Annotated in this window: 212 protein-coding genes, 1 tRNA gene and 1 pseudogene (2 of these 214 running past the window's edge); 95 read left to right on the top strand and 119 right to left on the bottom strand. The window is 60.9% G+C overall.

The window, feature by feature from the left end; translation table 11 throughout:
* Both B9Z47_RS09450 and B9Z47_RS09445 read right to left on the bottom strand, forming a co-directional pair.
* On the bottom strand, positions 1-86 hold the 5' portion of the coding sequence (locus B9Z47_RS09450) for a hypothetical protein (RefSeq protein ID WP_108330989.1). 283 nt of this gene lie to the left of the window's left edge; 86 of the gene's 369 nt are visible here — the first part of the coding sequence; it begins with the start codon at positions 84-86; its stop codon lies beyond the left edge, outside the window.
* 80 nt (positions 87-166) lie between these two features.
* The gene (locus B9Z47_RS09445; RefSeq protein ID WP_108330988.1) at positions 167-1,171 is read right to left on the bottom strand and encodes a tripartite tricarboxylate transporter substrate binding protein; all 1,005 of its coding nucleotides are present in this window, start codon (positions 1,169-1,171) and stop codon (positions 167-169) included.
* Between the two features lie 143 nt (positions 1,172-1,314).
* Here B9Z47_RS09445 and B9Z47_RS09440 point away from each other — a divergent pair, with 143 nt between their 5' ends.
* Positions 1,315-2,280, top strand: coding sequence for a Gfo/Idh/MocA family protein (locus tag B9Z47_RS09440; protein ID WP_108330987.1), 966 nt, complete (start codon positions 1,315-1,317; stop codon positions 2,278-2,280).
* Between the two features lie 56 nt (positions 2,281-2,336).
* On the opposite strand, the gene B9Z47_RS09435 is transcribed toward B9Z47_RS09440, so the two are convergent.
* From B9Z47_RS09435 to ureA, 23 genes are all read right to left on the bottom strand, one after another.
* A tRNA-Ser gene (locus B9Z47_RS09435) sits at positions 2,337-2,424 on the bottom strand.
* Positions 2,425-2,487: 63 nt separating this feature from the next.
* The gene (locus B9Z47_RS09430; RefSeq protein ID WP_108330986.1) at positions 2,488-3,660 is read right to left on the bottom strand and encodes an ABC transporter substrate-binding protein; all 1,173 of its coding nucleotides are present in this window, start codon (positions 3,658-3,660) and stop codon (positions 2,488-2,490) included.
* Positions 3,661-3,733: 73 nt separating this feature from the next.
* Positions 3,734-5,563, bottom strand: coding sequence for a long-chain fatty acid--CoA ligase (locus B9Z47_RS09425; protein ID WP_158271658.1), 1,830 nt, complete (start codon positions 5,561-5,563; stop codon positions 3,734-3,736).
* A 20-nt stretch (positions 5,564-5,583) separates the two neighbouring features.
* Positions 5,584-6,360 carry an ABC transporter ATP-binding protein gene (locus B9Z47_RS09420; protein ID WP_108330984.1) on the bottom strand — a complete coding sequence of 259 codons (777 nt, stop codon included), beginning with the start codon at positions 6,358-6,360 and terminating at the stop codon, positions 5,584-5,586.
* A gap of 2 nt (positions 6,361-6,362) precedes the next feature.
* Complete coding sequence (locus tag B9Z47_RS09415) at positions 6,363-7,124, bottom strand: ABC transporter ATP-binding protein (protein WP_108330983.1); 762 nt, start codon at positions 7,122-7,124, stop codon at positions 6,363-6,365.
* Between the two features lie 14 nt (positions 7,125-7,138).
* Positions 7,139-8,215, bottom strand: coding sequence for a branched-chain amino acid ABC transporter permease (locus tag B9Z47_RS09410; RefSeq protein ID WP_108330982.1), 1,077 nt, complete (start codon positions 8,213-8,215; stop codon positions 7,139-7,141).
* Between the two features lie 20 nt (positions 8,216-8,235).
* Entirely contained in the window at positions 8,236-9,120 is an 885-nt protein-coding gene (locus tag B9Z47_RS09405; RefSeq protein WP_108330981.1) for a branched-chain amino acid ABC transporter permease, read from the bottom strand.
* Positions 9,117-10,058: a helix-turn-helix domain-containing protein gene (locus B9Z47_RS09400; RefSeq protein WP_108330980.1), complete on the bottom strand. Its 942-nt coding sequence runs from the start codon at positions 10,056-10,058 to the stop codon at positions 9,117-9,119. Before B9Z47_RS09400 ends, B9Z47_RS09405 begins: the two co-directional genes overlap by 4 nt.
* Positions 10,059-10,090: 32 nt before the next feature.
* Positions 10,091-11,290 carry an acetyl-CoA C-acyltransferase gene (locus B9Z47_RS09395; protein WP_108330979.1) on the bottom strand — a complete coding sequence of 400 codons (1,200 nt, stop codon included), beginning with the start codon at positions 11,288-11,290 and terminating at the stop codon, positions 10,091-10,093.
* Positions 11,287-12,261, bottom strand: a complete 975-nt coding sequence (locus B9Z47_RS09390) for a DUF1295 domain-containing protein (protein ID WP_108330978.1) — start codon at positions 12,259-12,261, stop codon at positions 11,287-11,289. The genes B9Z47_RS09395 and B9Z47_RS09390 overlap by 4 nt, the downstream gene beginning before the upstream one ends.
* A complete protein-coding gene (locus B9Z47_RS09385) occupies positions 12,258-13,496 on the bottom strand; it encodes an acetyl-CoA acetyltransferase (RefSeq protein WP_108330977.1) in 1,239 nt (412 codons plus the stop codon). Before B9Z47_RS09385 ends, B9Z47_RS09390 begins: the two co-directional genes overlap by 4 nt.
* The gene (locus tag B9Z47_RS09380; RefSeq protein WP_108330976.1) at positions 13,496-14,467 is read right to left on the bottom strand and encodes a nitronate monooxygenase family protein; all 972 of its coding nucleotides are present in this window, start codon (positions 14,465-14,467) and stop codon (positions 13,496-13,498) included. The genes B9Z47_RS09385 and B9Z47_RS09380 overlap by 1 nt, the downstream gene beginning before the upstream one ends.
* Positions 14,464-16,164: an aldehyde dehydrogenase family protein gene (locus tag B9Z47_RS09375; RefSeq protein WP_233253740.1), complete on the bottom strand. Its 1,701-nt coding sequence runs from the start codon at positions 16,162-16,164 to the stop codon at positions 14,464-14,466. Before B9Z47_RS09375 ends, B9Z47_RS09380 begins: the two co-directional genes overlap by 4 nt.
* Positions 16,164-16,628: a lipocalin-like domain-containing protein gene (locus B9Z47_RS09370; RefSeq protein WP_158271657.1), complete on the bottom strand. Its 465-nt coding sequence runs from the start codon at positions 16,626-16,628 to the stop codon at positions 16,164-16,166. Before B9Z47_RS09370 ends, B9Z47_RS09375 begins: the two co-directional genes overlap by 1 nt.
* 16 nt (positions 16,629-16,644) lie before the next feature.
* Positions 16,645-18,120, bottom strand: a complete 1,476-nt coding sequence (locus B9Z47_RS09365; RefSeq protein WP_108330974.1) for a carotenoid oxygenase family protein — start codon at positions 18,118-18,120, stop codon at positions 16,645-16,647.
* Positions 18,121-18,158: 38 nt separating this feature from the next.
* Positions 18,159-19,649 (bottom strand): carotenoid oxygenase family protein, encoded by a 1,491-nt coding sequence (locus tag B9Z47_RS09360; protein ID WP_108330973.1) that lies wholly within the window; start codon positions 19,647-19,649, stop codon positions 18,159-18,161.
* Between the two features lie 614 nt (positions 19,650-20,263).
* On the bottom strand, positions 20,264-20,929 hold the full coding sequence (ureG, locus tag B9Z47_RS09355; protein WP_108330972.1) for an urease accessory protein UreG: 666 nt from the start codon (positions 20,927-20,929) through the stop codon (positions 20,264-20,266).
* Positions 20,926-21,615: an urease accessory protein UreF gene (locus B9Z47_RS09350; RefSeq protein WP_108330971.1), complete on the bottom strand. Its 690-nt coding sequence runs from the start codon at positions 21,613-21,615 to the stop codon at positions 20,926-20,928. Before B9Z47_RS09350 ends, ureG begins: the two co-directional genes overlap by 4 nt.
* The gene (gene ureE, locus B9Z47_RS09345) at positions 21,605-22,279 is read right to left on the bottom strand and encodes an urease accessory protein UreE (RefSeq protein WP_108330970.1); all 675 of its coding nucleotides are present in this window, start codon (positions 22,277-22,279) and stop codon (positions 21,605-21,607) included. Before ureE ends, B9Z47_RS09350 begins: the two co-directional genes overlap by 11 nt.
* Complete coding sequence (gene ureC, locus B9Z47_RS09340) at positions 22,279-24,021, bottom strand: urease subunit alpha (protein ID WP_108330969.1); 1,743 nt, start codon at positions 24,019-24,021, stop codon at positions 22,279-22,281. The genes ureE and ureC overlap by 1 nt, the downstream gene beginning before the upstream one ends.
* A gap of 1 nt (position 24,022) precedes the next feature.
* Positions 24,023-24,364: an urease subunit beta gene (locus B9Z47_RS09335; RefSeq protein WP_108330968.1), complete on the bottom strand. Its 342-nt coding sequence runs from the start codon at positions 24,362-24,364 to the stop codon at positions 24,023-24,025.
* Between the two features lie 7 nt (positions 24,365-24,371).
* Positions 24,372-24,542, bottom strand: a complete 171-nt coding sequence (locus B9Z47_RS18560) for a hypothetical protein (protein WP_158271656.1) — start codon at positions 24,540-24,542, stop codon at positions 24,372-24,374.
* 20 nt (positions 24,543-24,562) lie between these two features.
* Positions 24,563-24,865 carry an urease subunit gamma gene (ureA, locus tag B9Z47_RS09330; RefSeq protein ID WP_090138429.1) on the bottom strand — a complete coding sequence of 101 codons (303 nt, stop codon included), beginning with the start codon at positions 24,863-24,865 and terminating at the stop codon, positions 24,563-24,565.
* A gap of 225 nt (positions 24,866-25,090) precedes the next feature.
* Between ureA and urtA the strand changes: the two genes are divergently transcribed.
* From urtA to urtE, 5 genes are all read left to right on the top strand, one after another.
* Entirely contained in the window at positions 25,091-26,368 is a 1,278-nt protein-coding gene (gene urtA, locus B9Z47_RS09325) for an urea ABC transporter substrate-binding protein (protein WP_108331195.1), read from the top strand.
* Between the two features lie 162 nt (positions 26,369-26,530).
* Positions 26,531-28,114 carry an urea ABC transporter permease subunit UrtB gene (gene urtB / locus B9Z47_RS09320; protein ID WP_108331194.1) on the top strand — a complete coding sequence of 528 codons (1,584 nt, stop codon included), beginning with the start codon at positions 26,531-26,533 and terminating at the stop codon, positions 28,112-28,114.
* An 8-nt stretch (positions 28,115-28,122) separates the two neighbouring features.
* Positions 28,123-29,235 carry an urea ABC transporter permease subunit UrtC gene (gene urtC, locus B9Z47_RS09315; RefSeq protein WP_108331193.1) on the top strand — a complete coding sequence of 371 codons (1,113 nt, stop codon included), beginning with the start codon at positions 28,123-28,125 and terminating at the stop codon, positions 29,233-29,235.
* A complete protein-coding gene (gene urtD / locus B9Z47_RS09310) occupies positions 29,232-30,107 on the top strand; it encodes an urea ABC transporter ATP-binding protein UrtD (protein ID WP_108330967.1) in 876 nt (291 codons plus the stop codon). Before urtC ends, urtD begins: the two co-directional genes overlap by 4 nt.
* Positions 30,108-30,225: 118 nt before the next feature.
* Entirely contained in the window at positions 30,226-30,930 is a 705-nt protein-coding gene (urtE, locus tag B9Z47_RS09305) for an urea ABC transporter ATP-binding subunit UrtE (RefSeq protein ID WP_108330966.1), read from the top strand.
* A gap of 14 nt (positions 30,931-30,944) precedes the next feature.
* Here the strand turns inward: urtE and B9Z47_RS09300 are convergent, their stop codons facing one another.
* The 9 genes and pseudogenes from B9Z47_RS09300 to B9Z47_RS09260 all read right to left on the bottom strand — a co-directional run bounded on the left by B9Z47_RS09300 (position 30,945) and on the right by B9Z47_RS09260 (position 41,978).
* Positions 30,945-32,315: a Fic family protein gene (locus B9Z47_RS09300; protein ID WP_108330965.1), complete on the bottom strand. Its 1,371-nt coding sequence runs from the start codon at positions 32,313-32,315 to the stop codon at positions 30,945-30,947.
* A 709-nt stretch (positions 32,316-33,024) separates the two neighbouring features.
* A pseudogene (gene rhuM / locus B9Z47_RS19110) lies at positions 33,025-33,492 on the bottom strand (RhuM family protein).
* Positions 33,425-34,027, bottom strand: a complete 603-nt coding sequence (locus B9Z47_RS19105) for a virulence RhuM family protein (RefSeq protein ID WP_255418449.1) — start codon at positions 34,025-34,027, stop codon at positions 33,425-33,427. The pseudogene rhuM and the gene B9Z47_RS19105 overlap by 68 nt, the downstream one beginning before the upstream one ends.
* A gap of 52 nt (positions 34,028-34,079) precedes the next feature.
* Positions 34,080-34,910 carry an urease accessory protein UreD gene (locus B9Z47_RS09285; RefSeq protein ID WP_108330964.1) on the bottom strand — a complete coding sequence of 277 codons (831 nt, stop codon included), beginning with the start codon at positions 34,908-34,910 and terminating at the stop codon, positions 34,080-34,082.
* Positions 34,911-34,964: 54 nt separating this feature from the next.
* Entirely contained in the window at positions 34,965-35,732 is a 768-nt protein-coding gene (locus B9Z47_RS09280; RefSeq protein WP_108330963.1) for an ABC transporter permease, read from the bottom strand.
* A gap of 15 nt (positions 35,733-35,747) precedes the next feature.
* Positions 35,748-36,566: an ABC transporter ATP-binding protein gene (locus B9Z47_RS09275; protein WP_108330962.1), complete on the bottom strand. Its 819-nt coding sequence runs from the start codon at positions 36,564-36,566 to the stop codon at positions 35,748-35,750.
* Positions 36,567-36,722: 156 nt separating this feature from the next.
* Positions 36,723-37,757: an ABC transporter substrate-binding protein gene (locus B9Z47_RS09270; RefSeq protein WP_108330961.1), complete on the bottom strand. Its 1,035-nt coding sequence runs from the start codon at positions 37,755-37,757 to the stop codon at positions 36,723-36,725.
* Between the two features lie 249 nt (positions 37,758-38,006).
* Entirely contained in the window at positions 38,007-40,307 is a 2,301-nt protein-coding gene (locus B9Z47_RS09265; RefSeq protein WP_108330960.1) for an NADP-dependent malic enzyme, read from the bottom strand.
* Positions 40,308-40,490: 183 nt separating this feature from the next.
* Complete coding sequence (locus B9Z47_RS09260; RefSeq protein WP_108330959.1) at positions 40,491-41,978, bottom strand: nucleobase:cation symporter-2 family protein; 1,488 nt, start codon at positions 41,976-41,978, stop codon at positions 40,491-40,493.
* Positions 41,979-42,276: 298 nt separating this feature from the next.
* Between B9Z47_RS09260 and B9Z47_RS09255 the strand changes: the two genes are divergently transcribed.
* Positions 42,277-43,611, top strand: coding sequence for an FAD/NAD(P)-binding oxidoreductase (locus B9Z47_RS09255; RefSeq protein ID WP_108330958.1), 1,335 nt, complete (start codon positions 42,277-42,279; stop codon positions 43,609-43,611).
* A gap of 79 nt (positions 43,612-43,690) precedes the next feature.
* On the opposite strand, the gene B9Z47_RS09250 is transcribed toward B9Z47_RS09255, so the two are convergent.
* Both B9Z47_RS09250 and B9Z47_RS09245 read right to left on the bottom strand, forming a co-directional pair.
* On the bottom strand, positions 43,691-44,533 hold the full coding sequence (locus B9Z47_RS09250) for a phytanoyl-CoA dioxygenase family protein (protein WP_108330957.1): 843 nt from the start codon (positions 44,531-44,533) through the stop codon (positions 43,691-43,693).
* A 13-nt stretch (positions 44,534-44,546) separates the two neighbouring features.
* A complete protein-coding gene (locus tag B9Z47_RS09245; protein ID WP_108330956.1) occupies positions 44,547-44,792 on the bottom strand; it encodes a hypothetical protein in 246 nt (81 codons plus the stop codon).
* Positions 44,793-44,922: 130 nt separating this feature from the next.
* Between B9Z47_RS09245 and B9Z47_RS09240 the strand changes: the two genes are divergently transcribed.
* The 3 genes from B9Z47_RS09240 (at position 44,923) to B9Z47_RS09225 (ending at position 47,631) form a co-directional block, all read left to right on the top strand.
* The gene (locus tag B9Z47_RS09240; protein ID WP_108330955.1) at positions 44,923-46,080 is read left to right on the top strand and encodes a type I restriction-modification system subunit M N-terminal domain-containing protein; all 1,158 of its coding nucleotides are present in this window, start codon (positions 44,923-44,925) and stop codon (positions 46,078-46,080) included.
* On the top strand, positions 46,077-47,063 hold the full coding sequence (locus B9Z47_RS09235; protein WP_108330954.1) for a PDDEXK nuclease domain-containing protein: 987 nt from the start codon (positions 46,077-46,079) through the stop codon (positions 47,061-47,063). The genes B9Z47_RS09240 and B9Z47_RS09235 overlap by 4 nt, the downstream gene beginning before the upstream one ends.
* 229 nt (positions 47,064-47,292) lie before the next feature.
* Positions 47,293-47,631 carry an Arm DNA-binding domain-containing protein gene (locus B9Z47_RS09225; protein ID WP_233253739.1) on the top strand — a complete coding sequence of 113 codons (339 nt, stop codon included), beginning with the start codon at positions 47,293-47,295 and terminating at the stop codon, positions 47,629-47,631.
* 286 nt (positions 47,632-47,917) lie between these two features.
* Here the strand turns inward: B9Z47_RS09225 and B9Z47_RS09220 are convergent, their stop codons facing one another.
* The 3 genes from B9Z47_RS09220 to B9Z47_RS09210 form a co-directional block, all read right to left on the bottom strand.
* A complete protein-coding gene (locus tag B9Z47_RS09220; RefSeq protein ID WP_108330953.1) occupies positions 47,918-48,691 on the bottom strand; it encodes an SDR family NAD(P)-dependent oxidoreductase in 774 nt (257 codons plus the stop codon).
* Between the two features lie 91 nt (positions 48,692-48,782).
* Entirely contained in the window at positions 48,783-49,580 is a 798-nt protein-coding gene (locus B9Z47_RS09215) for a flavin reductase family protein (protein ID WP_108330952.1), read from the bottom strand.
* A gap of 19 nt (positions 49,581-49,599) precedes the next feature.
* Positions 49,600-50,667: an LLM class flavin-dependent oxidoreductase gene (locus B9Z47_RS09210; protein WP_108330951.1), complete on the bottom strand. Its 1,068-nt coding sequence runs from the start codon at positions 50,665-50,667 to the stop codon at positions 49,600-49,602.
* Here B9Z47_RS09210 and B9Z47_RS09205 point away from each other — a divergent pair.
* The 21 genes from B9Z47_RS09205 (at position 50,623) to B9Z47_RS09105 (ending at position 72,732) form a co-directional block, all read left to right on the top strand.
* Positions 50,623-51,747: a LysR family transcriptional regulator gene (locus tag B9Z47_RS09205; protein WP_233253738.1), complete on the top strand. Its 1,125-nt coding sequence runs from the start codon at positions 50,623-50,625 to the stop codon at positions 51,745-51,747. The genes B9Z47_RS09210 and B9Z47_RS09205 overlap by 45 nt on opposite strands.
* Before the next feature lie 335 nt (positions 51,748-52,082).
* On the top strand, positions 52,083-52,853 hold the full coding sequence (locus tag B9Z47_RS09200) for an enoyl-CoA hydratase/isomerase family protein (protein WP_108330950.1): 771 nt from the start codon (positions 52,083-52,085) through the stop codon (positions 52,851-52,853).
* 192 nt (positions 52,854-53,045) lie between these two features.
* A complete protein-coding gene (locus B9Z47_RS09195; protein WP_108330949.1) occupies positions 53,046-54,251 on the top strand; it encodes an acyl-CoA dehydrogenase family protein in 1,206 nt (401 codons plus the stop codon).
* Positions 54,248-55,207: an acyl-CoA dehydrogenase family protein gene (locus tag B9Z47_RS09190; RefSeq protein ID WP_108330948.1), complete on the top strand. Its 960-nt coding sequence runs from the start codon at positions 54,248-54,250 to the stop codon at positions 55,205-55,207. Before B9Z47_RS09195 ends, B9Z47_RS09190 begins: the two co-directional genes overlap by 4 nt.
* A gap of 2 nt (positions 55,208-55,209) precedes the next feature.
* Positions 55,210-55,977 carry an SDR family NAD(P)-dependent oxidoreductase gene (locus B9Z47_RS09185; protein ID WP_108331191.1) on the top strand — a complete coding sequence of 256 codons (768 nt, stop codon included), beginning with the start codon at positions 55,210-55,212 and terminating at the stop codon, positions 55,975-55,977.
* 16 nt (positions 55,978-55,993) lie between these two features.
* Positions 55,994-57,232, top strand: a complete 1,239-nt coding sequence (locus B9Z47_RS09180; protein WP_233253737.1) for an SDR family NAD(P)-dependent oxidoreductase — start codon at positions 55,994-55,996, stop codon at positions 57,230-57,232.
* 209 nt (positions 57,233-57,441) lie between these two features.
* Positions 57,442-58,248: an ABC transporter ATP-binding protein gene (locus B9Z47_RS09175; protein ID WP_108330947.1), complete on the top strand. Its 807-nt coding sequence runs from the start codon at positions 57,442-57,444 to the stop codon at positions 58,246-58,248.
* Between the two features lie 46 nt (positions 58,249-58,294).
* On the top strand, positions 58,295-59,305 hold the full coding sequence (locus tag B9Z47_RS09170; RefSeq protein ID WP_233253736.1) for an ABC transporter substrate-binding protein: 1,011 nt from the start codon (positions 58,295-58,297) through the stop codon (positions 59,303-59,305).
* Between the two features lie 48 nt (positions 59,306-59,353).
* The gene (locus tag B9Z47_RS09165; RefSeq protein ID WP_108330946.1) at positions 59,354-60,133 is read left to right on the top strand and encodes an ABC transporter permease; all 780 of its coding nucleotides are present in this window, start codon (positions 59,354-59,356) and stop codon (positions 60,131-60,133) included.
* Between the two features lie 14 nt (positions 60,134-60,147).
* A complete protein-coding gene (locus B9Z47_RS09160; RefSeq protein WP_108330945.1) occupies positions 60,148-60,897 on the top strand; it encodes an SDR family oxidoreductase in 750 nt (249 codons plus the stop codon).
* A 123-nt stretch (positions 60,898-61,020) separates the two neighbouring features.
* Positions 61,021-61,518: a cupin domain-containing protein gene (locus B9Z47_RS09155; RefSeq protein ID WP_108331188.1), complete on the top strand. Its 498-nt coding sequence runs from the start codon at positions 61,021-61,023 to the stop codon at positions 61,516-61,518.
* A 1-nt stretch (position 61,519) separates the two neighbouring features.
* Positions 61,520-62,359, top strand: a complete 840-nt coding sequence (locus tag B9Z47_RS09150) for an alpha/beta fold hydrolase (protein WP_108330944.1) — start codon at positions 61,520-61,522, stop codon at positions 62,357-62,359.
* An 11-nt stretch (positions 62,360-62,370) separates the two neighbouring features.
* Positions 62,371-63,201, top strand: coding sequence for an IclR family transcriptional regulator (locus B9Z47_RS09145; RefSeq protein WP_233253735.1), 831 nt, complete (start codon positions 62,371-62,373; stop codon positions 63,199-63,201).
* Complete coding sequence (locus B9Z47_RS09140) at positions 63,198-64,862, top strand: thiamine pyrophosphate-binding protein (protein WP_108330943.1); 1,665 nt, start codon at positions 63,198-63,200, stop codon at positions 64,860-64,862. The genes B9Z47_RS09145 and B9Z47_RS09140 overlap by 4 nt, the downstream gene beginning before the upstream one ends.
* Positions 64,863-64,865: 3 nt before the next feature.
* Positions 64,866-65,660: an aspartate dehydrogenase gene (locus B9Z47_RS09135; RefSeq protein WP_108330942.1), complete on the top strand. Its 795-nt coding sequence runs from the start codon at positions 64,866-64,868 to the stop codon at positions 65,658-65,660.
* Positions 65,661-65,675: 15 nt separating this feature from the next.
* Positions 65,676-67,148 carry an aldehyde dehydrogenase gene (locus B9Z47_RS09130; protein WP_108330941.1) on the top strand — a complete coding sequence of 491 codons (1,473 nt, stop codon included), beginning with the start codon at positions 65,676-65,678 and terminating at the stop codon, positions 67,146-67,148.
* Between the two features lie 47 nt (positions 67,149-67,195).
* Positions 67,196-68,101 (top strand): tripartite tricarboxylate transporter substrate binding protein, encoded by a 906-nt coding sequence (locus B9Z47_RS09125; RefSeq protein ID WP_233253756.1) that lies wholly within the window; start codon positions 67,196-67,198, stop codon positions 68,099-68,101.
* An 11-nt stretch (positions 68,102-68,112) separates the two neighbouring features.
* Positions 68,113-68,892: an SDR family oxidoreductase gene (locus B9Z47_RS09120; RefSeq protein WP_108330939.1), complete on the top strand. Its 780-nt coding sequence runs from the start codon at positions 68,113-68,115 to the stop codon at positions 68,890-68,892.
* Between the two features lie 44 nt (positions 68,893-68,936).
* On the top strand, positions 68,937-70,088 hold the full coding sequence (locus tag B9Z47_RS09115; protein WP_108330938.1) for an FAD-dependent monooxygenase: 1,152 nt from the start codon (positions 68,937-68,939) through the stop codon (positions 70,086-70,088).
* A gap of 47 nt (positions 70,089-70,135) precedes the next feature.
* The gene (locus B9Z47_RS09110) at positions 70,136-71,122 is read left to right on the top strand and encodes a tripartite tricarboxylate transporter substrate binding protein (RefSeq protein WP_158271655.1); all 987 of its coding nucleotides are present in this window, start codon (positions 70,136-70,138) and stop codon (positions 71,120-71,122) included.
* Positions 71,122-72,732, top strand: coding sequence for a sulfatase (locus tag B9Z47_RS09105; RefSeq protein ID WP_108330936.1), 1,611 nt, complete (start codon positions 71,122-71,124; stop codon positions 72,730-72,732). Before B9Z47_RS09110 ends, B9Z47_RS09105 begins: the two co-directional genes overlap by 1 nt.
* Before the next feature lie 7 nt (positions 72,733-72,739).
* Here B9Z47_RS09105 and B9Z47_RS09100 read toward each other — a convergent pair whose 3' ends face one another.
* The 4 genes from B9Z47_RS09100 to B9Z47_RS09085 are packed head-to-tail and all read right to left on the bottom strand — an operon-like array spanning position 72,740 to position 76,000.
* The gene (locus tag B9Z47_RS09100) at positions 72,740-73,708 is read right to left on the bottom strand and encodes a PDR/VanB family oxidoreductase (protein WP_108330935.1); all 969 of its coding nucleotides are present in this window, start codon (positions 73,706-73,708) and stop codon (positions 72,740-72,742) included.
* Position 73,709: 1 nt separating this feature from the next.
* On the bottom strand, positions 73,710-74,741 hold the full coding sequence (locus B9Z47_RS09095; RefSeq protein WP_108330934.1) for an aromatic ring-hydroxylating dioxygenase subunit alpha: 1,032 nt from the start codon (positions 74,739-74,741) through the stop codon (positions 73,710-73,712).
* A gap of 20 nt (positions 74,742-74,761) precedes the next feature.
* On the bottom strand, positions 74,762-74,995 hold the full coding sequence (locus B9Z47_RS09090) for a recombinase-like helix-turn-helix domain-containing protein (RefSeq protein ID WP_108330933.1): 234 nt from the start codon (positions 74,993-74,995) through the stop codon (positions 74,762-74,764).
* A 39-nt stretch (positions 74,996-75,034) separates the two neighbouring features.
* Positions 75,035-76,000 (bottom strand): VOC family protein, encoded by a 966-nt coding sequence (locus B9Z47_RS09085; protein WP_108330932.1) that lies wholly within the window; start codon positions 75,998-76,000, stop codon positions 75,035-75,037.
* Positions 76,001-76,186: 186 nt separating this feature from the next.
* Between B9Z47_RS09085 and B9Z47_RS09080 the strand changes: the two genes are divergently transcribed.
* Both B9Z47_RS09080 and cysE read left to right on the top strand, forming a co-directional pair.
* Positions 76,187-76,918, top strand: a complete 732-nt coding sequence (locus B9Z47_RS09080; RefSeq protein WP_108331186.1) for an RNA methyltransferase — start codon at positions 76,187-76,189, stop codon at positions 76,916-76,918.
* 11 nt (positions 76,919-76,929) lie between these two features.
* Positions 76,930-77,697 carry a serine O-acetyltransferase gene (cysE, locus tag B9Z47_RS09075; protein ID WP_108330931.1) on the top strand — a complete coding sequence of 256 codons (768 nt, stop codon included), beginning with the start codon at positions 76,930-76,932 and terminating at the stop codon, positions 77,695-77,697.
* Positions 77,698-77,744: 47 nt separating this feature from the next.
* Here cysE and dnaG read toward each other — a convergent pair whose 3' ends face one another.
* Positions 77,745-79,871: a DNA primase gene (gene dnaG, locus B9Z47_RS09070; RefSeq protein WP_108330930.1), complete on the bottom strand. Its 2,127-nt coding sequence runs from the start codon at positions 79,869-79,871 to the stop codon at positions 77,745-77,747.
* A gap of 139 nt (positions 79,872-80,010) precedes the next feature.
* On the opposite strand from dnaG, the gene B9Z47_RS09065 reads away from it, so the two are divergent.
* Positions 80,011-81,669 carry an acyl-CoA synthetase gene (locus tag B9Z47_RS09065; RefSeq protein WP_108330929.1) on the top strand — a complete coding sequence of 553 codons (1,659 nt, stop codon included), beginning with the start codon at positions 80,011-80,013 and terminating at the stop codon, positions 81,667-81,669.
* 133 nt (positions 81,670-81,802) lie between these two features.
* Here B9Z47_RS09065 and B9Z47_RS09060 read toward each other — a convergent pair whose 3' ends face one another.
* The 6 genes from B9Z47_RS09060 to B9Z47_RS09035 form a co-directional block, all read right to left on the bottom strand.
* Positions 81,803-82,042, bottom strand: a complete 240-nt coding sequence (locus B9Z47_RS09060; RefSeq protein WP_108330928.1) for a hypothetical protein — start codon at positions 82,040-82,042, stop codon at positions 81,803-81,805.
* Positions 82,043-82,127: 85 nt separating this feature from the next.
* Positions 82,128-82,676 carry an NUDIX hydrolase gene (locus B9Z47_RS09055; protein ID WP_108330927.1) on the bottom strand — a complete coding sequence of 183 codons (549 nt, stop codon included), beginning with the start codon at positions 82,674-82,676 and terminating at the stop codon, positions 82,128-82,130.
* 2 nt (positions 82,677-82,678) lie between these two features.
* Complete coding sequence (locus B9Z47_RS09050) at positions 82,679-84,001, bottom strand: TRAP transporter large permease (protein WP_108330926.1); 1,323 nt, start codon at positions 83,999-84,001, stop codon at positions 82,679-82,681.
* Entirely contained in the window at positions 83,998-84,519 is a 522-nt protein-coding gene (locus B9Z47_RS09045) for a TRAP transporter small permease (RefSeq protein ID WP_108330925.1), read from the bottom strand. The genes B9Z47_RS09050 and B9Z47_RS09045 overlap by 4 nt, the downstream gene beginning before the upstream one ends.
* A gap of 89 nt (positions 84,520-84,608) precedes the next feature.
* Complete coding sequence (locus tag B9Z47_RS09040) at positions 84,609-85,640, bottom strand: TRAP transporter substrate-binding protein (RefSeq protein ID WP_108330924.1); 1,032 nt, start codon at positions 85,638-85,640, stop codon at positions 84,609-84,611.
* A gap of 252 nt (positions 85,641-85,892) precedes the next feature.
* A complete protein-coding gene (locus B9Z47_RS09035) occupies positions 85,893-86,588 on the bottom strand; it encodes a fumarylacetoacetate hydrolase family protein (RefSeq protein ID WP_108330923.1) in 696 nt (231 codons plus the stop codon).
* Positions 86,589-86,711: 123 nt separating this feature from the next.
* Here B9Z47_RS09035 and B9Z47_RS09030 point away from each other — a divergent pair, with 123 nt between their 5' ends.
* Positions 86,712-87,149 (top strand): MarR family winged helix-turn-helix transcriptional regulator, encoded by a 438-nt coding sequence (locus B9Z47_RS09030; protein ID WP_108331185.1) that lies wholly within the window; start codon positions 86,712-86,714, stop codon positions 87,147-87,149.
* Positions 87,150-87,189: 40 nt separating this feature from the next.
* Here the strand turns inward: B9Z47_RS09030 and B9Z47_RS09025 are convergent, their stop codons facing one another.
* The 8 genes from B9Z47_RS09025 to phnC all read right to left on the bottom strand — a co-directional run bounded on the left by B9Z47_RS09025 (position 87,190) and on the right by phnC (position 94,079).
* Complete coding sequence (locus B9Z47_RS09025) at positions 87,190-87,492, bottom strand: antibiotic biosynthesis monooxygenase (protein ID WP_108330922.1); 303 nt, start codon at positions 87,490-87,492, stop codon at positions 87,190-87,192.
* A gap of 45 nt (positions 87,493-87,537) precedes the next feature.
* Positions 87,538-88,422: an NUDIX domain-containing protein gene (locus B9Z47_RS09020; RefSeq protein WP_108330921.1), complete on the bottom strand. Its 885-nt coding sequence runs from the start codon at positions 88,420-88,422 to the stop codon at positions 87,538-87,540.
* Between the two features lie 6 nt (positions 88,423-88,428).
* Positions 88,429-89,235, bottom strand: coding sequence for a phosphonoacetaldehyde hydrolase (gene phnX / locus B9Z47_RS09015; protein ID WP_108330920.1), 807 nt, complete (start codon positions 89,233-89,235; stop codon positions 88,429-88,431).
* Positions 89,232-90,347 (bottom strand): TIGR03364 family FAD-dependent oxidoreductase, encoded by a 1,116-nt coding sequence (locus B9Z47_RS09010; protein WP_369911972.1) that lies wholly within the window; start codon positions 90,345-90,347, stop codon positions 89,232-89,234. The genes phnX and B9Z47_RS09010 overlap by 4 nt, the downstream gene beginning before the upstream one ends.
* Entirely contained in the window at positions 90,344-91,396 is a 1,053-nt protein-coding gene (locus tag B9Z47_RS09005; protein WP_158271654.1) for an iron-containing alcohol dehydrogenase, read from the bottom strand. The genes B9Z47_RS09010 and B9Z47_RS09005 overlap by 4 nt, the downstream gene beginning before the upstream one ends.
* Positions 91,397-91,410: 14 nt before the next feature.
* Positions 91,411-92,151, bottom strand: coding sequence for a phosphonate ABC transporter, permease protein PhnE (gene phnE / locus B9Z47_RS09000; RefSeq protein WP_108331184.1), 741 nt, complete (start codon positions 92,149-92,151; stop codon positions 91,411-91,413).
* 82 nt (positions 92,152-92,233) lie between these two features.
* Positions 92,234-93,184: a phosphonate ABC transporter substrate-binding protein gene (gene phnD / locus B9Z47_RS08995; RefSeq protein ID WP_108330917.1), complete on the bottom strand. Its 951-nt coding sequence runs from the start codon at positions 93,182-93,184 to the stop codon at positions 92,234-92,236.
* 25 nt (positions 93,185-93,209) lie between these two features.
* Complete coding sequence (gene phnC, locus B9Z47_RS08990) at positions 93,210-94,079, bottom strand: phosphonate ABC transporter ATP-binding protein (RefSeq protein ID WP_233253734.1); 870 nt, start codon at positions 94,077-94,079, stop codon at positions 93,210-93,212.
* A 94-nt stretch (positions 94,080-94,173) separates the two neighbouring features.
* Here phnC and B9Z47_RS08985 point away from each other — a divergent pair, with 94 nt between their 5' ends.
* From B9Z47_RS08985 to B9Z47_RS08960, 6 genes are all read left to right on the top strand, one after another.
* Positions 94,174-94,740: an HD domain-containing protein gene (locus B9Z47_RS08985; protein ID WP_146185775.1), complete on the top strand. Its 567-nt coding sequence runs from the start codon at positions 94,174-94,176 to the stop codon at positions 94,738-94,740.
* Between the two features lie 68 nt (positions 94,741-94,808).
* Positions 94,809-95,657 carry a GNAT family N-acetyltransferase gene (locus B9Z47_RS08980; protein ID WP_108330915.1) on the top strand — a complete coding sequence of 283 codons (849 nt, stop codon included), beginning with the start codon at positions 94,809-94,811 and terminating at the stop codon, positions 95,655-95,657.
* A complete protein-coding gene (locus tag B9Z47_RS08975; RefSeq protein ID WP_233253733.1) occupies positions 95,654-96,574 on the top strand; it encodes a UDP-2,3-diacylglucosamine diphosphatase in 921 nt (306 codons plus the stop codon). The genes B9Z47_RS08980 and B9Z47_RS08975 overlap by 4 nt, the downstream gene beginning before the upstream one ends.
* Positions 96,571-97,608 carry a glycosyltransferase family 1 protein gene (locus tag B9Z47_RS08970; protein ID WP_108330914.1) on the top strand — a complete coding sequence of 346 codons (1,038 nt, stop codon included), beginning with the start codon at positions 96,571-96,573 and terminating at the stop codon, positions 97,606-97,608. The genes B9Z47_RS08975 and B9Z47_RS08970 overlap by 4 nt, the downstream gene beginning before the upstream one ends.
* A 90-nt stretch (positions 97,609-97,698) precedes the next feature.
* The gene (ppk1, locus tag B9Z47_RS08965) at positions 97,699-99,783 is read left to right on the top strand and encodes a polyphosphate kinase 1 (protein ID WP_108330913.1); all 2,085 of its coding nucleotides are present in this window, start codon (positions 97,699-97,701) and stop codon (positions 99,781-99,783) included.
* A 5-nt stretch (positions 99,784-99,788) separates the two neighbouring features.
* Complete coding sequence (locus B9Z47_RS08960; RefSeq protein ID WP_108330912.1) at positions 99,789-100,250, top strand: histidine phosphatase family protein; 462 nt, start codon at positions 99,789-99,791, stop codon at positions 100,248-100,250.
* 2 nt (positions 100,251-100,252) lie between these two features.
* Here the strand turns inward: B9Z47_RS08960 and B9Z47_RS18920 are convergent, their stop codons facing one another.
* On the bottom strand, positions 100,253-100,564 hold the full coding sequence (locus B9Z47_RS18920; RefSeq protein WP_233253732.1) for a hypothetical protein: 312 nt from the start codon (positions 100,562-100,564) through the stop codon (positions 100,253-100,255).
* A gap of 28 nt (positions 100,565-100,592) precedes the next feature.
* Here B9Z47_RS18920 and B9Z47_RS18915 point away from each other — a divergent pair, with 28 nt between their 5' ends.
* The gene (locus tag B9Z47_RS18915; protein ID WP_233253731.1) at positions 100,593-100,835 is read left to right on the top strand and encodes a hypothetical protein; all 243 of its coding nucleotides are present in this window, start codon (positions 100,593-100,595) and stop codon (positions 100,833-100,835) included.
* 155 nt (positions 100,836-100,990) lie between these two features.
* Here B9Z47_RS18915 and ppx read toward each other — a convergent pair whose 3' ends face one another.
* The 6 genes from ppx to B9Z47_RS08920 all read right to left on the bottom strand — a co-directional run bounded on the left by ppx (position 100,991) and on the right by B9Z47_RS08920 (position 106,926).
* Entirely contained in the window at positions 100,991-102,484 is a 1,494-nt protein-coding gene (gene ppx / locus B9Z47_RS08945) for an exopolyphosphatase (protein WP_108330911.1), read from the bottom strand.
* A 131-nt stretch (positions 102,485-102,615) separates the two neighbouring features.
* Positions 102,616-103,644, bottom strand: coding sequence for an ACR3 family arsenite efflux transporter (gene arsB, locus B9Z47_RS08940; protein WP_108330910.1), 1,029 nt, complete (start codon positions 103,642-103,644; stop codon positions 102,616-102,618).
* A gap of 59 nt (positions 103,645-103,703) precedes the next feature.
* A complete protein-coding gene (locus B9Z47_RS08935; RefSeq protein ID WP_199226338.1) occupies positions 103,704-104,195 on the bottom strand; it encodes an arsenate reductase ArsC in 492 nt (163 codons plus the stop codon).
* A gap of 43 nt (positions 104,196-104,238) precedes the next feature.
* Entirely contained in the window at positions 104,239-104,571 is a 333-nt protein-coding gene (locus B9Z47_RS08930; protein WP_108331181.1) for a helix-turn-helix transcriptional regulator, read from the bottom strand.
* Positions 104,572-104,594: 23 nt separating this feature from the next.
* A complete protein-coding gene (gene arsJ, locus B9Z47_RS08925; RefSeq protein ID WP_108330908.1) occupies positions 104,595-105,881 on the bottom strand; it encodes an organoarsenical effux MFS transporter ArsJ in 1,287 nt (428 codons plus the stop codon).
* Between the two features lies 1 nt (position 105,882).
* Complete coding sequence (locus B9Z47_RS08920) at positions 105,883-106,926, bottom strand: ArsJ-associated glyceraldehyde-3-phosphate dehydrogenase (RefSeq protein ID WP_108330907.1); 1,044 nt, start codon at positions 106,924-106,926, stop codon at positions 105,883-105,885.
* A gap of 179 nt (positions 106,927-107,105) precedes the next feature.
* Here B9Z47_RS08920 and B9Z47_RS08915 point away from each other — a divergent pair, with 179 nt between their 5' ends.
* Positions 107,106-109,331, top strand: coding sequence for a PhoX family phosphatase (locus tag B9Z47_RS08915; protein ID WP_108330906.1), 2,226 nt, complete (start codon positions 107,106-107,108; stop codon positions 109,329-109,331).
* Between the two features lie 117 nt (positions 109,332-109,448).
* Positions 109,449-110,624 (top strand): glycosyltransferase, encoded by a 1,176-nt coding sequence (locus tag B9Z47_RS08910; RefSeq protein WP_108330905.1) that lies wholly within the window; start codon positions 109,449-109,451, stop codon positions 110,622-110,624.
* An 87-nt stretch (positions 110,625-110,711) separates the two neighbouring features.
* On the opposite strand, the gene B9Z47_RS08905 is transcribed toward B9Z47_RS08910, so the two are convergent.
* Positions 110,712-112,418, bottom strand: coding sequence for an alkaline phosphatase (locus B9Z47_RS08905; protein WP_108330904.1), 1,707 nt, complete (start codon positions 112,416-112,418; stop codon positions 110,712-110,714).
* A 216-nt stretch (positions 112,419-112,634) separates the two neighbouring features.
* On the opposite strand from B9Z47_RS08905, the gene B9Z47_RS08900 reads away from it, so the two are divergent.
* A complete protein-coding gene (locus B9Z47_RS08900; protein ID WP_146185774.1) occupies positions 112,635-113,231 on the top strand; it encodes a hypothetical protein in 597 nt (198 codons plus the stop codon).
* A complete protein-coding gene (locus B9Z47_RS08895) occupies positions 113,228-114,655 on the top strand; it encodes a bifunctional UDP-sugar hydrolase/5'-nucleotidase (RefSeq protein WP_108330902.1) in 1,428 nt (475 codons plus the stop codon). The genes B9Z47_RS08900 and B9Z47_RS08895 overlap by 4 nt, the downstream gene beginning before the upstream one ends.
* A gap of 34 nt (positions 114,656-114,689) precedes the next feature.
* Here B9Z47_RS08895 and B9Z47_RS08890 read toward each other — a convergent pair whose 3' ends face one another.
* Complete coding sequence (locus B9Z47_RS08890) at positions 114,690-115,958, bottom strand: DUF4010 domain-containing protein (RefSeq protein ID WP_108330901.1); 1,269 nt, start codon at positions 115,956-115,958, stop codon at positions 114,690-114,692.
* A gap of 223 nt (positions 115,959-116,181) precedes the next feature.
* Between B9Z47_RS08890 and pstS the strand changes: the two genes are divergently transcribed.
* The 9 genes from pstS (at position 116,182) to lplT (ending at position 125,494) form a co-directional block, all read left to right on the top strand.
* Complete coding sequence (gene pstS / locus B9Z47_RS08885; protein WP_108330900.1) at positions 116,182-117,201, top strand: phosphate ABC transporter substrate-binding protein PstS; 1,020 nt, start codon at positions 116,182-116,184, stop codon at positions 117,199-117,201.
* 123 nt (positions 117,202-117,324) lie between these two features.
* On the top strand, positions 117,325-118,302 hold the full coding sequence (gene pstC, locus B9Z47_RS08880; RefSeq protein ID WP_369912081.1) for a phosphate ABC transporter permease subunit PstC: 978 nt from the start codon (positions 117,325-117,327) through the stop codon (positions 118,300-118,302).
* A gap of 13 nt (positions 118,303-118,315) precedes the next feature.
* Entirely contained in the window at positions 118,316-119,164 is an 849-nt protein-coding gene (gene pstA, locus B9Z47_RS08875; RefSeq protein ID WP_108330899.1) for a phosphate ABC transporter permease PstA, read from the top strand.
* 20 nt (positions 119,165-119,184) lie between these two features.
* Positions 119,185-119,964, top strand: a complete 780-nt coding sequence (pstB, locus tag B9Z47_RS08870; protein ID WP_108330898.1) for a phosphate ABC transporter ATP-binding protein PstB — start codon at positions 119,185-119,187, stop codon at positions 119,962-119,964.
* 13 nt (positions 119,965-119,977) lie between these two features.
* Positions 119,978-120,676: a phosphate signaling complex protein PhoU gene (gene phoU, locus B9Z47_RS08865; RefSeq protein WP_108330897.1), complete on the top strand. Its 699-nt coding sequence runs from the start codon at positions 119,978-119,980 to the stop codon at positions 120,674-120,676.
* On the top strand, positions 120,673-121,368 hold the full coding sequence (phoB, locus tag B9Z47_RS08860) for a phosphate regulon transcriptional regulator PhoB (protein ID WP_108330896.1): 696 nt from the start codon (positions 120,673-120,675) through the stop codon (positions 121,366-121,368). The genes phoU and phoB overlap by 4 nt, the downstream gene beginning before the upstream one ends.
* Positions 121,369-121,371: 3 nt before the next feature.
* Positions 121,372-122,706 (top strand): phosphate regulon sensor histidine kinase PhoR, encoded by a 1,335-nt coding sequence (phoR, locus tag B9Z47_RS08855; RefSeq protein WP_108330895.1) that lies wholly within the window; start codon positions 121,372-121,374, stop codon positions 122,704-122,706.
* A gap of 96 nt (positions 122,707-122,802) precedes the next feature.
* A complete protein-coding gene (locus tag B9Z47_RS08850) occupies positions 122,803-124,260 on the top strand; it encodes a UDP-glucose/GDP-mannose dehydrogenase family protein (protein ID WP_108330894.1) in 1,458 nt (485 codons plus the stop codon).
* Positions 124,253-125,494, top strand: a complete 1,242-nt coding sequence (gene lplT / locus B9Z47_RS08845; RefSeq protein ID WP_108330893.1) for a lysophospholipid transporter LplT — start codon at positions 124,253-124,255, stop codon at positions 125,492-125,494. The genes B9Z47_RS08850 and lplT overlap by 8 nt, the downstream gene beginning before the upstream one ends.
* On the opposite strand, the gene B9Z47_RS08840 is transcribed toward lplT, so the two are convergent.
* Positions 125,483-126,685 carry a glycosyltransferase family 1 protein gene (locus B9Z47_RS08840; protein ID WP_108330892.1) on the bottom strand — a complete coding sequence of 401 codons (1,203 nt, stop codon included), beginning with the start codon at positions 126,683-126,685 and terminating at the stop codon, positions 125,483-125,485. The two genes, lplT and B9Z47_RS08840, sit on opposite strands and share 12 nt — an antisense overlap.
* 145 nt (positions 126,686-126,830) lie before the next feature.
* On the opposite strand from B9Z47_RS08840, the gene B9Z47_RS08835 reads away from it, so the two are divergent.
* On the top strand, positions 126,831-127,439 hold the full coding sequence (locus B9Z47_RS08835; protein WP_108330891.1) for a hypothetical protein: 609 nt from the start codon (positions 126,831-126,833) through the stop codon (positions 127,437-127,439).
* Between the two features lie 55 nt (positions 127,440-127,494).
* Here the strand turns inward: B9Z47_RS08835 and B9Z47_RS08830 are convergent, their stop codons facing one another.
* Positions 127,495-129,126: an aminotransferase class III-fold pyridoxal phosphate-dependent enzyme gene (locus B9Z47_RS08830; RefSeq protein WP_233253729.1), complete on the bottom strand. Its 1,632-nt coding sequence runs from the start codon at positions 129,124-129,126 to the stop codon at positions 127,495-127,497.
* 58 nt (positions 129,127-129,184) lie between these two features.
* On the opposite strand from B9Z47_RS08830, the gene asd reads away from it, so the two are divergent.
* Both asd and B9Z47_RS08820 read left to right on the top strand, forming a co-directional pair.
* Entirely contained in the window at positions 129,185-130,063 is an 879-nt protein-coding gene (gene asd, locus B9Z47_RS08825) for an archaetidylserine decarboxylase (protein WP_199226336.1), read from the top strand.
* A 74-nt stretch (positions 130,064-130,137) separates the two neighbouring features.
* The gene (locus B9Z47_RS08820) at positions 130,138-130,776 is read left to right on the top strand and encodes a ParA family protein (protein WP_158271653.1); all 639 of its coding nucleotides are present in this window, start codon (positions 130,138-130,140) and stop codon (positions 130,774-130,776) included.
* A gap of 87 nt (positions 130,777-130,863) precedes the next feature.
* On the opposite strand, the gene B9Z47_RS08815 is transcribed toward B9Z47_RS08820, so the two are convergent.
* The 6 genes from B9Z47_RS08815 to B9Z47_RS08790 are packed head-to-tail and all read right to left on the bottom strand — an operon-like array spanning position 130,864 to position 137,451.
* Entirely contained in the window at positions 130,864-131,577 is a 714-nt protein-coding gene (locus tag B9Z47_RS08815) for a phosphatase PAP2 family protein (protein WP_108330888.1), read from the bottom strand.
* On the bottom strand, positions 131,574-133,154 hold the full coding sequence (locus B9Z47_RS08810) for a glycosyltransferase family 39 protein (RefSeq protein ID WP_108330887.1): 1,581 nt from the start codon (positions 133,152-133,154) through the stop codon (positions 131,574-131,576). Before B9Z47_RS08810 ends, B9Z47_RS08815 begins: the two co-directional genes overlap by 4 nt.
* Positions 133,151-134,737 (bottom strand): glycosyltransferase family 39 protein, encoded by a 1,587-nt coding sequence (locus tag B9Z47_RS08805; RefSeq protein WP_158271652.1) that lies wholly within the window; start codon positions 134,735-134,737, stop codon positions 133,151-133,153. Before B9Z47_RS08805 ends, B9Z47_RS08810 begins: the two co-directional genes overlap by 4 nt.
* On the bottom strand, positions 134,724-135,734 hold the full coding sequence (locus B9Z47_RS08800) for a glycosyltransferase family 2 protein (RefSeq protein ID WP_108330885.1): 1,011 nt from the start codon (positions 135,732-135,734) through the stop codon (positions 134,724-134,726). Before B9Z47_RS08800 ends, B9Z47_RS08805 begins: the two co-directional genes overlap by 14 nt.
* Complete coding sequence (locus B9Z47_RS08795; protein ID WP_146185773.1) at positions 135,731-136,789, bottom strand: lysylphosphatidylglycerol synthase domain-containing protein; 1,059 nt, start codon at positions 136,787-136,789, stop codon at positions 135,731-135,733. The genes B9Z47_RS08800 and B9Z47_RS08795 overlap by 4 nt, the downstream gene beginning before the upstream one ends.
* Positions 136,684-137,451, bottom strand: a complete 768-nt coding sequence (locus B9Z47_RS08790) for a phosphatase PAP2 family protein (RefSeq protein ID WP_158271651.1) — start codon at positions 137,449-137,451, stop codon at positions 136,684-136,686. The genes B9Z47_RS08795 and B9Z47_RS08790 overlap by 106 nt, the downstream gene beginning before the upstream one ends.
* 80 nt (positions 137,452-137,531) lie before the next feature.
* Here B9Z47_RS08790 and B9Z47_RS08785 point away from each other — a divergent pair, with 80 nt between their 5' ends.
* Positions 137,532-138,545, top strand: a complete 1,014-nt coding sequence (locus tag B9Z47_RS08785; protein WP_108330882.1) for an NAD-dependent epimerase/dehydratase family protein — start codon at positions 137,532-137,534, stop codon at positions 138,543-138,545.
* 130 nt (positions 138,546-138,675) lie between these two features.
* Positions 138,676-138,897, top strand: coding sequence for a hypothetical protein (locus B9Z47_RS08780; RefSeq protein ID WP_108330881.1), 222 nt, complete (start codon positions 138,676-138,678; stop codon positions 138,895-138,897).
* Positions 138,898-138,955: 58 nt separating this feature from the next.
* Here B9Z47_RS08780 and ppk2 read toward each other — a convergent pair whose 3' ends face one another.
* Positions 138,956-139,864, bottom strand: a complete 909-nt coding sequence (gene ppk2 / locus B9Z47_RS08775) for a polyphosphate kinase 2 (RefSeq protein ID WP_108330880.1) — start codon at positions 139,862-139,864, stop codon at positions 138,956-138,958.
* Between the two features lie 139 nt (positions 139,865-140,003).
* On the opposite strand from ppk2, the gene B9Z47_RS08770 reads away from it, so the two are divergent.
* A complete protein-coding gene (locus B9Z47_RS08770; protein WP_108330879.1) occupies positions 140,004-141,098 on the top strand; it encodes a magnesium transporter CorA family protein in 1,095 nt (364 codons plus the stop codon).
* On the opposite strand, the gene B9Z47_RS08765 is transcribed toward B9Z47_RS08770, so the two are convergent.
* From B9Z47_RS08765 to trxA, 5 genes are all read right to left on the bottom strand, one after another.
* A complete protein-coding gene (locus B9Z47_RS08765; protein ID WP_108330878.1) occupies positions 141,086-142,444 on the bottom strand; it encodes an MATE family efflux transporter in 1,359 nt (452 codons plus the stop codon). The two genes, B9Z47_RS08770 and B9Z47_RS08765, sit on opposite strands and share 13 nt — an antisense overlap.
* A 3-nt stretch (positions 142,445-142,447) precedes the next feature.
* On the bottom strand, positions 142,448-144,193 hold the full coding sequence (locus tag B9Z47_RS08760; protein WP_108330877.1) for a hypothetical protein: 1,746 nt from the start codon (positions 144,191-144,193) through the stop codon (positions 142,448-142,450).
* Between the two features lie 165 nt (positions 144,194-144,358).
* Positions 144,359-144,622 carry a type B 50S ribosomal protein L31 gene (locus tag B9Z47_RS08755; RefSeq protein WP_019425345.1) on the bottom strand — a complete coding sequence of 88 codons (264 nt, stop codon included), beginning with the start codon at positions 144,620-144,622 and terminating at the stop codon, positions 144,359-144,361.
* Between the two features lie 85 nt (positions 144,623-144,707).
* Positions 144,708-145,970, bottom strand: a complete 1,263-nt coding sequence (gene rho / locus B9Z47_RS08750; protein WP_062405887.1) for a transcription termination factor Rho — start codon at positions 145,968-145,970, stop codon at positions 144,708-144,710.
* A 243-nt stretch (positions 145,971-146,213) separates the two neighbouring features.
* Positions 146,214-146,546, bottom strand: coding sequence for a thioredoxin TrxA (gene trxA / locus B9Z47_RS08745; RefSeq protein ID WP_108330876.1), 333 nt, complete (start codon positions 146,544-146,546; stop codon positions 146,214-146,216).
* A gap of 104 nt (positions 146,547-146,650) precedes the next feature.
* Here trxA and B9Z47_RS08740 point away from each other — a divergent pair, with 104 nt between their 5' ends.
* Together B9Z47_RS08740 and B9Z47_RS08735 are read left to right on the top strand one after the other, a co-directional pair.
* A complete protein-coding gene (locus tag B9Z47_RS08740) occupies positions 146,651-147,967 on the top strand; it encodes a TIGR03862 family flavoprotein (protein WP_108330875.1) in 1,317 nt (438 codons plus the stop codon).
* Positions 147,968-148,029: 62 nt separating this feature from the next.
* Positions 148,030-148,338: a hypothetical protein gene (locus B9Z47_RS08735; RefSeq protein ID WP_233253727.1), complete on the top strand. Its 309-nt coding sequence runs from the start codon at positions 148,030-148,032 to the stop codon at positions 148,336-148,338.
* 92 nt (positions 148,339-148,430) lie between these two features.
* Here the strand turns inward: B9Z47_RS08735 and B9Z47_RS08730 are convergent, their stop codons facing one another.
* Genes B9Z47_RS08730 through B9Z47_RS08720 form a run of 3 tightly spaced genes read right to left on the bottom strand, consistent with a single transcriptional unit; the run spans position 148,431 to position 152,780 of the window.
* On the bottom strand, positions 148,431-149,669 hold the full coding sequence (locus B9Z47_RS08730; protein ID WP_108330874.1) for an efflux RND transporter periplasmic adaptor subunit: 1,239 nt from the start codon (positions 149,667-149,669) through the stop codon (positions 148,431-148,433).
* On the bottom strand, positions 149,666-152,035 hold the full coding sequence (locus tag B9Z47_RS08725) for an ABC transporter permease (RefSeq protein ID WP_108330873.1): 2,370 nt from the start codon (positions 152,033-152,035) through the stop codon (positions 149,666-149,668). The genes B9Z47_RS08730 and B9Z47_RS08725 overlap by 4 nt, the downstream gene beginning before the upstream one ends.
* Before the next feature lie 7 nt (positions 152,036-152,042).
* Positions 152,043-152,780 (bottom strand): ABC transporter ATP-binding protein, encoded by a 738-nt coding sequence (locus B9Z47_RS08720; RefSeq protein WP_108330872.1) that lies wholly within the window; start codon positions 152,778-152,780, stop codon positions 152,043-152,045.
* 235 nt (positions 152,781-153,015) lie between these two features.
* Here B9Z47_RS08720 and B9Z47_RS08715 point away from each other — a divergent pair, with 235 nt between their 5' ends.
* Positions 153,016-153,450, top strand: a complete 435-nt coding sequence (locus tag B9Z47_RS08715; protein WP_108330871.1) for a host attachment protein — start codon at positions 153,016-153,018, stop codon at positions 153,448-153,450.
* A 55-nt stretch (positions 153,451-153,505) separates the two neighbouring features.
* Here the strand turns inward: B9Z47_RS08715 and B9Z47_RS08710 are convergent, their stop codons facing one another.
* Together B9Z47_RS08710 and metK are read right to left on the bottom strand one after the other, a co-directional pair.
* A complete protein-coding gene (locus B9Z47_RS08710) occupies positions 153,506-154,159 on the bottom strand; it encodes a phosphoribosyltransferase (protein ID WP_108330870.1) in 654 nt (217 codons plus the stop codon).
* A gap of 217 nt (positions 154,160-154,376) precedes the next feature.
* Positions 154,377-155,558: a methionine adenosyltransferase gene (gene metK, locus B9Z47_RS08705; RefSeq protein WP_108330869.1), complete on the bottom strand. Its 1,182-nt coding sequence runs from the start codon at positions 155,556-155,558 to the stop codon at positions 154,377-154,379.
* 177 nt (positions 155,559-155,735) lie between these two features.
* On the opposite strand from metK, the gene B9Z47_RS08700 reads away from it, so the two are divergent.
* The gene (locus B9Z47_RS08700) at positions 155,736-155,957 is read left to right on the top strand and encodes a SlyX family protein (RefSeq protein ID WP_108330868.1); all 222 of its coding nucleotides are present in this window, start codon (positions 155,736-155,738) and stop codon (positions 155,955-155,957) included.
* Positions 155,958-155,962: 5 nt separating this feature from the next.
* The gene (locus B9Z47_RS08695) at positions 155,963-157,027 is read left to right on the top strand and encodes an RNA methyltransferase (protein WP_199226334.1); all 1,065 of its coding nucleotides are present in this window, start codon (positions 155,963-155,965) and stop codon (positions 157,025-157,027) included.
* A gap of 31 nt (positions 157,028-157,058) precedes the next feature.
* Here the strand turns inward: B9Z47_RS08695 and B9Z47_RS08690 are convergent, their stop codons facing one another.
* From B9Z47_RS08690 to B9Z47_RS08680, 3 genes are read right to left on the bottom strand one after another with little or no spacing between them, the layout of a single operon-like run.
* Positions 157,059-157,955, bottom strand: a complete 897-nt coding sequence (locus B9Z47_RS08690; protein ID WP_108330867.1) for a DMT family transporter — start codon at positions 157,953-157,955, stop codon at positions 157,059-157,061.
* Between the two features lie 8 nt (positions 157,956-157,963).
* Entirely contained in the window at positions 157,964-158,473 is a 510-nt protein-coding gene (locus B9Z47_RS08685) for a methylated-DNA--[protein]-cysteine S-methyltransferase (protein WP_108330866.1), read from the bottom strand.
* Positions 158,460-160,025 carry an Ada metal-binding domain-containing protein gene (locus B9Z47_RS08680; protein ID WP_108330865.1) on the bottom strand — a complete coding sequence of 522 codons (1,566 nt, stop codon included), beginning with the start codon at positions 160,023-160,025 and terminating at the stop codon, positions 158,460-158,462. Before B9Z47_RS08680 ends, B9Z47_RS08685 begins: the two co-directional genes overlap by 14 nt.
* A gap of 153 nt (positions 160,026-160,178) precedes the next feature.
* Here B9Z47_RS08680 and B9Z47_RS08675 point away from each other — a divergent pair, with 153 nt between their 5' ends.
* The 4 genes from B9Z47_RS08675 (at position 160,179) to B9Z47_RS08660 (ending at position 164,780) form a co-directional block, all read left to right on the top strand.
* On the top strand, positions 160,179-161,582 hold the full coding sequence (locus B9Z47_RS08675) for a phosphomannomutase/phosphoglucomutase (protein ID WP_108330864.1): 1,404 nt from the start codon (positions 160,179-160,181) through the stop codon (positions 161,580-161,582).
* 2 nt (positions 161,583-161,584) lie between these two features.
* Positions 161,585-162,454 carry a glycosyltransferase gene (locus tag B9Z47_RS08670; RefSeq protein ID WP_108330863.1) on the top strand — a complete coding sequence of 290 codons (870 nt, stop codon included), beginning with the start codon at positions 161,585-161,587 and terminating at the stop codon, positions 162,452-162,454.
* Positions 162,455-162,464: 10 nt separating this feature from the next.
* Positions 162,465-163,709, top strand: a complete 1,245-nt coding sequence (locus B9Z47_RS08665; protein WP_158271650.1) for an O-antigen ligase — start codon at positions 162,465-162,467, stop codon at positions 163,707-163,709.
* A 156-nt stretch (positions 163,710-163,865) separates the two neighbouring features.
* Positions 163,866-164,780: a glycosyltransferase family A protein gene (locus tag B9Z47_RS08660; protein WP_108330861.1), complete on the top strand. Its 915-nt coding sequence runs from the start codon at positions 163,866-163,868 to the stop codon at positions 164,778-164,780.
* Here B9Z47_RS08660 and B9Z47_RS08655 read toward each other — a convergent pair.
* On the bottom strand, positions 164,777-165,586 hold the full coding sequence (locus tag B9Z47_RS08655) for a glycosyltransferase family 25 protein (protein WP_108330860.1): 810 nt from the start codon (positions 165,584-165,586) through the stop codon (positions 164,777-164,779). The two genes, B9Z47_RS08660 and B9Z47_RS08655, sit on opposite strands and share 4 nt — an antisense overlap.
* A gap of 83 nt (positions 165,587-165,669) precedes the next feature.
* Between B9Z47_RS08655 and B9Z47_RS08650 the strand changes: the two genes are divergently transcribed.
* On the top strand, positions 165,670-166,734 hold the full coding sequence (locus tag B9Z47_RS08650; protein WP_108330859.1) for a glycosyltransferase family 4 protein: 1,065 nt from the start codon (positions 165,670-165,672) through the stop codon (positions 166,732-166,734).
* Complete coding sequence (locus B9Z47_RS08645; RefSeq protein ID WP_233253726.1) at positions 166,734-168,077, top strand: 3-deoxy-D-manno-octulosonic acid transferase; 1,344 nt, start codon at positions 166,734-166,736, stop codon at positions 168,075-168,077. The genes B9Z47_RS08650 and B9Z47_RS08645 overlap by 1 nt, the downstream gene beginning before the upstream one ends.
* 217 nt (positions 168,078-168,294) lie before the next feature.
* On the opposite strand, the gene B9Z47_RS08640 is transcribed toward B9Z47_RS08645, so the two are convergent.
* The 7 genes from B9Z47_RS08640 to B9Z47_RS08610 all read right to left on the bottom strand — a co-directional run bounded on the left by B9Z47_RS08640 (position 168,295) and on the right by B9Z47_RS08610 (position 177,037).
* Entirely contained in the window at positions 168,295-169,608 is a 1,314-nt protein-coding gene (locus tag B9Z47_RS08640) for a TolC family outer membrane protein (RefSeq protein WP_108330858.1), read from the bottom strand.
* A gap of 48 nt (positions 169,609-169,656) precedes the next feature.
* Positions 169,657-169,986, bottom strand: coding sequence for a rhodanese-like domain-containing protein (locus B9Z47_RS08635; protein ID WP_108330857.1), 330 nt, complete (start codon positions 169,984-169,986; stop codon positions 169,657-169,659).
* 9 nt (positions 169,987-169,995) lie between these two features.
* Positions 169,996-170,655, bottom strand: coding sequence for a protein-L-isoaspartate O-methyltransferase (locus B9Z47_RS08630; RefSeq protein ID WP_108330856.1), 660 nt, complete (start codon positions 170,653-170,655; stop codon positions 169,996-169,998).
* A gap of 39 nt (positions 170,656-170,694) precedes the next feature.
* Positions 170,695-173,880: an efflux RND transporter permease subunit gene (locus tag B9Z47_RS08625; RefSeq protein WP_108330855.1), complete on the bottom strand. Its 3,186-nt coding sequence runs from the start codon at positions 173,878-173,880 to the stop codon at positions 170,695-170,697.
* A 12-nt stretch (positions 173,881-173,892) separates the two neighbouring features.
* Positions 173,893-175,017, bottom strand: a complete 1,125-nt coding sequence (locus tag B9Z47_RS08620) for an efflux RND transporter periplasmic adaptor subunit (protein ID WP_108330854.1) — start codon at positions 175,015-175,017, stop codon at positions 173,893-173,895.
* A complete protein-coding gene (locus tag B9Z47_RS08615) occupies positions 175,014-175,673 on the bottom strand; it encodes a TetR/AcrR family transcriptional regulator (protein WP_108330853.1) in 660 nt (219 codons plus the stop codon). Before B9Z47_RS08615 ends, B9Z47_RS08620 begins: the two co-directional genes overlap by 4 nt.
* Before the next feature lie 176 nt (positions 175,674-175,849).
* Positions 175,850-177,037 carry an acyl-CoA dehydrogenase gene (locus tag B9Z47_RS08610; RefSeq protein ID WP_108330852.1) on the bottom strand — a complete coding sequence of 396 codons (1,188 nt, stop codon included), beginning with the start codon at positions 177,035-177,037 and terminating at the stop codon, positions 175,850-175,852.
* 101 nt (positions 177,038-177,138) lie between these two features.
* Here B9Z47_RS08610 and B9Z47_RS08605 point away from each other — a divergent pair, with 101 nt between their 5' ends.
* From B9Z47_RS08605 to B9Z47_RS08580, 6 genes are all read left to right on the top strand, one after another.
* Positions 177,139-178,026 carry a LysR family transcriptional regulator gene (locus B9Z47_RS08605; RefSeq protein WP_108330851.1) on the top strand — a complete coding sequence of 296 codons (888 nt, stop codon included), beginning with the start codon at positions 177,139-177,141 and terminating at the stop codon, positions 178,024-178,026.
* 91 nt (positions 178,027-178,117) lie between these two features.
* Positions 178,118-178,651, top strand: coding sequence for a peptide-methionine (S)-S-oxide reductase MsrA (gene msrA, locus B9Z47_RS08600; protein WP_108330850.1), 534 nt, complete (start codon positions 178,118-178,120; stop codon positions 178,649-178,651).
* An 84-nt stretch (positions 178,652-178,735) separates the two neighbouring features.
* Positions 178,736-178,975 (top strand): hypothetical protein, encoded by a 240-nt coding sequence (locus tag B9Z47_RS08595; protein ID WP_108330849.1) that lies wholly within the window; start codon positions 178,736-178,738, stop codon positions 178,973-178,975.
* Positions 178,976-179,000: 25 nt separating this feature from the next.
* Positions 179,001-179,372 carry a DUF2946 family protein gene (locus tag B9Z47_RS08590; RefSeq protein WP_108330848.1) on the top strand — a complete coding sequence of 124 codons (372 nt, stop codon included), beginning with the start codon at positions 179,001-179,003 and terminating at the stop codon, positions 179,370-179,372.
* Between the two features lie 78 nt (positions 179,373-179,450).
* Positions 179,451-181,511 carry a TonB-dependent receptor gene (locus tag B9Z47_RS08585; RefSeq protein ID WP_108330847.1) on the top strand — a complete coding sequence of 687 codons (2,061 nt, stop codon included), beginning with the start codon at positions 179,451-179,453 and terminating at the stop codon, positions 181,509-181,511.
* An 82-nt stretch (positions 181,512-181,593) separates the two neighbouring features.
* Positions 181,594-182,550 carry an AEC family transporter gene (locus B9Z47_RS08580; RefSeq protein WP_108330846.1) on the top strand — a complete coding sequence of 319 codons (957 nt, stop codon included), beginning with the start codon at positions 181,594-181,596 and terminating at the stop codon, positions 182,548-182,550.
* A 37-nt stretch (positions 182,551-182,587) separates the two neighbouring features.
* Here the strand turns inward: B9Z47_RS08580 and pdxH are convergent, their stop codons facing one another.
* The gene (pdxH, locus tag B9Z47_RS08575) at positions 182,588-183,220 is read right to left on the bottom strand and encodes a pyridoxamine 5'-phosphate oxidase (protein WP_108330845.1); all 633 of its coding nucleotides are present in this window, start codon (positions 183,218-183,220) and stop codon (positions 182,588-182,590) included.
* A 21-nt stretch (positions 183,221-183,241) separates the two neighbouring features.
* Positions 183,242-183,856 (bottom strand): gamma-glutamylcyclotransferase, encoded by a 615-nt coding sequence (locus B9Z47_RS08570; RefSeq protein WP_369911943.1) that lies wholly within the window; start codon positions 183,854-183,856, stop codon positions 183,242-183,244.
* A 51-nt stretch (positions 183,857-183,907) separates the two neighbouring features.
* Here B9Z47_RS08570 and B9Z47_RS08565 point away from each other — a divergent pair, with 51 nt between their 5' ends.
* From B9Z47_RS08565 to eda, 3 genes are all read left to right on the top strand, one after another.
* Positions 183,908-184,147 carry a hypothetical protein gene (locus B9Z47_RS08565; protein WP_108330844.1) on the top strand — a complete coding sequence of 80 codons (240 nt, stop codon included), beginning with the start codon at positions 183,908-183,910 and terminating at the stop codon, positions 184,145-184,147.
* Between the two features lie 168 nt (positions 184,148-184,315).
* Positions 184,316-186,157 (top strand): phosphogluconate dehydratase, encoded by a 1,842-nt coding sequence (gene edd, locus B9Z47_RS08560; RefSeq protein WP_108330843.1) that lies wholly within the window; start codon positions 184,316-184,318, stop codon positions 186,155-186,157.
* Positions 186,148-186,795 (top strand): bifunctional 4-hydroxy-2-oxoglutarate aldolase/2-dehydro-3-deoxy-phosphogluconate aldolase, encoded by a 648-nt coding sequence (eda, locus tag B9Z47_RS08555; RefSeq protein ID WP_108330842.1) that lies wholly within the window; start codon positions 186,148-186,150, stop codon positions 186,793-186,795. Before edd ends, eda begins: the two co-directional genes overlap by 10 nt.
* Before the next feature lie 117 nt (positions 186,796-186,912).
* Here eda and gloA read toward each other — a convergent pair whose 3' ends face one another.
* The 3 genes from gloA to B9Z47_RS08540 are packed head-to-tail and all read right to left on the bottom strand — an operon-like array spanning position 186,913 to position 188,704.
* On the bottom strand, positions 186,913-187,323 hold the full coding sequence (gloA, locus tag B9Z47_RS08550; protein WP_108330841.1) for a lactoylglutathione lyase: 411 nt from the start codon (positions 187,321-187,323) through the stop codon (positions 186,913-186,915).
* Positions 187,320-187,895 carry a PaaI family thioesterase gene (locus tag B9Z47_RS08545; protein ID WP_108330840.1) on the bottom strand — a complete coding sequence of 192 codons (576 nt, stop codon included), beginning with the start codon at positions 187,893-187,895 and terminating at the stop codon, positions 187,320-187,322. Before B9Z47_RS08545 ends, gloA begins: the two co-directional genes overlap by 4 nt.
* 14 nt (positions 187,896-187,909) lie before the next feature.
* Positions 187,910-188,704 (bottom strand): SDR family NAD(P)-dependent oxidoreductase, encoded by a 795-nt coding sequence (locus B9Z47_RS08540; RefSeq protein WP_108330839.1) that lies wholly within the window; start codon positions 188,702-188,704, stop codon positions 187,910-187,912.
* 203 nt (positions 188,705-188,907) lie between these two features.
* Here B9Z47_RS08540 and B9Z47_RS08535 point away from each other — a divergent pair, with 203 nt between their 5' ends.
* From B9Z47_RS08535 to B9Z47_RS08520, 4 genes are read left to right on the top strand one after another with little or no spacing between them, the layout of a single operon-like run.
* Entirely contained in the window at positions 188,908-189,285 is a 378-nt protein-coding gene (locus B9Z47_RS08535; protein WP_108330838.1) for a VOC family protein, read from the top strand.
* A complete protein-coding gene (locus B9Z47_RS08530) occupies positions 189,282-190,160 on the top strand; it encodes a PA4780 family RIO1-like protein kinase (RefSeq protein ID WP_108330837.1) in 879 nt (292 codons plus the stop codon). The genes B9Z47_RS08535 and B9Z47_RS08530 overlap by 4 nt, the downstream gene beginning before the upstream one ends.
* Positions 190,161-190,175: 15 nt before the next feature.
* Complete coding sequence (locus B9Z47_RS08525) at positions 190,176-190,943, top strand: tRNA-uridine aminocarboxypropyltransferase (RefSeq protein WP_108330836.1); 768 nt, start codon at positions 190,176-190,178, stop codon at positions 190,941-190,943.
* A 17-nt stretch (positions 190,944-190,960) separates the two neighbouring features.
* Positions 190,961-191,839, top strand: a complete 879-nt coding sequence (locus B9Z47_RS08520; protein WP_108331175.1) for a pirin family protein — start codon at positions 190,961-190,963, stop codon at positions 191,837-191,839.
* Between the two features lie 24 nt (positions 191,840-191,863).
* On the opposite strand, the gene B9Z47_RS08515 is transcribed toward B9Z47_RS08520, so the two are convergent.
* The 3 genes from B9Z47_RS08515 to B9Z47_RS08505 all read right to left on the bottom strand — a co-directional run bounded on the left by B9Z47_RS08515 (position 191,864) and on the right by B9Z47_RS08505 (position 194,450).
* The gene (locus B9Z47_RS08515) at positions 191,864-192,502 is read right to left on the bottom strand and encodes a 2-dehydro-3-deoxy-6-phosphogalactonate aldolase (protein ID WP_108331174.1); all 639 of its coding nucleotides are present in this window, start codon (positions 192,500-192,502) and stop codon (positions 191,864-191,866) included.
* An 80-nt stretch (positions 192,503-192,582) separates the two neighbouring features.
* On the bottom strand, positions 192,583-193,482 hold the full coding sequence (locus B9Z47_RS08510) for a 2-dehydro-3-deoxygalactonokinase (RefSeq protein WP_108330835.1): 900 nt from the start codon (positions 193,480-193,482) through the stop codon (positions 192,583-192,585).
* On the bottom strand, positions 193,479-194,450 hold the full coding sequence (locus tag B9Z47_RS08505; RefSeq protein WP_108330834.1) for a sugar kinase: 972 nt from the start codon (positions 194,448-194,450) through the stop codon (positions 193,479-193,481). Before B9Z47_RS08505 ends, B9Z47_RS08510 begins: the two co-directional genes overlap by 4 nt.
* 89 nt (positions 194,451-194,539) lie before the next feature.
* Here B9Z47_RS08505 and B9Z47_RS08500 point away from each other — a divergent pair, with 89 nt between their 5' ends.
* Positions 194,540-195,835, top strand: coding sequence for an alanine racemase (locus B9Z47_RS08500; RefSeq protein WP_108330833.1), 1,296 nt, complete (start codon positions 194,540-194,542; stop codon positions 195,833-195,835).
* A gap of 46 nt (positions 195,836-195,881) precedes the next feature.
* Here B9Z47_RS08500 and denD read toward each other — a convergent pair whose 3' ends face one another.
* Both denD and B9Z47_RS08490 read right to left on the bottom strand, forming a co-directional pair.
* Entirely contained in the window at positions 195,882-196,886 is a 1,005-nt protein-coding gene (denD, locus tag B9Z47_RS08495) for a D-erythronate dehydrogenase (protein ID WP_108330832.1), read from the bottom strand.
* A gap of 15 nt (positions 196,887-196,901) precedes the next feature.
* Entirely contained in the window at positions 196,902-198,650 is a 1,749-nt protein-coding gene (locus tag B9Z47_RS08490) for an IlvD/Edd family dehydratase (RefSeq protein ID WP_108330831.1), read from the bottom strand.
* 195 nt (positions 198,651-198,845) lie between these two features.
* On the opposite strand from B9Z47_RS08490, the gene B9Z47_RS08485 reads away from it, so the two are divergent.
* The 7 genes from B9Z47_RS08485 (at position 198,846) to B9Z47_RS08455 (ending at position 205,896) form a co-directional block, all read left to right on the top strand.
* Positions 198,846-199,655, top strand: a complete 810-nt coding sequence (locus B9Z47_RS08485) for a FadR/GntR family transcriptional regulator (RefSeq protein ID WP_108330830.1) — start codon at positions 198,846-198,848, stop codon at positions 199,653-199,655.
* Entirely contained in the window at positions 199,639-200,190 is a 552-nt protein-coding gene (locus tag B9Z47_RS08480) for a TRAP transporter small permease (RefSeq protein WP_199226332.1), read from the top strand. Before B9Z47_RS08485 ends, B9Z47_RS08480 begins: the two co-directional genes overlap by 17 nt.
* Positions 200,187-201,485, top strand: coding sequence for a TRAP transporter large permease subunit (locus B9Z47_RS08475; RefSeq protein ID WP_108330829.1), 1,299 nt, complete (start codon positions 200,187-200,189; stop codon positions 201,483-201,485). Before B9Z47_RS08480 ends, B9Z47_RS08475 begins: the two co-directional genes overlap by 4 nt.
* Positions 201,486-201,522: 37 nt before the next feature.
* Entirely contained in the window at positions 201,523-202,530 is a 1,008-nt protein-coding gene (locus B9Z47_RS08470; protein ID WP_108330828.1) for a TRAP transporter substrate-binding protein, read from the top strand.
* A 66-nt stretch (positions 202,531-202,596) separates the two neighbouring features.
* The gene (locus B9Z47_RS08465; RefSeq protein ID WP_108330827.1) at positions 202,597-203,790 is read left to right on the top strand and encodes a mandelate racemase/muconate lactonizing enzyme family protein; all 1,194 of its coding nucleotides are present in this window, start codon (positions 202,597-202,599) and stop codon (positions 203,788-203,790) included.
* A 42-nt stretch (positions 203,791-203,832) separates the two neighbouring features.
* Positions 203,833-204,615 carry an SDR family oxidoreductase gene (locus tag B9Z47_RS08460; RefSeq protein ID WP_108330826.1) on the top strand — a complete coding sequence of 261 codons (783 nt, stop codon included), beginning with the start codon at positions 203,833-203,835 and terminating at the stop codon, positions 204,613-204,615.
* A 33-nt stretch (positions 204,616-204,648) separates the two neighbouring features.
* A complete protein-coding gene (locus tag B9Z47_RS08455; protein ID WP_108330825.1) occupies positions 204,649-205,896 on the top strand; it encodes an enolase C-terminal domain-like protein in 1,248 nt (415 codons plus the stop codon).
* Between the two features lie 71 nt (positions 205,897-205,967).
* On the opposite strand, the gene B9Z47_RS08450 is transcribed toward B9Z47_RS08455, so the two are convergent.
* From B9Z47_RS08450 to B9Z47_RS08410, 9 genes are read right to left on the bottom strand one after another with little or no spacing between them, the layout of a single operon-like run.
* Entirely contained in the window at positions 205,968-206,717 is a 750-nt protein-coding gene (locus B9Z47_RS08450) for an SDR family oxidoreductase (protein WP_108330824.1), read from the bottom strand.
* A gap of 39 nt (positions 206,718-206,756) precedes the next feature.
* Positions 206,757-207,797: an L-idonate 5-dehydrogenase gene (locus B9Z47_RS08445; protein ID WP_108330823.1), complete on the bottom strand. Its 1,041-nt coding sequence runs from the start codon at positions 207,795-207,797 to the stop codon at positions 206,757-206,759.
* A 31-nt stretch (positions 207,798-207,828) separates the two neighbouring features.
* Positions 207,829-208,596, bottom strand: coding sequence for an SDR family oxidoreductase (locus B9Z47_RS08440; protein ID WP_233253725.1), 768 nt, complete (start codon positions 208,594-208,596; stop codon positions 207,829-207,831).
* Positions 208,593-209,876: a TRAP transporter large permease subunit gene (locus B9Z47_RS08435; RefSeq protein WP_108330821.1), complete on the bottom strand. Its 1,284-nt coding sequence runs from the start codon at positions 209,874-209,876 to the stop codon at positions 208,593-208,595. The genes B9Z47_RS08440 and B9Z47_RS08435 overlap by 4 nt, the downstream gene beginning before the upstream one ends.
* On the bottom strand, positions 209,873-210,412 hold the full coding sequence (locus tag B9Z47_RS08430; protein ID WP_108330820.1) for a TRAP transporter small permease: 540 nt from the start codon (positions 210,410-210,412) through the stop codon (positions 209,873-209,875). Before B9Z47_RS08430 ends, B9Z47_RS08435 begins: the two co-directional genes overlap by 4 nt.
* Before the next feature lie 53 nt (positions 210,413-210,465).
* A complete protein-coding gene (locus B9Z47_RS08425) occupies positions 210,466-211,440 on the bottom strand; it encodes a TRAP transporter substrate-binding protein (RefSeq protein WP_108330819.1) in 975 nt (324 codons plus the stop codon).
* Positions 211,441-211,480: 40 nt separating this feature from the next.
* The gene (locus B9Z47_RS08420) at positions 211,481-211,819 is read right to left on the bottom strand and encodes a hypothetical protein (protein WP_108330818.1); all 339 of its coding nucleotides are present in this window, start codon (positions 211,817-211,819) and stop codon (positions 211,481-211,483) included.
* 19 nt (positions 211,820-211,838) lie between these two features.
* On the bottom strand, positions 211,839-212,363 hold the full coding sequence (locus tag B9Z47_RS08415) for a gluconokinase (RefSeq protein WP_108330817.1): 525 nt from the start codon (positions 212,361-212,363) through the stop codon (positions 211,839-211,841).
* Between the two features lie 26 nt (positions 212,364-212,389).
* Complete coding sequence (locus tag B9Z47_RS08410; protein ID WP_199226329.1) at positions 212,390-213,349, bottom strand: 2-hydroxyacid dehydrogenase; 960 nt, start codon at positions 213,347-213,349, stop codon at positions 212,390-212,392.
* A gap of 191 nt (positions 213,350-213,540) precedes the next feature.
* Here B9Z47_RS08410 and B9Z47_RS08405 point away from each other — a divergent pair, with 191 nt between their 5' ends.
* Positions 213,541-214,596, top strand: coding sequence for a LacI family DNA-binding transcriptional regulator (locus B9Z47_RS08405; RefSeq protein WP_304598454.1), 1,056 nt, complete (start codon positions 213,541-213,543; stop codon positions 214,594-214,596).
* Positions 214,597-214,670: 74 nt separating this feature from the next.
* Here the strand turns inward: B9Z47_RS08405 and B9Z47_RS08400 are convergent, their stop codons facing one another.
* Complete coding sequence (locus B9Z47_RS08400; protein WP_108330815.1) at positions 214,671-215,663, bottom strand: 2-hydroxyacid dehydrogenase; 993 nt, start codon at positions 215,661-215,663, stop codon at positions 214,671-214,673.
* A gap of 137 nt (positions 215,664-215,800) precedes the next feature.
* Between B9Z47_RS08400 and B9Z47_RS08395 the strand changes: the two genes are divergently transcribed.
* A complete protein-coding gene (locus B9Z47_RS08395) occupies positions 215,801-216,184 on the top strand; it encodes a hypothetical protein (protein WP_108331171.1) in 384 nt (127 codons plus the stop codon).
* 110 nt (positions 216,185-216,294) lie between these two features.
* On the opposite strand, the gene B9Z47_RS08390 is transcribed toward B9Z47_RS08395, so the two are convergent.
* Together B9Z47_RS08390 and B9Z47_RS18910 are read right to left on the bottom strand one after the other, a co-directional pair.
* Entirely contained in the window at positions 216,295-223,446 is a 7,152-nt protein-coding gene (locus B9Z47_RS08390; protein WP_108330814.1) for an S-layer family protein, read from the bottom strand.
* Positions 223,447-223,799: 353 nt separating this feature from the next.
* Positions 223,800-224,373, bottom strand: the 3' end of a protein-coding gene (locus tag B9Z47_RS18910) for a tandem-95 repeat protein (RefSeq protein WP_255418456.1). The gene runs 13,853 nt beyond the window's last position; 574 of the gene's 14,427 nt are visible here — the last part of the coding sequence; the start codon falls outside the window, past its right edge — the gene reads right to left on this strand; its stop codon occupies positions 223,800-223,802.

Below are 224,373 nucleotides of genomic sequence, written 5' to 3'. Positions count from 1 at the left end.
TGTCCATCGGGTAAAGCCTGAACCACCTTGGCCAGCTGAAGGAAGCGCAAATATGCAGAGGCAAAAGGACTTTGTGGTTTTTCCATAGGTTTCAATTTTATCGAATTAATTGGCAAAACTAAATGGACGGCCCGGCCTGTAGATGTAACGGTTGATGACTCATGGCTCACTGTGCGGAGATTTTCCTTTCACGGATGATGCGTCCCCAGGTCGCGGTCTCCTTGGCCATGTACCGCGCCAAATCGTCGCGCGAACCGGGCATGGGGGTCAGGCCATGCTTGTTCAATTGTTCCACCACATCGGGGGCCGACAAAACCTTGACCAACTCTGCGTTCCAACGGTCCAGCAGGAGAGCTGGCACCTTGGACGAGGCCACGAAAGCGTACCAGTTGGTGGCGCTGAAACCTGGATAGCCCGATTCGGCGATGGTCGGGATGTTGGGCAAGCTGTTCAGGCGTTGCGTGCCGGTGCTGGCCAGCGGCACCACTTTGCCGGCCTCGATATGGGGTGCAGCCGTGGCGTAAGTGGCGTACCAGGCAGCTACGCGCCCACCCAACAGGTCTTGCAATGCAGCGGCACCACCTTTGTAAGGGACATGCAATGTGTCGATCTTGGCCATGTCGTTCAAAAGTTCTCCTGCCAGATGCGATGCGGAGCCGGGGCCTGTGGAGGCAAAGTCCAGTTTGCCGGGATCTTTTTTGGCGTGGGCAATGAACTCGCTGAAACTTTTGATGCCGGTGCCTGGATGCACCACCAGCACGTTGGGGAAGTTCACCGCCATGGTCAACGGTGCCAGATCCTTGACCGGGTCGTAGGGCAGTTTCATCATGCTGGGCGCAATGGTCAGTGGACCGACTGAGCCCAACAACAGCACACTGCCGTCGGCCGGGCCGGTGGCGGTGTATTGGTGGGCAATGTTGCCGCCTGCACCGGCCTTGTTCTCCACAGTGACCGAGATGCCCAGGTTTTCGCCGAGCTTTTTGGCAATGATGCGTGCGCCCATGTCAGCAGCCCCGCCAGCGACAAATCCGACCACCAGGCTGACGTTTTTCTTGGGTGGAAACTCCTGCGCCCAAGTCTGACTGGTTGACAAAAGCGAAGTCGATGCGAAGAAAAGTCCCCACAGAAATGGGCGTCGATGGGCAAAGTGCGATGCATAAGGGGTTTGCATGTTTTTGTCTCTGTGAAATGAAAAACAAAGCCTAGCATGAGCGCCGCAGACTGAGCGTCACTTGAGGGCAAGGACTGGGTGGCCCAAGCTTTGATGTGGTGAATCTGAAATGGTTAAGCTGCCATCACTTTCGGAGACAAACCATGAAACATTCCATCGCCATCATCGGTCTCGGCATCATGGGCCGACGCATGCTTGAGAACACGTTGCTTCACCCGGCTTTTGAGGTCTGCGGGGTGTGGGACCCGTCGCCCGTCTCGGTGGCTAAAACCCTTGAGGCCATGCCTGACGTGCCCGTTGCCCAGAGTGCGCAGGCCGCCATGGCCGGGGCCGAGGTGGTCTATCTGGCTTGCCCACCAGGACCTCGCAAAACCTACGCCCTTCAGGCGGCGGCAGCCGGACAAGGCGTGTTCATGGAAAAACCTTTGGGCACCGACAATGCGCAAAGTCGCGATTTGGTCGCTGAGTTGCGCCAGGCCCGTCTGCCGGGCGTGGTCAACTTCACGCAGGCGGCATCTCGGGGCTTTGAGGCCTTGCAACAGGCCATCGACACAGGTCGAACCGGTGAGCTGTTGGGCATCGACATCGTGGTCAATTACCCCGCTTGGCCGCGCTCCTGGCAAAAAGACGCCGATTGGTTGCGCCTGCGCCATGAGGGGGGCTACACCCGCGAAGTGATTTCGCATTTCCTGTTTCTGGCTGGGCGTTTTCTGGGGCCGTTGACTTTGCAGCATGCCTCGCCGCGCTACCCGCTAGACCCGGCTTTGTGCGAACTCGACATGTTGGCCCGTTTGACCACCGCAGATGGCAAACCCGTCACGGTCATGGCCACCACGGGAGGCCAGCAGCCAGACCGGCAGGAGGTCACCGTGCGCGGCAGCCGCATGAACCACCAGTTCAGGGAGTTCTATCAACTGTGGCAATCAGATGGCGGGCCATGGCAAGAGACGCTGGACTGGACCACCGAAGACCCGCGCACCAGTGCGCTGCAGCGTCAATTGAGTGAAGTGGACTTGTGGTTGCGAGGTCAGCCGCACAAACTGGCCACGGCAGAGGAAGCCTTGGCGGTTCAGGAACTGGTGGAGGCAATGTTGCTGGGCAAGGCCTGATTTTTCTTTGCCCCATGCAAAACGCCCCTTGAGAGGGGCGTTTTGCATGGTGTGTCTGGCGGAAGCGGTGAGATTCGAACTCACGGACCCTTTCGAGTCGCCGGTTTTCAAGACCGGTGCAATCGACCACTCTGCCACGCTTCCTTGGGGGGAGATTGTAGCCTGATCGGCCCGGGTTGGCCGCAGCCGCGCCCCGGGCCGTGGGCATTATTTGCTGCCCGGTGCGGCCACCTGAACCCACTTGCCACCCTTGATTTGGTCAATGGAGACCAATTCAGGACCGACATGGTTGTTGACGAAAGACTGCCGGTTGAATGTGGTGAAGTCTTGGTGTGACACACCTGCAATGCTTTTGGCCATGGCGGCCGATGTCAGGTTGCGCCCAGCAGCTTGCAGGCCTGCGATGAACCAGGAGGTGTAAGAGTATGCGTTGGCTGCGTTCTCGTCTGCGTCCAAGTTGAATTTGGCTTTGAAATCGGTCATGAATTTCTTGGCCACGGGGTCGGTGCTGTCAGCGTCGTGGAGTTTCCAGCCACCGATGCCATAAAGGCCTTCCACAGTGTCCTTGCCCAATCGGGCGACGATGCTGGAGCGGCCTGGAATGGTGGTCAAGACCTTGACCTGAGACCAATTGAGTTTCTTCACCTCGCTCATGACCCCCAAGGTCTCGCGCACCACGGTGCCCGCCACGATCAGGTCGACGTTGGCGGCCTTCATCTTGGCCACTTGCGATGAAAAGTCGATGTCGCCTACCTTGTAAGCCGCTTCGGCCGCCACGGTGAAGCCGCCACCCTTGAGGGCTTGGGTGATGCCACCTCGAACCAGGTCACCAAAGGGGCCCTCTTGGTAGATGACGCCAACTTTTTGGGTCTTCCAGTTGTTCACGGCCCAGGTCAACGCAGAGGCGGTGGTGGTGTCGTAGTTCATGACGGTGGTGAACAGCAAAGGGCTGTTGCCACTGACTTTCTGGATGATGCCCGAAGCACCCCATGGGGCAAATACCATCACGCCCGCTTCGTTGGCTAATTTGACCGTGGCTGCATTGGGGCCGGAGCCAAAAGGGTTGACGATGGCAAAAACACCATCGCTCTTGATGAGCTTTTGCACGGCCCGCACGGCCATTTGGGGCTGGCTGCCGTTGTCTTCCACGATCAGCCGGATTTTGCGCCCGTGCACGCCGCCTGCGGCATTGAGCTCGTCGATGCGCAGTTGCATGCCGTGACGCAGCATGGGCATGCCGGGGGCGGCCGGGCCCGACAGGTCAATGTGGGTGCCGATCACGATGTCGTTGTCGCTCACCCCTTGGGTGGTTTGCGCTTGAACGGCCCCTGCGAGGGCACCCGTGGTGGCGAGGATGAGAAGTCTTCTGCTGAGGTTCATGGTTGTCTCCTTGTGGTTGAAAGATAGTCATCTGGCCTGGATCATGCATGCGTGCTTACCCTGAGCGGCCGCCTCAGTTCGGGTACATGCTCTCGATCAGCGCCGCATACTTGCTGGCGATGACCTTGCGTTTGAGTTTCATGGTGGGGGTGAGTTCCTCGTCTTCTGCGGTGAGCAGCTCGGCAATGATCCTGAAGGCCTTGATTTGTTCGACCCGCGCCAGCTCGGGGTTGATGCGCTCGATCTCGCTGTGGATCAAGGCCACGACTTCGGGGGCCCGCGTGAGGCTGCCAAAGTCGGTGTAAGGCACTTGGTGCTCTTGGGCAAAACGGGCCACATGTTCCTGGTCGATCATCACCAGACAAGTCAGGTATTTGCGGCCATCGCCAATGACCACCGCATCGGTGATGTAAGGGCTGAATTTGAGCAGGCTCTCGATGTGGCTTGGGGTCACGTTTTTGCCGCCCGAGGTGATAAGGATGTCCTTGATACGGTCGCGGATGGCCAGGTAACCTTCCGCATTGATTTCGCCGCAGTCACCGGTGTGCAGCCAGCCTTCATCGTCCAGACTTTCGCGGGTTTTTTCGGGCATGTTCCAGTAACCCAAGAACACGTTGGGGCCGCGAACCAGAACCTCGTTGTTCTCACCAATGCGGATTTCGGTGCCCGGGGCTTTGAGGCCTGCCCATCCCAGGCGCAAACCGCCTTGGGGCGTGGCGGTGCAAAAGCCGGTGGTCTCTGTCATGCCGAAGGCTTCGCGCAGTTCGATGCCGCAACCCAGATACCAGCGGATCAAATCCGGCGGCACGGGTGCAGCGCCTGTGAGTGCGCTTTTGATATTTTGCAAGCCCAAAAAGACCCGCACATTGCGCAAGGCCAGCCATTGCATGGCGTTTTGCAGCAGGCCAGGCGCATGGCTGGCTTGCCCTTGCAGTTGGGCTTCAACCCGCGCAGCGCCCATGGTGCGGGCTGTTTGATAAGCCCAGCGGGCCGGTGCGATGGCATCGCGCATGAACAGGTCGATCTGGGAGTACATCTTCTCCCAGAACCGGGGTGGGGCAAACACCAGGTGAGGAGCGACTTCACGCAAGTCGTTGAACACCGTGCCCGAGTTTTCCGGAAAGTGAACAATCAGACCCAGGGCCAGCGGGTTGTAGACCGAGGACATGCGTTCGGCAATGTGGCACAGCGGCAGGAAGGACACGGATTTGTCCCCCGGCTGGATGTCCAGGTATTCGGTGGCCAGGCGCAGTTGGAAAACCAGGTTGCGGTTCAGGATCATGGCCCCCTTGGGCGCACCCGTGGTGCCCGAGGTGTAGACCAGGAAGGCCAGGTCTTCAGCCTGGGTGCGGTCAATCGATGCCTCAAAAACCGATGCCTGGGTGGCGGCCAGCGTGTGGCCACGCACCAAAAAATCGTCAAAAAATTCCACGTCGGGGTCACTGAAGCCGCGCAGGCCTTCGCGGTCCATGACGACGATGCGCTGCAATTGCGGGCATTGCGCGCGCACTTCCAGGGCCTTGTCGAGTTGCTCTTGGTTTTCCACAAACAGCAGGCGGGCGTTCGAGTCCACCAGGATGTGTTGCAACTGACCTGCCGACGAGGTGGGGTAAACCCCGTTGCCGGTCAATCCCATGCATTGGGCCGCCATGTCCACATACAGCCACTGCGGCCTGTTTTCGGCCAGCACGCACACCACTTGTCCACGCTCAAGCCCCATGTTCTGCATGGCCAGGCCCATGGCGCGGGCGTGGCCATAGTATTCGGCCCAGCTGGTGCTTTGCCAGAGGCCACGTTGTTTGTAGCGCAAAGCCGGCCGATCTGCCCAGGTGCGGCAGCGCTGGCGAAAAATCTTGGCAGGCGTGTCTTCGCCCAGGAAAGTGATGGAGGCAGGTGCGGTCATGGTGTTCGTGGTGTGGGAGGTCATCGCCATGTTTTGCGCCGTTTCCAGCGTTGTGTGGTGCCGCTGACGCCTTGCGCGCCGTGTCCGCCCAGATAGGCTTCGCGCACATCGGCCTTTTGGCTCAGAACGGCGCAGCTGTCAGCGGCCACGATACGGCCCAGCTCCATGATGTAGCCGTAGTCGGCATGCGCCAGGGCAATGGCTGCGTTTTGCTCGACCACCAGCACCGAAGTCCCGGTTTCATCCCGGATGCGGCTGATGATGTTGAAGATATCCTTGGTCAACAAGGGGGACAGGCCCAGCGACGGCTCGTCGAGCATGAGCAGTTGCGGTTGGGCCATGTAGGCGCGACCGATGGCCAGCATCTGCTGCTCACCGCCAGACAGCAGACCGGCGTGTTGCTGGGCCCGCTCCAGCAGCCTGGGGAACCACTGAAAAACCCGCTCCAGGTCTTGTTGAACGCCATCGGCATCGCGTCGCGTGTAGGCACCCATGTTCAGGTTTTCCCGAACACTCAGGAAGGGATAGATTTGTCGCCCCTCGGGCACCAACACCAGACCGCGTCGGCACACCTCATCGGCGTCCAGCCCTTGGATGGCTTGCGCGTTGAGCAGGACTTGCCCTTTGAAGGGATCGATGACCCCGGCCAGGGTGTTGAGCAAGGTGGTCTTGCCCGCACCATTGGCGCCCAGGACCGCGACCATTTGGCCTTTTTCAACCTGCAGGTTCACCCCCTGCATGGCCGCAATGGGGCCGTACCAGGTTTCCAGGTTGCGCACTTCCAGCAAGGCACTCATGCTCAGGCTCCCAAATAAGCGGCGACAACTGCCGGATGACTTTGAACATCGGCGGGGCTGCCTTGGGCCAGCACCCGGCCTTGCGCCATGCAAATGACCCGGTCGGCCACGGCGCTGACCAGAGACATGTCGTGCTCCACCATGACCACGGTGATGCCCAGCTCACTGCGGATGTCGTCGATCCAGAACGCCAACTCGCGGGTTTCTTCCGGGTTCAGACCCGAGGCCGGTTCATCGAGGAAAAGCAGCTCCGGCTGCGCGCACAGGGCGCGGCCCAGCTCCACGACTTTGCGTACGCCGTAGGGCAGTCCCGCAATCGGGGCATGTCGCCAGGGCGTGAGGTCCAGAAAGTCAATCACTTTTTCCACCTCGGCCAGCGCAGCTTCTTCCAGCCGCGTCAAGGCCGGTGTGCGCAAAACCTGTTGCCACCAGTGGCCCTGGAAAAACCGGTGGCGGCCCAGCAGCAGGTTGTCCAGCACGGTGGCCGCTTCAAACAGTTCGATGTTTTGAAAGGTGCGCGCAATGCCCAGGTTGGCGATTTGGTGGCGTTGCAGGGCCGTCAGGTCCTGGCCTTTGAAACGGATTTGCCCGCCGCTGGGATCAAACACGCGGGTCACGGCATTGAGCAGCGAGGTCTTGCCGGCACCGTTGGGGCCGATCACGGCCAGCACCTCGCCGGGGCGCACCTCCAGGCTCAGATCCGCAATGGCTTGTACGCCGCCAAAAGTGAGCGACAGTTTTTCAACCGTCAGCAGGGGGGACATGGCGATGGGGGTGTTCAACGGTAACGCTCCGATTTCATGTAGCGCTTGTTGCGCTTGAAGGTGTCTTTGCGGTAGATGGGGAAAGACTCCAGAAGGCTGCGGATCTTGAGCCAGCGGCCGTTCAGGCCCATGGGCTCGTACAGCACAAAAAAGGCCAGCACAAAGCCGAAGATGAAGGTCTCCAGGCCGAACTGCTTGGCCACGCTATCGGGCAAAAAGGGTTTGATGCGCGAGATGGCGGTGGGCAGCAAGCTGATGAGCACGGCCCCCAGCACCGCGCCGCGCAGACTGCCCAGGCCACCGATCACGACCATGAGGACCAGTTCGAGCGACAGCAGCAGCGTGAAGCCGTCCGGCGTGAGGTACTTCAGGTGGTGCGCCAGCATGCTGCCCGCCAGCCCGGTGATGCCCGCCGACAGCGCAAAGGCACCGGCCTTCATGCGCTCAACCGGGATGCCCAAAGCGTAGGAGGCGGCCTCGGATTCGCGCACACCGATCAGGGCGCGCCCCATGCCCGAGCGCAAGATGTTGAGCAAGGCCAGCAACACCAGCACCAAAACGGCCAGGCACAGGTAATAAAAAGCTTTGGAGCCACCGAGCGACAGGCCCAGAAAAACGGGCTCGTTCACCGCCAAGCCGGTGAAGCCACCGGTCACGGAACTCCAGTGGCCGATGATTTGCTCGACGATGATGGCAAAGGCCAGGGTCACCATGGCCAGGTACAGACCCGAGACCCGAATGGCCGGTATGCCCACCAGCAAACCGGCGCTGGCGCTGAGCAAGGCGGCCAGCACCATCGACACCGGCAATGGCACGCCTTTGGACAGGAACCAGGCATGGCCATAGGCCCCGATGGCGATGAAGGCGGCATGGCCCAGCGAGACCTGCCCGGTCAGACCGGTCAAGGTCATCAGGCCCAGACTGGCCACGCACAAAATGAACACATAGGCCAACTCGCCCAGCATGAAGGGTGTGATGACCCAGGGCAGTGCGCACAAGCCCAGCAGCAGCAAGGCGTAGAGGTTGCGGTCAAAAGGACTGCGCCAAAGTGCAAAGCCTTCGCGGTATTGGGTGTGGTAATCGAAACGCATGGGGCGAGTTCTTTCCTTTTTCAGACCCGACGGCCATGGGCTTCGCCCAGCAAGCCATGGGGCCGGACAATGAGCACAGCGATCAGCACCAGATAGGCCACGATGTCCTTGGTGCCGTCGGGCATGTAGACCCCGGCGTATTGCTCAATCAGGCCAATCAGCAAACCGCCCACAATGGCCCCGGGAATGCTGCCAAACCCGCCCAGCACCAGCGCAGACAGCGCCTTGAGCGTGACAAACCACAGGCTGATGTCGACCAAGGTGATGGGGGCCAGCAGCACGCCCGCAAATGCGGCCGTTACGCCGCCCAGGGCCCAGACCATGGAGTTCACGCGCTTGACGCGCACCCCGTTCAAATAAGCGGCCAACTGGTTTTGTGACGCTGCCTGCATGGCCACGCCCAGCCGGGTGTAGCGGAAGAAGAAAAACAGCACCAGGGTCACCATCATGGACACACCCAAAATCACCAGTTGCAGGTTGGCGATCGAGATGCCGCCCACCTGGGTGCTTTGCTGGCTCCAGGGGGTGGGGTAGTTGCGCGACTCTGGCCCAAACAGCATGCTCACCGCGCCCCGGATCATGAAGGCCAACGCAATGGTCAGCATCACCCCGGAAAACTGGGGTTGTCCGGCGATGCGGCGGATGACCACCGCGTCGAGCACATAGGCAAAAACAGCCACCCCCAACACCGTGATCAGCAAGGCCAGCCAAAACGGCAAGGCCCACACCGTGATCAAGCCCCAGGCGCTGAAGGCCGAGACCACCAGCAAATCGCCATGGGCAAAATTGAGCACCTCGGTGGCTTTGTAGATGAGCACGATGCCCAGCGCCACCAGCGCATAGATGGCCCCGACGGCAATGCCGTTGACGGTCAGTTGGGCAAAGGTTTGCCAAAAATCATTCATGCACTTTTTCCATGGGTGGAGGGGAAGGAGACTTCCCAGGGGTTCAGGCTTTGGTGGCAGTGGTCACACGCCACCATGGGAGAAAAGCTGTGCTGACAAGCCCGGTGGCGTGGCCGGATCGAACTGGTTTCGTGCAGATGTGACTCACCGGCCCAGGTGGACAGGCAAACGATGTAGCCGAACAGGTCGCGGCTGCTGGGGGTCAGGCGGTACAGACGCCTGCGGGCATCGTGGGCATCGGTTTCGCATTGCAGCAAACGGGCCTCGACCATGTCCGAGAGTCTGCGCGACAGCACCTTGGGGCCAATGGCCAGCGCTTGGGTGATCTGGTCAAAATAGTGACAACCCAAAACCACGGCGGTGAGAATCAGCAGACTCCAGCGGTCCACGCGCAGACCCAGGCGCATCTCGGTCGCTTCGCGCCCAGACATGCGGGGCGCGCGCAAACCCTCCATGGGCTGGTGGTGCAAGCGGGCATTGGGCACGAGGCGGTAGTCCAGGTCTTTCATGCTGACTTTTTCGCCGCAGGCTTTACAACACAACTCCGGGCTGAAGCTGTGTTGGCAGGTCTGGTGAAAGAGGGTTTTGGGCAGGTCCTGAGCGCGCTGCCCCCATTTTTTTTCCCAGGCCCAGATCATCAACGTGGCGTCGTAAAGACCCAGTCCTTTGCGGGTCAGGTGGTATTCGTGGCGTGGTGGTTTTTCCTGGTACAGGCGCGGCTTGAGCACGCCGATTTGAACCAGTGAGCGCAGCCGGTCGGACAAGGTTGGGCGAGGAATGTTCGAGTAACTTTGCAACTCGTCAAACCGGCGGATACCCAAAAAAGCCGACAGCATGACCTGCACCGTCCAGCGGTCCCCAAAAACCTTGAGGCCATGGCTCAGCGTGCTGGAGGCCAGCGCAGCGTGCGTCAGTTCCAGGTCGGGGTTGCTGATCATGTGTTCATTCGTTCGCGGGCGGGTCGCGGCACTCAGACCCGTTCAATCACCATGGCCACGGCCAGGCCGGCAGCGCCACACAGGCTGATCACGGCGCGGCGCGCTTGTCTTGCCTCCAGTTCGTCCAGCGCCATGCCCACGAGGGCACTGCCTGTCGAGCCCATGGCGTGCCCCAATGCAATGGCCCCGCCGTTCACATTGAGCTTCTCATGGGGCACATTCAGGTGCTTCATGTAATGCAGCATGAGCGAAGCAAAAGATTCATTGACTTCAAACAGGTCGATGTCGGGCACCGTCAGGCCCGCCTGTGCCAGGGCTTGCTCAGTGGCCTGCACCGCACCGGTGAGCGCCAGGGTTCGGTCCACACTCACCGTGGCGGTGGCCAAAATTCGGGCTCTGGCCTTCAGGCCCAGGCGCTGGGCCGCTGCTGGGCTGGCGAGCAAAACAGCCGACGCGCCATCGGCCATGGCCGGTGAATTGCCAGCATGTTGCACATGGTCGACGTGGCTCAGGCCATAGCGTTGGCACATGAGCTTGTTGATGCCGTATTTCTCTGCCATGGCCGCGAATGCGGGCGGCAATTGGCCCAGACTGTCGAGTGTGGTCTGCGCCCTGGGTGTTTCATCTTGTGCCAGCAGCACAGCGCCATCGGCATCGCGTACAGGTGTGACCGAACGGTAGCGGCCTGATTGCATAGCAGCCACGGCACGTTGTTGGGAAGCCAGGGCATAGGCGTCACATTGGGCGCGGTCAAAGCCTTCCAGCGTGGCAATCGTGTCGGCCGAAATGCCGATGGGCACCAGCATGGTTTGCTGCTGAAATTCGACGTCGTGCGTCAAGGGGCCTTGGTCAGAAGCCATGGGTACGCGCGACATCATCTCCACGCCGCCGCCCACAGCCAGACCGTCGCTGGCCATGGCTTGCTGAGCGGCCATGTGCACGGCGCTCAGGCCGGAGGCGCAATAGCGGTTGATGCTCAGACCGGGAACCTGGTCGCTCCAGCCGGCCCGCACCAGCGCGAGTTTGGCGATGTTGGCACCTTGATCGGCGGTTTGCGTCACGCAGCCGATGATGGCGTCGCTCACCTGGGCGGTGTCGATGCCGGTTTGCTCGGCCAGGGCCTGCAACTGCTTGGCCAGCAAATCCACAGGCTTGAGGCTGCGCAGCGCGCCTTTGTCGTTGCCTCGCCCACGGGGTGTACGCAGGGCTTCAATGATGAGGGCTTGGCTCATGCGTTGTCCTTGGCTTTAGAGGTTTTGACTGGCAGGCGGGGGAAAAATGCCGGCACCTTGGCGCAATAGTCGGCGTAGCCGGGTTTGCTTTTGGCCATGTGGCGTTCCATGAGCGATGTGGCCGAACCTTTGTTCATGAACCAGGTGACATAGGCCAGAGGAAAAATGGACAGCCAGCCCCAAGGGTGAGACAGGGCGAACACACCATAGCCCCACCACATGCAGGTCTGGCCAAAATAGTTGGGGTGGCGTGTCAAAGCCCACAAGCCCGTGTTCAGCAGTTGCGAACGGTCTGTGCGAAGACGCTTGAATCGGGTCAGTTGCCAATCTGCTCCCGCCTCGAAGACAAAACCGACCAGCCAGACCAAAGCACCTGCTGCATGCCAGAACCCGATGGGGCCTGAAGCGCTCATGCCCAACATCAGTGGAATAGCCCAAACCCAGATCACCACGCCTTGCAGCAAAAAGACCTGGAAATAGCTCCACCACCAAAAGCGTGCGCCTGAGCGCTGACGCCAGCGGGCGTAGCGGGGGTCTTCGCCGTGCGGCAGGTTGCGCCAGAGAATGTAGAGCGAATAACGGCCAAAGCCCACGGTGGTCATGGCCAGCAAGAGCAGATGCGAAGCCTGCCCGTCAGCCCCCCCATGCTGGTAAAGCCACCAGGGTGCGGCCAACAGCAGCAAGCCGTAGGCGATGTCCATGATGCTGGTGTCGCGTTTGACCAGGCTGATGACCCACACCACGGTCAACCACAGCCACAGCCACAGTCCGAACTGCAAAAAATCAGCCAAAAAGCCCGGTGCCAGCTGGCCGCTGGCGGCCACTGCGGCCACCGCCAAAGGCAGCACAGGGTAGGCGCGATCGAGCCAGCGGATGTTGTCGCGGGGCATGGCCCACAGCCACACGGCGGCGAGCAAGGTCCAGGCCAGCAGCAAAACCTGCCCCTGTTGTTGCCACAAAGTCTCGATCATGCTTGTCCTGCCTCTACCACAAAACTGACCACGGTGCCGCAAGAGCCGCCAATGTTGAGGGTCTGAATCCGCTGTGCGCCTTCAATCTGGCAAGCCTCGGCTTGGCCGGTCACCTGGCGTGCTGCATCCCACAGCATGCGTGTGCCGGTGGCGCCCACCGGATGGCCACAACCGATCAGACCGCCGCTCATGTTCACCGGGCAGCGACCACCGGGGGCGATCGTGCCGTCCTCTACAGCCTGCCAGCTTTGGCCCGGCGCGGTCAGGCCCAGGTGGTCGATGGCCATGTATTCGGTGGTGGTGAAGCAATCATGGGTCTCGATGCCGCTCATGGCCTCGATGCCCGGCACACCGGCTCGCCGCCAGGCATCTTCGATGGTGTCGCGCACATGCGGAAACACATAAGCCTGACCCTGGCTGCGTTCGATCTTGTCGCGCAAGCGCAGACCTGCATTTCGGTGGCCCCAGCCGGCAATCCGCGCCATGCGGTGGAGCGATTGGCCCTGTTGTTGTGCCCAGGTTTGGGCAAACCGGGCGGACGCCAGCACCACCGAGCACGCACCATCGGTGATCTGGCCGCAATCCTGTCGGCGTGTGCCGGGTTCAATGATCGGGTTGGCTTCATCGTCATCGGTGAAGCTCAAGGCATCGAATTGCCATTGGCGCGTTTGCGCCAGCGGGTTGTTTTTGGCGTTGCCGTAATTGATTTCGGCAATGCGGTTCAGGTACTTGCGGTCAAGCCCGTAGCGGCGCTCGTATTCTTGTGCGAGCAGGCCAAAGGTCGCCGGCCACATGTAGGTGCAGGCAATATCTTCATGGCCTTGCCAGGCGGCGGCGTTTTGGTTGACGGAGGCGACGTTGCCAGAGGTGTTCTTGAATTCTTCGACACCCATCACCAGGACGCAGTCGTAGCGACCGGCTTCGATCTCTGCCATGGCTGCAAGCACGCCGAGGGACGAAGACGCGCAAGCGCCCTCGTGGCGCATGGCGGGCACGCCCCAGAGTTCGGGGGTCATCTGCGCCACCATCGAGCCCAGGTGTGCTTGCTGGCGCTGCATCTCGCCAAAGGCATTGCCCACGTGGATGCTGCCGATGGCCGCAGGATTCAAACCGGTCTGTTCAAGAACGCCTTGCGTGGCTTCGCGCACCATGTCAGAGATGTCTTGACCATTGCGCGCCCAGGCCTTGGCAAAGTCGGTCTGGTAGCCGCCCAGGATGTAAACGGGTTCGCTCATCAAAAGCTCCTTTGGGGATAGGGCAGGCCTTGCAGGCGCTGCATTGCACGGGTGTATTCATTGGCCAGTCGATCCACGATGTCGGCCATCGGCTCGGTTTGGTGGATGGTGCCCAGGCCCTGTCCGGCGGCCCAGACGTCCAGCCATTTCTTGCCTGCAAACGATGCACTGCTGTCGTATTGCCTGCCGGGGGCATCGGGCATGTTGTCCGGGTCCAGGCCGTTCAGGCGCAAAGAGGGCTTGAGCCAGCTGGCGGGCGTACCGGTCACACCGGCGCTCACGACCAGATCGTCGACCGTGCTGTCCACGACCATTTGCTTGTAGGCATCAGGGGCCATGCTTTCGGCAGCCGGTATGAAGCGGGTGCCCATGTACACGTAATCGGCACCGGCAGCGATGGCCCCGGCCATGCCCCAGCCATCGCTGATGCCGCCGCCCAGTACGATTTCGCCGTCAAAAAATTCACGGATGGCGCTGACAAACGCAAAGGGCGACAAAAACCCGGTGTGCCCGCCTGCACCAGCAGACACGCAGGCCAGGCCATCGGCCCCGGCCTTGACGGCTTTCTGGGCCAACGACAGGTTGATGACGTCGGCGAATACCCGACCGCCATAGGCTTGCACCACCTCAATGGCCGGTTTGGGGCTGCCCAAAGCGGTCACCACCACCGGTGGCTTGTAGCGGGCAATCAGCTCCAGGTCTTGCGCCAGACGGGTGTTGGACGAGTGCGTGACCAGATTTGCGCACCAGGGGCCCACGGTGTTGGCACCTTGTTCATCACGTGCGGCGGCCAGGCCCTCGGTGATCGTTTTCATCCACTGGTCCAGCTGCTCGATGGGGCGCGCATTGGGCGTGGGAAAAGCCCCCACAATCCCGGCCTTGCAGGCGGCCAGCACCATCTCCGGGCCCGAGATGAGGAACATCGGTGCTGCAAACACCGGCAGCCTCAGAGGCAGTCGCGTGGCTTTCATGGGGTCTTCTCTGGTGCAGGTGTCACCGGGCGGCGTGACTGGACAATGCCAAAACGCCCAGCCACAAACGCCAGGTTGGTGAGGGTGGCGTTGCCCGCCGGGTTCAGGCCTGTGACGTGGTAATCGCTGTAGGCCGCCGCAAAGTTCAGCGGCATGGCCCCGACCAGGTTGATGGTCAGCTGAGCGCCTGCGCGGGCATAGGCGGCTTCGGCCCGGGCGATGAAGTCTTCGCGGTTGCTGTACAAAAATGCCGTCAGGCCGCCCTGCGTGCGTGCGTCCTGTGTCGCTTGTTGCAAGGCATCATCGGCGTCCTTGCAGGCGATCACGAAACTGATGGGGCCAAAGCGCTCCTCGGCATACAGGTCGCGCTCTTGTGTGGTGACTTGCAGCATGAGCGGCGTGCTGGTGCGGGCCTGTGGGAACTCGGGGTGGGGGTAGGCTTTGGGGGCCAACAGCACTTGGCCGCGTTGCGCACCTGTGTCTTGCATCTCTTGCAGCAAGGCCAGGGTTTGCGGGGACTGGATGGTGGCCAAAATCATGGCTGCTTTTTTGGGCTCAGAAGTCAAGGCCTGCACGGCCGCGGCCAGACGTGTCGCCACGTCCTTGAAAGGCACAACGCCCTGCGGCGTCTTGACACCGCTTTGGGGCACATAGATGTTCTGGGGGCTGGTGCACATTTGCGCACTGAACAGGCACATGGTGGTGGCCAGGCTGCGCAATGCAGCGTCCAGGTCGTCGGCCGATTCCAGCACCACGGTGTTGCAGCCCGCTGTTTCGGTGAAGGCCAATGCGGGGTGGGCGTTTTTCTCGACCCACTGGCCAAAGCGCACGCTGCCGGTGAAGTCCACGATGGCCGTTTGGGGGTGCTGGATCAGTTGCTTGCCGATGGGCTCGCTGGCGGTGTCAATGGCCAGGGTGACCAGGTTGGGGTCAAACCCGGCAGCTTGCAAAACCTGGCGAAAGGCTTTCACGGTGATGGCCATGGGCAACACGGTGGCCGGGTGGGGTTTGACGATCACTGGATTGCCGGTGGCCAGGCTGGCCATCATGGAGGGCCAGGCGTTCCAGGTGGGAAAGCTGGCACACGAGAAACACACGGCCGTGCCGCGGGGCACCAAGCGGTAGGTTTTTTGTAGCCGGATGTCCGAGCTGCCAAAGCGGCGTTGCCACAAGGCCGATGGGGCCACCGAGCGCATGGCTTGCTCGGCATAAACCAGGGCTTCGATGCTGCGGTCCAGGCCGTTCACGCCGGAGCCGGCATAGGCCATGTTGTAGCTCTGCCCGGCCGTGTGCATCACGGCATGCAGCACCTCAAACAGGTGGTCGCGGTAGATGACATCAATCACCTCCATCAGCACGCCGATGCGCTCGGTGATGGACGCTTGCGCCCAGCTGTCCATGGCTTGGGCTGCGGCACCAAACAGGCTGTCGATGTCCGATTGCGGGTACAGCACGCCCAAAGCGGCCTGGTTGTAAGGCGAGACTTCTTCGCCGACCCAGTGCTGCACACCGGGCTGGTCGAGGACAAAACGTCCGTTCTTCAGGTGCTGCTCAAAAGCCCCAAGCCCCGCCGCTTTGGCTTGCGCCGCATCCGGGTACTTGTCAGGCATGTCGGGGTAAGGGCTCCAGCAGTGGCGAGTGGCACAGGCTTGTTGGGCCCGCTCGAAGACGGCTTGGTGTTTTTCATACAAAGTCATCAGCGTCTCCAGATCAGGCGGTGGTGTCGCAAAGTCTGGCTGCCTGGCACTTGATCGGAGGCCGACAAAGTCAGTCCGCCATCGGCTGCGAAATCCATGTTGCGCACCTGATCGCTGCCCACAAAGTTGGGGTTCAGTGCGTGGCTGACGTGGTGTACCACCTGGGCGCGTCCCTGGTGCTCACGCACTTCGTAGAGGCCCGCGTATTGGAAAAAACTCTCGAAAGCGGCCAGGCGTTCGGCCTCGGGGGCGCTGCGCACACTGTCGCTCGACAAACGGGGGCGGTTGGCGCGTGCGATGCAGGCGGCCATGCCGCCATCGTGCGTGTACTGGATCAGCCCGGTGGCATCGGGACCGAATGGGTAGGTGGTCGCCCGACCATCGTCGTAAGTGATTTCCCAGCGCACCAGGTGCCAGACACCCAGCAGGTCCTGGGCTGATCGGGTTGTTGCGGAAGTGCTCATGGTGTGTGACCTTGGTTCAAGCGTGTGGCAGCAGGGCTTCACGCACCCAGGTGCTGTGAAAACCATGGGGAACGCGCTGCGGCAGGATGACCCGCGCCACCGGTCCCATGGCGATCTTTTGTGCATCGATGATCCACACCTCGGAGCGTTCCTTGAGCCCGTTCCAGACAAAGCCGACCAGGTAGCCGTCGTCTTCTGCCTGCGGGTTGTCGCGTGGTGCAAAGGGGGCCTCGCTGAACCAGTAGCCTTCGCCCGGGTGGTAAGTCACCGCGCTGCCGGTGTCCAGGTCGTACTTGGCCAGGCCCGCAAAGTGGGGTTGTTCAACGGTGCGCGCCCGCCCCATCAGCACATGGTAGGTGTAGCGGTTTTTGTAGCCTTGGTACCAGCCATTGATCATCGGGAACTCGGTGTTCAGGATGTCGTCGACCACACTTTCCCGGGTTTGGCCCGTGGCCAGGTTGAAGCGCCATTGGTAGAACTCGTATTCGGTGCCCTGGGTGCCGATGGTGAACAGCAGGCGTTTGACGTCCAGCGAGCCATCGAACTGCTTGGGCATGGCGTAGGGCGTGCCCAACATGACGATTTCGGTTTCGCCCTTGTCGTTGACTTCCTCCCAGGCGTTGGCCACATGCAGCATGTAGCGCGGGTCGGCTTCAAACCAGCGGATCTGGTCCACGCTGCCATGGCGGGGAATGACCGCAAAGCGAGATTTCCACTCGGGGTGAAACTCCAGGCTGTAGCGTCCGGCTTGCAGGGCTTCGGGATTGTTGATGAGCGGGAAGTCGTGCAGGATGCTGTAGTTGGTCGTGATCGCCATGTCGTGCGGCAAACGGGGGCCCGGCAGTTCCACCGGGATCAGGGTTTGCAATTGACCGCTGGCATTGAGCACGCCGTAGTGCATGTAGGGGTGTGTGTTGCCATAGGCAAAAAACATGTATTCGCCGGTGCGCTCGTCCACCCTTGAGTGGGCGGAGATTTGCAGGCCTTTCAGGCGAGGGTCTGATTCCAGCTGGCCCAAGGTCTCCAGGCTCAAGGGGTCCACCTGATAGACCGCGCCACCCCGGTACCACATGGACAGCAGTTTGCCGTTGTGGAATTTCACATCGGTGTTGGAGGTGTTTTTCAGGGCATCGTCAGGCAGTACGCCATCGGGCATTTTTTGTTTCAGGCCGGGCGAAAGGCTGACGCCCGCAGCACGGTCGGCTTGCAAACCCTCGGTGTTGACCCAGCGGTTGCGGTAGGTCATTCGGCCCTGCTGAAAATGCACCGCGTGCAGCATGCCGTCGCCGTCGTACCAGTGGTATTTGCCTTGGGGGGTGTGCTGAGGCACAGGTCCGTTGCGGACATAAAGCCCGCTGAAGTCGGTCGGGATGTCGCCAATCACCTCGAACTCCTGCGTCACCAACTCTTGGTCAATGGGGGCGAAGCCGCCTTGCAAATTGGGGTTGTCGACGAGATAGGGCGGCATTTCAACCAAAGTTTCAAGTCCCATGGCGGTCTCCTGATGAAGGGTGAGGAAGCGGCTTGATGTCAGCCGGGTTGCCCTGACAGCAAGCCACCGGTTTGCATGTCGGCACCGCTGGCCCAACAGGCGTGCGTGCCGCTGCACAGTTTGTGGGGCAGCTCAATGCGACACACCGGGCCGGCTTCAAACTTTTTCGAATCGATCAGGATGATTTCCGAGCGTTGGGTGTTCTCGTTGGTGATGAAGCTGACCAGATAGCCATCGTCCTCATCCTGCGCATTCGTGCGGGGGGCAAAGGGCGCTTCGCTGGCGTACTGACCATCGGGCAATTGGATGGACCATGATTGGCCGGTTTGCAGGTCATGTTTGACATAGCCATTGAAGAGGAACCAGCCGGGCACCTGGACTGCGCTGTAGGCGTAGCGGTAGGGTCGGGTGGCATAGCGCTGGTTGAACATGCCAAATTCCAGGATGCGATCGTCCAGGCGCTTTTCGCTGGTCTGGCCTGTCTTGAGGTTGAAGCGCCAGCGGTGCAGGCGGCAGCCCATTTTTTTCTGGTCCAGGTAAGACATCATGCGCTCGTAACCGGCCGGGGCCCCTTCGTAATTGCGCGGCATGGGCTCGTCCTGAAAGTAGCCGTCCAGCACGATTTCGTCGCCTTCTTCGTAGGCGTTGAGCCAGTGCAGCACAAAGGTGGGGGCCGATTCGAACCACATGATGTCTTTGGTTTGTCCCCGGCGCGGGATGATGGCAAAGCGGGAAGGGGTGTCTTTGTAAAAGCGCACCACATGCTTGCCTTGGGCCAGCAGTTCCGGGTCCCAGTAAAGCGGAAAGTCGTTCAGGATGGCGTAGTTTTCGGTGAAGGCCATGTCGTGCGGCAAGCGCGGACCGGGCAGAGGGATGGGCACGTAATGCACCAGTTTGTCGTGTTTGTCGACCACGCCGTAATGCATGTAAGGCGCGTGTTTGGAGTAGTTGAAAAACAGCAATTCGCCGTTGTGCTCATCCACCTTGCAGTGGGCCGAGATGCCGTCCAGTGGCGACCAGGGCGGGATGCCCTCGTGCGCCAGGCTCAGTGGGTCCAGCCGGTAGCCTTCTCCACATTGGTAGAAGGTGGTCAGGGCACGTCCGGCGTGCACGACCACATCGGTGCTCGAAGAATCCTTGAGGCTGCCATGCGCACCCCAGCCGGCCCGCTCGGACAGGGCGGGGTCTTCCATCAGGCCCGCCCACAAGGCGCGACCAGCCTCCAGCTCGGCTTGCAGGCCCTTGGTCTGTATGAAGCGGTTGCGGTAGCTGACTTGGCCGTTTTTGAAGGCGGCCATGTGCAGCATGCCGTCGCCGTCAAAAGGGTGGTATTTGCCCTTGGACTGAAACACCGGGTTTTCGGTGTTGCGCAGGTAAACGCCGTCCAGGTCCAGCGGGATGTGGCCTTCCAGAACCTTGAGGTCGGTGGCATCGACTTCTTCGTGCAAGGGTGTCCATGCACCTTGCAAATAAGGATGGTCGCCGGGCACCAGGTTGCTGGTGAGGGTGTTCACAATTTCGGTGGTCATCGCGTCCCCAAGTTGATTACTGTCTCTGATGAACTCAGATTAGGTCGGTTAAACAGGGAAAGCAATAGGGTTTGAAGGGATGCGCTGTAACTTGTGCGACTGAGAGTCCCTGCGCCCCGGCTCTCCAATGTATTCAGGGCCTGAAGCTGATTTGTGCACGCCAAAAAGGTTTTTCGGGCCCCTTTCTCTGGAGATGCCCAGACCAGAGCGGCCCGCGTGGTGGCCGACATTCAGGCCCAGGGCGGACAGGCCGAGGCGAACCATGACGATGCGACAGACCCCGAAGCAGGCCCACGGATGGTGGCGCGGGCGATGGGCGGGTGCTGCTCAGTTCATCGAGTGCGGGGCGCTTTGGCAACCATGGGCTACTGCCTGTGCCGCATCCAAGGGGGCCATCGAATCCCTGGTGCGCTCGCTGGCTTTGGAAGGTGTGCGCCATGGGCCGGTGGCGGTCGTTGTGCGCGGTCCTGGCCGGTGGAGACGCCATCGGTGGCGGGTGATGACATGCCCCATGTCTGGGCTGAACTGCAGACTTTGCCCGGTCAAACGCATGTCGATTCGGTCAGCGCTTTTCAATCCTTCATGGCCGATGGCGGCGATTGAGGATCAGTGCGTCACACCAACATGCCCCGTTTTTCGATAAAAGCCACGACCTGAGCCAGGCCATCCAGCGTTTTCAGGTTGGTCATCACCCATGGGCGGGTCTCTGGGTTGGGGCGCATGCGGTCGGTGTCGGCCCGCATCACCTGCAGATCGGCACCCACATGCGGGGCCAGATCGGTTTTGTTGATGACGAACAAATCGCTCTTGGTGATGCCGGGGCCGCCCTTGCGGGGGATTTTTTCGCCAGCAGCCACGTCGATCACATAGATCGTGAGGTCGGAGAGTTCGGGGCTGAAGGTGGCGGCCAGGTTGTCGCCGCCGCTCTCGATGAAGACCACATCGGCATTCGGAAATTTTTCCAGCATGCGGTCAATCGCTTCAAGGTTGATGGACGCGTCTTCGCGGATGGCGGTGTGTGGGCAGCCGCCCGTTTCCACGCCCATGATGCGCTCGGCAGGCAGTGCGCCGCTCACGGTGAGCAAGCGCTGGTCTTCCTTGGTGTAGATGTCGTTGGTGATGGCGATCAGGTCCCAGCGCTCGCGCATGTTTTTGCAGAGCATTTCAAGCAGCGTGGTTTTGCCGGAGCCAACCGGCCCGCCAATGCCCACGCGCAGGGGCGGGAGCTTTTTGGTGCGGTGGGGGATGTGGTGCAGTGCAGAAGAGGATGTGCGGTTCATGATCGGAAGATGCGTGAATATTGGGTTTCGTGGCGGGCTGACAGGATGGCCAGCATGGGGTTGAAGGCTTGCCGGTCTTCGTCCTTGGTTTGCATGGCCGTTTGCACGGCCAGAGGTATCTCGCGGGCCAGCCGCGCCAGCATGCGCTGACCGGCGCTTTGACCCAAAGGCACGGCCTTGAGGGCGGCCTGGGTCATGTTCTCGGCCCAGCCAAAGGCACAGGCTTGCAAGGCCTGGTCAAGCGGGGTCTGGGCCAGTGACAAAGCCAGCGCCATGGCCAGGGGATAAGTGGGGGGCAATTGGGCGCAGCAGCTGAGTTGCGCGTCGCTCGCTTGCTGCAAGTTGCGCAGCCAGTCGAGCAAGGAGCGGCCCATCTGTTCGGCTTGCAGGCGCATTTCTGCGGTTTCGCGGGTGGCCATCACCCAGTCGTTCAGGGCTTGAAGTCGGCTTGTATCCATGCGTTGCCAAGCAGGAATGGCCTGGGCCATGGCGGCCATGTCACCGCGTGACTGCGTCAGGTGCAGCTGGTCCACCACCCAGTCGGTGGCGCTTTGCTCGTGATGCACCAGGCCTTGTTCGATGGCGGCTTCGAGACCTTCGGAGTACGAGAAGCCACCAATCGGCAGCGCAGGCGATGCCAGCCAGATCAGTTGCAGCAAACCCGAAGGCGCGGTGTCAGTGCTCATGTTGGCAGCCGGGGCCGTGCAAGTGGGGTGCCGCAGGGGCTGAACGGATCGGGATGGCAATGCGCTTGGCCGCTACGGGTGCGTGATCGTGTTGGCAATCGGGGCCATGCACATGCGGCTCGGCGGGTGCGGCTTTCTCATCGTGGGAATGGGCATGCGCGTGGTCGTGGTCGTGGCTGTGACCATGACTACCGTGTGAGTGGCCACCGTGGTCGCCATACGCACCGCTTTCGGGTTCGAAGGGCTCAGATACCTCCACCACCGTCATGTGCATGGCCCGCAGCATGTCGGCCAGCACATGGTCGGGCTCGATCTTGATGTGGTCAGGTTGCAGCTCGATCGGCACATGGCGGTTGCCCAGGTGGTAGGCGGCGCGGGTCAGGTCGAATGGCGAGCCATGCTCGGTGCAGGCGGTGATGCGCAGCACATCTTGCGGTGCGGCTTGGACGCTGACCAGCGAGCCGTCTTCGGCCACCAGCACATCGCCACCGCGCACCACGGTGCCACGTGGCAGGAAAACCCCGAGTCGCCGTCCGCTGCTGTCTGTGGCGTCAAAGCGGCTTTTTTGGCGGGTGTCCCAGTCCAGCGTGATGGTGCTGGCGCGTTGCACCAGCACGCGGGCCAGGCCACGGCCTTGGGGCATGAGTTTGGAACAAGTGATCATCAGAACAAAAAGTAGCGTTGCGTCATGGGCAGGCTGGTGGCGGGTTCGCACACCAGCAGCTGGCCGTCGGCGCGCACCGCGTAAGTCTGCGCATCGACTTCCATGCGGGGCGCGTAGTCATTGTGGACCATGTCTTTTTTGCCCACTTGGCGGATGTTCTTCACGGCCGACAAGGTTTTTTGCAGGCCATACCGCGCCCCAATGCCCGCTTGCAAACCCGCTTGCGAGACAAAGGTCAACGAGTTGCGCGTGAGCGCACCGCCAAAGCTGCCAAACATCGGGCGGTAGTGCACAGGCTGCGGTGTGGGAATGGACGCGTTCGGGTCGCCCATGGCGGCCAGCGCGATGAAGCCACCTTTCATGATGAGCGCTGGTTTCACGCCAAAGAACGCGGGCTTCCAGATCACCAAGTCGGCCCACTTGCCCACTTCGATGCTGCCCACTTCGTGGCTCATGCCGTGCGCAATCGCGGGGTTGATCGTGTACTTGGCGATGTAGCGCTTGACGCGGGCGTTGTCGTGGCGGTCGGTGTCGCCGGGCAGGCTGCCGCGTTGCTGTTTCATCTTGTGCGCGGTTTGCCAGGTGCGGATGATGACTTCGCCCACACGGCCCATGGCTTGGCTGTCGCTGCTCATCATGCTGATGGCACCCAGGTCGTGCAGGATGTCTTCGGCCGCAATGGTTTCCTTGCGGATGCGGCTCTCGGCAAAGGCCAGGTCTTCGGCAATCGCCGGGTCCAGGTGGTGGCAGACCATCAGCATGTCCACATGCTCGTCGAGCGTGTTGATGGTGTAGGGGCGCGTGGGGTTGGTGGACGATGGCAGCACATTGGCTTCGCCCACGACTTTCAAAATGTCCGGCGCATGCCCGCCGCCCGCGCCTTCGGTGTGGAAGGTGTGAATGGTGCGGCCCTTGAAGGCCGCCACAGTGTCTTCCACAAAGCCCGATTCGTTGAGCGTGTCGGTGTGGATGGCCACCTGCGTGTCGGTGGCTTCGGCCACGTTCAAGCAGTTGTCGATGGCTGCAGGCGTGGTGCCCCAGTCTTCGTGCAGTTTCAGGCCAATGGCGCCCGCGCTGATTTGCTCGTGCAGCGCAGCAGGCAAGCTGGCGTTGCCTTTGCCCAAAAAGCCCAGGTTCATCGGGAAGGCATCGGCGGCCTGCATCATGCGTTCGATGTTGAAAGGGCCGGGCGTGCAAGTGGTGGCAAAGGTGCCGGTGGCCGGGCCCGTGCCGCCGCCCAGCATGGTGGTCACGCCGCTGGCCAGGGCTTCGTCGATCTGCTGGGGTGCGATGAAATGGATGTGTGAGTCGATGCCGCCTGCGGTGACGATCAGCCCTTCGCAGCTGATGATCTCGGTGCCGGGGCCAATGATGATGTCCACGCCAGGCTGCGTGTCGGGGTTGCCCGCTTTGCCAATGGCGGCAATGCGGTTGCCGCGCAAGCCAATGTCGGCTTTGACAATGCCCCAATGGTCGATGATGAGGGCGTTGGTCAGCACGCAGTCCATCGCACCAGGTGCTTCAGGGCCCGTTCCGTAGGCGGCGTTGGTGCGCTGAGATTGCGACATGCCATCGCGGATAGTCTTGCCGCCGCCGAACTTGACCTCTTCACCATAGCCACCAGCTTGCAGCGTGAAGTCTTTCTCGACCTCGATGACCAAGGCTGTGTCCGCCAAGCGAACGCGGTCACCCACGGTGGGGCCGAACATTTCGGCATATGCGCGTTTGTCGATGTGGGCCATGTCAGTCTGCTTTCTGTGTGTTGTCGGCCTGCGGGCCATCGAGTGCGCCTTGGGTCAGGCCCCGAAAGCCATACACCACGCGGTCACCCGCGTAGTCGACCAGCTCCACGGTGCGTTGCTGGCCGGGCTCAAAGCGAACGGCCGTGCCCGAGGCGATGTTCAGCCGCATGCCTTGCGCGGCGGCACGGTCAAAGCGCAAGCCCGCATTGGTCTCGGCAAAGTGGTAGTGCGACCCCACCTGAATGGGGCGGTCACTGGCGTTTTGCACCACCAGCGTGCAGGTGCGGCGGCCCACGTTCAGCGCATGCTGTCCGGGGTCAATCAAAAGTTCTCCGGGGGTCATGCGGGACTCACTTTTTGCCGAAGTAAACCGCCAGGGCCACCAAGGCGGTTGCGACCACAAAGCCCAGCACATCGGTGCTGTGCCAGTGCGAACCACCCAGGCCATGCCCGTCGTGTGCCCAAGCGGCCGTGCCCAGATTCAAAAGGGCGAAAGAAAGTGTCCGAGTCAGATTTTTCATGGGGTGTTCCTTTGCAATGTTCAAACGATGGGTTGGTGCACGGTCACCAATTTGGTGCCGTCCGGAAAAGTGGCTTCCACCTGGATGTCGGGGATCATTTCGGCAATGCCATCCATCACGTCGGCACGCGTCAAAACGGTGCGGCCTTCGCTCATGAGTTGGGCCACGGTCTTGCCATCCCGTGCGCCTTCCATGACGGCGGCGCTGATCAGCGCGATGGCTTCGGGGTAGTTCAGCTTGAGGCCGCGTGCCTTGCGGCGCTCGGCCAAAAGGCCGGCTGTGAAGATCAGCAGCTTGTCTTTTTCACGAGGGGTGAGTTCCATATTGGTGCGTCCTGAATGAATTGGTGCATGGGTTGCAGTGGGGCAAGCAAAGAGCGTGCCCTTTATAGAGGGGGCCGAGGACGCCATGGAAAACCGGTGCCAAAACTTGGTGCATCGGGTTTGTGGTCTGGGCTGGCACGGTCATTGCAAGAAGCGTTGCAGCGTTGCAAGCGCTCTCAGCCCTTTTTGTTAAACAACCTGATTCCTGATTGGAGTGATCTCATGATGAACCGCCGTGGCAACCTCAAAGCCCTCGCGACCGCAGCCGCCATCGCCGCTGGCAGTCTGACTTTTGCAATTCAGGCCCACGCGCAAGCGGGCAACACCATCAAGGTCGGCATCCTGCACAGCTTGTCGGGCACCATGGCGATTTCTGAAACGGTGCTCAAAGACACTGTGCTCATGGCCATCGACGAGATCAACGCCAAGGGCGGCGTGCTGGGCAAAAAGCTCGAACCCGTGATCGTGGACCCGGCCTCTAACTGGCCTTTGTTTGCTGAAAAAACCAAGCAGTTGCTCGGCCAAGACAAGGTCTCGGTCATCTTCGGTTGCTGGACTTCGGTGTCGCGCAAATCGGTGTTGCCGGTGGTCGAAGAGATGAACGGCCTGCTGTTCTACCCCGTGCAATACGAAGGTGAAGAACTGTCCAAAAACGTGTTCTATACCGGTGCTGCGCCCAACCAGCAAGCGATTCCTGCGGTGGACTACCTGATGAGTAAAGACGGTGGCTCGGCCAAGCGCTGGGTCTTGCTGGGCACCGATTACGTGTACCCCCGTACCACCAACAAAATCTTGCGTGCCTACCTGAAAAGCAAAGGCGTGGCCGACAAAGACATCGACGAAAAATACACGCCCTTTGGTCACAGCGATTACCAAACCATCGTGGCCGACGTGAAGAAATTCTCTGCAGGCGGCAAGACTGCAGTGGTGTCCACCATCAACGGTGACTCCAACGTGCCTTTCTACAAAGAACTCGGCAACGCGGGCCTGAAAGCCAAAGACGTGCCCGTGGTCGCCTTCTCGGTGGGTGAAGAAGAACTGCGCGGTGTGGACACCAAGCCATTGGTTGGTCACTTGGCGGCATGGAACTACTTCATGAGCATCAAGAACCCCGCCAACGACGAGTTCACCAAAAAGTGGGCCGCCTATGCCAAGGCCAAGAACATCGCCGGTCACAAAGACAAGCCTCTCACCAACGATCCGATGGAAGCGACTTACATCGGCATCAACATGTGGAAGCAAGCGGTTGAAAAAGCCAAGACCACTGACACCGACAAAGTGATCGCGGCCATGGCCGGTCAGACCTTCAAAGCCCCGAGCGGCATCACCAGCAAGATGGATGAGAAGAACCACCACTTGCACAAGTCGGTGTTCATCGGCGAGATCAAGGCCGACGGCCAGTTCAACGTGGTGTGGAAAACACCCGGCCCCGTCAAGGCCAAGCCATGGAGCCCCTTCATCGAAGGCAACGACAAGAAGCCTGACGAGCCAGCCAAGAAGTGATCGTTTGAACGTGTTCTGAAAAAGGGGAGGGCACAGTCCCTCCCTTTTCCCGGATGGCAACAGCGTTTTGTAGGTCGGTGGCTTCAGCCCCGACATCGGTGCTTGTCGGAGCTGAAGCTCCGACCTACGGCCAAAGTCATATGAGGCCAAGAGATGATCAAAATGAAAAGATGGATGGTGAAAGGCGCGTTGATTGCCAGTGCGGTGTGGGGCCTGACGGCCGCGCAAGCCCTGACGATGGACGAAGCCAAAGGGATCGCAGTCGGCGAAAGCGATGCACGCGTTGAGGCACTCGCCAAAGCCGTGACCCAGGGAGATGACAAAACCGCCGCCTATTTGCAGGCGCTGGCCGACGATGTGGTGAAAATTTCCAACGGCCAGGTGTTGGTGGTGCGTGGTGGCCAAGGCCTGGACCCTGTGACTGGACAAGCGGTTTCAGTACCGCAAGACGCCGAAGACGTGATGCTGAACAACCGGCTGCGTGGCGAGATTGACACGGCTCTGGCGGCCTTGAAGTTGTTCAGCCCGGATGTGAAGGTGCGCAGGCAAGCTGCCCTGTCGTTGCTCAAAGAACCCGATGCCAGCCGCAGGCCCTTGCTCGACAGAGCCCTGGCTGCTGAACAAGACGCCACGGTGCAAAGCCTGGTGCGTCAGGCCCGCGCCGCTGCCATGCTGGGCAGTGAGGTGCCCAATGACCGTTTGCTCGCTGCACGTGAACTGGCCGACAGTCAGCAGCCTGAAACATTGCTTTTGTTGAACCAGCAACTGGCCAACGAGCAGGAGCCGACTGTTAAAAAACAGATTCAGACTTCGCTGGCCAAGGTGCAAGACGGCCTGCGCTGGGGCGAGCGGCTGGGCACCTTGTTCACCGGGGCCAGTTTGGGCTCCATCTTGCTGCTGGTGGCGCTGGGCCTGGCCATCACTTACGGCCTGATGGGCGTGATCAACATGGCGCACGGCGAGTTGATGATGATCGGGGCCTATGCCACCTATCTGGTGCAAGCTCTCTTTCGTGACCACTTGCCCGGTGTGTTCGACGCCTATTTGTTGGTGGCGATTCCGGTGGCATTCATCACCTCGGCACTGGTCGGTGCGGTGATGGAGCGCACCGTGCTGAAACATTTGTACGGTCGGCCACTGGAGACCCTGCTGGCCACCTGGGGCATCAGTCTGGTGCTGATGCAAGGCGTGCGCAGTTTGTTTGGCGCGCAAAACGTCGGCGTGGAAAACCCCTCGTGGATGAGCGGTTCGCTGCAGTTGTTGCCCAATTTGCAACTGCCCTGGAACCGGGTGCTGATCATCGTGTTTGCTGCGGCGGTGCTGATTGGCATGGCGCTGCTGATTGGCAAGACGCGTCTGGGCTTGTTTGTGCGCGGCGTGACGCAAAACCGCCCCATGGCCTCGTGCATGGGTGTTAATACCGCCCGCATCGACACCTATGCGTTTGCGTTGGGTTCGGGCATTGCCGGTTTGGCCGGATGCGCCTTGAGTCAGGTGGGCAACGTCGGTCCTGATTTGGGACAGAGCTACATCGTGGACTCGTTCATGGTGGTGGTGCTGGGCGGCGTGGGCCAACTGGCGGGCACCGTGTACGCCGCATTGGGCCTGGGTCTGGCCAACAAGTTGTTGGAGGGCTGGACCGGTGCGGTGCTGGCCAAGATCGCCGTGTTGGTGTTCATCATCGTCTTCATCCAGAAGCGGCCGCAAGGCATCTTCGCGATGAAGGGTCGCAGCGCAGAGGCTTGAACATGAACATGCAAAAATTTCAATTACCGGCTCACGCGCCTTTGCTCGGACGCAAAGCCTGGACCACCTTCTTGCTGGTGCTGATTGCCGTGGGCTTTCTGGCCCCGGTGCTCAACCTGTGGGTGCCTGCGGGCAATCCTTTGCACCTGAGCGACTTTGCCGTGTCCCTGATTGGCAAGATCATGTGCTACGCCATTTGCGCCTTGGCCATGGACCTGATCTGGGGCTACACCGGCATTTTGTCGCTGGGCCATGGCCTGTTCTTCGCTTTAGGCGGCTACGTGATGGGCATGTACCTCATGCGCCAGATCGGCCAGGACGGCAACTACAAAAGCAACTTGCCCGACTTCATGGTCTTCTTGGACTGGAAAGAGTTGCCCTGGCACTGGACGCTGTCGGACAGCTTCATCGCCACCGTGCTGTTGGTGGTGCTGGTGCCCGGTTTCATCGCCTTTGTGTTCGGCTACTTCGCGTTCCGTTCGCGCATCAAAGGGGTGTACTTTTCCATCATCACCCAGGCTTTGACCTACGCGGCCATGCTGCTGTTCTTCCGCAACGAAACCGGCTTTGGCGGCAACAACGGCTTCACCGATTTCAAACGCATCCTGGACCTGCCCATTGCCACCCCCGGCATGCGCATGGTGTTGTTTGTGCTGACCGGTTTGACGCTATTGGGCTTCTTCCTGTTCTCGCGTTGGTTGGTGGGCAGCAAATATGGTCGGGTGTTGATGGCGATCCGCGATGCCGAAACGCGGGTCATGTTTTCGGGCTATTCGCCGTTGCCTTACAAGCTGAGCATTTGGGTCATCTCTGCGGTGATGTGTGGTGTTGCCGGGGCTTTGTATGTGCCGCAAGTGGGCATCATCAACCCGGGCGAGATGAGCGCGGCCAACTCGATCGAGATCGCGGTGTGGGCCGCTGTGGGTGGCCGTGGCACCTTGATCGGCCCCATCGTGGGCGCATTTTTGGTCAACGGGGCCAAGAGCTGGCTCACGGTGACCGCGCCCGAATTCTGGCTATATTTTTTGGGTGCGCTGTTCATTGCGGTCACCTTGTATTTGCCGCAAGGTGTGGTGGGTCTGGTGAGCAAACTCAAGAACAAGAAAGGCGGTGCAGCATGACGCCCGAACTTTTGAAGCAAGGTGCACAACGCGTGGTTGAGCACGCCAAACTGGTGGCCGAATTGACCGAGTCCGGAGGCCGCAGCGCAGGCTATGGCCGTGTGGTGCAAGACGCCAAAGAGGTCGATGTGACCCATGGTCGCATCTTGTACCTGGAAGACGTGAGCGTGAGCTTTGACGGCTTCAAGGCCATCAACAAGCTGTCGCTCGACATCGCGCCCGGTGAGCTGCGCTGCATCATTGGCCCCAACGGCGCGGGCAAGACCACGATGATGGACATCATCACCGGCAAGACCCGCCCTGACGAAGGCAGCGTGTTCTTTGGCAGCACCATCGATTTGCTGCGCCACAACGAACCCGAGATCGCGCAGCTGGGCATTGGTCGCAAGTTCCAGAAGCCCACGGTGTTTGAACACCTCACGGTGTTTGAAAACCTGGAGCTGGCTTTGAAGACCCACAAGGGTGTGAAAGCCTCGATGTTCTTCAGACTCGACTCAGCGCAGTCAGACCGCCTGGCCGAAGTGCTGCACACGATCCATCTGGCGGATAGCGTCAGCAAACAGGCGGGCTTGCTCAGCCACGGCCAAAAGCAGTGGCTGGAGATCGGCATGCTGCTGATGCAAGACCCCAAACTGCTGCTGCTGGACGAACCCGTGGCCGGTATGACCGACTTTGAAACCGAACGCACCGCTGAGTTGTTTTTGACGCTCAAGGGCAAGCACTCGCTGATGGTGGTGGAGCACGACATGAGCTTCATCCGCACCATCTCGGACATCGTCACCGTGCTGTGTGACGGCTCGGTGCTGGCCCAGGGCACGCTCGATCAGGTGCAGGCCGACGAGCGGGTGATCGAGGTTTATTTGGGGCGCTGATGGGATGTGGTGCTCTACGACAGGCGCGGGTTCTTGTAGGTCGGAGCTTCAGCTCCGACATGTGCCGCGATAAACCTTGTGTCGGACCTGAAGGTCCGACCTACTTGAAGAATGAAACATGCTTGAAGTTAAGAATATTCATCAGTACTACGGCGGCTCTCACATCCTGCGTGACGTGAGCCTGAACGCCGCGCAAGGCCAAGTCACCGTGCTGTTGGGCCGCAACGGCGTAGGCAAGACCACGCTGCTCAAGTCGCTCATGGGCTTGGTGCCGATCAAAAGTGGCAACGTGCTGCTGGACGGCAAAGAGCTGAGCAACGCCAAGCCTTACGAACGCGCCGCCGCAGGCATAGGCTATGTGCCCCAAGGCCGAGAAATATTTGCGCGCCTCACGGTCGAAGACAACTTGCTGATGGGCCTGGCCACACAGCCTGGCGGCACGCCGATTCCGCCCGAATTGTTTCAACTGTTCCCGGTACTCAAGCAAATGCTGCACCGCCGTGGTGGCGATTTGTCAGGAGGCCAGCAACAACAACTCGCCATCGCGCGCGCCTTGGCCGCCAAGCCGCGCTTGCTGATCCTGGACGAACCCACCGAAGGCATCCAACCCAGCATCATCAAGGACATCGGCCGCGTGATCCGTCAGCTGGCCGATGTCGGCCTGCAAGGCCAGCGCATGGCGGTGCTGCTGTGTGAGCAGTACTACGACTTTGCCGAAGAGCTTGCAGACCAGTATTTGGTGATGGAACGTGGCGAGGTGATTGCGCGTGGTCCGGGCAGTGAGATGAAAGAAAAGAACATTCAGCAGCTGGTGGCGATTTGAGGGTGTCAGCCCGTTTACCTGGGCCTTCCAGCGGATATCCATGTTTGTGTCACACCCCGCGCCAGGTTGTAGCGAGCGCAGTTGTAGACCTCTAAGTGGTTCAACTCGGTGTTAACGATTTCGTTTAAACCCGACAGATCGTTGGGATCGACCTGAACAGCTGCTAACGCTGTTTGCTGCGGTTGCCTGTGCATGACCACCCACTGCATGATCTCGTTCAGGGTCTGTCTGTATCGAGATCGAAGGGGGTCGGGTGCGGCCATGGATGCTCGCAGTACGCTGTACTTTTGAATCGACCGCCGGTAGATGAATTCAAACAGTTCCACCGCCGCATCGACTTGGCGTTGCTCGTACACACCCAAAAGTGCGGTCGTATAGTCGGAACGCTCCACATCCAAAAATGACAGGGGTGCGCAGTTGTACAGCATCAAGGGCATGTTGGCGCACAAACGGCTGGTGCGCTTGTTGCCATCGGCAAATGGCTGAAGGTAAGCCAGGTTGACCCAAAGAAAGAAAGCGGCCTCAACGGGGTTGCGAATCTGCCGACTTTTGTCCACCACCGAGGCCAGTTTTTCTTCCAGCAACATGGGGATGTTGCTGGGCACGTAGACGGAGCCATCGATGTTCACCACACGCCGACGGATGCTGCCAATGTCGCGCGAGTCCTTCAGCAAGTCTTTCATCAGCTTGGCTTGCAGGTCGACGATCACGGGCACGATGATGCCTTCGCTGGGCACGGCGTTGACCATGAACTCGATCGCGTCTTTGTGGTTGAGCAGCATCACGGTGTCGTTGTCCAAAGGCCCTGCTTGCTCACCCAACTCGAAAAGGATTCGGGTGTCGAGCAAGCTTTTGTTGTTGCCTTCCAGGTGAGATGAGGACCAAGACAGGTCGATGAGCAGTTGCTCCAAAACTTCGCGGGCATAAGTGCCAGCCGGTTGTTGGTCCGGGCTGCGTCCGGCATGAAACAAATCGGCGGCCAATGCCGGTGGCAACAGGCTTGACTGATTGGGAACGTAGTCGTCCACAAAAAGGTTGTCGTAGCCCACCGGAATGCGGGTGCCCAAAGGTGCTTGCAGCGATTGGACCAAAGGCAATGCAGCCGCCGACCACTGAAGATGGCCCGTTCTTGCCGAAGGGGATGGGGCTGAAAGCGGGTCACCCAATGCTGCTTGGGCTGCATCGGTGGCGCTATAGCGTGTCGCACGGCCATCCCCGCTTTTTTCCAGAAATCCTGCACTCAGCAGTTCTCTCAAATCACGGTTGAGGGTGGGGCGTGATATCTGCAACGCTGACTCGAGCTCCCCAGGCGGTACTGCTTGGTCTGCGGTGACGAGCCAGCGCAACAAGGCCGTGTGACGGGGTGACAGCAGAGTCGGGTTCATGGCGCAGGCAATCTTTGGAATGGTTCATGTGTGCGGATGTGAACGGGTTTCTTATCTCCATGATAAGAAAAGAAATAATCCTATCATTTCCATCGGGTTTTGATGAGATTTTGGGCTTGATGATAAGAAATCTCAAGTGAAGCAGACGCTTTTCCCGGATTACACAAGTGGGGCGATGTCCCACTCAACGCCTAAAGCTCATGCCGCCATGCCGCCCACACTTGCCTCGCAGGCTTGGTTACGGGGGACAGCACCCGCAGCACGATGATTTGCTTGTGAGGCAATGTGGCCCCGGCCGTGAGGTGCAGTTCAGAGGCTTCGAGCAGGTCTCGTGAACTATCCAAGGCGCGTTCCGTGCGTTATTGATCCGGCCCTGTGAATGAATAAATGGGCAAAAGTCTTGTCGGTCGATAGTTTTAGAAGCTACTTTGATGGTTGTGGCGTGGGCACTTGTCGGAGCTGAAGCTGCCGATGCGGTGACAGTGCAAAAAATTCAAACTTCAGCGTGCCGGATCAATAAGTCGCGATGGCACTGCCTGCCGCAAGCACCAGCGTGACTATGCAACGCTGACCGGACAAGCCCAGCGCCGTGATGTCCCAAGTCATCATTACAGAACCGGGGGCAGGTCAAAGATGGCGCGGGTGAGGCCATCACAATGGCTTCCAAGGGAGCCATTCAAGCCGTGCACCAGATTGCACGCTTGGTATTTCACGCGCCTTTATCCTTGCTTCTTTTGGCCACATTCTCCAGCACCTTCAAATCTTCCGCATCGGCAGCCAGTGCTTCGGCCTGGCGACGCTGGACGTCGAAGCTGTCATAGCGATCATGGGCGATCTGTTTGGCTCGTTCATTGCTCAGTTTGCCGCTGCCTTGCAAGATGGGTTTGTCGTTGAAGGCCAACAGCCGGTCCACGTTCTGACGCCAGTATTCCAGCGTGAGAGGCTGGCGGTCTTTGGTGCGCAGCTCGGCCTATTCCAGAAAGATGATGACCAGTCGGTTGAGCGTGTCCACCTCGTCGGCGTTCAGATAGTTCTTGGCCACGATCACATCGGCCTTGCGCACTCGGCTGCCTTCCCATGCGGTCAGGCCCATGTTGGGTGCGTTGGCGTCAGCCCGGTCTCGGATGATTTCGGCTGCGGTGTATTGCGTGACGGCGTAGAGCAATTTGTTTTGCACTTCGGCAGAGAAGAGTTGGCGGTATGTTCGTTGGCTCGGTAGTCGCTGCTCGGGCAAAGAGGTCACGCACCTTTTGGTAAAAGCGTTTTTCGGAGGCGCGTATCTCGCGGATGCGCGCCAGCAGTTCATCAAAATAGTCCCAGCCGCCGGGGTTTTTCAGGCATTGGTCGTCTATGACGAAGCCTTTTGCCAGGTATTCGGTCAGGTGGGCGGTGGCCCACTGTCGGAACTGGGTGCCGCGCACTGAACGCACGCGGTAGCCCACGGCAAGAATCAGAGGGAGACTGTACAAAAAGACTTGGCGTTGGACCTTTCGCCGACCTTCGGTTTGAACTGTCAAGGATTCCTTGACAGTTGCCTCTGCCCCTAACTCACCCTCGGCCAAAATGTTTTTGATGTGCAGGCTGGCGTTTTGTTTGGTGGTTGCGAAAAGCTCGGCAATTTCTTGCTGGTTGAGCCATACATTGCCGTTGACTGCGCGAAATTGCACCCGTGCCTTGCCATCGTCGCTTTGATAGATGATCAGCTCACTCATACCGTCCCCCGTTTTCTTTCACTCTGACTTGGGCAAAACGGTATTGTGCGGCCTAAAGATTCCACAACCGAGGCACAGCCCCCGGCAAGCCCCACATCTCATGCCGCCACGCCGCCCACACCTGTCTGAGCAATTGCATCGCAGGTTCGGTCACAGGTGACAGCACCCGCAGCACAATGACCTGTTGGTGCGGTGAGGTGGCCCCTGCCATCAGGCGCAGTTCTGAAGCTGCGAGCAGCTCGCGGGCGCAGGCCAGTGCCCGTTCAATACGCTCGTCGGACATGGCGCTGCCCGCAGCAAACACCAGCGTCGCCATGCAGCGCTGCCCAGCCAAGCCCAGGGGGCTGTCCATCAGGCGGGTGTCGGCGGCGCTGATCGTGCCGCGCTCCAGCCACACGCCGGGAATTTCTAAGTGCTGGCGAAATGTGCCCTGCGCAAATGGCAAGTCGGCGGCGGGCAGGCCCAGGGCGGTGATGTCCCAAGTCATCATCTCGGCCCCGGGTGCCAGATCAAACACAGCGCGGTTGAGGCCGTCGCAGCCGTTATAGGCAATCGCCTCCAAAGGCAGCCATTCCAGACGTGCACCCGATTCAAGCCGCGCATGCACCTGCTGGGTGGCCAGGCCCGCGTCAGACCGGTAAAAGCGTGTGGCCCCCGGTGTGGTGACCAAGCCGTGAGCGCCTGCACCCACAGAAACGTGCATGTCCAGCGTGTCGCCCCCCACCAGACCGCTGGGCGGGTGCACCAGCACGTTGTGGCAGATGGCATCGCCTTCGGGGTAGAGGCTTTGCAATATGCGCAGCGGCCCCTGGTGCAGGTAGCGGGCCACACTGCGTTCGGCTTCGAGCGTGTAGTCCAAATCCAGTCGGGCCAGCCAAGTCATTGCATCAACGTTCTTGGATCGGCCGACTTCATCACACGCAAGACAGCATGCGCTTCATTCACCTTGCGAGCTGCGGTGTGCCCAGCCGGTGGTGTGCTTTTCGATGGCGCTGAACAGTTCGTACATGATCATCGCCATCGCGCCCACCACCACCAGACCTGAAAACGCCAGACCCATTTGCATGGCCGAGCCGGCCGAGATCAGCAGGTAGCCAATGCCTTCGTTCGATGCGGTCATCTCGGACACGGTGGTACCCACAAAGGCCAGCGTGATGGCGACTTTGAGCGAGCCGTAAAAGTAAGGCATGGAGCGCGGCAGGCCGACTTTGATCAGCACATCCCAACGCTTGGCGCCCAGCACGCGCAACACGTCTTCGAGTTCAGGCTCCAGCGTGGCCAGACCCGTGGCGATGTTCACCATGATCGGGAAGAAGCTGATGAGAAACGCCGTGAGGATGGCCGGGCCGATGCCGATGCCAAACCACACCACCAAGATGGGCACAAAGGCCGCTTTGGGCAGGGCATTGAAGGCGGTCATGAGCGGGTACACGGCGGCATAAGCCAGTCGCGAGCTGCCGATGATGAAGCCCAGCAGCACGCCCACCACGATGGCGATGCCAAAGCCCACCATGGTCACCCAGAAGGTGCGCCAGGCGTGGCCCGCAATCACATCGCGGTATTCAACCGTTTGTTCGGCAATGCGCCAAGGGCTGGGGAAGACGAATTCCGACACATTGAAGGCGCGGCACAGCCCCTCCCAGATCAGCAGACTCAGCACCAGCAGGATCCATGGTGACCAGGTTTCCAGTGTTTTTTGTTTCATGTGCGTGGCTCCCGCTTATTGGTTGATCGCTGCACCGGTCTTGCGTATGGCGCCGATGTGGCCGCGCAGCTCGTGCACGATGTTGGTGAATTCGGGGGTGTAGGTGATCTCCAGATCACGCGGGCGCGGCAGGTCGATCTCGCGCTTGACCACAAAGCGGCCAGGGCTCTTGCTCATCACGTACACCGTGTCGGCCAGAAACACCGATTCGCGCAGGTCGTGCGTGACCAGAATGACGTTGAACTTTTGCTCGGTCCACAGGTCGCGCAAGATGCACCAGAGCTCTTCACGCGTGAAGGCATCGAGCGCACCAAAGGGCTCGTCCAGCAGCAGCATTTTGGGTTCATGGATCAGGGCGCGGCAGATGCTGGCGCGTTGCTGCATGCCGCCCGACAGTTGCCAAGGGAATTTGTCTTCGTAGCCGCCCAAACCCACGGTGTTCAGCAGTTTGCGTGCGCGCTCTGCGTACTCTTCTTTCTTTTGCTTGAAGTTGGAGCGGTAGGGCTCCACGATTTCAAGGGGCAACAACACGTTGTCGAGCGTGGTGCGCCATGGCAGCAACGACGAGGCTTGAAACGCCATGCCGCTGATCTTGAGTGGCCCAGTCACAGGCTGCCCATCGACCAAAATGCGGCCACGGCTTGGCATCTTCAGGCCGGTGGTCAGCTTCATGAAGGTGGACTTGCCGCAGCCCGAGGGCCCGACGATGGCGATGAATTCGCCTTGTTTGACTTGCAGGTTGATGTCTTCGACAGCAAAGTGGTTTTGCGCCAGCAACTCGTCGTTGTAGGCCAGCCAGACATTCTGAAAATCGACGAATGCGTCTTGGGACATGGTGTGACTTTGAAATGGTGTTCGAGCGTGTATACACGTGCGGCTTGGCAAAAGCCCACTGACGCGTTGCACACCCCAGTGGGCTCACAGCGCCGAGTGGGAACCGCTCAGCGCCGAAAGCTTGCGGCCGCACAGGGCTGGCCGCAAGCCGTGGCCTTACTTCTTGGGCTTGGGCAGAATGTCCAGCTCTTTGGCCGAGGGCAGGAACGAGCCGTTCCAGATGTCTTCAGACTTCACGCGGGTCTTGGTGTTGAAGGCGTCCGACACTTGCGACGCCATCAGCGTCATGCGAGGACCATTGACTTGACCAAAGCCTTCGGCGCGGGCCGAGGGGCTGTTGATCACGGTGTCGATCGCCAACTGCAAGCGGCGTGTTTCCAGCGCCACGTTGATGATGCCGTCGCGTGCCTTGACCGATTCAATGGCTTTGGTCGGGTCGGCCATCACGTCTTTGGCACCCTTGGTGAAGGCAGACAGGAAGGCTTTCACAGCAGCAGGGTTTTCTTTCAGGATTTTGGGTGAGGCGATGATGGCGTTGCCGTACAGCTTGACGCCAAAGTCGGGGTACTGCATCACGACCACGTCTTCGGCCTTCACGCCACGTGCCTCGATGTTGAGCAGCGATGTGAAGGTGAAGCCGGTGATGGCGTCCACGTCACCGCGCACCAGCATGGTTTCACGCAAAGGCGGGTCCATCGCGGTCCAGGCCACGTTGCCAATGCCGTTGGCTTTCTGGAAGATGGGGAATGCACGGCGACCGGCGTCAAACACGGGTGCGCCCAGCTTTTTGCCGGCCAAGTCGGCGGGGGTCTTGATGCCGGACTTCTTCAAAGCCATGACCGATGCGGGCGTGTTGTTGTAGACCATCATGATGGCCACAGGCTTGTTCGGTGCGTCGGGGTTGTTGGCGTGGAACTCCATCAGGGCGGCCAGATCGGCAAAGCCCAGGTCGTAGGTGCCCGAAGCCACGCGGGTGACTGCGCCACCCGAGCCGTTGCCCGAGTCCACGGTCACGTCCAGTTTGGCGTCCTTGAAATAGCCCTTGGCCGCAGGCAGCAAGAAGAAAGCCGATGGACCCTCAAAGCGCCAATCGAGCTGGAACTTGATGGCGGTGCTTTGTGCTTGTGCCAAGCCAAAAGAGGCGACGGCGGCCAGTGCAGCTGTGGCCTTGAGTAAGAAACGCTTGTTCATGAGGGGCTCCAGGGTCAATAAACGGTGAATCTTGTCTAGCAAAATCGGTGCCATTATCGACCAAGGTGCTGACGGGCCGTGTCAGGTCCATCCCCTAGAAATCCCCGCTTTTGGTGCCACCCAGACCGGTTGATTGCACCAAAATGAGGCTTTTTGTTCAGGTTGATGCCATTTACACGCTGGGCCACCCCAGCGGGGTGGGGCGGCGCTGCGGCAATGTGTGATTTAAAAAGGCTTGAACAGGGTGCCTCAATGGTGCGCTTGCGCCACCGCCAAGGCGGTCATGTTCAGCACCCGGCGCACGGTGGCCGCAGGCGTCAGGATGTGCGCCGTGGCGGCCGTGCCCATCAGGATCGGGCCGACCGTGACGCCGCCGCTGGTGGTGGTCTTCATCACGTTGTACAAAATGTTGGCCGCGTCCAGGTTGGGGCAGACCAACAGGTTGGCCGAGCCGGTGAGGCTGCTGTCTTCGAGGTAGGCGCTGCGGATTTCGGGCTGCAGGGCCGCGTCGCCGTGCAGCTCGCCATCGCACTCGATGTCGGGGTGCTGCGCCACGAACAGGTCACGCGCCAGGCGCATCTTGCGGGCGGACGCCCGCTTGGACGAGCCGTAGCTTGAATGCGACAGGAACGCCACCTTGGGCACGATGCCAAAGCGCTGCACCTCTTGGGCGGCCATCCAGGCGATCTCGGCCAGTTGTTCGGCGCTGGGGTCTTCATTGACATAGGTGTCGGTGACGAACAGCGGACCCTGGTTGGTCATGAGGGCGTTCACGGCGGCGTAGTTGCCCACGTCCGCCCGCTTGCCCAGGATGCTGTCAATCCGCTCCAGATGCGTCATGTAAGTGCCGGCCAGGCCGCAGATCATGGCGTCGGCGTCGCCCAGCGAGACCATCAGCGAGCCGATGATGGTGTTGGAGCGGCGCACCGCCGCCTTGGCCACGGCGGGTGTGGCGCCGTTGCGCTTCATCAGCTGGTGGTAGTGCTCCCAGTATTGGCGGAAACGTGGATCGTCTTCGGGGTTCACGTTGTCCACGTCCACGCCCAGGCGCATGCGCAGACCGGCTTTTTCGATGCGGGCGGCGATGACCGAGGGGCGGCCAATCAGGATCGGGTGGGCCAGTTTGTCGTCAATGGCCATCTGGGCCGCACGCAGAGCGCGTTCGTCTTCACCGTCGGCATAGGCCACGCGCTTAGCGTCTTGTGGCACTGCCTTGGCGGCGTTGAAGATGGGACGCATCAGGATGCCGGTTTGCGTCACAAAGCTTTGCAGCTGCTGTCGGTAGGCGTCCATGTCGGTGATGGGGCGCGTGGCCACGCCAGAGTCGGCTGCGGCTTGGGCCACGGCGGGGGCGATGCGCAGGATCAGGCGCGAGTCAAACGGCGTGGGGATCAGGTAGTCGCGGCCAAAAGACAGCTCTTTGCCTGCGTATGCGCTGGCCACTTCTTCGCTGATGTCGGCCTTGGCCAGGTCGGCAATCTGGCGCACGCAGGCGAGCTTCATGGCCTCGGTGATTTTGGTCGCGCCGCAGTCCAGGGCCCCCCGGAAGATGTAGGGGAAGCACAGCACGTTGTTGACCTGGTTCGGGTAGTCCGAGCGGCCGGTGGCGATGATGCAGTCCGGGCGGGCGGCCTTGGCCAGCTCGGGGCGGATTTCGGGCTCGGGGTTGGCCAGGGCCAGGATCACCGGGTCACGGGCCATGGTCTTGATCATGGCCACCGTCATCACGCCGGGGGCCGAGCAGCCCAGGAACACGTCGGCCCCGTTGACCGCATCGGCCAGGCTACGGGCCTCGGTCTTTTGCGCGTAGCGGGCTTTGGACTCGTCGTAACCGCCGGGGCGGCCTTCGTAGATCACGCCTTTGGAGTCGCAGACAAAAATGTTTTCGACCTTCACGCCCAGGCCCACCATCACGTCCAGGCACGCGATGGCGGCTGCGCCCGCGCCCGAGACGGCCAGCTTGATGCTGCCAATGTCCTTGCCCACCAGCTCCAAGCCGTTGAGCATGGCGGCCGAGGCGATGATGGCCGTGCCGTGCTGGTCGTCGTGGAAGACCGGGATGTTCATGCGCTCGCGCAGCTTCTTCTCGATGTAGAAGCACTCGGGCGCCTTGATGTCTTCGAGGTTGATGCCGCCCAAGGTGGGCTCCATGGCGGCGATGATGTCCACCAGTTTGTCCGGGTCGCGCTCGGCCAGTTCGATGTCGAACACGTCAATGCCCGCGAATTTCTTGAACAGGCAGCCCTTGCCCTCCATCACGGGCTTGGCCGCCAGCGGGCCGATGTCGCCCAGGCCCAGCACAGCCGTGCCGTTGGTGATCACCGCCACCAGATTGCCGCGTGAGGTGAACTCGGCCGCTTTGGACGGGTCGGCTTCGATGTCCAGGCATGGATAAGCCACGCCGGGTGAATAGGCCAGCGACAGGTCGCGCTGGTTGGACAGGGGCTTGGTCGGGTTGACCGAGACCTTGCCGCGGGTGGGAAAGCGGTGGTAATCGCGGGCCGCATCGCGCAGGGCTTCTTCGGCGGGGGAGAGTTGTTTTTGGCTCATTGTTCTTGTCTCGGTAGATCAAATAAAAAGAGGTCCGTGAAAGCGTAACCTATTTGAGCGCCGTTTCAGGCTGTGGATTACCTGCATAAAAAGCAAAAAGCCAAGCACGTGGCTTGGCTTTTGGTTGATGAAAGCATGTCATACCCGGCTTGACTGGGTAGCCATGACTTCAGTTGCCTGAATTCAATGCGCCTCGGCTTGCTTGGCCGCTTCAATCGCGTCGCGGTTGTCCCCGCTGGCACCGTTGAAGAACAGGTTCAGAGCCACAGCGCTGATGGAGGCCAGCAAAATGCCCGACTCGATCAGCGGATGCAGACCGTGCGGCATCCACTGTTTGAAGTTGGGCGCGATCAGCGGGATCATGCCGATGCCGATCGAGATGGCCACGATCATGGCGTTGAAGCGGTTGTTCTTGAAGTCCACCCCGCCCAAGATGCGGATGCCGGTGGCCGCCACCATGCCGAACATGACCAGACCCGCGCCGCCCAACACCACCGTGGGCAAGGATTCGATCAAGGCCGCCATCTTGGGCAAGAGGCCCAAGGCGACCAAAATCAAACCACCGGCCACACACACAAAGCGGCTCTTGACACCGGTCACGGCGACCAAGCCCACGTTTTGCGAGAAGCTGGTGTAGGGGAATGTGTTGAAAATGCCGCCAATCAAGGTGCCCAGACCGTCGGTGCGCAAGCCGCGTGTGAGGGCTGCCTGATCGACTTTTTTATCGGTCATCTCGCCCAGCGCCAGGAACATGCCGGTCGATTCGATCATCACCACGATCATCACCAAGGTCATGGTCAAAATCAGCACGGGCTCAAACACGGGCATGCCAAAGTGGAAGGGCAGCACCACATCAAACCAGGCGGCTTTTCCGACCTTGTCGAAGTTCATCAGGCCCATGGCTGTGGCCACCACGCCACCGATCACGATGCCCAGCAGCACCGAGATGTTGGCCAAAAAGCCTTTGGCGTAGCGGGCGATCAACATGATGGAGACCAACACCAATGCGGCAATGCCCACGCCGGTCAGGTCGGCGTATTTGGGGTTGGGCATCTTGGGCAAGAGTGCCAGATCCTTGGGAACGGCGGGCAACACGGAGCCCGGTGCGCTGGCGGCAGCCGCTGCGGCGTCCAGCCACTGCTTGTGCTCGGGCGTCACGATGCTGGGCGCGGTGGGGCCAAACGGGTTGCCAAAAATCCAGTTGATGCCGATGCGCATCAGGCTGATGCCGATCACAGCAATGATGGTGCCAGTGACCACGGGCGGGAAAAAGCGCAACAAGCGGCTGACCAGCGGCGCGATCAGGATCGAGATGATGCCCGCCCCAATGATGGAGCCAAAGATCAGCTGCGCCCCCAGCTCGCCCGGGTTGGCGTTGGCCATGGCCACCATGGGGGCCACGGATGCGAACGTCACGCCCATCATCACGGGCAGGCGAATGCCGAACCACTGCGTGGCCCCCAGCGACTGGATCAGGGTGACCAGACCGCAGCAAAACAGGTCGGCCGAAATCAGGTAAGCCACGTCTTGCGGGCTGAGCTTGAGGGCGCGGCCCACGATCAGGGGCACGGCCACAGCACCGGCATACATCACCAGCACATGTTGCAGGCCCAATGCGGCGAGCTTGCCGTTGGGCAATTTCTCGTCCACGGGGTGGATGGTTGAACTCATGGAGGGGACTCCTGAAAAGTAAACAGAGGGTAAAAACCGCAAAGAAACTAGATGGGCGCTTCTTTGTGTTCCAAACTGTATACAAAAATAAATGCGATGTAGATGCGTGAAAACCCTGCTCAGGACAGGCTTTTGGCAGCAGCCATGAGGCTTCCCAAGGGCAAGCGCCATGACATGGGCCATGGCGTAATATCAGGCACCCACGCCCGCCGCGTGGGTGACCTGCCTTCGGGGCATTGGAGTTACTTCTCCTCGCATGCGCCGACAGGTTTTTCCTTCACATTCACGGAAGTCCTTTATGACCACCGCACGTCGCACCCTCCTTCAAGGCGCGGCAGCATGGGGCGCACTGTCGGTTGCGTCCTCTGCTGTCATCGCTCAGCCTTTTTTGTTCACGCCCACCACCGAGTTGATGCCCAAGGGCAAAAAACGCCGTGTGGTCATTTTGGGTGGTGGTTGGGGGGGCTTGGCCGCTGCCCGCCATTTGCGCGAAGACGCACCCGACCTGGAGGTCGTGCTGCTTGAAAAAAATCCCATCTTCTGGTCTTGCCCTTTGAGCAACAAGTGGTTGGTCGATGTGGTGGACACCTCCTTCCTGCTGCACTCGTACAGCGCAGCGGCCGAGCGCATGGGCTACACCTTTGTGCAAACCGAAATCACCGACATTGACCGCGACAAAAAGCGGGTGCACACCGCACAAGGCTTTGTGGATTACGACTGGCTGGTCGTGTCCGCCGGTATCCGCGTGACCTATGAACCCTGGTTTGGCAATGACCGCGCCGCCATGGCGTACACGCACAAGCATTTCTCCAGCGCCTATGTGCCCAGCGCTGAACATTTGGCGCTCAAACAAAAAATCAAAGGTTTCAAGGGGGGGACGTTTGTCATGACGCTGCCACCGCCGCCGCACCGCTGCCCGCCGTCCCCGTATGAGCGAGCGTGTTTGATGGCCGATTACTTTCAGAGAAACAAGATCCCCGCGAAGATTGTGATCCTCGACCCCAAGCCCCGCATCGCGCCCATTGGCGGCGGCTACCGCATGGCGTTTGACGAGCTGTACCACGACACGATCACCTACGTGCCCAACGCGGGCGTGAAAGAACTGGACCCCTACAACAAGGTGGTCAAGACCATGGCGGGCGACTTCAAGTTTGATGACGCCATCTTCATGGGCCACCATCAGGCGGCTGATCTGGTCTGGAAAATGGGTGCCGTGGGCAAGACGCCAGACGGCAAGCCCACCACCTGGGCCGAAGTGCACCCCGAGTTTTACAACATGAAGGACGATCCCAACGTGTTCGTGATTGGCGACAGCGTGGGCGCGGTGTCCCCCCAGTTTGGCCACTACCCCAAGAGCGGCCACATCGCCAACCGCATGGGGCGCAGCGTGTCCACCTACATCGCACAGCAATCCAAAGGCCAACCGATGAAACCCGTGATCATCGACAACCTGTGCTTCATGCTGGTCAACACCGAACCTTTGGAAGCCATCAATGTGAAATTCGAATACAAGATGGGTGAAGCAGGGCACTTGCTGCAAACCGTCACCGACGACAACTTCCGCCGTCAGGAACTGTGGCAAGCCGATTTGCAGTGGTATGGCAACATGGTGAAGGACTTCACGGGAGGGTGATTGTTGGTGGCTCCGTGACGTTGAGGTGCGAAACATGGGGCCATGACCCCCGTTGATCGATCGGCAGCCCGACCTTGGATCAAGTTTGCATCAACGGAAACAGCGCATGGTCCATCGGCACCCCGGCCGGCAGTTCCTGGTCTAGCTCGGGGAAGGGCGGCGAGGTCACCCAAGGCCGTGGTGCGTGGGTCATGTCGTCGCCCAAAAAACGCACCGAGTACACGCGCCTGCGCTGCGTGCCGTCTACCCCGGCCGAGGCGTGCAGGCTGAGCATGTGAAAACACACCAGATCGCCCGGCTGCAAGTCCCAGCCCAAGATGGGGAAGTCTTGGCGGTGGTTGTCGATGTCGGGCAACTCGGCCAGAGAGCCTTCGGGGAACCATTTGGCCTGGTTCGTCATGAAGGTGCGCGGCATGAGCCAGGGGCCTCGGTGCGAACCCGCGATGAACTCCAACGTGGATGGGCGGGACACCGGGTCCACCGGAATCCAGAAGCTGATGTTTTGCAGGCCGTCCACGTTGTAATAAGGCTGGTCCTGGTGCCAAGGCGTGCGCTGGCGCGTGCCGGGCTCCTTGACCAGCAGGTGGTCGTGGTACAGGCGCACCGTGGTGCTTTGCATCAGGCGCTGGGCCAGAGCGGCCAAGGGCGTTTCAAAGATGAAACGCTTGTACTGCGGGATGTCCTGCCAGTTGCAAAAGTCCTCAAAAAAGCGCCCTGGGTCGTCGGGCCGACTGGCCACCATCCCACGCGGGCTGGGGTGGGCCAAGTTGGATTCAATGCCGTCACGCAGCAAGGCCACTTCTTCGGGCGTGAACAAGTTGCGGATGCACACCGCGCCGTCGCGCTGGTAATCGGCCACGTCCTGGTCGGCGGTGCGGGCCTGCACGCGCTGGCGCAGGGTGGCGAGGTCAGGTGAGGTCATATCGTTCAAGGCTTCAATGAGTTACAGGCTTCTGTTGGGGGCTTGCCAAAAAGATCACCGCCGCGTTGGGGTCAGCCAAACTGGCCAGGCTGATGTTGAACGCCCGAGCCAAATACATCTGGGCTTGCTGCAAGCCAGACGGAATCAAGGCAATCTCATCGTCCCACCAGCTGGGCAGAGATTTGCGGGCAACAGGCGTGGAAATCCCCGCCTCGTTAAGCCGTGCAAACAAGTTTTGTATGGGGTTGACGGTAGCCACGATGTGCTCCTTGGGATCGAAAATGACTGCTTGCTACAGAGAGCAACAGCCCTCGATTCTAAGGAATTCCTCATTACACTCAGATACTAAATCAGTCAATCTGTTGGCCTTCCACACCCTCTAATCACGTATGCCCAGTACCCTGCCTCAGCTGGAACGCCACCTCTTCAAAGCCGCCGACATCCTGCGCGGCAAGATGGATGCCTCGGAGTTCAAGGAATACATCTTTGGCATGCTGTTCCTCAAGCGCTGCTCTGACGTGTTCGAGCAGCGCCGCGCTGAAGTGATCCAACTCGAAATCGACGCAGGCAAGACGCCCGTCGAAGCGGAGGCCTCGGCCGAGAACAAGCGTTGGTACAAAAAAGACGGTTACTTCTGGGTGCCTAAAGAGTCGCGCTACAGCTACCTCGTCGACAACTCCCGACAGGCCAACGTCGGCAATCTGCTGAGCAAGGCCCTGGCCGGCATTGAAGGTGACCAGGCAAGGATCGCCCAAGTCATCGACACCCTCGACACCGCCCTCCACGAAACCGAGGCGATCATCGCCAAGCTCAAGGCCGTCAAGCAGGGCCTGCTGCACGACCTGCTGACACGCGGCATCGACGCCAACGGCGAACTGCGCCCGCCGCAGTCTGAGGCACCACACCTCTATAAACAGTCACCGCTGGGGTGGATCCCGAAGGAGTGGGCGCTCTCTTCAATCGGGGACCAGTTCGAGATTCAGCTTGGCAAGATGTTGGATGGACAAAAGAACTCTGGCGTCTTGAAACCTTATCTTGGAAACAAGGCTGTGCAATGGGATCGGATTGACCTTGGTGAAATCCAGCAAGTGCGGCTGTCCAAATCTGATCTGAATCGCTTCAGATTGCAAAAAGGAGATCTTCTTGTTTGCGAAGGTGGCGAAGTAGGTCGGGCAGCAATTTGGGAGGATGAGATTGATGAGTGCTATTACCAGAAAGCGCTGCACAGGCTGAGACCACGTCACGGTTTTCAACCTCGACTGTTATTGGAGGTGTTGCGTTACCTGATGAGCGGAGATGCACTTTCAGAATACGTATCGCGGACAAGTATTGCGCACCTTACCCAGGAGAAGTTGGCGACCGTGCCTCTCCCCACCCCCAAGGTTGATGAGCAAGAACGCATGGTCATAGAAATATTGGCTGCAAAGCAGCGCCAAGAAACTGAAGAGCATGACTTGCAAAAGTTTAAATTGCTGAAATCTGGCCTCATGGACGACCTCCTCACTGGCCGCGTCCGCGTCACGCCCTTGCTGGAGGCCGCCACATGACCGACCGTCCTACCTTGCTCATGCCCGCGCCCGAGGGCTACACCGACTGGCTCGCTGAGCTGAAAACCCGTATCCACAGCGCCCAGCAGCGCGCCGCGCTGGCCGTCAACCGGGAACTGGTGCTGCTGTACTGGCACATCGGGCGCGATATTCTTGACCGGCAAAGCCGCGAGGGTTGGGGAGCGAAAGTGGTTGACCGGCTCTCCCGTGATCTGCGCGAAGCTTTTCCGCAGATGAAGGGGTTTTCATCGCGCAACCTGAAGTACATGCGCTTCTTTGCCGAGCACTGCCCGTCCCAGCAATTTGGGCAGCAGCCTGCTGCCCAATTGCCTTGGTTCCACATCGTGACCTTGCTGACCCAGTTGCAAACCCCAGAAGAGCGCGAGTGGTATGCCGCACAAGCCCTACAGCGGGGGTGGTCGCGAACGACGCTGGAAGTGCAGATCAAGAACCGCTTGTTGGCCCGCCAGGGCCAAGCCGTTACGAATTTTGGCGAACGGCTGCCATCACCGCACTCCGATTTGGCCCAAGACACCTTAAAAGACCCCTACCTGTTCGATTTTTTGGGCTTGGGTGACGAAGCCCATGAGCGCGACATCGAGAGCGGCCTGATCCGGCACATCACGCACTTCTTGCTGGAGTTGGGCACTGGCTTTGCGTTTGGGCGCAGCATGGCGCAAGTGGTGGAAAAGCTGAGGCCCTACCTGCTGGGCTGGAAGGCCTACTTCGGGATGGCGCAAACGCCCAAGGTCTGGCGAGGGCTGGACGAGTGGTTGCGTCATCGGCTGAGAGCGATCCAGCTCAGGCACTGGAAGAGGCCGAAGGCGATCTATAGGGAGTTGAAGGCGCTGGGGGCCTCGGAAGATGTAGCGAACCAAGTGGCGGGTAACTGCCACAGGTGGTGGCGCAACAGTGACGGGGCCATCAAGCGAGTGCTGACCATTGCGTACTTTGATCGGCTGGGGGTGCCAAGGCTGTCCTGACCTCAAGCGCTCGAACCGCCCGGTGCGGACCCGCATGCCGGGTGGTGTGGCAGGGGTGCCTCCCATCAGGGAGGCCCCCTATGCCGATTAAATCAACGGTTTGTAGTCCAAGACGGTTCATTAACGTTCGTTGACAGCCGGGACCAAACCGGGGAACAACCGGGGCAAAATCCAAAAAACCGAGGAACGTTCCCCGGTTTGCCCCTCGGACACCTGAGAGAACGCCCCGATGCTGGCCGATGTTCAATGCAAAAACGCCCTTTGCCCCGCTGACAAAAAACGCCTGCGCCTGACCGATGCGGGCGGGCTTTACCTGGAGGTTTCCTCGGCTGGGTCAAAAGGCTGGTTTTGGAAGACCTACCAAGATGGCAAAGAAGGCCGCATGGCGCTGGGGTCTTACCCGGCTGTCAGTGTTGCAGCGGCCCGCAAAGCCCGTGACGCTGCAAAGGCGTTGAAGGGGGAGGGAGCTGACCCAGTCCAAGCGAGGAAGCTGGAAAAGCTAAAGGCCAGCAACCCGGACGGCGACACCTTCAAGTCTGTTGCCCTAGGATGGTTCGCGGTGCAGTAACCCAACTGGAGCGAAAGCCACGCCACGCGAACCTGTTGCAACCTTGAAAAAGACCTGATCCCCTTCATTGGTGCCAAGCTGATGACCGAGATTCACCCTATGGAACTGATGCGTGACATTCCAGCCCACAAAGGCGTGCGACTGATTGCAAATGCACTGCCCGCCAATTGGTGAGTTTGACACCCACGCTTGGCCTTGTTGAATCACAAATTTGCTGTCCAAAAGCGTTCATTCGCAGACCAAACCCTGTCGCAAATTGTGGCGCTTTGATTCGGGTCTCTCGGAGTCAGTACAGATTGGTCAATGCGGCTTTCAAGAAGCCGCCATCCACCACCATGTCTTGCCCGTTGACGTAGGCCGATGCATCGCTGGCCAGGAAACCGACGGCATCGGCAATGTCTTGCGGTTGTCCGATGCGCCGCACCGGAATGCTGTTGGTGCGATGCAGTTTTTTTTCCGGATCGCGGTAGTGCACTTCCGACAGGGGGGTCAGGATCATGCCGGGGCTGATTGAATTGGCCCTCAGTCCGCGCGGACCCCACTCTACGGCCATTTGGCAGGTCAGGCCCAGCAGGCCCGCTTTGGTGGGGCCGTAGGCGCCGACCTTGGTGGCCACTTGCGCGGCGATGGAGGCCACATTGATGATGCTGCCCGCTTGCCGTTCGAACATCATGGGCACCATGGCCTGAGAGCAAAGCAATGCGCCTCGCAGGTTGATGCTGAACATGCGATCCCACAGTTCGATGGGGAATTCTTCCAGCGCAACTGGGGCTGCGCCGATGGCGGCGTTATTGACCAGAACATCGCATCGCCCGAAACGGCTTCGAACCCATTGACCCAGGTGTTCAATGGACTCGGGGTCAGCAATGTCACATTTCACTTCGAAGCCTGCTGCGGTTTCATGCACCGATTCGGCATAGCCGATGTCGGCCCTGATGACCTGGGCACCCATGCTCTGCAGGCGTTCGCAGATGGACAGTCCCAAGCCGCCTGCGGCACCGGTGACCACGGCCACGCGGTCACGCAGCGCATTGGAATCGAAATTTGTAGAGTCAGTCATGTTGTCAAACAGTGGAGTGCACGGGAAGTGCGGAATGAAAAAAAGTTGCCCGGATGGACTGCCCAGCGTGCAGACTGGTGTGCAGATTTGTTCAGTGTGCCCATTCCGGGGCCAGCTTGTGCGTGCCCGCATTGAAGTGAACGACGGGGTTGGCCGATGAACATGTCGACTTGCGGATTTTTCCCACGATGAGTTGGTGCGTTCCCAACGTCTGGGTACACACAATGTCGCATTCCAAGCTGGCCAGGGCATCTTGGAGGACTGGCGCATTTTTTTCATTGGGGGTCCACTGGCCTGTGTTGAATCGGGCCCTACCTTGTGGTTCGTTCAAGAAGCTGGACATCACACCTCTGTGATCTTCTCCCAGGACGTTCGCCACAAAGTGGCCGCTTTGTATCAGGGCAGGATGGATGGATGAGTTCTGGTGTGCAAAAAAACCAATCATGGGAGGGTCGGCCGATATAGAGGTCAGGCTGGAGACAATCATGCCTGCCACCGCCCCTTCACGGGCTGTCGTGACGGCCGCAATGCCCGCCGGCAGTGCGCGCATGGCGGCCTTGAAGTCGTCCACCGACACGACCCTGTCGTTGTCCGTGAAACTCAGGTGGGCGCGGATTTCGCCCTGCGCATTGACCCAGCCCTTTTGGGTGGCGTAGTCCAGCATGGCAGAAAATCCGGATTCCCACTCGGCCTCTCCTGCGTGACCCGACAGGAAGCGCAGGATGGACGGTGCCAATCGCACGTGGTCTGTGCCTTCACGACGGCCGATGCGCGCAATGGCAAGCTCCAGACGCTCTGGTGATTGTGGATCGACCAGCACGTCCAGCTTGTTGAAAACCGTGGGATGGCACAGGGTGACAGCACCCGCATTGGTGAGGTGAACTTGCATCAGGCGGATCTCTTGAGGGTCACGCCGCAGTGAGATTTTCCTGACCGATTTCCTTGCGGATGGCCGGAATGATTCTTTCGCCCCACAGCTCAATTTGCTTGAGCATCGTCTTTTGGTCGAAATCCCCCAACTGGGTCTGCAAGGCAATGTGCTTGGGCCGCAGGATGCTGATTTCCTCCAGCATTTTGTCGATCACCTGGTTCACCGAACCGACCGGAAGGTTTTTGCGCAGTTGCTCAAAGGTCGGGTCGGTGGCCGAGGGCACTTCCTTGATCATGTACCCGTCATCGGTTTGCGCCCGGCGGTGTTTCAGGCTTTCTGAAATGCGGCGCTGAAAGCGCGCATTTTCAAGATAAGCGTCAATTTCAGCGGCGTTGTCAGAAGCGAATGCGCAGCGCAGGAAACCGAATTTGACATCCTCGTCCAGGTCCTTGCCGTTGTCCTGGGCAACCTTGTCCAAGCGGCCGCGCAGTTCGGTGATGGCCTCGTTGCCGTTGAGCAAGGCGGTGACGAACAGGTTGTGGTTCTCGCGCACACCTCGGGCCAGCGTGACAGGGTTGCCAGACGTGATCCAGATCGGTGGCATGGGATCTTGTACGCAGCGCACGGCAATGGAGCTCGGAGGGACTTTGAGAAACTTGCCATCGTGTTCAAAAATTTTCTGCGTCAAGCCTTTGGGGATGATGTCGAGAAACTCATTGAAAATTTCACCAGAGTCGGCGATCTTGACGCCAAAACGCTCGAACTCGAACTCCTGGTAGCCGGAGCCGACACCCAAATCCAGACGGCCGTTGGACACGGTGTCTACAAAACCGACCTCTGCCAGGAAGCGTGCCGGGTGGTACAAGGGCAAAATGCACACGGCAGTACCCAGGCGAATGCGTTTCGTCTTGGCGGCCATGTGTGCCACCATCATCAACGGGGAGGGCGAGAGCGAATAGTTGTTGAAGTGGTGCTCGGCATACCAGGCGGTGTTGAAGCCCGCCTGCTCGGCGGCGACGGTCTGCTCGATCGAGTTGTGGATCACCTGCTGGGAAGTTTGGTGGTAGCCGCGTTGCTGCGCCAGGATGAACACGCCGAATTCCATGGTTGTCTCCGTTTCTTTGGGATGGTGATTGAACGAGATGTCATTCTGGGGTATCGTTTTCTGAACTGGAATAGCGATAATGCGCGGTTCTGTGCTGCAGAAAATGGAGTAATGATGGACCGTTTACGTGCGATGGAGCTGTTTCTATCGGTGTCTCAAACCAAGAGTTTTTCTGGAACAGCACGTCAGTTCGGGATCTCTGCCACAGCCGTGTCACGCGCGATCACAGAGTTTGAAAACACACTGAACGTCAAGTTGTTGCTGCGTTCCACACGGCAGGTGGTGTTGACCGAATCGGGACAAGAGTACGCCCAGCAACTCGAAGGTTTGCTCTGGAACATCCATGAGGTGCATCGCTCCATCACGGAGATTCGTGCGGCACCCAAGGGCGTGTTGCGGGTGCATTCCCGGATGATGTTTGGCTTGCGGGTGTTGCCGCCACTGATTGCACTTTTTCGAGAGAAGTACCCGGACATTCACATCGAGTTGATTCTTTCAGAGACGCCCGTGGACCTGAGGCGCAACCAGATCGACATTGATTTCCGCATATCGCCACCCGCAGAGGCTGGCATCAAGCGGCGGCGGCTGTTTCGCAGTGAGCGTTACCTGGTGGCATCACCCAAGTACCTGGCGCACCATCCGGCCCCGCAGCAGCCGAGCGACATCCCCGCGCATGAATGTCTGGCTTACATGAAGCCGGGTGAGCAGTACGCGTGGCATTTCTGTCGCACGCTTGGCAAAGACATCGAGACGGTTCATTTTCGGCCGCGCCACATGAGCAACAACGGCATGGCCTTGCTGGAGTTGGCACGTCTGGGTGAAGGCATTGCGCTTTTGGATGACTACACCGTGCATCACGATTTGCTGCAAGGTTCGTTGGTGCGGTTATTACCCGGTATTCATGTCACCAACACCACGTTCGAAGAAGGCGTCTATGCCACGATCCTCGACACACCGATGATGCCCACCAAAATTCGGCTGTTCCTCGATTGCGTGGCTGAACGCGTCTCGGGCGAGTCTTTGCGCTTTTCTGCCGCACAAGCTTGTGCAGGCCTGGTGGGTGCCAAGCAGTCTGCATGAGGCACCAGCGCGTGCGTCGTGCGCCCTGAAAACCCGGGCTCAACGCCCCCAACGGGACATTCACCGCAGGCTTTGATCGGTTGACATGCAGGTTCAAGGCCGCTCTTGATTCTGCTGCTTATTGCAGAACACAACCAACCATTGAGCATGTAATGGCGTGTAACGGCGTTCATAGAATGGGCCATGGGTTAAGAATGACACGGCGTTGTGCTGTGCAGATCCAACAGGAGACAAACCATGATGAAACACTGGAATGACGTGGGATGTGGCGTTCGCCAACAGATGGGCCAAGCCACGGCGGTTGCCCCAATTCAGACCTCCCCACGGGAGGTCGTATGAGCGAGCCATGTCTTCGCATGGAAGTGACCGATGGTGTGGCTTTGGTCACTTTGGATCGTCCTCCCGTCAACGCGCTCAGTCGCGAGATGCGTTACCAAATCGTCGCCACCTTTGATGCGATTTCTGCACGCGATGATGTTCGCTGTGCCGTTTTGACGGGCCAGGGGTCTGTTTTCTGTGCGGGAGCAGATTTGAAAGACCGACCCGACGACGATGTCCCGGGTGATTTCCTTGAGCACAATCGCATCACCCGTGAAACGGGCAACGCCATTCGTGAATGCGCCAAACCCGTGATCGCTGCGATCAATGGGGCGGCACTGGGTGCGGGGCTTGGCCTGGCTGCCGCTTGCGACATTTTGTATGCATCGGACAATGCCACTTTTGGCATGCCCGAAATCAATGTGGGGCTGGCCGGCGGTGCCTCCATGTTGCGCACTTTGTTTGGCCGTTCCACCGCGCGACGCATGTTTTTCTCCGGACAGCGCCTCACGGCCGCAGACCTGTTGCGGCGCAACGTGCTGGAAGAGGTGTTGCCCCCCGACATGCTGCTGCCTGTCACGCTGGAGCTGGCCCGGGATATTGCATCCAAAGCACCCTTGGCACTGATCTATGCCAAACGTGCAACCAACATGGTGGATGTCATGCCGCAACGGGATGCCTACCGCTTTGAGCAGGAATTCACGCTGGCACTTTCCAAGACCGAAGATGCCCGTGAAGCCCGCATGGCGTTTCTGGAAAAGCGCCCACCCGTTTTCAAGGGCCGTTGAGCGATGGGGAACCTGGTGCACACCTTCTCGCCAAGTGCGGGGATGGGTGCATTTTCAAGGCGCGAGCCGTTGCCATGGTAGCGGCGTGACTGTTTTGCAGAACTTGGCACACGGGCTCTTTGGGAGCGCATCGTGTGCGGGTCGCATGGATGATCACCTGCAAGCCGCAGGCACCGTTCACAGAGGAATTTGATGCCCTACGATACGAATGTGGTTCCGCCTGATCCAGCCACTGGTCGGGATGTGTACCGTCAGCATGCGCGCACCTGGTTGCAAGCCAATTTGCCGACCCACATGCGCGCCGATCACCTGGATTACCGCGCCCCGACATTGGCCGAAAGTCGCGAGTGGGAAGCGGCCATGTACAGGGCCGGTTTGGCCGGCATGACTTGGCCCAAGGCGTATGGCGGACATGGTCTCAGTCTGCGTGAGCATTTGGCCGTCAACAAGGAAATCGGTGCGCTGCCCATGCCGGAGAGCAGCAGCTCCATTGGCAAAGAGCTGGCGGGCCCCATCATCATGGCCGTTGGGACCGAGGTGCAAAAGCAGACCTTTTTGCCGCCCATCTTGCGCATGGACAACTATTGGTGTCAGGGTTTTTCTGAGCCTGATGCGGGTTCTGACCTGGCACGTCTGCGCACTCGTGCCGTACAAGATGGCCAGCATTGGCGCATCAATGGCCAGAAAATATGGACCAGTGGGGCCGCCAAGGCACATGATTGTTTGTTGCTCACGCGGACGGGAACCGTCGCCGATGCGCACCGCGGCATGTTGATGTTTGCCGTGCCCATGAACACACCGGGCATCCGTGTGGTGCCGATCCGGTCCATCGACGACAAAGAATCGTTTGCGGAGGTTTTTTTCGACAACGTGATCGTCCCCGATAGCGCGCGACTGGGCGCTCCTGATGAAGGATGGCGCTCCGCCGTGAGCGTGCTTTCCATCGAGCGGGCGACCAACCGCATGTACAGGCCCTGGCGTTTTGAGAGCGAATTGCGCCACCTGATCCGGGCTTGCAAGTCGGACCGTGTTTTGTCTGAGCGCTTGCAGGACGGTTACTACCAGCGCCGCATCGGCGAGGTGGTTTGCGAGATCGATCACCTCAAAGGCCTGGTCGAGCGCACCGTCGAATCCATGATGGCGGGCCATGAAATCGGTGCGCGTGGCTCGCTGACCAAACTGTACTGGTCGGAATGCCATCAAGCCTTTGCTTCGCTGGCCTTGTCATTGATGGCTGACGTGACGCCCGCATCCAGTGCGCAGGCCCAGCGCGCACGAAAAGTGTTCACCGGCGCTTACCTGTTTTCGCGTGCCGAGACGATCTACGCGGGCACCACGGAAGTGCAATTGGATGTGATTGCACAACGCATCTTGAAACTGCCCAAGGATCTGTCATGAGCATGCAAGAAGAAAGCCTGCGTCCCGAAGACTTTGCCGAAGCGGCCGTCGCAGCGATTGAAGATGCGCAAGGCCAAGGCATGCGTGAAGCGGCCCTGGTACTGGCCCAAGCGGGCCTCACGGGCGTGTGTGTGCCTGAAGCGCATGGTGGGCTGGGTTTGGGCATCGCCTTTGCGGTGCCGCTGGCACATGCTGCAGGAAAACTGCGCCTGCAATTTCCTTTGATCGAGCAAGTCCTGCTGGCCAAGGCGCTGGCCGGTACGGCTTATGGGGAGCAACTGGCGAGCGGCAACAAACTCGCCACCATGGCGCTGCAAGGAGAGCTGAGCCATGGCCTGGTGGGTGCCGCACGCCATGCGCAGCATGGCGACTGGGTGCTGGTGTTCGATGGCGACGGTGCCGTTTTGATGGACATGGCCGGGGTGGCCATGGCGCCGGACACATCGCTCGACCCCGATTATCCGCAGCATTGGCTCAGCGTGGCCGATGCGCCTGTGCTGGCCCGTTTGGATGCGGCCACTTGCAAGGTGCTTTGGCACGAAGCCCGAATCCTGCTGTCCGCCATGGTCAACGGCGCGGCCGACGGCGCCCTGGAGGCCACGGTCGGCTACATGTCCACACGGGTGCAGTTTGGCCGCCCGCTGTCGGCCAACCAGGCGGTTCGCCATGCGCTGGCCCGCATGAAACTGCTCCAGGAGGCCTCGGCAGCAGCGATCCAGCGCGTTTTGCTGACCAACGAATACGGTCAAGCGCGCGATGCGCAATCGACCTTGGCCGGTTCCATCGCCCATGCCGTGTGGGTGCTGGAAAAAGCCATCCATTTGCACGGCGGCATGGGTTTCACCTGGGATGTCCCGTTGCATTACGCACTGCGTGAAGTACGCAAGCTCGACGCCGCATTGGGCGCGGGCACCCTGGTCCGAGATTTGGGCCGTGAATGGATAAAGGCGGCATGACCATGGACACAGTGACTCGGGATTTTGAAGGCCAGGTGGCGCTGGTGACGGGGGCTGGCAACGGCATTGGCAAGGAAACGGCGCGTCAGCTGGCGGCGCGCGGTGCCATCGTGGGCGTGAACGACCTCAAAGCAGAGTTGGTGCTGCCGGTGGTCGAGGCCATCCGTGCAGCGGGCGGACAGGCGTTTGCTGTTGTGCAGAACATTGCCAGTCGCGAAGGCATCACCGCCGCCGTGCAGCTGGCGCGCGATCAGCATGGCCGCTTCGACATCCTGGTCAACAATGCCGCCTGGGTGCGTTACCAAGCCTTGCCTGACATCCAGCCCGAGACCATGGACCGCATGCTGGACGTGGGTTTCAAGTCGGTGGTGTGGGGCATGCAGGCCGCAGCCGCGGTCATGGACCCCGAGCGGGGCGGCGCGATCGTCAACGTGGCCTCTACGGCTGCTTTGCGCTCCACGTTGAATGCCGTGGTGTATTCCGGCATCAAGGCCGGCATCTTGGGGGTGACACGCGCCGCTGCAGCCGAGCTGGGGGCCCGCAAGATACGCGTCAACGCGGTTTGCCCATCGGCGGTTCCCACGGAAGGCACACAACGTAACCGAAACGCTGAACGCGATGCACAAAGAGTGGCCCGCACCCCCTTGGGCCGCTTGGGCACCATCGAAGACATCGCCAAGGGCATTTGCTTTCTCGCCAGCGACCAGGCCAGCTTCATGACCGCGCAGGCGCTGGTGGTGGACGGCGGTGTGACGTTCACCAATCTCTGAAGCTCAACGCGCAATCATGGCCTTGTCCACAGTTCTCATCACGGGCGCGGCCTCGGGCATTGGGCGTGCCGCTGCGCAGCATTTCGCCGCAAGTCACTGGCGCTGTGTGCTGGTGGACCGCGATGCGCAAGGCCTGGCCTTGCTGGCCCGGGCGCTGCCCGTCCCCGCCCAAGGGGCACATGAATACAGGGTGGCCGATTTGACCTCGGCCTCCGATGTCCAAGCCTTGGCAGGCCAGGTACCGGCGCTGGACGCCTTGATCAACAACGCCGGCATGTCGGACAGCCGCAACTTGCCGATGGTTGAACAGACAACGGCGGATCTGGATCGTCTGTTGGCCTTGAATTTGAGGGCGCCTGCGGCGCTGATTCAAGCATTGTCTGCTGGCCTCAAACCGGGTGCTCGCATCGTCAATGTGGCTTCTGGCGCAGGTTTAAGAGCCATTCCCTGGCGAGGGGCCTACAGTGCCAGCAAGGCGGGTTTGATAGCGCAGTCGCAGGCGTTGGCACGGGCGCGCCCCGACGTGTGTGTCACGGTGCTGTGTCCGGGATTCGTGCGCACCGAGTTGGTCGATGGCCTGATCGCTGCGGGTCGTTTGCGGCCCGAAGGGGCGGTGGCCAAAATCCCTCTTGGCCGCATGGCCGCCCCTGAAGAAATGGCTGCGGCCTTGGGCTTTTTGGCCAGTCCGGCAGCGGCTCCCCTGACGGGTCAAGTGCTGGCCGTCGATGGCGGCTCTTCTGTGTTCGGTGGCAGCCAGCCCTGTGCCCCCGCCTTGTTGCCTCCGATGCCGTGGGATGCCCCGCTGTCGCTGAGCGTCGAGGGTGGCACCCCCGAGGCCTGGGGGGCCGAGCCATCGTTGCCGACGGCGTTGGCCTACCAGGCTTGCCTGAGTCTGAGCCTGGAGCCGATGGCAGCGGGTGATCGGTGGAACTGGGTGCACCAGGCCGCGACCCGCTTCGCTGCCCGGTATGGCCAGCGGGCCAGTTTGACGCTGCTGCTGCCGGCACCATCGGCTGTGCCATGGCGCGATGCCGGCGAAACCGCGGCCATACGCATGCTGATCGCCACACTGGCATGCGAGTGGGGTGCCAAGGCCTTGCGCATCAATGCCTTGGAGTTGGCACCTGGCATGACGGCGCAACAGGTTGCACCGGTGGTGCATTTTGTGGCGGGCGCAGGGGCTCAGTACCTGACCGGGCAAACTTTGTCACTGGTCTTGTCACTGGCCGAACCCCTGCAAAAGTCCTCTCCATAGTCGGTCCGTCATGCATGGAACACGGCTCCAGCGTGCATTCATCCACGCTGGCCATCGTGCCTTGCGCGTTACAAGTAGCCCCTGGGCACCGGATCAACACGTCATGTCGACTGAATAGTTGATTGTTTTCATCAGGCTTTGCCAAAACCCCATAAAAGGTTAGGATTGATTCCGTAATAAATCAACGTTTCTTTAGTGAAACAATTGACATGGGCATCCCACCTGATTCGGGCACCCCGGCGATTGAATTCATCGGGGTCGAAAAGCGGTTTGCGGCACGGGGCAAGTCTGCCGAAGTGCTGGCTGCGCGTGACATCCATTTCGCCATTGCCAAGGGTGAGGTGGTCTCCATCATCGGGCCGTCGGGCTGCGGCAAGAGCACCTTGCTCAACATGGGGGCCGGTTTGTCCAAGCCTTCGGCGGGCACCGTCAAAGTCAATGGCGAGGTGGTGGCGGGCCCCAACAAGCATGTGGCCTTCATGCTGCAAAAAGACCTGCTCATGCCTTGGCGCACGATTGCCCAGAATGTCGAGTTGGGCCTGGAGTTGCGGGGCGTTGCGCGTGATCAGCGCCGGGTCATTTCTGAGCGCCTGCTGACCCAATGCCACCTGAAAGGCTTTGGCGAGCATTACCCGAACCAGTTGTCCGGCGGCATGCGCCAGCGCGCCGCCATGGCCCGCACGCTGGCGGTCGATCCGCTGGTGCTGCTGATGGACGAGCCGTTTTCGGCGCTCGATGCCCAGACCAAGATGATCTTGCAGCAAGACTTGGCGCAAACCGTTCAGCGCGAAGGCAAGACGGTGGTGTTCATCACCCACGATCTGGCCGAAGCTGTGGCGCTGTCGGACCGGATTTTGGTCATGAGCGAGCGCCCAGGCACCCTGATCGAAGAAATCCGTGTGGACATGCCGGACCGGGCCAATCCGCTGCAACGGCGCAAACACCCGATGCTGGCGGACTACGTGAGCCGTTTGATGGAACTGCTCAAGCTCGACGCCCAGGCCAATGTGCACTGAGCCGTGTTTTCTTTCCCGCTTTAAAAACCCCCAACAGGAGATGACCGTGAAAAAAGCCCCCGCCTTGATGGCCAAACGTCTGACTTGTGTGAGCCTGCTGGCCTCGGCCTTGCTGGCGGTATTGCCCGGTGCGGCCAGCGCGCAGGCCCCGCTGCAGGAAATCACTTACCTGCTGCCCGCGCCCGGCACCTTGCCCGCTTTTGGGCCCTGGATGCTGGCGCAGGCCAAGGGCTATTACAAGGCCGAAGGTCTGGATGTGAAGTTCGTGGCCGCCCGGGGTGGCGTGGACGTGGCCAAGCAGGTCGGCGCAGGCAATGCGGTCATTGGCGGTGCCATTGGGGATACGCCCATCATCGCCCGCGCACAGGGCATTCCGGTCAAGGCCGTGGCCGTTCTGGGCTCGGGTTCGCTGATGCAGCTGGTCAGCCACAAGGACGAGCGCATTGAAAGCCCGCGTGAGCTCAAAGGCAAAACCGTGACCGTCATTTCGTACACCGACACCACGTACTACGCCTTGTTGGGCATGCTCAGCAAAGTTGGATTGACCAAGAACGATGTGAACATCCAGGCCGCAGGCCCGGCCGGTGTGTGGCAGCAATTTGCGGCCAAAAAAGCGGCGGCCATGGCGGCTGTGCCCGACTGGACCGCCACCGCGATGGAAGCGGGCGCGCAAGTCGACATCTTGCCCGCCGATGTGTATTTCAAAAGCATGGCCCAGGCCATCCTGGCGTCTGACGAGACCATCCAGAAGAACCCGCAGCTGATCCAGAAACTGGTGCGTGCCACGCTCAAGGGTATGAAGGACATCATGGCCAACCCCAAGGAAGCTGCCGCGGCCTATGTGCAGCATGTGCCCGCGCACAAGGGCAAGGAAGCCAACATCCAGAGCGTGTTCGAGATGTACAACAAGTACGTGTATGCCAACCAGAAGGTGCTGGGCCAGATGGATGAATCCCGCCTGGCCGAGTTGCAGAAGTTTTATGTGGGCAATGGCGTCGTGCCCAAGGAGGCGCCACCCAAAGACCTCTACACCAACCAGTTTGTCGGCGGCAAATAAGCCTGCCTGCGACCGGACCACGTTTTCACCGCAGACCCCATCACCCCCATGAACCAAGAAAAACTGACGACCTCGGCCTGGAGCCTGGCTGTGCTGGTGGTGTTCCTGCTGCTTTGGGAATACTTGCCCGGCTGGTTGGGCGTGCCCCAGTTCGTGCTGCCCCCCCTCAGTCAGGTGCTGGCCGAGGCCGGCCGCATCTGGGAGGGCGAGCGCCTGCTCTGGCACGCGGGCATCACCGCCGCCGAAGTCGTGATCGGCTTTGCCCTGGGGTCGCTCCTGGGGGCTGTCATTGGTTATGCGCTGGGCATCTCGCCGCGGATCGAGGCGATTTTGTCGCCCTATTTGCTGGCGCTGCAAATCGCCCCCAAGGTGGCTTTTGCGCCCTTGTTCGTGATGTGGCTGGGCTACACCATCTACCCCAAGATTTTGGTGGCGGTGCTGATCGTGTTTTTCCCGGTGCTGATCAATGTGCTGTCGGCGATGCGCGCCATGGACGGTGATCTCATCAACCTGGCGCGCTCGTTTTCAGCCACCCGCTTTCAGGTGTTTCGCATGGTCGAGTTCCCAACCACCTTGCCGCCCTTGTTTTCGGGCCTGCGCATTGCCAGCACGCTGGCGGTGATCGGTGTGGTGGTGGGCGAGCTGGTGGGCGGCAACATGGGGTTGGGCTATCTGCTGGTGTTTTTTGAAGGCCAGGGCAACACCTCGGGCGTGTTTGTCGTGATCGGCGCCCTCACGGTGATCGGCATCCTGGCCTATTACGCGGTGGTTCTGGCCGAAAAGCGCGTGCTGCACTACCTGGTCAACGCACAGCGGCCCGGTGCCTGAACGAAAGCCCGAACATGCAGGAAATCAACCTTCAAGGCAGCAAAGTGCTGGTGACCGGCTCGGCCCGGGGCTTGGGCGAGAGCTTTGCCCGCGCCCTGGTGGCCGCCGGTGCGCAAGTCGCCATCAGCGATGTGCTGCACGAACGCGGTCAGGCGCTGGCGGCCGAGTTGGGCGCACAAGCCACTTATGTGCCGCTCGATCTGCTCGACCCGGCGCACATCCGGGCGGGCGTGGATGCCGCTGCTGCGGCCATGGGCGGGCTGACCGGCCTGATCAACAACGCGGCCATCACCAACTCGGGCGGTCGCACGCTGGACGAGCTGGACATCGACCTTTGGGACCGCGTGATGGACGTGAACGTGCGCGGCACTTGGCTGGTGACCCAGGCCGCCAGGCCTCACCTGGCCGCCAGCGGTCGGGGGCGGGTGGTCAACCTGGCCTCGGACACCGCCTTGTGGGGCGCACCGCGTTTGCTCGCTTATGCGGCCAGCAAAGGTGCGGTCATCGCCATGACCCGTTCGATGGCCCGCGAACTGGGGCCCGATGCCATCACGGTCAATGCCATTGCGCCGGGCTTGACCTTGGTGGAGGCCACCGAATACGTGCCGCAAGCGCGGCACGACCATTACCTGAACGGGCGCGCCATCCAGCGCCCGCAAATCCCCGAAGACGTGAACGCGGCTGCCTTGTTCCTGCTGACGCAGGGCAGCGGGTTCATCACGGGGCAGTTGCTGCCGGTCAACGGCGGCTTTGTCATGCATTGAACGAAGGAGAAACCCATGGACGCACACGCCCGAAAAGTTCTGGAGGCGGCCAACCAGCCGCATTTCAACGAGAACGGTTTGCTCAACCCGCAGATCCCGCCCGAAATCGACATCCAGGCCAGCATGCTGCAAAAGGGCGGACAGTCCTTTGCCGACTGGATGGAAAGCCGCGTGGCCCGCAAATCCACCCGCCGCTACGACTGGGATGCGCTGAAATTCCAGGCCGACTTTGACCCCAAATACCGCCGCGCCCAGATGCGCTATGTGGGCATAGGCGGCACGGGCGTGAACCAGGACGGCAACACCGTGCCGTCGGCCCATTTCACGTTTTCGACCATGGTGATTCCGGCAGGCGGCATTGGCCCGTCGCACATCCATTACGACGTGGAAGAGATTTTCTTTGTGCTGCGCGGTGCCATGAAGGTCGTTTGCGAAAAAGATGGCCAGCGTTGGGAAGCCACGCTGGGCGAACGTGACCTGATTTCGGTGCCACCCGGTGTGTACCGCGAAGAACAGAACATCGGTGACGAAGACGCCCTGATGTGTGTGATGTTGGGTGCGCCCAAACCCATCACGCCGGTGTACCCGCCCGATTCCCCTTTGTCCAAAATCAAGCGCTGACATGTTGCTCTCCCCCCAGGATGCCCTGTCGGGCGTGGTCCGCTCCCTGGTGGACACCGCACACGGCCCGGTCCAGTTCCGCAGCGCGGGCACGGCCGCGCAGGTCACGCATGTGCTGCTGCACGGCATCGGCTCGGCTTCGGCCAGCTGGGCTTATCAGCTGGGGGCGGCTGTGGGGCGGCGCGATCTGCGCGTGCTGGCCTGGGACGCGCCCGGCTACGGCCGCAGCGCGCACCTGGACAAGGCCATCCCCGGCGCGCAAGACTATGCCGAGCGCCTGTGGGACTGGCTCGATGCCTTGTATGTCACGCAGCCGGTGGTGCTGGTGGGCCATTCGCTGGGGGCCTTGATGGCCGCCAGTGCCGCCCGCTTGCGGCCCCGTCAGGTCAGCCGCCTGGTCTTGCTGGCACCTGCCAGAGGCTATGGCGATGCTCCTGCCGCCGAACGCGAGCGCGTGGTGCAGGGCCGTCTGGCCAATTTGCAGCAGCTGGGCCCACAAGGCATGGCGCAGGCACGGGGGGCGGCGATGTTGTCGCCCGGAGCGGCACCGGCTTTGCAAGACGCGGTGCGCGAGACCATGGCCCAGATCGATCCGGCGGGCTACACCCAGGCGGTGCAGATGCTGGGGCAGGGACGGTTGGCGCAGGATGTCAAAGCAGGTTCGACGCCCTTTTTGATCGCCAGTGGTGAAGCGGACACCGTCACCACGCCTGCCGCCTGTGATGCCTTTGCCAACGATGTGGCGCAAGCGCGCATCAGCCTGGGGCCGGTGGGGCATGCTTGCCCGCTGGAAGCCCCTGTAGCTGTGAACCAACTGCTGGGCCTGCCCCTTCTGGCCTGAAACTTCAAGATATGACAGAAAAAATGGCCAACGACGACCGCTACACCGTGCCTGGCCTGGCACGGGGCCTGCAATTGCTGATGCAATTCAACCGCGACGAACGCGAACTCAGCGGTGCCGAACTGTCGCGCCGCATGGGCTTGCCCCGGGCCTCGGTGTTTCGCATGCTGTTCACGCTGGAGCAAAACGGGTTTCTGGAACGCTGCCCCGATGGCGTGAGCTACAAGCTGGGCCTGGCGGTGTTGCGTCTGGGCTTTGAATTGCTCGCCTCGATGGAATTGACCGAAGTGGGGCGTCCGGTGATCGAGGAGCTGCGCGACCGCAGCGGTTTCTCGGCCCATCTGGTGGTGCGCGACGCCCGCGATGTGGTCTTCATCGCCAAGGCCGCCGGGGGCAACGCCATGTTCCATTCCATCCAGGTGGGGGCGCGTTTGCCTGCGCACGCCACCGTGCTGGGGCGCACCTTGCTGTCGGACATCGACATGAAAGAGCTGGCGGCGCTCTACCCGGAGCCGACACTGCCCGCCTACACCCCCAAGACGCCGACCAATTTGCAAGACCTCAAGGCCCTGATCGATCAGGACCGTGAAAAAGGTTATGGCGTGAGCATGGGCGGTTACGAAACCGGCATCTCCACCATTGCCGCACCGGTGTTCAATGAACAGGGTCGGGTCGCTGCGGCCATCAGCATCTCGGTGCCTTCGCAGCGCATCGAAGACGATGCGCTGATGCCGCTGGTCGCGCTGGTGCAAGCCTCGGCTGCCCAGATGACCGAACGTCTGAGCCACCTGCCGCAGCGCGGCGGCTGGCCCGCCAAATCCAAGGACAAGAAAACCGCATGAACACGACACCCGACACCATCACCGTGGGCGAGCTGGTCGCCCGTTTTCTGGAAGCGTGTGGCGTGAAGACCGCCTATGGCGTGATCTCCATCCACAACATGCCGATCCTGGACGCCTTCCACACGCGGGGGCAGATCCGCTTTGTTTCGGCACGCGGCGAAGCCGGGGCTTGCAACATGGCCGACGCCGCCGCCCGCGTCAGCGGCGTGCTGGGCGTGTGCGTGACCAGCACCGGCACCGGTTGCGGCAACGCCGCCGGGGCCATGGTGGAGGCCATCACTGCGGGCACGCCGCTGCTGCACCTGACGGGCCAGATCGAGTCGGAGTTTCTGGACCGCGATCTGGGCTTCATCCACGAGCACCCGGCGCAGCTGGCCATGCTCCGGTCGGTGGGCAAGGAGGCGTTTCGCATCCGCAACCCCGAGACCGCGCTGGCCACTTTGCGCGAAGCTGTGCGCGTGGCTTTCACGCCACCGTGCGGCCCGGTGAGCATCGAAATTCCGATCGACGTGCAGGCCATGCGCTTGCCTTTGCCCGCTGACCTGACGCCCTGGCCGGTGGCCCCGCTGGCCCCCTCGCCCGAGGCGGTGCAGGCGCTGGCCGACCGCCTGGCGTCCAAAAAACGCCCCTTGCTGTGGCTGGGCGGCGGTGCCCGGGGCGCGGGGGCTGCGGTGCAGCGCCTGGTGGCCATGGGCTGGGGCGTGGTCACGTCGGTGCAGGGCCGGGGCGTTTTGCCTGAAGACCACCCGGCCAGTCTGGGCTCGTACAACCTGCAAAAACCCAGCGAAGCCTTTTACCAGACGGTCGATGCCCTGCTGGTGGTGGGCTCGCGTTTGCGCAGCAACGAAACCCTGACTTACAAGCTGCAACTGCCCGCGCACCGTTTCCGGATCGATGCCAACGCGCTCGCCCAAAACCGCGCCTACGACAGCGAATACTTTTTGCAAGGCGATGCCCAGCTGACGCTGGACGCCCTGGCCGATGCGCTGGAAGGCCGGATGCAGATCGACCCGGCTTTTCACACCGATTTGAGAAACACCCGGCGCGAAGCCGAAGCCTTGGTGGACAGCACCCTGGGGCCTTACGTCAAGCTCAAGAACACCTTGCAGGCCACGGCGGGCAAAGCCCTGTGGTGGGTCCGTGACATCACCTTGTCCAACACCATGTGGGGCAACCGTGCGCCGGTGCTGGACCACCCGCGTGCGGGCGTGCATGCCCTGGGCGGCGGCATCGGTCAGGGCCTGGCCATGGGCATTGGCGTGGCGCTGACCAACCAGGCGCACGCTTTGGGCCGCAAGACCGTGGTGTTGGCGGGCGATGGCGGTTTCATGCTCAACGTGGGCGAGCTGGCCTGTGCGGCGCAAGAGCGCGCTGACCTGCTGGTGCTGCTGATGAACGACAGCCGTTACGGCGTGATCAAAAACATTCAGGACGCGGTGTACGGCAGCCGCCACTGCTATGTGGAACTGCACAACCCCGACTTCGCGCAGTTTTGCGCCAGCTTGCAGGTGGCGCATCACAAGTTGAGCGACCCGGCGCAGACGGAAAGCGTGTTGCGTCAGGCCCTGCAGACCCCCGGCCCGGTGGTGGTCGAGGTGGACATGGCGGCCTGGGGCGCGTTCCCGGTCAAGTTTGCCGGTCCACCCAAAAAGACCGACTGAGCCATGCGCACGCAAGAACTCACACTGATCGGCTTCGGTGCCATTGGCCGTGCGGTGTTCCAGCGCATGCAGGGGCATGCGGGCGTGCGCATCACGCACATCGTGGTGTCCGAGGCCAAAGTGGCGGTTTTGCAGGCTGAACTGGGCAGCGGCGTGACCGTCACGCAGCAGGTGCCGCAAGGCACCCCTCTGGTGCTCGAATGTGCAGGCCACTCGGCGCTCACAGGCCATGTCTTGCCCGCCTTGCAGCGCGGCATCGAATGCGCCGTGTTGTCCATCGGGGCCATGTCTTCGCCGGGCTTGCCCGAGCAGCTGCAAGCCGCCGCCGAGCAGGGCGGCACCCAGCTGCACTTGCTGGCCGGGGCGATTGGCGGCATCGACGCGCTGGCCGCCGCCCGGCAGGCCGGTCTGGACAGCGTGACCTACATTGGCCGCAAGCCCCCTTCGGGCTGGCGCGGCTCGCCTGCCGAACAGTTGGTGAACCTGGACAGCCTGACCGAGCCCACGGTGATTCTGGAGGCCAGTGCCCGCGAAGCGGCGCGGCTGTACCCCAAAAACGCCAACGTGGCGGCCACCTTGTCGCTGGCCGGTCTGGGCCTGGACCGCACGCAGGTGCGCTTGATCGCAGACCCCACCGTGCGCGAGAACATCCACGAGATCGAGGCCCGGGGCGCCTTTGGCGAGATGCAAGTGCGCATGCGCGGCAAGCCCCTGGCCGACAACCCCAAAACATCGGCCCTCACGGTGCTGTCGGCGCTGCGCTTTTTGCACAACCGCACGGCCAGCGTGACGATCTGACCCGAAAGCCAACAGATGACTGAACACATCCAGACCCTGCTCGCTGGCCGCTGGCGAGATGCCTCGGGGCCTTCTTACACCACCGAATACCCGCACGACGGCTCGCTTGTGACCCAGTTGCATGCTGCCACTGTGGCCGATGTGGACGAAGCCGTGCAAGCGGCCGAGCAAGCCCGCCTGCAACCGGCCTGGGCCAGGCTCATGCCCCATGAACGCGCCGGTGTCTTGCACCGCATCGCCCAGGGCATCCGCGAGCAAGCCGAGGCGCTGGCGCAGCTGCAACGGCTGGACAACGGCAAGCCCATCAAGGAGTGCCGGGCGCTGGTGGCCAGCGCGGCAGGCACCTTCCAGTTTTTTGCGGCGGCGGCTGAAACCTGGGAAGACGCGGTCACGCCCACCCGGGGCGACTTCCTCACCTTGAGCGTGCACGAGCCGCTGGGGGTGGTGGGGGCCATCACGCCGTGGAATTCACCCATCGCCAGCGAGGCCCAGAAAATGGCCCCGGCCCTGGCGGCCGGTTGCGCCATCGTCATCAAACCGGCCGAGATCACGCCGCGCATGGCGATCGAGCTGGCCCGCATCGCGCAGCAGGCGGGCGTGCCGGACGGCATCGTCAGCGTGTTGCCGGGTAAAGGCTCGGTGGTGGGCGATGCGCTGGTGCGCCATCCGCTGGTCAAGCGCATCGCGTTCACCGGCGGCACTGCCGTGGGCATGGGCATCCAGCGCTTGGCCGCCGACAAGCTGATGCCGACCTCGCTGGAGTTGGGGGGCAAGTCGCCCACCATCGTCTGCGCCGACGCCGACCTGGACCATGCGGTGGCCGGGGTGGTTTACGGCATCTTCAGCTCGTCGGGCGAGTCCTGCATCGCAGGTTCGCGGGCCTTTGTGCACGCCTCGGTGTATGACGAGTTCAAGTCGCGCCTGCTGGCCGCGGTCAAAGGCCTGCGCGTGGCCGACCCCGCACTGGAGAGCACCCACATGGGCCCGCTGGTCAACCGGGGGCACCGCGACTCGGTGGAGCGCTACGTGCAGCTGGGGCGTGATGAGGGCGGGCGCATCCTGTGTGGTGGCGTGCGCCCGCAAGGCGGCTATTACGAGCAGGGCAGTTATTACCTGCCCACCGTGATCGAGGGCTTGCCCAACACGGCGCGCATGTGCCGCGAAGAAATTTTTGGCCCGGTGCTGGCGCTGCTGCCCTGGTCCGATGAAGCCGACCTGATCGCGCAGTGCAACGACAACGATTACGGCCTGGCCTCGGGCATCTGGAGCCGCGACTACAAAGCCGCCTGGCGCATCGGCCGCGCCCTGCACACAGGCACCGTGTGGGTCAACACCTACAAGCTGTTTTCGGTCAGCACGCCGTTTGGCGGCGTCAAGTTGAGTGGCACCGGCCGCGAAAAAGGGCGTCAGGGTATTTTGGAATACACCACGCAAAAGAGTTTTTACTGGGGCATGAACGATGCCCCCATGCCTTGGGCCTTGTCATGAAAAAATGGTTGTTGAAAACGGTTTGTGTGCTCGGCTGTGGTGTGGCCATGGCGGCGTCGGCGCAAGAGCGTCTGACCCTCGTTGCACCGTTTCCGCCCGGCGGGCCGGTCGATGTGCTCTCGCGCATTCTGGCCGAGGGCCTGCAAAAGAAAACCGGCCTCACGGCGGTGGTCGAGAACCTGCCCGGGGCGGCGGGCAACTTGGGCATCGACAAGGTCAAACGAGCCAAGCCCGATGGCAAAACACTGCTGGTGGTGCCTGCGGGCAACCTGACCATCAACCCCACCCTGATGCCCAATTTCCCGTTCAACATCGAGCGCGATTTTGTGCCGGTGACCATGCTGGCCAAGGCGCCCAATGTGCTGGTGGCCAGTGCACAGGTCAAGCTGGGCAGCGTGCGCGAGTTGATTGCACAGGCCAGGGCCAAACCGGGCACCTTGTCGTATGCCTCGCCCGGTATCGGCAGCGGCCTGCATTTGGCGGGTGAATTGTTCAAGCAGCAAACCGACACCGACTTGCTGCATGTGCCCTACAAAGGCACCGGGCCTGCGCTCAACGACGTGCTGGGCGGCACCGTGCCCCTGATGTTCAGCAACCTGCCCGCCACGCTGCCCCACATCAAGAGCGGCAAGCTGGTAGCGCTGGGCCTGACCGACACCGTGCGCAGCCCGGTAACGCCCGACATACCCACCCTGGCCGAACAAGGTGTCAGCGGTGTGGTGGTCACCTCCTGGTATGGCCTGCTGGCCCCGGCCGGCACGCCGCCTGCCGTGGCCGAGCAACTGGCCAAAGACGCGGCCGACATCCTGGTCCAACCAGCGGTGCGCGAGCAGCTGCGGGCGCAGGGCCTGAGCGATGCCACGCAAAAGCCCGCCGAATTTGCGGCCCACATCAAGGCCGAAACCCAGACCTGGGCGCGCATCATCAAGGCCCGTGGCATCGTGGCCGAATGAGGAGCTGACACATGGATTTGGGCATTGCCGGAAAAAAAGCCCTGGTGTGCGGGGCCAGTGCGGGTTTGGGCTACGCCTGCGCCCAGGCGCTGGTGCGCGAAGGGGTGGATGTGCTGATCGTGGCGCGCAACGAAGCGCCCTTGCTGGCCGCCGCCGGGCGCTTGCGCAGTGTGGGCGCGGGCGCGGTGCAGTGTGTGGCCGCTGACGTGACCACCGAAGCAGGGCGGGCGCGAATTTTCGAGGTGCAGCACGACTTTGACATGGTGGTCACCAACGCGGGAGGCCCGCCACCGGGTGATTTTCGTGACTGGGACCGTGACACCTGGGTGCGGGCGCTGGAGGCCAACATGCTGGCCCCCATCGAACTGATCAAAGCCACAGTGGACGGCATGATGGCACGCGGCTTCGGGCGCATCGTCAACATCACGTCGAGCGCCGTGAAGTCACCAGTCGATGGTCTGGGCCTGTCCAATGGCGCACGCAGCGGGCTCACGGGTTTTGTGGCCGGGCTGGCACGCACGACCGTTGCCCGGGGCGTGACGATCAACAACCTCTTGCCCGGCACCTTTGACACCGCCCGTCTGGCGGGCAATTTTGCGGCGCAGGCGGCCCGCCAGGGCATCACCCCCGAGCAGGCCATCGCGGCGCGTCTGGCCAAGCACCCGGCGCACCGTTTTGGCCAGCCCGATGAGCTGGGCAACACCTGTGCCTATTTGTGCAGCGTGCACGCCGGGTACATCAACGGCCAGAACATCTTGCTGGATGGCGGCTCGTTTCCGGGCGTCTATTGAGTGGTTCCGCCCCGCTGTTTTGCCAACTTTTCAGGATTGTCAACATGACACTGTCTTTGAACATCGCCATCGTGGGGGCCGGGATCGGCGGCTTGACCGCCGCCATCGCCTTGCGCGCTCAGGGCCACCAGGTCACCGTGTACGAGCAGGCCGCGCAATTCATGCGCGTGGGGGCGGACATTAACCTCACGCCCAACGCAGTGCGCGCTCTGGACGGGCTGGGCGATGCTGTGGCGCAGGGCATTCGCGCCAGCGGCGCACGGCCGACTTTTCGCATCAGCCGCGATTGGGACACGGGGCTGGAGACTTCTCGCCTGCCCATGGGCGACACCGCCGAGCAGCGTTATGGCGCGCCGCAGCTGACCATCCACCGGGCCGATGTGCTGGCGGTCATGGCCCATGCCGTGCCAGCCGAGTGCGTGGTGTTTTCCAAACGCCTGCGCAGCCTCAGTCAAAGCGATGCGGGGGTGCAGTTGGTGTTTGAAGACGGCCAGCAAGCTCTGCACGATGTGGTGCTCGGGGCCGATGGCATCCACTCCAAAGTGCGCACCGCTTTGTTTGGCGAAGAGCAGCCACGCTTTACCGGTGTGGTGTCGTTTCGGGCCGTGGTGCCCACCGACAAGGTGCGCCAGGTGCCCGAGATCGAGGCTTTCACCAAGTGGTGGGGTCCCAACCCGCAAAGCCAGATCGTGACCTTTCCGCTCAACCGGGGGCGCGATACTTTCATTTTTGCGACCACCGGGCAGGACTCCTGGCACGAAGAATCCTGGACCAGCTCGGGTGATGTGCATGAGCTGCGCAGCTTTTACCGCGACTACCACCCGGATGCGCGTGCGCTGCTGGACGCCTGCGACAGTGTGCTCAAAAGTGCGCTGTACGAGCGTGAACCGCTGCCGCAGTGGTCGGTGGGCCGCGTGAGCCTGCTGGGCGATGCCTGCCACCCCATGTTGCCCTTCATGGCGCAAGGCGCGGGCATGGCCATCGAAGACGGTGTGGTGGTGGCCCGTTGCCTGGCGCAGGTGCAGCAGTTGGCCGATGTGGCCCCGGCCTTGCAGCGTTATGCCGCCGCCCGGCAAGCGCGCACGGCCGAGATCCAGATCGGCTCGCGTGGCAACCAGTGGATGAAGACCCAGGGCAATGCCGACGGGGTGTATGGCTATGACGCCTGGGGCGTGGATCTGGGCGGCGTGGCTTGATGCTGCGGATGGCCGCTTTTTTTCGAACAACAATGAGGAGACAAGTGATGCAAAAAAAACGTGGTTTCATTTCCTGTCTGGTGATGGGGCTTGGGGTGATGACAGGCCTGTTGTCGCCGGCCTGGGGGCAGGCCTTTCCCTCGAAAAATGTGAGCCTGGTCGTGCCCTTCCCGCCGGGCGGCGGCCCCGACTTGGTAGCCCGTGTGTTTGCCGAAAAACTCGCGGCCAAATGGGGCAAGCCCGTGGTGGTGGACAACCGCCCGGGTGCCGGTGCTTTGCTGGGTGCGCAGGCGGTGGCCAAGTCGCCCGCCGATGGCCATACCCTGCTCTTGACCACCAACACCATGGTGATCTCGCCCCATGTGCTGGCCCCTGGGGCGGGCGGGGGCATCGATGTGCATGCCGATTTGATGCCGGTGGTGGCCCCGGCCACCACGCCCATGGCCTTGCTGGTCAGCCCCGGGCTGAACGTCAAGGACCTGCCTGCCGCGCTGGCGCTGGCCAAAAGTCAGGCGGGCATGCCCTACGGCAGTGCGGGCAATGGCTCGCCCATGCATTTCGCTGGCGAAATGCTCAAGCGTGCTGCCGGGGTGGACTTGCTGCATGTGCCCTACAAAGGGGTCAACCCTTCGGTCATGGCGGCACTTGGCGGCGAAGTGAAGTTCCTGTTTGTCGGTCTGGGTGGTGCCTTGCCGCACATCAAGGCAGGCAAGCTGGTGCCGGTGGCCGTGACCGAGAAAAACCGCTCACCCTTGTTGCCCGAGGTGCCCACGGCGACCGAACAAGGTGTGCGTGGGGTCGAGGTGAACGCTTGGTACGGCGTGTTTGCGCCTGCGGGCACGCCCGAGCCGGTGCGCAGCAAGATCAACGCCGACATCAACGAGGTGCTCAAGCTGGCGGAGGTGCGTGACAAGCTCGCGGCCGCCGGGCTGGATGTGCTGGGTGGACCGGCCCAGGTGCTGGGTGACTTCATGAAAGCCGACCGGCAACGCTACGGCCTGCTGGCCAAAGAGCTGAACATCAAGGCCGATTGATGAGTCGGGTGAAACGCCCCAACTTTTTGCTGTTCATCACCGACCAGCACCGCGCCGATCACCTGGGTTGCGCCGGGCACCCGATGCTGCGCACCCCGCACATCGATGCGTTGGCGGCGCGGGGTTGTCGCTTCACCGATTTCCATGTGGCCACGCCGATTTGCCAGCCCAACCGGGCTTCGCTGATGACGGGGCGTTTGCCCAGTGCCCATGGCTTGCAGCTCAATGGCCGCGAGCTCTCGCATGGCGAGCGGACTTTTGTGCAGACCCTGCGCGACGCCGGTTACCGCACCGCCCTGGCGGGCAAGAGCCACTTGCAGAACATCACGGCCGTGCCGCCTTTCTGGCCGCAGCCGGGCGAGCGTCTGGCACACGAGTCCAAGGCCTTGTTTCCCGGGCGCTATGGTCAGGAAGTGGCCCGCAGCTGGGACGAAGACGAGGCCTTCGAGCTGAGCTTGCCTTATTACGGCTTTGAACAAGTGGCGCTGACGATTGGCCATGCCGATGAGCAAAGCGGGCATTGGCGGCGCTGGTTGCGTCAGCAAGTGCCCGATGCCGATCGCCTGATCGGGCCGGACAATGCCCACCCCACGCCCGACTGGGCCCTGACCCGTTTGCGCCAGGCCTGGCGCACCCGGGTGCCCGAGGCCTTGTACCCCACGAGCTACATCGCCCGGCAAAGCTGCCAGATGCTGCAGGGACTGGCGGGCGCTGCGCAGCCGTTCTTTCTGCAATGTTCATTTCCCGATCCGCACCACCCGTTCACACCGCCGGGGCGCTATTGGGACCTGTACCGGCCCGGCGATGTGGCGCTGCCGCACAGCTTTGATGCGCCACTGACCGATGCGCCGCCGCCTGTGGCATGGCTGCACGCCCAGCGTGCCGGGCGTGCGCCCTCATTCAAACCCGGCCATGGCACCTTCGCGGTCACCCATCAGGAAGCGCGTGAAGCGCTGGCGCTCAATTACGGCAACATCGCCTGCATCGACGATGCCGTGGGCCAGGTCATGGCTGAGCTGGACCACCTGGGGCTGGCCGACAACACGGTGGTCATCTTCACCAGCGACCACGGCGATTTGCTGGGGGATCGGGGCCTGATGTTCAAAGGGGGCTTGCACTACGGGGGGCTCACCCGGGTGCCCTTTATTTGGGCCGACCCGGCTTTGGCGGCTTCATCTGCGGGGGGGTCATCTGTGACACGCGAAACCCCGGCGCTGGCCCAAACCACCGACATCGCCGCCACAGTGCTGGCGCGGGCGGGCTTGCAGCCTGCCCATGGCATGCAGGGGCAATCCTTGTTGCCGGTGGTGTCGGGGCAAGCCGATGGCCTGCGCACCAGCGTGTTGATCGAGGAAGAGGGGCAGCGCCTGGATTTCAACCTGGGTCAGCGCATCCGGATGCGGACTTTGCGCACCCGTGAGCACCGGCTCACCATTTACGACGGGCAGCCTTGGGGCGAGCTGTGCGATTTGCGGGCAGACCCGCACGAGTTGCGCAATCTCTGGAACGACCCCGCGAGCCAGTCTGTGCGTGCCCGTCTCATGGCCGAATTGGCCTATGCCATGCTGCACCAGACCAACACCAGCCCGTACCCGCTGGCTTCGGCCTGAGTGCTGTTCAGAGGTCCAGCACCAGCCGCTCGCTCTTGCAGCCGGAGACGCAAACCATCATGACCTGGTTGCTGGCTTGTTCGGCCGCACTCAGCACCATGTCCCGGTGGTCGGGTGTGCCTTCGATGACCCGCGTTTCGCAAGCGCCACAAATGCCTTCTTCGCAGCTGAAGGGCACGTTGGCGTTCAGGGCGATCAATTGTTGGTGCAAGGTGGTGTCGGGCGTGACCTCGAAGGTCTTGCCGCTTTGGCGCAGTTCCACCGTGAAGCGCTGGCGGGCGTCGTCGGCGGCTTGGACTTCGACCGCCGCAAAGCGTTCGATGTGGGCATTGGCGTAGCCCAGTTCGGCGCAAATTTTTTCAAACGCATCCAGCATCACTGCCGGGCCGCAGGCGTAAAAGTGGGTGTCGCTTACTGTCCCAGTTGCAGGCGTTCGGGCCGTCAGCAAAGCACGCAGGTCAGGCGGGCCGCCGGCTTCGTCGTCAAAGTGCCAATGCACAGGACAAGCCAGGGCTGCCAGGTCTTCGGTGAAGGCGGCGGATGCGCGTGAGCGTGCCAGATCAATCACCTCAAAGGACCGGCCCAGCGCCTGCAAGCGCCGGGCCATGCTCAGGATGGGCGTGATGCCGATGCCGCCCGCGATCAGCACCGAGTGACCGGCTTCTTCGTGCAAGGGAAAATGGTTGCGCGGTGCGCTGATGGTGAGCACCGTGCCCACGCGCAGTTGCTCATGCACGGCGCGTGAGCCCCCTCGGCTGGCCTTGTCCTTGAGCACCCCCAGCAGGTAGCGGTGCCGCTCGCGGCTGTCGTTGGCCAGCGAGTAACTGCGCACCAGCCCCCCGGGCAGGTGCAGGTCAATGTGGGCACCGGCCTCAAACGGCGGCAGGCTTTCGCCCGGCATGGCGTGCAGCTCCACGCTGAGGATGTCCCGGGCTTCGTGCCGCAGGGTGTGCACCCAGGCTTTCAAGGTGCTCATCTCAGGATTTGGTTTTGTTCAGCTGTTCGGTGGCCAGCTTGCGCAGGTGGCGGCGCAGGCGAACGATGCCCATGTCGTGGGCGTACAGGTGTTCGCGCTGGTTGGCGTCGGGCTCCATGTTTTCCACCGCGACACGGTCTTGTTCCAGCACGTTCCAGTGGCGCTGCTCCAGGCGGTTTTTGTAGAGGAAGCGCCAGGTGTCGCGCTGCCAGCCTTCGACCTTGCGGCAGCGCCAGTGGAAGACCCCGGCTACGCGGTTCGTGATGGGGGTGTAGCTGCCGATGATGGTGAAGTTGCCGCCAGGCCCACCGGTCTTGGGGTAAGGAATTTCCAGTCGCATCAGGTGGATGCCGGTGTTCATCCACTCGGTCCAGTCGAAGTTCACATCGCGCTGGTGTTTCTTTTCGAAAATGAAGCCGTTGTCCAGTTCGCGGATCTGGAACTCGGCCGTCATGTCGCCCTCGGCCATGGTGTGCGACTGCTTGTGCAGATAGGCTCCGTGCATCGGGTCCATCACATTGTCGATCACATAGCGGTAGTCGCCACCCCATTCGGTGTAGCACAGGAACGAGGACCATTCGGGCGAGGTCAGTTGTTCGGGCAGGCGCAGCGGTGGGGCCTCATCCAATGCCGGGTTGCTGGCGTTGAACAAAAAGATCGCGCCGTTGGATTCGGCCGTGTGAAAGCGGCGTGTGGGGCGCGAGCCTTCGAGCTTGCAACCCGGGCTGCCCGGCACGCGCATCACGGTGCCATCGTGGCGCACTTCAACGCCGTGGTAGGGGCAGGCAATGCGGTCGCCCAGGATCACGCCCAGCGACAGCGGTGCGCCCCGGTGCGGGCAGTGGTCTTCCAGCGCATGGACCTGGCCGGTGGCATCGCGCCACAGCGCGATCTTGTAGCCCAGTCGGCGCAGAGAAACCGGATTGTCTTTGACAAAGCCGGAAGGGCAGACCGGAAACCAGAGGTCTTTCAGGCCGACTTCCAGCGCGGCATCGACAGGGTCCAGCTGGACGTTGATGACTTGGGCGTTCATGGCTTTTCCTTGTGCTTGAATCAGGCTGCGGCCAGGCGGGCCATCTCATGCTGGTAGCTCTCGCTTGTCCAGGGCTGGCCGTTGGGCCCCGAGGGTCCGGCCGTGTTCAGGTACTGCACCAGGCCGGGCAGGTCATGGATGCCTGCGGCAAAGGCGCGTTCGATGGAATCGCCCAGCAGGCTTTCGTAGCTTGTGGGTGGCGCGGTGCGGGCCTGGTGGGTGTCGTTGTAAAGCGCAGCTGGGTGGTGTGCCATGGCAGAAAACTCCGGAATGCGTGGGTGAATTGGCAATGTTCAAGCCTTGGGCTTGTCGGTCATGAAGCGGCCGCTGGGGGCTTCGGCGTCTTTCTGGCGACGGGTCTGGCCGTCGATGCCGCCTTTGACGGCCCACTCGGCAAACACCGTCGGGCCGGGTGTGAACTCACGGGGTTGCCAGTGTTCGGTCAGCTCGTCTTCATCGGCGTAGTACTCGACCAACGCGCCTGCGGGGCTGACGAAATACCAGAAGATGGCCGAGGAAATCGGGTGCCGTCCGGGGCCCAGCTCGGTGTCCCAGCCGCAGCGCGACATGTGCAGCCCGCCGCCAAACACCTCGTGCACATCGCGCACGGTGAAGGCCACATGGTTCAGGCCATTGCGGGCCTCGGGCAGTTGCAACAGGAACAGGTCGTGGTGACCCCCACGCGGCGCGCAGCGCAGGAAATGCCCGCGCCCGGGGTAGCGGTCCGAGACCACAAAGCCCAGCACGTCCTGATAGAACTGAGAGACTTTCTCCAGTTCCTTGACGAAAAACACCACATGCCCCACCTCGATGGGGCGTGCACGGTCATAAGCGGGACTGGGCTGGTTGACTCGGTTTCGGTCAGACCAGGTGTTGCTTTGAGCGCAATCGAGTTCCAGTGTTTTTTTGCGGCTGACCTGTACCCGCACGGCCAGGCCGCAGGGGTCTGTGCAGCCGATGCGCCCTTCTTGCTGCACGAAGCCCGGCCACTGTTGCATGGCTGCGCTGTAGTGGGCCAGATCGGCTTCGCCTTCCACGCCCCAGACCACTTCGCGCAGGGTCGGGTCGGCTTCCACACCGGCAGGCAGGCCCGGTGTGTCGGAGTGGGCCACGATCACCCGGCAACCGTTGAGTGATTCATAGAGCAGGCGTGTGGGCGTTTCCTCGACCAGCGTCAGGCCCCAATCCAGAAAGAACTGGCGGCAACGGGCGATGTCTTGGGCCCCGAAAGTGATTTCGTCGATACCGAGAACGCTCATATTGTTTCTTTGGTAAAACAACGTTTCCAATTTGAAACGTTTGAAGAATTATTGGCCGGGTCTGCGATCCGGTCAATAGAAATCCGACTGGTGGAGTGGGGTTTTTGGAGCGCGCCGGATGGGCTGTCAGGCGTGCAGCAGGCCATAGCCGGCCAGCCGGTTCGCGCGACCGTGGACAATCGGGGCATGCAAACGCGATTCATCCTGATAGAAACCAGCCATGCCGGCAACGTGGGCGCAGCCGCCCGCGCCCTGAAAGTCATGGGCTTTGACGATCTGGTGCTGGTAGCACCGCGCTGGCCCAATGTGCTGCGCAAGGAAGAAACCATCCAGCGCGCCAGTGGTGCCAACGATGTGCTGGCCAAGGCCCGCGTGGTCGAAACGCTGGAAGATGCGCTCGACGGTGTGACCCATTTGTGCGCCACGGCCATGACGCCCCGTGACTTTGGCCCGCCCACCCGCTCCCCCCGTGAGCACTTTGCCGAGCTGACGAAACCCGGCGCGCCCGAGCAATGTGTGGCGTTTTTGTTTGGCTCCGAGCGTTTTGGCATGAAAAACGAGGATGTTTACCGCTGCCATGTGGCGCTGTCGATTCCGACGAATCCGCAGTTTGGCTCGCTCAATTTGGGCTCGGCCATTCAGGTGATTGCTTACGACTGGCGGGTCGCTTTGGGTGGCTTTCCTGTGCAGGACGCGGTGCCGCCCGCCGACAAGGCCGATGCGCAGCAGGTGGCGGGCATGCTCACGCATTGGGAGCAGGCGCTGACCGACATTGGCTTTCTGGACCCGGCCGCGCCCAAAAAACTCATGCCGCGCCTGAACCAGTTGTTCAACCGGGCCGATCTGAGCCCGGAAGAAATCCACATCCTGCGCGGGGTGGCCAAGGCCATGATCCAAAACGCCAACGCCAAACGCTAGACTTGCAGCCTATGTTTTCACGCCTTCGCTCCGACATCCAATGCATCCTTGACCGGGACCCTGCCGCCCGCACCGCCTGGGAGGTGCTGACTTGCTACCCGGGGCTGCACGCCTTGGTGCTGCACCGCCGGGCGCACTGGTGCTGGAACCACGGTTTCAAGTGGTTGGGGCGCTTTATTTCGCATGTGTCGCGGGGTTTGACCGGCATCGAAATCCACCCGGGGGCCAAGATCGGCGAGCGGGTGTTTTTTGACCACGCCATGGGCGTGGTGGTGGGCGAGACCGCCGAAATTGGCGATGGCTGCACGATTTACCAGGGCGTGACGCTGGGCGGGACATCCCTGTACAAAGGGGCCAAACGGCACCCCACTTTGGGCAAGGACGTGGTGGTCAGTGCCGGGGCCAAGGTACTGGGCGGCTTCGAGGTGGGCGATGGGGCCAAGATCGGCAGCAATGCGGTGGTCATCAAGCCAGTGCCCGCAGGGGCCACGGCGGTGGGCATTCCAGCGCGCATCATCCCCTCCAAGTCGGGTGAGAGCGCCGATGTCGCGGGCACGGACCGCAAGTTCACGGCCTACGGCATCACGCAAGACGATGACCCGGTCAGCCAGGCGCTGCGCGGGTTGATCGACAATGCGGCCGGGCAAGAGCACCAGATCGCCATGATCTGGAAAGCGCTGGAGCAGGTGTGCACACAGCAGCAGGTGCAAATGCCCCGCGGTGCGGCGACCAGCGAAACTTTCGAGGCCGACAAGTTCAACCAGCTTCTGGACAAGTGATGTCCACCTGAGGTTTTGCGTGGGAGGCCGCCGCTGCGGCCGAATCTTCAGGACGCGGCTTGCAACGCTGCGGCCGCGGCCATCAGCGCTTTGCGGCGTTCGTGCAGGCTGCGCCAGCGCTGCTGGGCCTCGGGGTCTTGCCCGGTGCTGGCCTGGGTCAGGGCTTCGGTTTCGAGCTGCTTGAGGCGGTCGATCATCAGCATGGTGAGCAAGCGCCGCAGTTCCTGCCGGGCCTCTTGCGGGTCGGGCGGGGTGGCGTCTTCGCTGCCGGCGACCGCATTCAGTTTGTCCTGCGCCATCCAGCGGGTGGCGTCTTCTGCAAAGGGCTGACCTTGCATGTGCTCGCGCAGGGTGGACCAGCCCAAAGCACCTTGTTCATGGAACTGCGATTCCAGCCACGCAAACAGCGGACCGTGCGGCGCGGGCAGCGCGCACAGCATGGCGTGGTCTTCGCCGGCCAGGGTTTCCCACAGCGCCATGTTGCCCAGCAGCAGGCGGGCGGCGTGGTCGGCCCGGCTGGCGGGGACGGTGCGCGGGCCGGTGTAGACCGGGGGCTGCTCACGTTTGTATTTGCCATTGCCAAACTTGCTGCCCGGCGTCCAGTTGGGGTTTTTGCGGGGCCAATTACCGCTGCCTGAAAAATTCCCACCCGCGTTGCCGTAAGCGTTGCCGTAAGCATTGGCATAGCCCGGTGCGCTGCCCCCCAGAGCGGCATCCATGCCCCAAGCGGGCGGTTCGCCGTAGTGCGGCTCGAAATGGGGGTAGTCATCACTGCCCACGCTGGAGGCCTGGCTGAAAGCGGCATTGGCGGCAGAGGCTGAAGGCGGCGCAGTGGCCGTGCCGCGTGCCGCAGGCGCGAAGCGCTGTTCGCTGGCCGCTTGTTGGCCCCACAGTTTTTCCAGGCCTGCGGTTTCCAGTTGAATCAGCTGCGCCAATTCCGACAGCAGCTGTTGCTTGAGCGCGCCATCGGGCAGCAGTTGCCACAAAGGCCGGGCCTGGCTGGACAGGCGGGCGCGGCCCTCGGCGGTTTGCAGGTCGCAGTCGGCGCTGGCCGCTTCGATCAAAAAGCGCGACAGGGGCATGGCCTGCTTGATTTGCTCGGCAAACGCCTCTTGACCAAACTCGCGCACATAGCTGTCGGGGTCGTGCTCGGCGGGCAAGAACAAGAACTTGATGCTGCGCACATCGGTGGCGTAGGGCAGGGCCCCGTCGAGCGCCTTGCGGGCGGCGCGGCGGCCTGCGCTATCGCCGTCAAAGCTGAAGACCACCGAGTCGGTGAAGCGGAAGAGTTTTTGCACATGGTCGGGCGTGCAGGCCGTGCCCAGCGTGGCCACGGCGTTGGCAAAGCCAAGTTGCGCCAGTGCCACCACGTCCATGTAGCCTTCGGTGACCAGCACGTAGCCCGCGCTGTGCAGCGCTTCGCGCGCCTCGTACAGGCCGTACAACTCGCGGCCTTTGTGAAAGACCGGGGTTTCTGGCGAGTTGAGGTATTTGGGTGTGCCGCTGCCAATCACCCGCCCACCAAAGCCGATGCATTCGCCTTTGATGTTGCGGATCGGGAACATGATGCGGTCCCGAAAACGGTCGTAGCGTTTGTCGTCTTCTTCGTTGACGATGACCAAGCCCGACTCGGCCAAGAGCGGGTCGTCGTATTTGGGGAAGATGCTGGCCAGGCTGCGCCAGCCTTCGGGCGCATAGCCCAGGCCAAAGCGCTTGGCGATCTGGCCGGACAGGCCCCGGCTCTTGAGGTAGTCGATGGCGCGGGGCGTGATCTTGAGCTGTTCGCGGTAGGCCTCGCCCGCTTTTTCCAGCACATCGCTCAGGCTGTCTTGTTTGGCCTTGGCGGCGGCGGCGCGGGCGCGGTCTTCGGGCGATTGTTGTTCTTCGGGCACCACCATGCCGGTTTGTTGAGCCAGGTCTTTCACCGCCTCAATAAAGGTCATGCCCGCGTGTTCCATGAGGAAACCGATGGCGTTGCCGTTTTTGCCGCAGCCAAAGCAGTGGAAAAACTGCTTGGTCGGGCTGACGCTGAAGCTGGGCGATTTTTCGCCATGGAAAGGGCACAGGCCCATGAAGTTGGCACCGCCCTTCTTGAGCTGCACGTATTTGCCCACGATATCGACCACATCGACGCGGGACAGCAACTCCTGGATGAAAGACTGGGGGATGGCCATAAGGGGGTATTTTCGCCGATCCTGACCGGCGACCCCGGGCGGACGAGGTGACTTGTTTCGGGGCAAACCAGCATGGCTTTCAGCCCCGGGTCAGGCAAACTGTTCACCATCTGAACGTCAGCCGCAAGAGGACCCTTTCATGACCGAGACCCCCGTCAGCATCTTCGACCAGGATTTGCCCCAGACCCCCGCCAACCACGCGCCGATCTCGCCGCTGAGTTTCATCGAGCGCACGGCCGAGGTCTACCCGACCCGCCTGGCCATCGTGCACGGTGATTTGAGCCAGGACTGGGCCAGCACCTACCGCCGCTGCCGTCAGCTGGCCAGTGCGCTGGCGCAGGCGGGCATTGGCAAAAACGACACGGTGGCCGTGATGCTGCCCAACACGCCGCCCATGGTGGAGGCGCACTTCGGCATCCCCATGGCCGGGGCGGTGCTCAACGCCCTGAACACCCGGCTGGACCCGGAGACGGTGGCCTTCATGCTCGACCATGGCGAGGCCAAGGCGGTGATCGTGGACCCGGAGTTTGCTGGCGTGATGAAAAAAGCCCTGGCGCTGCGCCAGTCCACTCGGCCCTTGCTGGTCATCGATGTGGAAGATGCGCTGTACACCGGCCCGACCGACAAGCTGGGCACGGTGACTTATGAAGCCTTTGTGGCCAGCGGAGATGCCGACTTTGCCTGGAGCCTGCCCGGCAACGAGTGGGACGCGATTGCGCTGAACTACACCAGCGGCACCACCGGCAACCCCAAGGGCGTGGTGTATCACCATCGGGGGGCGGCGACGAACGCGATCTCGAACATCCTGGAATGGGACATGCCCAAACATGCGGCGTATTTGTGGACGCTGCCCATGTTCCATTGCAATGGCTGGTGTTTCCCGTGGACCGTGGCGGCGCGTGCTGGCGTGAACGTGTGTTTGCGCAAGGTGGACGCGCAGGCGATTTTCGACGCCATGCGCGACCATGGCGTCACGCACTACTGCGGCGCGCCCATCGTGCACGGCCTGCTGGTCAACGCCCCGGCCGCCATGAAGGCGGGTGTGCCTGCGGGCATCAAGGCCATGGTGGCAGGCGCAGCACCCCCAGCCTCGATGATCGAGGGCATGGAGCAGATGGGTTTTGACCTGACCCATGTGTACGGCCTGACCGAGGTCTATGGTCCGGCCACGGTGTGCCCCAAGCACCCCGAGTGGGACGCCATGGACATTGGCGATCGTGCCCGCCTGAATGCCCGCCAGGGCGTGCGCTACCACCTGCAGCGCGACGTGCGCGTGCTCAACCCCGAAACCATGCAGCCCGTGCCGCAAGATGGCGAAACCATGGGCGAGATCATGTTCAAGGGCAACATCGCCATGAAGGGCTACCTCAAGAACCCCAAGGCCACGCAAGAGGCCTTTGCGGGCGGCTGGTTCCACAGCGGCGATTTGGCGGTGCAGTACCCCGACGGCTACATCAAGATCAAGGACCGCAGCAAGGACATCATCATCTCGGGCGGCGAAAACATCTCCTCGATCGAGGTGGAAGACGTGCTGTACCGACACCCCGCGGTGCTGGCCGCAGCCGTGGTGGCCAAGCCCGACGCGCGCTGGGGCGAGACGCCTTGCGCCTTTGTGGAGCTGAAGGCGGGTGCACAGGTCACGCCCGAAGACATCGTGGCGCACTGCAAGCAGCACCTGGCGGGCTTCAAGGTGCCGCGAGCGGTGGTGTTTGGCGAGCTGCCCAAGACCAGCACTGGCAAGATCCAGAAGTTCGAGCTGCGCAAGCAAGCGGGTTCGGCCGCCGCGATCGACGTGTGACGCACCCAGGTACCCGGCCTCAGGGCTGGCCTGCGTTTTTCCTGCCGTACCCATGACAAAGGCCACCGCAAGGTGGCCTTTGTGTTGGTGCCTGATGTGCGTCAGGCCCGGGGGTCAAGCGCTGCGCGCTGTTTCAGGCTTTGCTCTTCTTTTTGGATTTTTTGCTTTTCTTGCCTGTTTTCTTGGCCGCTTTTTTCTTGGTGGGTGCTTCGGCTTTGGGCGTTGCTGCTGCCGCAGGGGCCGGCATGGTGGCGGCGGCCGGCGTGGCCGTCACAGCAGGTGCAACGCCAGGGGTGGGTGTCGGTACAGCCGTCTGGGCCATGGCGGAGGCAGCCAGCAGGCTGACCAGGAGAGCGGTGATGGACTTGATCATGCTTAGCCTTTGGAAGATCGATGAAAAGAATTCCTTTGTATTATGAAAGGTGAATGCCCCTTTTGGGGCAGGGGCATTCAAATTTTCATGCGATGTCGAACGCATGGGTGACAAAACACCCCGTACGCCGGTCGGCAAAGTAGTGTTCCAGCGTTTCCTTGACTGTGCGGAAAGCCAGCTCGTCCCAGGGAATCTCGTCTTCCATAAACAAACGCGCTTCCATGGTTTCATGGCCGGGGTCGAACACATCACTGGTCAGGCGGGCGCGGTAGTACAGGTGCACCTGGCCGACGCGGGGCACGCTCATCACGGTGAGCAGGTCTTCCATGATGAACTGCGCCCCGGCTTCTTCGGTGGTTTCGCGGGCTGCGCCTTCGGATGTGGATTCGCCCAGCTCCATGAAGCCTGCCGGCAAGGTCCATTTGCCTTTGCGCGGCTCGATGTTGCGTTTGCACAGCAGCACCCGGTCACCCCAATGGGGCACGGTGCCCACCACGTTCAGGGGGTTTTCGTAATGCACGGTGTGACAGGCGGTGCAAATGGCGCGCTGCTTGGTGTCTCCGTCATCGGGCAAACGGTAAGCCACTGAAGCACCGCACTGGCGGCAATGTCGAATGGCTTCTCGTGTGTACATGGTCAGGCAAATATTTTCAAAGCGACGAGTGTAATGCTCGGGAAGAAAACAATCGCGGTGATGCGCAGAAGGTCAGAGATGAGGAAGGGAATGACGTATTTGAATGTCTCTTTCATCGGCACGTCTTTGGCCATGTTGCTGATGATGAAGACGTTCATGCCCACTGGCGGTGTGATCAGGCCGATCTCGACCACCATCAAGGCCAGAATGCCGAACCAAATCGCTTTGGACTCGTTGTCCAGTCCCCAAATGTCGATGCCCATGATGATGGGGAAGAACATGGGCACGGTCAGCAGGATCATCGACAAGCTGTCCATGATGCAGCCCAGCACCAGGTAGATGGCAATGATGGTGAAGACCACCATCAAGGGGTGCAGGTTCAGACCCACCACCCATTTGGCCAGTTCGGTGTTGACTTGGGTCAGCGCCAAAAACACGTTCAGCACATCGGCGCCCAGCAAGATCAGAAAGATCATGCCTGTGGCGCCTGCAGCGCCGTACATGCACTCCAGAAAGCCTTTGCCCTTGAGACCACCCGATGTCCAAGCCACGAATCCTGTGGCGATGGTGCCGATGGAGGCCGCTTCGGTGGGGGTGAACAGGCCACCGTAAATACCGCCAATCACCACAGCGAAGATCAACAGCACAGGCCAGGTTTCGGCCAGAGCTTGCAGGCGCTGGCCCCAGGTGAACCGGTCACCTCGGGGGGCTTCTTCAGGCCGCACACGGGCGATGATGCCAATCACCACCATGTAGCCGATGGCCGCGATGATGCCGGGAATGAAGGCCGCCAAAAACAATTTAGCAATATTTTGCTCGGTGATGATGGCGTAAATGACCAAGGGTACCGAAGGTGGAATCAAGATGCCCAGCGTGCCACCTGCAGCGATGACCGCAGTGGACAGGCGAGGCGAGTATTTGTGCGCTTTGAGCTCAGGCAAAGCCACTTGGCCCATGGTGGCCGCCGTAGCCAATGAGGACCCGCAGATGGCACCAAAGCCCGCACACGAGGTAACGGCTGCCATGGCCATGCCGCCGCGCCAGTGTCCGATCATGGCGTTGCCGGCCTTGAACAGTGCTTTAGACAAGCCGCCGTGCGTGGCAAATTGCCCCATCAATAAAAACAGCGGAACCACCGAGAGGTCATAAACCGAAAAACGGGTGTAGGCCGCTGACTTGAAGTAGTTGAGCAATGGATCGAGGCCAGACAAGGCCACATAGCCCGCTGAGCCGGCCAAGAGCATGGCCACGCCAATATGCAGGCGCAAGGCCAGCAGGACAATCAGGCCGAAGAAAACAAGGCTGCCGAGTTCAATGCCGGTCATGACTGGATCTTTCTGAGGTCATCGCCAGCGACATAAAGCGCCGTGATGCAAAGCAATGCAAACGAGGGAACCATGGGCGCATAGCTCCACCATGTCGGAATGTCCAGCAGCATGGATGCTTCCATGGAGCCTTTGAGTTCCCACAGGCCTTTCCAGATGCGCCAAGTGATGACGCCAGCAAACAAGGCCAAGATCAAATTGGCCAATAAGTCCAGCAAGGCATTGAGCTTGGGGTTGGCGTGGGCGGTGAAAAAGTCCACGATCACATGACCGCGAATCCAATGGGTATAGGGCAGGCTCATGCTGACGGCAATGGCGCACAGGGCTTGCACCAATTCGTAGTCGCCCACGATGGGGCTGCTGAAGAAAGTGCGGCCCACAATGCTGGCAATCGACATGATGGCCATGGCCGTCAAGACGAGACCAGAGCAGATGGCAAAAAATTTGCAAATCGTTTCGATGATCCTGCCTGCAGGGCCTCTGGATTGGGAGGTGTCGTTGAGGATGAGTTCGGCCACGGGCTTTCCTTGCGTTGCTTCAATCGGTGAGCTTCTGAGGGCGAAAAAAGGGCGGAGAAACTCCGCCCTTTTTTGGCTCTGGGTGATGATTACTTGGTGTACTGCTTGATCAAGGCGGTGGCACCGTCGAGCATGGCTTTGCCATCCATGCCTTTGGCCGTCATTTCCTTGACCCAGGCATCATCCAGCGAGTCGGTGGCTTTTTTCCAGTTTTCCAATTCAGTTTTGGGAATTACACTGATTTTCTGGTTTTTAGCGTCCACGAAGGCTTGCTTGCTGGGCACGTCCTGGCCCGCTTGGGTCTTGCCCAGGAAAGCCGAGAACTCACGACCGGAGTTCTTGTCGATCACGGCCTTCAGGTCGGCAGGCAAGGACTCGTATTTAGCCTTGTTCATGGGCACCACGAACACGGTGGTGTACAACGCGTTGTAGGAGCGGTCGGTTTCTGCCGTGAAGTTGGTCAGCTCTTGCACTTTCAGGCCAGGAGCGACTTCGTAAGGGATCACCGCACCATCGATCACGCCTTTGGACAGGGCTTCGGTCACTTGCGGCACAGGCATGGCCACAGGGGTGGCACCCATCATGGCGATCATTTTGTTGACCTGACGGGTCGGGGCGCGCACTTTCAGGCCTTTCAGATCGGCCATGGTGGTGACGGCCTTGCTCTTGGTGTAGATGTTGCCTGGACCGTGAACGTGGACGGCCAACATCTTGACGTCTTTCATATCGTCAGCAGCAAACTTTTGGGCGTAGTCCCAAGCCGCACGGCTGGTGGCTTCGGCGTTGGTCATCATGAAGGGCAACTCGAACACTTCCAGCTTTTGCAGCTTGGCGGTGTAAGCCTGCAAAGTCCAGGCCACATCCACCACGCCATCGCGTGTTTGATCAAACAGCTGAACAGGTGTGCCGCCCAGTTGCATGGCTGGGAAGATTTGGCATTGCAGACGGTTGTTGGAATCTTTGGCGATGTTCTTGCACCATTCACCCATCATGGTGGTGTGCTGGATGGACTGTGGGCCCAGAAAATGGTGGACTTTCAGGGTGATGGTTTGGGCATGAACGCCAAAACCAACGGCCATCAACCCGGCAGCCAGGGCCGTTTGTTGCAGGAATTTCTTCATCGACTTGTCTCCATCATGGTTTGAAAATCGGGATGATAAACCAACCACTTGGTCGGTTAATCGCAGTGAATGGGGTCAGAGGCTGTGGCATCAGGGCGTTGCAAGCCCAACCCCTCTAAAAGATGCATTATGTTGCAAGTATTGGATTCATCAATCAGGGTTAACCCTTTTTATCTGGGAGTCTGTGCACTTTCGTTCATCGTAGGGTGAAGCCTACAAGCGGCCAGCCAGCCCGTCCTGCTGGCTAAGGTCTCAGCGAATTTGGACCTGCAAGCTGCCCAGGCCCGTCACCTGTCCGACCAAAGTATCACCCGCGACCACGGCCGCCACACCTTCGGGGGTGCCGGTGTAGATCAGGTCGCCGGGCTGCAGTTCCCAAGCGGCCGACAGGTGCTCGATGGTTTCGGCCACATTCCAGATCAGTTTGGCCACATGGCTGCGTTGGCGGTCTGCGCCGTTGACCTGCAGGCTGATCTCGGCGTTGTTCACGTCGCCGGCTCGCGCGATGGGCGTGATCGGGCCAATGGGGGCCGAGTGGTCGAAGGCTTTGCCGATGCACCAGGGACGACCTTGTTTTTTCATCTCGTTTTGCAGGTCACGGCGTGTCATGTCCAGGCCCACCGCATAACCATAAATGTGCTGGGCGGCATCGGCCGCCTTGATGTTTCTTCCACCCTGGCCAATGGCCACCACCAGCTCGATTTCATGGTGCAGGTTCTGGGTCAGGCTGGGGTAGGGCATGCTGCCCTTTTGGCCTTGCTCGACCACGACCAGGCTGTCGGTGGGCTTGAGAAAAAAGAAAGGGGGTTCGCGCCCTGTGAATCCCATTTCCTTGGCATGCTCTTCATAATTGCGGCCGACGCAGTAGACGCGGTGAACGGGGAACCGCTCGGGCTGTCCCAACACAGGAACCGACACCACTGGCAAGGGGGGGAATACAAAGCTCATGAATCGCTTTCAGAAAAGTAAAAACTCGATGTTAAGCGGATACTATTTAATAGGTGTGCTTATTATCTGAGCTGAACGCCCCTCCTGAACCGAGTGAAAACCCTGATGATGAAATGAATGGACATGACCCAAAGCATTGACCTGGCCACCACACCCGGCCACCTGATTCGACGCGCGCAGCAGATCGCGGTGGCGATTTTTGCCGAACATTTGTCGGCGGCTGACATCACGCCGGTGCAGTTTGCCATCCTGAACGCTTTGCTGGACAGCCCCGGCATTGACCAGGTGAGCCTGGCCAAACGGGTGGCGTTCGATCCGGCCACTTCGGGCTCGGTGATTGGGCGTCTGGAGGCCAAGGGGTGGGTGGCGCGCCAAGCCGATCCGGCAGACCGCAGGCGCAAGTTGCTGGTGGTCACGCCACAGGGCATGCAGGCCATGGCCAGCATTCAGGCCGATGTGGCCCGGGTTCAGGCGCAGATCCTGTCGCCTTTGCCTCAGGCGGATCAAGAGCTGTTTGTGAATTTGTTGTCGCGGTTGGTGCAGGGGCACGAGGCCGCGTGATCAGGCCCTGACAGGGCGCAGCGTGAGCAGTGCGCGGGCCTCAGGCCGATGTGTAAGCCAGCTCGAAGTGCTCCACATGCGGGGGGGCGGCAAAGAACGGCCCCACGATGGCGCGCCATTCGGTGAACAGCGGCGATTCACGAAAGCCCACGGTGTGGTCTTCCAGCGTGTCCCAGAAAATCTGCAGCACGAAACGCTCAGGGCTTTCAATGCCCCGGTTGACTTTGGCACCGCGAAAGCCCTTGGCTTTGGCAGCAACCGTGCTCAGGCCCAAGGCGATGGCTTGTTCAAATGCGACTTGTTGGCCTGGCTGGATGCGGATGTCGGCGATTTCGAGGATCATGGTCGGGTTCGATCAGGTGAGGGACGGAATGGAACGATACCTCATTCAGCTCGGGGCCGGTCGTTGAAGGCGGCTCGTCATCAAGCCCAATCCCCGCGCCAACGACGCGCAGGCATCCGGGGTGAATTCACCCGCCTGCATGCGCGTGACCACCTCGCCCGGGCTCAGGCGCAGAAATGCCTGCACCTCCCCGTCCCGGTTGACAGGCAGCCGCGTGTCGGGCACTTGCAGGTTGTAAACCAGCAATTGCTCGTCATGCCAGCCTTGGGGTTCCAGTCTTTCGGTGCGCACACCGCCCACCCAGGACAGGTCGGCGGCCTGAAGGCCATCGAGTCCTGCTTCTTCCTGGAGCTCACGCAGTGCCGTGCGCAGCGGCGTTTCACCTGCGGACAGCCCGCCTGCCGTCAGGTTGTCCAGCATGCCCGGGTCGGTGGCTTTGCTGTCGGCGCGACGACCGCACCAGAGGTCGCCATCGGGCAAGAAACCGTTGATGTGCACCGCATGGCTCATCATGCCCAGGTGCCTGAAACCGGCGCGCTCCACACACAGCCAAGGCAAAGTTTCCAGTGAAGGAGGACAGGTGGCTTGCGCCCAGAGGCAGAAAAATTCATCGCGCCAGCCCATCAGGTGACCGAGCGTTTTTTGTTGCGCCAAAAAGGCTTGCAGGTCACGGCTGCGGTGCAAGCGGTTGGGCGTTGGGGTTTGCCAGACCAGGCGGCCGGGCTGCATCGCGCAATGGGGCAGCCGCGCGACCAATTGCCCGGCCCGTTCGTGTGAGACATGGCCCAGCAAGACACCGTCCCCAAACCAGTCCAGCCAGCCTGAGGGGACGGGTTGCCGGACGGCATGCTTGAGTTGCACAAGCCAAGCCTGCTGGCTGCGGCTCAGGCGTGACCAGAAGGCCTGTGCAGGTGCCAAGGCTGGGGGCATGTCAAATCAAGGGGTTTCACCCCGGCCCATGCGCTGCTCGATCCGGGCGATGGCTTCGGGCAGATCGGCCACGCTGTCAATGACCTCGTGCGCGCCTGCGGCCTCCAGCAAGGCCACCGCGGGCTGCAATGCCCGGGTTTTTTCTTCGTCCTGCGCTTGCTGCCAGCGCTCATAAGTCCAGCCCAGTGCATTGCCGCTGGCCGCTACCCCCACGGTCCAGCAACCGGCAGCCAGGCCTTCGGCCAGCCCCGGCGCAGTGTCGTCCACCTTGATCACTTGCGAGGACTGGCCTTGCAAGTGCATGGCCTGCAGGCATTGCTCGACCCCCATGGGGTCGGGGCGACTGCGTGCCACATCGTCACAACAGATCACGCGGGCGGGCTCGAAGCCCTGCGCGTGGGCCTGCTCAATCAGCGGGGTCATGATCTTGCGGGTGTAGCCGGTGGTGGTGGCAAAGGCCAGGCCTTGCGCCTTGAGGCCCTGGTAGACCGGCATGAAGCCCGGAATGAAGGCGCTGCGATTCAGGGCGGCTTGCGCACTCATGGGCTCAAATTCATCCAGCAAGTTGCGGGCATCGGCTGCCTCAAAGGGGCGACCGACAACCGCCTGCCACTGTGCAGCAATGTCCGGCATTTGCCCCAGCGCGATGATGTGGTCGATTTTGGGCAAACCCATGGGCACACGGGCTTGCTCAAAGCTGATTTGGATGCGGTGACGCGCAAACAATTCGACGAAGGCACCCATCGGGGCCAGGCTGCCAAAGTCCACGATGGTGCCCGCCCAATCGAGGATGACGCCTTTGATTTTGTTCATGCTGCGGTCCAGGTTGCGGTGACTTCTTCGGCCAGGCCGAAGGCGGTGCTCATGCCTGTGCCGCTGGTCACACTGACCAGTTGCACGTTCGGCAAGACCTCGCGCACCAAGGTGTCTTGCTGGGCACTGGGGTAAATGCCGGTCCAGCGCTCTGTGACCTGGTAATGGCCCAGGCACAGCAGGCGCTGCATCTCATGCAAGATCAGGTCTTCCACCTCGCGTGAGGCAAAAGGGCGCATGGCCTGGCCGTAGTGGTGCGAATCACCCACCACCAAAGACCCATCTGCGCTTTGCACGATGATCAGGTGAATGCCATGGTCCAGCGCTTGGCGACACTCCACACGCAGCTGGTCGTGCAACAACTGTGCGCCCGGCAGTTCGCTGTAGCCCCGGTAACGCACCAGACTCAAATCACTCATGACACCTGCCCCCAGTTTGTAGCCGTCGGGGGGTTGCACACGCAGCATTTGCAACTGGCAAAGCTGTGTGCTGTTCTGTGCGAATGCTGCGGGAAACAGACTTCGGATGTCTGGCCCCGGACACACCACGATCCGTTCGGCTTGTTGCCATTGCCCGCCACTCAAAACGGCACCGGAGATGACCTCTTGCACCGCCTGACCCATCTGGAACTCAACGCCTTGCTGCGCGAGCCAATGGCGCAATTTGTCGATGGCCAGGCGCGCCTCGATGCGCAATTCGTGCGGGCTGTACAGCGCGCCCAGCAGGTGCGCCATGGTCAGGTGCGGTGCGCGGTCTTGCAGGTCCTGGCCTTCCAGCCATTGCAGATCCTGGCCCTCCGGGCGGGTGCAAAGTTCCTGCAAGACCACTTTGGCCTGCTGTCGTTGCGCCAGCACATACAGGCCTTGGTGTTCGATGGCGATGCCGGCTTGCGGGGCCAATTGCGCCCACACATCGCGGCTGCGCCGCGCGCGTCGCCAGGTGTCGCCCGCCCCTTGCCCGGTGACGGTGACAAAACCGAAGTTGCGAATCGATGCGCCCACACAAAAGGGGTCGCGGTCGATCACGCGCACGCGCTTGCCTTGTTGCCAAGCGGCCCAGGCACAGGCCAGGCCTACGATGCCGCTGCCGACCACGATCACGTCTGATTTCACAATGCGCTCCCGATGAAGTTGCGACCCCGAGCCGAGCCCAGGGCCTGCTGAAGTTGTTGTTGTCCCGTGGGGCTTTGGCGCAGGTCACGGGGCTCAATGCCCAGACGCTGCAGCCATGTGGCCAGTTGCAGCTGGGCCTGGTCCAGTGGGCACGCAAAAATCTGTTCCAGATCCTGCCTGACCTGCGCACTGTGGGCCGCTGCGATGTCCATGGCCATGTTCAGCCACACGGCGCAGGCATGGCCATGGGGCAGCTTCTCGTGCAAGGTCAGGTCGTAAGACAGCGCGTGTGCCAACGCGGTTTGTGTTTGCGACATGGCCAGCCCGGCCAGCAGCGATGCCTTGCTCAGTTGCTGGCGCAAATCCAGGTCCTGCGGGCTGTGCAGCAGTGTGGGCAAGGTCTTCAAAACGAGCTGCGCGGACTGGATCGCCAGGGGGCGTGTCAAGTCGTTGGCATGGTGGTTCCAGATCGACTCCAGCGCGTGAGCCAGGGTGTCCAGCGCCGTGTCGCGTGTCAGTTGTTCGGGGCAGCTCAGGGTCAAGGCCGGGTCAATCAGGGTCCGGTCAGCAAAGCCCTGCGGTGTGGACCAGGAGCGTTTGACGGGCGTGGGCGTGTCCATGTCCCACAGCGTGGCCCAGGGCGTGACTTCGCTGCCCGTGCCCGAGGTGGTGGGGGCGCACCACAAGGTGTGCCGCTGGTGCGCAGCCGGCAGTTTGTTGGCACGCCAGGCGGCGGGTGCAGCGTCCGGATCGCTCAACTGAAAACGCACGATCTTGGCCAAATCCAGCGTGGTGCCGCCACCGATGGCCAGCAAAGCAGCTTGCGGGTGCTGCGACCACAGCGGCCACAAATGGCCAGCCAGTTGCTGTGCAGCCTCAACGCTGCTGTGCGCGCTGCGTTGCCAAATCCAGAACAGGCACTGCTCGCCCCAGCGGCTTTTCAGATCGGCCTCCATGGCCATGGGCACGGCCGCAGGATCGGCCAGCACAAAGAATGGGCTGGGGGCTTGCAAGGTCTGCAGCAAACCCGGTGCCCATTCAATGTGCACTGGGTTGAACCACTTCAAATGAATCGCTGACGCAGCCATGAGGAAATCACATCGATGAAGGACACGGTGACGATCAGCATCAGCAACACGGCGCAGGTCTGGCCGTATTCGAAGCTGCGGATCACTTCAAAAAGAATCACCCCGATGCCGCCCGCACCCACCATGCCCACGACCGAGGCCGAGCGCACATTGGATTCAAACCGGTACAAGGAATAGGACAGCCACAAAGGCATCACCTGGGGAATCACGCCGTAAGCGATTTCGGCCAACTTGTGCGCACCGGTGGCCCGGATGCCCTCGACCGGACGCGGGTCGATGGCTTCCACCGCCTCGGAAAACAGCTTGGACAAGGTGCCCGTGGTGTGCACGAACAAGGCCAGCACGCCCGCAAACGGCCCCAGCCCCACCGCCACGATGAACAGCATGGCAAACACCATTTCATTGGTGGCTCGGCAGGCGTCCATCAGGCGGCGAACCGGTTGGTAAACCCAGACGGGGGCCACATTGGACGCCGAGAGCAAACCCATCGGGACTGCCGCCACGATGGCCAGCACCGTGCCCCACAGCGCGATGTGCAAGGTGACCACCATCTCGCGCAGGTACAAGCGCCAGTCCCTGAAATCAGGCGGAAAAAAATCGGCGGCAAAGGTGCGCATATTGGCCGCATCCCGGATCAGGGCCAGCGGGCGAATCTCTGCGCCTTGCCAGGCCCAGGCCATGACGCACGCCACCGCCAGCCAGACCAGATACGTCATGCCCTGGCCCTTTTTCTGGGCGGCCAGCTGGTGCAGGGCGTCCAGGCCGGTGCTGGAGACGGCGGTGTTCATCGCATGCTCCTCACTTCTTCAAGGCGGCCAGCTTCTGGTCGATCTCGGCCAGCTGGCGGGTCTTGTCGGCGGCGCTCAACTTGTCGTCGCTTTCGACTTTGCGGCGGTCCTTGAACAGCTCCAGCTGGCGAATCGGGATCAGCTGGTCGTTGCTGGATTCGCGGAAACCGCCGTAGTTGTAAATGTTCTTCAACACGGCTTTTTCAGCCGGGTCGGTTTTGGCGTAATTCAGCACGAAACTCTTGATCTTGGTCTTCACGGCCGGGTCCATGTCCTTGCGCCACACAAAGGGGTCGCTCGGGATCAGCGGGCTTTTCCAGACCACGCGCAGTTGGCTGAACAGTTCGGGCTTGGCGCTTTCGAGCTTGCCCATGTCTTCGGTGTTGTTGGTGGCTACATCGACTTGTTTGGCCAGGGTGGCCTGGATGTTGGCGCCATGGCTGGCGTTGCGCACGGTTTTGAAGGTGTTGCGCGCCTCAATGTTGCGCTGCGCAAAGATGTAATAAGAGGGCACCAGAAAGCCCGAAGTGGAATTGGGGTCGCCAATGCCAAAGTTGATGTTCTTGCCATTGGCGATCACATCGTCCAGTGTTTTGTAGGGGCTGTCCTTGTGGGTGATCAGCAAGGCGTGGTAGCCGAAACTGCCGTCGGCGTACATCAATTGGGCAAAAACTTCACCATTGGCGCGGTCCACCGCTTCCATGGCGGCTTTGTTGCCATACCAAGCCACCTGGATCTTGTTGAAGCGCATGGCTTCGATCACACCCGCGTAATCGGGGGCATAAAACGACTGGATCTTCAGACCCGTCTTTTTTTCCATGTCACGGAAAAACGGTTCCCAGCGATCGCGCTGCGCAGACGCTGAATCCGTGGCGATGATGCCAAAGCTGATGTCTTGTGCCCAGGCGCCCAGTGCGCTCAGTGAGACCAGGCCTGTGGCCAACAAACGGGAGATGTTCATGGGGATGTCCTCGTGTGGAAAGGGTTCAACGCGCCAGCAACTGGAGCGTCGGGTTGAGAAATGGGGCGGGCTCTTCATGGGGGTGGTCCATGAACAGCTCGTCGGAATGTGTGCCGTAAAGCTCGCGCAGCGTCTGGTTGTCCAGCCCCAATGGCGGGCCGTCATACACCAGCCGTCCCTCGCGCAGCGCGATGATCCGGTCGCAGTACTGCCGGGCCAGATTCACGTTGTGCAGGCTGATGACCAGGGTCATGCCTTGCTCGCGTTGCAACTGGCGCAGCAAGTCCATCACCCGGCGCGTGGATTCGGGATCGAGCGAGGCCACCGGCTCGTCGGCCAGCAGGATGCGCGCACCCTGCACCAGGGCCCTGGCGATGGCCGCGCGTTGTTGCTGGCCACCTGACAAGGTCGATGCGCGCTGCATCGCCTGCTCGGACAGGCCCACGGCGTGCAGGGCCTTCAAGGCCTGGAGTCTTTCTTCGGTGGTGAATCGGCCGAGCAAACTGCGGTACAGCGGCATGCGCGGCAGCAGACCGGTCATCACGTTGGTCAGCACATCCATGCGACCGACCAGGTTGAACTGCTGAAAAATGATGCCAATGTGGGTGCGCAGGTCACGAATGGTGGGGCTGAGCTTGCCGGACTTTTGCAGCGTCTCGCCCCACAACTGGACCTCGCTGTTCACGCCGTCAAGCCTTTCCAGTCCGCACAGGCTGCGCAGCAAAGTCGATTTGCCCGAGCCCGAAGCACCCAGCAGCCCCACGCATTGACCTGGCTCAATCGTCAGGTCAATGGCGCTGAGCGCCTGGCGATTTTTCTGAAAGGACTTGCAAGCGTTGATGACGCGGATGGCGGTGTTGTCTTTGGACATGCGCGCATCTTCCGGTTTGCGCATGACGTCTTGGTGAAGAAAATGTGACGACATCGTGTCGAAGGCGCTTTGTCATGCGCCTGACATTCAGAAGTTTCAAAGTGTGGCCATGGAAGACATGAAGCATTCAATTTTGGCGCTCTACAGGCAAGGCGGTGACCGCATGTATGCCGGAGAGCCCGTCACGCAACTGGCCCATGCCTGGCAATGCGGCCGACTGGCTGAAAAATCAGGGGCCAGCGCCGCCTTGCAGCTGGCCAGCTGGTTGCACGATGTGGGGCACTTGTGGGTCAATGCCGAAGGCACACCGACTTTGCGGGGTGAAGACGATGGGCACGAACACGTGGGCGCTTCTTTGCTCGCGTCCGTTTTCGGACGAGCGGTGTCCGAGCCCGTGCGATTGCATGTGCTGGCCAAGCGCTATCTGGTGACCACGCGGCAGGCCTATGCCCGAAAACTGTCGCCTGATTCGGTGCGCAGCTTGCACCTGCAGGGTGGGCCCATGAGCGAGGCCGAGTGTGCGGCGTTTGAATCCGAAACCTATTTCACCGATGCCCTGAAGCTGCGGGTCTGGGATGACCTGGGGAAAAACCAGGCTTGGTTCGACATCACCCGGGAAGAAGCGCTGACGCATCTGGCGGACTTGATGGCCGTGGTTCAGGCTCGGGACGTCACACAAATTTAACGAATAAGACTTCGGAATGTCATGGCCGCCGCTGATCATGAAGCCACAGATCACAAGGAGCCGATGCCATGAAAGAGTTGCCCAATCCCACTTACGCTTTGTCCCCGGTCCATTTGCCCAGGGGGTCACTTCATCCGGGGTCATCTAACACCTCTGTTGAATTTTTACCTCGGCGCGTGCAAGGCACCATTGAGGTCAGTTGGGCGAAACATCAAGACGAAATTCGTGAGGCGCAGCGACTGAGGTACGCGGTATTTGCCACTGAGTTGGGGGCGCGTCTGCCGCAAACCGTGCCTGGCCATGACATCGATTTGTTTGATGACTACTGCGAGCATTTGCTGGTGAGGGACTCTGTTTCTGGCGAGGTGATTGGGACGTACCGTGTGCTCACCCCGGCACAGGCCAAACGCGCAGGCAGCACTTACAGCGACACCGAATTCGATCTGACCCGTTTGCGCGGCATTCGCCAGCGCATGGTGGAGTTGGGCAGAAGCTGCGTCCATGCGGAGCACCGCCATGGCGGCGTCATCATGGCCTTGTGGGGGGCGCTGTTCGAGTTCATGGACCGCAACCAACTGGACACCATGATCGGCTGCGCCAGCATTCCCATGCTGCACAACGGGGTGGTGACGGGCGATGCAGCGGCCAGCATCTGGCACCAGTTGCGGCAAACGCACCTGGCGGAAATTCAATACCACGTTCGCCCCCGCTTGCCTTTGCCGGTGGAAGAGCTGGACCAGGGTCTGGCGATGGAGCCGCCCGCCCTGATCAAGGGCTACCTGAGGCTGGGTGCCAAGGTGCTGGGCGCGCCCGCATGGGACCCGGATTTCAACACGGCCGACTTGCCCATGTTGATGCGCACCGCGGATCTGCCCGCACGCTACCGCAAGCACTTTTCGATGGGTGTTGCAAGATGAGCTCGTCCGACCTGCTGGCCGCGTCCGCGCTGTTCAAGACGTCTTATGCGGGTCAGGACGATGGCTTGCTGCGCGAGGGGCAAAGCCTCGCACCCGCCAGTGGGCAAGACCCTGACGACGAGGAAAGCGCAGCAGACCGGACCCGGTTGCGGGCGATTTTCATTTCCGATCTGCACATCGGCACGCCGGGTTTTCAGGCAGAGGCCTTGCTGGACTTCCTCAAACACCACCCCAGCGACACCTTGTACTTGGTGGGCGACATCGTGGACGGCTGGCAATTGCGCCGGCGCTGGTTCTGGCCACAAAGCCACAACGACGTGGTGCAAAAGCTTTTGCGCCGTGCGCGCAAAGGCTGCCGTGTGATTTATGTGCCGGGCAACCACGACGAATTTGCCCGGCATTTTGTGGGCCATGCCTTTGGGGGGGTGGAGGTGGTGCATGAGTCCACGCACACCACGGCCCAGGGCCTCAAGCTGTGGGTGGTGCATGGTGACCACTTTGACGGTGTGATCCAGTGCGCCAAGTGGCTGGCCTATGTGGGCGACTGGCTGTACGAGTTGACCCTCAAAATCAACCGGCACCTCAACAGCTTTCGGGCACGCATCGGGCTGCATTACTGGTCGTTGTCGGCCTATCTCAAGCTCAAGGTCAAGAAGGCCGTGAATTTCATCAGCGACTTTGAAGTGGCGGTGGCGCACGAAGCGCAGCGCCGGGGGTTCGATGGTGTGGTGTGCGGTCACATCCACCACGCCGAAATCCGCGATGTGAACGGCATTTTGTATTGCAACGATGGCGACTGGGTGGAAAGCCGAACGGCCTTGGTCGAGCACCTGGATGGGCGTCTGGAGATCATCCACTGGGGCGCACAAGCGGTGGTGCTCAACCGCGCGCCCACGGCGCAGCCGGTGGCCGCATGAAACTGGCCCTGATCACCGATGCTTGGCATCCGCAGGTCAATGGCGTGGTGACCACCTTGCATGAGTTGGTGCAGGCGCTGGGGCCACTGGGTGTGGCGGTGACGGTGGTGCACCCGGGCTTGTTCAAAAACCGCAGTTGCCCGGGCTATGCGGGGATTGACCTGGCGATTCGGCCCTACAAGGCTTTGGCCGTGATGCTGGACAGCCTGCAGCCCGAGGCGGTGCACATCGCCACCGAAGGGCCTTTGGGTTGGGCAGCACGCCGGCATTGCCTGAAAAAAGGCTGGAAATTCACCACGGCCTTCCACACCAAATTCCCTGAAATCCTGAAAGCCGCCTTGCACGTGCCCCTGTTTGTGGGTTATGCCTTGTTTCGCCATTTCCACCGTCCTTCGGCTGGGGTGATGGTGCCCACGCAAGGGGTGTTGAACATGCTCAAGGGTCGTGGTTTCAGGGCACTCCAACCCTGGACGCATGGGGTGGATCTGGACCTTTTCAAGCACCACGCCGAACCGCTTGATTTGCCCGAGCTGCAAGGCCATGCGCGTCCCTACGCCTTGTTTGTGGGGCGGGTGTCCTACGAAAAAAACATCGATGCCTTTTTGGATTTGAAGCTGCCCGGCACGCGCATTGTGTGTGGCGTGGGCCCTTTGGAAGCGCAGCTCAAAGCCCGCTATCCGGGGGTGGTGTGGATGGGTGTCTTGCCGCGCCAGCAATTGGCCAGGGTTTACGCGGCGGCCGATGTGTTCGTGTTCCCTTCGCGCAACGAAACCTTCGGTCTGGTCATGCTCGAAGCCATGGCCTGTGGCACCCCGGTGGCGGCGTACCCGGTGGATGGGCCGTTGCAAGTGTTGGGTGACGCACATGGCCAAACCCACGGCGGTGCGCTGTCCGAGGATTTGTCTGCGGCGGTTCAGCAGTGCCAGGCTGTGCCGCGCTTGCAGGCGCGCGAGCGTGCGCAGGCCTTTGCCTGGCCCAAGACGGTGGAACTTTTTGTGTCATATCTGGTGCCGGTGGATGGCTCCGGCGGGTGACTTGACGCAGCACGGCCGGATTCACAGCACTGTCATCAAATTGACACAGGGGTTTCTTAGAATGATTTTTCAATTCATTCGCAAAGTGCCATGGTTCATTCAAAAGTCGTGACTTCCGCTGCCGAGTCGGGCTACGCCCTCATGGACCGCGATTTGAGCATCCTCGCTTTCAATGAGCGCGTGCTCGATTGGGCGCAACGGGCCGAGGTGCCCTTGCTGGAGCGCCTGCGTTATCTGTGCATCGTGTCGTCCAATCTGGACGAGTTTTTCGAAGTGCGTGCCGAGCCCCATGTGATGGGCAGTTTGCATGGCCTGAAATCAGGCGGGTACACCGACCAAACCTTGAGAGCCATTGTCGAGAAAACCAGCGCCATGGTGGCCCGGCAATACGCCTTGTACAACGACGATTTGTTGCCCAACCTGGAGCGCAAGGGCTATCGCATCCTGTCGCACGGTGAGCGCAACGCCGAGCAGCGTCAATGGGTGCGCAGCTATTTTCAGCGTGAGGTCCAGCCTTTGCTGGTGCCTGTGGGGCTCGATCCCGCGCACCCGTTTCCGCAAGTGGCCAACAAGTCCCTCAACTTCATTGTGCAGTTGTCGGGCAAGGACGCCTTTGGCCGGTCCAATGAAATCGCCATCGTCAAGGTGCCACGGGTTTTGCCTCGCCTGATCCCGCTGCCTGCACGGGTGTGCGGCGGCAGCACGGCTTTTGTTTTGTTGTCCAGTGTGATCCGGGCGCATTTGGCCGAGTTGTTCCCGGGCCGTGAAGTTGGGCAGTTCTCGCAGTTTCGCGTCACCCGTCATTCGGATCTGGCGGTCGATGAGGACGAAATTGCCAACTTGCGCATGGCCTTGCGCCAGGGCTTGCAGCACCGTCACTATGGCCAGGCGGTTCGCCTGGAGGTGTCGGCCAATTGCTCGCCCCGTTTGGCAGAATTTTTGCGCAAGGAGTTTCAGCTGCCCGAGGCGGCGGTGTTCCGGGTCAATGGCCCGGTGAACCTGGTGCGCCTGATGCAACTGATCGATTTGATCAACGCGCCTGAATTGCTTTTCCCGCCCTACACGGCGAGTTTCCCGGCGCAAGTGCCCCGCCACGGCTCGGTGTTCGCACGCCTGAAGCAAGGCGATGTGATGATCCACCAGCCGTTTGAGACCTTTGATGGCGTGCTGGCCTTTTTGCGTGCAGCGGTCATGGACCCGGATGTGTTGGCCATCAAGCAAACGATTTACCGGGCAGGCAGCGACCCGACCATGATGGACTTGCTGCGCGAGGCGGTGCGCCGTGGCAAGGAAGTCACGGCCGTGGTGGAGCTCAAAGCCCGTTTCGATGAAGAGGCCAACATCAACTGGGCCGAGCAACTCGAATCGATTGGCGTGCAGGTGGTGTATGGCATCGTGGGTCTGAAGACCCACGCCAAGATGCTGCTGGTCACGCGGCGCGAAGGGCGCTCGCTCAAGCGTTATGGCCATTTGTCCACGGGCAATTACAACCGCCGTACTGCCGCGCTGTACACCGACATCAGTTACCTCACAGCCGATGCCGACATGACCGCCGACATGGACCAACTGTTCAGCCACCTGGCCAGTCAAAGCCGCTTGCCCAAAATGAAAAGTTTGCTGGTGGCGCCATTTCAGTTGCACGACGACATGCAGGCGCGCATCGCTGCCGTGGGGGATGCCGCAGCGCGTGGCGCTGTGGGCCGCATCGTGATCAAGATGAATGCCCTGACCGATGTGCCTTTGATCGAGGCCTTGATCGAAGCGGGCCAAAAGGGTGCCCAAATTGATTTGATCGTCCGGGGTGCGTGCATGCTGCCCGCCCGTGTGGCGGGCCTGAGTGACAACATCCGCGTGCGCTCGGTGATTGGCCGTTTTCTGGAGCACTCCCGGGTGTTTTATTTTTGCGCGGATCAGGATGAATCGATTTACCTGTCGAGCGCCGATTGGATGAGCCGCAACATGACGCGCAGGATAGAGCTGGCCTGGCCGGTGCGTGACCCGGCTTTGCGCCAGCGCATCATCGACGAGTGCCTGATCGCTTATTTGCACGATGGTCGTGACGCCTGGGACCTGGGCGCTGACGGCCAGTACCACCGGGTGGGGTTGAATGCCCCGGGCCACGGTGCCCAAAATGCCTTGATGCAACGCTACGGTGTGGCATCCCAGCCGGATTGAATGCGATGGACCTGATTGTGTGGCGTCATGCCGAAGCCTATGAAGCCGAGCCGGGTGAAGATGATCTGCAAAGGGCCTTGACCCCGCGTGGCCGCAAGCAGGCCGAACGCATGGCGGCCTGGCTCGAAAGCCAGTTGCCCCAGGGCACGCGCATCCTGAGCAGCCCGGCAGTCAGGGCCGAGCAGACGGTCAAAGCGTTGGGTCGCAAGTACAAGGTGCGTGATGCGTTGTCACCGGGCGCTTGTGTGGCTGATATTTTGGAAACTTCCGGATGGCCCGGTGCCAAGTACCCGGTATTGCTGGTGGGGCATCAGCCCGGATTGGGCGCTTTGATCGCCGATTTGCTGCAGATGCCCGAAGGCGTTTGCGCGATCCGCAAAGGCGCTGTCTGGTGGTTGCGCAGACGCAGCCGGGAAGGGCAGGACCAGACGGTGTTGCTGGCCGTGACCTCCCCTGACAAACTCTAGCCTCAGTCCTTGGCAGGGCGGCCGGTCTTGATGGTCGGCACGCTCGCGATGGCTTTCTTGAAGGCCGCATCGTTCATGCCGGCCAAGGCGCTCAGGCCCGCCCGGATCAATTCGCTTTTCTTGACCCCGACGCCCAAGGTCAAGGCGCGCTTTTTCATCTCAACGATCTGGATCAGCTCTGTCTTGGGGATGGTGAAGCTGTCGCGAACCACTTTGACTTTTTTGTCTTTCAGGGGCTTGGCGGGTGCAGCGGCTTGTTTTTTCACGACAGGGGCTTTGGCCGCTTTGGCCGCAGGTTTAGCCTCGGCTTTCACGGCAGGCTTGGGGGGCAATGACTTGGAGGTGGATGGCTTGGAAGTGGATGGCTTGGCGGCCGATGTCTTGGCGCTGGAGACTTTTTTGGCGGCTTTGGCCGGTGACGAAGATTTTTGGGGCGCAGGTGCTGCGGCTTTGGTGGCTGTCTCAGCCTTCTGGGGTGCAGGTGTGGGTGCAGGTGTGGGTGCAGGTGTGGGTGCAGCGGTCTTGCTGGGGGCGGCTTTTGGGGCTGCAGGCGCAGTGTTCAATTCAGTCGAAGCGGCGTTTTGAGGCATGTTCATAATGACGGGTTTTGAAAATTAACAGTGTATACAGTTTATACCGTTAAATTCAATCCTGCAAGTGGGGCCTGTGCATCATGTCGGCTGGCCCGTCAGGACAGGCGCTCAACCCGCCATGGCAACGGCCAGCAGGCCAAAGCGCCTTCAATCCTTTTGAACCTGAAATGCCCAGTCTGTTTTTTGCCAAGCGGTTTTTTCTTCCCGCAACAGGTAGGCCGATTGCGGCCACAACTCGGCCCAGGCGCTGCCAAGCGTCAGGCGCACGGTGCGCCGCAGCGCATCACAGCCGATGTCCAGGCCCGACAGGTCCGGGTCACGCCGGGCATGGCACAGAATGACCGACAGCCGCAGCGCCATGAGCTGCTGCACAAAGCCCGGGTCTTCCAGTTCGATGTCGAGTTTGCGCAATTTGCCCCGGTGGCCCAGCACCAACTGGCTCAGCCGGTGCAGCTCGTTGAGGGTAAAGCCTGGCAGGTCGGTGTTGTCCAGAATGTAGGCACCGTGCTTGTGGTAATCGCTGTGCGAGATGCGCATGCCGGTCTCGTGCAGCTGACAGGCCCAGTGCAGCTTTTGCAGATGGCGCTGGCGCTCTGCGGCAGCGGCCTCGGGCATCATGGCTTGCAACAGGTGCTGCGCGGTCCGCGAGACCCTTTCGGCCTGCAGCTTGTCGGTGCCAAAGCGTTGCGCCAGCCAGTCGACCATGGACGAGCGGACATCCTGCGTGCCTTCGCGGTCGATCAGGTCATACAGGGCACCATGGCGCAGCGCGCCTTGGGCGGCGTGCATCTGGTCGATGTTCAGCAAATCAAACACGGCATGCAATACCGCCAGACCGCCGCCGATGACGGGCTTGCGGTCTTCCTTGACGCCGTCGAGCCGCAGGTTGTCCGGCTTTTGGGCTTTGAGCAGGCGGTCTTTCAGCCAGGCCAGGCCTTCGCGTGTGATCTGACCTTCGGGCCAGTCTGCGGCCGTGAGGGCATCGGCCACTGCACCGACTGTGCCCGATGAACCGTAACAGGTGTCCCACTGGCCACGGTTGAACAGGGTTTGGGCTTCTTCCAGAACCGCCTTGGCCGCGATTTCCGCATCCTTGAATGCCGAAGCGGTCCACAAGCCATCCGGAAAATACTTCATGGACCAGGCCACGCTGCCCAAGCGGTAGGACTCCAGGGTGCTGGCGGTTTCATGTCGGCCCAAAATCATTTCGGTAGAGCGCCCGCCGATGTCCACCACCAAACGGCGCTCGTCCGATTGGGGCAACAAATGGGACACGCCCAAATAAATGAGGCGAGCCTCTTCGCGGCCTGCAATCACTTCGATGGGGAAACCCAGAATGCGTTTGGCCTTGGCCAGAAAAACATCGCGGTTGCGTGCTTCACGCAAGGTTTGTGTGGCGATTGCACGGACCTGGCTGGGGCGAAAACCCGCTATGCGTTCACCAAACCGGGCCAGGCAATCCCAGCCCCGGACCATGGCTTCTTCGGTCAGGTTGCGTTCGGCGTCCAGGCCGTTGCCTTGGCGCACCGTTTCCTTGATGTATTCCACACGCCGCAGCTGGCCTGCATCCATTTGGCCAATTTCAAGGCGAAAGCTGTTGGAGCCCAGATCAATGGCGGCGTAAAGGGACTTGGTTTGCATGAAGAGGGCGACGTGGGCAAAGGAAGTTCAGATTATGTGACGAGCCTGTGAAGCTTTGATGACAGGCGGCTGGTCGCGAACGAAAAAGCCCGGCCTGCTGGGGTGCCGTGCCTGCAGTCGGGCGCGCTAGTTCAGCCGACTGTTTCGTGCACCGACCGCGGTGCCCATGCGTTGATCAGGGCCACCAGCGACAACATGACCGGCACCTCCACCAGAACACCCACCACCGTTGCCAAGGCCGCGCCCGACTGCAATCCAAACAGGGAAATCGCCACTGCCACAGCCAGTTCAAAGAAGTTGGAGGTGCCAATCAGGCACGCGGGGCCTGCCACGTTGTGCGGCAGTCTCAGCCAGCGCGCTGCCCACCACGAGATGAAGAAAATGCCGTAGGTTTGCAGCACCAGGGGCACCGCGATCAGTCCAATGATGAGCGGTTGGTCGATGATGGTGGTGGCTTGAAAACCGAACAGTAAAACCACGGTGGCGAGCAAGCCGGTGACCGACAGCGGCTTGAGCTGGGCCACGCGGCGCTGCAAGCGTTCTGTTCCCTGGGCCAGCCACAGACGGCGTGCCCACATGCCAACGGCCAGCGGCAGCACCACATACAACACAGTAGACAACAGCAAGGTTTCCCACGGCACGGTGACATCGGTCACGCCCAACAAAAAAGCGGCGATGGGCGCAAAAGCCACCACCATCACCAAGTCGTTCACCGACACTTGAACCAGCGTGTAATTGGCATCGCCTTTGACCAGCTGACTCCACACAAACACCATGGCGGTGCAAGGGGCCACACCCAACAAAATCATGCCGGCGATGTAGTCGTTGGCCGACTGGGGATCGACCCAGGGGACAAACAGGTATTTGAAAAACAGCACACCCAAAGCCGCCATGGTAAAAGGCTTGACCAGCCAGTTGATCACCAAGGTGAGCAGCAGGCCTTGCGGCTTTTTGCCCACGTCTTTCACCGCCTTCCAGTCGATCTGCACCATCATCGGGAAAATCATGACCCAGATGAACACGGCCACCACCAGGTTGACGTGCGCCACCTCCAGGCTGGACACGGCTTGGAAAATCCCGGGTGCGACCAAGCCCAGGCCCACCCCCGCGAGGATGCCCAACGCGACCCAGATCGACAAGAAACGTTCAAAAATGCCCATGGTGTGTTTTCAATCTTCAATCTGCAGGCCATCTGCGCCACAGCGCGGGCGGACGGGGGTCATGACTGGCCGATTTGGTCCAGCTCTTTTTTCAGCGCCAAGTGGTCCAGTTTGTCCAGAGGCAGGCTCAGCAAGATCGAGATCCGGCGGTGCAATTGGATGAACGCATCCCGGAAGGCTTTGTCTTTGTCACTCGCGTCTGAGCTGGCGCGCGAGGGGTCTTCAACGCCCCAATGCGCGCTCACGGGCTGGCCGGGCCAGACCGGGCAGACTTCACCGGCAGCGGTGTCGCACACGGTGATCACAAAGTCCATGGCCGGGGCATCGGGCGTGGCAAATTCTGACCAGCTCTTGCTGCGCAGCCCTTGGGTGTCCAGCTGGTGACGCGTCAGGCAGCGCAGGGTTTCTTCCTTGACGCGACCAGCGGGTTGGCTGCCTGCGCTGTAGGCCGCAAACCGGTGCGGCCCCAGGTGGTTCATGATGGCCTCGGCCATGATGCTGCGCGCCGAGTTGCCAGTGCAAATGAAAAGGATGTTGTGTTTCTTCGTCATGTCAACTTCCATTGGTGAGGTTTGTGGATGAAGCGAAAAAGCGTCAGCAGCATGCGGTTTCGCAGGCCATGACGGGCATGTCGGCACAGGGCACGCCCTGGCAGCAGTGGTCGGTCAAAAAACCGACCAAGCTTTGCATGGCGGTCATGTCGGCGCGGTAACGCATGAAACGACCTTCGCGTTGCACGCTCACCAGGCCCGCATGGTGCAGTTCCTTGAGGTGAAAAGACAGCGTGTTGGCGGGCACATCCAGCGCTTGTGACAACTGGCCCGGTTGCATGCCTTCTGGGCCTGAGCCCACGATGGCCCGGAACACGCGCAAGCGCGAGGTTTGCGCCAAAGCCGCCAGGGCCCTGACGGCGAGGTCCTCGTCCATGTCGTTCAAAACGGTGTCGGTGGTCATGGGGTGCCTGTCTTTTCTGAGGGCTGGGTGTGTTCAAGCAAACCTACGGGCAGACGCAAGGTGGTCAGCCAGCACACCAAAAGCATGAGCGCCGAACCCAGCAAGGCGTACAGCAGCCCGCCCCATTGGTACAGCAGGCCCGACAGCAGCGTCCCCATGAAGCGGCCCAGTGCGTTGGCCGCGTAGTAAAAGCCCACGTCTTCGGCCGCTTTTTCAGAGCCCGCGTAGGCCAATATCAGGTAACTGTGCACCGACGAGTTGATGGCAAAGGCAAAGCCGAAGAGGCTCAGGCCCCCGACCACCCACCACTGCAGCTGCGGCGCTTGCAGCCAAACGGCGGCGGCAATGCCCAGTGGAATGAGCGTGAGCGCCGCCGACCACCAGCGCGCAGCAGGCACCTCGCGGCTCAGGCCGTCGGCGCTGCGGCGCACCAGTTGCGGGGCCAGCGCTTGCACCAGGCCGTAGCCAATCGTCCAGGCGGCCAAAAAGCCGCCCACCATGGTGAAGGTCCAGCCGATTGAATACAAAAACACCGGCACGCCCACCACAAACCACACGTCGCGTGCGCCAAACAAGGCCACACGGGCAGCAGCCAGCGCGTTGATGCCTTCACTCTTGGCAAACAACTCACGCGCCGAACCCGAGGCTTTGCTCTTGCCCATCATGGGTGGCAAGCTGCTCACCACCCCGATCAATACCAAAGCCAAGAGGCCTGACATGGCCCAGAGCGAACCCTGAAAACCCAGCGTTTCCAAAAGCAAGCCGCCCAAAAAGAAGCCAAAGCCTTTCATGGCGTTCTTGCTGCCGGTGAACCAAGCCACCCATTTGAACAATTGGCCGTTGCCTTGGTCTTTGGCTTGCGCCTGCGTGATCTTGATGGCCGACTTGCTGGCGGTTTTGGTCAGGTCTTTGGCCACACCGCACACCCCTTGCGACAACACGACCCAGACGACCGACAGGCTGGCGGTCCATTCGGGTTGCAGTGCCGAGAGCAAGCCAAAGCCGATGATCTGCGTGGTCAAACCCACGGTGAGCATGCGGGCGATGCCAAAGCGCGTGGCCAGCCAGCCGCCGATCAGGTTGGCCAGCACGCCCGCCGCTTCGTACAGCAAGAACAAAAAGGCCAGCGTGAAAGGCGAATAGCCCAGCTTGTAAAAATGCAGCAGCACCAACATGCGCAAAGCGCCATCGGTCAGGGTGAAGCCCCAATAGGCGGCGGTGACGATGCCGTAGTTGCGTTCAGCGGTGGTGACACCGCCGTAGTGGCGTTCAGCAGCGTTCATCTCAGATGCCGACTTCTTGCATGTGGCAAGCCAGGTCCACCATGCGGCAGGCGTAACCCATTTCGTTGTCGTACCAAGCGTAAATTTTGAGCAGTGTGCCGTCGGTCACCAGCGTGGACAGTGCGTCCACGATGGCGCTGCGCGTGTCGCGGGCGTAATCCACGCTGACCAAGGGGCGCGTTTCGTAGCCGAGGATGCCGGCCAGCGGGCCTTGGGCTGCGGCGGCAAACAAGGCATTCACTTCTTCCGCGCTGGTTTCGCGCTTCATCTCGAACACGCAGTCGGTGAGTGAGGCGTTGAGCACCGGGGCACGCACCGCGTGGCCGTTGAGCTTGCCCTTGAGCTCGGGGTAGATCAGGGCAATCGCCGTGGCGCTGCCGGTGGTGGTGGGGGCCAGGCTGGTCATGGCGCTGCGGGCGCGGCGCAGGTCTTTGTGCGGCGCATCGACCACCAAATTGGTGTTGGTCGGGTCGTGGATGGTGGTGATCTGCCCGTGACGAATGCCGATGGCTTCGTGCACGACTTTGACAACCGGGGCCAAGCAGTTGGTGGTGCAAGACGCGGCTGTGACGATGCGGTCTTTGGCCGGGTTGTAGTGCGTGTGGTTGATGCCGACCACGATGTTCAGCACATCGCCCACCTTGACGGGCGCGGCCACGATGACGCGTTTAGCCCCCCGGTCCAGGTGGCCCTGAATGGTTTCGGGCGTGAGGAATTTGCCCGTGCACTCCAGCACCAGGTCCACGCCCATGTCGCCCCAGGGGATGTCGGCCGGGTTGGCGTGCGATGAAAAACCCAAGGTGCGATCACCGATGCGGATCTGGCTTTCGCCTTCGGCTTCGATGTGCTCACGCCACTTGCCCTGCACAGAATCAAACGCCAGCAAATGGGCCGTGGCCGCTGCGCCGCCTTTGAGTTCATTGACGTGCACCACCTCCAGGCGATGGCCTGCGCGGGGGTCGTCTTGTTGGCGCTCGGCAGCGCCCATGGCCGCACGCAAGGCCAAACGACCGATGCGTCCCATGCCGTTGATACCGACTTTCATGCTTGATCTTTCAATGGTTCTGGAAATGTGGTGATCGAGACTTTGCCATGGATGGATGACACATTCATGACAAGGCCACAGCCGCGAATGGCTGAGGGGTTGTCTTGTCAATGTCAGATTTTTGCCATCAAACCGTCACATGAAAGTCCTTCAATCGGTCTTTTCCAAAGGACCTTTTCATGTCACCGCACGATCTTGACCCTGTTTGCAACACCTCTGACAACCCGCATTTCCAGGATGTTCTGACGCAGTCCTTGCAAAATCCCGCACGCCGTGGCTTGCTGCGCGGTGGCTTGGGCCTGGCCGGTTTGGCCATGCTGCCCGGATGCGCCACACTGACTTCCGGCTTGGCATCCGCACCCACTTCGCTGGGTTTTGCGGCGGTGGAAAAAAGCCTGCTCGACAACGTGATGCTGCCCCCGGGTTACCAATACAGCGTGTTGCACGCCACAGGGGACGCGCTTGACTCGGCGCTGCCCGCTTACTCGAACCGAGGCACCGAGGCCGATGACTGGTCACGACGCATCGGCGACCACCACGACGGCATGGACATTTATTACATCGACGCCAATGGCCGTTATTCCGAAAAGGAAACAGGCCGTGCCGTGCTGTGCGTGAACCACGAAAGCTCGGCCGATGCGCATTTCATGCACCCCAACGGCCAGACTTCCAACACAGTCAGTGGCAAAAAATTTGACCAGTTTGGCCAGTGGGACCTGGGCACTCGCCCGGAACTCGAAGTGCTCAAGGAAATCAACCACCACGGTGTGTCCGTGGTCGAAATCGTCAAAACCCCCCAAGGCTGGCGCATTCAGCAAGATTCACCGCTGAACCGCCGCATCAATGCGCAAACACCGGTGCGCATCAGTGGCCCCCGTGCCGCCATCGAGACCATTCGCAGTCTCATGGTCACCCGTTGGGACACGGCCGGTGCCATGGCCCGCGGCACGCTCAACAACTGCGGTCACGGCAAAACGCCATGGGGCACGTATTTGGGTTGCGAAGAAAACTGGGCGTATTACTTCCAGACCACGGCTACAGCAGCGGCATTGACGCCGAAAGAAGCAGCCTCGCGCAAGCGCTATGGCGTGGCCGCAGCCGCACCCGCCGCAGGCGTGACCAAGTCCGTCAGCCAGGGCTGGCACACGGTGTCGACCACAGACGACCGTTTTGCCCGCTGGAACCTGGCTGCGGTGGGTGAGAACGCGGAAAAGGATTTCCGCAACGAAGCCAACACCTTTGGTTTCAACGTCGAGATTGACCCCTTGGCACCCAACGCCACACCGGCCAAACGCGTCGCCATGGGCCGTTTTGCCCACGAGGCGGCCGTCTGCGGTGTGCCCAAGGCCGGTGAGCCCTTGGCGTTTTACATGGGTTGCGACTCGCGCAACGAATACATCTACAAATTTGTGACCGCCGCCGTGTGGGACCCCCGCGATGTGGGTGGGGGCATGGCCGCTGGCGACAAATACTTGAGCGAGGGCAAACTGTATGTCGCCCGCTTTGATGCTTCGGGCCAGGGCGAATGGCTGGAGCTGAGCATCGCAGACCCGCGCATCGCCAAGCACAGCGCCTACGCATTCGCCAGCCAGGGTGATGTGCTGGTCAATGCCCGCCATGCCGCCGATGCCGTGGGCGCGACCAAGATGGACCGCCCGGAGTGGGGCGCTGTGAACCACCGCAATGGCGAAATTTATTTTGCGCTGACCAACAACAGTGCGGCCAACCGCACCCCCGGCAAAACCGATGCCGCCAATCCGCGTGCCTACATGGACATGGATGGCAAAAAAGTCGCAGGCAACCCCAACGGCCACATCATCCGTTTCAAGGAAGCGGGCCACACGGCCACTGCCAAAACCTTTGCCTGGGACATCTTCCTGTTCGGTGCCGAAGAAGATATGGGCGATGCCAACCTGTCGGGCTTGACCGCCAAGAACGCGTTCTCTTCGCCCGATGGCTTGTGGTTCAGCAAGGCCACTGGCATTTGCTGGATTCAGACCGACGATGGCGCCTTCACCGACGAAACCAACTGCATGATGCTGGCGGCCATTCCCGGTCAGGTGGGTGACGGTGGCAAAGTCACCGTGAAAAACAAAATGGTGGTGGGTGGCACCGAGCAAACCGGCACGCAGGAAACCTTTTTGGGCGCGGCTTTGGGTGAGGCCAAACTGCGCCGCTTCCTGGTGGCACCATCGGGTGCCGAAGTGACAGGCATCACCGAAACGGCCGATGGCCGCACCTTGTTTGTCAACATCCAGCACCCGGGCGAGTTGTCCAAGCCCCTGTCCTCGGGCGCTGCGCCTCAAAGTGTCTGGCCAGGCAACCAGGGTTACGGTGTGGCCGGTCGCCCACGTTCGGCCACCATCGTCATCACGCGCAAAGACGGTGGTGTGATTGGTTTGTGAGCATCAGGGCGATCCTTCGTTTGGCATCGCCCTTCCTCTACACGGTTTGTGCAAAGACTGAACAAGTGATCAGATGGGTCACAACCATGTCATGCACACCGTGCAAGCTCAGATGCCATGAAACAAGCCGTTCAGCTCATTTATTTCAACGCCGGTGGGGGCCACAGGTCCGCAGCGCTGGCACTGCAAGAGGTCATCGCTCAGACGCATCCTGACTGGTCCGTGTCCTTGGTCAATTTGTTCGAGGTCATTGATTCAGACCGTTACTACCAGAGGCTGACGGGCTTTGCCCCGGAAGACCTCTACAACTTGAGACTCAAAAGGGGTTGGACTCGGGGCCTGTCCACCGAGCTCAAATTGTTTCAAGCCATGATCCGGCTTTCTTTGCCCAAGCTCAAAAAGAAGATGCAGTCTTTTTGGCGCAGCTCTGAGCCGGATTTGGTGGTGTCCTTGGTGCCCAACTTCAACAAGGTGATGTACGAGGCGCTCAAGGACGAGTTGCCCAAGGTGCCATTCGTCACGGTGTTGACCGATTTGGCCGACAACCCGCCGCATTTCTGGATCGAGCCCGGACAAGGGCAGTACATCATTTGCGGCACCGAGTTTGCCGCTTCGCAGGCCGGTGCCTCGGGTTACGACGCCCAATCCATCATCAAAACATCCGGCATGATTTTGCGCCCCAGCTTTTACCGCAGGCAATGCACGGACAGAGCAGCCCGTTTCGCTGAAATGGGCCTGGATCCCGACCTACCCACAGGCTTGATCATGTTTGGTGGCCATGGATCGAACGAGATGCTCAAAATCGCCAAAGAACTTGCCAACAGGCAACTGATTTTGGTAGCGGGACACAACACCACCTTGGCCGAAAAAATTCAAGCACAAGCGGCGACCGCCAAGCACTGGGTCATGGGCTTCACCCAGGACATCGACCAGGTCATGCAGATGAGCGACTACTTTGTCGGAAAACCCGGTCCGGGCAGCTTGAGCGAAGCGGTCCACATGGGGCTGCCCGTCATCACTTTTCGCAACGCTGCGACCATGCCCCAGGAGCGTTACAACACCGTCTGGGTGCAGGAAAACAAGTTGGGTAAAGTCATTTCATCCGTCGCAGACCTGGCCGCTGCGGTGGATGATTTGCTGGACGAATTGCCGCTGTACCGAAGCCATGTGGAAAAAATGAACAACCAAGCGGTTTTTGAAGTGGTGGCAGCTTTTGCGCACATCATGCCCGCACGGACCGTTTCTGCAGGCGGGTCTCACGCGGCTTCGCCCATGGCGCCCGTGAAATTTTGAATCTGTCAATGGCGCACGGCACAGGCCGGGATTGAGAAAATCCCGGGCTGTGACGTTTCCATCAGAACTCAGGCGCCCATGGAAGGCTCAGCCCAGCATGGTTTGGGTGCGGCCCAATTCACTCGTGTAGCTGCGGTTGCCGATCGTGTTGACAAAAAACCATTCGCCCTTGGCCTCGGTGGCTGTGAAGCTCATTTTCAGATAGCCACGCTGGGAGGCGTCCATCCAGTTGAGGTCATCGACCACGCCTTCAAAAATGCTTTTGATCTGTGCGGGCTTCAAGGTCACCAGGTAATTCTCCAGGCCGGGGGAGCTGACCGAGGAGGTGGCGAACTCTTCGCCCACTTTGGTGCCGGCCAAACGGGCATCGGCCAGGCCCATCAAGGTCAAATCACTGTGCCAGGCGTTGTGGGTGTCACCTGCCAAAACGACCAGGCGCTTTTGCAGCTGGTAGGCGGTCATGAGCAAGGTTTCACGCGCCGCCACATAACCATCCCATGCGTCGAGGTTGTAGCCCAGTTTGGGGTTAAGGGTGGTGTCCATCAACGCGATTTGTGTGGCGGTTCGTGCGGCCACAGGCGTGGCTTTGGCCGTCAAGTAATCGGTCACGGCCTTTTGTCCGGCCAGTTGCGCCGCCTCTGACAGATCGGATGTGTTCAAGGCCGCCAAGACCGAGACCGGAAACTCCATGCGTCCCATCAGCACCTGTTGGCCCAGCACTTGCCAACGGGCACTGCTGGCAGCCAATTGGCCTTGCAGCCATTGCATCTGCTCGGCTCCCAGCATCTGCCGTGTGGGCGATGAGAATGCGGCCAAGGCCTGGTTACGGGCCGCAGGACCTGCAGCACCTGCCAATGCGCCGATCTCGATTTGCTCATCGCGGCCGATCAAGCGCGTGTCCAGCATGTGCAGGCTCACCAAGTTGCCAAAGTTGAAGCTGCGGTAAATCTTGGCTTTGTCGGCCCCGGTGCGAATGGGCATCCACTCGTGGTAAGCCTGCAGCGCTGCCGCTTTGCGGTTGGCCCATGTGCCTTCGGTGGCAGGGGTGTGGTTTTCTGCACCGCTGGCAAACGCATCATTGGCGATTTCGTGGTCGTCCCAAACCGCCATCATGGGCTTGAGGGCGTGCAGATTCTTGCTGTCCGGGTCGCTCTTGTATTGGGCGTGGCGCGTGCGGTAGTCGGCCAATGTGAGCAACTCGTTGGCCGGTGCGGAGACCCGACCCAGCGCGGCAGCGGAAGACGATGCATAGCCATCGGCTGCATATTCGTAAATGTAATCACCCAGGTGCAGGGCAAACTCTGCATCGCTTTTGGCCACTTCGGCGTACACATTGAACAACCCCGCAGGGAAGTTGGCACAACTCATGACGGCCAACTTGAGGCTGCTCGCCGTTTGCGGCAAGGTCCGTGTGCGGCCTGTCGGTGAGTGCGTAGAACCTTGGCTGAACCGGTAGTAATAAGCAGTGCCTGCCTGGAGTCCACTGGCATCCACTTTGGCCGTGAAGCCCGTGGCCAATGTGGCCACCACAGTGCCTTCGCTCACGACTTGGGAGAAAGCCGCATCACTGGCGACTTGGTAGCGCAGGGCCACATCGGCATCGCTGCCGGGAAATTTGGCATGCGTCCAAAGGATCACTTTGTCTGCCAATGGATCGCCACTGGCGACACCAAAATTGAATTCGGCTTGGTCGGCGTCGCCACCGCATGCAGACAAGCCCGCACCGGCCGCCAGAACAGCAGAAACACTGGCAATTTTGATGACAAATTCGCGGCGTGATGGGGACGGGGTCATAGGAACTCCAGTGGGTCAATTGATGAACTTTTTCTGGAATGTGCACACCTTGAATGAAGCCTCGGTGACGTTGGCGTGAAGATTTGACATAGACCGAAACCAGCCATCTCGGTGCATGAGATTTTCGATTTTCAAATCACTGTCATTCCTTTTACTTTTTCTCGACACATGTGGTGGCTAACGTGTACGCGACTGTTAACCCCCAAGAGGACGCACATGAAAAATCTGTTCACCCGAAGAATATGGATCGCTTGCGTGGCTGCTGCGCTGGTGTTGAGCGCATGCGGCGGCACCGACAAAGTCGCGCCCGAAGCCGCTTTCACTTTGCAGTTGCTGCACATCTCGGACGCCGATGGCTCCGACAGCACCGCTTTGAACAGCGTGGCCCACATGTCCGGGCTGATCCAGAAGTTCCGTGCGCAGTACCCGCAGCAAACCCTGACGGTGAGTTCGGGCGACAACTACATCCCAGGCCCCCGTTTCAATGCGGCCAACGACACCAGCCTGAATGCCGTGTTGGGTCGCGCCGAAGTGGGGCGTGCGGATATCGCCTTCTTGAACGCTTTGGGCGTGCAAGCCTCGGCGATAGGCAACCATGAGCTGGATCTGGGCACCAAACAATTTGCCGACATGATCAAGCCCGACCGCGAGTGGTCCGGTGCCCGTTTTCCTTACCTCGCGTACAACGTGGATTTCGCAGCCGACTCGGACGTGGCGGGCCTGAAGCTGGCCAACGGTGGTCAGGCCGCAGACCAGGCTGGCAAGCTGACAGGCTGGACTCAGGTGGACGTCGGGGGCAAAAAATTGGCGTGATCGGGGCCAGCTCGCCCGTGTTTGCCAACATCACTTCGCCCGGCAAATTGCAATTCACACCCGTGCTGTCGGGCACCGAGGTGGATGTGGCGGGCTTGGCGGCCCAGATTCAGAAGGGCGTGGACGAGATGACCGCCGCAGGCATCAACAAAGTGGTGCTGCTGGCGCACATGCAAACCTTGGCGATTGAAAAAGCCTTGGCATCCCGGCTCAAAAATGTGGACATCATTGTGGCGGGCGGCTCCAACACGCTGTTGTCGGACGCCGACGATGTGCTGCGCAGTGGCGATCAATCGGCGGGTGCTTACCCCTATGAGACCCGCGACGCGGTGGGTCAACCCACCGTGGTGGTGAATGTGGACGCCGACTACAAATACCTGGGGCGCTTCATGGCGCCATTTGATGACAAGGGTGTGTTGATTCCCCAACGTTTTGACACCCGGCTCTCGGGTGCCTGGGTCACCAGCGAGACCGACGACAGCGCCGGTGGTGTGACCCCGTCGAGCCTGGTCATACAGGTGCGCGACGCCATCAAGGCCGTGCTGAAATCCAAAGACGGCAATATTTTTGGCAAGACCAGCGAATTCCTGGAAGGCCGCCGTGCAGCAGTGCGCAATGAGGAAACCAACTTTGGCAACCTGAGCGCAGATGCCAACCTCTGGTATGCGCGCTTGCTCGATCCGAGCGTGCAAATTTCGCTGAAAAACGGCGGTGGCATCCGCTCTGAGATTGGTGAAGTGCTCGCCATGCCGGGTGCAACCTCGGCTGCTGTGCTGACACCCCCCAAGGCGAATCCGGCGTCGGGTCGCCTGGCGGGCGAGGTGTCGCAGCTGGCCATCGAGACCGCTTTGAAGTTCAACAACAAGCTGTGGGTTTTCGATGTGACGGCGGTGCAACTCAAGACCTTGCTGGAGCATGGCGTGGCGGTGCTGGGCAGCCAGGGGCGCTTTCCGCAAGTGGGTGGCATGAGCTTCAGTTATGACCCCACACGAGCCGCCCAGACACTGGATGCCAATTTTGCCGTCACCGTGGCCGGTGAGCGCATTCGTTCGCTCAAGGTGGGCACGGACGTGGTGGTGCAAAACGGTGTGGTGGTGGGCAACGCCCAGCGCACTTTCCGCCTGGTGACCTTGAATTTCCTGGCCGAAGGCACCAGCGTTGTCGCTGGCGGAGGGGACGGTTATCCCTTCCCCGCCACAGCGGATTTCATCCGTTTGGTCAAACTCGAATCGAGCATGGCAGAGGCTTCGGCAGGCGGCCCCGCCAGCACCAGCACGGCCGTGCTGGGCAGCGAGCAAGATGCTTTCATGAAGTACATGAAGAGCCAGTTCGGCAGCACCGCCTTCGGTGTGAAAGACACGCCCAGCGCGCAAGACAGCCGGATTCAGAACCTGAGCCAGCGTGCTGATTCGGTGTTGAATTGAAGCGTGCAGCCTGCCAAGCAGTGCGCTGCCATTTTCAGGACCAAAATGGCGCGCTCTGGACCCACAAGCTGAGCCACACCGCCGTGATGGCGGTGATCAGGCCGGGCAGGAACTGCATGGCAAAGGCTTTGCCGCCGACCAGGGTGGCCATCACGGCTTTGCTGATGCTGTTGGTGCTGACGGCCAGCCAAATGGCCAGCTGGGCCTGGGGGTGTGCGACCAGGCCCTGATCGACCAGGCCACCCATGGTGGCCACTGTGGCGTGGGCATCGACCAGGCCGGACAGGGCGGACGATGCCAGCGCGCCCGTATCACCCCAGGTCTGGTTCAGGCCCGTTGTGATCACGGTGACCGCCAGCAAGGCCAGGGCCAGCCACAGGCTTGACACCAGATCGAAGGCGTGTCCCTGGATGGCCATGTCGGGCGTGCTGTCGGCTGCGGGGTGCGCCTGACTTTTCCACAGCGCAAAGGCCAGGCTGACCGCTGCGCCCAGGCCCATGGGCACCAGCATGCGGCTGAGCAGTTCAGGCAGCGCCAGGGTCACCAGCAGGCCCAGCTGAATGAAGGTGGACACGGTGGAGAGCAGGGCACCCGAGGCCGCCGTCTGCAGCTGGGCGGGCTCTGATCGGGCCAACCGGGCCATGTTGGCCACGGTCGCTGTGCTCGACACAAAACCACCCAGAAACCCGGCCCAGATCAGGCCACCATGGCGGCCCAGCAACCTTTTGAAAATGTGCCCCAGAGCGCCAATGGTCATGACCAGAATCACGAATTGGGTCAACTGGTTCCAATTGACCGCACCAAAAGGCCCCATGAACCGATCAGGTGCCAAGGGCAGGACGATCATGATGGCGGCCAGAAAGACGATCAAGTCCTCCAGTTCCTGTGGCGTCATGGCCTTGCGCACAAACCGATGAATGCGCTCTTTTTGCGCCAGCAGTGCCGTCAGCACAATGCCCACCACGGCCGCCAGGGCCGCGTTGCCCACCGACATGGCGCCGAGTAAAAAAGTCAGCAGGATGGCGATTTCGGAAGTCATGCCCGGGTCGTGCTGGCGCGATTGCTGATAGGACGCCCAGGCCAAGGCGCCGATCACCAGCAAGGCGGCGGCCAGCAAGACCCCGGAGCCGACGGTTTGCGCGGCAAAACCGCACAAGGAGGCGGTGGCAAAGGTGCGTATGCCGGCGGAGCGTCTGAGGGGACCTTCGCCTTTGCGTCGCTCCCGTTCGGCACCGACCAGCAGGCCGATGCCCAAGGCGACCGAGAGGTCAAACAAGACAGAACCAGCGACAAGACCCGGCATGGCAATTTTCGTGAAAACAGGGGTTTTGATGGTAGCCCTGTCTGGGCCTTGATGGCTTGATTTGGGGCATGTGCCGAGCCCAAGCTGAGGCGATGGTCATCAGAATATGACTTTTTGACACGGTATTGTCACAATTGGGGGCTACATTCGAAAAGGGTGCCAGGCCATGCTGTTGATCAGTGCTTGGAGTCTTGAGTTTTTTCATCCTTAACCAGGAGTTGACATGTTGAAATTGAAATCCGTCATGGCCGCTGTGGGCCTGAGCGTTCTGGCTGCCACCACATGGGCTGCCGACATCACGGGCGCTGGAGCCACTTTCCCTTACCCCATCTACGCCAAGTGGGCTGAAGCCTACAAAAAAGAAACCGGTACCGGCCTGAACTACCAGTCCATCGGCTCTTCTGGTGGCATTCGCCAGATCCGTGCCAAGACCGTCACGTTCGGCGCATCCGACGCCCCTGTGCCCGGCGCTGACTTGGACAAAGATGGCATGGTGCAGTTCCCGGCCATCATTGGTGGCACAGTGCCCGTGGTGAACCTGGAGGGTTTCAAGCCCGGCGAATTGCGCATCACCGGTCCCGTCATGGCCGAGATGTTCATGGGCAAGATCACCAAGTGGAACGATGCCAAGTTTGTGGCTTTGAACCCAGGCAAAAAACTGCCTGACCAGGCCATCACCGTGGTGCACCGCGCCGATGGTTCGGGTACCACTTACAACTGGACCGACTACCTGACCGCGATCAGCAAAGAGTGGGCTGACACCGTGGGCAAAGGCGCTGCCGTGAAGTGGCCAGCTGCTTCGTCGGTGGGTGGCAAGGGCAACGAAGGCGTGGCCGCCAACGTGAACCGCGTCAAGGGTGCGATCGGCTACGTGGAATATGCCTACGTCAAGAAGAACAACATGAACTTCTTGCAGTTGCAAAACGCCGATGGCAAGTACGTCAGCCCTGACGACACCACCTTCGCGGCTGCTGCTGCCGGTGCTGATTGGTTCAGCGTGCCTGGCATGGGCATCTCGATGGTGAACGCCAAGGGTGCCACCAGCTGGCCTGTGAGCACGGCCTCGTTCATCTTGATGTACAAGGACCCGAGCGACAAGAACCTGTCCAAGGAAGCCATCAAGTTTTTTGACTGGGCGTTCAAGAGCGGCAAGGGCCTGGCTACCGAGCTGGACTATGTGGCTTTGCCGGACGCGCTGACCAAGCAAATTCGCGAGCGTGTCTGGACCCAGATCAAGAACTGATCATCCTCGAAAGGATGTTGCCTGGCGACATCCTGCCCTGCAGCCCCGCCATCGCGTGATGCCGGGGCCTGCATGTTGAAAGTGAACACGATGCAGTTGTCTCAAGGAATCAATATGGACCCGATGGCCGTGACGGACAGCGCGACCCAAGCCAACATGATGGCGGTGGTGAAGCGCCAACGTGTACAGGATTTTTTCTTCCACAAGATCACCATGGGTTTTTCCCTGCTGGTGTTGTGTGCCTTGATGGGCATCATCATTTCACTGCTCATCAACGCCTGGCCTTCGTTTGCCAAGTTCGGTGTCGGTTTTGTCTGGCGCGTGGAGTGGGACATCATCAACGGTGAGTTCGGCGCAGCGATTGCCATCTTTGGCACCCTGGTCAGCGCGTTGATCGCCTTGGTGATCGCCGTGCCCCTGTCGTTCGGCATTGCCGTGTTTCTGACCGAAACCTGCCCCACTTACCTGCGCCGCCCGCTGGGCACTGCCATCGAGTTGCTGGCGGCCGTGCCGTCCATCATTTACGGCATGTTTGGCCTGTTCATTTTTGCGCCTTTGTTTGCCGAGTACGGTCAACCCGCATTGCAGTCCACTCTGGGCCAGATGCCCTTGATTGGCGGCTTGTTTGGTGGTGCCATGAACGGCATCGGTATTTTGGCAGCAGGCATCATTTTGGCCTTCATGATTTTGCCCTTCATCGCGGCCGTGATGCGCGATGTGTTCGAGATCGTGCCCCCCATCCTGCGCGAGTCGGCTTATGGCCTGGGTTGCACCACCTGGGAGGTGGTTCGCCACATCGTCTTGCCCTACACCCAAAAAGGCGTCATCGGTGGGGTCATGCTGGGCCTGGGGCGCGCGCTGGGCGAGACCATGGCGGTCACTTTTGTGATCGGCAATTCGCAGCGCATCAGCGCCTCATTGTTTTCGCCAGGCACGTCGATCGCATCGACGCTGGCCAATGAGTTTGGCGAAGCCGATGACTTTCACCTCACCACCCTGTTTGCGCTGGGCTTTTTGCTGTTCGTGATCACATTTGTGGTGTTGGCCTTGGCCAAGATCATGATCATCCGCGCAGAAAAAGCCAAAGGCACCAAGACCTGAAAGGCCTGACACCATGAACCTGAGTATTTATGCACGACGCAAGCGCGTCAACCAGATCGGCCTGACTTTGTCCATGCTGGCCATGGCCATGGGTTTGTTTGTGCTGCTGTGGATCTTGTTCGTTCTGTTCAAGAACGGCATCTCTGCCATCGACTGGGCCATGTTCACCGAGTCCACACCGGCACCCGGCTCCGAAGGTGGCGGTCTGGCCAATGCCATCGTGGGCAGCGTCATGATGGTGCTGGTCACGGCCTTGGTCAGCACACCCATCGGTATCTTTGCCGGCGTGTACCTGGCCGAATACGGCGACGAAAGCAAGACCGCTGAGCTGACCCGTTTTGTCACCGACATCATGCTGTCCGCGCCTTCCATCGTGCTGGGCTTGTTTGTGTACGCCATTTTGGTGGCGCAGGTGAAGCACTTTTCGGGTTGGGCCGGTTCGCTGGCCTTGGCGCTGATTGCCATTCCGGTGGTGGTCCGCACCACCGAAAACATGTTGCGCCTGGTGCCAGGCAGCTTGCGCGAAGCCGCGTTTGCACTGGGTGCACCGCGCTGGAAAGTGGCGACCTTCGTGACTTTGCGTGCCGCCAAGGCGGGCGTGATGACCGGTTTGCTGCTGGCGCTGGCCCGCATCAGCGGTGAAACTGCACCGCTGCTGTTCACCGCCTTGAACAACCAGTTCTTCTCATGGGACATGAACTCGCCCATGGCCAACTTGCCTGTGGTGATTTTCCAGTTTGCCATGAGCCCCTATGACAACTGGGTCCGTCTGGCCTGGGGTGGCGCATTGCTCATCACCCTGACGGTGCTGGTCCTGAATATTTTGGCCCGCGTGTTCTTCCGCGAAAAAGTCAAAGCCTGATTGAAAGACAAGGTTTCCCTATGCCCAATACCTCTTCGCTTCCGCTTCCCAATGCGATTGAAATTCGCGATCTGAGCTTTTTCTACGGCACGTTCAAGGGCCTGAAAAACGTCAACCTCAACATTGCCGAAAACAAGGTCACCGCCTTCATCGGCCCGTCGGGTTGCGGCAAGTCCACTTTGCTGCGCACGCTCAACCGCATGTACAGCCTGTACCCCGGTCAACGTGCCGAAGGTCAGATCAATTTTTATGGCCAGAACATTCTGGACGCCAAGCAGGATTTGAACTTGCTGCGTGCCCAGGTGGGCATGGTGTTCCAGAAACCGACACCGTTCCCGATGTCGATTTACGACAACATCGCTTTTGGCATTCGTCTGTATGAAAACCTCAGCCGTGCCGACATGGACGAGCGCGTCGAGTGGGCTTTGAGCAAGGCGGCCATCTGGAACGAGGTCAAGGACAAGCTGGGTCAAAGCGGTTTGTCGCTGTCCGGTGGCCAGCAGCAGCGTCTGTGCATTGCCCGCACTGTGGCGGTCAAGCCCAAAGTCATCTTGCTGGACGAGCCCACCTCGGCGCTCGATCCGATCTCGACCGCCAAGGTCGAAGAGTTGGTCAGCGAGTTGAAGAAGGACTACACCGTGGCCATCGTCACGCACAACATGCAGCAAGCGGCCCGTGTGTCCGACTTCACGGCTTACATGTACCTGGGCGAGTTGGTTGAGTTCGGGCAGACCGAGCAGATCTTCATGAAACCCGCCCGTCAAGAGACCGAAGACTACATCACTGGCCGTTTCGGCTGATCAGGAGCACACCATGGAAAAACACATTTCAAGTCAGTTCGATGCGGACCTGACCAACGTCTCTTCCCGCGTTTTGGAACTGGGTGGCCTGGTGGAGTCGCAGACCCGCCACGCGGTCTATGCCTTGGCGCAGTTCAGCCTGGAAGTGGCCGATCAAGTGATCGCCACCGAAAAGCAGGTCAACACGCTGGAAGTCGAGATCGACGCCGAACTGGCTTCCATCATTGCGCGTCGCCAGCCGACGGCCCGCGATCTGCGTTTGTTGATGGCGATCTCCAAAATCACGGCCAATTTGGAGCGCGCAGGCGATGAGGCCGAGCGCATTGCCCGCATGGTCAAGCTGATCCTGGAGCAGGGCAGCCCCCGCAATTTGCCTTCGTCGGAATTGCGCGTGGCGTCCGATTTGGCTTCCGGACTGTTGCGCAAAGCCCTGGATGCTTTCGCGCGTCTGGATGTGAACACGGCCCTGGTCATCCTGAAAGAGGACGACCTGATCGACGCCGAGTTCAATGGTTTCGTGCGCAAGCTGGTCACCTACATGATGGAAGACCCGCGCACCATTTCGGCCAGCCTGGATTTGCTGTTTGTGGCCAAGGCCATCGAGCGCATCGGTGACCATGCCAAGAACATTGCCGAGTTTGTGATTTACGTGGTCAAGGGCGCGGATGTGCGTCACACCGCCCTGACCGATATCGAAAAAGCGGTGCGATGAGAAGTTTGCCGAGGATTTTGATTGTCGAGGACGAGTCGTCGATTGCCGAACTCATCTCGGTGAATTTGCGGCACAACGGTTTTCAGCCCGTTTGGGCCATGGATGCCGAGTCGGCCCAGCGCGAGCTCGATGAGATCTTGCCGGATGTCATCTTGCTGGACTGGATGCTGCCGGGCGAAAGCGGCTTGGCGCTGGCCCGTCGCTGGCGTGCCTCGGCACGCACCAAGGCCGTGCCCATCTTGATGCTCACGGCCAGAGGCGATGAGGCCGACCGTGTGGCAGGGCTGGATGCCGGGGCAGACGACTACATCGTCAAACCGTTTTCACCGCGTGAATTGCTGGCGCGCATCCGTGCGGTCTTGCGTCGGCGCGTGCCCGAATCGGCAGGTGGGGCGGTGAAAATTGGCGATTTGCAACTCGATGCCGACACCTACCGGGTCAGCTGGCAGGAAAAACCCCTGAAGGTCGGCCCCACCGAGTTCAAGCTGCTGCAGTACATGATGCGGCATCCGGAGCGCGTGCACACCCGGGGCATGTTGCTCGACAAGGTGTGGGGTGACCACGTCTACATTGAAGAGCGCACCGTGGATGTGCACGTCAAGCGTTTGCGTGAATCGCTGGGCGATGCGGGCAGCATGATTGAAACCGTGCGGGGCGCAGGCTACCGTTTGACGGCCGCACCTGCGGTGTGAGCGATGTGGGTCCCTGTACTTGAAATCCTGACGCTGTCGCTGCTGGTGGCCGCGCCTGCGTGGTTCTGGGCCGGTCAGCTTTGGGCGGCCATCGCGGTATGCGTCTTGTTGTTGTGGATGGTGCTTCGGCAGATCTGGAAAGTCAGGCGGCTGGAGCGGTGGCTGTCGCAGCCGGATTGGCGCACTGAATTGCCCTGGAAGGGCGTGTGGGCCGAGATTGCCCAGCGCATTCAGCGGCAATTACGACTGAAGGACAAGCAACTGCTGGTCAGCGAACAGCGTCTGCAGTATTTTTTGCAGGCCATTCAGGCTTCGCCCAACGGCGTGACCTTGCTCGACGCTGAGGGCCGCATCGAGTGGTGCAACGCGACGGCCAGCAACCACCTGGGTCTGGACCCGGTGCGGGATGTGAAGCAGCACGTTGTGCATTTGCTGCGCGATCCGGTGTTTTCTCGCTATTTTGCGCAGGGCCAACACGATTCTGAAGTGATCATCGACGGCCGTTCCAGCTCTTTGATGCAGGTGCCCAAACTGTCGGTGCAGTTGCATGCCTATGGCGAGGGGCAGCTGCTGCTATTGAGCCGGGACATCACCTCGATCACCCTGGCCGATGCCATGCGCCGTGATTTTGTGGCCAATGTGTCGCATGAAATTCGCACACCCTTGACCGTCTTGAGCGGGTTTGTGGAAACCCTGCTGTCCATTCCGCTGGACGAGCAGGAGCGACAGCGCTATTTGCAAATGATGTCTGTGCAGGCCGAACGCATGCAAAGCCTGGTCGCTGATTTGCTGACCTTGTCCCAGCTGGAAGGCAGTTCGCCACCGGGCAACCACGAGCAGGTGCCCTTGCCGGCCTTGATGGCCCAGGTGGCCTCGGATGCAGAGGCCCTGTCGGCTGTGCTGTCCGGCCAGGACGGGGAAGACCGGGGGCCGGTGCATCGGCTGATTTTTGAGGACACGCCCGATTGGGCCTTGCTGGGCGCACGCTCGGAACTGCTCAGTGCCATCTCCAATCTGGTCAGCAACGCGGTGCGCTACACACCTGCGGGCGGGACAGTCCGGGTGCAATGGCTCAGAGGCCCCGAGGGGGCTGCGTTTTCTGTTTCCGACACCGGGCCGGGCATCGCGCCCGAGCATTTGCCTCGTCTGTCTGAGCGCTTTTACAGGGTGGACCGCAGCCGCTCGCGCGAGACGGGCGGCACAGGCTTGGGCTTGGCCATTGCCAAGCATGTGGTGCAACGCCATGGCGGCGACCTGCGCATCGAAAGTCAGGTGGGCAAGGGCTCGACTTTCACGCTGTTCTTCCCAGCCAGCCGGGTGGTGCCCCTGGCGGATTGAACCAGGCCCCGCTTGGGGCTTGTCACTGGAAATTCTTCGAACTGACTTCAGCGCTTCATTTGCCCACTCGATCATCTGCCTATTGGAGGACGAGCGATGCGCATCACAGTGGTGGGTTCAGGTTACGTGGGCTTGGTCACAGGGGCATGCCTGTCGGACCTGGGTTTCAAGGTGGTTTGCCTGGACAAGGACGAAGACAAAATTCGTGCCTTGCAAGAAGGCGAGGTGCCGATTTTTGAGCCCGGTCTGAAAGAGCTGCTGAACAGAAATCGGGCCGATGGCCGCATCCGTTTCACCACCGATGCCTGTGAAGCCATCGAGCATGGCGATGTGGTTTTCATTGCCGTGGGCACGCCCGCTTCGGAGGATGGCTCCGCCGATCTGGGCCATGTGTTGTCGGTGGCCTCCACCATCGGTCGGTATCTCAAGGGGTTCAAGCTGGTGGTCAACAAATCCACCGTTCCGGTGGGTACGGCCGACAAAGTCAGGGCGGCCATTTCCCATGAACTGGTGCACCGCGGCATGTCACCGGATTTGTTCGATGTGGTCTCCAATCCTGAGTTTCTCAAGGAAGGTGCGGCCATCGACGATTTCATGCGGCCTGATCGCATCGTGGTGGGGGTGGACGAAGGGCTGCACCATGCCCGCAGTCAGCGCATGATGGGTGATTTGTATGCCAGCTTCAACCGGCACCATTCGCGCACCGTCTGGATGGACGTGCGCAGTGCGGAGTTGACCAAATACGCCGCCAATGCCATGTTGGCTGCACGCATTTCCTTCATGAACGAGATGGCCAACCTGGCCGATGTGCTGGGGGCGGATGTGGACCACATCCGCCGGGGCATTGGCGCGGACAGTCGCATTGGCCATAGTTTTCTGTATGCCGGCTGTGGCTACGGCGGCAGCTGTTTCCCCAAAGACACACAGGCTTTGGTGAGCACGGCCAGGGCTTATGGGCAAACGATGTCGGTGGTCGCGGCGACCGAACAGGTCAATGAGCGGCAGAAACTGATCCTGGTGGATCGCTTGGTGCAGCGCATGGGCGGTGATTTGCGCGGTCGAAAAATCGCGGTGTGGGGTTTGGCTTTCAAACCCAATACCGATGACATGCGCGAGGCACCCAGCCGCATGGTCATTCGCCAGTTGTTGCTGCGTGGTGCACGGGTCAGTGCTTACGACCCTGTGGCCAGTGGGGAAGCCATGAAAGCCTTGCGGCTGGATTTTGCCGATGACGCAGAACATCTGGAGCGTCTTGGCATGGCCGCAGGAGAGATGCAAGCCCTGCAGGATGCCGATGCCTTGCTGGTGCTCACCGAATGGAAGAACTTTCACAACCCGGATTTCGAAGCCATGAAGGCCTTGATGCGCTGCCCGTTCATTCTGGATGGGCGAAATTTGTACAACCCCGAGGCCTTGGCTGAATGCGGCATCGCTTACCAAGGGGTCGGGCGGCGCAACGACCTGGTTCAATGGCTGAAGTTCGAAGCCGTGCCTGAGGGACTTGCGCATGCGCTGAACGATGACCACGCGAGCGCTGTGTCGGTGAATGCCTAAGGGCTTTTATTTTCTGATCCTGGCGCAGTTTGCCAGTGGTCTGGCAGACAACGCATTTTTGATCTTGGGCGTTTTTTTTCTCCAGGAACAAGGCTATGCCGGGTGGTGGGCGCCCTTGCTGAAGTTTTCATTGACCTTGTCTTATGTCTTGCTGGCCAGTGTGGTGGGGCCCGTGGCCGATGCCTTTCGCAAAAGCCACTTGATGGCCGCCATGAATTTTTTGAAACTCACCGGCGTTGTGTTGCTGCTCTCTGGGGCTTTTCCCTTGCTGGCCTTTGCTTTGACGGGGCTGGCTGCAGCACTTTACGCACCGGCCAAATACGGCTTGGTCAGCGAATCGGTACCGACCCCCTTGTTGGTCAAAGCCAATGCCTGGCTGGAGGTTTCCGTGGTGCTTTCGGTGATGCTCGGTGTGGCCTTGGGGGGCTGGCTGATCCATTGGCAACCGCTGGCGCAATCGTGGGGCCCCGGCCCTGATGACACACCCTGGTTGCAGTGGTGGGTGCCGACCCGCATCCTGGGGGCCTTGGGGGTGGTGTGCTGCATCTACGGGGTTTCCGCTGTGCTCAATTTGGGCTTGAACCGTTTGAACGCTGTGCGTCACCACGATTGGTCCTGGAAAGACATGCGTTGGTCATTGTTTTGGGAGAACAACCGCCAACTGTGGGCCGATCCCTTGGGCGGCGTGTCCTTGTATGTCACCACATTGTGCTGGGGCGTGGGGGCAGTGCTGCAATTTGCCGTGTTGGTCTGGGCGCAAAAAAATGCGGGTTTGAGTTTGCAGCAAGGGGCTTATTTGCAGGCGGTGGTGGCCTTGGGCGTGATGGGTGGTGCCGCGATGGCCGCTTGCACCTGCCGCATTTTCAACGCCCGGCGCGCCTTGTGGTGGGGTCTGGTGATGGCCGCGCTGCTGCCCTGCATGGCCATCACCCATACCTTGTGGGTGGCCGTGCCGATGCTGCTGCTGGCGGGCTGGTCGGGCGGCATGCTGCTGGTTCCCATGAATGCTTTGCTGCAGCACCGGGGCTTGAAGATCATGAACCCGGGTCGCTCCATTGCCGTGCAGGGCTTCAACGAAAACCTGAGTGTGCTGCTCATGCTGGGCGCATACAGCATTTTGCTGGCATGGGAGGTGCCTTTGTTGCCCATCATGGGGCTGTTCGCTTTGCCGCTGTTGGCTGCAGCACAGCCTTGGCGGCTGATCCGAGCGCGCAGGCGGGCTTCAAATTTTTGAGTTGCGCAACAAGGCGTCCCGAAAGATGCTTTCCACCTGGGTGGCGATTTCTTGCCAGTCCCATTGCCGGATGCTGCTGTGGGTGTGTGCTCGGGCGGCACGCAGGACACCCGGTTTTTGGGTGATCTCGAGGGCCTTGAGCACATACCGCTGTGCATCTTCACCTTGCACCAGCCAGCCATTTTTGGCGTCTTCAATCAACTCCGAGGCCGCAGCGCAATCAAATGCCAGCACGGGTGTGCCACAGGCCAGGGCTTCCAGCGTGACATTGCCAAAAGTTTCAGTCAGGCTGGGAAACAGGAACAGGTCTGCGCTGGCATAGGCGGTGGCCAACTCGGCGTGTGAGCACATGCCCATGAAGATCGCATCCGGACACTCGGCCTGGAGCTGAGTTCGATAAGGTCCGTCCCCTGCAAAGACCAGTTGGATGCGCCGCTTGTTTTGTTGGAGCACCTGGTAGGTGTTGACGATCAGTTGGAGATTTTTTTCGGCAGCCAGTCGCCCGACCGACAAAAGCACCAGTGTGTCTTCATCGGCTTGCCATTGCGCCCGCTGGCTCTGGCTGCGCTGGCCGGGGTGGAACAACTGTGTGTCCACGCCGCGAGCCACCACGCGCAAGTTGTCAAAGCCAGAAGCTTGCAATTGTGTTTTGAGGGCGTTGGTCGGCACCATGGTGCACAGGGTCCGATTATGGAACTTGCGCAAATAAGCCACGATGGGTTTGCTCAGCCAGCCAATGCCGTAGTGTTTGCTGTAGCTGTGGAAGTTGGTCCTGAAGTCCGAGGTCACGGGCAGGCGCAAGACGCGCGCAGCTTGCAGCGCAGACCAGCCCAGTGGACCCTCTGTCGCAATGTGCACCAGGTCTGGTCTTTTAAGACTCCATGCTCTGACCAGGGATTTTTTGCTGGGAAAGCCAAGCTTGAGCTGAGGGTAGCGAGGGATGGGCAAACCCTTCAACAAAATTTCCGACCAGCCGGCCTGTTCGGAGCCCATGTCGTGTTTGTCCTGGCGTGGGCGGATCAGCTGGATCGTGTGCTGGCGCTGACTCAGTTGGTGGATCAGTTTGGACAGTGTCAGGGCCACACCGTTGACTTCGGGCGGCCAAGTCTCTGTGACCACAGCGATGCGCAAGGGCGGATTGTCAGGTTCGAAATGTTCCACCAGGATGCGAGCGGCGTGTAAAGAGTCCATGGCGGGATCTTGGCGGCGTCATTTAACAGCTTCATGACAAAGTTGTTTTTCACAAACAGCTGCAGCGCTGCCATCGCCCATCGGTGTCACTGTTTTTTCACACGAATTCATGATGATTCACGGACATTACTCATGAGGTGACGGTTTGAAAAATTTTCTCGAAGCATTGCGAATTCAGCGCTGGGATGACCACCGCTATTACCACCACTGCCGCATCAACCAGTCTTTGCATTTGCTCAGCGCCATGGCTTTCGTCGTGGCTTATGGGCTTTTGTTTGTTGACCCAGCCATGGCCGCGTTGGTGGCCTGGATGGTGTCCATGACCTCGCGTCAGGCCGGTCATTTTTTCTTTGAACCCTTGGGTTACGACCACGTCAACAAAGCCACCCAAGATTTCAAGGAAGAGATCAAAGTCGGCTACAACTTGCGCCGCAAGGTGGTGTTGCTCAGTGCCTGGGCTTTGTTGCCTTTGCTGATTTTCATGAACCCGGGTTTCCTGGGGCTGTTGCCAGAGCATGAAACACTGCCTGAGTTCCTGCGCGCGGTGGGCTATGCCTGGTTGTATCTTGGCGTTGCGGCTTTGCTGTTTCGCACTGTGCATCTGTTCATCTTGCAAGACGTTCAGACCGGCCTGGTCTGGATGACCAAAATACTGACAGACCCTTTCCACGACATTTATCTCTACCACAAAGCCCCATGGCAACTGCTGCATGGTCAGCGTTTTGCCGACCAGGATTTGCACGCCAGTCGATGATTGCGGTGTCTTGATCGGGCCACCCTCAGTGCAGACATGGGATGGCCCGATGGCATCAGCGAAACAAGGTTTCTTTCAGGATGCGACGGCGGATGGATCGGTTGGTGAGCGTGGGTGTGTGCCACCACCAACCGTCTTGCTGCATCTGTTGGGTGGCCCATACAAAGCGCTGAACAACCGCCTCAAAATCGGCATCGCTGTAGTTGAGGCTGAAAATCAACCGACCTGTTCCCACCCAACTGAGTGCCAGACCATGCAGCCTGAGGTAGTACTGCAGCATCCAGTTGTAGCGGCTGGGCTGTGTGTAAAACAGTGTCCACACGCTCGACATGTTGGCGGCCTGCAAGGGCACGCCCTCGGCCTGCATGGTGCGGTTGAAGTGTTGGGCTCGGGCATTCCAGCGTTCATCGAGCCCTTCGTACAGGGCTTGGGTTTCGGCTTTGCCCAGTTGGTCCAGAAACGCCGACATGGCACCCATCACCGCCGGGTGGGCATTGAAGGTGCCCCGCGCAAAGCAGATGTCGGCAGGTCGGTCCGAATGAAAGCGGTGCATCCACTGCGCTTTGCCGCACACCACGCCGACCGGGAAACCGCCGCCCAGGGTTTTGCCATAAGTGACCATGTCGGCCTGCACGCCAAAGTAGGCCTGCGCACCGCCAGCGGCCAAGCGAAAGCCCAAGAAGACTTCGTCAAAAATCAGCACGATGCCTTTGTCGGTACAGACTTGACGCAGGGCCTTGAGCCACACGGTGTAGGCTTGGCGGTCATAGGCGGCGCGTCGGCTGCTGTCGACCAGGGTCGAGTCTCCTGGCGCATTGGCATTGGTGTGCAAGGCCTGCAAGGGGTTGATGAGCACGCAGGCGATGTCCTTGCGGGTGCGCAGCACGTCCAGGCTGCGTTCGTTCATGTCGCTGAGCGTGTAGGTCTCGCGCGGTGGCATGGGGTTGCCAGGGCCGGGTTGCACGTCTTCCCACCAGCCGTGGTATGCGCCGCAAAACCGGACGATGTTTTTGCGGCGGGTGTGGTAACGGGCCAGACGAACAGCTTGCATGACGGCCTCGGTGCCCGACATGTGGAACGACACCTCGTCCATGCCCGAAATGGCTTTCAGACGTGCGGCATTGCTGGCCACGACCGGGTGGTAAGAGCCCAGTACCGGACACATCGCCTGGGTGAGGGCCAGGCCCTCGGCCATGGTGTGTTTGTAAAAGTCGGCACCGAACACGTTCACGCCATACGAACCTGTCAGGTCATAAAAGCTTTGACCGTCCAGGTCGGTGACTTGCACGCCTTGCGCCGACTGCAAAAAAGAGCCGACCTTGAGGTGTTTTTGAACCAGAGGGCTGAACTGGAAAGGCACCCGGTAGGCCGCGATGAATTGCATGTCCGAGATGTCTTCGCGGGCGGCGGCTGTGGCTTCGATGCTCAGGCGGTGACGCGTTTGAAGCGTTTGGCCCAGCTCAAAAAAGGCCTTGCGGCGCAGGGCCTGCACATCGGCCGGAGCCCCGTCACAGCCGAAAAATTCAGCCTCCTCGAATGCGTAGCCCGGCAGCCAGCGGGCCAGGCGTTTGGCCATGCGCGAATGGCCCGCCAGCGAGCGGTGTTTGGCCCGGGAAAGTTGTATGCGCCGGTAAGCCGCGGGTGCCAATGCGGCCAGCGCGCCCAGACTGATCCATGTGGAGTTCACAGTTGATTTCCTGATGTGTCAAAGAAATTTCTTTTTATTCAATTTGAGTGACAACACGATGAAGACTCGCCAACAGTTTCAAAAATGGATGCTTCAGGAAAACCTGAACTTCTTGCTGACCAACCGCATTCCCCGCATCACCCTGACCCGCTTCATGGGCTGGTGGAGCCAGATTCGCCACCCCTGGGTGGTCAAAGGCTCCATGGCGGTTTGGCGTCTGTTCACAGACCTGGATCTGAGTGACGCCAAGCAAAAGGAATTTGACAGCCTGCACGCGTGCTTCACGCGAGAGCTGGTGCCCGGGGCCCGAGTCATGAACGCCGATCCGGCTTTCATGACCTCACCGTGCGATGCCATCGTTGGCGCTTGTGGTGATATCCGCCGGGGGGAGGTCTTTCAGGCCAAGGGTTTTCCGTACCAACTGCAAAGCTTGTTGGGTGCGTCAGAACGCTGCCAACCGTGGCTGGATGCGTTGGAAGGCGGTAAATACCTGACCTTGCGCTTGACCAGCAGCATGTACCACCGTTTTCATGCACCCCACGACGTGCGGCTGAACCATGTGACTTACATCTCGGGCGACACCTGGAACGTCAACCCGGTTGCACTCAAACGTGTCGCCCAACTGTTTTGCAAGAACGAACGCGCCGTGTTGCACATGCAAACGCAAGGCGGTGTGCCCTTTCTGATCGTGCCAGTGGCGGCTGTTTTGGTGGCCAGCATGCGTTTTCACGCGGTGGATGTCTTGCTGAACCTGCGATACAAGGGGCCGAACGAAATGCCCTGCAATGCCACGTACACCAAAGGCCAGGAGATGGGCTGGTTCGAGCATGGCTCAACCATTTTGCTGTTTGTGCCACCAGGATTTGAATGGGTCGATGGCCTCGAACCTGGCCAACGCATCAAGATGGGCCAGGCGTTGTTGCGCGGCGTGTTTTAAAGACCTCGGCCCCTGAACGGGTCAAGCGGCCAAATCAAGTGCCAATTTTTTTAATTTTTATTCAAGGTGTGACCATGCGAATTGCTTCTTTTGTCGGTCAAAAAGGTGGGGTGGGGAAAAGCACATTGGCCCGCGTGTTGGCCGTGGCCGCTGCACGTCAAGAATACAAAGTTCTGATCGGAGACTTTGATCTGGAGCAGTTGTCTTGTGTGGAATGGAGTGCGAGCCGTCTGCGCAACAACATCGAACCCGAAATTGAGGCCAGGGCATTCAAGAGTCTGAAAAAACTGCTCAAAACGGTGGTGGATTACGACTTGATCGTTGTGGACACGCGTGGTCTTGCCGACGAGTTGACGCAAGATATCAGCCAGGAAAGTGATGTGGTTTTTTTACCGACCAGTACGTCCATGGACGATTTGCGACCCACATTGGCTTTGGCCAGACGCTTGGCAAAGACCAAAACGGTGAGCAACAAAATCGTGATCGTGTTGTCCAAAACAGGGCGCTCTGATCGTTTGTTGGAACAGGCAGAAGCCACCATTGCAGAGGCAGGCTTTGACATGTTGAACGCAGTTTGGCCAGAGCGCGATGGTTTCCAAGCAGACCTCGATGTTGGCAAGGCGGGCAGTGAAGCCACCAACCCCTACCTCAAACAGGCTGCAGTGGAAGTTGAATCGGCGATGTTGACGCTGGCTTTGGGGCGCAAGGGGTGAAAACGCGATGGGGCTGCCGACATGGGGCGTCGCCACACCTGAAAACAGGTGACAGAAAATTCGGCTGTCATCTGCGCAAGCCCATGTTCAAATCAGAATTGTTTTTTGACGTGCCGATTCCAGTCTGAGTCTGGAATGCCGCCAATGCAACCAGATTTGGCGTATCAATAAACTGGTGCCCCATATGAACAGCATGGAGAAAACGACGTCGCTCAGAAAATGGCCGCCTTGTACGATGCGAACCAACCCAATGGAGGCTCCGACCATCGCGCTGAGCATCCACCAACGTCGGCGAGTTGCTGGTGCAGACCACATGCCCAAAGCCAACAAGCAAAAGCCAATGGCTGCATGGCCGCTGACAAATGAGCAGTTGCGATCGCAATAGCGACTGACATGCAGCGCAGGAACAAATGGCGCATATCCCCCCATGGTGTCTGTTTGAATCGGTCGGGGGCGTCCAACCTGGTTTTTCAGGCCTTCATGAACAAGCAGACCGACCCCGAAGACGACCACCAGCACCCATGCGAGGCACTTTCTCCAGAGACTGCGCGCAATCCATGCAGGATGCATGATGCGAACGCACAGCACGGTCAATGCCAAAAAGGTCAGCAACCAGCCAATACGGGGCGCCCAAACATAGACAGTTTGAACAGCTCTCCAACGGTCCGCTGGAAAGACACCTTGACCTTCATGGAACTGATGAGCCAGCCACATATCTAGCTCGGGCCAAGACAAAAACACGAAGCAAGCCAAAACAAAGCCTGTTGCCCAGTTGAACCAGGATTGATGACGAGATTTCATGGTGTATCCAGCCTCCACAGGTCAAGGGTACGACCTGCTTCAGTGTGGCTGTGGAGCCATTGACGATGCGGAAACAGTTCCAGCCACTGAGCCGTCCAGGGGTTGGGTTGGGTTGTGATCAACAAAACAGGCAGGCCTTTGCCTTTTGCGCTGTGCGGGTCAAATGGATCGCTCATTTCGTAGTGGTGCTTGGGCAAAGCCTGGGTGGGCCAGGCCTGCGGGCGTCGGCCTTGTTCGCGCCAAGCGTAGGCGGCATGCGCAATGAGCGCACGCTCTGAGGCCACAATCTTTGACTCTGGGAACTGCGCCAAATGTGGTGCCATGGACTGCAAAGCGGCGTCCCAGCCACGGGCGCGAGCCCACAGATCCCAGCGAGTGCCTTGGCTTTTTGCATCCAGATGCTGGCGCCAATCGCCGCCGAGTGAGACGGTAGCCCCCACCATGGCACCCAGTATCAACACCAGCCAGGGACCACGCCATGACAAAGTGGTCAGGCCCTGCCACAGGGCCAGCATCAGGGCCAGCATCAGGGCCAGCATCAGGGCGAAACCCAACACGGCCGGGGCAGGCCAGTTCATTTCTGCCTTACCCTGCAGAGACTGCATGAGGCCAAGCAGCCAAATGGGCCATGTCCAAGTCCAAGCCCATTCCATCAGAGGTACGCCCCCAGTTTTTGGGCGTGTCTCATCGGTCCGTTTGGGGGCTTTTTGCCGCCAGCGTATGAACCCAAACACCCCGGTCAAAAACACGACCGGTCCGACCAGTACCCATTGGCTGGCGGTGTACTTCAAGGCCGAAAAAACAGCTCCGGCGTGTTCAGCTGAATCGCTGCCCGCCAACAATTCAGCGGTGTGCCTCAGTGTGGGCCACCCGTGTGTCTGATTCCACATCGCATGAGGGATCAAAAGTACGCCGCACACCATGAAGGCCAGGGCAAGGCCTTGCCAAATGCTGGCATGTCGTTGTTTGAACGCCAACCACAGTGCGCTGACGACCGCAACACAGGCGGTGTATTTCGACAGCAGAGCCAGAGCCAAAAGGATGCCCCACAGAACCCACGGCCAAAGCCGTTGTGGTGTCTGCATCGCACGCCAGAAAAACCACATCAGCAAAGCCCAAAAAAAGAGCAAAGGCCCATCGGTTGTGGCCACCTGGCCGATGAGCGCAAAGACCAGCATGGCGCTGGCCAATGCCGCCGCCCATGCACCCACGAGCAAGCGAGTACGCACGGGCACATGCGGTGCTTGATCGCGAAACATGTCCCACACCAGACGCCACAACACCACCGGTGTCAGTGTCCATAAAAAAACCACCAGACTGCGTACCCCGGCGATGCCGTCCCCAGCCAAAAGGGTGGACAGTCGGATGAGTGCAGGCAAAACCGGCGGTTTGGAAAAGTAACCCCAAGCCAGATCCCGCGACCAGTCCCAGTACTGTGCTTCGTCCACAAAAAGGCCTGCACCACTCCACCATGACGCCGACAGTCGCCAAGCGAATAACCCAGGCACCAGAGCCCACAAGAACCAAAGCGCGGTCCGTCGGTCGCGTGCGTTCAAAACCGTGTTTTCAGTGTTCATGGCTGTTGTGTTGTCTTTGCCGGTCGGAACAAAACCATGCCTTGCGCTCGTGCCAGTGTTTCCCCGTGGGTCCCAGCCGTGAGCCGGGATTCGGGCATCAAGATCACATCCATGTGTTCATCTTTCCCGAGCAGGGCTTGCTGTCGATAAAAAGCGAAAGAAGGCCAATTCCCGCCCATTTGTCCTACCGCTGCGGGCCTATCGCGTGATGCAAGCCCCAGTGTTTTGATCGGTCCCTGCAAGGTGTTTGCCCACCAGGGCCAGACCACCAGCGTCAGCACCGTGGCGTGTATCAGGGCCATCAGAGACAAGACCCCTGAGTGATGACCCAGCCACAGCAGGCGCTTGCGCCAGAAAACGATGAAGGCGACAAATACCATCCACACGGCCAAAATCGGGAGCAGCGAAATTCGTTGCGCTGCATGCATGAACACGGGCGACAGTTCCTGTGCAACCAGCGCAGGCGATGCCATCAAGATCAGCGGCAGGCCCACCAGGAAGGCGTGCCACACCATCCATGTGCCCGCGTACAGCCAACCATGCCATGCCTGCATGCGACCGGCAGTGGCCGCCAGCAAAACCACAACCCCTGGTGCAGCGTAAATGCCGTAATGCGGCAGTTTGGTGGCCGAAAAGCTGAAAAATACAAAGACAAAGACCGTCCAGATCAAGGCTCTTTGGGTCGTGGCATCTCGCCAGATGTCACGCCATCTGCCCCACCAGACGAGCATGAGCGGCGACCAGGGCATCCAAAGCAGCGGCGCAACCACCGCGAAATAAAACCAACTGCCAGCATGGCCTTCCATGGGCGCCGTAAAACGGTCGATGTTGTGCTTCAAAATAAAGCCATCCACAAAGGTCTGACCATGCCGCCAATAGGCATAGGCATACCAGGGCAATGAGACCGCCAGCATGGTCAACCAGGCACGGCGGTTGACCAAGGCGCGCCACACCGGTTGCCACGTTCGCGCACTCAGGCAGCTGAGCCATAAACTGGCAACCGGAATCAAAAATGCGACAGGGCCTTTGACCAAAAGGCCCAAGCCCATCCAAAGACCCAGGCGGCCCAAAGCAGGCAAGTTTGCAGTTTCCAGATACCGCCACAGGTCCAGTGCGCTGAGCATCAGACACAAGCCCAACACAGCGTCCGCCGTGGCCGCGTGTGCCATGGCCCAGCTGCCAAAACTGGTCACGTGGATCACTGCCGCCAACACACCCGCACGCAGCCCCCAGCGGTGCATGACAAAGTGCCCCACCGCCAAAGCGGCCAGCCATGTGGCCAAGGCCGATGGCAGACGCAAGGCAAATTCAGTCAGACCCAAGACCGTGGCGCTGAGTCCTTGCAGCCAATAGATGCCCATGGGTTTGTCGAAGCGATCTGCGCCATTCAAAGTGGTGTGCCCCCAGTCGCCTGATGACAGCATTTCCCGGGTGGCTTCAGCAAACGCACCTTCATCCACGTCGAACAGTTCGGGTTGCCCCAGCCCCAACAACAGGAAAGCCAACAGGCCGAGGCTCAGGGCTGCCAACCGCAAGGAAATGCCTGCAGCGGGGAACAGCGACAACGGCTCAGTTCGCAACATGCCAGGCCTCGGCATCAGAAGGCTGAACATGCTGCCTTGTGTGGTACGCCAAGGACTGTCCCCCATCAAAATAGGTGCGCATCAGCATTTCAGACAAAACCCCCGTGGTCAGGAATTGCAAGCCTGCCACCACGCAGAAAAAACCCAGAAACATCAATGGACGCGTCCCAATGTCGTCACCCATCAGTTTGAGCACGGCCAGATAGGCCAGCATGAGTCCCCCAGCGCCGCTGACCAGCAAACCCAGCCCACCAAAAAAATGCCCAGGACGGGTACCAAATCGCAGAAAAAAATGGATCGACAGCAAATCCACCAAAACGCGCAGGGTTCGGGTAATGCCATATTTGGACTGCCCTTTGGTGCGTGCATGGTGACTGACCGCCACTTCCGCCATGCGATCGGGCGAGGTGACGGTGGCCATCCAAGCGGGGATAAAGCGATGCATCTCACCATACAACCTGATCTTGCGGACCACATCGGTGCGAAAAGCCTTCAGGCTGCATCCCAGGTCCTGGAATTCCAGGCCGCTGACACGCCGTATCAGTCTGTTTGCCAACTTGGAAGGCAGTTTTCGCAAGAGCAAACCATCTTGACGGTTTTGTCGCCAGCCCGCCACCAGATCCAGGTCATCCTCCAGCAACTTGCCGACCAACCTTGGAATGTCTTGGGGGTCATTTTGCAGATCGCCATCCATGGTGACGATCACATCGCCACGTGCCATGTCGATGCCCGCTTGCATGGCGGCGGTCTGACGAAAGTTGCGCAGCAGTCGCACGATTCGAATGTGCGAGCCCACCTCGCTGGCACGCATGCTCAGCCGCCTCCAGGTTTGGTCGCTGCTGCCATCGTCCACCACGATCAGCTCCCAAGGATGCGGGTAGTCGTGCAGTGCGGATTGCACTGCATCGATCAGGTCTTGGGCGAGCTCTTCCTCGTTGAACATGGGCACCACCACTGAAAGGCGATGTGGCGGTAATTCATGCGGCAAACAGGTCATGGGTCCAATCTCTCTGTATCAATCTTGTGAGGCCCGGGTTGTCCCCATGCCGCCAGCACTGCATAAAGACCCGCGAGGCCCAGTGAAACTGCCAGGCAAAAACCGTGCACCAGCAACGCCGCCATGCCGAAAATGGGGGCTGAATCGAGTGGCAAGCCCGATAACAGCCAGACACCCGCTTCATAGGTGCCTAATCCGGCAGGGCCTTGAACAGGTAGCAAGGCTGCGAGTTCTCCGCCCAGTGCGCCTGCCAAAGCGCGTTGGTGACTCAGACCCATCACCTCGGGCGTCATGGCATGCAGCAAAGAGGCGACCACCGCGATCTTGATCGCCCAGTTGCCGAGGCTCAACCACCAGCCACTGTGACGGCTACGGCCATGCAAGAAAGGGCTTAGCTTGGCCGACCAGCTTGGCCGATGGGTTAATAGTTTGAGGATCAGCTTTCTTGGCACGAGCAGAGCTGAGCATAAAAAAATCGCAAACAAAACCCGCCAAGTGAGCGGAAGACCAGGCCACAAAATCAACGCCAAGAGGCCGAGCACCATCAGGTCTTGCAATCGCAACCACATCAGGCTGTGCATGGCCTCTTGCCAGCTGGCACCAAACATCTGTCGCACGAGCAGCGGGTAGCCCAACTCCCCGGCGCGCAATGGCGTCAGCAGTACCGCAGCGTTGTGAAATAACACCAAGCGCATGGCTTGTGACCCACGCACTTGACGTTTCCAGCGCCACTCCTGGCGTAATCTGACTGCCCGTAAAAAGAAGGTGCATGACCACATCAGTGCAGCAGTCACCCAGCCCCAAAAGGGGACGGCACGCCACAAAATGAACAATTCATCTGCGTTCAGCTTTGCCGATGCCCAGGCGAGCAAAGCAAGCGCCAGGACAAAACCGGTCAACAAAGCCATGGCCTTGAAGTGAACGCTTGAATGCTTGGCGCTTGACCCGGTCATGCCAATTGCCGTTGCCATTTCGATGCGACCGATGTGAGCACCCATGCTGTGATCGTCATGCGCGCCAAAATCATGCCCAGACCTTCCGACGGCTGCATCCAAGTCAAGACAAGCAAAAAGACTTGCAACCAGATGATCAGCGCCTGCGAACGGGCCGATGTCAGCCTCGTTGCCCAGGGTTGCACGCGTTCCCACTGTTGGGCCAGCATGACCAGTAACCAACCCAAACCCAGTCCGGTCAGCACGTCACCGGGCCAATGTGCCCCTACAGACAAACGCGAAAGTGCCACAAGACCGCAAGCCAACAACATCAGCATGGAAAGCCATGGACGTTTTTGGTGGAAGCCAAAAAACAGCAGAGCAGCCATTGCGCCTGCAGTCATGGCATGACCCGATGGCATCGAGTGCCCCAGCATAGGCGGCTGCCCGACAATGTTCAGCAATTCGCTCTCCAGCACGGACAAGGGCCGCGCACTGTTGTCGATGGCCTTGAGCAGGACTGACGCTGGGATACCCATCAACCACGTCTTGAATACAAGCGCCAAGTCAACGCATCGATCAAAGAAAATGACCATAAGCAAGATCAAGCTTTGGCCAGCGTCACCCCATTGCGTCACAAACAGCCAAAACTGATCAGGCAGCCAGACTTGCCGGTGCCCCCAAATCAGCCATTCGTGGTCCACCGCAGAGTGGTGCAGCGTCACGCCAGACACCATGCAAAGGGTGGCCAAAATCACTGTGCAGCGCCAGATTTCCCAGGGCATTGCTTGGAACAAAACCGATTCCTCTCGCACAACTGTCATATTGGTGATCCAGAATTTCATCACCATCAAAGCACAGCTTTATGACAATCACATGGATCATTACGGGTGCGGCAGGCTTCATCGGCTCACAATTGGCTTTGAATCTGGCGCGGCAGGGGCAATCGGTGCATGTCTGCGATTGGGCCGACAGTGCAGGTTGCACGCCTGTGGATGCAGACCCTAACAGCACATCCTCGCGACTGCGTGCGGCTCGTATAGACCTGTTGCAGCGAACACCAGGCGTGCATTACAAGCCACTGGATATATCCCGGTCGGGTGCGTTCGCTGACTGGATTGCAGACCTCCATCCAAACGTTGTGATTCATCTGGCGGCTCAGGCTGGCGTTCGTCATTCGATGCAGGCGCCACTGGACTTCGTGGCACCCAATCTGGTCGGATTTTCCCAGGTCCTGCATGCCTGCCACCAGCACAAAGTCGAAAGGCTGCTTTACGCCAGTTCATCCAGTGTTTACGGCATGCGCGATGACGCTCCTTTTCTGGAAGAGGACCGCACGGACCGCCCTCAATCTTTTTATGCAGCGACCAAGCAGGCCAATGAAGCCATGGCCATGGCTTACCACGCGCAATACGGACTGCAGAGCTTGGGCATGCGGTTTTTCACGGTGTACGGGCCTTGGGGTCGTCCGGATATGGCACCTTATTTGTTTGCACAGGCGATTCGTCGGCGAGAACCCATCACCGTATATGCCAATGGTGAATTGCTGCGCGATTTCACATTCGTCGGTGACACCGTGGCTGCTGTCACAGCATTGGCCGCACCCCATGCGCGGTGGGAGGGGGCTACGGTGGTCAATGTGGGCCATCACCGCCCGGTCAGCGTGAACCATTTTGTCCAAACCCTGGCCATGCAACTGAACATGACGCCCATCATCGAATACGCACCCATGCAAAAAGCGGATGTCCAATTGACTTGCGCAAGCGAGGTCCGTTTGTTGGGCATGATCGATCAATGGCCTGACACTTCTTTGCAAGAGGGCCTTGGCCAATTCGTCAAATGGCTGCAGGTCTGGGATCCCATCGGCATGTCAAGCTGAGGCCTAAAACGTCCCTGGTTTTGGAAGTCCTTGACCATGGACTTTTGCGTGTTTATTTTGACGGGTCATGATTGAGTGAGTCGAGGCCAACAGTCATCACTGTTTAACGTGTCCTTTCTAAGATTTCAACATGAACGATCACATCAAGACAGAAATCAACAGCGATGGTCTGCGTTATAAATCGCGGGCCACGGGGTCGCCATTTGGCCCGGCAGGGCATGCTGGCGCGATGATGAGTTGCTACAAATGTGGCAAGCACAAGCCCCGTTCGCAGGGCGCGAACCGCATGCTGGTGGGCAAGCCGATGTTTGGCTGTTTTGACTGTTACCCTGCCAAAGCCCCTGCGGTTTAAGGCTGGGCGGTGTTGAGGCAGAGCAGGCCTTGGGGGCCAAGGCCTGCCTGCTGATCCTTCAGTATTTCTCAGGAACGACCATGTCCTGAGGTACCGGGTGGCGGATGTAGTCGGGGTTGCGCACGCGGCCGGGCAGGGTGATTTCGGGGTGTTCGATCTCGTGGTACGGCACTTGGCCAAGCAAGTGATCGATGCAGTTCAGGCGGGCCTTTTTCTTGTCCACCGCCTGCACCACCCACCAGGGTGCCTCGGGGATGTGGGTGCGCTCGATCATGGTTTCTTTGGCTTGGGTGTAGTCCTCCCAGCGGCGGCGGCTTTCCAGATCCATCGGGCTGAGCTTCCACTGCTTGAGCGGGTCGTGGATTCGTCCCAAAAAGCGGGCGTGCTGTTCGTCATCGGTGATCGAGAACCAGTATTTGACGAGTTGAATGCCGCTGCGCACCAGCATCTTTTCGAATTCAGGCACCGAGCGGAAGAACTCTTCGTATTCGTCTTCGGTGCAAAAACCCATGACTTTTTCAACACCGGCGCGGTTGTACCAGCTGCGGTCAAACAACACGATTTCGCCGGCTGCGGGCAGGTGGGAGATGTAGCGCTGGAAGTACCACTGGGTTTTTTCGCGGTCGTTGGGCGCGGGCAGTGCGGCCACGCGGCACACGCGGGGGTTCAGGCGCTGGGTGATGCGCTTGATCACGCCACCTTTGCCCGCTGCGTCGCGGCCTTCAAACAGGATCACCATGCGGTGGCCTGTCTTGACCACCCAGTCTTGCAGCATCACCAGCTCCGATTGCAGACGCAGCAGTTCGCGAAAGTAATGCACCCGGGCGTTCACGGCCTCGGCAGAAGACGGTGAGCCGTCGGACCAGCGGTCGTCGATTTCCAGCTCCAGTTCTTCGTCCAGGCTGTCCAGCAGGTCTTCGCGCAGCTGGCGCATTTGTTCTTCGTTGATTTGATCGGTTTGAGACATGGTTTTTCCAGCTTCAGTGAATGCCAATCAATTTCGTTGATCACCATGAAAATCTGATGACAAAGGGGGGGCCGGGGCATGCTTTTGTCATGACACTTTCATGACGCGCCTGAAAAATGGGGCATCAAGAGGTTGACCCATGCGTATTTTTTCGATCCAGTCTCACCAGGTTCACGAAACGGACCAGTTGCCCCAGGCCTTGCCCCCGCAAGGCTTTGTCTGGATGGCGTTTGCCCGTCGCGAGTTTGAGTTGCTGCAAGGCCAGGTGCAAAGCATGCTGCAAGGCTTGTGCGACGCGCAAATTTATGACTTGCATTTGCAGGATGTGCTGAACAACCAGTTGCCATCGCATTACGACTACACCTCGGATTACGACCTGATGGTGTTCCGGCGGCTGGCCCGGGGGCGCACGGAAACGGATCTTTCCAAGCCCGGGGAAATCCTGCATCAGGAGAGTCACAAGGGTGGGCCGGGGATTTTGCGCAAGATCGACACCAGTCCGGTGGCTTTTCTGGTGTTCGATCGGGTGGTCATTTCGGTGCACCCGACCGACTGTGCGGTGCGCAGTGTGTTTGCCGTCCGCTTGCTCAATTCGTCCAACCTGTCACCGGCACAGGCGGCGCACCGTTTGCCCGCGAACCCGGCCGATCTGATGCTGCGCATGATCAGCAGTGTGGTGGATGGCTATCTGGATTTGCGCCGGGAACTGACGCGCCAACTGGACCATTGGCAAAGTGAGTTGCTGGACCCCCATGCGCGTTTTGACAACTGGAGTGCCTTGCTCAACGCCCGTTTGACGCTGCATTATCTGGACGAGGTGTGCGAGGACCAGCGTGCGGCCATGCAGGACTGGATTGACGCACTCGGCTCATGGCAGGCCGACGACACATTCCAGCCCGAAAGTCTGGAGATGCTGCGGGTGCGCAGCCGCGATGTGCTGGAACACATCGAGCGGGTGGTCCACCATGTGGGACGGTTGGAGCAAAGTGCCGAGACGGCGGTGCAGATGCACTTCAACGCGCAGGGCAACCGCACCAACGAGGTCATGCGCACGCTCACGGTGTTGACGGCGATTTTTTTGCCTTTGAACCTGATCACCGGATTTTTCGGCATGAACTTTGAAAACTTCCCGGCCTTGCATGCCGAGGCGGGTGTGTGGCTGACCGAGTTGTTCATGGCACTCGTTGCCGTGGGGCTGGCTTTGCTGTTTTGGCGCAAGCGTTATCTGGGTTGATGCCGCAAGCTGGCCGCTGATGCGCGCCAGGCCAGCCAGCCAAACAGTACCGAGACCCAAGCCAGCGCCACCGTGCTGGTGATCCAGAAGGTGCCCACGCCCGGCTGTGCTGGCCAGCCCAGCGCGGGCAGGCCCGTGTAGGCCAGTCGGTAGCCGCCATACAGACCCAACCCCCAGAGCAAGGCGGTGTAGATCAAGAGCGGGGCCACGGTGATGCGGTAGCAGCGCAGCAAAAAAGCGCACACCGCCTGCACCGCATCGGCCAGGTGGTACAGCGCCACCCAGGCCAGCCAGACAGCGGCGGCTTCGGCCACGGCGGCGTCGGTGGTGAAGGCGCTGGCAATGGCGTGTCGCCCCAGCACCAGCAGCGATGCCCCGGTGATCGCTGCCCCCACGGCCAGAGCCACCCCCAGACCGGCAGCGCGGCGTGCGCGTTGTGGCTGGCCTGCACCCAGCCAGTAGCCGGTGCGGGCGCTGCTGGCAATGCCCAGAGCCAGCGGCATCATGTAAAGCACGGCGGCCAGGCTGGCCGCGATCTGGTGGCTGGCCGAGGCCACAGCGCCCAGCCGCGCGATGAACAAGGCCATGAGGGTGAACGAGGTCACCTCGACCATGATGGACAGCCCTGCGGGCACGCCCAGTTGCAAAAAGCGCCGCAGCACCGGCCATTGGGGGCGTTCCATGCGCCGCCACAGTTGGAAGGGGGTGTAAATGTCTTGCGTGCGCAGCAAATACAGGCCGGTGGCCATCATGAACAAGTTCACGCCCAGCGTGGCCCAGGCACAGCCGACCACGCCCAGCCCTTCAAACCCCGCCACACCGAAGGTCAGTGCGTATGACAGCGGCACCTTGACCAGCAAAGAGCCGGCCTGCAGCCAGGTGACCAGCCGCGGGTAGCCCAGGCTCTGATTGAACGTGCTGTACATGCGAAACAGCAGCGAGGGGATCAGGGCCAGGGTCAGCACCCGCAGGTAGGCGCGCACTTCGGGCCACAGCACGGGGGGCACCTCGGTCCATGACAGCCACGGGTCGGGGAACCACAGCGCGCAGCAGCCGATCATGGCCGCGCCAGCGCAGATGTAGAGGGCTTGCCGCACCGAGCGGCCGATTTCGGCATGCCGGTCTGCACCGCGCAGTTCGGCCCACACGGGCAAGAGCGACTGCAGCATGCCGTTGAGGGCGACATAGATGCTGATGTAGATGGAAGAGGCCAACGACAGCACCGCCAGCGCCTGCGGGCTGTAACGACCCGCGATCACCGTGTCGGCGATGCCGAAGGCCATCACGGCCAGTTGTCCGATCAGCACGGTGCCTGCATGGCGGGCGATGGTGCGCAGTTCGGACATGGCTCAGTCCGATGTCAGGGCCGGTAGGCCAAGCGCGTCCGGGCTTTGTTCTTTGGCGGAACGGAAAACCAGGATGCGTTCGTTGCGGTCGGCGGGGCGCTGTACGGTGACCACGGGGTCCCAGCCCAGTTTGTTGATCTTGTCGGACAGCAAGGGCAGGTTCTTTTCGTCCATGATCAGCCACGGGCAATCGCTGTCGGGACGTTGGAGTGGTTGCAATCGCACCTTGCCGTGAAACAGGAAGGCGGTGCCCTGAGCCTGGCTCAAGCCGGCGTATTGCAGGCACGTCGCGCTGCCGGTGATGCCCTGGATTTTTTGCACCAGTGGTCCATAGCTGCGCGCAAAGTCGAGCAATGGCAGCCACAGGCTCATCAGCAGCAACCAGCACAGCGCAGCACCTGCTGCGGGCAAAACCATGCTTTTCCAGATGGCGGCCCGGTGGTGGCCGATGCGCCATTTCACCAGCCAGGCCCAGGCCAGCGTGGCCAGCAGCGCCAGGGCGAAGGCCATGGCTGAAAATTCGGGCACAAAACCCGGTGCGAGCTTGGCGACGTTGGCTGCAGGCTTGGCGGGAAAGCCGGTTTGCATCGCCACCCAGATCACCCAGATCGTGAGCGCGCAAAAACTGAAAAAGAGCAGCGTGAACCAGTCGATCAAGGCGCCCAGGCTGCGCTTCAAGGTGGGCAGGGCAAAAGCTGCCAGGGCCGCAACACCAGGCAAGGCCAACAGCAGCGCGCGGTCGGACAGACCTGTGAGCCAGGTGGCCCCTGCCGTGACGGCGACAAACCACAAGGGCAAGGCCAGGTGCGGGTAACGCCAGGCCTGCGACAGCTGTGCGCGCCAGCGCCACAGGGACCACAGCGCCAAAGGCCAGGCGGGCCAGGTGAACCACAGCATCAGTTTGGCCAGGATGTGCACATCGACCATGGTGTGCGGCACCACGCGCCAACGCCACAAATCGAGCGCGCCTGCGGTGGTGATGCACAGCAAGCACAGCAAAGCCAACAGGCCCAGGTCCAGCATGCGCATGCGGCCCAGTGCAGGGTCATGGTTGGCCACTGCGCGAATCAGCGAGCCCCCCACGCCCAGCCAGAGTGCTACGCTGGGAGCACCTGACAGCGTCAGGCCCAGCATGCCCATGCCCAGGGCCAAGCCGCAGTAGACGCGCCAGCGTGGCAGGGTGGCCAGGCCCGCAAAAATCAACGAAGCAAAGCACAATTGGCTCAAGGCGGGGGTGGCTTCGTGCGCCAGTCGGGCCAGGCCCAGGCAGGCCAATAAAGCCAGCAGTCCACCGTCGGCCAGGGCTCTGGCGTAATCGCCCGGTTTGGCTTCGCCGCCAAAGGCAAAGGCTACGGGCTGAGCTGCGGGGTGACGCGCCAGCGCGTAGACGGCATACCAGGTGGCGGCCAAGGTCAGGCCCAGCATGCCCATGAAAGGCATGCGGGCGAACACATCTTCCCAGCCCGCTGGTGCCCATTGCAGGAAACCGGCCCCCAGCCAATAGGGCAACAAGGCCAGCTGTGGGTCTTGCTGACCGAGCAAAGTGGGTCTGAGCCAGCGGGATGCCTCACCCAATGCGGGTTGGGCCAGTTGCAGCATGTAGCCCAATGCCTCCAGGTCTTGTGACTTCCACGGCGAGCGCCCCCAAAAACCCGGCAAGACATAGGCGACGCACAGCAACAACAAGGCCAGGCGAGGCAGTCTGCGCACGGCACTTTGGGCAACGATGGCGGGTGTGGGCAAGTTCACGGGGCAATGGCAATCAGGTCTTGGGCAGAGGCTGGGCGTTGGACTTTGTATTTTAGAAAAGCCCTGCGGGGTCCGTTGGTGCGCCACAACGTGGTGGGCGCTGGACCATGCAAAAAGGGCAGGCCGGTTGCCCGGGCTGCCCTTTGGGGAGTACCAATGCGCGAATTACTTGGCGATGGTGGTGGTCTTGCCGAAACGGTTGCGGAATTTCTCCACGCGGCCGCCCATGTTGTCCACCGACTTTTGCGTGCCAGTGTAGAAGGGGTGCGACTCGCTGGTCGTGTCCAGCTTGTACCAAGGCAGCTCGCGGCCGTCTTCCATTTTGATCATCTCTTTGGTGTTAGCGCATGAACGGGTCACGAACTTGAAACCATTGGACATGTCTTGGAAGCAAACTTCACGGTAGTTGGGGTGAATGCCGTCTTTCATGGGGAAATCCTTTTATTTTCGCTACGGTAGCCACACTTCAGCCTATCTGAGTGCACTTTCCGCAAAACCTGTCGATTATAGGGTATCAGCCGCCGCGTCGCATCATGTCGAAGAACTCGGAGTTGTTCTTGGTGGCTTTCATGCTCTTCAAGACCATTTCCATCGCTTCGATCTCGTCCATGTTGTACATGAATTGGCGCAGGATGCGGGTTTTTTGCAGCACTTCGGGCTGAAGCAACAACTCTTCGCGGCGGGTGCCACTGCGGTTGAGGTTGATGGCCGGGAACACGCGCTTTTCGTACAGGCGGCGCTCCAGGTGGATTTCGCAGTTGCCCGTGCCCTTGAATTCTTCAAAGATCACCTCGTCCATGCGGCTGCCGGTGTCGACCAGCGCGGTGGCGATGATGGTGAGGCTGCCGCCTTCTTCCACATTGCGTGCTGCGCCAAAGAAACGCTTGGGGCGTTGCAGGGCGTTGGCATCCACACCGCCTGAGAGCACTTTGCCCGAGGAGGGCACCACGTTGTTGTAAGCGCGGGCCAGTCGGGTGATCGAGTCCAGCAGGATCACCACGTCTTTTTTCAGCTCCACCAGGCGCTTGGCACGCTCGATCACCATTTCGGCCACGTGCACGTGGCGCGAAGCGGGTTCGTCGAATGTGGAGGAGATCACTTCGCCGCGCACGCTGCGCTGCATTTCGGTCACTTCTTCAGGGCGCTCATCGACCAGCAGCACCATCAGGTGCACATCGGGGTAGTTGGCGGTGATGGCGTGGGCAATCTGCTGCATCATCACCGTCTTGCCCGATTTGGGCTGCGCCACGATCAGAGCGCGTTGGCCACGGCCGAGCGGCGCGATGATGTCAATGACCCGGGCGGTGATGTTTTCTTCGCCCTTGATGTCGCGCTCCAGACGCATCTGCTCTTTGGGGAACAGGGGCGTCAAGTTCTCGAACATCACCTTGTGCTTGTTGTTCTCGGGCAGGTCGTCGTTGACCTTGTCCAGCTTGGTCAGGGCAAAGTAGCGCTCGCCGTCTTTGGGGATGCGCACTTCGCCTTCGATCATGTCGCCGGTGTGGAGGTTAAAGCGCCGCACTTGGCTGGGGCTGATGTAGATGTCGTCGGTGCTGGCCGTGTAGCTCGAATCGGGGCTGCGCAAAAAGCCGAAACCGTCGGGCAGGATTTCCAGCACGCCGTCGGCAAAGACCTGTTCGCCCGCTTTGGCGCGCTTTTTGATGATGGCAAACATCAGCTCCTGTTTGCGCATGCGGCCGGTGTTCTCGATTTCGAGCGTGTCGGCTTGCTTCAGGAGTTCGGACACATGAAGTGCCTTGAGTTCGTTCAAATGCATGGGAATTGGCCTGTGTCGAAGCGGACCGCTGGGGACCGTTTTTCGGATAACCGGGTGGAAATGTTCTGAATTGGAGGCCGCCTGGGTTTGGGGCGCTGCTTCCGGAAATTTGGGCGTTGTCCCTGGATCGGGCTGCCTGCTAGAAATTATGACAGGTTTTCGATGGGGCCATAAAACAAAAAACCGGGCCATGTGGGCCCGGTTGGCGGCGGTTGTCCCTGTCGGGTCAGACCCCGGCGGGTATCAAGCCAGTTGCTGGTCGATGAATGCCGTCAATTGCGACTTGCTCATGGCGCCCACTTTGGTGGCTGCCAATTGCCCGCTTTTGAAAATCATCAGCGTGGGAATGCCGCGAATGCCGAACTTGGCGGGAATGTCGCGGTTGTCGTCCACATTCATTTTGGCGATCTGCAGCTTGCCTTCGTAAGCGCTGGCCACTTCGTCCAGAATCGGGGCAATCATTTTGCAGGGGCCACACCATTCAGCCCAGAAGTCCACCACCACGGGCTGGCTCGACTGGAGCACGTCGGCTTCGAAAGTGGCGTCGGTAGTGTGTTTGATCAAATCGCTGGCCATGGCCTATTCCTTGTGAACATTGAAGATGCGGCTAAAGTTGGACCTATTTTGACAGAAACTGGACGCCTTCGTTCGGTGCTACCGCGATCTTTGTCCCCAAGCCCATGACCCATTCAGACCCCCGTTCCCTCTCTTCCCAACGCCCCGATGTGCAAACCGAGGTGGCCATCGTCGGGGGCGGGCCGGCCGGGCTGATGGCAGCCGATGTGCTGTCCCGCGCAGGTGTGGCGGTGCACCTTTTTGATGCCATGCCCTCGGTTGGCCGCAAATTTTTGCTCGCAGGCCGAGGTGGCCTGAACCTGACGCATTCCGAGCCATCCGAGGTCTTCAAAACCCGCTTTGGATCGCATCAAGCCGAGGTGAGTTCATGGCTGTCGCAGCTGGATGCCCAGGGCGTGCGCGATTGGGCCCAGACTTTGGGCATCGACACTTTTGTGGGAACGTCGGGGCGGATTTTCCCCACTGAAATGAAGGCCGCGCCGTTGCTCAGGGCTTGGTTGCACCGCTTGCGCCATCCGGAGGTGGGCGTGCCGGTTCAGTTCCACATGCGCCACCGTTGGCTGGGCTGGCAAGGTGAATGGCTGACTTTTGAGCGGCAACATGATGCCCAACTTGTGACGGTGCAGGCGCGCGCCACGTTGCTGGCACTGGGTGGGGCCAGCTGGCCACGCCTGGGCTCAGACGGCACATGGGTGCCTTTGTTGCAAGCGCAGGGGGTGGATGTGGTGCCTTTGAAGCCCGCCAACTGTGGTTTCGATGTGCTTGGCAGGCAAGGGCAAGGTTGGACCGCTCATTTCCGTGACAAATACGCAGGCCAACCGCTGAAGTCGGTGGCTTTGTCGGTGCCAGCGCGTGATGGCCAGCCACTGGCCCCGCGGTTTGATCGCAAGGGAGAGTTCGTGGTGACCGGGACCGGGATCGAGGGGAGTCTGGTGTACGCTGCCTCGGCTTTGTTGCGGGACGATTTGATGGCGCAGGGGCAGGCCCGCATGGTGTTGGATTTGTTGCCCGATAAAACGCTGGAACAGGTGAAAAAGGAGCTGGCATGGCCTCGGGGCAGCCGCAGTCTGAGCAGCCACATCAAAAGCCGGCTGGGCCTGGACGGGGTGAAGATGGGCTTACTTCATGAACTTTGTCATGCCGAGGACTTCAACCAGCCCGAGACTTTGGCCATGCGCATCAAAGCCTTGTCAGTGCCCCTGAAAAATCCCCGACCCGTCGCCGAGGCGATCAGTACTGCCGGGGGGGTGGCGCTGCAGGCGATGGGGCCGGATTTGATGTTGTCAGCTCGCCCCCATGTTTATTGTGCGGGCGAGATGCTGGACTGGGAGGCCCCGACGGGCGGCTATTTGCTGACGGCTTGTTTGGCCAGTGGTTTGTGGGCTGCACGAGGAATTTTGTCAAATTCATTCACAAATTGACACAACCGGTGTATTCCTTTGGGACTTGCGCTGCGTTATGGACGTGTGAAACACTTCATCCTATGAACGAGGTCGACATGACGCCAGAAGCAAGTCAAGAATATCACCGTGCCGTTGAAGAGGCGGCCAATGCCTTCATGAAAGTGATGGCACTGCGGGGGTTCAATGTTCGGGATTACCCGCAGAACTTTGTGGCTCAGATGGCCAAAACCACCCGTTTTGATTTTGAAACCAGCCGCCATGGTGCCCATGGCCGTGCCGACGCATTGGTGTCGGACATGCTCAGCGTGGTGGCACCTGTTCCCCAGCCGGCAATGTCCAGCAAAAGCAAAACACGAGCCTTTCCCTCGCTGCGCAGCCGTCTGGCTTGAGCGCACGCCGGTCGGCCGGCATCGCTGACTGCTGAGTCGGGGCGTTGTCGGTGGCCCTGAATGTCCGGTTTCGACAGGCCTTGTCTCTGCCGTCAGTTTTTGGCACCAGAAACCGCTTGCCCCTCTCGCAGCTTGCCTGGGTAGAGGACGACGCTGTCGTCCGGTTGAATCGGGCCGGGTTCAATCCAGGCCACATCGGCATTGCGTTCTTTGACCTGCACCGTTTGTCCTTGGGCACGACCGTTGCGCACGGACCAGACTCGCCAATCCTTTGCAGCGCGCACCAAGGCGGCACTGGGTACCAACAAGACCTTATCGGCCACAGATACGGTGATGCGCGCATCGACCCGATAGCCATCGCCCAGGCGATGCTGTGCCACCTGTTGGGCTTGTGCAGGTGAGAGTTCCACCAGCACATTGACACGTTGTTCCTCGATCCCCAGTACAGACAGCTTGGTGAAGGCGGTCGGCTCCAGGCGTGTGACTTGGGTCATCAGTGGCGTATCACGCGCATCCAGAAAGAGTTTGACCGGGGCTCCGGGCTGGATGCGTTGGGCGTCGGAAGACAGCACGTCGAGGATGGCTTCCAGCGATGTGGTGTCGCCAATTTCAAGCAAGGCTTGCCCGGTTGTCACTGGGCCTGCACTGCTTTGGTGGACTTTGACGACCTGGCCGTGGACGGGACTGGAGATGGCCCAAAGCTTGTTTGAGGATGCGCCGTTGACTGGCGCAAAGCTGGCCAAGGCCGCCTGCGATTCGGCCCAACTGAATTGGGCAGCGAGCAACTCGGCTTGGCCTGCTGCCAGCGCTTGCTCTGCGGAGCGTTGTGCGAGCCTCGCCTGATCCAGTGCCGAAGGTGCGATGAAATTTTGCTGTGCCAGTTGCTGCGCTCTTTGTGCTTGCAGACTGGCTTGGTCCAGTGCCGTTTGAAGTTGTTGCAGCCTGGCATGGGCGGCCTGGCGTGCCGCATGGTCGCGGCCTGCCCGTTGCGTCAGAACGGCGCGGTTGCGCGGGTCAATCAAGGGCGATGCTGCGGAGGCCAGCCAGGCGACCGTCTCGTTTTGAGTGACGATGTCACCCGCCTTGAGGGTGGGTCTTTGCAGCTGCCCCGAAGCCGGAGCGGCGACGATGTAGCGATGTTTCAAACGCAATTGGCCCTCTTTTTCAACCACTTGCTCAAAGCGTCCGATGCTGGCCGAGCCCAGCGTCACGACCAAGGGGCGAGGTGCAAAAGACCACCACAGCAGGCCCAGAACGCCCAGGCCGGCCAGGGTCCAGAGCAGCCAGTGCTGCCAGCGGTGCGGTGATGGTGGCGGGCTTGGGGCATTCATTCGCGGACTTTCAAAACAGCGACCAAGTCGAGCTGGTCAATTTTTCGGCGCACCAGCAGTGCACTGACCAGGCCTGCGGCCAACACGATCAAGGCTGCCCAAGCATAAGTGGAGGGCGCGATGACCACCGGAAAATCGATGTTGTCGGATGCCATCAGGTGCATCAACAAGGACGCCAGCGCCCAACCGGCGATCCCGCCGACAGGCAGTGCCAGCAGCAACTCGGCACCCAACTGGCCCAGCAGCAAAAGCGAGACCTCGGTACGCGTCATGCCCAGGACACGCAAGCTGGCCAGTTCCCATGCCCGCTCGGACAAGCTGATGCGCGCCGAGTTGTACACAATGGCCACCGCCATGGCGATGGCAAAAAGCGTCAGAATGGCGCTGAAGATGCCCATGTTGCGCGAGGTAGAAGCCTGAAAACTGGCCATTTCCGAGGCCTTGTCAAACACCGCCACGATCTCCGGCGCTTGCTTCACGGCCGACCAAAATGCGGGCATGAGCGCAGCGTCCACACGCAAGCTGGCCTCTGTGACGGCCGAGCCTTCGCGTGACAGGCGGTTCATGGCGTCCAGACTCATGAAAACTTGTTTGCCCATCAGGGTGTGGACGACGCCCACCACTTCCACTTGTGCGCGGGTTTGACGTCCCATTAAAAATGCCACTTCGACACGGTCGCCCACGCGCACCGCCAACTGTCGTGCCAGCAAATCCGACATCAACAGCCCTTGTGCAGGCACGGGCACCGGGCCTTGCAGCGCATCGACTGGCCTGAGCAAGCGGGCGCAGGCATGCAATCCCAACAATGCGCCTTCTTCGCTGACCCCGCGTGCATGGATGCGAACAGCTTCGGTGCGGTTGGCTTCGGCATGGATCACCCCCGGCATGCGTTGCAGGTCTTGCACCACCGATGGCGACACCGCATTTTGAAATTGCACCACCACATCGCCGCGCTGCACTTGCTGAAATTGCACCTCCATGATGTGGTCCATCGCGTCCATCCAGAAGGCTCCTGAGATTTGCAAGGCCACGGCCAGCGCAATGCCGGTCACGGTGAACAGCGAGCGCCAGGGGCGGTGCTCGACGTTGCGGATCACCATGCGCATGCCCGTGCTCACCTGGCGGCCCACGCCGCTGCGCTCCAGCAAGGTCTTGCGGTAACGTGGCGTGGCCGGCGCTTGCATGGCCTCGGCCGGTTGCAGACGCACCACCGTGCGCACCGCACCCCATGTCCCCGCAATGGCCGCTGCCAAGGTCCAGGCCATGGCCACCGCCACCAGCCAGGGCGTGGTGCTGTAAGTCAATTGCTTGAATCTGAACACCTCGCCATACAAAGCCAGCATCTGTTGGCCGATCCACTGGCTCAGCAGCAAGCCAGCCAGCAGGCCCAAACCGGTAATCACCAAGCTCAGGGCCATGTAATGGCCAGCGATTGTGCGGTCGGTGTAGCCCAGTGCCTTGAGTGCTGCAATCTGGCCGCGCTGAGTGGCCACTTGTCGGGTAATGACCCCGTTGAGGATGAAGATCGAGACAGCCAGAAAGATGCCGGGCAGCACCGTCCCCATGACTTTCAGTTGCGAGAGTTCATCGCTCACAATCCGTGCCGACATTTGCTTGTCGCGTCCCATGGCACCCCGCGTGCCGTACCGATCCAGCAGCGCATCGATCTGTGCGATCACCGACGGCTCCTGGAGGCTGTCATGGAGTCTGAAAGAGGCCTGGTTGAAGGCCCCTTGCATGTCAAACGTCTGCGCCATGCGCTCGTGATCGATCCACCAGATACCGAAGGTCTTGTCGTCAGGCATGCCGCCACGCGAGGCAAACACATATTCTGGCGAAATGGCCGTGCCGACGATGTGCACCGATTGCAGCCGACCGTTGAGGATGGCATTGACCTTGTCACCAGGGCGCAGCTGATGCGCCTGTGCAAAACGATCACTGACCAGGGCTTCCAGTGCCTGACCTGGCTCGGGCCAGCGACCGCTGCGCAGGCTCACGGCGTTCAGGCCTTGCTGCTGTTCGTGTGCACGCCCCAGGTTCAGCCCCACAAAGCGGCCCGTGACCGGTGCTTGGGCATCGGGCAGGGCGATGGGCGCGTCCATGGTCGTGGTGAGCTGCACTTGCGCCACACCTTCGATCATGCGCAAGCGGTCCAGCCACTGTGTCGGGGCACGTTTGACGTGAATGAAGACATCTGCCAGGCGGTTGTCGCGGTAAAAACCATCGCGGGAACTCTGGAGTGACTGATGCACCGAGAACATGCCCACAAAACCGGCCACCCCGATGGCGACCACCAAGGCCATGGTCAGGACCTGCGGCCACAAGCGTTGCAGATCGCGCCAGAGTTTGATGTTCAGGGCTTTCATGAACGGCTTACCAGCGCAGCGTGGACGCGGCCACTTTGTGGTGGTTGACCTGGATGTCCACGATGCGGCCCCCGGCCATGCGCATCACGCGGTCGGCCATGTCTGCAATGGCGGCATTGTGGGTGATGATCACGGTGGTGGTGCCCAGATCGCGGTTGACTTTTTCGATGGCTTGCAGCACCACGATGCCGGTGGCGCAGTCCAGCGCGCCTGTCGGCTCGTCGCACAGCAGCACCTGGGGACGTTTGGCGATGGCGCGCGCAATGGCGACCCGTTGTTGTTCGCCACCGGAGAGTTGCGAGACAAAGTGGTCCATGCGTTCAGTCAGGCCCACCAGCGCCAAAGCGTCTTCAGGACGCATCGGCGCGGTGGCCATGTCGGTGACCAGCGCCACATTTTCCAGCGCTGTGAGGCTGGGGATCAGGTTGTAGAACTGGAACACAAAGCCCACATGTTCGCGCCGGTAGCGGGTCAGTTCGGCATCGCTGGCACCCGTCAGCTCGTGCAATTCACCCTGGTGGAACCATTGGGCACTTCCTGCCGTGGCATGGTCCAGTCCACCCAGGATGTTGAGCAAAGTGGATTTGCCACTGCCCGACGCCCCCAGCAAGACCACAAACTCGCCTTGCATGATGCGCAGATCCACCCCGGACAGCGCTTGCACGGTGGTTGCACCCTCGCCATAGACCTTGGTGAGGTTGCGTGCCACAAAAACGCATTCGGCCGGGGCTGTGTTGTGGGTCATCTTGTGGTGTCGGAGCAAGTTGTAGGGCGTGTGGCGTAACCCAAGGCGAGCACGGTGGGCACACGCATCAGCCTTGCATTGACGCATGTTTGGGGGGCGCAGAACTTGACGTTGGTCAATCAGCTGGTGTGCAGCCGGGCGCAGAACCGCAGGTTCTATAACGACCGATCAATTGACCCCGGGCCGGCTTGCCCGAAAAATCAAACCCTCCATCAGACTGAAAAAGGAGGGGGACATGTTGCAAAAACACTGGATCTTGGTCGCCAATGCTTCGCATGCGCGGCTTTTTGAGCGCTCATCCGTGAATGAGCCCTTGGTGGAGTTGGCCGATTGGCTCAACCCGGAAAGTCGCATGCAGGCCCGAGAGACCGAGCGTGCCCCCTTGGGTCATTCGTCATTCGGACGGACAGGTTTGGCGCCCCGCTCAGACCTCAAGCAGCACCATCGCAGCGAGTTTGCCCAGACGCTGGCGGCTTATTTTCGGGAGGCCGTTTTGAACCAAGGTCTGAATGCCTTGGTCTTGGTGGTGTCCCATCCCTTCATGGGGGAGTTGTTGCTGCATTTGGACGCGCCGGTACAAAAAACCATCGTGGCCAAGCATGCGCTGGACTTGACGTCCTTGAATGTCACGGCGTTGGACAAACGCTTGCGCACCGAATGCCATGTCTGAGGCATGTCTGAGGCATGACGGAGCCATGTGCTGCCTGCCGGCCTCTGCAGCGGTCTCACGGGCACCGGATTTGTGGCGTGGGTTGCGCTGGTGCACGCAAAAATTCAAGCACTTGCGCATCGCTCACTTGTGGGAATTGCCGGTAAAACTGCGCCACCGCCATGAAGTCTTCAGGGGCGGACAGGCAGACCGTTTCGTCGGCCAAGGGTTGAATTTTGGTCAAAGCTTCCGGGCTGGCCACCGGAATGGCGCAGACCAAACGCTGCGGGTGGTGTTGGCGCAGGGCTTTGAGTGCCGACATCATGGTGGCCCCCGTGGCCAAGCCATCGTCTACCACGATGACCACACGCCCCTGGACCGGAATCGCTGCCCGAATTTGGCTGTATTGCTGGCGACGCGACTTCAGGGTTTTTATCTGCCGCTGGATTTCATTTTTCACATATTGCGGGTCGATGCCGAGCGTGGCAGCGTAGGGCGAGAGACAGGCCAGACCCGTTTCGTCCACCGCGCCAATGGCCACTTCGGGCTGAAACGGTGCGCGCAGTTTGCGCACCAGCACCACGTCCATTTCCCCATGCAGGGCTTGCGCCATCCACACCCCCATGGGCACAGCGCCACGGGGGATCGCCAGCACCAAAGGGTTTTGGCCTTGGTACTTTTGCAGCGCCTTCGTTAGTTGGCGGGCGGCATCAAGGCGGTCTTTGAACATGGTGGGTTCCGTTGGCATGGTTTGACTGGATTGTCAAAACAAGCCGCCTCGGCTGTCTGTGTCGGGTGCCACAGACCAGGCCCTCGACAAGCGGTCCCTGATGTGGCTTGCATACCGGTATGCCCAACCTGAACGCAAAAAAGCCGCTCAACGGATGCTGAGCGGCTTGTATTTTTACCCCCCCATGCTTGTCGGGGGGCTTGTCGTTCGCTGGGGCTTAAAGGCCTGCAGCTGCTTTCAGTGCAGCAGCGCGGTCGGTGCGCTCCCAGGTGAAGTCGGGCTCGTCGCGGCCAAAGTGGCCATAGGCGGCGGTCTTGCTGTAGATCGGGCGCAGCAAGTCCAGCATCTGGATGATGCCTTTGGGGCGCAAATCAAAGTGTTCGGCCACCAGGGCCGACAACTTGTCGTCCGAAATCACGCCAGTGCCGGCGGTGTTCACGGTGATGTTCATCGGGCGGGCCACGCCAATCGCGTAAGCCACTTGCACCTGGCACTGGGTGGCCAGGCCTGCGGCCACGATGTTCTTGGCCACGTAGCGTGCGGCATAAGCAGCCGAGCGGTCCACCTTCGATGGGTCTTTGCCCGAGAACGCGCCACCACCATGCGGGCAAGCGCCGCCGTAGGTGTCCACAATGATTTTGCGACCCGTCAGGCCGCAATCGCCCTGGGGGCCACCAATCACGAAACGGCCGGTTGGGTTGATCAGGTATTTGGTGTCTTGCAACCACTCTTTGGGCAGCACGGGCTTGATGATCTCTTCGATGATGGCCTCGGTGAAGCTGGCCTTCATTTTGGTGGCGGTTTCCGACTGGTCGGGGCTGTGCTGGGTGGACAGCACCACGGTGTCGATGCTGTGGGGTTTGCCGTCCACATAGCGCATGGTCACCTGGCTCTTGGCGTCGGGGCGCAAGAAAGGCAGACGGCCATCCTTGCGCAGCTGGGCTTGGCGCTCCACCAAACGGTGGGCGTAGTAAATCGGGGCGGGCATCAGCTCTTGCGTTTCCGAGCAGGCATAGCCAAACATCAGGCCTTGGTCGCCTGCGCCGATGTTCAAAAAGTCATCCGATGCGTGGTCCACACCTTGGGCGATGTCGTTGGACTGCTTGTCGTAGGCCACCAGCACGGCGCAGCCTTTGTAGTCGATGCCGTATTCGGTGTTGTCGTAGCCGATGCGCTTGATGGTGTCGCGGGCCACCTGGATGTAATCCACATTGGCTTGCGTGGTGATCTCACCGGCCAGCACGACCAGACCAGTGTTGGTCAGGGTTTCGGCGGCCACGCGGCTGAGCGGGTCTTGCTCAAAAATCGCGTCCAAAATCGCATCAGAGATCTGGTCAGCAACTTTGTCGGGATGGCCTTCGGAGACGGATTCCGAGGTGAAGAGGTAGTCGTTGGACATGAAAAAAGCTCCTAAAGTTTCAGCGGTTTGTCGGCGTTGCCGACCCTGAAAACCCGGAGCCTGGCGAACGCTTTAGCAGAATTTGTGAATCGCCCTGCAAGTAGTTCAGTTAACTCGGCGATGCGAGGATTATAAAAGATCGCAAAGGCCCCGCCAAAATCATGTCCAATACAGCCCATGGACATACCCACCCTGATTGAAAACCGCCTGATCGACCTGGAGATCAAGGCCGGCTTTACCGAAGACCTGCTCGACCAGCTCAATGCACAGGTCTATCGCCAGCAGCAGCAAATTGACGCGCTGATTCAGGAGCTGCGCCAGATGCGTGACCGTCTGCCCGAATCGGGTGGCGGTGCCGAGCTGCGCAACCTGCGCGACGAAATCCCGCCCCATTACTGAAACTCATGCACAGCATTCAGGACATCCGCGACCATTTGCGCGCTCTGGGGGCCAACGCCCTTCACGAGCAGCGTGTGCTGCGCCTGTGGGCGCAAGCCAAGCCGCAGGACAGCGGTCGCCGTCCGCTGGAGAGTTTCATGCCCACGGCCGTGCGCGAGGCCCTGCCCGCGCTCAGCCAAACCCTCAGCGGCCTGGCCACGCTGCGCGAGCAGCACCCTGGGCAAGACGGCTCGGCCCGTTTGTTGGTGGGCCTGCAAGACGGCCAGACGGTCGAAAGTGTGCTGCTGCCGCGCGATGGCTTGTGTGTGTCGTCGCAAGTGGGCTGCGCTGTGGGCTGCGTGTTTTGCATGACCGGGCGCGAAGGCCTTATCCGCCAAGTGGGCAGCGCCGAGATCGTGGCGCAGGTGGCGCTGGCCCGGACGCTCAGACCCGTCAAAAAAGTGGTGTTCATGGGCATGGGCGAGCCTTCGCACAACCTGGACGCGGTCATCGATGCCATTGACCTGCTGGGCACGGTGGGCAACATCGGCCACAAGAATCTCGTGTTTTCCACCGTGGGCGATGCGCGGGTGTTCGAGCGCTTGCCGCAAGGCCGCGTCAAACCGGCACTGGCCTTGTCTCTGCACACCACGCGGGCCGATTTGCGGGCGCAACTGCTGCCCCGTGCCCCGCGCTTTGACCCGCAGGATCTGGTGGAGGCGGGTGAAACTTATGCCTGCGCCACCGGCTACCCGATCCAGTACCAGTGGACGCTGATCGAGGGCGTGAACGACAGCGCCGAAGAAATCGACGGCATCGTGCGCCTGCTCAAAGGCAAATACGCGCTGATGAACATGATCCCCTACAACGCGGTGCCCGATTTGCCCTACGCGCGGCCCAGCTGGGAACGTGCGGCAGAAATCGCCCGAACCTTGCACCAGCGCGGCGTGCTGACCAAATTGCGCCAGTCGGCGGGGCAGGATGTCGATGGCGGGTGTGGCCAGCTCAGGGCGCGGGATGTGCAGCGCGTGCAACCCGTGAAAATGTGGGTGTCGGGGCTGAAGCCCGCGACCTGCAAATCTGTCCTGTAGGTCGGCACCTTCAGGTCTGACGTCTTTCAGCTCAACGCCCCGGCAGCTTGACCAGCCCGCTGGACAGGGCGGTGCCTGCCAAAATCACCGCACCACACAGCAGCATCCAGGCGGTCACGGTTTCACCCAGAAACAGCACCCCATAGGCGATGGCAAAAACTGGCACCAAAAAGGTGACCGTCAGCGCCCGCGCAGGCCCCGAGTTCTCGATCAACTTGAAATACAGGATGTAGGCCACGCCTGTGCACAGCACCCCCACCACCAGCAATGCCCCCCAGGCCGAGGCGCTGGGCCAGTGGTCTGGCCTGAACCACAGCGCAGGCAACACCAACGCCAGCGTGGCCCCGATCTGGCTGCCGGTGGCGGTGACCAATGGCGGCAGGCTGGGGATGTGTTTTTTGGTGAAGCTCGCGGCCAGCGCATAGCAAGTGGTGGCCCCCAGACAGGCCAGCACCGCCCAGGCTGGGGCAATGCCCGAGGCGTTGGGCTTGAAGCTGGCTTGCCCACCCGCCAACAGCACCACGCCGCCAAAGCCGATGGCCAGACCCACGGTGCGCGACAGGCTGGGCTTGTCACCCAGCCAAACCCAAGCGACGAGCGCGCCAAACAAGGGCACTGTGGCGTTCAGGATGGACGAAAACCCCGTGGTGATGTGCATCACGGCAAACGAGTACAACGCGAAGGGAATGCCGCTGTTGAGCACGCCCACAAACAGCACCGGCTTCCAGTGTTGGCGCAGCTCGCCCCAATGGCCTTTGGCCAGCATCAGGGGCAGCAGGAAGACCGAGGCAATGGCCACCCGAATGGCGGCGGTAGGCAAAGCGCCCAGTTCCAGAGCCGCCACACGCATGAACAAAAAAGAGGAGCCCCAGATGGCGGCCAGGATCAGGAAGTCGGCCAGCCAGCCTTTGGCGTGAGGTGGATTCATGAAAGATGTCAGATGCCGGGGTGGCCTTCAAGCCGCAGCAGCGCTTGTTTGCGCCACAGCCCGCCTGCATAACCCGTGAGTTGGCCACCGGCACCCAGGATGCGGTGGCAAGGCACGATGATACCCACAGGATTGCGCCCCACGGCCGCACCCACGGCACGCACGGCACGCACGGCCTTGGGGTTGGCCAATTGCCGTGCCAGATCCCCGTAGCTTTGGCTTTTGCCCGAAGGGATGGTCAGCAAGGCCTGCCAGACCGATTGCTGAAACGGGGTGCCCGCCGACAGGTCCAGGGGCAAGTCAAACTTCAGAAGTTCGTTGGCAAAGTAGGCGTGCAGTTGCCGTGATGCCTCTTGCAGCAGGCTGTGCGAAGACTGGGGTGTCCAGCTTTGCATGCGTTCTTCGGAGGGGCCGTGGCGCTGTCCCTCAAACCAGACGCCGCACAGGCCTTGTGTCGAGGCGGCCAGGATCATGGGCCCCAAGGGGCCGTCCAGTCGTTGGGTGTCAATGGTTTTCATCGGAAGCCTCAGGGGTGGGGGACAAGCGTTGCCAGGCCGCGATCAGGGCGTAACTGCGAAAGGGTTGCCAGGCCAGGCCCAGCTGTGCCGCCGCCTGCGCGGGTGCAGGGTGTTGCCGCACACCCAAAGCAGTTTGCAGCGCCACGTCCTGCACCGGCCAGGCGTTCACCCAGCGCAGTGCGCGCATGGCAACGTAGTGTGCCGTCCAGGGGCCGATGCCGGGCAAGGCCAGCAGCGCCTGCAAGGTGGGCTCCAACGGGGCCTGGGCATGCAGCTGCAAGGCACCTGATTCAACGGCTCTCGCCAGCGCTTGAATGGCTTTTTGCCGTTGGCGTACCACGCCCAGGCTGCCCATGAGCGCGGCGTTTTCTTCCAGGGCCAGAGTGGCCGCGCTGGGGAAAGTCCGGTTCAGTTCGGGCCAAGGCGTTTCGCACGGCTCACCCAGGGCATTGACCAGCCGCTGGCCCAAGGTGCGCGCGGCCTTGACCGTGATTTGCTGGCCCAGGATGGCGCGCACGGCCAGCTCGAAACCATCGAGGCCACCCGGCAAGCGCAGGCCCAAGGTGTGTGGAAAATCCAGTTCGATCACCTGCGCAATGGCCGCCGGCTCAGCATCCAGGTCCAGCCAGTCGCGGACCTGGGCCACCAGATCGGGCAGCACCGGCAGCAATTGGGGACTGGTGCGCAAGTGGACCCAGGGGCGTTCCGAGTCCCATTGCACTTCCAGCCAGCCGCCGATGACCCCTTGCTGATGGGGCCAGCGAACGGTTCGGCGCAACACGGCGCGCGGGCCTTCACCATGCCAGCTTTCCATGCCTGGCAGTGAGCGGTCTTTGAAAAATTGCCACAAGGCCCCGATCTGGCAAGGCGGCCGGTAGTGCAGCACCAGCGCCAAGGCGGTGCTTGACGCTGCGTTCTGGCGCTGCGTGCGTGGCGGGCGCAATTGTCCGGGGCTGAGTTGGTAATGTTGGGCAAAAGCCGCGTACATGCGCCGTGTTGAGCCGAAACCGCTGACTTGCGCCACCTGAGCCACAGACATCGGGCTGTCGTGCAGCCACTGTTTGGCGTGCAGTAGCCGCTGGGTTTGCAGGTACTGCAGGGGTGAAACCTGCCAATGCCGCAAAAACATGCGCCGCAGGTGGCGGTCGCTCACGCCCAGCTGTGCCGCCAGAGCCGTCATGGTGGGTGGTTTGTCGCCTCGCTGGATGGCCGTTTGCAGCTTCCGGGCGGCGTGTTCGGCCAGAACCGCTTCGGCATCGGTTGTGGACCAGAAGCGGCGGGCCGGTGCCAGCTCCGGACGGCAACGCAGGCAAGGCCTGAAACCATGGCCCTCGGCCTGCGCGGGGGTTTCAAAGAAAAGGCAGTGGGTCTGGCGCGGCAACTTCACGCGGCAAACGGGTCGGCAGTAAATGCCTGTCGTGGTGACGCCCGTGAAAAAGACGCCATCCCAGGCCGCATCCCGTTCGGCCATGGCCCGATAGCAGCGCTGCGCATCCAGGCCTGACGTTGTTGCAGGCCGGGTGGGCAGGGCGGTGGCGTGGGGGCGTTTCATGAATGGCCATGTTAGCCACAAAAGCGGGTGGGCGGCCGGGATGCGGGTGTCGTTTCCGGACCCATGGTGTCAAAGAGATGGCGCGCTTGCCCTCTACAATGGAACCCACAATTCCCAAGTCGGTTCTGGCAGCCTTTTTGATTGGTTTATCCCATGCAAGTGACATCCTCCATTTTCAAAGCCTATGACATCCGCGGCGTGGTGCCGTCTACCCTGAACGAGCAAGTGGCCGAAGGGTTGGGCAAAGCCTTTGGCACCCACGCACTGGCCGAAGGCCAGAGCACTGTGGCCGTGGGACGCGATGGCCGTTTGAGCGGGCCCAGTCTGTCGGCCGCGCTGATTCGCGGTTTGGTGGCGGCGGGCATCCAGGTCATTGATGTGGGTCTGGTGACCACGCCCATGCTTTACTTTGCGGCCCACACCGCCTGCCAAAGCGGTATCCAGGTCACGGGCAGCCACAACCCCAAGGACTACAACGGCTTCAAGATGGTGCTGGGCGGGCGCGCCATTTATGGCGACGAGATTCAGGGCCTGCGCCAGATGATCGAAGCCGAGACCTGGCAGCTGCAAGGCGGCGGCAGCGTCACGCAGCTGGACGTGCTGGCCGACTACACGCAGCGCATTGTGGGCGACACCCGATTGTCGCGCCCCATGAAGATCGTGATTGACTCGGGCAACGGCATCGCAGGCGCTTCGGCCCCCGGCATCTTCCGGGCTTTGGGCTGCGAGGTGATCGAGCTGTTCAGCGAGGTCGACGGCAACTTTCCCAACCACCACCCCGACCCGAGCAAGCCCGAAAACCTGCAAGACCTGATCGAGACCCTGAAAACCACAGACGCCGAACTCGGTCTGGCCTTTGACGGCGACGGCGACCGGTTGGGCATCGTGACCAAGGACGGCAACAACATCTACCCCGACCGCCAGATGCAGCTGTTTGCCGAGGACGTGCTCAGCCGCGTGCCGGGTGGCACCATCTTGTTTGACGTGAAGTGCTCACAGCGCCTGGCCCCGGCCATCGAGGCCGCAGGTGGCCAAGCTTTGATGTACAAAACCGGCCACTCGCTGATCAAGGCCCAGATGCGGGCCATTGAAGCCGCAGGTGGGCAAGCCCCTTTGGGCGGCGAGATGAGCGGCCACATCTTCTTCAAGGAGCGCTGGTACGGCTTCGACGATGGCACCTATGCCGGTTGCCGATTGCTCGAAATCGTCAGCCAATCCCCCGATGCCAATGCCGTTTTGAACGCCTTGCCCAGCAGTTTCAGCACACCCGAGCTGAACGTGGCCTGTGCCGAAGGCGAGCCACACAGCGTGACCAGCGCTTTGCAGGTGCTGGCCGGTGACGCCTTCAAGGCCCCTGCCAAAGTCTTCACCATTGACGGCCTGCGGGTGGACTGGCCCGATGGTTTCGGCCTGATCCGGGCCTCGAACACCACGCCGGTGCTGGTGCTGCGTTTTGAGGGTCACACCGAAGCCGCATTGCACCGCATCGAAGCCGAGATGCTGGCCCTGCTGCGCACGGTCAAGCCGGATGCGCAGATCCAGGCGGCGGCGCACTGAGCATGGACTTGCACGACCTGGAGCAGGTGACGGTGGTGGTGGTGACTCACCACAGTGCGCATTGCCTTGCAGGCTTGAATGCTTTGTTGCAGCACTGCCCTCATGTCATCATTTCAGACAACGCGAGCAACGACGGAACGGCCACTCAGGCACAAACTTGTTGGCCGCATGCCACTGTGCTGGCGCATCCTGAAAACCTGGGTTTTGGCGCCGCCAACAACCGGGCCCTTGCCTTGGTCAGGACGCCATTGGCATTTCTGCTCAATCCCGATTGTGAGATCACGCTGACCTCCTTGATGGCTTTGGTCGCACATGCACAGTCCATGCCGGAAGCCGCTTTGTTGGCCCCCCAATTGGTGGACGCGCGGGGCAAGCCTGAGGTGAATTACCGTTGGCCACACAGCTTGTGGACCTCGCGGGGGCCGCAGGCCCAAGGCGCTGCGTGCGTGGGTTTTGTGTGCGGTGCCGCCATGCTTTTTCGCATGGCGAGGTTCCAGAGCACGGGATTTTTTGACGAACGTTTCTTTCTGTATTACGAAGACGATGACCTGTGCCTGCGCCTGTTCAAGGCCCGCCTGCCCTTGGTGGTGGTGCCCGATGTGGTGGCGTTGCACCGTTCTCGCGGTTCGGTCAAGGGCGGCTCACCTTGGAAAAGCGAGTACGTCAGGGGCTATCACCACGCCCAATCCAAATTGATTTTTGAAGAAAAGCACGGTTCTCGCCAGCAAGCGCTGCGCGACCGGCGACGTTTGTTGTGGGTCACTGCGTTGGCGCTGCCTTTGCGTGCGATCTTGTTTTCTCCCAAGTTGCTGGCCCGCATGCTGGGGCGCTGGATGGGCTTGTTGCATTGGTCATCGAATGACACGGTTTGAGTCCCACACCTTGAGTCGCAGCGAATCGATCCAGAATGTTCTGGTGTTTGCTTTCTTGTCCTTGTCATTGGTCTTGCCGGGGGCTTATGTCTTGCTGTGTTTGGCACTGACGGGGATGGGTTTGTGGCCCATGGGGCGCTGGCGAAACCATTGGACGGCGCTGTGGCAGTGGCCCGAGGTTCGGCGCATGGTGTGGGGTGTGGGTCTGTTTGTCGTCATGGGCATTTTTGTGGGTTTTTGGTACGGCTACAAGCTCAGCTATTACGAAGCCTTTGTGCCGTTTGTCCTGATGCCCTTCATGCTCAGCGGGGTCATTGGCGCACGGTTGCAAGCCCAAGTCCTTTGGCTGGGCGCAGCCACGGGGGCGATCCTGGCGGGCGCATTGGCCAGTTACCAAAGTCTGGTGATGCACATCGGTCGTGCCATGGGGGCCATGAACCACCCGATCGTCTTTGGTGATTTGGCCGTGGTGCTGGCCTGCATTTCCTTGTTTGGAATTTTGTTTTTTGAACAAGCCCGATCGTCCTGGCTTGTGCGGATGTACATGGTTTTCGGTGCGGTGTTCGGCGTGTGGGCCTCCTTGTTGAGCGGGTCCAAGGGGGGCTGGCTGTCCATTGTCATGGTGCTGATTGTTTTTGCCTGGAAATTGATGGCTCAAAAACCGGTGATGTGGCGCTTGGCCAGTGTGCTGGTCATTGGTTTGTTGGTGGCCAAGGGGGTGTGGTTGGCCCCCGATGAACTGGTTGTGCAACGTGTTCAGCAAGGCTTCAATGGGGGTCTGCATTGGTACAAGACCGGTGAGGTGGTGGATTGGTCGGTCAGCATCCGTCTGGAACTGTGGTCTTACGCTGTGCACCTTTTCGCGGAACGGCCATGGTTGGGTTGGGGTGGTGGTGAGGCTTTGAGGAAACTGGGCGAGCACTTGAAGCCTTTGGCGGTGCCAGAGGGCATTGCACCGGTTTTCGAGAACGACATCTTGCATTACGCGGCGGTGTCGGGGCTGGTGGGCCTATCGTCCTTGGTGGCCTTGTTTGGTGGCTTATTTGCCGGATTCTGGCAACTCCAGCGCCGCAAGCATGCGCGCATCCAAGCCTATGTGTTGTTGGGCATGTTGTTGGTGGTCTTGATTTTTGAGTTTGGCTTGACCGTCAACGCCCTGGGGCGCAATGCTTTTCGTTATTTTTTCAGCACCCTGACGGTGATGTTGCTGGGACTGGCCTGGATGGCTGGTGATGACAGCAAGGACCGGCCATAAGCCGATCTGGTTGTGGCCTATGATGTGTGCGCCTTCGGTGCACGGCACGTCATGCACTGCCCAGCCTTTCGGCCGGGCCTGCTGTGCTGGCCATGATCCATCTCGCCTTGGTGGTTTGGCCAATCCTTTTTGCCTGCGAACAGAAAGCCTCTTGACATGACGTCTGCGACTTTGGACATTGCGATTTTTTCATTCAATCGTGGTGCGTATCTGAAAAATTGTGTGGCGTCTTTGCAGCGCAATTTGCCAGGCGTGCCCTTCACGGTCTATGACGACGGCAGCGACGATCCTGAAACCGTGCAGTACCTGTGCAGCTTGGGCGAACGCGTGCGGCACATGAAGTCAGGACTCGACGACCGGCATGGCGGCTATTACAACAACATGCAATCGGCGCTGGAGGCGACACAAGCCGACTTTTTGCTGATGCTGCAAGACGATTTGCAAATCGTTCGACCCTTTGATGCTCGCGATCTGTCTTTGGCCCAACTTGTTTTTGAGCAATGCCCTGATGTGGCCTTCATCAGTCCGTTGTTCATGAAAGGCAGCAAAAGAGATTATTTTGAGACCCGCTATCGGGCGGATTCGAGCTTGCGGTGTTACCGCTGGTCTGCGGCCCATCCCGAGGCCAGTGCTGTGCCGCAGAAATACGCAGACATCGCGTTGCTGAATGTCGAACGCTTGCGGCAGTGCGGCTGGGTTTTCGCTTCATCAGAACAAGCCAATGGGGAGTTGGCGGGCGCACATTTTGCCGACATGGTGCAAATGGCCGACCCCTTTGTGTTTTATGTGCCGGAAGAACCGGCTTACCGTGGGCGTGTGCTGACTTTGGGTGCGAAGCTGGCCGCCAAGATGGCGGGTAACCGGGTCAAGTCGTTCATTGAAATGACGCAGCAAGAATCCTGCGCATTCGGGCAACGTCCATTGCAGGCTTATCCGTTTGCAGAAGACTTTGTGAACACGCACGATCCCCGGGTCAAAAAGCCGTACAAGTTCAATGTCTACCGTACCCGCTGGTTGCCTTTGATTTTGAACAAGCTGGAGCTGCTGTGGCGTCGCTATATTTCCCGTTAGTCGGGCGCTTTTGAAAATTGCGGCAGATCGATGCCCACCATTTGACGCCGCGCACGGCTCATGCAACTCAAAAAGCGCCAAGCCAATCGCATTTGCGAGCCCAAGCGGCGCAGCTTCAACCGAACCCCTTGTGTCCAGTGCTGGGTCGGTGGGCTGGGTACTTTTTCGCGCGCAATCAAGGAGTGTGGTGCGATCGGACAGACAACGCCATGGTCTTGGGCCACATCGGCCTGGATCGCAAACGCCGGGACGGTTTGCCAGGATTGCAGGGTGTAAGTGCTGGAAATAAAGGCATCTGCCAGACCCATACCGACAGCCTGAAATTTTGCAAGAAGCTGACGCGCACCGGATGGCCACAAAACATAGGCGGCTGCGCCGGTGCGGTCCTGCAGCAAGGGGTGCAGGACTGCTTGGGCGTCTTGGCATGCGATGAATGACTGGCCCAGCAATTTCTTGCGCCGACGGGTTTCCAGGCAAACGTGGTCGATGTTTTTCAAGTTTTGCAATTCCTTGAGCAGACGAGGCGTGTTGCGGGCCAGTATCGCGTCATCTTCCAGAATCAGGGCGGGGGCGTCATCTGCAGCAATCTTTTGCCAGACCGCATGGTGACTGAGAAAACAAGCGACTTCGGTGATCTTGAGTGGGCGTTCCCATGCAAACGCATGGGCCTGGAAAAACGCCTCCGGAATGTCTGCCGGGGTGTGGGCATCGATGAACACCGCAGCCAGCCCGAGTTGCTCGGCCTGGTGCGTTTGAAAAGCCCGACGCTCCCGGGCTGAGGGTAAATTCAAGATGTAGGTTTTCATGCAAGGGATGCCAAAGTCGTGCTGGGGAATATAACTGCTGGTGCTCTCTATAATTTCCCGACCCTTACTCCCATCGGGACGCTGTGCTCCATCCCAACCCCGACGTCATCGTCTTCAACATCAAACAACGCTACACCGGCGTATCGGCCACGGTCAACGCCCTGGTTCCACTGCAAATGCAGCAATGGCGGCTGGGTTATTGCGGCACCACGATGTCCAACCGGGTGGCGGGCTTGTCGGTCTGGCAAGCCCTGAACATATCGCGCAAACCGCCTGAGGGGCGGCGTTTTCGCATTTGGCATGTGCGGCGTGACCCGGAAATGATGCTGGGCATTTTTGCCCGCGACGTGCTGCGCCTGCCGATCAAGCTGGTCTTCACCTCGGCGGCGCAGCACCTGCACGGGCGCTTTCCGCGCTGGCTGATCGCCAAAATGGACGCGGTCATCTCGACCACGCCGCTGGCGGCCAGTTTTGTGCCCAACACCACGGCCGTGGTGCCGCACGGCATTGACCTGTCGCGCTTTGCCTTATCGCCCGACAAGCTCAAGGCCTGGGCCGATTCTGGCTTGCCTGGCCAATACGGCATTGGCGTGTTTGGCCGTGTGCGGCCCGACAAGGGCAGCGACGTGTTTGTGGACGCCATGATCGAGGCGCTGCCGCACCTGCCCGGCGCGACCGCCGTGATTGCGGGGCTGGCCCAGCCCCAGCACCAGGCCTACCAGCAAGCCCTGATCGACAAGATCGCCCAAGCCGGCTTGTCCGAGCGCATTGTGTTTCTGGGCGAAGTGCCTGCAGGCGAGGTTCACCAGTGGTACCAGCGCTGCCTGCTGTGCGTGGCCTGCCCGCGTTATGAGCCGTTTGGCTTGACCCCGTTCGAGGCAGCGGCCACAGGTTGCGCTTTGGTGTGTTCGCGCACCGGCGCGTTTGACCAATTGGTGTTGCCCGGCATCACGGGCGAGCTGGTGGACACGGGCGATGCGCCGGGTCTGGCACGCGCCGTGCGCCAGGTGCTGGCCGATCTGCCTGCAGCGGTGCAGATGGGCCAGGCAGCGCATGACCGGGTATCGCATGAATTTTCTCTGGCCAAAGAAGCCGAAGGCATTGGCCGGGTCTACCAACAGCTGTTTGACCGGGCGGCCGGGCGCTGATGCGGGCCGCTTTGTCTTGGGCAGAGCGCCTGGCGCTGGGCGCATATGGCGCAGTGATGCGCGGCCTGCAACCCCTGCTGCGCCGCAAACTGCAACGCCGAGGCCTGCAAGAGCCTGGTTATCTGGCGCACATGCCCCAGCGTTTTGGTTTTTACGACGAGGCCCCGCCTGAGCCGGGCCGCATCTGGGTGCATGCCGTTTCGCTGGGCGAGACCCGGGCGGCAGCCATCCTGATTGCGTCATTGCGCACCCTCTGGCCCGACATGCGCTTGTTGCTTACCCACAGCACCGCCACCGGCTGGGCGCAGGGGCAATCGCTGCTGCGCCCGGGTGATGCGCAGGCCTGGCTGCCCTGGGACACGCCCGAGGCCACGCGGCGCTTTTTGCAGCACCACCAGCCCCGGCTGGGCATCCTGATGGAAACCGAGGTCTGGCCCACGCTGGTGCAGGCTTGCGTCTTGGCACAGGTGCCGCTGGTGCTGGCCAATGCCCGCTTGAATGACAAATCGCTGCGCTCGGGCCTGCGCTGGGCGCTGTTGTCACGGCCCGCTTACCGGGGTTTGACAGCGGTTCTGGCGCAAAGCCCGGATGACGCAGCGCGCCTTCAGCAGCTGGGTGCCAAGGTGCAGGCGGTGCTGGGCAACCTCAAATTCGACGTGCCGCCCCAGCCCGATGCGCTGGCGCTGGCCCAAGTCTGGCGCAGCCAGTGGCAAGTCCAGGGCCAGTCCCGGCCGGTGGTCATGCTGGCCAGCACCCGCGAGGGCGAAGAGGCGCTGTGGCTGCAGGCGTTGGCGGCCGATGCGGATCGGCTGGCGGCGTTCCGGGCGGCGGGTGTGCTGTGGCTGCTGGTGCCCCGGCACCCGCAGCGGTTTGACGAAGTCCATGCGCAGGTGGCTGCACAGGGCTTGTCGGTGTTTCGCCGCTCGGCCTGGACGCCGGATGCGCCAGACCCTGCCGATCAGGCAGAAAAAACCGAGGTGTGGCTGGGTGACAGTCTGGGCGAAATGCCGGTGTATTTCCAGAGCGCCGACATGACTTTGCTGGGGGGCAGCTTCATGCCGCTGGGCGGCCAAAACCTGATCGAAGCTGCTGCCTTTGGCTGCCCGGTCATCATGGGGCCGCACACTTTCAACTTTGCCGAAGCCGCACAAAACGCCGAAACCGCTGGCGCTGCGGCGCGGGTGGCCGACATGAACGGTGCCCTTGATCAGGCCATGGCCTGGTTGCATGAGCCTTCTGCATGTAAACGGGCTCGCCAAAAAGGGCTGGATTTGGTGGCCCAAAGCCGAGGTGCTGCTGAGCGATATGCGCAAGCGCTGACCGCGTTGAGCTGTCCAGCATGAAATCCCGTCAGCTGTTGAGTCGGTCCGGCCGGGTGATTGCCTGGTGGGTGCCTGGTGCGTGCCTGGTTTGGGCCCGCTCAGGCATGTCACGCTGTAACTTGGGGCAGGCCAGTCAACTGTTGGGCCCTCCCTTTACCCAGCCGTTCCGCTTCAGATGCCGGTTGATCTGAAGCGGGAGAGTGAGTTTGGCAGGTGGCCAGCGCCACCAGGATTCAACTCATTTTTGCAGCAAATTGTGGATGCTTTGCAGGTCCTCGGCTTGCAACGTGCCGCTGGCCTGGCGCAGGCGCAGCTGACCCAGCAACACGTCGTGGCGTGCTTTGGCCAGATCGCGCTTGGTCTGGAACAGCTGGCTTTGGCTGTTGAGCACATCGATGTTGATGCGCACACCCACCTGGTAGCCCAGTTTGTTGGCGTCCAGGGCACTCTGGCTCGATGCCTCGGCCGCTTGCAGGGCCTTGACCTGGCTCAGACCTGACTGCACGCCAAAGAACGCCGTGCGCGTGGCTTGGGCCACGCTGCGCTGTGCAGCGTCGAGGTCGTTGCGGGCTTTGTCTTCAAGCGACAGAACTTCCTTGATGCGGTTTTGCGTGGCGTGTCCGGCATACAAAGGCAGATTGAAAGCCAGGCCCACCGTGGCGGCGTTGGTGTTGGGCTGGGAGGTGGCGCCATTGCGAAAACGATTGATGCCATAGCTGGCGGTCAGGTCCAGGGTGGGCAGATGGCCTGCCTTGGCTTTGTTGATTTCCAGCTGGGCCACGTCCAGGCCAATGCGGGCTTGGGCAATGCTGCCGTTTGCCTGTTCGGATTGGGCAACCCAGGTGTCTACGGTGCCCAGGGGCAGGCGGTCCAGATCGACAGCAGCCAGCAGGGGCTTGGGTTGTACGCCGGGCGTGCCCACGGTGTCATCCAAAGCCAGCTTTTTGATCCGCAGTTCGTTATCGGCCGCAATTTCCTGGGCGATGACGAGGTCGTAGCGGGCCTGTGCTTCGCGGGTGTCGGTGATTGTGGAGGTGCCCACTTCAAAATTGCGCTTGGCTGCCGCCAGTTGCTCCGCGACAGCAGATTTCTGGGCCTTGACAAAGTTCAGGCTCTCTTGTGCGGTGAGCACATCAAAGTAGGCCTGGCTGATGCGCACGATCAACTCCTGCTCGGCCATTTTCAGCTGGGCTTGTGCCAAGGCGACTTGCTTCATGCCTTGTTCGTAACTGGCCTGGTTGGCGGGGCGGTACAGCGGCTGGCTGGCTGTCAGTGTCAGGGCGCGGGTGCCGAATTGACGGTCAGCTGACGGGGTGGTCTGGTTGCTCAGATCGGTTTCCGACAGGCTGCCCCCCAGGCCTGCCGTGGGGCGCAGCAAGGCCTTGGCCTGCTCAGCCTTGGCCAGGTTGGCCTCGTACTGTGCACGAGCTGCCTTGTAAGGGGCGTCATGGCCTTTGGCCGCTTCGTACAGTGGAACCAGGCTTTGGGCCTGGGCACCGCCTGCAAAGGCGGCCATCAAGGCCAAAGTCAAGGGCAGGGTGCGCAGTTTCATGGCGGCTCTTTTCTAAAAATCGGACTAAAAATCAGACCACAGGGCGATTCAGTAAACCGGTATGCCGGGGTCCACTTGTGCAGACCAGGCGTGGATGCCACCGGCCACGTTCACGACCTGAAAGCCGTGTTGCAGCAAAAAGGCGGCCACTTGCATGCTGCGGCTACCGTGGTGGCACAAGCAGGCAATGGGGCGTGATTTGTCAAGTTCGTGCAGCCGCGCCGGGATGGTTTGCATGGGCATGTGCACCAGGTCCAGGCCATCGGGTTGGGCGCTGGCGGTCTGGCATTCCCAGCCTTCACGCACATCGAGCAAGACGGGGCGTTGGGTCTGGGCTTTCGCCCAGTCAGCGATTTGGGAGGGGTAGAGCTGGTCCACGGCGAGCGATCAGAACTTGAAGCGGGAGGGTTCAGCAAATCCGCTCAGGCGCGGGGCATTGCAGTCCCAGGGCTCGGTGGTGGTCCAGCTGTTTTGGCCCGTGCGGGTGATCACGGTGGCGCGCATCATGGGCTCATCGCCGACGATGGCGACCAGGCGGCCGCCCACGGTCAGTTGTTGCAGCAAAGCGGCGGGCACCTCGGCCACGGAGCCATTGAGCAAGATCACATCAAACGGGCCGTCGGCGACAGCGCCCTGGCTGCCATCGGCCTGGCGCACGGTGACGTTGGTCACGCCGGCTTTTTGCAGGTTGGCACGGGCCTGATCGGCCAGGCTGGTGTCGATTTCCAGGCTGAGCACGCTGGCGGCCTGGTGGCCCAGCAAGGCGGCCATGAAGCCCGAGCCGGTGCCGATGTCCAGCACCTTGTCGGTCTTTTGCACGGCCAGGTCTTGCAGCAGGCGGGCTTGCACGCGGGGGGCCAGCATGACCTGGTTGGGCGCTGCACCCAGCGGGATGTCCATGTCCACAAAGGCCAGGGCCTTGTGGGCCAGCGGCACAAAGTCTTCCCGGCGCACGGTGGACAGCAGCGCCAGCACTTGCGGGTCCAGCACTTCCCAGGGGCGGATTTGCTGCTCAATCATGTTGAAACGGGCCTGGTTCAGATCCATTTTTTACTCCAGTGGGTCTTGTTCAAATATCGCAGGATTTTAAGCGGCGGGCGTGTCGTGTCCCTGACGGCTGGGTGCCAGACCAGCTTTGCGGCGCAGCCACTGCGCCAGATCGTCCATATAGCAGTACACCACGGGCACCACCACCAGGGTCAGCAAGGACGAGGTGATGACCCCGCCGATGACGGCCTGGCCCATGGGGGCACGTTGTTCGGAGCCTTCAGACAAGGCAAAGGCCAGCGGCACCATGCCGAAAATCATGGCCAGCGTGGTCATCAAGATGGGACGAAGGCGCACCTTGGCCGCCATCAACAGGGCCTCGTGGCGGGCCATGCCGGGGATGCGGCGGCCATCCGTGTCCGTCTGGTCTTCCCGTGCCCGGATGGCAAAGTCCACCAGCAAGATGGCGTTTTTGGTGACCAGGCCCATGAGCATGATCACCCCGATGATGGAGAACATCGACAAGGTGGAGCGGAACACCAGCAGAGCCAGCACCACGCCGATCAGGGTCAGCGGCAAGGCGGTCATCAAGGCCAGAGGTTGCAGGAAGCTCTTGAACTGGCTGGCCAAAATCATGTAGATGAAAATCACCGCCATGACCAAGGCCGACAGGGCGTAGCCAAAGGATTCGGCCATGCTTTTGGTCGAACCGCCAAAGCTGTAGCGGTAACCGGGCGGCAGGTTCAGGCTGTCCATGGCTTTTTGGATGTCGGCCGACACCTCTCCCGCTGCGCGTCCGAACACGTTGGCGTTGATGGCCACTTCGCGCATCAGGTCGCGCCGGTTGATCTGGTTGGAGCCAGTGGTTTCCGTCACTTGCGCCACCTGGCCCAGGCGCACGATGCGCGGGCTGCCGTCGGCCGTTGCACCCACCACAAAGGGCAGGCGTTCCAGGTCTTGCGGGCTGTTGCGTGCGACGGGCGACAGGCGCACGTTCACGTCATAGGTCTGGTCGTCGGGTGCGCGCCAGTTGCCCACGGTTTGTCCGGCCACCAGGGTGCGCAGCGGGCCTGCCAGCTGCGCCGTGCCCAGGCCCAGGTCCGAGGCCGAGTCCTGTTTGATCTGCACACCGATCACTGGCTTGTTGGGCTTGACGCTTGAATCCAGATCCACCAGACCGGGAATGTCACGGATCTTGGCCAACGCCTGCAGGGCCAGGCGTTCGAGCTCTTTCTGGTCCGGGCCTTGCAGCGAGAACTCGATTTGCTTGTTGCCGCCAATCGCGTCGAGCAAACCCGCATGCGTGACCGAGATGCCGGGCACCTGCTTGAGACGATCGCGCAGCACAGCCGACATCTGGTCGGCATTGCGGCTGCGCTGCTTACGGTCCACCAGGCGAATGTAGAGGTTGACGTTGTTTTTGCCCTGCGCGTTGGCGGTGTTGAGGGTGCTCACCGTGTAGCGCACCTCTGGAAAGCTGCGCACGATGGCCTCGACCTGGCGGGCCTTGGCCTCGGTGGCTTCGAGCGAGGTGCCCACGGGGGTTTCAAACTTGACCGAGGTTTCGGAAAAATCGGCCTTGGGCACAAACTCGGTGCCCAGCAGGCGCGTCATGAACACGCTGGCCACAAAAATGCCCAGGGCCAGCAAGACGGTCGATTTTTTGTGCACCAATGCCCAGCGCAGGATGCCCTGGTAGCCGTCGGCCAGTCGGTCGGTGCTGCGGTCAAACCAGCCCGTCACGCGGCCAATGGTTTTGTCGTACCAGCCGACAGGCGCATGGTTTTGACCATGCGCCTCGATGCTGGGGTCGTGCCAGATGCTCGACAGCATAGGGTCGAGCGTGAAGCTGACGAACATCGAGATCATCACGGCCGCCACGATGGTGATGCCGAACTCGTGGAAGAACTTGCCGATGATGCCTTCCATGAAGCCGATGGGCAAAAACACCGCCACGATGGACAAAGTGGTGGCCAGCACGGCCAGTCCGATCTCGCTCGTGCCGTCCATGGACGCGTTGAACGCGTTCTTGCCCATTTGCACATGGCGCACGATGTTCTCGCGCACCACGATCGCGTCATCGATCAAGAGGCCCACGCACAGCGACAAGGCCATCAACGTGATCATGTTGATGGTGAAGCCGAACATCTGCATGAACATGAAGGTGCCGATCAGCGAGATCGGCAGCGTCAGGCCCGTGATGACGGTGGAGCGCCAGGAGTTGAGGAAAAGGAAAACGATCAGCACCGTGAGGATGGCGCCTTCGATCAGGGTCTGGCGCACATTGTTCACCGACACGCGGATGGGCCGGGAGTTGTCGGTGATGGGTTCGAGCTTCACGCCCGCAGGCAACTGGTCCTTGAGCTCGGCCACGGTCTTGATCAGGCCGTCGACCACCTGGATGGTGTTTTCATCCTGCGACTTTTGCACCGACATCAAGAGCGTGCGCTGGCCGTTGTAGAGCGCCAGGTTTTCCAGCTCTTGGGCACCGTCTTGCACCGTGGCCACTTGCGACAGGCGGATGGGGCTGCCGTTCTTGCGCGCCACGATGATGCGGCCGAAATCTTCGGGCCTGGCCATGCGCGAGCTGATCTGCACCATGCGCTCTTGCTGCAGCGAGCGGATGGCACCCACGGGCAAGTCCTGGTTTTCATTGCGCACGGCGGCCACCACCTGCTCGGCGCTGACGCCCAGCGCTTCCATGGCAGCCGGTTGCAAATACAGGTTGATTTCACGGCGGCTGCCGCCCACCAGGGTCACCGAGCCCACGCCGCGCACGTTCTCCAGGCGTTTTTTGAGCACCTGCTCGGACCAGTTGGTCAGCTCTACCGCGTTGAGTTTGTCCCCTTCGGGAATGACGGCCAGCGACCACACGGCGCGGCTGGACGGGTCAAAGCGCAGCACCCGGGGTTCTTTGACTTCGGTGCGCAGCAAGGGGCGCAGCGAGGCGACTTTTTCGCGCACATCTTCGGCGGCTTTGCGGCCATCGATCTGCAGTTGGAACTCGATCACCACCACCGACTGGTTTTCGTAGCTGCGCGAGGTCAGGGCGCTGATGCCCGCGATGGAGTTGACGCCTTCTTCGATTTTCTTGGAGACTTCGCTTTCCACAATTTCGGGGGAAGCACCGGGGTATTCGGTGGTGACCACCACCACCGGGAAATCGATGTTGGGAAACTGGTCGACTTTGAGTCGCTGGAACGAGAACAAACCCAGCACCACAAGGGCCAGCATGACCATGGTGGCAAAAACCGGGTTTTGCAGACTGACGCGGGTGAACCACATGCTGTTCGCCCTTTATTTGGCGGTGGCCGTGAATTGGACCCGCACGCCTTCGCGCACCGACCCCACACTGCCCACCAGCACCTGCATGCCTTCGCTCAGGCCTTCAACGGCCATCAGGCTCTGGCTATCGCCTTCGCTGCGTGCGCCGGGTTTGACCGTGACATGCACGACTTTGCCGTTTTGAAGCACCTGCACATAAGGCTGGGGTTTGTCGGTGCGCACGCTGCTCACCGGCACCGCCAGTGCCTGCACACTCTGGGTGCCCAGACTGCCCTGGGCAAACAGACCTTGGCGCATGCCTTCGCGGCCCTTGACGCCTAAATAGACCAAAACGCTGCGACTGCCGGCCTGGGCACTGGGATTGATGCGCAACACCCGCGCGTCCACAGGTTCGGCCAAGCCCTCGACCTGGAGCCGGGCTTGCATGCCCACCCGCACCTTGCTGGCATCGCTGGCCGGCAGTGCGGCTTCCAGTTCCAGTTGAGACAGGTTGACCACCTCGACAATGCGCGCTTCGATGGCCACCCGTTCCCCCGGCTGGGCCAGACGCTGGGCCACCACGCCCGCCATGGGGGCGCGCAGGGTGGCATCGTCCAGGGCTTTGGTGGCCACATCCAGTGCCGCCACGGCAGCCATGTGGGTGGCTTTGGCACCACTGAGCGTGGCTTGCGAAGTGATCAGCGCGGTTTGCGAGATGAAACCCTGGTTCACCAGCGCCTGGTTGTTGTCCAGCTGGCGCTGGGCAATGTCGACTTGGGCCTTGGCCGCCTCGGCTTGCTGCTGTGCCTGGCGTGCACGGGCCTGGAACTCGGTGGGGTCCACGCGGGCAATGACTTGCCCCGCTTGCACGCTGTCACCCTCGCGAACGGTCAGGGCCATCAATTCACCCGCGACACGGGCCTTGATGACGGCGCTTTGGCTGGCCTTGAGGGCACCCGACACCGGAATGCCGAGGGTCAGGGTTTGCGTTTGGGCGGCGAACACATCGGTGCTGGCCAGTTCGATGGTGGGCACAGCCGCTGCAGGGGGTGTTGCCGGCGCGGGGCTGGCTTGGCGTTGGCTGGCCCAACGCACGCCGCCCGCTGCCAAAACGGCGACGGCCACGGCCGACAAAATCCATAAAGTTGCTTTTTTCATATTGTTATTGTTTCAGGAAATGACAGCCCACGCGCCATCAATCGCGCGTGCTGTGAAATAAAGGCTTCGGGGTCGATCTGGTCTTGGCTGGGACAGCAAGGACCCATGGAATGCTTCCACATCACCAAAAACAAGAGTGGGGCCATGACCGAGTGCAAGACCAAATCCACGTTCATGCCCCGGAATTCGCCCCGGTCAATCCCGCGCTGCAAGGCGTTGCGCACCAAAGCGTGTGCCGGTGCAATCGCCTCACGTTGAAAAAAAACCGCCAGGTCGGGGAAGTTGTTGGCTTCGCTCATCACCAGTTTGGAAATGCCGGATGCTTTGGTCGCCCCGTAGCGGTGCCACCATTGCAGCATCATCCATTCCAGCAGTTCACCGGTGGGGCCCTGAAATTGGGCCACTTCGGCAGCGCCTTGGGCCACAGGGGCCACCACGTTTTCGCGCACCACGGCCTTGAACAGGTCTTCTTTGCTGGGGAAGTACAAAAACAGGGTGCCCTTGGACACGCCCGCACGGGCCGCCACTTCTTCAACGCGGGTGGCGGCGAAGCCTTTTTCCACGAACAGGTCCAAGGCCGCCTCAAGCAGTTCGCCTGGGCGGTCTTGTTTGCGGCGTTCGCGTTTGTGGGGGGCAGGGGGGTCGACGGGCTTCACAAAGACTAATTAATGACTGACTGGTTAGTAATGTAAGCTTTGGGCATGCCTTCGTCAAGGCGATGGCGTATCTTTCAGGGTGAAGCGCAGATCAAGGAGGAAGAACACCTTGTTCATGCGCATCAAACAAGAAGGGCTGCCAACTGGCAGCCCTTCTTGTTGTGGGAGGTCTGGCCTCAATTGGCGAAGGCGGCAATCCCGGTGATCGCCCGGCCCAAAATCAGGGCGTGCACGTCGTGCGTGCCTTCGTAGGTGTTGACCACTTCCAGGTTCACCAGGTGGCGGGCCACGCCGTATTCGGCGCTGATGCCGTTGCCGCCCATCATGTCGCGCGCCATGCGGGCAATGTCCAGCGCCTTGCCGCAGCTGTTGCGCTTGAGGATGGAGGTGACTTCGACCGGGGCGTTGCCCGCATCCTTCATGCGGCCCAGCGCCAGGCAGCCCTGCAGGCCCAGGCTGATTTCGGTCAGCATGTCGGCCAGTTTTTTCTGGATCAGCTGGTTGGCGGCCAAGGGACGGCCGAACTGCTGGCGGTCCATCACGTACTGACGGGCGCGCAGGTAGCAGTCTTCGGCCGCGCCCAATGCGCCCCAGGCGATGCCGTAGCGAGCGCTGTTCAGGCAGGTGAACGGGCCTTTCAAGCCACGCACTTCGGGGAAGGCGTTTTCTTCGGGGCAGAACACCTCGTCCATCACGATTTCACCGGTGATCGAGGCGCGCAGACCGACCTTGCCGTGCACCGCAGGGGCCGACAGGCCTTTCCAGCCTTTTTCCAAAATGAAGCCACGGATCTGGCCGCCATCGTCCTTGGCCCAGATCACGAACACATCGGCGATGGGGCTGTTGGTGATCCACATCTTGGCGCCGCTGATGCTGTAGCCGCCGTCCACCTTTTTGGCGCGGGTGATCATGCTGCCGGGGTCCGAGCCGTGGTTGGGTTCGGTCAGGCCAAAGCAGCCGATCCACTCGCCACGGGCCAGCTTGGGCAGGTATTTTTGCTTTTGGGCTTCGGTGCCGAAGTCGTTGATCGGCACCATCACCAAGGACGACTGCACGCTCATCATGGAGCGGTAGCCTGAGTCCACGCGCTCGACTTCGCGGGCCACCAGGCCATAGCAAACGTAGTTCAGGCCTGCGCCGCCGTACTGCTCGGGGATGGTGGGGCCCAGCAGGCCCAGCTCGCCCATCTCGCGGAAGATGGCCACGTCGGTGGTTTCATTCAGGAACGCGTCTTTCACGCGGGGCAGCAGTTTTTCCTGGCAGTAGGCGCGGGCGGCCTCCTGCACCAGGCGCTCGTCGTCGGTGAGCTGGGCGCTGAGGTTGAAGGGGTCTTCCCAGTTGAAGGTGTTTTTGGGGTTGGCCATGTTGGAGGTCTCCGTTTGAAAAATCTTGAAGCCGATTGTCAGGGCGAGATGAATAGTTGTCTAATATTGATTATCGATTTATCAATACATTTTTTTAATACATGGAATTCCGTCATCTGCGTTATTTCTTGATGCTGGCCGAAGAGCTGCACTTTGGGCGCGCCGCCCAGCGCTTGTCCATTTCCCAGCCACCGCTCAGCCTGAACATCCAGCAGCTCGAAGCCTCGGTGGGGGCGCAGCTGTTCACCCGCAACAGCCGGGGTGTGCAGCTCACGGCGGCGGGTCAGGCTTTTGTGCCGGCCGCCCGGGCCTTGCTGGCGCAGGCCAGCGCGGCGGCGCGGGAGGCGCGGGATGTGGCCGAAGGTCAATCGGGCCAGCTGCACATTGGCTTTGCCGGGACCATGCTGTACTGCGGTTTGCCGCAAATCCTGAACCGTTTTCAGGCCAGTCACCCGCGCTTGCGTCTGGTGTTGCGCGAACTCAGTTCGACCGAACAGCTGTCCGAGCTGTTGCGCGACCGGCTGGATGTGGGTTTTGTGCACACGCCCCGGGTGCCGCCGGGCTTTGAGCAAATTCTGGTGGTCAGCCAGCCTTGGGTCGCGTGCTTGCCCGTCAGCCACCCCTTGGCCGGCGAAGCTGGCGTGGCCCTAGAACAACTGCGCGGCGAAAACCTGGTGGTGGTGTCGCGCACCGTCTCGCCCGATTACCACGAGCGCATCCTGATGCTGTGCGAGCAAGCGGGCTGGATGCCGCAAGTGGTGCACGAGTTGCGGCACTGGCTGAGTGTGGTGTCCTTGGTGTCGCAGGGGCTGGGGGTGGCGCTGGTGCCCAAGGCCTTGCAGCAATCTGCGCTGGCGGGCGCAGTGTTCGTGCCGCTGCGCGAGGTGGATGTGCGTTACGACACGCGCTGTCTGTGGCGCAGCGACCGAGACCAGACGGCGCTGGGGGACTTTGTGCAGGCGGTGCAGGCGGGGCTTGTGGGCAACTGATAATCCAAATTGCCTGGGGTGGGCTTGGTGGGCGCATCTGTCACCCGGACTTGATCCGGGGTCCATCTTCAACATCGTAAAAGGAACAAACATGACAGAAACATTGGTTTTGGGCGGTGGCTGCTTTTGGTGCACCGAGGCGGTTTTCGTCAAGGTGCGCGGCGTGACCGATGTGGAGTCGGGTTACTGCAACGGCCAGACCGTGGCACCCACTTACGAAGAAGTCTGCACCGGCCGCACCGGACACAACGAGGTGGTCAAGCTCGAATACGACACCGCACAAATCAGCACCCGGGAGTTGCTGGAAATCTTTTTTGTCATCCACGACCCGACCACGCTCAACCGTCAGGGCAACGACACAGGCACACAGTACCGCAGCGGTATTTACTTCACCACCCCCGAGCAGGGCAAGGCGGCGCAGACACTGATGGCCGAGTTGGCGGCGGCCCACGCTTTTGGCAAGCCCATCGTGACCGAGGTGCTGGCGCTTGACAACTACAGCGCGGCCGAGGATTACCACCAGGACTTTTTTGAACGCAACCCTTACCAGGGCTATTGCATGGCCGTGGCTGCGCCCAAGGTGGCCAAGTTTAAGAAGACGTTTGAGCGTTTGGTGCGTGAGTGACAATATCGGCTGTCAATGTCAGCTGATACCCCACTTGAACGCTATTGCTGCAACGGTGATCAGCCCATTTTCGAAAGGAAATCCATGAACAAAATAGCCTTTTTTCTCGTTGTCCTGAGCTTTTCTTGGGGGGCCTCAGCCCAACACGGCAGCAAAGAAACGCAAGAAGACATCTCGCGCCACCGCGCCATGGCCGAGGCGCACGAGGCGGCAGCCAAATGCCTGGAATCGGGTAAGAAGCCTGAGCAATGCACCAAGGAATTGCAAACCGCTTGCAAGGGTTTGGCCTTGGGCAAGAGTTGCGGTATGAAGCACGTCCACTGATTGCTTGCAGCAAGACGGATTCGAAATGAGCTTTGCGCGTTCCCGACTGCCCACCTGGCTGAATTTTCTGCTGGTCTGGGCCTTGCTGTGGGCGCCAGTTTGGGGGCAGTGGCACGGCATCGAGCACAGCACCAAGCTCATGCTTTCTGCCCCCGAGAGCCTGCATGAAGCGCATGCTCATCAAGACGAAAGTGCCGACCCTCTGGGCCATGAAGCAGGCTCAACGCTTTGTCAGGTGCTCGACCACCTGGCCCACGCCGACCGGCTAAGTGCATCGAGCACGGCGTGGTCGGCCCCGATGGTGCCCACCCAGGCCCCTATCTTTCGGCTTGCTTTTTCTCCGGGCCATGAGTTTTGGTCCCCAGCGCAAGCCCGTGCGCCTCCTGCGCTGATTTGAACTCCCGATCCTGGTTTGCTGGCTTTCCGTCCGTGACGGAAGGCGCACGCCCGTTCCTGTCTTTCAAATCGCATCTTTATGACCCATTCTTTCCAACATTCGGCCCTGGCGTATGCCTGCTTGGCCACACTCTCCTTTTCTCATTCTGTGGCCTTGGCGCAAACCGCTGCACCAGGCGTGCCCAGCGAAATCGTCATCACCGGCAACCCCTTGGGACGCGACACCACCACGGTGCCCGTCAATTCGCTCGGCCGTGCCGATTTGCTGGAACGCGGGCAAAGCACTTTGGGCGAAACCCTCAACGGCTTGCCGGGCGTGTCCAGCACCTACTTTGGCCCCAACGCCAGCCGCCCCATCATTCGGGGCCTGGACGGTGACCGCATCCGGGTGCTGAACAACAGCGCATCCAGCCTGGATGTTTCTGCCTTGAGCTATGACCACGCTGTGCCTTTGGATGTCCTGTCCACCGACCGCATTGAAGTTTTGCGCGGCCCCGCCGCCTTGCTTTATGGCGGCAGTGCTGTGGGTGGCGTGGTCAATGTGATCGACAACCGCATCCCGCGCGAAGCCATGTCGGGGGTGCTGGGCAAAGCCCAAGTACAGGCGGGCACCGGCAATGACGAACGCAGCGTTGCCGGCCTGGTGGAGGCCGGCAACGAGCGCTGGGCATTGCATGTGGACGGTTTTGACCGCCGAACAGGCGATGTGAGCGTGCCCGTGTCACTTGAATGCAGCAAACCGGGTTCGCTTGCAAATGCTCGGCGCATTTGCAATTCGGCCAGCGAATCACGAGGCGGTGCGATCGGCGTCAGCACCTTCTGGGCCAACGGCTATTTGGGCGCATCGGTCAACAGTTACCAAAGCGATTACGGCACAGTGGCCGAAGACGAAGTGACGATTGGCATGAAGACCACCCGTTATGCCTTGGAAGGCCAGCTGCGCCAAATGCCAGGCTGGTTTGAAAGCGTCAAGGCCCGCTTGGGCTACACCGATTACCTGCACACCGAGTTTTTCAATGGGGGGGCAGAAACCGTTTTTTCCAATAAGGGCCAAGACCTGCGAATCGAGGCGCGGCATCGTTCGCTATCAGGTTGGCAGGGCGTGCTGGGTGTGCAGGCCGATTCGAGCCGCTTTTCTGCTGTCGGCGACGAAGCCTTTGCGCCCTTCAGTCGCACCCGCAGCCAGGCGCTGTTTGTGCACGAAGAGTTGCCGACCACTTGGGGCCAAGTTACTGCTGGAGCGCGTTGGGAGTCGGTGCGGGTGGAGTCCTTGGGCAACCCCGATTTACCGCGCTTTGACGAGGGCATCGGTGCCAAGAAGTTCACACCGTTCAGTGTGGCTGCGGGTGCTGTCTTCAAGCTCACGCCCACATGGTCTTTGACAGGCAATGCGGCCATGACGCAGCGTGCGCCCAAAGACTACGAATTGTTTGCCAATGGCCCGCATCTGGCCACAAATGCATGGGAGATCGGCCACAAAGAACTGGGCTTGGAAAAGTCCAACAGCCTGGATGCAGGTGTCCAGTGGAAATCGGGCCCAGACAGCCTGAATGTGACGGCCTTTGCCAGCCAGTTTTCCAACTACATCGGCTTGATGAACACCGGCGAGTACCGAGACGAAGAGGGCGAACCCGTCGGACCTGCCTCAGCGAATGACCCAGGCGTTTTGCCGCTGCAGCGCTACCAAGGCGTCAAGGCCCGCTTTTACGGTTTGGAAGCCAGCGGTCGCCAGCGTCTGTGGCAAAACACCTCGACACTCGATCTCGATGGGCGTGCCGACACCGTGCGGGCCACCAACGAAAGCACGGGAGAGGCATTGCCCCGCATTGCCCCGATGCGCTTGGGTGCAACGCTGGTTTATGGCCAAGGCCCCTGGAGCGCCAAGCTGGGCGCTGACTGGTATGCCGCGCAAAAGCGTGTGCCCGAAGGCAGTGTGGCCACCGGCGCCTACACCCTGGTCAATGCCAGCGTTTCCTACCGCCAAAAGCTGGACACCACCGTGCTGCAGTGGTTTGCCCGTGTGGACAACCTGACCGATGAACTGGCCTACAGCGCCAGCTCGATCCTCACGAGCACGGCTTTTGGCAAGTCGCCTTTGCCGGGGCGCAACTTCAAGCTGGGGGTTCAGGCCAGCTTCTAGTGACACGCGTGGCGCTGCTGTAGTGGCGGCGCTACGTGGTTTCCGCTGAGCAAGGGCGCTGGCTGGCCGGGATAATCCCGCCATGAACCTTGATCACCCCGTCCTGTCCTCTCTGCTGCCTGTGGTGTTGCTCATCTTCATTGGCTTTGTGGCGGGCAAAGCCAAGCTGGTGCGCGGTGAGTCGGTGCGGGATTTGTCCAATCTGGTTTTTTTGGTGCTGACCCAGGCCTTGCTGTTTCGCACCATGAGCAGCGTGCACATCGAGCAGCTCGACTTCAAACCCGTGGCGCAGTATTTCTTGGTGGCAGGCACTTTGTTTGTGGCCATGCTGTGGGTTTATGGCCGCAACAGCCGGGCATCGGTGCTGGCGCTGGCCAGCATTTTCAGCAACACCTTGATGATTGGCGTGCCCTTGATTGGGCTGGCCTACGGGCAAGAAGGGCAGGTGCTTCTGTTCACCTTGATTTCATTGCACGCCCTGGTGCTGCTGAGTGCCGCCACGCTGGTGTTGGAGTTGCAAGTGGCTCACGAGCAGGCGGCGGTGTCGGGTGAGCGGCGGCCCATCTGGCGCACCGTGGCATCGGCCATCCGCAACGCCGTCATTCACCCGGTGCCGCTGCCGATTTTGGTGGGCTTGGCTTATGCGCAAACGGGCTGGGGGCTGCACCCCATCGTGGACAGGCCGCTGGCTTTGCTGGGCAGTGCTTTTGGGCCCGTAGCCCTGGTGTTGGTGGGCATCACCTTGGCGCTGACGCCCATCGGGCAACAGTTCGGTCTGGCGCTGCGTCTGTCGCTGGTCAAAACCGTGTTGCACCCCATGCTCATGTTGGCGGCGGGTTGGTTGCTGGGTCTGCGGGGGCTGCACCTGGCGGTCATGACCGTGGCGGCTGCCTTGCCGATTGGTGCCAACGTCTTTTTGTTTTCGCAGCGTTACCGCAAGGAAGAAGACGCCGTGACGGCGGGTGTGGCCGTGTCCACTGCCATGGCGGTGCTGAGCGTGTCGGCGGTCATGGCGGTGCTGCCCTTGTTGCCCGCCTGATCCGGCCTGCCCTGGTCGACAGCAGGGTAGTCCAGCTTCAGGGTGCCAGCCGCTCGCGCAACCACCGGTCGCCATCCTGCGTGTAACGCAGCCGGTCATGCAAACGGCTTTTGCGGCCTTGCCAAAATTGCCACTGGTCGGGCACCAAACGGTAGCCGCCCCAGTGCGGTGGGCGTGGCGGCTGCAGCATGAACTTGGCGGCGTATTTGGCGGCGTTGGTCACCAGCACGCTGCGCCCGTCAATCACCTGGCTTTGGGGCGAAGCCCAAGCGCCGATGCGCGAGTCCAGCGGGCGGCTGTGAAAGTAAGCATCGCTTTCTTCGTCACTGACTTTCTCGACCCGGCCTTCGATGCGCACCACGCGTTCCAGCTCCACCCAGTGAAACTGCAGTGCGGCAAACGGGTTGCCCGCCAGTTCCTGGCCCTTTTGGCTGTCGTAGTTGGTGTACCAGACAATGCCGCGTTCGTCATAGCCTTTGATCAGCACCACGCGTGTGCTGGGGCGCAGGTTGCTGGCCACGGTGGCCAGCGTCATGGCGTTGGGCTCGGGCACTTCGGAGGCGATGGATTCTTGCAGCCATTGCTCAAATTGCTTCAAGGGGTTGGCGTGGGAGGCGTTTTCGTTGAGCTCGGCTTTTTCGTAGCTCTTGCGCAGGTCGGCGATGTTCATCTTGTCAGTATAGGCAGGTCTTCAGTCTGCATGGCGCAGCAAAGCCGCCAAGGCCCGATCTTCGATGCCATGGGCACGCAGGCTGTCGTAGGTTTGTTTGGCATAGTCCAGCGTCGTGCCAAAACGGCCGCAGGCTTTCTGAAAGATCTGCCGGTACGTTTGAGCGGGCAAATGCCCCGTGAAACTGGCGCTGCTGCGGGGAAGGGTAAAGGCCAGCGCTTTGACCGGCCCCTGCGGTGTTGCGCAAGTCAGCCAGCAGGGGGTGTAAACGTCCATGGGCATCTCGCGTTCCCAAAGCCGTACCAATACCTCGTCGGCCTGTGCTTGGGGAATGCGATAAACCACACCCTGACAACTGCCCCCGGGCAACAAGGCAAACACCAGGCCCGGACATTCGGGGCTGCCCCGGTTCAGACGGCTCCACATTTTCAGGGCGCGGTGCCATCCCCAGACGCGGCTCAGGTGCTGCTCTGTTGCCACGAATTCGGGCCGCCACAGCAGCGAGGCATAGCCGAACACCCATAAATCCTGGCCCGCAGCTTGTGCGCGAAAGCGGTCAAGCAAGTCACCCTGAAATCCCGCACAGGCCATCGTGGGAGTCGGCTGAATTGGGGTATCCAAGGATGTGTCAGTCATGTGCAAAGAGGCCCTATTACAATCTCGCCACTATTTTCGGAGAAAACAAACATGTCGACCCCTCAAGATGACAATCAACCCGTAGTTTGGGCCGTTCTGGTGGCCGTGATCGTACTGGCCATTGGCTTGGCCGTCGGTTTTGGCATTGCCAAGAGCAAAAAAGCCGCACCTACAGCCCCCGCTGCTGTCGCGGCCCCCGCTGCCGAAGCCTCTGCACCCATGTCTGATGCGTCTGCACCCGCTGGCGCTGCTGCTGGTGCACCAGCCGCTGACGCTTCTGCTGCCAAGTGATTCGGCTTGTAGCGCACTGAAAACCCGCTTCGGCGGGTTTTTTTACGTCTGCTGGCTTGTGCCCACGAGTTGTACCCAGTCTGTAACCGCCCAAACGCACCAAAACGGGGGAACACGGTTACCATCGGTCATGTAATTTAGTTACCACGTCTGCCCAGACGTCAAAACATGACACTTCATCCGATTTTGGCCGCCGTCACCGCCCGCATCACCGAGCGCAGCCGCCCGACCCGCCAAGCTTATTTGCAGCAGTTGGACGCCGCTGCCCAGCGCGACCCCGGGGCCCAACGCCTGGGCTGCGCCAACGTGGCCCACGCCTTTGCCGCCATGCCCGAGGCCGACAAAAGCCGCGCCACGGCGCTCGACAAAATCAAAGTGGTCGCCCCGCGTGCGCCCAACATTGGCATCGTCAACGCCTACAACGACCTGCTCTCGGCCCACGCGCCGCTGCAGCATTACCCCGACCTCATCAAGGACGAAGCCCGCAAACTGGGCGCCACGGCCCAAGTGGCCGGTGGCGTGCCCGCCATGTGCGACGGCGTGACCCAGGGCACGCCTGGCATGGAGCTGAGCCTGTTCAGCCGCGACGTGATCGCCATGGCCACCGCGGTGTCGCTCAGCCACGACGTGTTTGATGCGGCCCTGATGCTGGGTGTGTGCGACAAGATCGTGCCGGGCCTCTTGATTGGCGCATTGCAGTTTGGCCATTTGCCCACGGTGTTTGTGCCGGCTGGCCCGATGACCAGCGGCTTGTCCAACAGCGAAAAATCCAAGGTGCGCGAACAAGCCGCACTGGGGCAGGTGGGCCGCCCTGAATTGCTGGAGGCTGAATCGAAGGCCTACCACGGCGAAGGCACTTGCACCTTCTACGGCACGGCCAACAGCAACCAGATGCTGCTCGAAGCCATGGGCCTGCATGTGCCCGGCACCGCATTCATCAACCCGGCCGAAGGCGTGCGCCAGGAACTGACCCGCGAAGCGGCCCGCACCGTGCTGGACCTCGTGAAGACCAAAAATTTCACACCGATTGGCCGCGTGGTGGACGAGCGCTGCATCGTCAACGCCATGGTCGCCCTGCTGGCCACGGGCGGCTCGACCAACCATTTGATCCATTGGGTGGCGGTAGCGCGTGCGGCCGGCATCGTGATCGACTGGGACGATTTCTCGGCCCTGTCGGATGTGGTGCCGCTGCTGGCCCGCGTGTACCCCAACGGCAGCGCCGACGTGAACCAGTTCCAGGCCGCGGGCGGTCCGGGCTACGTGATCCGCGAATTGCTCGATGCCGGTCTGATGCACCCCGACGTGCTCACGGTGCGCCCCGGCGGCCTGCGTGAATTCACCCGCATCCCTTCCGCGCAAAACGGCCAACTGGTCTGGCATGAGGCCGGGGCCAGCCAAGACGAGACGGTGGTGCGCCCCGCCAGCAGCCCGTTCAGCGCCACAGGCGGCCTGAAGCTGCTGCAAGGCAATTTGGGTCGCAGTGTGATCAAGATTTCTGCCGTGCCTGAAGCCTTGCATGTGATTGAAGCCCCGGCCCGCGTGTTCGGCTCGCAAGACGAATTGCATGCCGCGTTCAAGGCCGGTGAGCTGGACCGTGACATCGTTTGCGTGGTGCGCTGGCAAGGCCCACAGGCCAACGGCATGCCCGAGCTGCACAAACTCACCCCGCCGCTGGCCGTGTTGCAAGGCAAGGGTTTCAAGGTGGCGCTGGTGACCGATGGCCGCATGAGTGGTGCCTCGGGCAAGGTGCCAGCCGCCATCCACGTCTCGCCCGAAGCGGCTGCCGGTGGCCCGCTGGCCAAGGTGCAGGACGGCGACCTGATCCGCCTCGACGGCGTGGCGGGCACCCTGCAAGTGCTGGTGAGCGAGGCCGAGTGGGCCGCCCGCCCATTGGCCCAGATGCCTGCCGAGCTGCGTGCCGCCAATGGCGTGGGCATGGGCCGTGAACTGTTTGCCAACATGCGCCGCAATGCGCTCAAAGCCGAAGAAGGAGCCTGCACATGGCTGTGAATCTGAGTGGACATTTGACCGCCCTGCAAGTGATGCAGGACGCCCCCGTGATCCCCGTGATCGTTTTGAACGACGTAGCGCACGCCGTGCCCATGGCCCGGGCCCTGGTGGCAGGCGGCATCCGCATGCTTGAAGTGACCCTGCGCACCCCGCAGGCGCTGGCCTGCATGGAAGCCATTGCCAAAGAAGTGCCCGGCGCTGTGGTGGGTGCAGGCACTGTGCGCAGCCCGGCTGACGCCGCAGCGGCAGCCAAAGCAGGCGCACAGTTTGCCGTCAGCCCCGGCTACACCCGTGCGGTGGGCCAGGCCTGCCGCGATCACGGTTTGTCGCTGCTGCCCGGGGTGGCCACTGGCAGCGAAATCATGATGGCGCAAGAAGACGGCTACACCGAACTCAAATTTTTCCCGGCCATGCAGGCGGGCGGCCCCGCCATGCTCAAGGCCTGGAGCGGCCCGTTCTTTGATGTGAAGTTCTGCCCCACAGGCGGCGTCACGCAACAAAACGCCAATGACTTGCTGAGCCTGCCCAACGTGGCCTGCGTGGGCGGTTCGTGGCTGGTGCCTGCGGATGCGCTGGCCCAAGGCGACTGGGCACGCATCGAAAAGTTGGCCCGCGAAGCCAGCCAGTTGCCGCGCTGATTTGCAGGTCGGACCTTCAGGTCCGACAAATGGCGTTGGGCCACGAACATTTGTGGCGGGGCTAACTGTCGTGAAGCCGCCGACCTGACCATGGGCCGTCACTGCGAGGCGAGTGCTTCAGCGCAAGCCTTGGCCCGATGCGTACTCGGCCCGCTGGATCAGCTCGACCTTGTAGCCATCGGGGTCGGTCACAAAGGCGATCACGGTGGTGCCGCCTTTCACGGGGCCGGCTTCACGCGTCACTTTGCCGCCCGCTGCCTTGATTTTTTCGCACGCGGCATACGCATCGGGCACACCCAAGGCGATGTGGCCATAGGCCGTGCCCATCTCGTAGCTGTCCACCCCCCAGTTGTAGGTCAGCTCCAGCTCGGCGTGGTCGGGGTTGTTGCCGTAGCCCACAAAGGCCAGCGAGTATTTGTACTCGGGGTTTTCCGAGGTGCGCAGCAGTTTCATGCCCAGCACCTGGGTGTAGAAGTCGATGGATCGTTGCAAGTCGCCCACGCGCAGCATGGTGTGAAGGAGTCTCATGGTCGGGTTCCAGGGGTTGAAGAAGGTATGTCAAAAACCAGGCAGGTCGTGCTGGCATGGGCATAAAGCGTACCATCCGGCCCCACCAGCTGCGCCTCGGCGGTGGCCAGCTGGCGACCGCAGTGCAGCACTTTGCCAATGGCCCGCACGCGCTGCACTTTAGGGGTGATGGCTTTGACCAGTTTCACGCTCAAATCGGCCGTGGTGTAGCCCCTGCCGGGCGGCATCATGGTGTGCACCGCGCAGCCCAGGGCCGAGTCGAGCAAGGTGGCAAACCAGCCGCCGTGCACGGTGCCCAGCGGGTTCATGTGCTGCACGCCGGGTGTGCCCTGAAAAATGGCCAAGCCCGGGCCGATCTCCACGAGCAAAAAGTCCAGCGTCTTGGCCATGTGGGCGTAGGGCAGCTCGCCCGACAAAAGCGCTTGCATGACCTGCAGGCCTGTTTTTCCGGCCACTTGCTCAGGCCGTGCCACACCGGGGCCAGCCCCGGCATCGATGCGTGCGCGCACAGCGTGCTCTTGGGCCAGCCAGGCCTCGAGTGCGTTGTGGCGTGTGTCGGTTGTGGTGTTCATCAAAACGGTTTCTTTCAAACGGGTACGGTGTAGTTGAGCGCCATGCGGCCACCGTCCACGGTGACGATTTCGCCGGTGATGTAGCTGGCCGCGTCGCTGGCCAAAAAGGCCACCACCTTGGCCACTTCGTCGGGCTCGCCCAGGCGCTTCATGGGCGTGCGCATCATGATTTTCTTTTCCGCGGCTTCGCTGGTCAGCACCGCCTGGCGGGCCAGTTCGGTGGCAATGGTGCCCGGGGCCACGGCGTTCACGCGGATACCGAAATCGGCCAGGGCCAGCGACATGGCCCGGGTCAGCTGGTTGATGCCGCCCTTGCTCACGTTGTAGCTGGCGATGTTGGGGATGGCCAGCACCGCGTTGACCGAACTCATGTTGACGATGGACCCCCCGCCTGTGCTTTTCATGGCGCGGGCCGCAGCCTGCCCCATCAAAAACGAGCCCTTGATGTTCACATTGATGACCGCGTCGAAATCTTCTTCGGTCACGTCCAGAAAGTCGGCGGCCTTGAAGATGCCCGCGTTGTTGACCAGCACATCGATGCGGCCAAAGGCCTGCAGCGCATGGCCCACCAGCGCGTCGACATCGGCCTTGCGCGAGACGTCGCAGGCCATGAACCCGGCGCTGTGGCCCATGGCGCGCAATTCGGCGGCCACGGCGTTGCCGCGCTCGCTGTTCACATCGGCCAGCACCACATGGGCTTGCTCGGCGGCAAAGCGGCGGGCACAGGCTTCACCAATGCCATTGGCCGCCCCGGTGACGATGACGACACGGCCTTGCAGACCGAAAGAAATGGCGTTGTTGAGGGGCATCCGGGTGTCTCCTGTGGTCGGGTCTGAAATTCGAAGTTCGATGCTGCCACAAGGTGGGCAAGTTGGCAGTCACTGTGTGTCCCATTGGAGCCAGTGCGGACTGCAAAGGCTTTCTGGTGCAGGCGTCTCAGTCACTGAACATCTCAAGTACCATTGTCCGCAATTGAATTCGCCCGGCGACGGGTTTTTAATCGGAGAACGCGATGTTCAGTCATGTGATGTTGGGTGTGAATGACCTTGAGGTCTCGAAGAAGTTTTACGACGCCTTGCTCGGCGCCTTGGGCTACGGCCCCGGCGTGGCCAACAAGAACCGCTACTTTTACCGCAGCCCCACCGGCACCTTTGCCATCACCACGCCCATCAACGGTGAGCCGGCTTGCCATGGCAACGGCAGCACCATTGGTTTCACCGTGCAGTCGGCCGAGCAAGGCGATGCTTTTCATGCGGCAGGTGTGGCCAACGGCGGCACCACTTGCGAAGACCCACCCGGTTTCCGCGAAACGCCTGCGGGCAAGCTGTACCTGGCCTATTTGCGCGACCCGGACGGCAACAAGCTCTGCGCCTTGCATCGCCCTGGATGAAGGCACCCCCCCGACTGCAGACCCTCGTTGAAGAGGGCCTGATCGACACCGTGGTGCGCCAGCTCATGAGCGGCAAAGAGGCCATGGTGTTTGTGGTGCGCTGCGGCGACGAAACCCGCTGCGCCAAGATTTACAAAGAGGCCACCCACCGGAGTTTTCGGCAAGCGGTGGACTACACCGAAAACCGCAAGGTCAAAAACTCGCGTTCGGCCCGGGCCATGGCCAAGGGCAGCAAGTTTGGCAGGCAAGAGCAAGAAGCCGCCTGGCAGAGTGCCGAGGTCGATGCGCTGTACCGTCTGGCTGCTGCAGGCGTGCGGGTGCCCAAGCCCTTCAACTTTTTTGACGGCGTGCTGCTCATGGAGCTGGTCACCGATGCCCATGGCGATGCGGCCCCGCGCCTGAACGATGTGGCCTTCACGCCCGAGCAAGCGCTGCAGCACCACGCCACGCTGATTGGCGAGGTGGTGCGCATGCTGTGCGCAGGCGTGGTGCATGGCGACTTGTCGGAGTTCAATATTTTGCTGGCGCACATCCCTGGCGAAGGCGATCTGCCCGGAGTGGACGAGCCGGTCATCATCGACTTGCCGCAGGCGGTGGACGCCGCAGGCAACAACCACGCCCAGCGCATGCTGTTGCGCGATGTGGGCAACTTGCGGGACTTCTTTGGGCAGTTCGCGCCCGAGCTGTTGAAAACCGAATACGGCCCCGAAATCTGGAGCCTGTACCAGGCCGGTTTGCTGAGCAACGAGACACCGCTGACCGGCCGCTTTGAGCGTTCAACGGCCGATGTGGACATGCAGGCTGTGCTGCGCGAAATTGACGATGCCCGCGACGAAGAAGCGGCCCGCCGTTTGCGCATGGCCACGGCGGTTTGAGGCTTGGCAACGCGCATGAGTTCCACCAGGCCAGAACCGGTCAAAGCACCGCACGCGGTGTCGCGCCTGCGCACCGCTCGCCTGGCCCGCAGCGCCAAACCCTTTTTGGCGCGTGGCGGCATCAAGGGTGAACGCTGCCCGGGCTGCCGCCTGGTGCCCAGCCACTGCATGTGTGCGCTGCGCCCCGAGGTGCCCACACAGGTGGGCATGTGTCTGCTCATGGCCGACATCGAACCGCTCAAACCCAGCAACACCGGCTGGCTGATCGCCGATGTGGTGCACAGCACCTTTGCTTTTGGCTGGGCGCGCACCGAGGTCGATCCCGCCTTGCTGGCGCTGCTGGCCGATCCGCAGTGGCAGCCGTATGTGGTGTTTCCGGGTGAATTCGTTGAGCCTGAGCGGGTGGTGCATGAAGTTTCGACCTCAGACACCCACAAGCGACCGCTGTTCATTTTGCTGGACGCCACCTGGGCCGAAGCCCGCAAGATGTTCCGCAAAAGCCCTTACCTGAACGCCTTGCCGGTGCTGAGCCTGCACCCCGAGCAGGTCTCGCACTACCAGCTGCGTCGTTCGCGGCGCGATGACCACTTTTGCACCAGCGAGGTCGCATCGCTGTGCCTGGACTTGGCTGGCGAGACGCATGCCGCACAGACCCTGCAGGCCTATCTGGACGTGTACACCCACCACTACCTGCAGGCCAAACACCAGCTGCCGCCAGAGGCAGACGGTGCGGCCCGTGCGCGTTTGAAGGCATTGAAATTGTCCGCAAACCACCCCATATGAATGGAAAGGAATTGGCCATGACCCACCCCATCTCGACCCCCGCAGTGACCGTTTCCCGCACCATCGAACGCTTGGTCACCGGCCAGGCCACTTCAGACGGCGCGGGCGTCAAGCTCAACCGCGTGCTCACGCAAAACCTGCAGCACCGGCTCGATCCATTTTTGATGCTCGACGCCTTTGGCAGCGACCAACCCGACGACTACATCGCCGGTTTCCCGGACCACCCGCACCGGGGTTTTGAGACCGTGACCTACATGATCGCCGGGCGCATGCTGCACCGCGACAGCGCGGGCAACGAAGGCCTGCTGCAAAACGGCGGCGTGCAGTGGATGACCGCAGGCCAAGGCGTGATCCACTCCGAAATTCCGCAGCAAGCCGACGGCGTGATGGAGGGCTTTCAGCTGTGGCTGAACCTGCACAGCTCGGAGAAGATGAATGCGCCGTGGTACCGCGATTTCCAAAACGATCAGCTACCGCAATTCAAGACGCCTTCAGGCGTGGCCGTGACGGTGATCGCCGGGGCCAGCCACGACGTGCAGGGGGCGGTGACCCGCGAGATCACCCAGCCGGTTTATCTGGACGTGCACATGCCCGAGGGCTCACGCTTTGAGCAAACACTGCCCGCAGGCCACAACGCCTTCATTTATGTGTACCGGGGCGAAGTCCGCATCGGTGGCCAGGCCGTGCCCGTGCAGCGCATGGCCATTTTGGCGAACACCCCGCAGGCCGACGGCGTGGTGATCGAGGCCAGCGCCGACGCCAAGCTGATCCTGGTGGCGGGCAAACCGCTCAAAGAGCCCATCGTGCAATACGGCCCCTTTGTGATGAACACCAAGGAAGAGATCTACCAAGCCCTTGCAGACTTTCGGGATGGGCGGCTGGGCGAGAAGGCTTGAGATGGTGGGGCGCGTACCTGGCGCTCAGCCTGTGAAGGCTTTCACAAACGCCTGCGCCTGCAGCCGCACCTCTTGCGCCGACCGCCCCGGCGCATACAAGGCCGAACCCAAACCAAAGCCGCTGGCACCGGCGGCGCGGTAAGCGGCCATGTTGTCCGGCGTGATGCCGCCCACGGGCACCAAGGCGGCGGTTGGCGGCAGCACGGCCCGCAGCGCCTTGACGGTGGCGGGCGAGATCATCTCGGCCGGGAACAGTTTCAGGCCGTGCGCACCGGCATCGAGTGCGGCAAAGGCTTCGGTGGGCGTGGCCACGCCGGGCAGCACCACCATGTCCAGAGCCAGGGCTTGCGCGACCACGGCGGGGTTGAAGTTGGGGGCCACGACCAGGCGACCGCCAGCGGCATGCACGTCTTTGACTTGCTGCGCGTTCAGCACGGTGCCCGCACCGATCAGGGTTTGCGGAAATTGCTGACGCAGTGCGGCGATGCTGTGCAAAGGCTCGGGCGAGTTGAGTGGCACCTCGATGATGGCAAAGCCGCTGCTCACCAGCGCTTCCCCGATGGCGGGGGCTTCGGCAGGCGTGAGGCCGCGCAGGATGGCGATCAAGGGCAGCTGGGCCAGGGCTTGCGCCAGGTTTTGAGCGGGGTGGGCGGTGGGTGTCATGGTGGTGTTTGTGGTGTTTGTGGTGTTTGTGGTGTTTGTGGTGGGCGTGGTGCCCATCGCCGCGATGGGTTGCCTGTATGTCAGCAGGCACAGGCCAGTGCGAACAAGCCAGCCCAGGTGGCCTCGGCCCCCCGACTTTGACAGGCGATGTTCAGGTGGTGCAGGGCCAGGGTGTAGCGCAGGGTCAGGGCGTCGCTGCCGATCAGGATCACCGGGCCAGCATCGGCTGACACGGTCTGGGTGCGCAGCTCTTCACCGATCAGCAGACCCGACAAATAACTGGACAGGGCGGCGGCGCTCAGGCGTTCAAACAAGCCCAGCGTGCGCACCGCAAACAGGTGGTGCAAGACGCTGCCCGGCTGCTGGCTTTGGTCGATGCCTTGCAAAAACGCGGTGTCGTCAAAGGCCCCGTTCAAGTCCAGCGTCTTGCTCAGGATCGAGTGCTGGCTCATCAGGGCAAACACCTCGCCGGTCATGAAGGTCTGAAACTGCGTGACGCGGCCGTCTTGCACCTGCACCCATTTGCTGTGCGTGCCGGGCAGCACCAGCGTGGCGCTGTCGCGGCCTGCCAGTTGCAAGGCCCCAAAGATTTGCACCTCTTCGCCGCGCATCACGTCGGGGGTGTGCAGGGCGTCTGCGCCCATGCAGCTCAGGCCCGGCACCAGGGCGATGCGCCCGGGCTGCAGCCACAAAAGGTGTTGGCCCAGCTCGGCAAAGCCTGCGGGGCAAGGGCAGTAGGGCGCTTCTTGCCAACCCTGGCGGCTGCCCGCCATGCCCGAGATCAGGCACAGCGCATTGGCCGCTTGCATCCAGTCGCCAAAAAGCGCGTTGAAAACGGCTTCAAACTGGCCGGGCGGCACACTCAAAATGCCACGCGCAAACGCACGCGATTCCTGCACCTGGCCGCTGGCATCCAGCCGCGCACCGCGCAGCGAAGTGGTGCCCCAGTCGATGGCGATCAAGGGCTTGCCGGGGCTCATGCGGGTGTGCCTTTCGAGGCGCTGTTCAACACGTTCAGCACGTCGTCGCGTCGTGGCAAAGGCGCCACCGCCCCAAAGCCTTGCACCGACAGCGAGGCCGCGGCATTGGCATAGGCGGTGGCGGTCCACAGGTCGTCACCAGCGGCCAGGCGCGCCAACAAGTTGCCCGCAAAACAATCGCCCGCGCCGGTCGCGTCCACGGCCTGGACCGCATGGCCGGGCACCTGGCGCTGGCTTTGGCCATCGCTGGCCAGGGCACCGTCAGCGCCGAGTTTGAGCACCACTTGTGCAGCGCCTTGGGCGTGGCTCCAGGCGATGATGTCTTGCGCCTGAGACAGGCCGGTGAGCGCTGTCATGTCTTCCAGGCTGGGTAAGAACAGATCGCACAAACTGACAGCATGGCGGATGCAGGCCTGTGCCCGCGCCAGTGGCCACAGCGACAAACGCAAGTTGGAATCGAGGGCCACCTGCGTGCCCACGCTGCGGGCGTGCTGCATGGCGGCGAACGCCGCATCACAGGCCGTAGCCGAAATGGCCAGCGAGATGCCTGACAGGTGCAACCACCGGCTTTGGGCTATGGCATCGCCCCAATGGCTCAGGTCTTGCGGCTGCATGCGGCTGGCGGCCGAGCCGGCACGGGCATAGCTGAAGTGGTGGCCCTGTGCATCGTGGCTCACGAAGTAGATGCCGGTGGGCGCTTGGCGCTCGCGCAGCACGGCGGTGGTGTCCACGTTTTCGCGCTGCCAGAGGTCCATCAGGCGGTCGCCCCAAAGGTCGGTGCCCAGGCGCGTCAGGTATGCCACGCTGGCCCCGGCGCGGGCAGCCGCGATGGCGGCGTTGCTCGTGTCGCCGCCAAAGCCTTGCAGGTACAGCGGGGCATCGTCCGCATGTTCATGGGGGCGCTGGTTGAATTCGACCATGGCTTCGCCCAAGGCGACGATGTGCAGAGAAGGGGTGGGGTGTGTCATGTCAAAAAAGTCCGATGGGGCTCTGGTTGAGGTGGGAAAATCACCGCCCAACAGGCACCGTCACGTTTGAAAAATGGGAGACCCAGAGCATGTTGATCAAAAAAATGGAAAGTGGTTTTGTACTGGATGCGAGTTGCAAGGGCTATCCCCTGGCGGCGCAGCCCTGCGACGTGTCCGAGTTGGGCCAGCGTGGCTGGCACCTGCTGGATGACGCGCTGGCCTACCCAGCGGCCGTGCTGCGCCGCCCGGCCTTGGCGCACAACCTGGCCTGGATGCAGGACTTTGTGCAGCGAAAAGGCGTGGCCCTGGCCCCGCACGGCAAGACCACCATGTCGCCCGAGTTGTTTCGTATGCAGTTGCAGGCGGGTGCCTGGGGCCTGACGTTTGCCAACGTGCACCAGTTGCGCGTGGGGCTGGCCGCTGGGGCGCAGCGCGCCATCATCGCCAACCAGCTGGTGTCCGATGCCGATCTGGATGGGCTGGATGTTTTGCTGCGCCAACACCCGCAAGCGCGGGTGTGGTTTCTGGTCGATTCGCTGGCGCAGCTGGATGTGCTGGCCGATTGGGGAGCACGGCGGGGCAATGCCCGATGCTGGGACGTGCTGCTGGAGCTGGGCATTGCCGGTTACCGCACCGGTTGCCGCACGCACGAACAGGCCCTGGCCTTGGCGCAGGCCATCGCCGCGTCGCCCGTGGCGTCTTTGGGCGGGGTGGAGTGTTACGAAGGCGGCCTGGGCCGCTGCGACAGCGCCCACGACATTGAGGCAGTGAGTGCCCTGGTGCGCAGCGTGCAGGCCTTGGTGCAACAGTTGGATGCGCAGAGCCTGTGGGGAGGTGACGAGGTCTTGCTGTCGGCGGGCGGCTCGGCGGTGTTCGATTTGGTGATACCGATGCTCAAGCTGCAGGTCAAAAGCCGCCGGGTGCAAGGTGTGTTGCGTTCGGGTTGCTATGTGACGCATGACCACTGGAACTACGCCCGTTATCTGAAGCTGGTGGAGGCGCGTGAGGGCTTGAGCGCATCGCTGTTGCCCGCGCTGGAGGTCTGGGCCAAGGTGCAGTCGGTGCCCGAGGCGGGGCTGGCCATTTTGAGTGCGGGTCGGCGCGATCTGTCGTTTGATCAGTGCATGCCGATGCCGGTGCGCTGGGCGGCGCGGGGGCAAAGCGGTGCCGATGCGATGCAGGCCACGCCCGAGTCCTGGAAAGTCAAGGCGCTGAGCGATCAGCATGCGCACATGGTGTTTGATGCCGAGGGTGTCTGGCCGCAGGTGGGGGACAGGGTGGCGCTGGGCATTTCGCACCCTTGCACCACCTTTGACAAATGGCGCTGGATGGCGGTCATCGAAGACGATGGCCGCATCAGCGGAGCGATCAGCACGCATTTTTGAATCGGGCTTATCAAGGGCCGCACCATTCTGGACGCGGCCCTTGTGCTCACTTCAGGCCGTTCAGGGCTTCGGCCGGATAGCCGGGCCGGGTTTTGCAGTCTTCGATGTACTGCGCGATGATGGCCTCGAAGCTGGCGTCGGCACGCAGTCCCAAGGCGTGCGCACGCTCAAACGTGCAGCCTTTGGCCCAGTTGTCCACGATGCCAGCGATGCGTTCGTCTTTCTCGAACGTCACGCGAGCGCGCACCGCAGGACCAGCGACTTTTTCAAGGGCGGCCAGCATGTCGCTCACCTTCACATTCAGGCCCGGCAGGTTCAGTGCCATGCGGCCACCGATGGCCTCGCGGCTGGCTTCGAACACGGTGATCAAGCCATGCACGGTATTGCCGGGCGAAGAGATGGGGTGTGACACGGTAGCGTCCACCGGGCAAGTGGTGGCGGTGCCTGCCAGCGGTTCGCGGATGATGCCGCTGAAAAACGAAGACGCGGCGCCATTGGGCTTGCCGGGGCGCACGGCCACCGTCATCAGGCGGGCGGCGCGGCCATCGATGTAGCCCTTGCGGGTGTAGTCGGCCACCATGTGCTCGATCATCAGCTTGTGGGTGCCGTAAGAGGTTTGTGGCGTGGGCAAGCTGTTGTCGGCCACCAGCGCGGGCATGGGGTTGGCCGCGTCGGGTCCGAACACCGCGACCGAGCTGGCAAACACCAGCCGTGAAACTTTGCCCGAAGCACGGATGCTGTCGAGCAGCAAGCGGCTGCTGTCCACGTTGGAGCGCAGGCCCAGGTCAAAGTCCAGCTCGCATTCGCCCGACACGGCCGAAGCCAAATGGAACACGCCATCAAAGCCGCTCTTGAACAAATCACCTTGTTCCAGCATGGGGCCGGCATGGCCCTGCACGCGGGGGTCGGCCAGCAGGTCTGCGGGGGCGGGGAACAGGTCGGCAATCACCAATTCGCTCACGCTTTGGCCATTGAGCTGACCGCGTTTCAGAATCTCGCGGGCCAGTCGTGCACCCAAAAATCCGGCACCGCCGGTGATCAAAATGCGCATGTTTTTCTCCGTGAATCAGTGGTTGTCTTTGGGCACGGCCGCGCCGCGTTGGCCGACCAGAAAGTCCATGTCCGCACCTTCGTCGGCTTGCAGCACATGGTCGATGTAGAGCTTCCAGTAGCCCGACTGCATGGCGGGCTCCGGTTTTGTCCATTGCGCCATGCGCTTGGCCAGTTCTTCGTCGCTGATGAGCAGCTGCAATTTGCGCTCGGGCACGTTGAGTTCAATCATGTCGCCGTTTTGCACCACGGCCAGCGGGCCGCCAGCCGCCGCTTCGGGTGTGGTGTGCAGCACCACGGTGCCGTAGGCCGTGCCGCTCATGCGGGCGTCCGAGATGCGCACCATGTCGGTGATGCCTTTGCGCAGCACCTTGGGTGGCAGCGGCATGTTGCCCACTTCGGCCATGCCGGGGTAACCCTTGGGGCCGCAGTTCTTCAAAACCAAAATGCAGTTTTCATCGACGTCCAGGTTCTCGTCGTCGATGCGTTTGTGGAAGTCGTTGCTGTCTTCAAACACCACGGCGCGGCCGGTGTGCACCATCAGCGCAGGCGTGGCAGCGCTGGGCTTGATGACGGCACCACGCGGGGCCAGGTTGCCGCGCAAGATGGCGATGCCGGCTTTTTCCTTGAAAGGCTCGTCGAACTTCTTGATCACGCGAGGGTCGTAGTTCACGGCGCTGGCGATGTTCTCGCTCACGGTCTTGCCGCTCACCGTGACGATGTCTTTGTGCAGCAAGTGCTCGATTTCTTTCATCACCACCGGCAGGCCACCGGCGTAGCAGAAGTCTTCCATCAGGTGCTCGCCAGAGGGCTGCAAGTTGAGCAGGCAAGGCAGCTCGCTGCCCAGGCGCTCGAAATCGTCCACGGTGAGCTTCAGGCCAAGGCGACCTGCAATCGCGATCAGGTGGATCACCGCGTTGGTCGAGCCGCCAATGGCCGCCAGCGTGCGGATGGCGTTTTCAAAGGCTTCGCGGGTCAGCACTTGGCTGATGGTCTGGTCGGTGTGCACCATCTCGACGATGCGCCGACCGGACTCGCGTGCCAGCACATTGCGGCGGCCGTCCACGGCGGGGAAGGCCGCGTTGCCCGGCAAGCCTATGCCCAGAGCTTCGACCATGCTGGCCATGGTGCTGGCGGTGCCCATGGTCATGCAGTGGCCGTGGCTGCGGTGCATGCAGCTTTCGGCTTCAAAAAAGTCTTGCAGTTTCAAGGTGCCTGCACGCACTTGCTCGCTCATGCTCCAAACGCCAGTGCCCGAGCCCAATTCTTGTCCGCGCCATTTGCCATTCAGCATGGGGCCACCCGAGACGCCAATGGTGGGCAAGCCCGCGCTCGATGCGCCCATCAGCAAGGAAGGGGTGGTTTTGTCGCAGCCCATGAGCAGCACCACGCCGTCGATCGGGTTGCCTCGGATGGACTCTTCAACGTCCATGCTGGCCAGGTTGCGGTACAGCATGGCGGTGGGGCGCAGCAGGGTTTCGCCCAGCGACATCACGGGAAACTCGAGCGGGAAGCCACCGGCCTCGTACACGCCGATCTTGACCTGCTCGGCCAGTGTGCGGAAATGCGAGTTGCAGGGCGTGAGTTCACTGAAGGTGTTGCAGATGCCGATGACCGGGCGGCCATCGAACTGGTCGTGCGGCACGCCTTTGCCTTTGACCCAGCTGCGGTAGGCAAAGCCATCGCGGTCTTGACGGCCAAACCATTGCTGGCTGCGCAGGTCTTCGGGTTTTTTGCGGGGGGTGTCGCCAGGTTTATCGCTCATGGTTCAGGTCCGGTGGGGTGGTCGATGGTCAATCTTAAAAATGCTATCGTATGACGATAGAAAAACAAGGGTGTCTTGTAAAGCCTGGGACATTCGGGCAAACCCTTGACGCCAAGATGACTGATCCTAGGGTTTACCTGAGTCCTGCTCAGGACTTCAATCATCATATGATAAGCACATAGCCAACGCACGCCAATGACCAAAAATTTTCACGGACACACACTCGATTTATTGGGCGTTGCCATCTTGTCTGGCCGTTATGCGGTGGGCGCCAGCTTGCCCCCCGAGCCGCTGTTGTGCGACGAGTTGGGTGTGAGCCGCACGGTGGTGCGCGAGGCCATCAAGTCTTTGGTGGCCAAGGGCTTGTTGTTCACCGGCCCCAAAGTGGGCACGCGTGTCTTGCCCGATGCCCATTGGAACTGGTTTGACCCCGATGTGGTGGCCTGGCAGGCGCAATGCGGCCTGACCCCCGAGTTTTTGAAAGACTTGCAGGAGCTGCGCCGTGTGGTGGAGCCCGCTGCAGTACGCCTGGCGGCCGAGCGGGCCACAGCCGATGACATTGCCCAGATTGAAGAAGCCTACGCCGGGATGAAAAAAGCGGTGGAAGAAGGGGGCGATTACGTCACCTATGACATGCGCTTTCATCAGGGCCTGCTGCAGGCATCGCACAATCGCATGCTGATCCAGATGAGCAAGGCGCTCAATGCCTTGTTGCGCACCAGTTTTGAAATTTCCACGCGCATCAAGGATGGCACCAAAAATTCCTTGCCCCTGCACCGGGCCGTGCTCAACGCGGTCATTGCCCATGAGCCGACCAAGGCCGAGCGCGCCATCATGGTCTTGATCGAAGGGGCCAGCGAGGACATTGACCAGGTCTTGGCGTCGCGCAAAAAACTGCCCGTGGTGTCCGGGCGTGCAACGCCGATCAAGACACAGCCCAAGCCCAGAGCCACGTCCAAATCATCTGTCCGTACAAAGGGAGTGTCACTTGCAAAAACTCATTGATTATTTTTTCAAACTGCTCGAATTTTTGGTGGTGGCTTGCCTGGTGGCGATGGTCATCATGGTGTTTGGCAATGTGGTGTTGCGCTACGGGTTTAACTCCGGCATCGATATTTCAGACGAGATGTCGCGTTACTGCTTCATCTGGTTGACCTACATCGGTGCCATGGTGGCCATGCGCGAAAAGGGGCATTTGGGGGTTGACACTCTGGTGTTGCGCCTGTCTTTGAATGGCAAGAAACTGTGCTATTTCCTGAGCGAAGTGATGATGTTGGGCTGCAATCTGTTGTTCCTGTTGGGCACCTGGAAAATGCATGAACTGCAGGTCACCAATGTCTCGACGGTCGTGGGCATTTCCATGATCTGGGTTTACGGCATTGGCTATGTCGTCGGTTTTGTGATGTCGGTGATGAATGTGAACCAGCTCTACAAACTGTTGACGGGCCAGCTCAAAGAAGAGGATCTGATCATGGTGGTCGAGTCCGAGGACGTTGTGGACCTCAACGCCCAAACCCCGGACAGCAGGAGCCACGCATGACCATCGCTATTTTTGTATTCAGCCTGTTGGGTGCCATGGCCTTGGGCATGCCCATTGCCTATTCCTTGCTGGTGTGCGGGTTGTCCTTGATGGCTTATCTGGCCGGAACGGGCGTGCTTCCGGCTTTTGACAGTCAGATTCTGGCGCAGCGCTTTGTCGATGGGGCAGACAACTTTCCCTTGTTGGCGGTGCCATTTTTTCTGTTGGCTGGTGAATTCATGAATGCCGGTGGCTTGAGCCGTCGCATCGTGAATCTGGCCATGGCCTGGGTCGGTCATTTTCGCGGTGGTTTGGGTTATGTCGCGGTCATGGCCGCCATCATCATGGCCTCCTTGTCGGGTTCGGCGGTGGCCGACACCGCCGCTTTGGCGGCCTTGTTGATCCCGATGATGCGTGCGGCCGGTTACGACGTCGGCCGCTCAGCCGGTCTGATCGCGGCGGGGGGCATCATCGCGCCGGTGATTCCGCCTTCCATCGGGTTCATCATTTTTGGTGTGGCGGCCAACGTCTCGATCACCAAGTTGTTTTTGGCCGGCATCGTGCCCGGCGTCATGATGGGCATCGCGATTGGGCTGGCCTGGTGGTGGGTGGCCAAACGCGACGGTGTGAAGCCCGGCCCCCGCATGAACATGCGTGAACGCTGGACCGCCACCCGAGAAGGCACTTTGGCGCTGGGCCTGCCCGTGTTCATCATTGGTGGCATGAAGTTCGGTGTGTTTACGCCCACCGAGGCGGCTGTGGTGGCTGCGGTTTACAGCTTTGCTGTCGGCGCATTTGTTTACCGCGAATTGCAGTGGACCAAGCTTTACGGTTTGATCTTGACGGCAGGCAAGACCACGGCCGTGATCATGTTCCTGGTGGCAGCGGCCATGGTCAGTGCCTGGTTGATCACCGTGGCCAACATTCCGGCAGAAGTGGCCAAGCTCATGGAACCCTTCATGGACAACAAGATGTTGTTGATGGTGATCCTGATGTTGTTGGTGGTCGTGGTGGGCACGGCGCTGGACTTTACCCCCACGGTGCTGATCCTCACGCCTGTGCTGATGCCGCTGGTCAAGCAAGCGGGCATTGACCCGGTGTATTTTGGCGTGCTGTTCATCATGAACAACGCCATTGGCCTCATCACGCCGCCCGTGGGCACCGTGCTCAATGTGGTCTGCGGCGTGGCCCGCATCAACATGGACACGGCATTCAAAGGCGTGATGCCTTTCTTGCTGGCACAGCTGGCTGTGCTGGCTGTGCTGATCGCTTTCCCCCCCATCGTCTTGGTCCCACTCAAGTGGATGCTGAGCTGATTTTCAACCCTGTGCTTTATCAATGAAGGAGACAACCATGTTCAAACGCAGAAATCTGGTGACACTGATCGCCGGCACTTTGATGGTCGCAACCGGTGCCATGGCACAGTTTGCCGATCGCAACATCAAATTCACCAACGGCATCAACGAAGACCACCCCGTGGGCGTGGGGGTTCGCAAGATGCAGGAAATTCTGGCGACCAAAACCGGTGGCAAGATGAAAATTTCGTCTTTCTGGGGTGGCTCTGCTGGCGGCGACATGCAAGCCATTCAAGCCTTGCGTGCGGGCACTCAGGAGATGGTTTGCGCCTCGACGTCGCCCATCGTGGGCATCGTCAAGGAACTGGGTGTTTTTGACTTGCCTTTCCTGTTTGCCAATGAGAAAGAAGCCGACGCCGTTCTGGATGGCGCTGCTGGCAAGTATTTCAACGCCAAACTCGAAGCGGTGGGCCTGGTCAATTTGTCTTACTGGGAGAACGGTTTTCGCAACCTGACCAACAGCAAGCGCCCCGTGGCCAAGCTGGAAGATTTTGATGGCGTCAAAGTGCGCGTCATGCAAAACAACATCTTCCTGGACACCTTCAAGACCTTGGGCTCCAACGCGGTGCCCATGGCTTTCCCTGAAGTGTTCACGGCACTGGAAACCAAAACCATCGACGGCCAGGAAAATCCCTTTGTGACCATCGAAACATCCAAGTTCAATGAGGTGCAAAAGTACCTGAGCGTCACGCGCCATGCTTACACCCCGTTTGTGGTGTTGTACAGCAAAAAGCTCTGGGATCAACTCAATCCGCAAGAGCAAGCGCTCTTGCGTGAAGCGGCCATGGAAGGTCAGAAAGTTCAGCGTGCCGCTAACCGTGCGATGAGTGACAAGTCGCTCGCCGCCCTGAAAGCCAAAGGCATGCAGATCAACGAAGTGAGCGCTGCAGAGCAAACGCGCATTCGCGCCAAAGTCAACGCGGTGTATGACAAGCACAAGGACTCGATCGGTGCCGAAGCCATCAAGGTCGTGCAAGACGAGCTGAAAAAAGCACGCGGCGGCTAAGGCCTTGCTGCCAGCCCCACAGTCACAAACTGTGGGGCTTTTTTAACGTCTGAAATTTGAGTCGTCATGAAAATCACGCAACTTGAAACCATCCGCCTGGACGAGTTCCCCAACATCATCTGGGTGCGATTGCACACCGACGAAGGTCTGGTGGGCCTGGGCGAAACCTTCATGGGTGCGCAGGCGGTTGAGGCTTACTTGCACGAATGGGTGGCGCCCAAACTGGTGGGGCAAGACCCGCTGGCCATCGAGTCGCGCCTGCGTGACATCACGGGCTATCTGGGCTGGCGCGGCTCCGGTGTGGAAACGCGTGGCAACTCGGCGGTCGACATTGCGCTGTGGGACATCTTTGGCAAAGCTGCTGGGATGCCGGTCTACACGGCCCTGGGCGGCAAGAGCCGTGACGAAATTCGCGTCTACAACACCTGCGCGGGCTACCAGTACATCCGCAGCAACGTCAACCAGACCAGCAGCAACTGGGGCTTGGGGCAGGGTGCCGGGCCTTACGAAGACTTGCAGGGATTTTTGCATCGCGCTGATGAGGTGGCCGAATCGCTGCTGAGCGAAGGCATCACCGGCATGAAAATCTGGCCGTTTGACATGGCCGCTGAAAAATCGCACGGCCAGTACATCAGCCCGCAAGACCTGAACACCGCGCTCGAGCCTTTCCGCAAGATCCGCAAGGCGGTGGGCGACAAGATGGACATCATGGTCGAGTTCCACAGCCTGTGGCGCTTGCCCATGGCGCAAAAGATTGCCCGCGCCTTGCAGGAGTTCGACACTTTCTGGCACGAAGACGCGATCCGCATGGACAGCCTGGACCTCCTCAAGCAATACGCGGTGGACTGCAAGGCTTTGATTTGCGCGAGCGAAACGCTCAGCTACAAATGGGGTTTTAAAGATTATTTGCAAACCGGTGTGGCCGGTGTCGCCATGCTCGACCTGAGCTGGTGTGGCGGTTTGACCGAAGCGCGCAAGATCGCTGCCATGGCCGACGCTTGGCAGCTGCCGGTGGCCCCGCACGACTGCACCGGGCCGGTGGTGTGGGCCGCGTCCACGCACTTGTCGCTGCACGCGCCCAATGCGCTGATTCAGGAAAGCGTGCGCGCTTTTTACAGTGGCTGGTACAAGGAGCTGGTGACCGAATTGCCGCAGGTGGAAAACGGCATGATCAGCCTGAATGACAAGCCGGGCCTTGGCCTGGAGTTGCTGCCAGACCTGCACAGGCGGGCCGATGCGGTGGTGCGTGTGAGCCGGTGAGCGACATTGATTTTTTCTTTTTCCTTATAGGCCGGACCATCCATGACGCAACCCCACGCAACATCTCTTTTTGACCTCCGTGGTCGCACGGCCCTGATCACGGGCTCGACACGCGGCATTGGCCTGGCCTTGGCACAGGGTCTGGCCGAATCGGGTGCGACCGTCATTCTCAACAGCCGTCAACAAACCGCCGTGGACGCGGCGGTGGCTCAGCTGCAAGTGCTCGGGCTGAAAGCGCAGGGAGCAGCCTTTGACGTGGCCGATCAGGCTTCGGTCGAAGCCGCATTTGCTGGCTTTGACCGTGCGGGCCTTGCGATTGACATCCTGGTCAACAACGCGGGCATCCAGCACCGCCAGCCCATGCTGGATGTCTCGCTGGACGATTGGAACCGTGTCATCAACACCAACCTCACGGCAGCATTTTTGGTGGGGCGTGCCGCAGCACGCCGCATGATCGAGAGGGGCACCGGCGGCAAGATCATCAACATCGGTTCGCTCACCAGCGAAGCCGCGCGCGCCACGGTGGCACCCTACACGGTGGCCAAGGGCGGCATCAAGATGCTGTCCAAAGCCATGGCAGCCGAGTGGGCGCAGCACAACATCCAGGCCAACTCGATTGGCCCGGGCTACATCCTGACCGACATGAACGAGGCGCTGGTCAACAACCCCTCGTTTGACGCCTGGGTCAAAAGCAGCAACCCCGCACAGCGCTGGGGCCGCCCCGATGAACTCGTGGGCACTGCCATCTACCTCGCTTCGGGCGCATCCAACTACGTCAACGGCCAGATCATCTATGTCGATGGCGGCTGGCTGTCGGTGCTCTGAGCCCATCACCACGCACTTCAGCAGGCAGATTCCATGAGCACCCTGATCACCGACGTCAAAGTCATCCTGACCGCCCCCGAAGGCATCAACCTGCTGGTGGTCAAGGTCGAAACCAACCAGCCCGGCCTTTATGGTCTGGGCTGCGGCACGTTTGCCTACCGCCATCTGGCGGTCAAGTGCCTGATTGAAGAGTACCTGCGGCCTCTGGTCGTGGGGCGCGATGTGCATGCCATCGAAGAGATCTGGCAGCTGATGCACCAGAACGCCTACTGGCGCAATGGCCCGATCGAGAACAACGCGATTTCGGGCATCGACATGGCCTTGTGGGACATCAAGGGCAAGCTGGCCAACATGCCGCTGTACCAACTGATGGGCGGCAAGGTGCGTGAAGCCGTGCCGATCTACCGCCACGCCGACGGCAAGGATTTGAGCGAGCTGTGCGACAACATCCAGAAGTACCGCGAGCAGGGCATCACCCACATCCGCTGCCAAAGCGGCGGTTATGGCGGTGGCGCTTATGGCGCGGCACCAGCCCACGCTCCCAGCCATGCGCTGGACGGGGTGTACCTCGATGCGCGCAAATACATGCGCGAAACCGTCAAGATGTTTGATGGCATCCGCAGCCGCGTGGGTTTTGATGTGGCGTTGTGCCACGACGTGCACGAACGACTCAAGCCCATCGACGCGATCCGCCTGGCGCAAGCCCTGGAGCCGTTTGATTTGTTCTTTCTGGAAGACGCCATCCCGCTGGAAGAGGGCGAATGGATTCGTCAGTTGCGCGACAAGACCAACATCCCATTGGCGCAGGGTGAGTTGTTCAACCACCCCTTTGAATGGCGAAACCTGATCGCCGAGCGGCTGATCGATTTCATCCGCGTGCACCTGAGCCAGGTGGGCGGCATCACCCCCGCACGCAAGCTGCAGCTCTTTGCCGAGCAGTACGGCGTGCGCACGGCCTGGCACGGTCCGGGTGACATGTCGCCACTGGCCCATGCGGCCAACATCCACATCGATCTGGCTTCGCGCAACTTCGGGGTGCAGGAATGGTCGGGCACCGAGCCGCCGAACTTTGTCATCCAGGAACTCAAAGGGCCGCGTGAGGCCTTGCTGGATGTGTTCCCTGGCTTGCCTGAATTTCGCAAAGGTTATGTCTATGCCAACGATTTGCCTGGCTTGGGTGTGGACATCGACGAGGCACAGGCGGCCCGCTACCCCTGCGACAGCGGCGTGACCACCTGGACCCAGACGCGCCTGATCGACGGCAGCTTGCACACCCCTTGAAGTGGGGCGCGGATGAAAAAAGAACAGGCGCCTGGGGCGCCTGTTCTTTTTGGGAAGAGCCGAAAGTCTGATCAGCCGCGACCGACGAACGGCATGTTGGTGGCCATCACCGTGGTGAACAGGATGTTGGCAGACAGGGGCAATCGGGCCATGGTCAGGAAGGTCTCGACCACGGCGCTCATGTCCATGCGCGGTTCGGCCTTGATGCTGAGGTCGGCCTGGTGCACGCCTTGCGCCATCTTGAGCGTCATGTCCGAGGCCACGTTGCCGATGTCGATCTGGCCGACCGCAATGCTGTAGGGGCGGCCATCGAGCGAGGCGGCGCGGGTCAGGCCCGAGATGGCGTGCTTGGTGGCTGTGTAGGCAATCGAGCCTGGGCGTGGGACATGGGCCGAAATCGAGCCGTTGTTGATGATGCGGCCGCCTTGCGGGCTTTGCTCTTGCATCAGTTTGAAGGCGTATGACAGGGTGTAGAAAGCGCCATTCAGATTGATGTCCACCGCACGACGCCATTCGTCGCCCGACAGGTCACCGGGTAAGGTGTAGGGCAAGGAGATGCCCGCATTGTTGAACACCAGATCGATGCGGCCAAAGCGCGAGCGGATCTGCTCGAACAGGGCTTTGACTTCGGGTTCTTTGGACAGATCGGTCGGGATGGCGTGGGCATTGGCGGCGTTGGCGCCGGCTTCGGCCACGGCAGCGGCCAAGGCGTCGGCGCGACGACCCACCAGAACGACTTGCCAACCTTCTTTGAGCAAGGCCAAGGCGCAGGCTTTGCCAATGCCGGAACTGGCACCCGTGACGAGGGCGATTTGGGACATGGTTTTTGACTTTCTGTGAGGGCTTGAAAAGCTAGATTTTCAGGCGTTTTGAAAAGAAATCTGTACTTTGAGCGACTGGCTCTTGTCTGCGGCCAGATCAAAGGCTTCAATGGCGCGATCCACCGGCAAGATGCCGGTGATGACCGGTTTGCCGTTGACCAGTCCTTCGTTCAAAAAGCGCACGGCGGTGGCAAATTCGGCATGGAAGCGGAAGGTGCCGCGCATGTCGACTTCCTTGGCCACCAGTTGTGTCATGGGCAGGCTGATGTCGCCACCCATGCCCACCGTGATCAGTACACCGCGTGGTGCGATGGTGTCCAGACCCACGCGCAAAGCCGCTTCGCTACCCGATGCTTCAAACACGGCATCGAATTGGCCTTTGTCCACTTTGTACTTGTCCAGTGCTTCGGCCTGGGTCTTGAGGTTGATGATCTCGTCCGCGCCCATCTCCTTGGCGCACTTCAGGGGCAAGTCGGCGATGTCGGCCGCCACGATGCGGGCCGCACCAGCACGGCGCAAGGCTCCGATCAAGAGTGATCCGATGGGGCCGCAGCCCGTCACCAGCACTTGCTTGCCCAGCACGCTGCCCGCGCGCTGAATGGCGTGCAGGCCGACCGACAAGGGTTCGGCCAAGGCGGCCTCGGACAGGCTCAGGTGGTCGGCAATTGGGTGGGCTTGGTAGCCCTCGATGATGAGTTGCTCTGAGAACGCGCCCTGGATGTGGGGGAAGGGCATGGCGCTGCCGTAAAAGCGCATGTTCAGGCAGTGGTTGTGTTGCCCAGCCTGGCAAAAGCGGCAATGGCCGCAAGGGCGCGATGGGGAGATGGCGATGCGTTGGCCTTTGGCAATGCCGCTGACCTGGTTGCCCAAGCCGTCCACCACCCCCGAAATTTCGTGCCCCAGTGCGATGGGCTGTTTGATGCGCACCGTGCCAAAGCCGCCATGCTGGTAGTAATGCAGGTCGGAGCCGCAAATGCCGCCAAAGGCCACATTCACACGCAACTGGTTTTCGCCCAGAGGGGGTAGCTCTGTGCTTTCAATGCGCAGGTCTTTGGCCGAGTGACAGACAACGGATTTCATGGCAGTTTCTTTGAAAAGAGTGAATTGAATTTTAGAGCGTGGCCGTCACGCCACCATCGACATAAAGGATATGGCCGTTCACAAAGCGTGAAGCGTCGGATGCCAAAAAGACCGCAGCACCGCCCAGGTCTTGCACATCGCCCCAACGGCGGCTGGGCGTGCGGCCGACCAGCCAGCTGCTGAAGGTCGGGTCATCGACCAGTTTCTGGTTGAGTTCGGTCTTGAAATAGCCCGGGCCGATGCCGTTGACGTTGATACCGAACTGGCCCCAGTCAATCGCCATGCCCTTGGTCAGCATCTTCACCGCCCCTTTGGTGGCGGTGTAAGGCGCAATGCCGGGGCGACCCAGTTCGCTTTGCACCGAGCAGATGTTGATGATCTTGCCGCGACCCCGTGGGATCATTTTTTTGGCCACTGCCTGACCCACGTAGTACACGCTGTCCAGGTTGGTCTTCATGATGGTGTGCCAATCGCTGTCGGCATACTCGTGCAATGGGCCGCGAATTTGCATACCCGCGTTGTTGACCAGAATGTCGATCGGGCCTTCGGCTTCCATTTGATCCACGGCGGCACGCACACTGTCGGCATCGGTCACATCAAACACCGATGTGCTGACAGACAAGCCTTGTGCCTTCAGCGCCTGCGCTGCGGCATCGACCTTGTTGGCCGTGCGGCCATTCAGGATGACGTGGGCCCCGGCTTGTGCCAATGCCTCTGCCAGAGCCAGACCAATCCCGGCGGATGAGCCTGTGATCAGGGCGCGGTGGCCCGATAAATTGAAAGAGTTCAGAACGGTCATCGTGCGATCAGCCATTTGAGGGGGGTCATCACCAGGCTAGGGAAGGCGATCAAGGCCCCCATGACGACCACCTGCGAAAACAGGAAAGGCATGACGCCACGGATGACGTCGTGCATCGGGATGCGGCCCACACCGCAGACCACGTTGAGCACCGTGCCCACGGGCGGTGTGAGCAAACCGATGGCGTTGTTGATGATGAACAACACGCCAAAGTAAACCGGATCAATACCCGCTTCGCGCACCAAAGGCATCAGCACCGGGGTGAGGATCAGCACGGTGGGGGCGAAGTCAAGTGCCGTGCCCACAATCATGACCAGCAGCATCAACATGACCATCAGCAAGGTCTGGTTGTCGATGAAGGGGCGCAGGATTTCGACAATTTGTGCGGGAATATTGGCCACGGTGATCAGCCAGGCCGACACGAGGGCCGCAGCCACCAGGAACATCACGACCGAAGACGTTTTGGCCGCAGCCAGGATGATGCGGTACAAGTCTTTGAATTTGATTTCGCGGTAAATGAACAGGCCCACCACCAGCGAATACACCACGGCCACCACAGCCGCTTCAGTGGGCGTGAAGATGCCCATCTTCATGCCGCCGATGATGGTGATGGCCAGCAGATAAGACCAGAACGCGTTGATGGTCACGGTGATGCGTTTTTTGAACGGCACCTTTTCAGCCACCACCACTTTGTCTTTGCGTGCAACGACCCACCAGGTCACGATCAGGGCCAAGCCCATCAGGATGCCCGGAAAGATGCCTGCCATGAAGAGTTTAGAAATCGACACGCCGCCGATCACGCCGAACAGGATGAACCCGATCGACGGCGGAATAACGGGTGCGATGATGCCGCCCGCTGCAATCAGCCCGGCCGAGCGGTCCATGCGGTAACCAGCATCGCGCATCATGGGCATCAGCACGGCAGCCAAGGCGGCCGTGTCGGCCACGGCCGAGCCCGACAAGCTGGCCATGACGATGGCGGCGAACACCGCCACATAGCCCAGACCACCTCTGAAGTGGCCCACCCAGACCATGGCCGAGTTGACGATGCGACGGCTCATGCCGCCCGCGTTCATCAGTTCACCCGCCAGCATGAAAAAGGGCACCGCCATCAGCGGGAAGTTGTCGGCACCGTTGATCAGGTTTTGCGACACGATTTGGGTGTCGAAGTTGTCCAGGTGGAGCATCAGTGCCACACCTGAAACGATCAGGGAAAAAGCCAGAGGCATGCCCAGTGCCATGGCACCCAGCAAGGAAACGATGAAAACAAGAACGGTCATTTGGTGGCCTCGCCGGTGTGCGCTGTGACGACTTCTTCGGAGTCCTGAACCTGGATCAGATCGGCCTCATTGAAGTTGCCTTTGGCCAGCTGAACCAGCTTGCCAATAATCATCAAGCCCATGGCCACGCTGGTGATGTAGCCGACGCCGTAGACCCAGCTCATGGGGATTTCGGTCACGGCCGAGCGCGTGCTGGCGTTGATGCCATGTTGTTTGAGGGTGCCGTAGAACATGAGCGCACAGCAGCCGAGCATCAGCACGTTGGACACGGCGAAGGCTATTTTTTTGCCGTTCAGGCTGAGCTTGCGCACGATGGAGTCCAGGCCCAGATGGCCGTTTTCACGCATCGTGACGATGGCCCCCAGGAAGGTGATCCAGATGAATAAAAATCGTGACAACTCTTCCGAGCTGATGATGCCGTCGTTGAAGCCGTAACGCAAAACCACATTGCCAAACACCATGATGACCATGGCCGACAACATGATGACCAGCGTGAATTCCGCCAGCCGAAAGAACAGGTCGTTGATTTTTTTCATACTTCTCTCAACAAAGCCCCCTCCGAAGAGGGGGCGTGATACCACTCAAACCATCACTTGGTGTCTTCAATGGCCTTGAGCAAAGCGGTGCCGCTCTTTTCGCCAAAAGTCTTGGCAATTTCAGCCGAGACGATCTTCTGGAACGGGGCCATGTCCACGTTCTCGATCACTTGCATGCCGGACTTCTTCAGCTCGGCAATCACCTTGCCCGCGTTTTGTGCGTTCAGATCGCGTTGGTATTTGGCCGCTTCACGGGCCGAGTCCACCACGATTTTTTGGTAGTTGGCTGGCAGCGTGTCGAACTTGGCCTTGTTCATGGCCACCACCAAGGGCGAATAAACGTGGTTGCTCACCGTCAGGTGCTTTTGCACTTCGTAAAACTTGGACGACCAGGTCACGTTGATGGGGTGCTCTTGCGCATCAAAGGTGCCAGTTTCCAAGGCGGTGTACAGCTCTGCGATCGGCATGGGCGATGGGTTCATGCCCAGCAGCTTGAAAGCCTGGATGTGGTACGGGTTGGGTGTCGAGCGGATCTTCAGGCCTTTGAGGTCTTCGGGCTTGTTGACTGGACGCTTGTTGTTGGTGAAGGCGCGCCAGCCGTTTTCCCAGTAGGCCAGGCCTTTCATGCCGTGGGGGGTCAGCTCGTTCAGCACGCCAGTGCCCACCGCGCCGTCCAACACCGTGTAGGCGTGTTGAGCATTGCGGAACACGAAGGGCAATTCCATCGCTGCGGTGTTGGGCACGATGCCGTTGAAGTTGGAGGCGCCGCTGGAGACGATGTCGATCGTGCCACCGCGCACGCCGTTGATCATGGCCGCATCGTTGCCCAGTTGGTTGGCCGGGAAGACGGTGATTTCCACATCGCCATTGGTGCGTTGCTTGACCAACTCGGCCAGCTTCAGGGCCGCGGCATGTTGGCCGTCGGTGGCGTTGACCGCGTGGCCCATTTTCAGGTTGAACTTGGCAGCATAGGCGCTGGAGCCGACGGCAGCCACGAGGCAGGCGAGAAGGATGCGGGAAAGTTTCATGGTTTTGTCTCCTGGTTGAAAAAGTTTTGTGGTCAAAAAATCAATCGGTGGGCAGCGCGTATTCGTCCGCGCTGAAGACGGTGTGAAACACTTGGCCATCGAACATGGCGATCAGGTCTTTGGAGACTTCGCGGCTTTCCATGCGCACGGCCGAAGCCAAAGCGATTTCGATGGATTCGCGGCTGGGGTAGCGCACCGACAGCACCATGCCAAAGTGCGGGTCGGCCACATCACTCTCGACTTGGCGCAGCACGCGCACCTCTTGCGCGCCGGGAAAGCGTGTCCACAAAGGGACGAGTTTTTCGCGGATGTAGCGGTTGAACGCGTCTTCCATGCCGGGTTTGACGTTGCCTTGGAAGAATGCACAGCGGATGAACATGGGGGAGCTTTCTAAAAAATCAGAGGGCAGGGTGGCGGTGTGTTTGCAAAGCGCTCAGCGCTTGCATGACCATGTCCTGTACGGGTTCGGTGATGGGCAGACGGATGACATCGGTCTCATCGGCCTGGGGTTTTTCGAGGGTGCGAAACTGGCTGTCCAGCAAGCCTGGCTGCATGTAGTGGCCCACGCGTTGTTGCATGCGTTTTTGAATCAGCTCAAAGTCACCGTCAAGGAAGACAAAACACACATCGCCCGCTTGTTCGCGGATGCGGTCGCGGTAAGCGCGCTTGAGTGCCGAGCATGCCACCACACGGCCTTGCGCATGCGGCTGCGACAGGTATTCGCCAATGCGGTCCAGCCAGGGCCAGCGGTCGGCGTCTTGCAAGGCGATGCCCGAACGCATCTTGGCCACGCTCTCTGGCAGGTGCAGGTCATCGCCATCCACCATGTCAAGACGCAGGCGTTCACCCAGAGCTGCGGCCATGGTCGACTTGCCGCAACCGGACACACCCATGACGATCAGGCGCAAAGGCGTGGTGCTCATATCGCTTTGTGGTACTGGGCAGGGGATCACTTCAGCAAGGCCGAGCACTCGGGCACGGGCGTGCGCAGGGGATGACCCGATGTGCCCGCTTGCATGTTGGCAAAAGCCAGATCGGCCATGGCTTGGCGTGTCTCGGTGGTGGCGCTGGCCATGTGCGGCGTCAGCACCACGTTGCTCAGGGTCCACAGCGCTTCGGGCACATTCGGCTCGTTGGCGAACACGTCCAGGCCTGCGCCTGCGATGGTGCCGTTTTGCAGGGCTTCGATCAGCGCTACTTCATCGACCACGCTGCCACGCGCCACGTTGATCAAAAAGCCGCGCGGGCCCAGGGCCTTGAGCACTTCGGCATTGATCAGGTGCTTGGTGCCCGCGCCGCCGGGGGTGATGACCACCAGAAAATCCACATTCGCGGCCAACGCTGCAGCCGAGGAGAAGTACTTGAATCCCGAGTCGGCTTTTTCGGTGCGGGCGGTGTAAGCAATCGACATGCCGAAACCACTGGCGCGCCGGGCAATGGCCTTGCCAATGCGGCCCAAGCCCACAATGCCCAAACGAGCACCCGAGACCTTGCGGCCCAATGCCATGGGGCCTGAGGGCCATTGGCCTGCACGCACAAATTTGTCCGCTTGGGGAATGGTGCGGCCCACCGACAGCACCAAGCCCATGGCCAGATCGGCCACATCGTCGGTCAGCACATCGGGGGTGTGGGTGACGGGAATGCCGTGCTCGATGGCCGCAGCCACGTCCACACCGTCATAGCCCACGCCAAAGACAGACACCACTTTGGCGTTGGTCACCTGGGCCAACAGGCTGCGCGGCACGCTGGCTTCGCCGGTGCCCGCCACGCCCACGATGCGGGGGGCCAAGGCGGCAAATGCGGCCGGGTCGGTGATGTGGGTGCGGTCGTGCACGGTGTACACCGATTCCAGGGCTTTCAGATAGAAAGGGTGGAGTTTGGCCACGGCCAGCACATCGGGTTTGGACACTTCAATCACTCCAGTCGGAAAACAGGTCTTGGACAGCGCTGTCCAAAATATTCAAAAAAAAGTGAGAACAAAAAATTGACACTTTGAGTCGTGAATCAGGGTTTTCCACGAATCTTCAAAATTTTTGTTCAAAACTTTGGGATAGCGCTATCCTATCGACGCTCGCCTTGAATTCTTCTCCGGATTAACCCTTGCCCCAAGCCCATTTGCCCCTCGTCAAAAACAGCAAAAGTCACCGCGCCACAGGCCGCATCACCCTGAGCGATGTGGCCCGTGCGGCGGGGGTGAGCTCCAGCACCGCTTCGCGGGCTTTGCGTGGCGAAAGGGCGGTGGACCCGGCCTTGATCGAGCGGGTGCAGGTCGCCTCCAGCAAGCTGGGCTATGTCCCGGACCCGGCAGCCCGTGCGCTGGCCTCGCAACGCAGCAACCATGTGGCCATCCTGATCCCGCTGCTGTCCAATGCCTTGTTTGTGGATTTGCTCGACGCTGCCCAGAAAACGCTGCGGGCTGCGGGCTACCAAACCCTCATGGGCGTGACGCATTACGACGCCAGCGAAGAAGAGCAATTGCTGCGCGAGCAACTGCTGCACCGTCCCGCAGGCTTGCTGGTCACGGGACTGGACCATAACGCCGTCACGCGCAAACTCATGGACAGCAGTCAGGTGCCGTGCGTGCACCTGATGGATTTGCCTGCGACCGATCAGGCGGATGCGCCGTATTGCGTGGGCTTTCGCCAGACCGAGGCGGGCGCGTCCCTGACCCGTCACCTGCTGTCCCAAGGGCGCAAGCGCATTGCTTTTGCTGCTGCGCAGCTGGACCCGCGTGTGATGCAGCGCTTGTATGGCTGGCGCAGCGCCTTGCAGGAAGCGGGTTTGTACGAACCCACGCTGGAATTCCTGAACCCCGCCCCTTCCTCACTGGCATTGGGCGGTGTGCTGTTCGAACAAATCATGCAGCAGCGCCCCGCTGTCGATGCCATCTTTTTTTGCAACGATGACCTCGCGCAAGGGGCATTGATGGCGGCTTTGCGTTTGGGGGTCTCCGTACCTTCCCGGGTGGCAATTGCCGGCTTCAACGACCTGACGGGCAGCGACCAGATGCTGCCCACCCTGACCACGGTGCGCACACCCCGTGCCCGCATTGGGGAGGCGGCAGCGCAAATGCTGCTGAGCCTCATGCGTGGCGAAGAGCCCGCCACGCCACAACTCGATCTCGGCTTTGAGATTCTTCAGCGGCAAAGCAGCTGACGACGGGTTCGAGGTGGTGAGAGGTCTGCGCCTTGGCTTGCGCTGGGGCTATCACCGCCAAGGCGGCTGCAAGTTCAGCGGCCTGGCCCGTGCAGCACGTTGATCAGCGCTTCGCCTCGGCTCAGGCGGGCGATGTTGTCGGCCAATGTTTCTTGACGGCGTCGCACGGTGCCTGAGGTCCAGCCCGACATGTGGGGGGTCATGAGCACATTGTCGAGCGCCGAAAAGTCGTATTGCGAAGGCGCGCATTCGGCTTGTGCGGGCGTGGGGTACTGGTACCAGGTGTCGATGACCGCGCCGCCAATCTGGCGTGAGGCGAGCGCATCGTAGAGCGCTTTTTCTTCGATCACCGCGCCCCGGCCCACATTCATCAGCACCGCATCGGGCCGCATGGCGGAGATGGCCTTTGCATCCACCAGGCCCAGCGTGTTGTTGGTCAAAGGCAGGCTGACCACCACCGCGTCGGCCGACGCCATGAAGTCCTGCAGGGCGTCCAACGTCCAGCTTTGGTCCACCATGGGGTGGCTGACCGGGCTGCGGTTGGCCACATGCACCCGCATGCCCATGGCTTTGGCGCGCAGCGCCACGGTTTGGGCAATGTGCCCAAATCCCAGCAGGCCAATCGTTTGCGAGCCCAGCTCGGTGCGCAAGGCAGTGGGGCGACCAGCCCAGTAAGTCCAGCGTTGTTGGCGCAAGTCTTGGTCGGCGCGTGCCAGCGGCACATGGCGCATGAGCAGCGCGGCGATCACGTATTCGGCGATGGCGTTTTCGTGGCCAAAGCAATTGGCCAGCGTGCACTGCGCTGGCAGCAAGGTGGTGTTGACCGCATCGGTGCCTGCGGCAGGGGCGTGGAACAGCCGGGCTTTGCTCGGGACAGGCATGCTGTCGTTCAGCTTGATGCCGATCACCACGTCGGCGGTTTCGTAATGCGCACGCTCGCCCGGTTGGTCGAGCGCATCGCTCAGGTCGAGGATCTGGTGTTCGGGGGCGACGAGCTGTTCAAAGCCCTGGCGGAAGTTGGCGGCGTTTTGGCCGTGGAAAACAATTTTCAAAGGGGCTGTGTTCATGTTGTCTCTGATGGGTGTGGAAGGTCGAATCGCGTGGAATCTGCGCGTGACTATGCCAGACTTGTCGCGTTGGTTTGAGTGCCCGAAGGCCGCTGGGTGACAATCGGACCTTCTAGTTTTTCATGAGACACATGGCCATGACCCAGCTGAAAAAAGTCATTCTCTTCACAGACACCGATGGCCGCGCACGCTTTCGCGATGAATGGGTGCCCCTGACCGAAGGCACACCGCAAAGCCAGTTGTCGGCTTTGATGGCGGCCAGCGCCTGCCAGTTGCGTCAGAGCCCAGTGGGTTTTCGCAGCAGCTTTCACTGCACCGGCAACCCGCAATGGTTGTTTGTGCTGGGGGGGCAGATGGAAATCTTTTTGCAAGACGGCAGCTCGCGCATTTTTGGCCCGGGTGAATTCTTCTATTCAGCCGACACGCTGCCCGAGGGGGCGACGTTCGATGCCACGGTGCACGGCCACTGGAGCCGCCAGGTTGGCCCCGATCCGCTGGTGACCCTGTTTGTGCGCGACTGAGCGGCACAAAAAAGAACCCACAAAAAAAGAGCCCGCATCAGCGGGCTCAGTTCATTGGGTGCGCCCAGCATGGGCGCACACCTGCGGGTGCAAGTCCCGCTGCGAGCTGGTCACAGTGAGCAAAGCGAAGCGCAACTGCGTGAGGGTGACCGAGCGTGGGAAGGAAGCGTGGAGCGTAAATCGTGAGCCGATGAACAAGAACCGCATAGAAGGCGTTGCCAAGCAGGGCGAGCAGGCCCATTACTGCAAAGCTCTTGTGACCAAGGCGAGGTGGCATCGGCAATGCCCGCGTAGGCGTTGCCCGTCAAGTCTTTGACGGCGGTGGCGGCGACCTTGATGTAGTAACCGGTGTTAGCCAACAAGTCAGCCGTGGGGTTGATCGTCAAGTTGCTACCGCTCCAGGTCAGTGCGGTGCTGGTGGCAGCGTCAAAGCTTTGCACCAGTGTGCCGTCGGCTTTGTACAACTCGATCAGGCCCGTGCCTTTGACCACGTCTTCGCTGAAGTTCAGCACCAAGTCGTTGCCCACGGCCGTCACGTAGCCGTTGTCACTCGGGTTGCTGCCCACCAGGGTGGGGACTTCGTCGTGGAAAACCGTCTGACCGACCGTCTCCACGCCGGTTGAGAAGGCGGTTGTGGTGCCGTTGGGCGTCGTGCTGACATAACTGCCTTCGGTGCCGACAGTTTGATCCCAAGCGCGGAAGGTCAGCGCTGCGCTGAGCTGCCCGTTGGCAGCACCTGTGGCAGGTTTGAAATACAAGCGGTTGTCTGCGTCCGAGCCGACCAGCAAGGCGTTGGTGTTGCTCAAGGTCTGGGTCACTTGCGTCCAGGTGGTGCCGCCGTTGGTGCTGTACCAGAGCGTGCCCTGCGCGGTGTCCACGCCTGTGATGGCCATGCCTTTCAAGGCACCGGTATCGATGTCACTCACACCGCCCATCAAGCTGCTGACCAGGTTGCCCACAGCACCCGATGGATTGCCGGTCGCGGGGTCAACCGTCGCCATGTTCAGGTTGGTATCGGTCAAGACGGGGGCGTCGTTGACCGCGGTCACCGTGATGGCCACGGGATCACTGTCGCTCAGCGTGCCGTCACTGCTGGTCATGGTCAGCGTGGCACTGCCGTTGTAATTGGCCGTGGGCTTGTAGGTCACGGCATTGGGCGTGACCAACAAGGCGTTGATGGCGCTGACGGTGCCCGTCAGCGTGACGCTGGTGCTGTTGTTGCTGGTCAGCGTCACGCCCGTGCCGGTCAACAGTGAGAGCGTGCCGTTGGTCACCGCCAAAGTCACTGTCAAGCTGCCCGTGGCGTCGGGGTCCGCCACGCTCAGCCCGGTGATGACTTTGTTCGTGTCCTCTGCGGTGGTTTGTGCACCCGGCACGGTGTTGGCGGGGGCGTCGTTGACGGCTGTGACGCTGATGGCCACCGTGTCGGTGTCGGTCACCGTATCGCTGTCGGTTGACAACACGGTCAAGGTGGCGGTGCCGTTGAAATCAAGCGCCGCCTGGTAGCTCACGGTGCCCAGCACGGTGTTGATGGCCGCCTGGGTGCCGCTGAGCGTGAGGGTGCTGCTGTTGTTGACCCCTGCGCTGATGGTGACGCCGCCGCTCAGGGTGACACCGACAGCGCCGCTGGTCACGCTGAGCTGGACGGTGGACAGGTTGCCATCCACGTCATTGACGCTGATGCCAGCGATGGACAGGCTGCCCTCTTCTGCGACGGTCTTGCCTGCAGGCACGGTGTTCAATGGGGCGTCGTTGACGGGGTTGACCGTGATGTCCACCGTGTTGCTGTCCGTCAAGCCCAGCAAGTCGGTGGACAGCAGGGTCAGGGTGTCCGAGCCATTGAAGTTGGCAGCGCCTTTGTAGGTCACGGTGCCCAAGGCTGTGTTGATTTGTGCCTGCGTGCCGCTCAGGGTCAAGGTGCTGCTGTTGCTGGCACCTGCGCTGAGAGTGGCGCCACCCGTCAGGCTCACGCCCAATGTGCCATTGAGCACCGTCAGCTTGACGGTGGACAGATTGCCATCCACGTCGTTGACACTCAAGCCCGTCACGGGTTTGGCCACATCCTCGGTGGCTGACAAGGTGGTGGGCACGCTGTTGAGCGGGTACTCGTTGACGTTGGTGACCGTCAACGCCACCGCTTTGTCGGCAAAAACGCCCGCGCTGTTGGTGGCGCGAACGGTGAAGTCATAAACGTTGTTCAGACCCACATCGAGCTTGTTCTCGAAGTTGGGCGAGGCGTTGAAGCGGACTTCGCCAGTGCTGCTGTTGATGACGAACAAGCTGGCATCGGCACCCGACACAAAGCTGTAGGTCATGCCCAAATCAGAGTTGGCGGTCGCGTCATAGACCACCGTCGACGTGGGCATGTTCTCTGCCGTGGACGCGGTGGATGCGCTGCTGAAAACGGGGTCTTCGGGTGGCAATGAGGCTTGCACCAAGGAGACCGTGTTGCCGCTGTAAGCCGTTGCGCCGCCATTGACGCTGACGTTGACCGTGTTGCCGGTCAGCAAAGCACCGGAACCGGTCAGGCCCGAGTTGTCCACCAGGCGCACCACCAAGGTCTGGGGGTCGCGAATTTCAGTGCCACTGGTATCCACAAAGCGGATCATGGCCGTTTTGTCGACATAAACAGCGGTTGCATCGGTCAGGCCTGCAGCCAAATCGGTCCACGTTACGCCACCGTCGCTTGAAATCTGGTATTTGCCCAGGGTGGCGACATCGGTGCTGGAGCCCGCAAACGTCACGGCCACGCCCTTGAACTGGCCATTGACGCTGGTGCTGCTGTTCACATCGGTGAAGCTGGGGCCAAACAATGCGTCCACCGTCGCCGTGCTGCTGGTGGCCGCTGTGGAGGCGGCCAAATTGCTGACCGTCAAGGTCGTGTCCACGAACAAAGTGGCCCCACCCAAGGTGAACGCCTTGTAGCTGTGACCCGTCAGGAACCGGTATTCGCTGCCGTAAACGGTGGTCAATGCGGCCGCTGTTTGAGCGGTGCCCTGGGTCCAGCTGCTCAGGTTGACCAATTGCAGCGAATCGCTGGCGTTGCCGCTGACGATCAGCAGTTTGGACTCGTCCGCGCCGGTGGTCAGGCTGTTGTCCGCGGTGCCCAAAGTGGCCGCAGCCTGGTAGTTCAGCTTCAGCGTGTTGTTGGCGGTGCCGGTCAAGTCAACGCTGCTGATGTTGCGAACGCGCCGCAACATGGCCGCGCTGGTCATGTCGATGTTGGCGGCGGCTGCGCTGCTGGTGTTGGTCAATTGCAGGTGGTTCACCCCCAAGCCACCGTCCAACAGCATGGTGCCCGCACTCAGGGCGTCCACATTGGTCTCATTGATGATGAGGGTGTCGTTGCCCAAACCTGCGTAGACCTTGTCGGCCCCACCATTGGCCGTGAGGGTGTCGTTGGCGTCGCTGCCCATCAAGGTGTCTGCGCCTGTCGTGCCCGTGCCGGCATCCGCAATGGCCTGCGTCTGGGCCAAGGACAAAGAGTCCACCACAATGGCGCCGGCCGGATTCCCAACAGCCGTACCCGACACGCCGTTCAGACCATCAATGCCCAACTGCACAGCCATGCTCGTCGCTGTCGCCGTGAAGGTGATGTAGGCCGTTTGCCAGGTGTCACTCAATGCGCTGCTGGTGAAAACCTGTGATGTGGCGCCCACCTTGAAACTCAGGCGTCCGCCCGAATACGTGTCAGCGCCAAAAATCTGTGTCACTTGCTGCCACTGAACCGCGTATTTGTAGGTATTGCCCACCACCAAGCCCGTCAGCGTGGTGCCAATGGCTTCGCCTGCTGTACCGGTCATGGACATCAACAGGGCGTAGTTGTTGCCGTTGAGCGACGTACCGTTCAGGTTGGCGATAGCCGACGGGCCACCCCAAGTGCTGTTGTTGTAATCGTTCATGTCCGGGCTGGCGGCCACAATCGTCCAACCCGTTGGGGCTGTGTTCATGGCATAGGCACCATCAATAACAGGTCCTGCAACGGCCGTGCCGCCGACAGCGACAGGCACCACATCGCCATAAGCCTGAACACCCGCGCCCCCTGCACCCGCGGCACCCGCCAAGTCGGTGTAGCCCACGTTGGCCAGCGTCAGCACCATGCTGCCCGAACCTGTGGCGGGTGCTTGCGCTTGCACGGTCCAGGTGCTGCTGTTGATTTTGGTGAGCGAATTGGCCACCAGCGATCCGTTGATCACCGACAAATCAGCCGCGGTGAGCGAGGCATCGCTGATCGCCTCGTTGAAACTCAAGGTGAATGTCGTGATCGCCCCGTTGGGCACGGTGGCCGCCGATTGGTTGTCGGTGACGGTGACTTCGGGGGGCTGATTGCTCTCAAACGGGGTCACGACCTCCACCGGGTTGGCCACAGGGGCCGCGTTGTTGTTGCTGACCGTGATGTTGACCGTGTCGGTATCGCTCAGCGGCGTGCCCGTGCTGTCGGTGGACACGATGGTCAGCGTGTCGGTTCCGGAATATGAGGTGTTGCCCTTGTAAGCCAGCGTGGCCAGCGCCGCATTGAGCTGCGCCTGCGTGCCGGTCAGGGTCACGCTGCTGGTGTTGAGCGCGCCTGCGCTCACGGTGGTGCCGCTCAGGCTGAGCGACAAGGTGCCGTTGAGCACGCTCAATTGGACCGAACTGAGGTTGCCATTGATGTCTTCGACGCTGAGGTCGGTGATGGCCTTGGTCACGTCCTGATAAGCGGTGACGCTCAAGGGGACGATGTTGATCGGTGCGCCCACCGCTGTGGGCCACCAGATGCTGACCTGAACGCCCTGCTGCACCAACAGGTACTGCTTGGTGGTGTCGTTTTTGTAAATGTCGTAGGTGATGCCATCGGCAATGAAATTGCCCGCATTGGTGGAGGTGCCTGCCGCCACAAAACCGGTGAAATCGTGGTCGCCGCCCTTGTTGATGATCAGGGTGTCTTCGGTACCACCGCGCACCACCATGGCGTAGTAACCCGCCAGCAAGTTAGCGTTGGACAACCAGCCCGAGGTGGACACCGAGCCCAGGCTGATGGCGTCGGCCACGATGGCTTGCTTGCCCGCAGCGCGCATGTCCAAGAATTCAAAACCCTGGACCTTGTCCACCGTGTAGCCACCGCCTAGCAAATCGGTCAGGTTCAACACCGCGCCGTCGCCCGTCATCTTCAAGTGGTCTGTCACCGTGCTGGCACCGGCATCGCCCGTGCTGCCACCTTGCAAAAAGAGGTTGGCCGCGCCGTTGTTGAGGTAGCTGCCAATGGCCTCTTTGCTCACCGTGAAGGTCTGCAAGGTGCCGTCACCCAACAGGGCCTGGCCCGTGGAGGCGTCGGGCACAGTCACTGCAGCCGTGGTGACGGTGCTGACGTTGGGCAGTGCGCTCCAGTTGCTGACCGTCACATTTTGGGTGGTCGTGGCGGAGTAGTTGCCCGCCAGGTCGAGGGTGCGGAAATCAAAGGCATGCGCCCCTGCTGTGAGCGCCGTGTTGAAGTGGTAGACCGCCTTGTTGCCACTGAACGTCATGCTGGTCCAGGCACCGCCGTCCACGCGCATCTGGGCCAGTTGCAGGCTTTCGGTGCCAGCAAGCGTCACATACAGGTTGTGGCCTTTGGTGGTGCCATCCGAATAAACCGCCCAGGTGTCGCTGGTGTCATCGGCCAGCGAGAAGTTTTTGTCCATGCCATCGGCCGACACCGTGCGCAGGTTTTCCGTGTCCACCTTGAAGTCGGTGTTGTCGGTGACCGGTGGCGTGCTCAAGATGGCGTTGTTGCCTTGCGCGTCCTTGATGGTGCCGCCGTTCAGGGTCAAGGCATTGGCATCGATGCTGATGCCGTTGGGGTCGTTTTCTCCGGCCTGCACGGTGTAGGTGAAGGTCAGTTTGGTGCCGCCCGATCCGCTCACGTAATTGGCCTGCACCGGGGTGCCCCCGATGTTGAGCGTGAGCTGTGGCGTGCCCGTGACGGTGACCGCCTCGATGAAATTCACCTCGATGGTGGCCACATCGCCCGCATTCAAGCGGGTGTTGGTCACGCCAGTGGCACTGACCACGGCCAAGCTGGTGACCACCGGGGCAATGGCCACGGCAAACACGTCAGACACGCTGGTGGTGCCATCGCTGGCGACGACTTTGAGGTTGAAGTCGTTGGCGTTGGGGGGCGTGCCGCTGAAGGTGCGTGTGGCGGCATTGAAGGTCAACCATGCAGGCAAAGCAGCGCCGCTGCCCAACGTGGCGCTGTAGGTCAGCGTGCTGTCCAGGTCGGTGAAGGTGTTGGCCGGTACGGTGTAGCTGAAGGGCGCGTTGACCGCAGCGATCTGGTCAGGGATCAGGTTGGAGACCACAGGCGCGTCGTCGACGGGGACGACGTTGAAGGTCAGGGTGTTGGGCACCAGGTCTTCGTTGTTGCCCACACGGCTGTCCATCACCTTGAACTTGAAGTTGGCGTAATTGTTGCCACTGGCGTTGGCTGCCGCCTGAAACACCAGATCCCCGGTGTTGAGTTGGGCCAGTGACACAAACTGGTCCAGCTGCAGCGCCGCGCCATTGAGCTTGAGCGTGCCTTGCGCGGGCAATCCGGCAATTTTGATGCCCGTCATGCTGTAACCACCGGTGGCGTCGTAGCCAAAGTCCGCCGCCGTCAACACAAAAGGTGTGTCTTCGCTGGCTTGCAAGGCCTTGTCTGCCCCTTCAGGGGTGAAGTTGGTCAGCACCACGTTGGCCGCGTTCACCACACTGATCGCCCCTTTGTCGGTGAGTGCCATGACATCGATGACCAGCAGACCGTCTTTGAGACCCTGGGTGCCCAGGCCCTGCACGCTGAACGAGCCATCGGCCTGCACCACCGCTGTGGTGGTGACTTTGGCACCCACGGTGTCTCGAACCTCCAGGGTCAACACATCGTTGGGTTGCAAACTCGGTGCTTTGCCCTGAATGGTCAGCTGGTTGAGCGCGTTCAACACCGGCTGCTGGTCGATGACGATGGGGTCCCCAGGCACGAATGCCGCCAAGGTCAGCGGTTCTTGAGCGGTCACATCCCCTGCCGTGGCCGTGATGGTCAGAGTGCCAGGCGTGAAGCCCGCTGAGTCGATGTTGGTCACCTCAAACGAGCCACCCTGAATGGTCGCGCTCACCGAGACGCTGTTGCCCATGGTGTCCAAGACCAGCAGGTTCACCTCGGTCCCGTCGGCAAAACCCGAAGCGATGCCACTGATGCCAATCCTCAGGTTTTGTTCGAAGTAACCAAAAAAACTCAATTGGGCTGCGGGGGTTGTCGGATTGGTCATGGCGGTGTTCTCTGGAGGTGTGAGGCACTCAAGGCTCACAAGGCTTAAATATTAATGCCAAGTATTCAAATTGGCGAATATTGAGATAAATAGATCGTTCAATCGTGACAATAACTAACAATTTTTTTCTAGAAAATTGTTTTATTCGAAAAAATCACAAAGAAAATTCATCAATCAAAGGTGGGGGATTTCTTAAAAAACCGTGACCCTCATGGGTGGCCACAAGAAGCGCTCAGGTCCAGACCGGGCGTGAAGGTTCAATACCTCACGAGAAAGCATGCGCCGTCATGATTAGGTGCAAATGACCCGCCTCGGCCACTGCCAAGGCGGGAATTTGACAATGCATGTTGGGTTCAACTTTGCAGCGGTTGCAGCAAGTGCTCTGCAAGCATGTCCACGGTGTAGCCGACATTCAGAGGTGCAACCACAGAGGATGTTTTTCCTTCGCCCTCGAACAACTCGCTGCCGGCCTGCTCTGCCGCGTGTGCGCTCTGGATCATGTCGTACAGGAACAGCTTGACGCTGGTCTCTGCAGACAGCGGCTGCGCCTTGGCTGCACTCGCCTGGGTCTGCGCCACAAATCCGGCCAAGTCCAGCTCGGGCACGCTTTGGTAAGCAAACGCCGCGTCGGCCACCAACATCTCGCCGCCGCCTGACAGCTGCGCCGTGCTGCGGCCCGCTTCCTGCACCCCCACCGCCGGGGCTCGCACCACGCCGTCGCTGCTCAGCTCGATTGCCTCAATGCCCACTTGCGTCAGGCTGCGCACTTCGCCCGCCTCGCTCACGCCGTTGCCGTTGCCGTCTTGCCAGACTTTGAACTCGCCAAACTTCGCATCTTGCGCGTTCAACACGCCGTCCCGGTTGCTGTCAAACGCTGCCGCCAATCCCTGCAAGTCGGTGCTGCTCACGCCGCCGTATTGGCTGAAC

Origin of the sequence: Limnohabitans sp. 2KL-1 (genome assembly GCF_003063435.1) — a bacterium.
GTDB lineage: Bacteria > Pseudomonadota > Gammaproteobacteria > Burkholderiales > Burkholderiaceae_C > Limnohabitans_A.
Note: the sequence above shows the minus strand (reverse complement) of the source record. Positions and strands in the feature narration are given on the sequence as shown.

What these genes read in the sequence shown, in the direction of transcription:
- B9Z47_RS09445 (WP_108330988.1), bottom strand. Translation starts at nt 1,171, where the DNA reads ATGCAAACCCCTTATGCATCGCACTTTGCCCATCGACGCCCATTTCTG.
- B9Z47_RS09440 (WP_108330987.1), top strand. Translation starts at nt 1,315, where the DNA reads ATGAAACATTCCATCGCCATCATCGGTCTCGGCATCATGGGCCGACGC.
- B9Z47_RS09430 (WP_108330986.1), bottom strand. Translation starts at nt 3,660, where the DNA reads ATGAACCTCAGCAGAAGACTTCTCATCCTCGCCACCACGGGTGCCCTC.
- B9Z47_RS09425 (WP_158271658.1), bottom strand. Translation starts at nt 5,563, where the DNA reads ATGACCGCACCTGCCTCCATCACTTTCCTGGGCGAAGACACGCCTGCC.
- B9Z47_RS09420 (WP_108330984.1), bottom strand. Translation starts at nt 6,360, where the DNA reads ATGAGTGCCTTGCTGGAAGTGCGCAACCTGGAAACCTGGTACGGCCCC.
- B9Z47_RS09415 (WP_108330983.1), bottom strand. Translation starts at nt 7,124, where the DNA reads ATGTCCCCCCTGCTGACGGTTGAAAAACTGTCGCTCACTTTTGGCGGC.
- B9Z47_RS09410 (WP_108330982.1), bottom strand. Translation starts at nt 8,215, where the DNA reads ATGCGTTTCGATTACCACACCCAATACCGCGAAGGCTTTGCACTTTGG.
- B9Z47_RS09405 (WP_108330981.1), bottom strand. Translation starts at nt 9,120, where the DNA reads ATGAATGATTTTTGGCAAACCTTTGCCCAACTGACCGTCAACGGCATT.
- B9Z47_RS09400 (WP_108330980.1), bottom strand. Translation starts at nt 10,058, where the DNA reads ATGATCAGCAACCCCGACCTGGAACTGACGCACGCTGCGCTGGCCTCC.
- B9Z47_RS09395 (WP_108330979.1), bottom strand. Translation starts at nt 11,290, where the DNA reads ATGAGCCAAGCCCTCATCATTGAAGCCCTGCGTACACCCCGTGGGCGA.
- B9Z47_RS09390 (WP_108330978.1), bottom strand. Translation starts at nt 12,261, where the DNA reads ATGATCGAGACTTTGTGGCAACAACAGGGGCAGGTTTTGCTGCTGGCC.
- B9Z47_RS09385 (WP_108330977.1), bottom strand. Translation starts at nt 13,496, where the DNA reads ATGAGCGAACCCGTTTACATCCTGGGCGGCTACCAGACCGACTTTGCC.
- B9Z47_RS09380 (WP_108330976.1), bottom strand. Translation starts at nt 14,467, where the DNA reads ATGAAAGCCACGCGACTGCCTCTGAGGCTGCCGGTGTTTGCAGCACCG.
- B9Z47_RS09375 (WP_233253740.1), bottom strand. Translation starts at nt 16,164, where the DNA reads ATGACTTTGTATGAAAAACACCAAGCCGTCTTCGAGCGGGCCCAACAA.
- B9Z47_RS09370 (WP_158271657.1), bottom strand. Translation starts at nt 16,628, where the DNA reads ATGAGCACTTCCGCAACAACCCGATCAGCCCAGGACCTGCTGGGTGTC.
- B9Z47_RS09365 (WP_108330974.1), bottom strand. Translation starts at nt 18,120, where the DNA reads ATGGGACTTGAAACTTTGGTTGAAATGCCGCCCTATCTCGTCGACAAC.
- B9Z47_RS09360 (WP_108330973.1), bottom strand. Translation starts at nt 19,649, where the DNA reads ATGACCACCGAAATTGTGAACACCCTCACCAGCAACCTGGTGCCCGGC.
- ureG (WP_108330972.1), bottom strand. Translation starts at nt 20,929, where the DNA reads ATGAACCGCACATCCTCTTCTGCACTGCACCACATCCCCCACCGCACC.
- B9Z47_RS09350 (WP_108330971.1), bottom strand. Translation starts at nt 21,615, where the DNA reads ATGAGCACTGACACCGCGCCTTCGGGTTTGCTGCAACTGATCTGGCTG.
- ureE (WP_108330970.1), bottom strand. Translation starts at nt 22,279, where the DNA reads ATGATCACTTGTTCCAAACTCATGCCCCAAGGCCGTGGCCTGGCCCGC.
- ureC (WP_108330969.1), bottom strand. Translation starts at nt 24,021, where the DNA reads ATGGCCCACATCGACAAACGCGCATATGCCGAAATGTTCGGCCCCACC.
- B9Z47_RS09335 (WP_108330968.1), bottom strand. Translation starts at nt 24,364, where the DNA reads ATGACCCCCGGAGAACTTTTGATTGACCCCGGACAGCATGCGCTGAAC.
- B9Z47_RS18560 (WP_158271656.1), bottom strand. Translation starts at nt 24,542, where the DNA reads ATGAAAAATCTGACTCGGACACTTTCTTTCGCCCTTTTGAATCTGGGC.
- ureA (WP_090138429.1), bottom strand. Translation starts at nt 24,865, where the DNA reads ATGGAACTCACCCCTCGTGAAAAAGACAAGCTGCTGATCTTCACAGCC.
- urtA (WP_108331195.1), top strand. Translation starts at nt 25,091, where the DNA reads ATGAACCGCCGTGGCAACCTCAAAGCCCTCGCGACCGCAGCCGCCATC.
- urtB (WP_108331194.1), top strand. Translation starts at nt 26,531, where the DNA reads ATGAAAAGATGGATGGTGAAAGGCGCGTTGATTGCCAGTGCGGTGTGG.
- urtC (WP_108331193.1), top strand. Translation starts at nt 28,123, where the DNA reads ATGCAAAAATTTCAATTACCGGCTCACGCGCCTTTGCTCGGACGCAAA.
- urtD (WP_108330967.1), top strand. Translation starts at nt 29,232, where the DNA reads ATGACGCCCGAACTTTTGAAGCAAGGTGCACAACGCGTGGTTGAGCAC.
- urtE (WP_108330966.1), top strand. Translation starts at nt 30,226, where the DNA reads ATGCTTGAAGTTAAGAATATTCATCAGTACTACGGCGGCTCTCACATC.
- B9Z47_RS09300 (WP_108330965.1), bottom strand. Translation starts at nt 32,315, where the DNA reads ATGAACCCGACTCTGCTGTCACCCCGTCACACGGCCTTGTTGCGCTGG.
- B9Z47_RS19105 (WP_255418449.1), bottom strand. Translation starts at nt 34,027, where the DNA reads ATGAGTGAGCTGATCATCTATCAAAGCGACGATGGCAAGGCACGGGTG.
- B9Z47_RS09285 (WP_108330964.1), bottom strand. Translation starts at nt 34,910, where the DNA reads ATGACTTGGCTGGCCCGACTGGATTTGGACTACACGCTCGAAGCCGAA.
- B9Z47_RS09280 (WP_108330963.1), bottom strand. Translation starts at nt 35,732, where the DNA reads ATGAAACAAAAAACACTGGAAACCTGGTCACCATGGATCCTGCTGGTG.
- B9Z47_RS09275 (WP_108330962.1), bottom strand. Translation starts at nt 36,566, where the DNA reads ATGTCCCAAGACGCATTCGTCGATTTTCAGAATGTCTGGCTGGCCTAC.
- B9Z47_RS09270 (WP_108330961.1), bottom strand. Translation starts at nt 37,757, where the DNA reads ATGAACAAGCGTTTCTTACTCAAGGCCACAGCTGCACTGGCCGCCGTC.
- B9Z47_RS09265 (WP_108330960.1), bottom strand. Translation starts at nt 40,307, where the DNA reads ATGAGCCAAAAACAACTCTCCCCCGCCGAAGAAGCCCTGCGCGATGCG.
- B9Z47_RS09260 (WP_108330959.1), bottom strand. Translation starts at nt 41,978, where the DNA reads ATGAGTTCAACCATCCACCCCGTGGACGAGAAATTGCCCAACGGCAAG.
- B9Z47_RS09255 (WP_108330958.1), top strand. Translation starts at nt 42,277, where the DNA reads ATGACCACCGCACGTCGCACCCTCCTTCAAGGCGCGGCAGCATGGGGC.
- B9Z47_RS09250 (WP_108330957.1), bottom strand. Translation starts at nt 44,533, where the DNA reads ATGACCTCACCTGACCTCGCCACCCTGCGCCAGCGCGTGCAGGCCCGC.
- B9Z47_RS09240 (WP_108330955.1), top strand. Translation starts at nt 44,923, where the DNA reads ATGCCCAGTACCCTGCCTCAGCTGGAACGCCACCTCTTCAAAGCCGCC.
- B9Z47_RS09235 (WP_108330954.1), top strand. Translation starts at nt 46,077, where the DNA reads ATGACCGACCGTCCTACCTTGCTCATGCCCGCGCCCGAGGGCTACACC.
- B9Z47_RS09225 (WP_233253739.1), top strand. Translation starts at nt 47,293, where the DNA reads ATGCTGGCCGATGTTCAATGCAAAAACGCCCTTTGCCCCGCTGACAAA.
- B9Z47_RS09220 (WP_108330953.1), bottom strand. Translation starts at nt 48,691, where the DNA reads ATGACTGACTCTACAAATTTCGATTCCAATGCGCTGCGTGACCGCGTG.
- B9Z47_RS09215 (WP_108330952.1), bottom strand. Translation starts at nt 49,580, where the DNA reads ATGCAAGTTCACCTCACCAATGCGGGTGCTGTCACCCTGTGCCATCCC.
- B9Z47_RS09210 (WP_108330951.1), bottom strand. Translation starts at nt 50,667, where the DNA reads ATGGAATTCGGCGTGTTCATCCTGGCGCAGCAACGCGGCTACCACCAA.
- B9Z47_RS09200 (WP_108330950.1), top strand. Translation starts at nt 52,083, where the DNA reads ATGAGCGAGCCATGTCTTCGCATGGAAGTGACCGATGGTGTGGCTTTG.
- B9Z47_RS09195 (WP_108330949.1), top strand. Translation starts at nt 53,046, where the DNA reads ATGCCCTACGATACGAATGTGGTTCCGCCTGATCCAGCCACTGGTCGG.
- B9Z47_RS09190 (WP_108330948.1), top strand. Translation starts at nt 54,248, where the DNA reads ATGAGCATGCAAGAAGAAAGCCTGCGTCCCGAAGACTTTGCCGAAGCG.
- B9Z47_RS09185 (WP_108331191.1), top strand. Translation starts at nt 55,210, where the DNA reads ATGGACACAGTGACTCGGGATTTTGAAGGCCAGGTGGCGCTGGTGACG.
- B9Z47_RS09180 (WP_233253737.1), top strand. Translation starts at nt 55,994, where the DNA reads ATGGCCTTGTCCACAGTTCTCATCACGGGCGCGGCCTCGGGCATTGGG.
- B9Z47_RS09175 (WP_108330947.1), top strand. Translation starts at nt 57,442, where the DNA reads ATGGGCATCCCACCTGATTCGGGCACCCCGGCGATTGAATTCATCGGG.
- B9Z47_RS09165 (WP_108330946.1), top strand. Translation starts at nt 59,354, where the DNA reads ATGAACCAAGAAAAACTGACGACCTCGGCCTGGAGCCTGGCTGTGCTG.
- B9Z47_RS09160 (WP_108330945.1), top strand. Translation starts at nt 60,148, where the DNA reads ATGCAGGAAATCAACCTTCAAGGCAGCAAAGTGCTGGTGACCGGCTCG.
- B9Z47_RS09155 (WP_108331188.1), top strand. Translation starts at nt 61,021, where the DNA reads ATGCTGCAAAAGGGCGGACAGTCCTTTGCCGACTGGATGGAAAGCCGC.
- B9Z47_RS09150 (WP_108330944.1), top strand. Translation starts at nt 61,520, where the DNA reads ATGTTGCTCTCCCCCCAGGATGCCCTGTCGGGCGTGGTCCGCTCCCTG.
- B9Z47_RS09145 (WP_233253735.1), top strand. Translation starts at nt 62,371, where the DNA reads ATGACAGAAAAAATGGCCAACGACGACCGCTACACCGTGCCTGGCCTG.
- B9Z47_RS09140 (WP_108330943.1), top strand. Translation starts at nt 63,198, where the DNA reads ATGAACACGACACCCGACACCATCACCGTGGGCGAGCTGGTCGCCCGT.
- B9Z47_RS09135 (WP_108330942.1), top strand. Translation starts at nt 64,866, where the DNA reads ATGCGCACGCAAGAACTCACACTGATCGGCTTCGGTGCCATTGGCCGT.
- B9Z47_RS09130 (WP_108330941.1), top strand. Translation starts at nt 65,676, where the DNA reads ATGACTGAACACATCCAGACCCTGCTCGCTGGCCGCTGGCGAGATGCC.
- B9Z47_RS09125 (WP_233253756.1), top strand. Translation starts at nt 67,196, where the DNA reads ATGGCGGCGTCGGCGCAAGAGCGTCTGACCCTCGTTGCACCGTTTCCG.
- B9Z47_RS09120 (WP_108330939.1), top strand. Translation starts at nt 68,113, where the DNA reads ATGGATTTGGGCATTGCCGGAAAAAAAGCCCTGGTGTGCGGGGCCAGT.
- B9Z47_RS09115 (WP_108330938.1), top strand. Translation starts at nt 68,937, where the DNA reads ATGACACTGTCTTTGAACATCGCCATCGTGGGGGCCGGGATCGGCGGC.
- B9Z47_RS09110 (WP_158271655.1), top strand. Translation starts at nt 70,136, where the DNA reads ATGCAAAAAAAACGTGGTTTCATTTCCTGTCTGGTGATGGGGCTTGGG.
- B9Z47_RS09105 (WP_108330936.1), top strand. Translation starts at nt 71,122, where the DNA reads ATGAGTCGGGTGAAACGCCCCAACTTTTTGCTGTTCATCACCGACCAG.
- B9Z47_RS09100 (WP_108330935.1), bottom strand. Translation starts at nt 73,708, where the DNA reads ATGAGCACCTTGAAAGCCTGGGTGCACACCCTGCGGCACGAAGCCCGG.
- B9Z47_RS09095 (WP_108330934.1), bottom strand. Translation starts at nt 74,741, where the DNA reads ATGAACGCCCAAGTCATCAACGTCCAGCTGGACCCTGTCGATGCCGCG.
- B9Z47_RS09090 (WP_108330933.1), bottom strand. Translation starts at nt 74,995, where the DNA reads ATGGCACACCACCCAGCTGCGCTTTACAACGACACCCACCAGGCCCGC.
- B9Z47_RS09085 (WP_108330932.1), bottom strand. Translation starts at nt 76,000, where the DNA reads ATGAGCGTTCTCGGTATCGACGAAATCACTTTCGGGGCCCAAGACATC.
- B9Z47_RS09080 (WP_108331186.1), top strand. Translation starts at nt 76,187, where the DNA reads ATGCAAACGCGATTCATCCTGATAGAAACCAGCCATGCCGGCAACGTG.
- cysE (WP_108330931.1), top strand. Translation starts at nt 76,930, where the DNA reads ATGTTTTCACGCCTTCGCTCCGACATCCAATGCATCCTTGACCGGGAC.
- dnaG (WP_108330930.1), bottom strand. Translation starts at nt 79,871, where the DNA reads ATGGCCATCCCCCAGTCTTTCATCCAGGAGTTGCTGTCCCGCGTCGAT.
- B9Z47_RS09065 (WP_108330929.1), top strand. Translation starts at nt 80,011, where the DNA reads ATGACCGAGACCCCCGTCAGCATCTTCGACCAGGATTTGCCCCAGACC.
- B9Z47_RS09060 (WP_108330928.1), bottom strand. Translation starts at nt 82,042, where the DNA reads ATGATCAAGTCCATCACCGCTCTCCTGGTCAGCCTGCTGGCTGCCTCC.
- B9Z47_RS09055 (WP_108330927.1), bottom strand. Translation starts at nt 82,676, where the DNA reads ATGTACACACGAGAAGCCATTCGACATTGCCGCCAGTGCGGTGCTTCA.
- B9Z47_RS09050 (WP_108330926.1), bottom strand. Translation starts at nt 84,001, where the DNA reads ATGACCGGCATTGAACTCGGCAGCCTTGTTTTCTTCGGCCTGATTGTC.
- B9Z47_RS09040 (WP_108330924.1), bottom strand. Translation starts at nt 85,640, where the DNA reads ATGAAGAAATTCCTGCAACAAACGGCCCTGGCTGCCGGGTTGATGGCC.
- B9Z47_RS09035 (WP_108330923.1), bottom strand. Translation starts at nt 86,588, where the DNA reads ATGAGCTTTGTATTCCCCCCCTTGCCAGTGGTGTCGGTTCCTGTGTTG.
- B9Z47_RS09030 (WP_108331185.1), top strand. Translation starts at nt 86,712, where the DNA reads ATGACCCAAAGCATTGACCTGGCCACCACACCCGGCCACCTGATTCGA.
- B9Z47_RS09025 (WP_108330922.1), bottom strand. Translation starts at nt 87,492, where the DNA reads ATGATCCTCGAAATCGCCGACATCCGCATCCAGCCAGGCCAACAAGTC.
- B9Z47_RS09020 (WP_108330921.1), bottom strand. Translation starts at nt 88,422, where the DNA reads ATGCCCCCAGCCTTGGCACCTGCACAGGCCTTCTGGTCACGCCTGAGC.
- phnX (WP_108330920.1), bottom strand. Translation starts at nt 89,235, where the DNA reads ATGAACAAAATCAAAGGCGTCATCCTCGATTGGGCGGGCACCATCGTG.
- phnE (WP_108331184.1), bottom strand. Translation starts at nt 92,151, where the DNA reads ATGACGTATCTGGTCTGGCTGGCGGTGGCGTGCGTCATGGCCTGGGCC.
- phnD (WP_108330917.1), bottom strand. Translation starts at nt 93,184, where the DNA reads ATGAACATCTCCCGTTTGTTGGCCACAGGCCTGGTCTCACTGAGCGCA.
- phnC (WP_233253734.1), bottom strand. Translation starts at nt 94,079, where the DNA reads ATGCGCAAACCGGAAGATGCGCGCATGTCCAAAGACAACACCGCCATC.
- B9Z47_RS08985 (WP_146185775.1), top strand. Translation starts at nt 94,174, where the DNA reads ATGAAGCATTCAATTTTGGCGCTCTACAGGCAAGGCGGTGACCGCATG.
- B9Z47_RS08980 (WP_108330915.1), top strand. Translation starts at nt 94,809, where the DNA reads ATGAAAGAGTTGCCCAATCCCACTTACGCTTTGTCCCCGGTCCATTTG.
- B9Z47_RS08975 (WP_233253733.1), top strand. Translation starts at nt 95,654, where the DNA reads ATGAGCTCGTCCGACCTGCTGGCCGCGTCCGCGCTGTTCAAGACGTCT.
- B9Z47_RS08970 (WP_108330914.1), top strand. Translation starts at nt 96,571, where the DNA reads ATGAAACTGGCCCTGATCACCGATGCTTGGCATCCGCAGGTCAATGGC.
- ppk1 (WP_108330913.1), top strand. Translation starts at nt 97,699, where the DNA reads ATGGTTCATTCAAAAGTCGTGACTTCCGCTGCCGAGTCGGGCTACGCC.
- B9Z47_RS08960 (WP_108330912.1), top strand. Translation starts at nt 99,789, where the DNA reads ATGGACCTGATTGTGTGGCGTCATGCCGAAGCCTATGAAGCCGAGCCG.
- ppx (WP_108330911.1), bottom strand. Translation starts at nt 102,484, where the DNA reads ATGCAAACCAAGTCCCTTTACGCCGCCATTGATCTGGGCTCCAACAGC.
- arsB (WP_108330910.1), bottom strand. Translation starts at nt 103,644, where the DNA reads ATGGGCATTTTTGAACGTTTCTTGTCGATCTGGGTCGCGTTGGGCATC.
- B9Z47_RS08935 (WP_199226338.1), bottom strand. Translation starts at nt 104,195, where the DNA reads ATGACGAAGAAACACAACATCCTTTTCATTTGCACTGGCAACTCGGCG.
- B9Z47_RS08930 (WP_108331181.1), bottom strand. Translation starts at nt 104,571, where the DNA reads ATGGACGAGGACCTCGCCGTCAGGGCCCTGGCGGCTTTGGCGCAAACC.
- arsJ (WP_108330908.1), bottom strand. Translation starts at nt 105,881, where the DNA reads ATGAACGCTGCTGAACGCCACTACGGCGGTGTCACCACCGCTGAACGC.
- B9Z47_RS08920 (WP_108330907.1), bottom strand. Translation starts at nt 106,926, where the DNA reads ATGAAAGTCGGTATCAACGGCATGGGACGCATCGGTCGTTTGGCCTTG.
- B9Z47_RS08915 (WP_108330906.1), top strand. Translation starts at nt 107,106, where the DNA reads ATGTCACCGCACGATCTTGACCCTGTTTGCAACACCTCTGACAACCCG.
- B9Z47_RS08910 (WP_108330905.1), top strand. Translation starts at nt 109,449, where the DNA reads ATGAAACAAGCCGTTCAGCTCATTTATTTCAACGCCGGTGGGGGCCAC.
- B9Z47_RS08905 (WP_108330904.1), bottom strand. Translation starts at nt 112,418, where the DNA reads ATGACCCCGTCCCCATCACGCCGCGAATTTGTCATCAAAATTGCCAGT.
- B9Z47_RS08900 (WP_146185774.1), top strand. Translation starts at nt 112,635, where the DNA reads ATGAAAAATCTGTTCACCCGAAGAATATGGATCGCTTGCGTGGCTGCT.
- B9Z47_RS08890 (WP_108330901.1), bottom strand. Translation starts at nt 115,958, where the DNA reads ATGCCGGGTCTTGTCGCTGGTTCTGTCTTGTTTGACCTCTCGGTCGCC.
- pstS (WP_108330900.1), top strand. Translation starts at nt 116,182, where the DNA reads ATGTTGAAATTGAAATCCGTCATGGCCGCTGTGGGCCTGAGCGTTCTG.
- pstC (WP_369912081.1), top strand. Translation starts at nt 117,325, where the DNA reads ATGGCCGTGACGGACAGCGCGACCCAAGCCAACATGATGGCGGTGGTG.
- pstA (WP_108330899.1), top strand. Translation starts at nt 118,316, where the DNA reads ATGAACCTGAGTATTTATGCACGACGCAAGCGCGTCAACCAGATCGGC.
- pstB (WP_108330898.1), top strand. Translation starts at nt 119,185, where the DNA reads ATGCCCAATACCTCTTCGCTTCCGCTTCCCAATGCGATTGAAATTCGC.
- phoU (WP_108330897.1), top strand. Translation starts at nt 119,978, where the DNA reads ATGGAAAAACACATTTCAAGTCAGTTCGATGCGGACCTGACCAACGTC.
- phoB (WP_108330896.1), top strand. Translation starts at nt 120,673, where the DNA reads ATGAGAAGTTTGCCGAGGATTTTGATTGTCGAGGACGAGTCGTCGATT.
- phoR (WP_108330895.1), top strand. Translation starts at nt 121,372, where the DNA reads ATGTGGGTCCCTGTACTTGAAATCCTGACGCTGTCGCTGCTGGTGGCC.
- B9Z47_RS08850 (WP_108330894.1), top strand. Translation starts at nt 122,803, where the DNA reads ATGCGCATCACAGTGGTGGGTTCAGGTTACGTGGGCTTGGTCACAGGG.
- lplT (WP_108330893.1), top strand. Translation starts at nt 124,253, where the DNA reads ATGCCTAAGGGCTTTTATTTTCTGATCCTGGCGCAGTTTGCCAGTGGT.
- B9Z47_RS08840 (WP_108330892.1), bottom strand. Translation starts at nt 126,685, where the DNA reads ATGGACTCTTTACACGCCGCTCGCATCCTGGTGGAACATTTCGAACCT.
- asd (WP_199226336.1), top strand. Translation starts at nt 129,185, where the DNA reads ATGAAGACTCGCCAACAGTTTCAAAAATGGATGCTTCAGGAAAACCTG.
- B9Z47_RS08820 (WP_158271653.1), top strand. Translation starts at nt 130,138, where the DNA reads ATGCGAATTGCTTCTTTTGTCGGTCAAAAAGGTGGGGTGGGGAAAAGC.
- B9Z47_RS08815 (WP_108330888.1), bottom strand. Translation starts at nt 131,577, where the DNA reads ATGAAATCTCGTCATCAATCCTGGTTCAACTGGGCAACAGGCTTTGTT.
- B9Z47_RS08810 (WP_108330887.1), bottom strand. Translation starts at nt 133,154, where the DNA reads ATGAACACTGAAAACACGGTTTTGAACGCACGCGACCGACGGACCGCG.
- B9Z47_RS08805 (WP_158271652.1), bottom strand. Translation starts at nt 134,737, where the DNA reads ATGTTGCGAACTGAGCCGTTGTCGCTGTTCCCCGCTGCAGGCATTTCC.
- B9Z47_RS08800 (WP_108330885.1), bottom strand. Translation starts at nt 135,734, where the DNA reads ATGACCTGTTTGCCGCATGAATTACCGCCACATCGCCTTTCAGTGGTG.
- B9Z47_RS08790 (WP_158271651.1), bottom strand. Translation starts at nt 137,451, where the DNA reads ATGCCCTGGGAAATCTGGCGCTGCACAGTGATTTTGGCCACCCTTTGC.
- B9Z47_RS08785 (WP_108330882.1), top strand. Translation starts at nt 137,532, where the DNA reads ATGACAATCACATGGATCATTACGGGTGCGGCAGGCTTCATCGGCTCA.
- B9Z47_RS08780 (WP_108330881.1), top strand. Translation starts at nt 138,676, where the DNA reads ATGAACGATCACATCAAGACAGAAATCAACAGCGATGGTCTGCGTTAT.
- ppk2 (WP_108330880.1), bottom strand. Translation starts at nt 139,864, where the DNA reads ATGTCTCAAACCGATCAAATCAACGAAGAACAAATGCGCCAGCTGCGC.
- B9Z47_RS08770 (WP_108330879.1), top strand. Translation starts at nt 140,004, where the DNA reads ATGCGTATTTTTTCGATCCAGTCTCACCAGGTTCACGAAACGGACCAG.
- B9Z47_RS08765 (WP_108330878.1), bottom strand. Translation starts at nt 142,444, where the DNA reads ATGTCCGAACTGCGCACCATCGCCCGCCATGCAGGCACCGTGCTGATC.
- B9Z47_RS08755 (WP_019425345.1), bottom strand. Translation starts at nt 144,622, where the DNA reads ATGAAAGACGGCATTCACCCCAACTACCGTGAAGTTTGCTTCCAAGAC.
- rho (WP_062405887.1), bottom strand. Translation starts at nt 145,970, where the DNA reads ATGCATTTGAACGAACTCAAGGCACTTCATGTGTCCGAACTCCTGAAG.
- trxA (WP_108330876.1), bottom strand. Translation starts at nt 146,546, where the DNA reads ATGGCCAGCGATTTGATCAAACACACTACCGACGCCACTTTCGAAGCC.
- B9Z47_RS08740 (WP_108330875.1), top strand. Translation starts at nt 146,651, where the DNA reads ATGACCCATTCAGACCCCCGTTCCCTCTCTTCCCAACGCCCCGATGTG.
- B9Z47_RS08735 (WP_233253727.1), top strand. Translation starts at nt 148,030, where the DNA reads ATGAACGAGGTCGACATGACGCCAGAAGCAAGTCAAGAATATCACCGT.
- B9Z47_RS08730 (WP_108330874.1), bottom strand. Translation starts at nt 149,669, where the DNA reads ATGAATGCCCCAAGCCCGCCACCATCACCGCACCGCTGGCAGCACTGG.
- B9Z47_RS08725 (WP_108330873.1), bottom strand. Translation starts at nt 152,035, where the DNA reads ATGAAAGCCCTGAACATCAAACTCTGGCGCGATCTGCAACGCTTGTGG.
- B9Z47_RS08720 (WP_108330872.1), bottom strand. Translation starts at nt 152,780, where the DNA reads ATGACCCACAACACAGCCCCGGCCGAATGCGTTTTTGTGGCACGCAAC.
- B9Z47_RS08715 (WP_108330871.1), top strand. Translation starts at nt 153,016, where the DNA reads ATGTTGCAAAAACACTGGATCTTGGTCGCCAATGCTTCGCATGCGCGG.
- B9Z47_RS08710 (WP_108330870.1), bottom strand. Translation starts at nt 154,159, where the DNA reads ATGTTCAAAGACCGCCTTGATGCCGCCCGCCAACTAACGAAGGCGCTG.
- metK (WP_108330869.1), bottom strand. Translation starts at nt 155,558, where the DNA reads ATGTCCAACGACTACCTCTTCACCTCGGAATCCGTCTCCGAAGGCCAT.
- B9Z47_RS08700 (WP_108330868.1), top strand. Translation starts at nt 155,736, where the DNA reads ATGGACATACCCACCCTGATTGAAAACCGCCTGATCGACCTGGAGATC.
- B9Z47_RS08695 (WP_199226334.1), top strand. Translation starts at nt 155,963, where the DNA reads ATGCACAGCATTCAGGACATCCGCGACCATTTGCGCGCTCTGGGGGCC.
- B9Z47_RS08690 (WP_108330867.1), bottom strand. Translation starts at nt 157,955, where the DNA reads ATGAATCCACCTCACGCCAAAGGCTGGCTGGCCGACTTCCTGATCCTG.
- B9Z47_RS08685 (WP_108330866.1), bottom strand. Translation starts at nt 158,473, where the DNA reads ATGAAAACCATTGACACCCAACGACTGGACGGCCCCTTGGGGCCCATG.
- B9Z47_RS08680 (WP_108330865.1), bottom strand. Translation starts at nt 160,025, where the DNA reads ATGAAACGCCCCCACGCCACCGCCCTGCCCACCCGGCCTGCAACAACG.
- B9Z47_RS08675 (WP_108330864.1), top strand. Translation starts at nt 160,179, where the DNA reads ATGCAAGTGACATCCTCCATTTTCAAAGCCTATGACATCCGCGGCGTG.
- B9Z47_RS08670 (WP_108330863.1), top strand. Translation starts at nt 161,585, where the DNA reads ATGGACTTGCACGACCTGGAGCAGGTGACGGTGGTGGTGGTGACTCAC.
- B9Z47_RS08660 (WP_108330861.1), top strand. Translation starts at nt 163,866, where the DNA reads ATGACGTCTGCGACTTTGGACATTGCGATTTTTTCATTCAATCGTGGT.
- B9Z47_RS08655 (WP_108330860.1), bottom strand. Translation starts at nt 165,586, where the DNA reads ATGAAAACCTACATCTTGAATTTACCCTCAGCCCGGGAGCGTCGGGCT.
- B9Z47_RS08645 (WP_233253726.1), top strand. Translation starts at nt 166,734, where the DNA reads ATGCGGGCCGCTTTGTCTTGGGCAGAGCGCCTGGCGCTGGGCGCATAT.
- B9Z47_RS08640 (WP_108330858.1), bottom strand. Translation starts at nt 169,608, where the DNA reads ATGAAACTGCGCACCCTGCCCTTGACTTTGGCCTTGATGGCCGCCTTT.
- B9Z47_RS08630 (WP_108330856.1), bottom strand. Translation starts at nt 170,655, where the DNA reads ATGGATCTGAACCAGGCCCGTTTCAACATGATTGAGCAGCAAATCCGC.
- B9Z47_RS08625 (WP_108330855.1), bottom strand. Translation starts at nt 173,880, where the DNA reads ATGTGGTTCACCCGCGTCAGTCTGCAAAACCCGGTTTTTGCCACCATG.
- B9Z47_RS08620 (WP_108330854.1), bottom strand. Translation starts at nt 175,017, where the DNA reads ATGAAAAAAGCAACTTTATGGATTTTGTCGGCCGTGGCCGTCGCCGTT.
- B9Z47_RS08610 (WP_108330852.1), bottom strand. Translation starts at nt 177,037, where the DNA reads ATGGCCAACCCCAAAAACACCTTCAACTGGGAAGACCCCTTCAACCTC.
- B9Z47_RS08605 (WP_108330851.1), top strand. Translation starts at nt 177,139, where the DNA reads ATGGAATTCCGTCATCTGCGTTATTTCTTGATGCTGGCCGAAGAGCTG.
- msrA (WP_108330850.1), top strand. Translation starts at nt 178,118, where the DNA reads ATGACAGAAACATTGGTTTTGGGCGGTGGCTGCTTTTGGTGCACCGAG.
- B9Z47_RS08595 (WP_108330849.1), top strand. Translation starts at nt 178,736, where the DNA reads ATGAACAAAATAGCCTTTTTTCTCGTTGTCCTGAGCTTTTCTTGGGGG.
- B9Z47_RS08590 (WP_108330848.1), top strand. Translation starts at nt 179,001, where the DNA reads ATGAGCTTTGCGCGTTCCCGACTGCCCACCTGGCTGAATTTTCTGCTG.
- B9Z47_RS08585 (WP_108330847.1), top strand. Translation starts at nt 179,451, where the DNA reads ATGACCCATTCTTTCCAACATTCGGCCCTGGCGTATGCCTGCTTGGCC.
- B9Z47_RS08580 (WP_108330846.1), top strand. Translation starts at nt 181,594, where the DNA reads ATGAACCTTGATCACCCCGTCCTGTCCTCTCTGCTGCCTGTGGTGTTG.
- pdxH (WP_108330845.1), bottom strand. Translation starts at nt 183,220, where the DNA reads ATGAACATCGCCGACCTGCGCAAGAGCTACGAAAAAGCCGAGCTCAAC.
- B9Z47_RS08570 (WP_369911943.1), bottom strand. Translation starts at nt 183,856, where the DNA reads ATGACTGACACATCCTTGGATACCCCAATTCAGCCGACTCCCACGATG.
- B9Z47_RS08565 (WP_108330844.1), top strand. Translation starts at nt 183,908, where the DNA reads ATGTCGACCCCTCAAGATGACAATCAACCCGTAGTTTGGGCCGTTCTG.
- edd (WP_108330843.1), top strand. Translation starts at nt 184,316, where the DNA reads ATGACACTTCATCCGATTTTGGCCGCCGTCACCGCCCGCATCACCGAG.
- eda (WP_108330842.1), top strand. Translation starts at nt 186,148, where the DNA reads ATGGCTGTGAATCTGAGTGGACATTTGACCGCCCTGCAAGTGATGCAG.
- gloA (WP_108330841.1), bottom strand. Translation starts at nt 187,323, where the DNA reads ATGAGACTCCTTCACACCATGCTGCGCGTGGGCGACTTGCAACGATCC.
- B9Z47_RS08545 (WP_108330840.1), bottom strand. Translation starts at nt 187,895, where the DNA reads ATGAACACCACAACCGACACACGCCACAACGCACTCGAGGCCTGGCTG.
- B9Z47_RS08540 (WP_108330839.1), bottom strand. Translation starts at nt 188,704, where the DNA reads ATGCCCCTCAACAACGCCATTTCTTTCGGTCTGCAAGGCCGTGTCGTC.
- B9Z47_RS08535 (WP_108330838.1), top strand. Translation starts at nt 188,908, where the DNA reads ATGTTCAGTCATGTGATGTTGGGTGTGAATGACCTTGAGGTCTCGAAG.
- B9Z47_RS08530 (WP_108330837.1), top strand. Translation starts at nt 189,282, where the DNA reads ATGAAGGCACCCCCCCGACTGCAGACCCTCGTTGAAGAGGGCCTGATC.
- B9Z47_RS08525 (WP_108330836.1), top strand. Translation starts at nt 190,176, where the DNA reads ATGAGTTCCACCAGGCCAGAACCGGTCAAAGCACCGCACGCGGTGTCG.
- B9Z47_RS08520 (WP_108331175.1), top strand. Translation starts at nt 190,961, where the DNA reads ATGACCCACCCCATCTCGACCCCCGCAGTGACCGTTTCCCGCACCATC.
- B9Z47_RS08515 (WP_108331174.1), bottom strand. Translation starts at nt 192,502, where the DNA reads ATGACACCCACCGCCCACCCCGCTCAAAACCTGGCGCAAGCCCTGGCC.
- B9Z47_RS08510 (WP_108330835.1), bottom strand. Translation starts at nt 193,482, where the DNA reads ATGAGCCCCGGCAAGCCCTTGATCGCCATCGACTGGGGCACCACTTCG.
- B9Z47_RS08505 (WP_108330834.1), bottom strand. Translation starts at nt 194,450, where the DNA reads ATGACACACCCCACCCCTTCTCTGCACATCGTCGCCTTGGGCGAAGCC.
- B9Z47_RS08500 (WP_108330833.1), top strand. Translation starts at nt 194,540, where the DNA reads ATGTTGATCAAAAAAATGGAAAGTGGTTTTGTACTGGATGCGAGTTGC.
- denD (WP_108330832.1), bottom strand. Translation starts at nt 196,886, where the DNA reads ATGCGCATTTTGATCACCGGCGGTGCCGGATTTTTGGGTGCACGACTG.
- B9Z47_RS08490 (WP_108330831.1), bottom strand. Translation starts at nt 198,650, where the DNA reads ATGAGCGATAAACCTGGCGACACCCCCCGCAAAAAACCCGAAGACCTG.
- B9Z47_RS08485 (WP_108330830.1), top strand. Translation starts at nt 198,846, where the DNA reads ATGACCAAAAATTTTCACGGACACACACTCGATTTATTGGGCGTTGCC.
- B9Z47_RS08475 (WP_108330829.1), top strand. Translation starts at nt 200,187, where the DNA reads ATGACCATCGCTATTTTTGTATTCAGCCTGTTGGGTGCCATGGCCTTG.
- B9Z47_RS08470 (WP_108330828.1), top strand. Translation starts at nt 201,523, where the DNA reads ATGTTCAAACGCAGAAATCTGGTGACACTGATCGCCGGCACTTTGATG.
- B9Z47_RS08465 (WP_108330827.1), top strand. Translation starts at nt 202,597, where the DNA reads ATGAAAATCACGCAACTTGAAACCATCCGCCTGGACGAGTTCCCCAAC.
- B9Z47_RS08460 (WP_108330826.1), top strand. Translation starts at nt 203,833, where the DNA reads ATGACGCAACCCCACGCAACATCTCTTTTTGACCTCCGTGGTCGCACG.
- B9Z47_RS08455 (WP_108330825.1), top strand. Translation starts at nt 204,649, where the DNA reads ATGAGCACCCTGATCACCGACGTCAAAGTCATCCTGACCGCCCCCGAA.
- B9Z47_RS08450 (WP_108330824.1), bottom strand. Translation starts at nt 206,717, where the DNA reads ATGTCCCAAATCGCCCTCGTCACGGGTGCCAGTTCCGGCATTGGCAAA.
- B9Z47_RS08445 (WP_108330823.1), bottom strand. Translation starts at nt 207,797, where the DNA reads ATGAAATCCGTTGTCTGTCACTCGGCCAAAGACCTGCGCATTGAAAGC.
- B9Z47_RS08440 (WP_233253725.1), bottom strand. Translation starts at nt 208,596, where the DNA reads ATGACCGTTCTGAACTCTTTCAATTTATCGGGCCACCGCGCCCTGATC.
- B9Z47_RS08435 (WP_108330821.1), bottom strand. Translation starts at nt 209,876, where the DNA reads ATGACCGTTCTTGTTTTCATCGTTTCCTTGCTGGGTGCCATGGCACTG.
- B9Z47_RS08430 (WP_108330820.1), bottom strand. Translation starts at nt 210,412, where the DNA reads ATGAAAAAAATCAACGACCTGTTCTTTCGGCTGGCGGAATTCACGCTG.
- B9Z47_RS08425 (WP_108330819.1), bottom strand. Translation starts at nt 211,440, where the DNA reads ATGAAACTTTCCCGCATCCTTCTCGCCTGCCTCGTGGCTGCCGTCGGC.
- B9Z47_RS08420 (WP_108330818.1), bottom strand. Translation starts at nt 211,819, where the DNA reads ATGTTCATCCGCTGTGCATTCTTCCAAGGCAACGTCAAACCCGGCATG.
- B9Z47_RS08415 (WP_108330817.1), bottom strand. Translation starts at nt 212,363, where the DNA reads ATGAGCACCACGCCTTTGCGCCTGATCGTCATGGGTGTGTCCGGTTGC.
- B9Z47_RS08400 (WP_108330815.1), bottom strand. Translation starts at nt 215,663, where the DNA reads ATGAACACAGCCCCTTTGAAAATTGTTTTCCACGGCCAAAACGCCGCC.
- B9Z47_RS08395 (WP_108331171.1), top strand. Translation starts at nt 215,801, where the DNA reads ATGACCCAGCTGAAAAAAGTCATTCTCTTCACAGACACCGATGGCCGC.
- B9Z47_RS08390 (WP_108330814.1), bottom strand. Translation starts at nt 223,446, where the DNA reads ATGACCAATCCGACAACCCCCGCAGCCCAATTGAGTTTTTTTGGTTAC.